The 163,768-nt window shown below is 43.8% G+C and carries 129 protein-coding genes, 2 tRNA genes and 1 pseudogene; 105 read left to right on the top strand and 27 right to left on the bottom strand.

Annotated elements, in window-relative coordinates; genetic code table 11:
* Positions 1-392 precede the first annotated feature (392 nt).
* From JNN12_17455 to rplU, 3 genes are all read right to left on the bottom strand, one after another.
* Positions 393-2,501 carry a S9 family peptidase gene (locus JNN12_17455; protein ID MBL7980127.1) on the bottom strand — a complete coding sequence of 703 codons (2,109 nt, stop codon included), beginning with the start codon at positions 2,499-2,501 and terminating at the stop codon, positions 393-395.
* Between the two features lie 280 nt (positions 2,502-2,781).
* Positions 2,782-3,054: a 50S ribosomal protein L27 gene (rpmA, locus tag JNN12_17450; GenBank protein MBL7980126.1), complete on the bottom strand. Its 273-nt coding sequence runs from the start codon at positions 3,052-3,054 to the stop codon at positions 2,782-2,784.
* A 38-nt stretch (positions 3,055-3,092) separates the two neighbouring features.
* Positions 3,093-3,404, bottom strand: coding sequence for a 50S ribosomal protein L21 (gene rplU, locus JNN12_17445; protein ID MBL7980125.1), 312 nt, complete (start codon positions 3,402-3,404; stop codon positions 3,093-3,095).
* A gap of 138 nt (positions 3,405-3,542) precedes the next feature.
* Between rplU and JNN12_17440 the strand changes: the two genes are divergently transcribed.
* Entirely contained in the window at positions 3,543-4,196 is a 654-nt protein-coding gene (locus tag JNN12_17440) for a fumarylacetoacetate hydrolase family protein (GenBank protein MBL7980124.1), read from the top strand.
* A gap of 182 nt (positions 4,197-4,378) precedes the next feature.
* Positions 4,379-4,771, top strand: coding sequence for a hypothetical protein (locus tag JNN12_17435; protein MBL7980123.1), 393 nt, complete (start codon positions 4,379-4,381; stop codon positions 4,769-4,771).
* An 82-nt stretch (positions 4,772-4,853) separates the two neighbouring features.
* On the opposite strand, the gene JNN12_17430 is transcribed toward JNN12_17435, so the two are convergent.
* A complete protein-coding gene (locus JNN12_17430) occupies positions 4,854-5,786 on the bottom strand; it encodes a DMT family transporter (GenBank protein ID MBL7980122.1) in 933 nt (310 codons plus the stop codon).
* Between the two features lie 138 nt (positions 5,787-5,924).
* On the opposite strand from JNN12_17430, the gene JNN12_17425 reads away from it, so the two are divergent.
* Together JNN12_17425 and JNN12_17420 are read left to right on the top strand one after the other, a co-directional pair.
* Positions 5,925-6,581: a bifunctional 4-hydroxy-2-oxoglutarate aldolase/2-dehydro-3-deoxy-phosphogluconate aldolase gene (locus tag JNN12_17425; GenBank protein ID MBL7980121.1), complete on the top strand. Its 657-nt coding sequence runs from the start codon at positions 5,925-5,927 to the stop codon at positions 6,579-6,581.
* A gap of 60 nt (positions 6,582-6,641) precedes the next feature.
* Positions 6,642-7,355: a DUF697 domain-containing protein gene (locus JNN12_17420; GenBank protein ID MBL7980120.1), complete on the top strand. Its 714-nt coding sequence runs from the start codon at positions 6,642-6,644 to the stop codon at positions 7,353-7,355.
* Positions 7,356-7,447: 92 nt separating this feature from the next.
* On the opposite strand, the gene JNN12_17415 is transcribed toward JNN12_17420, so the two are convergent.
* The gene (locus tag JNN12_17415; GenBank protein ID MBL7980119.1) at positions 7,448-8,470 is read right to left on the bottom strand and encodes a T9SS type A sorting domain-containing protein; all 1,023 of its coding nucleotides are present in this window, start codon (positions 8,468-8,470) and stop codon (positions 7,448-7,450) included.
* Between the two features lie 363 nt (positions 8,471-8,833).
* Here JNN12_17415 and JNN12_17410 point away from each other — a divergent pair, with 363 nt between their 5' ends.
* Positions 8,834-9,424 (top strand): DUF3365 domain-containing protein, encoded by a 591-nt coding sequence (locus JNN12_17410; protein MBL7980118.1) that lies wholly within the window; start codon positions 8,834-8,836, stop codon positions 9,422-9,424.
* A 208-nt stretch (positions 9,425-9,632) separates the two neighbouring features.
* Entirely contained in the window at positions 9,633-10,763 is a 1,131-nt protein-coding gene (locus JNN12_17405) for a M20/M25/M40 family metallo-hydrolase (GenBank protein MBL7980117.1), read from the top strand.
* 128 nt (positions 10,764-10,891) lie between these two features.
* Here the strand turns inward: JNN12_17405 and JNN12_17400 are convergent, their stop codons facing one another.
* On the bottom strand, positions 10,892-11,965 hold the full coding sequence (locus JNN12_17400; protein ID MBL7980116.1) for a beta-lactamase family protein: 1,074 nt from the start codon (positions 11,963-11,965) through the stop codon (positions 10,892-10,894).
* A gap of 309 nt (positions 11,966-12,274) precedes the next feature.
* Here JNN12_17400 and JNN12_17395 point away from each other — a divergent pair, with 309 nt between their 5' ends.
* From JNN12_17395 to JNN12_17325, 15 genes are all read left to right on the top strand, one after another.
* Entirely contained in the window at positions 12,275-14,737 is a 2,463-nt protein-coding gene (locus JNN12_17395; GenBank protein MBL7980115.1) for a glycoside hydrolase family 2 protein, read from the top strand.
* Positions 14,738-14,750: 13 nt separating this feature from the next.
* Positions 14,751-15,245 (top strand): GNAT family N-acetyltransferase, encoded by a 495-nt coding sequence (locus JNN12_17390; protein MBL7980114.1) that lies wholly within the window; start codon positions 14,751-14,753, stop codon positions 15,243-15,245.
* 48 nt (positions 15,246-15,293) lie between these two features.
* Positions 15,294-17,114 carry a hypothetical protein gene (locus tag JNN12_17385; protein MBL7980113.1) on the top strand — a complete coding sequence of 607 codons (1,821 nt, stop codon included), beginning with the start codon at positions 15,294-15,296 and terminating at the stop codon, positions 17,112-17,114.
* Positions 17,115-17,136: 22 nt separating this feature from the next.
* Complete coding sequence (locus tag JNN12_17380) at positions 17,137-17,454, top strand: toll/interleukin-1 receptor domain-containing protein (GenBank protein ID MBL7980112.1); 318 nt, start codon at positions 17,137-17,139, stop codon at positions 17,452-17,454.
* A gap of 141 nt (positions 17,455-17,595) precedes the next feature.
* A complete protein-coding gene (locus JNN12_17375) occupies positions 17,596-18,003 on the top strand; it encodes a hypothetical protein (protein ID MBL7980111.1) in 408 nt (135 codons plus the stop codon).
* A 98-nt stretch (positions 18,004-18,101) separates the two neighbouring features.
* On the top strand, positions 18,102-18,893 hold the full coding sequence (locus JNN12_17370) for a hypothetical protein (protein MBL7980110.1): 792 nt from the start codon (positions 18,102-18,104) through the stop codon (positions 18,891-18,893).
* Between the two features lie 27 nt (positions 18,894-18,920).
* Positions 18,921-19,409: an SsrA-binding protein SmpB gene (gene smpB / locus JNN12_17365; protein MBL7980109.1), complete on the top strand. Its 489-nt coding sequence runs from the start codon at positions 18,921-18,923 to the stop codon at positions 19,407-19,409.
* A 170-nt stretch (positions 19,410-19,579) separates the two neighbouring features.
* Positions 19,580-19,870: a hypothetical protein gene (locus JNN12_17360; protein MBL7980108.1), complete on the top strand. Its 291-nt coding sequence runs from the start codon at positions 19,580-19,582 to the stop codon at positions 19,868-19,870.
* Positions 19,871-19,881: 11 nt separating this feature from the next.
* Positions 19,882-21,093, top strand: coding sequence for a tyrosine--tRNA ligase (locus JNN12_17355; protein ID MBL7980107.1), 1,212 nt, complete (start codon positions 19,882-19,884; stop codon positions 21,091-21,093).
* A gap of 121 nt (positions 21,094-21,214) precedes the next feature.
* Positions 21,215-23,767 carry a GWxTD domain-containing protein gene (locus tag JNN12_17350; GenBank protein MBL7980106.1) on the top strand — a complete coding sequence of 851 codons (2,553 nt, stop codon included), beginning with the start codon at positions 21,215-21,217 and terminating at the stop codon, positions 23,765-23,767.
* Between the two features lie 98 nt (positions 23,768-23,865).
* Entirely contained in the window at positions 23,866-25,014 is a 1,149-nt protein-coding gene (locus JNN12_17345) for a 5-(carboxyamino)imidazole ribonucleotide synthase (protein ID MBL7980105.1), read from the top strand.
* A gap of 8 nt (positions 25,015-25,022) precedes the next feature.
* Positions 25,023-27,068, top strand: coding sequence for a thioredoxin domain-containing protein (locus tag JNN12_17340; GenBank protein ID MBL7980104.1), 2,046 nt, complete (start codon positions 25,023-25,025; stop codon positions 27,066-27,068).
* A gap of 228 nt (positions 27,069-27,296) precedes the next feature.
* Positions 27,297-27,896, top strand: coding sequence for a hypothetical protein (locus JNN12_17335; protein ID MBL7980103.1), 600 nt, complete (start codon positions 27,297-27,299; stop codon positions 27,894-27,896).
* Between the two features lie 121 nt (positions 27,897-28,017).
* Entirely contained in the window at positions 28,018-29,469 is a 1,452-nt protein-coding gene (locus JNN12_17330) for a sodium:solute symporter (GenBank protein ID MBL7980102.1), read from the top strand.
* 13 nt (positions 29,470-29,482) lie between these two features.
* The gene (locus tag JNN12_17325; protein MBL7980101.1) at positions 29,483-31,951 is read left to right on the top strand and encodes an HDIG domain-containing protein; all 2,469 of its coding nucleotides are present in this window, start codon (positions 29,483-29,485) and stop codon (positions 31,949-31,951) included.
* Between the two features lie 5 nt (positions 31,952-31,956).
* Here JNN12_17325 and JNN12_17320 read toward each other — a convergent pair whose 3' ends face one another.
* Entirely contained in the window at positions 31,957-32,880 is a 924-nt protein-coding gene (locus JNN12_17320; GenBank protein MBL7980100.1) for a GntR family transcriptional regulator, read from the bottom strand.
* A 102-nt stretch (positions 32,881-32,982) separates the two neighbouring features.
* On the opposite strand from JNN12_17320, the gene JNN12_17315 reads away from it, so the two are divergent.
* Positions 32,983-33,056 (top strand) — tRNA-Arg (locus JNN12_17315).
* Between the two features lie 138 nt (positions 33,057-33,194).
* Here JNN12_17315 and JNN12_17310 read toward each other — a convergent pair.
* The 4 genes from JNN12_17310 to JNN12_17295 all read right to left on the bottom strand — a co-directional run bounded on the left by JNN12_17310 (position 33,195) and on the right by JNN12_17295 (position 36,007).
* Entirely contained in the window at positions 33,195-33,764 is a 570-nt protein-coding gene (locus JNN12_17310) for a GNAT family N-acetyltransferase (protein ID MBL7980099.1), read from the bottom strand.
* 4 nt (positions 33,765-33,768) lie between these two features.
* Positions 33,769-34,674, bottom strand: a complete 906-nt coding sequence (locus JNN12_17305) for a PorV/PorQ family protein (protein ID MBL7980098.1) — start codon at positions 34,672-34,674, stop codon at positions 33,769-33,771.
* 18 nt (positions 34,675-34,692) lie between these two features.
* Positions 34,693-35,715 (bottom strand): PorV/PorQ family protein, encoded by a 1,023-nt coding sequence (locus JNN12_17300; protein ID MBL7980097.1) that lies wholly within the window; start codon positions 35,713-35,715, stop codon positions 34,693-34,695.
* Positions 35,716-35,934: 219 nt separating this feature from the next.
* A tRNA-Gly gene (locus JNN12_17295) sits at positions 35,935-36,007 on the bottom strand.
* Between the two features lie 150 nt (positions 36,008-36,157).
* Here JNN12_17295 and JNN12_17290 point away from each other — a divergent pair.
* A complete protein-coding gene (locus tag JNN12_17290) occupies positions 36,158-36,922 on the top strand; it encodes a hypothetical protein (GenBank protein ID MBL7980096.1) in 765 nt (254 codons plus the stop codon).
* Between the two features lie 102 nt (positions 36,923-37,024).
* On the opposite strand, the gene JNN12_17285 is transcribed toward JNN12_17290, so the two are convergent.
* On the bottom strand, positions 37,025-40,456 hold the full coding sequence (locus JNN12_17285; GenBank protein ID MBL7980095.1) for a hypothetical protein: 3,432 nt from the start codon (positions 40,454-40,456) through the stop codon (positions 37,025-37,027).
* A gap of 281 nt (positions 40,457-40,737) precedes the next feature.
* Between JNN12_17285 and JNN12_17280 the strand changes: the two genes are divergently transcribed.
* From JNN12_17280 to JNN12_17245, 8 genes are all read left to right on the top strand, one after another.
* A complete protein-coding gene (locus JNN12_17280) occupies positions 40,738-41,844 on the top strand; it encodes a hypothetical protein (protein MBL7980094.1) in 1,107 nt (368 codons plus the stop codon).
* Positions 41,845-41,984: 140 nt separating this feature from the next.
* Positions 41,985-42,908: a diacylglycerol kinase family lipid kinase gene (locus JNN12_17275; protein MBL7980093.1), complete on the top strand. Its 924-nt coding sequence runs from the start codon at positions 41,985-41,987 to the stop codon at positions 42,906-42,908.
* Positions 42,909-43,093: 185 nt separating this feature from the next.
* On the top strand, positions 43,094-43,705 hold the full coding sequence (locus tag JNN12_17270) for a hypothetical protein (GenBank protein MBL7980092.1): 612 nt from the start codon (positions 43,094-43,096) through the stop codon (positions 43,703-43,705).
* A gap of 3 nt (positions 43,706-43,708) precedes the next feature.
* Positions 43,709-44,599 carry a hypothetical protein gene (locus JNN12_17265; GenBank protein ID MBL7980091.1) on the top strand — a complete coding sequence of 297 codons (891 nt, stop codon included), beginning with the start codon at positions 43,709-43,711 and terminating at the stop codon, positions 44,597-44,599.
* A 121-nt stretch (positions 44,600-44,720) separates the two neighbouring features.
* On the top strand, positions 44,721-45,749 hold the full coding sequence (gene proB / locus JNN12_17260) for a glutamate 5-kinase (protein MBL7980090.1): 1,029 nt from the start codon (positions 44,721-44,723) through the stop codon (positions 45,747-45,749).
* A 79-nt stretch (positions 45,750-45,828) separates the two neighbouring features.
* The gene (locus JNN12_17255; GenBank protein ID MBL7980089.1) at positions 45,829-47,079 is read left to right on the top strand and encodes a glutamate-5-semialdehyde dehydrogenase; all 1,251 of its coding nucleotides are present in this window, start codon (positions 45,829-45,831) and stop codon (positions 47,077-47,079) included.
* Between the two features lie 208 nt (positions 47,080-47,287).
* The gene (locus JNN12_17250) at positions 47,288-48,664 is read left to right on the top strand and encodes an MFS transporter (GenBank protein ID MBL7980088.1); all 1,377 of its coding nucleotides are present in this window, start codon (positions 47,288-47,290) and stop codon (positions 48,662-48,664) included.
* Between the two features lie 69 nt (positions 48,665-48,733).
* Complete coding sequence (locus JNN12_17245) at positions 48,734-49,969, top strand: MFS transporter (GenBank protein ID MBL7980087.1); 1,236 nt, start codon at positions 48,734-48,736, stop codon at positions 49,967-49,969.
* 128 nt (positions 49,970-50,097) lie between these two features.
* On the opposite strand, the gene JNN12_17240 is transcribed toward JNN12_17245, so the two are convergent.
* On the bottom strand, positions 50,098-51,027 hold the full coding sequence (locus JNN12_17240) for a DUF4434 domain-containing protein (protein ID MBL7980086.1): 930 nt from the start codon (positions 51,025-51,027) through the stop codon (positions 50,098-50,100).
* Between the two features lie 67 nt (positions 51,028-51,094).
* Between JNN12_17240 and JNN12_17235 the strand changes: the two genes are divergently transcribed.
* Complete coding sequence (locus JNN12_17235) at positions 51,095-52,507, top strand: DUF5009 domain-containing protein (GenBank protein MBL7980085.1); 1,413 nt, start codon at positions 51,095-51,097, stop codon at positions 52,505-52,507.
* Between the two features lie 75 nt (positions 52,508-52,582).
* Here the strand turns inward: JNN12_17235 and JNN12_17230 are convergent, their stop codons facing one another.
* Complete coding sequence (locus JNN12_17230) at positions 52,583-54,850, bottom strand: hypothetical protein (protein ID MBL7980084.1); 2,268 nt, start codon at positions 54,848-54,850, stop codon at positions 52,583-52,585.
* Between the two features lie 307 nt (positions 54,851-55,157).
* Here JNN12_17230 and JNN12_17225 point away from each other — a divergent pair, with 307 nt between their 5' ends.
* From JNN12_17225 to JNN12_17035, 39 genes and pseudogenes are all read left to right on the top strand, one after another.
* A complete protein-coding gene (locus JNN12_17225; GenBank protein ID MBL7980083.1) occupies positions 55,158-57,590 on the top strand; it encodes an extracellular solute-binding protein in 2,433 nt (810 codons plus the stop codon).
* Between the two features lie 2 nt (positions 57,591-57,592).
* Entirely contained in the window at positions 57,593-58,855 is a 1,263-nt protein-coding gene (locus tag JNN12_17220; GenBank protein ID MBL7980082.1) for a carbohydrate ABC transporter permease, read from the top strand.
* 394 nt (positions 58,856-59,249) lie between these two features.
* Positions 59,250-60,998, top strand: coding sequence for a tyrosine-type recombinase/integrase (locus tag JNN12_17215; protein ID MBL7980081.1), 1,749 nt, complete (start codon positions 59,250-59,252; stop codon positions 60,996-60,998).
* A gap of 27 nt (positions 60,999-61,025) precedes the next feature.
* The gene (locus JNN12_17210) at positions 61,026-62,531 is read left to right on the top strand and encodes an Eco57I restriction-modification methylase domain-containing protein (GenBank protein ID MBL7980080.1); all 1,506 of its coding nucleotides are present in this window, start codon (positions 61,026-61,028) and stop codon (positions 62,529-62,531) included.
* 2 nt (positions 62,532-62,533) lie between these two features.
* Positions 62,534-63,190, top strand: a complete 657-nt coding sequence (locus JNN12_17205; protein MBL7980079.1) for a hypothetical protein — start codon at positions 62,534-62,536, stop codon at positions 63,188-63,190.
* 4 nt (positions 63,191-63,194) lie between these two features.
* A complete protein-coding gene (locus tag JNN12_17200; protein MBL7980078.1) occupies positions 63,195-63,902 on the top strand; it encodes a hypothetical protein in 708 nt (235 codons plus the stop codon).
* A gap of 55 nt (positions 63,903-63,957) precedes the next feature.
* Entirely contained in the window at positions 63,958-64,299 is a 342-nt protein-coding gene (locus JNN12_17195; GenBank protein ID MBL7980077.1) for a hypothetical protein, read from the top strand.
* A 417-nt stretch (positions 64,300-64,716) separates the two neighbouring features.
* Positions 64,717-69,084, top strand: a complete 4,368-nt coding sequence (locus JNN12_17190) for a CusA/CzcA family heavy metal efflux RND transporter (protein MBL7980076.1) — start codon at positions 64,717-64,719, stop codon at positions 69,082-69,084.
* Positions 69,085-69,090: 6 nt separating this feature from the next.
* Positions 69,091-70,347, top strand: a complete 1,257-nt coding sequence (locus tag JNN12_17185) for an efflux RND transporter periplasmic adaptor subunit (protein ID MBL7980075.1) — start codon at positions 69,091-69,093, stop codon at positions 70,345-70,347.
* Between the two features lie 12 nt (positions 70,348-70,359).
* A complete protein-coding gene (gene cadA / locus JNN12_17180; protein MBL7980074.1) occupies positions 70,360-72,408 on the top strand; it encodes a cadmium-translocating P-type ATPase in 2,049 nt (682 codons plus the stop codon).
* Between the two features lie 398 nt (positions 72,409-72,806).
* Positions 72,807-73,508 (top strand): NERD domain-containing protein, encoded by a 702-nt coding sequence (locus tag JNN12_17175; GenBank protein ID MBL7980073.1) that lies wholly within the window; start codon positions 72,807-72,809, stop codon positions 73,506-73,508.
* A gap of 162 nt (positions 73,509-73,670) precedes the next feature.
* Positions 73,671-74,738: a beta-lactamase family protein gene (locus JNN12_17170; protein MBL7980072.1), complete on the top strand. Its 1,068-nt coding sequence runs from the start codon at positions 73,671-73,673 to the stop codon at positions 74,736-74,738.
* A gap of 211 nt (positions 74,739-74,949) precedes the next feature.
* On the top strand, positions 74,950-79,776 hold the full coding sequence (locus JNN12_17165) for a RecQ family ATP-dependent DNA helicase (GenBank protein ID MBL7980071.1): 4,827 nt from the start codon (positions 74,950-74,952) through the stop codon (positions 79,774-79,776).
* 178 nt (positions 79,777-79,954) lie between these two features.
* The gene (locus JNN12_17160; protein MBL7980070.1) at positions 79,955-80,182 is read left to right on the top strand and encodes a hypothetical protein; all 228 of its coding nucleotides are present in this window, start codon (positions 79,955-79,957) and stop codon (positions 80,180-80,182) included.
* A complete protein-coding gene (locus tag JNN12_17155) occupies positions 80,163-80,585 on the top strand; it encodes a putative toxin-antitoxin system toxin component, PIN family (protein ID MBL7980069.1) in 423 nt (140 codons plus the stop codon). The genes JNN12_17160 and JNN12_17155 overlap by 20 nt, the downstream gene beginning before the upstream one ends.
* 135 nt (positions 80,586-80,720) lie before the next feature.
* On the top strand, positions 80,721-82,265 hold the full coding sequence (locus JNN12_17150; GenBank protein MBL7980068.1) for a beta-lactamase family protein: 1,545 nt from the start codon (positions 80,721-80,723) through the stop codon (positions 82,263-82,265).
* 280 nt (positions 82,266-82,545) lie between these two features.
* Entirely contained in the window at positions 82,546-83,229 is a 684-nt protein-coding gene (locus tag JNN12_17145) for a hypothetical protein (protein MBL7980067.1), read from the top strand.
* Complete coding sequence (locus JNN12_17140) at positions 83,229-84,998, top strand: hypothetical protein (GenBank protein MBL7980066.1); 1,770 nt, start codon at positions 83,229-83,231, stop codon at positions 84,996-84,998. The genes JNN12_17145 and JNN12_17140 overlap by 1 nt, the downstream gene beginning before the upstream one ends.
* Positions 84,991-85,863 carry an alkylmercury lyase family protein gene (locus JNN12_17135; GenBank protein MBL7980065.1) on the top strand — a complete coding sequence of 291 codons (873 nt, stop codon included), beginning with the start codon at positions 84,991-84,993 and terminating at the stop codon, positions 85,861-85,863. Before JNN12_17140 ends, JNN12_17135 begins: the two co-directional genes overlap by 8 nt.
* A 356-nt stretch (positions 85,864-86,219) precedes the next feature.
* Positions 86,220-86,429 (top strand): helix-turn-helix transcriptional regulator, encoded by a 210-nt coding sequence (locus tag JNN12_17130; protein MBL7980064.1) that lies wholly within the window; start codon positions 86,220-86,222, stop codon positions 86,427-86,429.
* On the top strand, positions 86,420-87,400 hold the full coding sequence (locus JNN12_17125; GenBank protein ID MBL7980063.1) for a hypothetical protein: 981 nt from the start codon (positions 86,420-86,422) through the stop codon (positions 87,398-87,400). Before JNN12_17130 ends, JNN12_17125 begins: the two co-directional genes overlap by 10 nt.
* Before the next feature lie 3 nt (positions 87,401-87,403).
* On the top strand, positions 87,404-91,366 hold the full coding sequence (locus JNN12_17120; protein MBL7980062.1) for an Eco57I restriction-modification methylase domain-containing protein: 3,963 nt from the start codon (positions 87,404-87,406) through the stop codon (positions 91,364-91,366).
* Between the two features lie 12 nt (positions 91,367-91,378).
* On the top strand, positions 91,379-91,921 hold the full coding sequence (locus tag JNN12_17115) for a SprT-like domain-containing protein (GenBank protein ID MBL7980061.1): 543 nt from the start codon (positions 91,379-91,381) through the stop codon (positions 91,919-91,921).
* 4 nt (positions 91,922-91,925) lie between these two features.
* Positions 91,926-92,873: a hypothetical protein gene (locus JNN12_17110; protein MBL7980060.1), complete on the top strand. Its 948-nt coding sequence runs from the start codon at positions 91,926-91,928 to the stop codon at positions 92,871-92,873.
* 83 nt (positions 92,874-92,956) lie between these two features.
* Complete coding sequence (locus JNN12_17105; GenBank protein ID MBL7980059.1) at positions 92,957-93,694, top strand: DUF4209 domain-containing protein; 738 nt, start codon at positions 92,957-92,959, stop codon at positions 93,692-93,694.
* Position 93,695: 1 nt separating this feature from the next.
* Positions 93,696-93,968, top strand: a complete 273-nt coding sequence (locus JNN12_17100; GenBank protein ID MBL7980058.1) for a hypothetical protein — start codon at positions 93,696-93,698, stop codon at positions 93,966-93,968.
* Between the two features lie 11 nt (positions 93,969-93,979).
* Positions 93,980-94,834 carry an AraC family transcriptional regulator gene (locus tag JNN12_17095; protein MBL7980057.1) on the top strand — a complete coding sequence of 285 codons (855 nt, stop codon included), beginning with the start codon at positions 93,980-93,982 and terminating at the stop codon, positions 94,832-94,834.
* Between the two features lie 84 nt (positions 94,835-94,918).
* Positions 94,919-95,746: an MBL fold metallo-hydrolase gene (locus JNN12_17090; GenBank protein MBL7980056.1), complete on the top strand. Its 828-nt coding sequence runs from the start codon at positions 94,919-94,921 to the stop codon at positions 95,744-95,746.
* Positions 95,747-95,771: 25 nt separating this feature from the next.
* Entirely contained in the window at positions 95,772-96,494 is a 723-nt protein-coding gene (locus JNN12_17085) for a hypothetical protein (protein ID MBL7980055.1), read from the top strand.
* Between the two features lie 5 nt (positions 96,495-96,499).
* Positions 96,500-96,919 carry an ester cyclase gene (locus JNN12_17080; GenBank protein MBL7980054.1) on the top strand — a complete coding sequence of 140 codons (420 nt, stop codon included), beginning with the start codon at positions 96,500-96,502 and terminating at the stop codon, positions 96,917-96,919.
* 13 nt (positions 96,920-96,932) lie between these two features.
* On the top strand, positions 96,933-97,676 hold the full coding sequence (locus tag JNN12_17075) for a hypothetical protein (GenBank protein MBL7980053.1): 744 nt from the start codon (positions 96,933-96,935) through the stop codon (positions 97,674-97,676).
* A 466-nt stretch (positions 97,677-98,142) separates the two neighbouring features.
* Positions 98,143-100,077: a DUF4932 domain-containing protein gene (locus JNN12_17070; GenBank protein MBL7980052.1), complete on the top strand. Its 1,935-nt coding sequence runs from the start codon at positions 98,143-98,145 to the stop codon at positions 100,075-100,077.
* Positions 100,065-101,090: a histidine kinase gene (locus tag JNN12_17065; GenBank protein MBL7980051.1), complete on the top strand. Its 1,026-nt coding sequence runs from the start codon at positions 100,065-100,067 to the stop codon at positions 101,088-101,090. Before JNN12_17070 ends, JNN12_17065 begins: the two co-directional genes overlap by 13 nt.
* Complete coding sequence (locus tag JNN12_17060) at positions 101,078-101,764, top strand: response regulator transcription factor (protein ID MBL7980050.1); 687 nt, start codon at positions 101,078-101,080, stop codon at positions 101,762-101,764. Before JNN12_17065 ends, JNN12_17060 begins: the two co-directional genes overlap by 13 nt.
* 175 nt (positions 101,765-101,939) lie before the next feature.
* Positions 101,940-102,253: pseudogene (locus JNN12_17055) on the top strand (ATP-binding cassette domain-containing protein).
* A 172-nt stretch (positions 102,254-102,425) separates the two neighbouring features.
* Positions 102,426-102,992 carry a YceI family protein gene (locus JNN12_17050; GenBank protein ID MBL7980049.1) on the top strand — a complete coding sequence of 189 codons (567 nt, stop codon included), beginning with the start codon at positions 102,426-102,428 and terminating at the stop codon, positions 102,990-102,992.
* 48 nt (positions 102,993-103,040) lie between these two features.
* The gene (locus JNN12_17045; protein MBL7980048.1) at positions 103,041-104,384 is read left to right on the top strand and encodes a hypothetical protein; all 1,344 of its coding nucleotides are present in this window, start codon (positions 103,041-103,043) and stop codon (positions 104,382-104,384) included.
* Positions 104,385-104,473: 89 nt separating this feature from the next.
* A complete protein-coding gene (locus JNN12_17040) occupies positions 104,474-105,079 on the top strand; it encodes a YceI family protein (GenBank protein ID MBL7980047.1) in 606 nt (201 codons plus the stop codon).
* A gap of 110 nt (positions 105,080-105,189) precedes the next feature.
* A complete protein-coding gene (locus tag JNN12_17035; GenBank protein MBL7980046.1) occupies positions 105,190-105,573 on the top strand; it encodes a hypothetical protein in 384 nt (127 codons plus the stop codon).
* A gap of 1 nt (position 105,574) precedes the next feature.
* On the opposite strand, the gene JNN12_17030 is transcribed toward JNN12_17035, so the two are convergent.
* Positions 105,575-106,165: a hypothetical protein gene (locus tag JNN12_17030; protein ID MBL7980045.1), complete on the bottom strand. Its 591-nt coding sequence runs from the start codon at positions 106,163-106,165 to the stop codon at positions 105,575-105,577.
* Between the two features lie 260 nt (positions 106,166-106,425).
* On the bottom strand, positions 106,426-107,844 hold the full coding sequence (locus JNN12_17025; GenBank protein ID MBL7980044.1) for an NAD-dependent malic enzyme: 1,419 nt from the start codon (positions 107,842-107,844) through the stop codon (positions 106,426-106,428).
* A 359-nt stretch (positions 107,845-108,203) separates the two neighbouring features.
* Here JNN12_17025 and JNN12_17020 point away from each other — a divergent pair, with 359 nt between their 5' ends.
* The 13 genes from JNN12_17020 (at position 108,204) to JNN12_16960 (ending at position 122,057) form a co-directional block, all read left to right on the top strand.
* The gene (locus JNN12_17020) at positions 108,204-108,875 is read left to right on the top strand and encodes a cytochrome c3 family protein (GenBank protein MBL7980043.1); all 672 of its coding nucleotides are present in this window, start codon (positions 108,204-108,206) and stop codon (positions 108,873-108,875) included.
* Between the two features lie 66 nt (positions 108,876-108,941).
* Complete coding sequence (locus JNN12_17015) at positions 108,942-112,133, top strand: TAT-variant-translocated molybdopterin oxidoreductase (GenBank protein ID MBL7980042.1); 3,192 nt, start codon at positions 108,942-108,944, stop codon at positions 112,131-112,133.
* 47 nt (positions 112,134-112,180) lie between these two features.
* On the top strand, positions 112,181-113,617 hold the full coding sequence (gene nrfD, locus JNN12_17010; protein ID MBL7980041.1) for a polysulfide reductase NrfD: 1,437 nt from the start codon (positions 112,181-112,183) through the stop codon (positions 113,615-113,617).
* A gap of 43 nt (positions 113,618-113,660) precedes the next feature.
* Entirely contained in the window at positions 113,661-114,224 is a 564-nt protein-coding gene (locus JNN12_17005) for a DUF3341 domain-containing protein (protein MBL7980040.1), read from the top strand.
* A gap of 61 nt (positions 114,225-114,285) precedes the next feature.
* A complete protein-coding gene (locus tag JNN12_17000; GenBank protein ID MBL7980039.1) occupies positions 114,286-114,918 on the top strand; it encodes a cytochrome c in 633 nt (210 codons plus the stop codon).
* 30 nt (positions 114,919-114,948) lie between these two features.
* Positions 114,949-116,232 carry a hypothetical protein gene (locus tag JNN12_16995; GenBank protein ID MBL7980038.1) on the top strand — a complete coding sequence of 428 codons (1,284 nt, stop codon included), beginning with the start codon at positions 114,949-114,951 and terminating at the stop codon, positions 116,230-116,232.
* 40 nt (positions 116,233-116,272) lie between these two features.
* A complete protein-coding gene (locus tag JNN12_16990) occupies positions 116,273-116,656 on the top strand; it encodes a hypothetical protein (GenBank protein MBL7980037.1) in 384 nt (127 codons plus the stop codon).
* Between the two features lie 29 nt (positions 116,657-116,685).
* On the top strand, positions 116,686-117,558 hold the full coding sequence (locus JNN12_16985) for an SCO family protein (protein MBL7980036.1): 873 nt from the start codon (positions 116,686-116,688) through the stop codon (positions 117,556-117,558).
* A 30-nt stretch (positions 117,559-117,588) separates the two neighbouring features.
* A complete protein-coding gene (locus JNN12_16980; GenBank protein MBL7980035.1) occupies positions 117,589-118,665 on the top strand; it encodes a c-type cytochrome in 1,077 nt (358 codons plus the stop codon).
* Positions 118,666-118,702: 37 nt separating this feature from the next.
* Complete coding sequence (gene ctaD, locus JNN12_16975) at positions 118,703-120,379, top strand: cytochrome c oxidase subunit I (protein ID MBL7980034.1); 1,677 nt, start codon at positions 118,703-118,705, stop codon at positions 120,377-120,379.
* Between the two features lie 54 nt (positions 120,380-120,433).
* Positions 120,434-121,132, top strand: coding sequence for a cytochrome c oxidase subunit 3 family protein (locus tag JNN12_16970; protein MBL7980033.1), 699 nt, complete (start codon positions 120,434-120,436; stop codon positions 121,130-121,132).
* Positions 121,133-121,184: 52 nt separating this feature from the next.
* Entirely contained in the window at positions 121,185-121,670 is a 486-nt protein-coding gene (locus tag JNN12_16965; GenBank protein MBL7980032.1) for a cytochrome C oxidase subunit IV family protein, read from the top strand.
* Between the two features lie 180 nt (positions 121,671-121,850).
* The gene (locus JNN12_16960; GenBank protein ID MBL7980031.1) at positions 121,851-122,057 is read left to right on the top strand and encodes a hypothetical protein; all 207 of its coding nucleotides are present in this window, start codon (positions 121,851-121,853) and stop codon (positions 122,055-122,057) included.
* Positions 122,058-122,110: 53 nt separating this feature from the next.
* On the opposite strand, the gene JNN12_16955 is transcribed toward JNN12_16960, so the two are convergent.
* Positions 122,111-122,713 (bottom strand): hypothetical protein, encoded by a 603-nt coding sequence (locus tag JNN12_16955; protein MBL7980030.1) that lies wholly within the window; start codon positions 122,711-122,713, stop codon positions 122,111-122,113.
* A gap of 40 nt (positions 122,714-122,753) precedes the next feature.
* Here JNN12_16955 and JNN12_16950 point away from each other — a divergent pair, with 40 nt between their 5' ends.
* A complete protein-coding gene (locus JNN12_16950; protein MBL7980029.1) occupies positions 122,754-123,707 on the top strand; it encodes a methylenetetrahydrofolate reductase in 954 nt (317 codons plus the stop codon).
* A gap of 87 nt (positions 123,708-123,794) precedes the next feature.
* Here JNN12_16950 and JNN12_16945 read toward each other — a convergent pair whose 3' ends face one another.
* The 3 genes from JNN12_16945 to JNN12_16935 form a co-directional block, all read right to left on the bottom strand.
* Positions 123,795-125,240, bottom strand: coding sequence for an aminopeptidase P N-terminal domain-containing protein (locus JNN12_16945; protein MBL7980028.1), 1,446 nt, complete (start codon positions 125,238-125,240; stop codon positions 123,795-123,797).
* Positions 125,241-125,417: 177 nt separating this feature from the next.
* The gene (locus JNN12_16940) at positions 125,418-126,920 is read right to left on the bottom strand and encodes a UDP-N-acetylmuramate:L-alanyl-gamma-D-glutamyl-meso-diaminopimelate ligase (GenBank protein MBL7980027.1); all 1,503 of its coding nucleotides are present in this window, start codon (positions 126,918-126,920) and stop codon (positions 125,418-125,420) included.
* Positions 126,921-126,947: 27 nt separating this feature from the next.
* A complete protein-coding gene (locus JNN12_16935) occupies positions 126,948-127,487 on the bottom strand; it encodes a TlpA family protein disulfide reductase (protein ID MBL7980026.1) in 540 nt (179 codons plus the stop codon).
* A 94-nt stretch (positions 127,488-127,581) separates the two neighbouring features.
* Here JNN12_16935 and JNN12_16930 point away from each other — a divergent pair, with 94 nt between their 5' ends.
* From JNN12_16930 to JNN12_16915, 4 genes are all read left to right on the top strand, one after another.
* Positions 127,582-128,340 carry a hypothetical protein gene (locus JNN12_16930; GenBank protein ID MBL7980025.1) on the top strand — a complete coding sequence of 253 codons (759 nt, stop codon included), beginning with the start codon at positions 127,582-127,584 and terminating at the stop codon, positions 128,338-128,340.
* The gene (locus JNN12_16925; GenBank protein MBL7980024.1) at positions 128,306-129,157 is read left to right on the top strand and encodes a hypothetical protein; all 852 of its coding nucleotides are present in this window, start codon (positions 128,306-128,308) and stop codon (positions 129,155-129,157) included. The genes JNN12_16930 and JNN12_16925 overlap by 35 nt, the downstream gene beginning before the upstream one ends.
* Before the next feature lie 77 nt (positions 129,158-129,234).
* Entirely contained in the window at positions 129,235-130,125 is an 891-nt protein-coding gene (locus JNN12_16920) for a hypothetical protein (GenBank protein ID MBL7980023.1), read from the top strand.
* A gap of 47 nt (positions 130,126-130,172) precedes the next feature.
* On the top strand, positions 130,173-130,757 hold the full coding sequence (locus tag JNN12_16915; GenBank protein MBL7980022.1) for a hypothetical protein: 585 nt from the start codon (positions 130,173-130,175) through the stop codon (positions 130,755-130,757).
* A gap of 402 nt (positions 130,758-131,159) precedes the next feature.
* On the opposite strand, the gene ilvD is transcribed toward JNN12_16915, so the two are convergent.
* Both ilvD and rho read right to left on the bottom strand, forming a co-directional pair.
* Complete coding sequence (gene ilvD / locus JNN12_16910) at positions 131,160-132,842, bottom strand: dihydroxy-acid dehydratase (GenBank protein MBL7980021.1); 1,683 nt, start codon at positions 132,840-132,842, stop codon at positions 131,160-131,162.
* Positions 132,843-132,982: 140 nt separating this feature from the next.
* Entirely contained in the window at positions 132,983-134,095 is a 1,113-nt protein-coding gene (gene rho, locus JNN12_16905; GenBank protein MBL7980020.1) for a transcription termination factor Rho, read from the bottom strand.
* A gap of 1,360 nt (positions 134,096-135,455) precedes the next feature.
* Here rho and JNN12_16900 point away from each other — a divergent pair.
* From JNN12_16900 to JNN12_16890, 3 genes are all read left to right on the top strand, one after another.
* Complete coding sequence (locus JNN12_16900; GenBank protein ID MBL7980019.1) at positions 135,456-136,523, top strand: phosphoribosylaminoimidazolesuccinocarboxamide synthase; 1,068 nt, start codon at positions 135,456-135,458, stop codon at positions 136,521-136,523.
* Between the two features lie 261 nt (positions 136,524-136,784).
* The gene (locus JNN12_16895) at positions 136,785-137,828 is read left to right on the top strand and encodes an OmpA family protein (protein MBL7980018.1); all 1,044 of its coding nucleotides are present in this window, start codon (positions 136,785-136,787) and stop codon (positions 137,826-137,828) included.
* A 41-nt stretch (positions 137,829-137,869) separates the two neighbouring features.
* Entirely contained in the window at positions 137,870-138,538 is a 669-nt protein-coding gene (locus JNN12_16890) for a hypothetical protein (protein MBL7980017.1), read from the top strand.
* Between the two features lie 15 nt (positions 138,539-138,553).
* Here JNN12_16890 and JNN12_16885 read toward each other — a convergent pair whose 3' ends face one another.
* Together JNN12_16885 and JNN12_16880 are read right to left on the bottom strand one after the other, a co-directional pair.
* Positions 138,554-138,844, bottom strand: a complete 291-nt coding sequence (locus tag JNN12_16885; GenBank protein MBL7980016.1) for a hypothetical protein — start codon at positions 138,842-138,844, stop codon at positions 138,554-138,556.
* Positions 138,845-138,846: 2 nt separating this feature from the next.
* Positions 138,847-139,377, bottom strand: coding sequence for a hypothetical protein (locus JNN12_16880; protein ID MBL7980015.1), 531 nt, complete (start codon positions 139,375-139,377; stop codon positions 138,847-138,849).
* Between the two features lie 51 nt (positions 139,378-139,428).
* Here JNN12_16880 and radC point away from each other — a divergent pair, with 51 nt between their 5' ends.
* Positions 139,429-140,190: a DNA repair protein RadC gene (gene radC, locus JNN12_16875; protein MBL7980014.1), complete on the top strand. Its 762-nt coding sequence runs from the start codon at positions 139,429-139,431 to the stop codon at positions 140,188-140,190.
* A 203-nt stretch (positions 140,191-140,393) separates the two neighbouring features.
* Positions 140,394-141,761 (top strand): Trk system potassium transporter TrkA, encoded by a 1,368-nt coding sequence (trkA, locus tag JNN12_16870; protein MBL7980013.1) that lies wholly within the window; start codon positions 140,394-140,396, stop codon positions 141,759-141,761.
* Here trkA and JNN12_16865 read toward each other — a convergent pair.
* A complete protein-coding gene (locus JNN12_16865) occupies positions 141,758-142,312 on the bottom strand; it encodes a DinB family protein (GenBank protein ID MBL7980012.1) in 555 nt (184 codons plus the stop codon). The two genes, trkA and JNN12_16865, sit on opposite strands and share 4 nt — an antisense overlap.
* Before the next feature lie 57 nt (positions 142,313-142,369).
* Between JNN12_16865 and JNN12_16860 the strand changes: the two genes are divergently transcribed.
* Complete coding sequence (locus JNN12_16860; GenBank protein ID MBL7980011.1) at positions 142,370-144,190, top strand: hypothetical protein; 1,821 nt, start codon at positions 142,370-142,372, stop codon at positions 144,188-144,190.
* Between the two features lie 41 nt (positions 144,191-144,231).
* Here the strand turns inward: JNN12_16860 and JNN12_16855 are convergent, their stop codons facing one another.
* Both JNN12_16855 and JNN12_16850 read right to left on the bottom strand, forming a co-directional pair.
* Positions 144,232-146,553, bottom strand: coding sequence for a transglycosylase domain-containing protein (locus JNN12_16855; protein MBL7980010.1), 2,322 nt, complete (start codon positions 146,551-146,553; stop codon positions 144,232-144,234).
* Positions 146,554-146,558: 5 nt separating this feature from the next.
* Positions 146,559-147,329 (bottom strand): UDP-2,3-diacylglucosamine diphosphatase, encoded by a 771-nt coding sequence (locus JNN12_16850; protein ID MBL7980009.1) that lies wholly within the window; start codon positions 147,327-147,329, stop codon positions 146,559-146,561.
* Positions 147,330-147,449: 120 nt separating this feature from the next.
* Between JNN12_16850 and JNN12_16845 the strand changes: the two genes are divergently transcribed.
* From JNN12_16845 to JNN12_16800, 10 genes are all read left to right on the top strand, one after another.
* On the top strand, positions 147,450-148,133 hold the full coding sequence (locus tag JNN12_16845; GenBank protein ID MBL7980008.1) for a rhomboid family intramembrane serine protease: 684 nt from the start codon (positions 147,450-147,452) through the stop codon (positions 148,131-148,133).
* Between the two features lie 94 nt (positions 148,134-148,227).
* Positions 148,228-149,121, top strand: a complete 894-nt coding sequence (locus JNN12_16840; GenBank protein MBL7980007.1) for a hypothetical protein — start codon at positions 148,228-148,230, stop codon at positions 149,119-149,121.
* Complete coding sequence (locus tag JNN12_16835; GenBank protein ID MBL7980006.1) at positions 149,102-150,286, top strand: endonuclease/exonuclease/phosphatase family protein; 1,185 nt, start codon at positions 149,102-149,104, stop codon at positions 150,284-150,286. The genes JNN12_16840 and JNN12_16835 overlap by 20 nt, the downstream gene beginning before the upstream one ends.
* A 47-nt stretch (positions 150,287-150,333) precedes the next feature.
* Positions 150,334-151,410, top strand: coding sequence for a flavodoxin-dependent (E)-4-hydroxy-3-methylbut-2-enyl-diphosphate synthase (gene ispG, locus JNN12_16830; GenBank protein MBL7980005.1), 1,077 nt, complete (start codon positions 150,334-150,336; stop codon positions 151,408-151,410).
* 172 nt (positions 151,411-151,582) lie between these two features.
* The gene (locus JNN12_16825; protein ID MBL7980004.1) at positions 151,583-152,590 is read left to right on the top strand and encodes a LacI family DNA-binding transcriptional regulator; all 1,008 of its coding nucleotides are present in this window, start codon (positions 151,583-151,585) and stop codon (positions 152,588-152,590) included.
* Between the two features lie 158 nt (positions 152,591-152,748).
* Positions 152,749-154,437: a peptidylprolyl isomerase gene (locus tag JNN12_16820; GenBank protein ID MBL7980003.1), complete on the top strand. Its 1,689-nt coding sequence runs from the start codon at positions 152,749-152,751 to the stop codon at positions 154,435-154,437.
* Between the two features lie 182 nt (positions 154,438-154,619).
* Positions 154,620-157,469 carry a TonB-dependent receptor gene (locus JNN12_16815; GenBank protein MBL7980002.1) on the top strand — a complete coding sequence of 950 codons (2,850 nt, stop codon included), beginning with the start codon at positions 154,620-154,622 and terminating at the stop codon, positions 157,467-157,469.
* Positions 157,470-157,524: 55 nt separating this feature from the next.
* Entirely contained in the window at positions 157,525-161,367 is a 3,843-nt protein-coding gene (locus JNN12_16810) for a hypothetical protein (GenBank protein ID MBL7980001.1), read from the top strand.
* Between the two features lie 18 nt (positions 161,368-161,385).
* Entirely contained in the window at positions 161,386-162,420 is a 1,035-nt protein-coding gene (locus tag JNN12_16805; GenBank protein MBL7980000.1) for a PorV/PorQ family protein, read from the top strand.
* Positions 162,421-162,669: 249 nt separating this feature from the next.
* Positions 162,670-163,218, top strand: a complete 549-nt coding sequence (locus tag JNN12_16800; GenBank protein MBL7979999.1) for a hypothetical protein — start codon at positions 162,670-162,672, stop codon at positions 163,216-163,218.
* Positions 163,219-163,768 lie beyond the last annotated feature (550 nt).

Raw genomic sequence — 163,768 nt, 5'->3', positions numbered from 1 at the left:
CAAGTTAGGCATGAAGGGTTTTTAAGTGCCAAGTGCCAAGTACGTCGCTCTCGCGAAAACGGGAATCCATTTTGTAAAATGCTTAACATAAACTAATTGGCACAGCGTACTTAATAGAAGCTAATTTTGTCTATGTACTTAATAACCTACTTTAGATATCATAGCAATATTCTTTTATTTATTTGTTTTTATTGAACTTACATCCTTCTCGAAAAATTGTAGGGGCTGCGGCTTGTTTTCATTGCTCAATTTCTGCAATGCTCGATAGCTTGCCCTTAAAGGCTTTTTCAGTTTGATCGTAAACGGGATAAACGGCTTTCTATTTCTTGAACTCACGAAATAAAAAGCCCTCTCAATGTAGAAAAGGCCTTTCAACTCGTCAAACCAGTTTCTTAGTATTTCATTTCCAATACTTTAACTAAAAAAGTCCATTTGTCTGCTTCGTCCTCAATGATCTTTGCCGTTGGTTTCCCAGCCCCATGCCCGGCCTTGGTTTCGACACGTAGTAGGATGGGGGCACTTCCCCCTTGTGCTGCTTGGAGTGCGGCGGCATACTTAAAGGAATGCGCGGGAACCACCCTGTCGTCGTGATCGGCAGTTTGGATGAGCGTCGCTGGATAGGCGGTTCCAGAGCGGATATTATGCAAGGGGGAATAGGCATAGAGCGTCTTAAAGGCCTCTTTATCGTCCGAACGACCATATTCTGATGCCCAGGCCCAGCCAATGGTAAATTTATGGTACCGGAGCATATCCATCACGCCTACTGCTGGGATCGCTGCGCCAAAAAGTTCAGGGCGTTGGTTCACCACTGCTCCCACCAGCAAACCGCCATTAGAACCACCATGAATGGCCAGTTTAGGTGTGGAAGTATATTTTTGGGCAATTAAGAACTCGGCGGCGGCAATAAAATCATCAAAGACATTTTGTTTGCGGTGCAACATGCCCGCTTGATGCCAGTGTTCGCCGTATTCATTCCCACCCCGCAAATTGACTACTGCATATACGCCACCCATTTCCAGCCAAGCAAGGTTACTGACAGAGAAGCCGGGTTTCATGCTGATATTAAAGCCCCCATATCCGTAGAGTAATGTCGGATTTTGCCCATTCAGGACCATTCCTTTTTTGTGACTGATAAACATGGGGATGCGTGTACCATCTTGCGAGGTATAAAAAACCTGCTTCGTCTCGTAGTCGTTAGGGTTAAAACTCACTTTAGGTGCGCGGAAAACGGTGGTTCGATAAAGGTTGAAGTCAAAACGATATATGGTGGCTGGGGCGGTATAGCTGGTGAAAGCAAAGAACATTTCGCGCCCACGTTCTTGGCCATTCAAGCCAGATATTGTACCAATACCGGGCAATGGAACCATTGCCAATAGCCGTCCAGAAAGGCTATACCGAGAAAGCTGGGCTTTTACGTCTTGGAGGGTTTGTACCACAAACTGGTCAGCGATGAGCGAAACATTCTCCATTACCGAACTCCCTTCCGGTATGATCGTCCGCCATAACTTGGCATTGGGCTTCCGAATGTCCAATGCAATAAGTTTATTGTTGGGTGCCTGTAAATTAGTGGTGAAGTAGAATATATTTCCACGATTGGCGATATAGTTATAACGGGCATCAAATGCGTCGAAGAGGGGTTTGACTTCACTATTTGGGTGGGTCAGGTCTTTAAAATAAATCCGGTTCTTCGGATCTGTTCCTTCCCAAATATTCAGAATCAAAAACTTGCCGTCGTCGGTTGCGGTTGCACCAAAGCCCCAAAAAGGCTTATCGGGGCGGCTATATACCAAGACGTCATCACTTTGCGGCGTACCCATTTTATGGAAATAGACTTTTTGGTTGCTATTGACAGCTTGGAGGGCACTTCCTTCGGGTGGACGGTCGTAACGGCTATAATAGAATCCGGTGTTATTTTTTGCCCAAGAAATACCACTAAACTTGACCCACTCTATTAGATCTGGTAGGTCTTTTCCGTTAGATACATCCCGTACACGGATGGTCTGCCAGTCGGAGCCACTCTTGCTGGTGGAATAGGCCACGAGTTGTGCATTGCGGCTGGGGGCAATAAAGTTGAGGGCAACCGTTCCATCCACCGAAAGATCGTTGGGGTTGATCAGGCTACGTGCTGGGCCATCTAAACGATCTTGTACAAACCACTCGGATTGGTTTTGGAGGCCGGTATTATGGGCGTAAAAATACTTCCCGCCTTCCATAAACGGCACGGAAAAGCGTGGGTAGTTCCACAGAGTGGTAAGCCGTGTCCTAATTGTCTCCCGGACGGGAATTTTGCCGAGCCAATCGAACGTGACCCGATTTTGAGCTTCTACCCATGCGACCGTCTCGGTTGCATGGTCATCTTCTAACCAGCGGTAGGGATCCGACACCATCGTGCCATGATAATCATCCATTTGTGTTGCTTTGCGGGTTTCGGGGTAGGGCAGGCGTTGGGCGCTCGCCGTCTGGGCCAATGCAATCATGCACCAAAAGAGCGTGTACTTCATGTGGGAATTGGATGGTTTGAGCAAGGAATCACCCAGAAAATACAACGAGAAAACCGCTTTTTACAAAAATTCCGTAGCCAAAGATGGAGTATTCTGTTTGGAACTACAAGGTGGCCTCATATCAGGACACAGATAAATTGTTTTTGCTGCCATGGCATTCAAAAGCCAGTGAAGGCATCACAGCTATGCACTACCCAAAGTTCAAAATAATCAGCGTGGTGTTCGGTAAAAAAAAAGCCCATCCAAGATTGGACAGGCGTTATCATCTCAGAAGGGGCCATTATGCAGTGGCTTCTTCGGCAATCGGATCAATATGAACAAACTTGCGGTTCTTTTGACCCATGGTGAAGCGTACTGTGCCATGCGAAGTGGCAAAAAGCGTATCATCGCCTCCTCGCATCACATTAGAACCGGGATGGAATTTGGTGCCACGTTGACGGACAATAATGCTGCCTGCGGTTACAAACTGACCGCCAAATGCCTTAACGCCCAACATCTTGGGGTTGGAATCGCGGCCGTTTTTGGATGAACCTACACCTTTTTTGTGTGCCATGATCAAGTCCTGATTTAAAAATTGAGAAGAAGACCGGGTTATACAGTAACTGCCTGAATGGCAATTTGGGTATATGGCTGACGATGGCCATTTTTAACCCGATACCCTTTACGACGTTTTTTCTTGAATACAATTACTTTGTCTGCCCGAACATGGGTGACGACTTCAGCGGAAACCGAGGCCCCTGCGACAGTAGGAGTCCCTACTTGTACACCTGCCTCACTCGATACCAACAAAACCTGATCAAACGAAACGGCATCTCCAGGCTCAGCCGTCATTTTCGGAACATACAATTTAAGACCTTCTTGGACCTTATACTGTTTTCCGGCAATTTCTACGATTGCGTACATATTTTTTAAACCTTGTTTAGCGCGGGAGCGTTAGAAACGTATTTTGTTTCGTCTGCCCGCCAGGTGAAACGCGAATTTTATAGCTCATTAAGATACAGTATTCGTAAAAGTTGTTCAATAACCTAAATGGAGAATCTCATGAAGATTAATCTTCCCGGCTTTTCGGAATCCATCCGTCCCGGAAAACTGATTTGTATCGGACGCAATTACGCCGAACATGCAAAAGAAATGCAAAGTGCCGTACCAACAGAACCCATGATTTTCCTAAAACCTGCTACCAGTTTGGTTGGCAGTGGGGGACAAATCATTATTCCTGCACAATCACAGGAAGTGCATCACGAAGTTGAGTTGGTGGTGGCGCTCTTAAAGGGTGGGAAAAATATTCCAGTAGGCGATGCCTTCGCGCATGTGTCTGGATATGCCGTAGGTTTAGACATGACCGCGCGTGACCTTCAGGCGCGGGCCAAAAAAGCGGGTGCTCCTTGGTCGGTGGCAAAGGGGTTTGATACTTTTGCCCCCATCGGTGATTTTGTGGCGGCCCATATGGTGCCTGATGCGCAAGACCTGTTTATCTCGTTAAAGATCAATGGCGAAGTACGACAAAAAGGTCATACCGCAGACATGATCTTTTCGGTTGCAAGGCTGGTGGCTTATGCTTCTACCATCTTTACCTTGGAACCCGGCGACTTGATCTATACCGGAACCCCGGAAGGCGTTGGGGCTATTCGGAAAGGGGATGTGCTTGAAGCTGAGATTACGGGCCTCCCCACACTTTATATGACAGCAGAATAACAAAACAGTTATTGCGTATATAATAATGGACAGGTCGCGTGATAGATTAGACAAGTGGGCCAATGTATGGGGCCTAAATGGGGTCTTTTAGGCCCTGTTTCATTTTTGGCACAGTACTCGCAATAAGAAAAAATAAATCCATCCTCCGACATCAATCTTGAAGCAAAACTGGAGTTTCTCCCATGAAAAACGTATTTCGCCCCCTCACTTTTTCTACCTTTGTGGTACTGATCTCGCTTTCATTTTCAGCATGCGATCAGTCATTTTACGACAATGGTTATCCGGTGGTGAACTATCAAATCCCCAATATCGTTCTTGGACGCGCCGAAGCTTGGAGCCGGGATTTGATCGCCAATCCTAAAGTTTTCGTTCATACAGGTGGCGGCACATTGTATTACGATGCACGTAGTACAAATAATTCAGTGGCTGATGCTTATGTCCGGAATGGTTTTTTGTACGTGGTGGCAGGTGTTCCGGGGTCCGCAAGGGTGCGTGTCTCTGCCGAAGACAACGACGGCGAGTATGCGGAAACTGAATTTACCATCACCGTAGAAGCCAATAAGGCCAAAAACTGATTCTTAAAAATGTTTGGTAATAATGGAAAAGGGTGATAAACACCGTCTGAGACTTCGGTTTTGGGCGGTGTTTTTTTATGGCTTATGGCATCTTGGGAATCGAAAAAGTATGCGCTGTAATCAGAATGCCGCTGAAGACAATCAAACCAATGCCAAAAAGTGTCAATTCATCCGGAAAAGCGTCTCCCATGAACAAGCCAAATAGGATGGCAAATGGAATTTGAAGATAATTGATGGGGCCAACCACCGCCGGATTGCCCAAACTGAGGGCGCGGGTTACAAAAATTTGTCCCATCATTGCTGATAATCCCAAAAAAAGGAGAAACACCCATTCCTGTCCCAATGGCCAAATAAAAGGGGCCATCAAAAAGTCTAAAGCAGGCATTGACCATATCCGGCCCACGGATGTGCCGATGACGGGCAGAACGATACCTGATACCATGAAGGACAGTACAGTTGCACGATGGTCATAATAATGGCGTAGTTGGTTAATGGAAAGATAAGCGATGGCAGCCCCCAGCCCGCTCCATAAACCTAAAAGATGGTTTTTAAGCGAAATATCCAAATTAGGACGAAATATGAATAAAATACCTATGAAACCTAATAAAATGTGAATCCATTGGCGGAAAGAAACCCGGTTTCCAAGAAAAAGGGCGCTGATCAATCCGATAAAAATGGGATAGGTCAGGTTGTAGGTATTGGCTTCCGCCAGACGGATATGGGTCAGGTTGTAAAAGAAACCAAAAAGGGCTAGTGTGCCGACGATACCCCGAAATACAAGTAATCCCGGCTTGCCGCCCGTTTGTCGAAGTGGGCGTCGTAGAATGGTTGCACTGATAATCGTTACGCCAATAATGTTCCTGAAAAACATCAGTTCTACCGAAGGAAGTCGGTTGCCGAGCCATTTGGCACTTGCACCCATTAAGGCAAAAGAAAAGGCTGCTAAGGCCATGTTTACGATGCCATTTTGGAAGAATGCTGGAATGGTATGGGGGGAGGCAGGATGATTATTCATTGGATGAAATTAGCCTTCGCGATGGGGTTCCACCAAAGGTACAAGGAAAATTGATGGAATGCCTTTTTATGCATTTGGGGTTGCCTGATGGTTAGTGGGGTGGTATTTTGTCTTTTTAGGTATTTTCTTTTTCTGTCAATGACTGCTTCCGAACTCCAGCCAAACTTATTACGACACCCTGTGGTCGGTACTTTTTATAGCCCAGATACCCAAGCCTGCTGCGATATGATGGTCGCTGCCTATCGGGGAGGGTTACGCTTTTTTGAACTTCTCAACCGAGGGCCGGAAGTCATAGAAACCTTTGAAGCCTTGGTTTCTGTGGGAAAAGCCGAATGCCCGCAGGCTTTTTTAGGAGTCGGGACGGTGATGAATCGCCTTGATGCGGTGCGCTTTATAGGAAAAGGGGCTAATTTTGTGGTTTCACCCCATATTTCTGCCGAGGTAGGGAAGGTGTGTACATCTTCTGACGTGTACTGGATCCCCGGCTTTCTGACCCCTACCGAGTTACAGACGGCCATTGATCTGGGTGCAAATATGGTGAAATTATTCCCCGGCCCTACGGTAGGGACGGCACATTTGGCAGCGTTGCGGACAATTTGGAAAAAAATTCCGGTCATGGTGTCTGGAGGCGTTCCGGCAAGTAAGGAAGGCATTGATCCTTGGATGGCGTCTGGAGCGAATGTGGTGGCGGTGAATATGCGCAAAATCTGTCCGGGAAGTTGGGATAGTGGCCACTTTGACGAGATGGAGCCGTTTTTCCAAGATTTGTTCTTGGCTTTGGGTGTAACCAGTTGAACTTTGTGACGTACTCGCATCCATATCTTTTTAATCTCATAACTTCAAAATTTTCTCTTCATGAGTAATCGTCTAAAACGTGCCGAGGATATCGTTAAAACGCATACCATCTATGCCGCTGGGGGCGGTCTCATTCCATTGCCTCTGGTAGATTTTGCCGCTGTTACAGCTGTTCAATTGGATATGTTAAAACAGCTTTGTGGGCTTTACAACGTTGATTATAACGACAATGTCGGCAAAAGTTGGGTGACTGCGCTTGCCGGAACCAGTCTCTCGGCGATTGGTGCGAGTTTTGTAAAAGCCATTCCATTTGTGGGTTCCGTTTTGGGTGGACTTTCTATGTCGGCGCTTTCTGGTGCAACCACCTATGGCATCGGTCAGGTGTTTATTACTCGTTTGGAAGAGGATGGGGATATTGCCGATTTTGATGTGGAAACCGCCAGAGAAGCCTTTGAAACGGCATATGAAGAGGGCAAGTCAAAAGTAAATGAGTGGCAAGAAGAGATTAAGAGTTGGCGGAATGGTGGAAAAGAGGCCGTCACGCCTGCTGTAGAAGAGGAAGTCCTAAAGAAAGACCCGCGTTTTGAAGTGGTGGAAACGGAAACCCCCATTGCTCAGGCCCCTCAACCTAAAGAAGCCACAAAAGGTCCCTCAGATGCTGAACCAGAAGACCTGATTTCAAAGTTAGAACGTTTGGCAGCCATGCGCGATAAGGGGCTTTTAAGTGACGAGGAATTTCAGGTGATGAAAAATAAGCTATTAGGGATGTTTTAAGCTGATTAAGATGAAATCATACAAGAGAGGCTGTCTCATAAATTCAGATTGAGACAGCCTCTCTTTTGTAGGTGTATGTTATGCCTTTGGGGTTACTTGGCGAGCGTTAATTTTTGGGTGTGGATGAAGTTTGTTCCAGAAATACGAACGAGGTATGCACCACTGGATAAGCCTTCCGCTTTAAAGGAAACCTGATTTACCGTGTTGGGTTCTACCATGCCCTGAAATAACGTTTGAATTTTTTGACCCACAGCGTTGAACACTTCGACGTGAACAAATTGCTGGGTGGCCGTGGCAAAGCCAAGCGTCGTCTGAGGATTAAACGGATTCGGGTATGCTGGATAGACAATGTATTGATCTGGCACTTCTACCGTAACGGCTAATGTCTTTGAATAGCTCACCAAGCCTTGCCCAACCGCTTTGAGGCGATAATAATGGGTACCAACAACCACATTCTTGGCTGTGAAATGAGTAAGGCCGGATCCAACGGTTTCTAAATCGGTCCAATCGGTTTGGTTCATCGAATGCTGGATACTCAGGGTAATGCTTGGAGACCGACTTTCCCAAGACAAGACGACATCATTGTTCGTCGTACTCGCTTCAAAATTTGTGATCGCTGCGATGGACAAGGCCGCCTGAACGGTATAAGAAAATGCACTATCTCCTTCTGTCCAAGAGGTTTGCACCGTTGAAGCTGTGGCCAAGCGCCCCCAAGCCGAAGATAAACCCGAATCACTAATATACATGACATATTTTACGGTGACGCCACTACTTTGTGCCGGAATGGTGCATAGCCATGTACGGTCAGGAGCATCAAAAAGGTGAAATGTACATGCTGAATTCGTTCCAGTTGTTTTAGAAGGATTTGTTCCGTTTGTTGTATAAGCAATGTAAACGGTTTTTCCTGAGGTATCATATTGAAAATTGGCATAGACTTTTGCCGTAGATCCACCTGTGATGGTACTGGATGCGGTGCCGGAGTCGGTATTCTGTAGCATATTAGAATTCGACGGGGTTGTCGTTGGCGTTGACGGATTATGCCCATCAAAACCATAGCCTGCGAAAGCGGGAAGGGCACAAAAGCAAAGTAAAAAGATTGGTAATAAATTTTTCATTCTTACTTGTAGTTTGGGTTATTGAAATTGAAGAACAGTGATGGAGGCAATATAAAAGAATAATCGCAAAAAATCTATCATTTAAGGTGTTCAAAAGTATTTGTGGACTGTAGATTGAAAAAGTAGGTCGTTAGTTCGCAAAAACTTCTTCTTGATAGCCATGTACAAATGAGCAAAAAACAATATCGTATAGGGTAGAGGATCATTAGCTTTAAAAAAACTGTTTAAAGATTTGGTTGTGTATTCACGAAAAATGACATGTTTAGGTCTGTCAATGTTTGAATAGTAGTTCAATTCTCCTTGTATCTTTATGATATAACAAGTGTTGTTTTGGTATTTTGGACCGAACCAAATCATAAGAAGATGCATAAGTATTCTGTATTCCTTTTTCTCTTGATACTGGGCTGTGGTAAAACCGAGAAGCCCTCTCCGGTGGCGTTTGCAACCCACACAAAATCCTTTGAACAGTTAGGGGATTCGGTAGCGACTACTACCCAATCGGTACTGGTAAAAACACTATTGAAACGCTTGGAGGATGGCGGCCCGGCAAAAGCAGCTGCTTTTTGTAGCGTCAAGGCCATGTCTATTACCGATTCGTTGGCTACGCATTTTAAAGTGCAGGTTCAACGGATTTCGGATAGAAACCGCAACCCTAAAAATAAGGCCAATGAAAACGATTTGGCAGTCATAGAACAATGGTCTAAATCTATTCAGAAAGGAGATAAGGCGCAACCTCTTCTAAAAGACGAAGCAGATCAATATGTCTATTACAAACCGATTGTAATTGGAATGCCCACCTGTCTGCAGTGTCATGGAAATCCAGAAGCGGACATAAAGCCAGAAGTTAAGGCCTTACTTGCCACAAGCTATCCGGCGGATCAGGCCACAGGCTATAAAATGGGGGACATTCGGGGTGCTTGGAAGGTCTCAATGGCCAAACATCGGGGATTATAAAAAGGAGCTTAGACGAAGGGTATAATTTCACGGCTATTTAGAGAACTATATTTTAGAAAATGCTTTAATGTGTTGTGATATTCCTTCAAATAAATATATAAGGTGAGAAATGAAAAAAAGAATTGCTTTAGGTATATTTTATGCGTTTTTGGTTGTCCCTACATGGGCACAGCCTTCTGCTGATGCTTTACGCCAATTGAAAGTGGATGTGGTCTATTTGGCTTCTAACCTGTTAGAGGGGCGTGAAGCCGGTAAAAAAGGCGAGGAACTCGCGGCGGATTATATCGCAGCACGTTTTGCAGCCATCGGTTTACAACCTAAAGGGGATGGGGGAGGTTGGTTTCAGACTTTTTCATTTACCTTCAATAGCAACCCACATAGTCCAGGTGTTGGTGAAAGCCGAATGGGTAAAAATGTGGTAGGCTATATAGACAATAAAGCGACAACGACTGTGGTGATTGGGGCGCACTACGATCATTTGGGGTATGGAACCGCAGGCAATTCCCGTAATACTGGCGAGCCTGCTATTCATAACGGAGCAGATGATAATGCTTCGGGTGTGGCTGCTCTTTTGTATGTAGCAGAATCAATTAAAAAGTCTAAGCTAAAGAAAAATAATTATTTATTTTTGGCTTTTTCTGCGGAAGAATTGGGCCTCATCGGATCAAAAAAGTTTGTTGAAGCAAAGTCCATAGACGTAAAAAAGGTCAATTATATGTTTAATATGGACATGGTAGGACGTTTGAACGAAGAGAAAGTGCTGGCTGTTAATGGTGCTGGTACTTCTCCTGCTTGGGCTTCGGCGCTTGCAGGTGTTCCAAACACGGATTTAAAAATCAAGACTTCTGAAAGTGGTCTTGGGCCATCCGATCATGCTTCTTTTTATTTACAAGACATTCCTGTACTCCACTTTTTTACCGGGCAACATGCCGACTATCACAAACCGAGTGATGATAGTGAGTGGATTAATTATACAGGAATTCAGGAAGTGGCCGAATACATCTCGTCTTTGGTCAAATATCTGGATGCAAAAGGGAAATTGGCTTTTACCAAAACAAAAGATGAGCAACCACAAGCTAACCGTTTTAAAGTATCTCTTGGTGTAATGCCCGATTATGTTTTTGATGGCGTTGGATTGCGCATTGATGGCGTGATGGAAGACCGGCCAGCCCAAAAAGCCGGATTGGAAAAAGGTGACGTGATTTTGCAACTCGGTGACCTACCGATTGAAACGGTTCAAGATTATATGGCCGCTTTAGGGAAATTCAATAAAGGAGATCAGGTGGTTGTAAAGGTAAAACGAGGTGAGATTTTGGTTGAAAAGACCGTAGTTTTCTAAAGGAAAGCATAACGCAGAAGAATAACCGAAAAGGCAACCGTAAAAAACGATTGCCTTTTTAATTTATAAAAAAGTAGTGAACAAATTCATTAGGTATCTGAGGATAGATTTATTGAAATAAAAGGCCATTATTTGTTATTCCTTTTTAGGGATAACACCAAATTATTCATGGATTCATGTGCATTGTTATTTAGGATAATAATCGTTTTTTGTGTTTCAAGGAATCGAACAATAATGGTACTATAGCCTGGATTTCCGCCCGTATGTTGCACCACTTTATGTCCTTTTTCATCCTTCAACACTTCCCATCCAAAGCCATAAGGAATCTCGGTTCCGTCGTTTAAACGAGCAGGTGAAAAGGCTTCTTCTAATGTTTCTCGACGGACCAACTTTTGGGTGTATAAAGCACGATCCCACTTTAATAAATCGGTCGCACTTCCGCTGATGCGCCCCGGACCTTTCCGATTGCCCAGCCAGAGGGTAAAATCCGAAGCGGGGAATCTATTGGCATTCACGTATTGTTTGCTGGAGTCCGGAAGGTGGCCCACTGCAAACGGGCGGATATGGGCTTTTTCGGAATAGGTCCGAATGTCTGTCTGGGTCATTTTTAAAGGTTTGAAAATCCATTTCCTGCATAAAGTAACAAAATCCTCGCCCGATGCTTTTTCGGCAATGCTTCCCAGCAGCACGTAACCTGTGTTGCTATATTCGTAGCGTTCTCCTGGCCTAAAAAGGATGGGTGGTGCATAGCGGTTTAACATCGCAAGAATGTCTGGATTCCCTGCCACTTTAGACTTGTCCCAGTGCCGATCCATCAGTTCGTGATAATCGGGCAGGCCGCTGGTGTGGGTTAATAAATGCCGGATGGTGATGTTGGAATAAGGAACTTGTACATATTGACTTATAGGATCGTCATACCTCAATTTCCCTTTCTCTTTTAGCATCATGATAATCATGGCCGTAAATTGCTTGCTGACAGACGCCCACTCAAAAATATCCTGCTTTCCCATAGGCTCCGAGGACTCGTAGCGGCGCATACCGACTGATTCGTGCATAACAATCTTTCCATTTTTGGCAACCAGTACCACACCACTAAAACCAGCCAATTTTGCTTCGTTCAATGCTTCTTGAAGGAGTGTTTTTTGTCCGTAAGACATTGTAAATCCTATCACAAGCAGGTAGAATGAAAAAATCTGTTTCATATTGTTAAGAGATTCGGGATGATGAATGGATGGGGTTCTTGAATCTAAAATAGACGTAACATGTTGCTTCTGGATTACAGGGGGACATATTTTCTCTGCAAATAAAAGTACAAATAGCGGCACGGTTATACAAAAGAGTAAGCCTATGTGTGAGGCGTTCTTGCCGTATATGAACCAAAGGAGAATGGGGATTTTTTAAACGCTCCATTCTCCTTTGGTGTATCTTAGCACATAAACAGTTTCCAGTTCCTTCTGTTGGTGAAACTGTTTAGTTTGTTTTTTATCATCGTATATCAGCACTCATTCAACATGTACCACCAATTATTAGATGCCAATTGGATGCTGCAAGAAGCCGGGACAGCAGAGGCGATGCACGCCACAGTACCGGGAACCGTTCATACCGACTTGCTTGCTGCCGGACATATACCGGACCCTTTTTACCGCGACAATGAGAAAAAGCTACAATGGATTTCGGAAAAAAACTGGCTATATAGCACCCAATTTGATGCCGATGTTGCCTTGCAGGCAAATGAGGTGATAGAATTAGTCTTGGAGGGGTTGGATACTTTTGCCACCATTGTTCTGAATAACCAAGTCCTAGGACATGCCCAAAACCAACACCGAACATTTGTTTTCGACATAAAACCCTATTTAAAACCTGTCAATAACCGCTTGGAGATTCGGTTTGATTCTGTTCTGCCGTATATTCGCCGCAAAACTGCCGAGAAAAAGCTGCCAGAATGGAAAGGCCCACCAGAGGAAGCCGGTCGTGCCTATGTGCGGAAAATGAGTGCAAATTTTGGATGGGATTGGGGGCCAATCTTCACCACCGCTGGCATTTGGCGGCCCATTTACATTCGCGCATACACCAATCGGATTGTGGATGTGCAGGTTCTGCAACACCATGTGGAACATGCGGTGGTTTTGGACTTGACTGCCGAACTGGCCCAAATGGAAGGGGAGGCGCGCATCGAGGTTTGGGAAAAAGATGTTTTGGTGGCCGCTGCCGTGGGCGAACGACATCAAAATATCGTCGAAAGCAGGTTAACCATCAAAAACCCGTCGCTATGGTGGCCCAATGGCATGGGAAAGCAACCTCTCTATACCGTTCGGGTTGTATTGAATGGCATAAATACAGAAGTATGGGAGAAAAAAATAGGGCTTAGAACCCTGCGCCTACAACGGAAGCGCGATCAATGGGGCGAGTCTTTTTACTTCGAGGCGAATGGAGTCCCATTCTTCGCAAAAGGTGCAAATTGGATTCCGGGGGATGCCCTTTATACCCGCTTTGATCGCTATCGCGACATTCTTAAATCTGCCGCTGATGCACACATGAACATGATTCGGGTGTGGGGTGGAGGAATTTATGAAGAGGAGGTGTTTTATGATATTTGTGACGAATTGGGCCTGTGTGTCTGGCAGGATTTTATGTTTGCCTGTGCCAATTATCCGGGCCGAGATCCGGCGTTTCTGGATAATGTACGCCAAGAAGCGACAGACAATGTGCGCCGGATTAGACACCGCGCAAGTCTTGCCATTTGGTGTGGAAATAACGAATTGGAAGCGGGTTTGGTGGGGAAACTACCCACCGCTTGGAATGGTGTTTGGGAAGACTACGACCCCATTTTTAATGAGGTGCTTCCGGCTGTTGTGGGGCAATTAGACCCGCAGCGGCAATATTGGCCCTGTAGCCCACACAATCCGTTAGACCGTTCTACACATAACTTTCCCGGAGCGGGAGATGCCCATTTGTGGACGGTATGGCACAAAAAAGAGCCGTTCGAGTGGTACCGGACCTCGTTCCACCGTTTTGTATCGGAGTTTGGGTTTCAGTCCTTCCCCGAACCAAAATACGTCCGGACGTTTACCGAGCCAGAAGACCGCCGTTTGGATTCGGAGGTGATGTTGGTACACCAACGCAGTTTTGTAAACAAAGTAAGTGGCAATTTTACCATATTGGAATATGCCGATTCGTGGTTCCGCAAGGCCAAAGACTTTGATGCAACGTTGTGGCAAAGCCAACTATTACAAGCGCTTGCTATGCAATATGCCGTAGAGCATTGGCGGCGTAATATGCCCCGTTGTATGGGCGCTCTCTATTGGCAACTCAATGATTGCTGGCCCGTTGCCAGTTGGGCATCGTTAGACTTTGAAGGACGTTGGAAGGCCCTACATTATGCCGCCAAGCGCTTTTTTGCACCCATCCTGGTTTCTGGTGTGGAGGATGCCGCCAAACAAACGGTGGATATTTATCTGACAAGCGACTTAGGACACGCCACCGAAGTGGTTGTCCATTGGACAGTCTATCACACAAATGGCAAACGTTTGGCCAAGGGAGCCTTGCCTAAGCGAATTGCTGAAAGATCCGCTACCTTATTGGAAAAAATGGAGTTGTCTTTGTATGCAGACGCCGAGGGCGCGCAGAACCTCGTGGTGCATCTCTTGGCAGAAGAAACGGGGAGCATCGTTTCGGAAAATGTCATCACCCTGAAAAAGCCCAAGGATCTACAACTGGAACGCGCCATATTCACGATGACGTCTGTGGAAACACCCCAAGGGTTAGATGTGACTATTCGTTCAGAAAAACCAGTGCTTTGGGCTTGGCTGGCACATGAAACAGCCGATTTTATCGCGAGTGATAACTTTTTCTCCCTCATGCCGGGTCTCTCAAGAACAGTACATCTGGTGCCCCAAACAAGTGTAACGCTGGAACAACTACGAGAAGGTTTACAGGTTATGCAATTGCTTGATTTGGAAAGTAGGTTCGTTTAACCATAGCTAATGTATGCAAGTTGCTGTATCCATCAATCAAACCAAAGATCCTAAAGTATTGGATCGTTGCGCACAATGGATGGCGGCTTCAGAGCCGTGGATTTCCCTTGGCAGAGATGAAACTGCTTGCAAAATTGCTATGCAGGGTGGTGAAAAAGAAGTGTATGTGGCTTCGGTACAAAGTGCTTTGTTGGGTTTTGTGGTGTTGCAAATGTGCGGAACGTTCAAAGGATATATTCAATCCATATTTGTGGTTCCAGAGGCCCGAAGTTTGGGGATTGGCACGGTACTACTAGATTATGTAGAAAACCGTATCTTTCAGACTTCACCCAATGTGTTCTTGTGTGTTTCTTCCTTCAACGATGCCGCAAGAAGATTGTATGAGCGCCGTGGGTACGAAGAAGTAGGGGTTCTGGAAGATTTTCTGATTGAAGGAGCAGACGAAGTGCTGATGCGGAAGTCTATCGGATCTCTGAATACATTTAAAGGTACGCCAAAATTGTTATGAAGTGTATCGGAATTAAAAATAGGAAAATAGATTTGTATTAGGATATTGATGGCAAAAAAACAACGATTTATCAACCGAGTATTGCGTTGGCTCCACTATCATGAATGGTGGTTACTGGGAGGCATGGCAGTGGTCGCCTTTATACTGGGACTTGTTGGTTATTGGCAATATTATAGGCTAAATCCATCTGAAATCGGTTGGACATGGTGGGATATTTTTTATAAAGTTGGGCGGTTTTTTGTGATTGAGGGAGATGAACCCATGGGGCCAAGTGTTCCGTTGGTGTTACAGATTTCGCGCTTTATGGCCCCTATCCCTCCTGTTTTTGCAGCAGCTAAGGCCATTTTTTCGGTTTTTCAGAACGAAATCCGGGCCATGCAGGCCCATTTCTATAAAGACCATGTTGTATTTTTGGGGCTTGGCTCGCAGGGCTCACAATTAGCGAGAGAGTTTCTGGAAGATGGTAAAAAGGTGATTTTTGTCAAAACGGCCCTTTCGGAAGAAGAGGATGGTTGGCTATGGAAACTTGGAGGAATTGGCATAGAAGGCGACCCCCAGGATCGGTATGTTCTCCAGAAGGTTCGTGCCCAGTGGGCCAAACACATTGTTTTGTTGGACGACGACGATCAAATAAATTTGGCGAATGCCGTCCTACTCCGTAAATACATCAATGAGCCGTCATTTCAACAAATGGAACCCGTTCGGGTATTTATTCACCTTTATAACGACCGTTTAGGCCACATCTTCCGGCGGCATCCGATTTTTACCGATACACAAGACCGTTTTGAAGGCAGTTTGTTCAATATTTATGAAGCCAGTGCCCGGACTCTTTTGCAGGTTCAACCTCCAGAAAAAATGGTTTTTGAAGCCCAACGTTTCGACATCAATTGGTCATCGTGCCAACCTGTTCATATTCTACTCATTGGCTTAGGGCAGATGGGGCGAAACCTCCTCTATCAATTGATACTGACCGGGCATTATCCGCACCAAGAAAAATTATATATCACCATTGTGGACTTTAAAGCCACCGAAAAAGTAGCCGTTTTGTCATCATTATATCCGGAGTTAATGCAGATCGTGTCGTTGCGGCCATTGGATGTAGATGTGACGGTTTTGAACGAAAGTACCTTAAAACAGCTACAAGGCAATCCAGCTTATACGGTTGTTTATTTGTGCTTGGGTACCGATACCCTCGGTGCAGAAGTAGCGTTGTCTCTGCGCCAACGATTGGTAGGCTTGTCTCCGCAAACGCCCATCGTTACTGTGTTTCCCCATGAGGTAGTGGTTTCTAATGTGCTTTCGGAGTGTAGTGTATTCCAAAAGAAAGACCGAATGTTCATCTTTCCGGCGGTTGAAAATGGATGCACGATGGAAATGGTTGTACAGCAGAGCTTAGACGAATTGGCCCGTATGATTCATGCATCCTATTTGGAAGAAGCCAAACGCGATGGCTACTATAACCCCGAATCGCCTTCGCACCAGCCTTGGACAGCGCTTCAGGAGGATTTCCGGGATGCAAACCGACACCAAGCCGATCACATTCGGGTGAAATTAGCCACCCTTGGTTGTGTCATGCAACCAGAGGGCGGGCCGCTGGAAAAAGTGGATTGGGTTGGGCTATTGCAGGAAAACCCCGATTGGTTGCTGGCACTGGCACAAACAGAACATCGCCGCTGGATGGCATCCCGTTGGCTTTTGGGGTGGCGTTTTGCAGAAAAAACAAACCGTGAATTACTCCTCCACGAAAATCTGGTGCATTGGGACGATTTGTCGGAGCATGTGAAGTCCCTTGATGCCGATACCGTCAAGAATATTCCAGCTTTATTGGCAAAGATAGGTTTGGAAGTCTGTAAAATGCCTGCCTTATAATCGAAAGTATAGTCTGATCATCATGGAACAATACAAAAAATTTCCGTATTGGGCCTTTATTAGTTATAGTCATCGCGATATCAAATGGGCAGGGTGGTTGCATCATGCATTGGAGCATTTTACCATACCTGCTACTTTGCGTACCCGATTTGCCGGACAAGAAGGCGAGGTACCCAAACGCCTATATCCGATTTTTAGGGACAAAGACGAGCTACCAACTTCGGCTGACCTCGGCGAGCGGTTAAATAATGCCCTCGAAAATTCAGGTTATTTGGTGGTTATTTGCTCTCCCCATGCAGCCCGATCAGAGTGGGTGGATGCCGAGGTGCGTCATTTTTAAAAAAATGGACGATCCGATTTTATCTTACTCCTTATTTCCTCTCCGGATGGGTCGAAAGTAGCCATCTTATATGCCGATGCCAATATGAAAGTATGAGACATGGAGACCGGAAGACCAATAACCCATCTGATCCCGTTAGCGATGAGTTTGCAATTGGTTACATTTGTGCCGGATGGGAAGTCCGTGCTCATTCAAGGAGGAGATAAATCCCTACGGTATTATGATGTTGAGGGTAAACAATGCCTGGGAAAATCTTTAGAATTCCCCGATTTGAAGTCTATGAGTATCAGCCTCGGTCAGAATAATTTGGTGATGAACACAGCGGATAATGGGATTTTTTCATTGCCTATATCAGAAAGTTTAGGGACCATCCTGGACGAATTTTTGGGCATGGCCGAACTTATTGCAGGGGTTCGCATGAATGAAAAAGGAGAGTTTTTGTCTATTAGCAACCGCGTTGAAGCCCTGAAAACAATCCAGCAATTCTTTCGTGAACGTCCAGAATCCGATTTTTGGAAACAAAAATACCGATGGTTCTGGCAAGAATAAAACATGGGAGTGGAACCCGAATGCGGGGTGTGCGTGTATGCTTGCCCCGAAAAATGCGCGTATTGGGCTTCTAAAGAAATAAGACGAACGATATAGATATGACAATTGGTATTTGGAGTGAGCCTTCGGGTGATTGGCTGGCTTCCGCATATGACTTCTTAGGACACCACGTAGTACGGCTTCCGGCGTATTTGGCGCATGAGGCGTTGATGCGGGACGAGGTGGAAGCAGCATTGATTCCTACACTCTCGGTATTACGAGATCCCGATCTCTATACAGTATCCTTGCAAGTTGGTCTAGTGGCGGCGGAATACCCCTTCATGAAGCTGCTGATTCGCGATGGATTAGATAAAATAACAAGAGTTGCTTTCGATCCGCGCTACGCACAAGAAGTGTTGATGACCCGTATCGTGCTTGCAGAACATTACTTGGTACAAGCGAAATTTATCCCTTTTACCGAAGAAACCGCTATTGAGGTCATGGAAAAAGCAGATACGGTTTTATGGCCCAATATTGGTGAAGTGCCTGACACCCCCTATCAGTTGGATTTAGGTCAGGAATGGATGGACTTGACGGTCTATCCCACCATTTGGGGCCTAATGGCCATGCGCAGGGATACCATGGATGTCGAAAAATCGGAAGCGCTTGCAGCCATATTAGATGCGCCGATGCCTTTGGTGAAGCCCAAAAACGAGGCACAAGAAGATTTCTGGGATACCCATTTCTCAGGGCGAATAGATGATTTTGCATTGGCTGGTCTCACCGCCACCATCGAAACATTTTTTCATCATGCGGTATTGGAAGAAATACCAGAGGTCCCGTTTTTCCAATCTCCCGATCATTCAATAGAAGTAGAAAACGAGACCGACGAAGCGGACGAAGAAGACTAAAAAGGCCACTTTCAGCCCCTAACCAATATGGCGAAACAGATTCAGCCCGATAAAACAATTATGACCAACCGCCGGGCACGGCACGAGTACCACATAGAAGATGAATATGAGGCCGGTATTGTATTAACCGGAACCGAAGTGAAATCCATTCGCGATGGAAAAATTAACCTTCAGGATGCATTTTGTGAAATTCGGTCGGACGGCGCTTACCTGATCGGTGCCCATATTTCGCCGTATTCGCATGGCGGGCAATACTTTAATCATGAACCCGTTCGTGGGCGGCGGTTGTTATTGCATAGCCGTGAAATCAAAAAAATGGCCCGCGCCAAAGAACAAAAAGGTTATACCTTGGTGCCGCTTTCGGTGTACCTCAAGAATAAACGGGTTAAAATCGCTATTGGTGTGGCCAAAGGTAAAAAGTTGTATGACAAACGGGAAACCATCGCGGAGCGTGATTCGGCACGGGAGTTAGACCGCGTTCGGAAAAGCATCCGACGATCCGATGATGATGACTAATTGAGGCACTAAAATCGTTGATTGATGACCGATTGAACTGGTGCCGCGCAAACCAAATGGTGCAACTGTGTGGCTGAATGGGCGTAACAACAAGATGAACTGTAAGCACGTCGGGGGGAAATTTCGTAATTTCCCAATCGGCGCTTTTTCAATCTTAAAACCTGATCTCGATGAAACGCCCATATGCCCCCATATTCCTCTTATTTGCAGCAACTATTTTATTAAGTGGTTGTATGCCCAATACAGGTGCTTTCTCAGATGCTCAACCAGCGAATTTCTTACATGGGGTGTGGCACGGATGGATCGCACCGATTTCGCTGATTTTCAGCATTTTTAGCGATCCCAGTATCCGAATTTATGAGGTTCAAAACATAGGATTCTGGTACGACCTCGGATTTTACATGGCCATCATCAGTGGCTTTGGCGGGTTGTCGTTCTTCCGGAAGAAAAAAGAACCGTAACCAACCCCAACATGTCTCATTTTTTACCTTTGGATGTCCAGTTGGCCCACATTAAACGTGGTGCAGAAGAAATCATTCCGGAAGCGGATTTGATTAAGAAACTCAAGCGATCGCTTGAAACAAATAAACCGCTTGTAGTCAAATTAGGATGCGATCCCAGTCGTCCAGACCTTCACTTAGGCCATGCTGTGGTATTGCGTAAGCTCAGGCAATTTCAGGACTTAGGTCATAAGATTGTCTTAATTGTAGGTGATTTTACTGGGATGATCGGAGACCCTAGTGGACGCTCTAAAACCCGTCCCGCACTTACGCTTGAGGATACCCGCATTAATGGAGCCTCATATTTTGAACAGGCTTCTAAAATCCTGAATCCGGAAAAAACCGAAATTGTTTATAATTCCGATTGGCTTGGGAAAATGTCGTTTACCGAGGTGATTCAGTTGGCGGGGAAATATACGGTTGCTCGTATGCTGGAGCGGGACGAATTCTCTAAGCGGTTTAAAGCGGGAGAACCCATTTCCATTCATGAATTCCTATACCCTTTAGCACAAGCGCAAGACTCGGTTCACCTGAAGGCCGATATCGAATTGGGCGGGACGGATCAGAAATTTAACTTGCTGGTTGGGCGCGACGTTCAATCTGCGGTGGGGCAGGAGCCGCAAGTCTGTATCACCTTGCCAATTTTAGAGGGCTTAGATGGTGTCCAGAAAATGTCTAAGTCTTTAGATAATTACATCGGTATTTCGGAAGCACCAGAGCAAATGTATGGAAAAACTCTTTCGATTCCGGATGCGTTGATTTACCGTTATGTGGAGTTGGCCACGGACGTACCAACAGATGAATTGCCAAATTGGAAAGTGCGTGCCGAACAGGATCCTCGGAATGCAAAACACGACTTGGCTTGGACTATTGTTCGGATGTATCATGGAGAATTGGCCGCCAATGATGCCCGTGGGCACTTCGAGAAAACCGTGATTCGCAAGGAAGTACCAGACGAAATGCCGGAGTTTTCTACGAGTGGAGAGATTGGATTATTAAATCTGATCCGAGAAAGTGGTTTGGCGGCATCGAATGGGGAAGCACGGCGCTTGGTGGTGCAAGGCGGGGTTTCCATAGACGGCGTAAAGGTTTCTGATCCCATGTTCACCCTTAATATTGCGGAACAAGCGCCTTTTGTGCTGAAAGTGGGGAAATTAAAGTTTATAAAAATAATCCAAGCCTGAACGTCGGGCGTTTGGAGGACAAACCATTTAGACTTCGCGGCAAACATTGCAGGGTTGGGTACGGAAAACACGGTGCGTGTATAAAGTATCTAACCCTTGTTTCATAAAAAGATGAAAGGCTATGAAAACAGTTCAATTTCTATTTATGACGGGTCTTCTGATCCTTTTTATGGGGGGCAATTCGGTTGTTGCGCAAGAAACGAATACTACTCCCCAAATAATGGAAACACCTTTCGATAAAGGGGTTCGGACTTTCCGAAGCGGCCAATATGCCGAGGCGAAAGCAATTTTTGAGGCCATTCCAGAGGTGGATGCCCAATATGCCGAGGCACGGTTTATGATCGCACGGATTTTGGTGGAAGGCCCCGAAAAAGATTTTAAAGGGGCCAATCGGCAATTAGACCTCGCGCTACGGAAAAATCCGGAAAATGTGCAGTATTTGGTGGCCAAACTCAATATCATCCGTGATCCGGAAAACCAAGTGAATCTGGGCGGCAAATCTGGTGAAGACCGTAATGTGGTACTGCAACGCTTGTCTTCTTTCCTATCTAAGAACTGGATTCAAGAGCGCTACCGAGATGCACTGGCCCGCGAATTGTCTCGTAAAATCTTGCTGAAAGATCCGAACAATGCCTTTGCACACGAAGAAATGGGGATTACCTACATCAAAGACTACTGGCGTTTTCGGAATGCCATTGCGGTTCCTCAATACACCAATACCAATCGTCCGGACCGTAATCGCGACAGAACGTTGCAAGCTGCAGAAATTCAGGCGACGCCGGGAACACTGACTGATCCTACTGCTTCACTTGAATTTAATCCCGGATTGGCAAGTGATCCTTTTGCAGACTTGGTGGCGCTGGCGGAAAAACAAGACCCCTTTGGCATGTATTCCGTAACCCTGAATGACCAATTTGATTTGGAAGAGATGAAAACCCAAGGCATCCCAGTGAAGGATTTCACAAACCGAGCCGAGTATGCCTATAAAAAAGCGACCTTCCATCTGAAAAAAGCCCAGGAAAATGATCCAATGCGTCGTTCTGTCTATAATCATTTGATGAAGGTTTATTTGCTAAAGGAGGAATATCGCGAGGCAGCCAAGATGCTACAAGACATGTATGCATTTTTTGGCGACGATCCAGAGACCAACCTTTTTATCGGTGCAACACAATATAAATTAGGAAACTTGGATGCAAGTACGCAGTTTTTTGATCGTGCTTTAGCGAAAATGGACACTCCCATGCGAACGGCCTTCGAGGATATTGGGATTATCTTGCCAGAAACGGAGCGAGCGGCCTATCGTCATGATCCCGTAGGATATGCAACCAAGTTTTGGACCAGCCAGAACCCACGTTTTCTGACGGCTTATAATGAGCGGAAAATGGAACATTATTACCGCTTGATTTATGCCGATCTTCTCTACTCGGTACCTCGTTTGGGTATCCGCGGCTGGGAAAGTCAGCGTGGGCAAATTCTGATCCGTTATGGCGTGCCGAATGTGGAAATCATCATGGAAAAGGATGGCCCGCTTGGTAGCCGAGGTAAAGGGTGGGATGCGCCCGTAGGACAAAGCGTGGAACAGGCATCCGAAATTTCTACTTCGCAAAGGGAAAACCAGTTTCAGGAGGAAATCTATGACTCCAGAAAAGCCGCAAAACTTTATAATATATGGATTTATCCTAAGTTTAGATTTGTGTTTGAAGATTCCTTCCGGAATGGGGACTATGTTTTTTATACCCCGACACAAGAAGATATAGACAGCGGTGTGGATCCTTATATTAATGACTACGAACTCAAGTCCCGCGAGATATTTAAACAGTATAGTGATTTTTACACCTATCAGGCGAATGGGCGTCAAGTAAGCCTACCTTATTTAGTCAATACCTTTAAGGGTAAGGGTAATCAGGCGGACCTTTATCTCCATGCAGGGGTTCCGGTGCAGCAATACGATGCCTCAAAGCCAGAAATCAATTTGAATTTGAATTTCGGAACGTTTCTTATTGGGTCGAATCGCGACTTTTTGGTTGAGCGTCGGCTTACGACTTATGGGATGAAAACCGCTCAGGTCGTAAAGTTCAAGGAGGCGCAACTTTGGCTTTATACCCAAACGATGACCGCACCGGCTGGTAATCAGACGTTATCCGTCGAGTTCGAGACTGCAAGCGGTGGGACAATGGGGGTGCAGCGGCGGAATATTGTGGTACCAGATTATTACAAGCCTGTTTTTGCAATGTCGGATGCCATGCTGGCCTACCATGTGGCCGAGTCGCCCGATAATAAACCCATTCATCCCGGAGATGTGTTGAGAAATGGCCTTTCTATTCGTCCTGCACCTTGGAGTGTTTTTGACAAGGCCAATCCCATTTATTTTTACTTTGAGATGTATAACTTAGCCCAAGATGTCTCCGGAAAAACCAAATACCAGGTGGAAGCCCAGTTGGTGCCCAAAGAATCTGGCAATGGGATGCAGCGAACGGTCAATAGCCTATTGCGGCGGAAAGAAAAAGGCGTTTCGGTTAAGTTTGAAAACAGTGGAACCACACGAGACGATGGGCAATACTTGGTATTAGAAGCTGGAAAACAAGAAACAGGTCTTTATACCCTGACGGTTCGAATTAAAGACTTGGTTACGGGTAAGACGGTGGATCGGACAAAAGATCTTTTTCTCGAATAGGTGTGAGTAATCCGTAAAGTGATTATTCTTAACACCAAATAATCTTGCGTGTGGGTAAATTTTGCCTGCACGCTTTTTTTTACAAAACCTGCTTTATCATGAATTCTGGCATTCGCTTGGGTATTTTGGGGGGCGGTCAATTGGGCAAAATGCTTTGTTTGGCCGCACATCGTTGGGATATCGAAACATGGGTTTTAGACCCCAATCCGGCAGCTTCCTGTGCAGTTATAGCAAATCAGTTTGTTGTCGGCGACTTTAATGACTACGAAACCGTATTGAATTTTGGAAAGCAGGTGGACGTTCTGACAATCGAAATTGAGCATGTACAGGAAGAAGCACTGAGACTGCTGGAAGGCGAAGGAGTACTCGTTTATCCTTCGTCTAAGGCACTTTCGGTGATAAAAAACAAAGGATTGCAAAAAGATTTTCTGGCAAAACACGGGCTTCCGACAGCGCCTTATAATCGCTTCGAATCGGAGGTGGCCATTAGAAAAGCAGTAGAGGAAGAATATCTTCATTTCCCCTTTGTGCAAAAAACCGAGACCGGTGGGTATGACGGTCGCGGCGTATCGGTGATCCGTACAGCCGATGAACTTCATGAAAACCTCTTACCGGGCGCTTCTCTGGTAGAGCCATTGGTAGGGATTCGTGCAGAAATTGCCATCATTGCTGCGCGTAACCGAGAAGGGGAAGTGAAACTGTTTCCACCCGTCGAGATGGCTTTTCATCCAACCGCCAATTTGGTAGAATATCTGTTTTGCCCAGCCAATATCCCAGACGAGGTAGCACAAACTGCGATGATCTTGGCGGAACGAACGATTGGTGCATTCAATGTGGTGGGGCTTTTGGCGATAGAAATGTTCTGGACGGAAGAGGGGGGGCTGCTCATAAATGAAGTAGCTCCACGCCCGCATAATAGTGGTCATCATACCATTGATGCACATATAACATCGCAATTTGAACAGCATCTACGGGCCATTATGGGCTATCCACTAGGTGAAGCGACTGCGCATAGTGCCTCCGTTATGGTGAATTTATTGGGCGATGCCGGATACAGTGGCCCTGTTTTTTATGAAGGCATAGAGAAAGTTTTGGCAATTCAAGGAGCAAAAGTCCATTTGTACGGTAAGCACGAAACCAAGCCGTTCCGAAAAATGGGACATATTACATTGGTAGCACCTCTTTTGGAAGAAGCCCGTTCACGGGTAGAAGGGATAAAAAAGTCACTTAAAATTATATCTAAATAACCTGTATGATGCCCAATCGCTTAGCCGAGGAACTTAGTCCATACTTGTTGCAACATGCCGAAAATCCAGTGGCGTGGTGGCCATGGGGAGAGGCCGCTTTCGAGCAGGCACGAAAAGACGATAAGCCCATTTTTCTTTCAATTGGCTATGCCACGTGTCATTGGTGCCACGTCATGGCGCACGAGTCCTTCGAGGATAATGAAGTGGCTGCGCTCATGAATGAAACCTTTGTGTGTGTGAAGGTGGACCGAGAGGAACGACCCGATGTGGATGGGGTCTATATGACTGTTTGCCAGATGATGACCGGACAGGGGGGGTGGCCGCTGACGGTGGTGATGACGCCCGATAAAAAACCATTTTTCGCTGGAACCTATTTACCGAAAGAAAGTCGAGGAGGAAGAATCGGGATGGTGGACTTTGTGCCCCAAATTCAACGCCTTTGGAGGAAAGACCGCAAACGACTCTTCCAGACAGCAGATTATGTGTCGGAAAAACTCCGCGAGACTGGCAGCCATCAGGTCTCTCAACACGTTTTACAAAATAATGATCTGTTCCATACTTTTTCATTGTTGGCGCAACGGTACGATGCCGATTATGGCGGGTTTGGCAAACGACCCAAGTTTCCTTCGCCACACAACTTGCTGTTTTTATTACATTATTGGAAAAAAACATCTGATGCTTCGGCACTGGCAATGACTACCCATACCCTGCAACAAATGCGGCTGGGTGGACTGTTTGATCAGGTTGGACTCGGTTTTCATCGCTACTCCACGGATGAGCGTTGGTTTTTGCCGCACTTCGAAAAGATGTTGTACGACCAAGCCATGATGGCATGGGCATACACAGAAGCCTTTGCCGCTACACAATCCGATGTGTTTGCCGAGACAGCCCACGAGGTTCTGCAATATGTATTGCGTGATATGCAGCATGAAAAAGGGGGATTCTATTCGGCAGAAGATGCCGACTCGGAAGGGGAAGAAGGGCGATTTTATGTTTGGACCTACCAGGAATTGGATGCATTGACGGAGACCGTGCCAGAAAAAGCGTTATTGAAGCGATTTGGTGCTACCCTAAAGGGGAACTATTATGAAGAGGCTACTGGCGAAGCCATGCATACGAATATTTTGCACCTGCATAAACCTCTTTCCCCACAGGAAAAAGAACACTGGCAACCTGTTCGCGAAAAACTGTTCCGAACCCGCGAAAAACGGATCCATCCCCTAAAAGACGATAAAATTCTGTCTGATTGGAATGGGTTGATGGGTGCTGTACTTGCACGCGCAGGACAAAGTTTGGATGAGCCGCGTTATATCATGGCGGCAAAGCAGGCCATAGATTTTGTTCTGGACGCATTGCTTCAAACAGAAGGGCGGCTACTGCACCGTTGGCGAAACGGTCGCGCAGGGTTACAAGCGAATTTAGACGATTATGCCTTCCTCGTTTTGGGATTGACCGAGTTATATCAGGCCACCTTTGAACCAAAGTATCTGTCGAAGGCTCTTGAACTTCAAAAGCAGCAAGATCTTTTGTTTTGGGATTCACAGCATGGGGGCTATTTCTTTACACCCGCCGATGGAGAAGCCCTCCTTTACCGCGAGAAGCAACTTCACGACGGTGCAATGCCTTCAGGGAATGCCATAGCTTTGTACAATTTAATCAGACTTGGCCGCTTAACAGCCCAACCTGAATACGAACAACGGGCTCAAAGCATGCGTGCTGCGTTTACAGATGAAATTCGTCGGTATCCGGCTGCCTATTCGTTTTTTATGTTAGCCGTGAATTGGATGGAAACAGGCGGTCAGGAAGTGGTTTTGGTTGGTGAAGCCACCCATCCAGAAATTCGGAACATGCTGGAAACGTTCCGCAAAACCTATCATCCGCAAAGAGTGATTCATTTAGTCACCCAACAAAACGCCCCAGAACTGTTTAGGCTGGCCCCATTTACCCGTACATATTCTACGTTCTCTGGAAGCGCATGGGCTTTTCTGTGTCATGGGCATGTTTGTGAGCAGCCGGTTTCTACTAACGAAGCGTTGAAAATATTATTGGGTTGACATGGCAACTTGTATCCAATGTTGAATTTGGGTGGTTTAGCGTGAAAGAACATCGAGAATGGTTTTATCTGGTAAGTCAAGTTTGGTTGAACCCTATATACAATTGTGAAAATAAGAGTTTAATCAGGTTAATGGGTTGTTTTTTTATAGAGATAAGCAAATTGTGGCATGATTCTTGCACTAATATTATGCGTTCTTCTGTTTATACCCACGCTACCATTGGCTTTCATGCTCAATAAATTCACGACCCAACTCGGCCAAGTGCGGATACGTTATGCGGTACAGCATCGAAAAGTACAGCCTTGGCCTTTAGACCCCCAACAGCGCGCTGTTTTGTTTGTAATTCCCAAAGAAATTGCTTCGCACCGCACGTTCTGGCAGTTTTTGGATGAACTTCACTTGAAGTGGCGTGGTATTTTTGTGGCTATCTTATCCGATGAGGTGGTGTTTATCCCACCCGCTTATGTAGGACAGTCATTATTGATTAAGCCGGAGGATTGCAGTCCTCTTGGGCTTCCTAAAAAAGCATTTCTGGACCGGGTTTGGGCGCGAAAGCCAGATGTGGCCATAGACCTGAATACCACGCTTCATCCTGCATCTACCTTGTTGGTGGGTGGTTCATCAGCGAAGTATCGGATCGGACCGCAGCACGAAGACGCTGGATTGTATTATGATTTGATGTTGGATTTTGGTCAATGTGTACGTAAAGGCCAAAACCCTGTGGAATATCTTAGAATGCACTTAGGGCAAATGGAACCGATGCCAATCTTATTCAAGCGAAAACCGAGTCCGGTATTTCATACCCTACCATTTACCATAAATAATTAGCCTTTTTTTCCAGCCTCTCTTGATTACCGAGAGGCTTTTTTTATGGTTGGGTTTGTCCTTTAGCCCATAACGGGTTAAATTACAAGTTTATGCCCTGCTTTGATTGAACTCACGAGACACTATGCTTACAGGTTTAGACTACTCCGTAATTGTTGCGTATTTGCTTGGATCGGTTGCTTTTGGTTTATGGATGGCCGGAAAACAACGCGACAATAGCGACTACTTTTTTGGAGAACGCAACTTGCCTTGGTGGGCGGTGAGCTTTTCGATTGTGGCCACAGAAACCAGTTCGCTGACAGTTATAAGTGTGCCTGCTATTGCCTATGGTGGTACAATGACCTTTCTTCAGATCACTTTTGGCTACTTAATAGGCCGGATTCTCGTGAGCCTGCTGTTTCTACCACGCTATTTTGCAGGAGAACTCACCACGGCCTATGAATTTATTGGTACAAGGTTTGGGGACCGAATGCGCGTAACCACCTCGGTGACGTTCATGATTACCCGTTTACTGGCTGATGGCGTTCGGTTGTTTGCCACTGCAATACCTGTAAAAGTAGTCCTATCGGCAAGTGGGCTGGAGGTTGCCTATTGGCAAATTATTGTCGCCATCTCTTTAGTCACCATTGCATATACTTTTTTTGGAGGTATCAAAGCCGTGATCTGGATGGATGTCGTCCAAATGTTCTTGTATCTGTTGGGTGCTGTTTTGGCCATTACGGTTTTACTTCAGGATGCGCCCGTAGATTGGCTAACCAAGGCTGTATCTGCTGGGAAAACCCAGATTTTGGATTTTAGTTCGGATTGGCTGAGGTCTCCTTATATGTTCATTACAGCCGTGATTGGAGGGGCGGTTTTATCTATGGCGTCTCATGGAACCGATTACCTCATTGTTCAGCGGTTGTTTACTACCCGAAACCTCAAAGAAAGCCAACTGGCCTTGGTCGTAAGTGGGGTGGTAATCATGATCCAGTTTGCATTGTTTTTATTTGTGGGACTGATGCTTTGGGTACATTATGGAGGCGCAAGTCCGGCAGATTTGGGGCTTTCGCGGGCGGATGAAATTTACCCCAAGTTTCTTATTGAAGGGTTGCCTCCAGGCGTATCCGGGCTGTTGTTGGTGGCTATTTTTGCTGCGGCCATGAGTACGGTTTCCTCCTCGCTCAATTCGCTTTCTGCTGCTTCGGTAATGGATTTGTACAAGCGGTTGGCTTCCAAAACCACGCCAGAGTCCGAATTCCGTATGGCCCGTATTATGACCTTAATCTGGAGCGGGTTGTTTATCGTTTTTGCGAACCTATTTCAGGATACCAAACAACCCATCGTAGAGTTGGGATTGGCGATTGCCTCTTATACCTATGGCGGGTTGCTGGGTGTGTTTTTGTTGGGCTTATTGAACAAGCGTGCCAAACAAACCGATGCCATGATTGCCTTCTTTGTTGCCATTGCTGCTATGGCATTGATTATTGCAACGTTTAAAATTGCTTGGCCTTGGCATACTGTAATGGGTTCCGGTATCTGCTTATTATTGGGTAGCCTATTGTCTTTACGCCAACCCAAACCATTTGCTCAATAAGTCAAGGGAAACAATGGGCATACTGAAACGATTGGGCCTAACCCCAAAAAGACCTCGACTAAAACCAGTAGGCAATCGCCTAGAAACAGGCAAGGAATCCCAGCAAGCCAATCAGTCTAAACTAAATTGGTGGGGTAAGGCGACGGTCTTTCTGGGGCTGATCTTGGTAACGTTGTTCTCGTTTCCTCACCAACAATCTTATGACTGGGCAGATGCCAAGGTGGATGATGTATGGCGGCGTGGCGATGTGATCGCCGATTTTGACTTCCCGATCTACCGAACAGAACAACAACTTGCGGCTGAACGAAAACGAATCCTCCAAGAATTAGAGCCTATTTTTACCCCGCTTGACAATCCCGATGACCGTTACAACGAAAACTTAGACTCGCTTGATACGCGCCTGCAACGGACCGTTTCGGCATTCTTAGAATGGGAATTCAGCCGAAGCCGGGGTCTCATGGATAAAGCGGCCATAGACTCGGCACGATACTATCGGCTCAAGGAAAATCTACCCATCAAAGTAAATGAGCGGCAATGGACCTATTTGCTGGAGTCATCCAAATCGGTTACACCCGGTGTTACGACAACCGCACGGATTGAACAGGGAACGGCATTAAAGGAGGGGCTTTTTGACCAGTTGGCAAGCCTGAAAGACCTTTTTGCTCGGCCTTCCATTGGTCTGACACGTGATAGTATTCACGCCGAGAATATTATTGTCCGTGACAATGAAGCCCATGTTGATCGAAGTATTTCGCTTAAAAATGTACGGACCAAAGACCAAATCTTAAAACAAATTGAGCAGCAATTTGCTGCACAGTTCCCCAAAAAGCAAGATACTGTGGCGATTGGCATTGCCTTGTTCGACGCGGTGTTTCAGCCCAGTCTGGTCTTTGAAAAGGAAGCAACTCATGCCCTTTGGAATGCAGCCATTGCACAAATATCATACACACAAGGAGTTGTGAAAAAAGACCAGGCCATTATTCGTCAAGGAGAAGTGGTGACGCCGGAGGTGCTGGCGAAGCTGCGTTCATACTCTCGGTCAAGGTCTTCTGGAACAGGGGTGATTCCCAATTGGCGTATCACTATTGGTGAATTCTTGCTTATTCTTAGTATTTATTCTGTTTTCTTTTTGTATCTCTATCTCTTTCGGAAATCTATTTTTGATCGAAATCTTCACGTATTGCTGATTGCATTGCTTTTTGGAGCCTTCGTAATCGCGTATGGTATTGTCTTGCGTTCCGGATTGGATCCGGCCTTCAAATTGGTGATTCCCGTCACCATCTTGTCGGTTATGTTCACTATCGTTTTTGATTCGAGGGTTGGGTTGTTTGGAACGATGACCATGTCGTTGGTGGCTGGCTTGCTTTTTGCCTTCGACTTTCAGCTTACGTATCTAACAGCTTTTGCGGGAATGATATCCGTTTTTAGTGTCCGTGATATCCGGAATCGAGGACAATTTGTTAGTACGGCTGGCTTGGTTCATTTTGCATATGCATTGGGGGCAACATCCTTCGCGCTGCTTCAATCGAATACCGTTGAAAGTTATCTATACACCATGCTGTATGTTGCAATTAATGCAGCACTTACCTTATTTGTGTACCCCATTGTATGGGTCATTGAACGCGTTTTTGATGTTACCACAGACCTAACATTGCTGGAACTTTCTGACACAAACCGTCCATTGCTCAAGGAACTAAGTTTGCGTGCGCCTGGAACGTTCAATCATTCATTGCAGGTCTCTAATCTGGCCGAAGCTGCTGCTGTTGCCATTGGAGCCAATGCTTTGTTGACACGTGTTGGGGCGTTATACCACGACATTGGCAAGATGAGCAAGCCCGAGTATTTTGTAGAAAACCAACAACAAGGCCAAAATCCTTTGGATGCCCTCACACCCCGTATGGCTGCTTTGATCATCGTGAACCATGTAAAGGAAGGACTTCAATTGGCCCAAGATGCGAGATTGCCCAAAGTGGTACAACAGTTTATCCCCATGCATCATGGCTGTATGCGTATCGAATTCTTTTATCGGAAGGCACTGGAAACCCAAAAAGAAGAGACCGCTACAATTTTAGAGTCCGATTATCGCTATCCCGGTCCACGCCCCAATACTTTGGAAACCGCCATCTTAATGTTGGCAGACGGGGTCGAGGCCGCTTCCAAAAGCTTAGAAAAACCAACCTTAAAGAAATTAGAAGGGGTGATTGATAAAATCATCGAAGCGAGAATTGGAGACGGGCAGCTAAAAGACTCTCCCCTGACATTTCATGACTTGACCAAAATAAAAGATGCCTTTATGGGGATTTTGGGCGGAATGTACCATTTTCGACTCAAGTATCCAGGTCAGGAAGAGGAATTAGAGCCCAAAACGGCGGAAGTAAAACTTCGTATGTCAGAAGAAATACCCACGGATCAGACAATGATACCCACGGAAACGCCGGCCCGTGCCTCCGCTAAGAAAAATCCGCCGCTTACCGAAGGGTAATCTGTTTAAAGTGAATGCCTAGGGGCTTTCCGAAGCAAGAGGTCGCAAGATTCGCGGCTGATCTGTTGATACACCATTGCATTTCGCTTTTTACTCAAGAGATGCGCAAGCCGTCTTTTACAGGCAGGTGTGTATAAGAGCAATTGGGCAGTTTCGATCAAGGCCCAGTCTGCATTGGTGATCGTATCCAATGATACGCCAAAAAGTTGGCCAGTAAATCCGGTTTCTAACTTCAACGCCGAGGCCAGAAAAGCCTGAGACTCCGGATCCCGCGTAACCAATGTCACCGCTTCGTTGTGAAGCACTTCTGCAACCAACTGAAGTACTTCGGGGCCGATACTCATCAGCACACCTTGTATCTCGGTTTTGGGCAAACGTTCACGGACGGCCCTTAGGTTTGTAAATGGCGTAATGAGCAAGTCTGCTTCACGTACCGACCGCAGCGCATCGAAAGTGACTCCTTCTACTGGTTCATGCAGAAGTTCGTGTAATTGCCGAACCCCACTTTCCACCAATTCGGGATAGGGCGCGGCAAAGGCAAAACGCCACGTCTGAGGTCGGAAAATTTCATCAATTTGCTCTTCCAATAAATAGCGAACCTCTTCATCAGCCAATCCTAGACCAACCAAGCGTCGTAAGGCTTCTTGAACGATGGTGGCGCCAGCTTCCATACGCTCCGTTTTCCCTGCTTGATCTCGCGATACCACACGATATTGCCGGCTACCAGAAACGGCTAAAAATCCTTGCCGTTCCAATTCCTGATAAGCCCTTCGGATGGTATGGAAGGAAACTCCTAACTGATCGCCCATGGTGCGGGTTGAGGGCATTAAGTCGTTTACTTTTAAAACGCCTATTGCAATGCGATACTTGATTTCTTCGACCAAATGATCGGTCAATGTGCCAGTGTTGGCCCCCCGTAACGGCGTCATAATGGTATCTAAACCGTGAAACGATGGTGAAACCATTAAAGGTACAAAAAAAACATTGCTTCAATGAAATAAAATCCCTATATTCATCTGTCTAAACCAAAAGCGCTCGTAGCTCAATTGGATAGAGCATCTGACTACGGATCAGAAGGTTAGGGGTTCAAATCCTCTCGAGCGCGCCGAATAAAAACCGCATTTCTGCATTGTAGAATTGCGGTTTTTTGCATTGTAGGATGGGGCCTTTCAGGATTAAATTCGTTCGGACAAATAGAATCATAGAACATTCTATCAAGGACAAAAAACACATCTACGGGGGTTTATCTGTTTTCTGCTTCGTTGTGCTGTGACACTGTCAGCTGTGGGTTGTTTGGTAAGAAGGAGGGATTAAACCAGGCCATCATTACGTCTGCCTCAAGTTGGTGGTGGTGGTTTAGAATCCGTCCACGCATCTTGCCTTCAATAACAAACCCGAGTTGCTGGTAAAACCGAATGGCTTTTATATTGCTTTCCCTTGCAATCAACTCCACCCTAAAGACATCGGTAAAGTTGGCTTCCACATGTTTTAATAGGGTCTGAAATAACGCCTTTCCTATCCCTTGCCCTTGAAATTCAGGATCAACAGCAATGGTAAGTTCCGATAAAACATGCTGGAAAACCAAAGGCTCTAAACGGTAACAATGGATTTCTCCTACAATCTGTTTCAGGTTGTGGGTTACGACGAGGCCAATACCAGATTGTTGTGCTTGTATCAGGTTGTGCCGAATGTATTGGGTGGTGATTTCTTGTTCCGTGCGCGCCAAACCACCAGGTTTTTTCGCCACTTTTCGATAAAGGTGAAGGATATGGACTTCGTCGTCCAATGTTGCGACGCGGATCTGCAAAGTCATGTGTTTACCACGTATAGCCCAGTGTAAAAACGTGTCCGTCGTTATAGCCAGCAGGGAAGGGTAAATAGGCATAATCTAATTGTACCTTGCCCATGATAAACCCGGCCCCCAGAGACCATGAACGCAATTCGTCGTTGGTCCGATAACCGGCACGCAGGCTCAGAACCTCTAATGCCTGTGTAGAAAGTCCAAATTGAAAATGTGTGAGATCATTGGGAAAAATGTGCTGTGCCTCGATGGTCAACTGGGTGTCGAGGAGTCGTCTACCATCTTCATTCCCCAAGATTTTAAAGGGAAAGAAACTGGCTCCGCCTTGAATCGTGGTTGGGAGTGCATCGGTTCCATCTCCTAATTTTCCGAAGTGCCGCAGGGTGGCCCCTATTTCAAGATCGCCTTCAGCCATTTCTGCCTGAAATCCTGCATCTAAGGCCCATCCACGCTCGCTAAAAGTATCCAAGCGTTGGTTTAGCACCTTTGCCCCAAGTCCTACCCGAAAACGCTCGCCGAATGCCCGGCCATAGGCCACATTAAGGTTCCCAAATTGTGCCGAGAACACGCCGAGCGGGTCGCCAGGGGTTTCCCGTGCTTCTATGTCTCCCGCCGTAGTGGCTGTCACCAATACCCCCAAGCCTGCATATTTTCCCGATTGAAGCCGTGCCGCGCCAGAGAATGTTCGCACGCCAGCTGCCCAAACTTGCTGAGACAATCCGGCACTTTGGTTTTTGCCTTTGGCCAATCCAGCGGGATTCCAATACGTAGCAAAAGGTCCGCCACGTAACGAAGTTCCACTTCCGGCCATTGCGGCACTTTTGGCATCTGGGGCAAATTGAAGGAACGAAACACCACTCTGCGCAGGCGCTGTCATCACCGAAAAAGAAAGGAAAAGTAAAGGTAAAATGATGTTTTTCATAGATATAAATCATTCTGTTTAAAGTCCCATTCTTAGAGACAATAGGTGCATAAGTCCGGTTGCAAAGGGCTCTATCCGTAAAGCATAGTCCAATTTAAACCGTAGTTCACCTAAGTTTTGGCGTACAGAGAAACCTGCCGAAGGTAAATAAGCGGCTTCAATTTGTTCCAATCCGGCACATAGGGCAATTGGTGAACTAAGCCAGTATTCCGCCCCTATCCTTAAGCGGGTAGATTGTAACCGAAGGGTTTCGGTGGTGGAAATCGTTCTCAGAACCCCCGCTTCAACCGAGGTAGTAGGGGTTTCTTTAGAGAGTTTTTCCACTCTTGATTCTACTTCACCGCTAAGTATCAGTTTTTGATTAGGAGATTGCCATGCTGCTCCAGTTCTTAGCCGAACAGGTAAGTGGTCCGTGGTCTCCCGTCCATTTTCTTCGTAAAGTTTAGCAGTATCCCAATTGTATTTGCCTAGAAGATCGTCGGTTGAGAAGCCCAATCGCAGGTTTTCTCTAATCTTAACGGTTATTCCAGTACTCAGGCTAAGCGTGGTAGAGGGTTTGACGTTCTCATAATAATCTGCCAAGAAATAAGAAAACCGAACCCCAAATGTGGTTCTACGACCGATTCGAGTGCCAAAGGCCCCATAAACCAAGTATTCGTTCGTACCAATGTCTTCTGTGTGGTAACCGCTGGCATCACGGCCATCAATTTTGGAAACGCCGCCATGAATTAATCCTGCTGTAATACCAGCTTGTGGCTTCATAGGCGAGGCAAAAGAAATGCTTTGCAGGTTGCGGTCAAATGTCAAAGCGCTATAGGACACCAAGAGGTGTTGCTCTGCAATGTAAGGGGCAAGGGCTGGGTTATAAAAGCCGCTGGTTTGTCCAAACCCCTCGGCGACGAGTGCATTACCCATTGCGACGCCGCGTGCGTCGGAACCCATCCGAGAAAAGGCGCCTGCAGATTGGGCCGCCACGCCCAACGGCAGCGAAAAAAGGATTGTCGTAAAAAAGAGGAATGAAAAAAAACGATGGATGCGCATGGAGGTTTGTAACTTCTGGCGAATGGGGAAGACGTCCGGAACGTTTAACCCAAGATGAATAAATGAATACCGGAAGTAACAACCAAAATAAGCAATAATGAAAGGAAAGATTTGTGAAGGCTTACTAGACGCTTTAACGGTTTTGGTAAAAGATGGTTCCGAAGGGCGCCATTGTTACCAGACTAAAACAAAAAACCCCGAAGGTGAATCGGGGTTTTGAGCGGATCACGGGACTCGAACCCGCGACCTCAACCTTGGCAAGGTTGCGCTCTACCAGCTGAGCTAGATCCGCTTTTTTTTGAACGGAATGAAAGATAAGCACAAGAAAAGCCTTTTGTCAAGTGATAATAAGCGTATATTTTATCTTCAAGGAAACTTTTAAAACGAGGTTTGGAATTTGGGTTTTGAAGACGGATTTTGAACCCGAACGAACCTATAGTTTATGAAAAACCGAAACTCCTTACAGCCTTATCGGACGGCTTATCCTGTTCGTCCATTCAATCTCACACCGGCGCACCGCATTAGCATTAAAAGCATTTGTGATTTTATGCAAGACACTGCGGATCTCCATGCGCGTGAAATTGGCTTTGCCTATGACCAACTTCCGGAAGGACGGGCTTGGTTGATGATTCGCCTCAGAATCGAAATGAACCATTATCCCCGAAACCGTGAAAGAATGGAAGTGGAGACATGGGCGAGTGGTACCGACCGTTTTTTTGCCTTTCGGGAATTCTTATTGTTTGATGAGATGGGAGACCAGATTGGGTGTGCAACTTCCAGTTGGGTGATGCTGGATTTGGTGCGCAAGCGTCCGGGGAGGATCCTTCCAGAAATTGAGGCGCTCCCTTGGCCTGATTTACCCAAGCCTATTTCGGAACTGCCGAAACACATATTGCCCCAAAACGTGGATTTTATACAACGATTTTTGGTTCGTTATGGAGATTTAGATATTATGGAGCATACCAATAATGCGGTTTACGTTGGCTGGTTGGCAGAAAGTGTACCAGAAGCGTATTTGGCACGGTATGTTCCCAAAGTCATAGATATTTCCTTTAAACAAGAAAGTGTGGCGGGCGACTGGGTGCGGGTGGAAACGGAACATTTATCAGAAGGGGGCTTTCGGCATCGTCTTGTTCGGGAGCGAGATGGTGTAGAAATGGCCTTGGCCTTGTCAGAATGGCGGCTTCGGGAGGTCTCGCAAGGATAGAATTGAATTGGTTGATGTTTTGAGCGTCAGGACGATGAGGAAAAGCAGTTGTTGGACAAAAAAAGCCCCTTCGGAAAAAGGGGCTTTAGGGAAACAAAGTGTTTATTTTATTCTGAACGTGCGAATCTCGTAAGGCTTTAAGGAGAAGGTTAGGCTGTTTTCAGCGGTCTTTTCGACCTCCTCCATGGGTTCCGGTACTTCCATTAGGTTGGTACATGAGATTTCTGTTATGGTAAAAGGTAAAGAAATCGTTACGGTTCTGGTACCACCGTGTGCTTCATAGACCCGCAAGATATATCCTTCGCCCTCTTCCGCTTTTTTTAAGGTTTCCACCAAACATGCATTATCCGATACCGAAAGGCTGTTTTCCAGAATCGGCCCATTCGTGATGGTCCGAAGTGGTTGGTTGAAGGCATATCCAGCCTGAACGGTTCCGTTGCGCCAATCGCCCGCGTGTGGATAGAACGCATAATTTACCTCGTGTTTGCCCTGATCGGTGAAGACATTGGGATCATCAAGAAAGTGGAAGGGAGGATGTGGAGCCTGCGGATCCGGATGAACGGGTGTGCGGATGAGGGACATCCGCATAACATTATGATGGATGTCGTGCCCGTACTTGCCATCGTTTAGAATAGAGACACCGCCGCTGGCATCCGAGAGATCCGTCCAGCGGTGTCCTGAAACCTCAAATTTGGATTGCTCCCAAGTGGTGTTGCGCGAAGTAGGGCGTTCAATGGTTCCATACTGGATTTCATAAGAAGCCGAGGCGCTGTGAACGGCGACCGGAAAAGCCACTTTGAGTAAAACATGTTGCTCATGCCAATCCATCATTGTTCTAAAATCTATGCGGGGGATAGATTGATAGATCACCACACATTGACTGAGCGTGCTTCCATTGTGGGTTTTATAGTCAAACCGGACAGTTGCTCGGATAGGGCCCTTTTCGATCACCGTTACTTGTTCTAAGTTGAGCAAGCCCAATGGTTTTTGTTCAAACCAATCGTTAACATCCCAAGCGTCCCAACTGTTGGGGCGGTCTTCGAAGGTTTGCAAGTCGTTGCCTTTTCCTGTTAACCATTCCCGTTGCAGTCTTTTGTCAAAAAGGGAATCAATTCCGCCGTGAGGGTTAAAGGCAATTCGGAAGAATGCGTTTTCCATTCCTGTTTCCGTGACTTGTGGTCCTCCTCTCTCACCCATAGGCTTTGGAATGGCTTTCTGGGCTTTCCTAAATTTTTCCAGTGCTTTTTCCTTCAGGACTTTATGGGATTTGGCAACATGGCTCATGACATGGCCTCGGATTTCTTTCACCTCCTCTTTGGACAAGTCTAACTTTTGACCAATTTCTTCTGTGGATAAGGCACCCTCTCCTGTTAATCCGAGCCACATACGGAAAAGATCGGCCTCCGAAAGCGGAATATCTGCAAGTGCTTGTTCGATTAATGGTGTTAAATCGTTTTCTGGTAGGGTTTTGGGCGTTTCAGGGGTTGCCACATATTGCGTAGCGGCAAAAGGTGCAACGGTGGCTTCAAGTCCGATCTTCGTACTTTCTTCAGATTCCTGCAAGACCTGAAAAGCGACCGATTTACCTTGGGCATCTTGCAGGGTAAAAGGCATTTTTAATGCGACATCCGCCTCTGCCCAGTCCGTCACCGTAAAAGACAAACTGTTTAAGACCGAGAAGCGGTACGGCGGCTGGATATTGGGGGTTTCTAATTGTTTAATGGCTTTGTCTAAAAGCGCTTGGACTTCGGTCTCGATCTCTCCATAGATGCGATGTACGTCGGGATAAGCCTGGGCAATACTGGTACCGGGAAGAATGTCGTGGAACTGGAGCAGCATTAATTTTTTCCAGTTATTTTCTAAGGCTTCGTCCGGATATGGAGCATTATTATTGATTTCGGCTAATGCGGCCCAAATTTCGGCTTCACGGAGGAGCAATTCGTTTTTCCGGTTGCGTCGTTTTACCAAGGCATGGGTAGTGAGGGTTCCACGATGGAATTCGAGGTAAAGCTCTCCTTTCCATACCGGAATCTGGTAGCCATATTCTTTGGCGAGGGCATCGGCGCGAGATTTGATGGCCTCTAAGGCGTCTTCTACACGGGAAAACTTGACCCGAGGATACGCAGGAAACCCTTGCATCCGCTTGCCCAATTCCACGTCTTCCCGTACCGGGCCACCGCCGCCATCTCCATACCCATACAGGTATAGCAAGTCTGGTGCGATGTCTTTCGACGGGTAGCGTTTGTACCACTGCATCATCTCGTCGGGGTAAGTGCGTGTGACATAGCTTTGTGGAAATACGCAGCGGATCCGTGAGCCATCAATGCCTTCCCAGTCAAAGTGACCATATGGGAAAGGATTGGTTTCGCTCCAGGTCAGTTTTTGCGTTACGAAGGTGTCTAAGCCAGATTTTAGCAGGATTTGGGGCATGGCCGAAGCGTATCCAAACGTATCCACAAGCCACATGGTTCGAGAGGTGGTACCGAAATGTTGTTTCCAGAATTTTTGCCCATACAGCAATTGCCGGATCAATGACTCGCCGCCCGTGATATTGCAGTCTGGTTCCACCCAAGCGGCCCCCACAAATTCCCATTGCCCATCTTTTACTTTTTCCTGTACTGCAGCAAATAGGTCTGGGTGGTCGTTCAATAAAAAATCATATAACTGGGCTTGGCTTTGCGAGAAGTGGTATTCTGGTAATTCATCCATGTACCGAACCGCCGTAGAAGAGGTGCGGGCCATTTTTTGGCGGGTTTCGGCCAATGTCCAGAGCCAAACCACATCAATGTGCGAGTTTGCACAAAGATACAGGTTAAAATCGGGGGGCTGGTGGGTTGGTAAAAGGGCTTGGGTCTTCTCCTTCAACAAGTGGGCAGCGGTTTCAACGTTCACCCGGTTATAATCCGAATGAAAGTCTATGGCGTTCAGGGTTTGTTCCAATATGTACCAAAGTCGGATTGCTGTGGGGTGTTCTTTGTCTAATGAACGAACCGCTCCTAATGCTGCCCGCAGGTCGTAGCGGAACTGGTAGATGGCTTCGTTGATGACCACTAATTCGCCCGAAATGGATTGGGGGGTTCGCATCCGGCCCGAGTGTACCATCACGTCTAAGCGGAAGGTTTGTCCGGCTTCTGCACGTTCGGCCAAGAGGATATCTTTGCGATTGATGTCTAAACCACCGGAAATACGGCCATTTAGATATACGGTACTTTCAGATAAAAAGCCATCACTACCGGTGTTCATGTGTGCAAAAACCCGCTTTCCGGCCCATTTTTCTGGTATGGTAACGGTGGTAGAAGCCCAAAATGCTTTTGCATGTACATGGGGGAATTGTGCAAAATGAGTGGGTGACTCATCCACTTCCGGGACGTCCGTCACCAAAGGTGCAATGGCGGCCGGTTGTGGGATATGCCCTGGCCACTTATTAGAGGGCCGCCAATCTGTAATGGGAATGCGTTGTTCATAAATCCATCGCTCTAACTCGCGAAGACGTCGCTCTACGCGGGTATCAATCATTTCCGGTCTAAGTTGCATGGGTCTTGAAGGTTTTTTGGGGAGGATAGTGGTTCGACGTGGTTGATCCATCAGCAAGACGAGGCAGAAGCTTCGGAGAGGGTGCCAAGACGGATGAAATACACACGCAGATAATAGCCAGCAAAGGTATGAACTTATTGCTTTTTAAACAAGATGAAATGAAGATGTAAAATTTCGCGGATGTTTGGCAAAAATAATGCGGTCTGACGGTTATTTTGCCGAACAAAAATCGTATGACCGCTTAAATAACTCACCAAAATACCTTTTACCTTTTAAAAATAATGGTTGTAATTCTTCACCCCAACATTGATGAACGCTCCGAGACATACCAGACCACGCTTGCTTACCTAAATCGCCTTCCGAATGTAGAAGTCAGGTTGCATACAATCGAAGGTCGGCAGGATAAGTTGACGGAAGTGTATTTACTGGGCAAAACCCGTGAATTGAACATGGAGCAAATAGCTGCTTTGCCGGGTGTAGAGCGGGTGGTTAGGGTCTCTCAGGACTACCGGATACTGGGCAAGCACAAAGATGAAAACCGCGTAGTAGGGTTTACCTATAATGGCGTCGCGTTCAATCAGGATAACCTGCATATCTTTGCAGGCTTGTGTGCGGTGGATAATCCAACCAATGTGGAAGCCATGATGAAGGGTGTGAGCGACTTGGGGCTGCAATGTACCCGTATGGGCGCTTATAAACCAAGAACAAATCCATACGCCTTTCAAGGGCATGGGGCGGCCTGTTTGCCGTGGGTTTTTGAACTTGCAGGGAAGTATGGTATTAAGGTGATTGCCATGGAAGTCACGCACGAGCGTCATGTGGACGAAATAAACGAAGCCTTGGAAAAAACAGGCCAACCAACGGGTGTGATGCTCCAAATTGGTACCCGTAATACCCAAAACTTTGAATTACTCAAAGCCGTTGGATCCCAAAAGACCCATCCCGTTTTGCTCAAACGTGGTTTTGGGATTACCCTGTCGGAGTCGTTGAATGCCGCAGAATATCTCGCGAGTGAAGGCAATGCAAATGTTATATTCTGTTTGCGCGGGATGAAGGCCAATTTTGGTGACCCACACCGGAATATGGTGGATTTTGCCCATGTCCCCGTCGTTAAGCGCCTTACTCGGATGCCCGTCTGCGTGGATCCTTCGCACTCGGTAGGGTCGCGTGAACGGTCTTCGGATGGGATTTTGGATACGCTGCATGTAACTGCTCAGGGAGTTATTGCAGGTGCCAATATGATTTTGGTGGATTTTCATCCCAAACCACCAGAAGCATTTGTGGATGGCCCACAAGCGATGCTGATGAACGAACTTGAGCGATTTGTAGAGGATGTGCGGATCACCCGCGAGGCCTATGAAAAACGTCGTGCCTTATGGGAAAGCTGATTGATTTTTCTGAAATGGATACGGAACTGAATGTGCCCTTTTGGTATTGACTGAAAGGGCTTGTTTTTGTGGATAGGTTTGTGGAAGTACTATTTGTAAAAATATCGTATTGGTTGGTAAATCTTTCATTCGTTATCATCATGAATATTCCTAAGATCGCTTTTATTCTGAATACCCAAAAACGGAAAAACCAAAATCTTATTCCGGAAATTGAACGTGTATTTTCGGCATATCCCATTCAGGTTGCTGCCACCGCATATGCAGGACATGCCACCTCGTTGGCATCCGAGGCGGTCCAGTCAGGCACCGAGGTTGTGGTCAGTGTTGGTGGTGATGGTACCTTGAACGAGGTGCTGAATGGGCTTGTTCGTGGCTGTGAAGCAGTAGGAAAGCCGCCTAATAAAGTCGGTTTGGGGATTTTACCCACAGGGTCGGGCAATGATTTCGTGAAAACTTTAGCGGGAAGCAGGACTCTCGAAAGCCTAAAAGAAAGCATCAGGCAGTCAAAATCTTATTCCATTGATATTGGTGTGGCAGCCTTCACGTCTGTTCTTCAGGTGCCTGAGAAACGATATTTCATCAATATTGCAGATGTGGGCATTGGCGGGGTCATTGCAGCAAAGCTAAGTCGGTATAAATCATGGTTTGGTCCAGCGTTTACTTATCAACGGGCCATTATTTCGGCGCTTTGGGGCTATTCCCCTGAAATGCTTGCCGTTGAAACCAGTGAAGAAACCATGGTGTCTCCAATGATGAGTTTGGTGGTGGCCAATGGAAAGTTTTTTGGAAACGGTCTAGGTATTGCTCCAAATGCCCGATTGGATGACGGCCTGATGGAAGTGGTGATGTTGAAAAATATCTCGCTTACAGATTATATACGCCAATTGCCCAAATTGAAGCGTTGCGAAGTGCTTGTCCATCCAGAAGTTTCGTATGCGTCGTCCGCTTCGGTCACCGTTGCCACTTCAAATGGCAGGCCCTTGCCAATTGATATGGATGGGGAATATGTGGGTGTGACGCCCGTTACTTTTTCCGTGCTAAATCGGTTGGTTACGGTCTTTTAGATGTTTTGCGGATAGACCTATAAAAAATCCACTTTGTGGTTGCACCCAAACGCCCTTTTGAGCATTATAGGCGTCATTTTGTTTGGTTTGTAGAAATCACGTTCGAAAAGCATAAAGTTTTCCACAATGATTAAACTTTAAGGTAATTAGGGCTTCTCTTTTGGGAAACCATAACTACCTAATAGATGAACTTCTTTGTACGGTCTCGGTATCTGTTGATGCTGGTGGTCCTTGTCTCTTTGGTCTTAGGCATAGGAAGCGCTTTTTGGGGTGTCCGTGGCGCCATGTACGGTATTTTATCGTTCTCCGCCTTTCTGATATTGCTCCTACTTTTGGGGTTATACCAAAAAACGCTACACCGCAATAATAGGGTTGGCTACCTGATGGCTTTTTGTCTAATGCTTGTAATGAGTTGTTTTTGGGGTATCCTATCGCTTGAACACGCATCAGAAAGCTATTTTAAGCCCACACCGCAAGAAAAAGGCCAAGAATATAAACCTCAAGTCCATGCCAATGGAAGTCCAGAATCTCGAAAAGTATATCCTATAACCCCTAGTGCCCTTTCTTCTCCCCAACAAATGTACAATCGTCCTCGTGTTGAGTCGAAGTCCTTCAAAGAATCCGGGTTGGACACCAACCGAGGTATTCAGGCAAGTATTCTAAAAACCAAAAAAGAGCACAAAAGGGCCAAAACGTCTATGCAAATTGATGAGAAGCCTGTGACCGCTTCCAAAAACGTTAGACCCATACCGACTCCTACTTTCATCTTGCAAGAACCTTACCCTGAAAACCAATAAAAAATGAAGAATCGTTTATATAGAACCCTACTATTTATAGGGGCTTTCACCCTGTTTAATGGCTGTTCTTTCAGTCGGATCAACGAACACATCCGGAATCTTACCCAGCAGATTTCTCACCAGCAAGAGCAAATTGCTGCTTTGAATGCCGAAACGTCTGAATCGTGTATTGCAGCCGAAACGGATGAAGAGACCTGTGCAAGTTTTCGGCAAGCATTAGAGGCAATGAGTGTACAATCTGAACGGTGGAAGCGGGAAATTATTTATTTAGCCCAAAAAAACGCACCACTCAGGGCACCTTTCCTTAATAAATCTGCCCAGGAAATGGTCGTAGAGTATATGGCGAAGCATCAGCGATACCAAGACCTGATTAGGGCCATGACAGGTCTCCTTCGCGATGAATCAAAAATGCGACCTTTTGAGACTGCGGCCTATTATCCACCCGGTAAATATGAAGTACCGGAGGATAAAAAACAAGTCCTTCAAGAAGCCCTGAAACCAACTTTACAAGGCATAAAGCGTTTCAAAACAGAATATCCATATTTCCCATGTGTTGGGAAGGTTGAGGTGAATGGGTATGCGGATCGTACGGGTATCCGAGAGGGCAGTGGTCTCTACGAAGAACTAAAATCCGAACTTAAGGTAGAGGCTCCAACCAGATCCGAGTTGAACCGTCAACTCTCCCACTGGCGAGCGGAAGGAATTGGAAATTTGATGAAGACAATTCCTTACGGAAGTGAAGTGGTGATTAAGGCAATCGGTAAAGGAGAGTTGGACCCACCGGGCGCTCATCGCCTTCCTGCCGGAAGTGTCCTAAAAGATGACGACCCTCGTAGGCGTATTGTAGTGGTCTATTGGGGCTGTCCGGTAGAAAAATCCAATGACCTTGATTAAGATCAAAATGAAACAGATAAGGTAGGACATGATTCGCTTATTTTTTGCGGGCTTTTCAAGGCTTCATAGGGCGTAAGGGTGTATTCTGTTATTTTAACGTGGGTACCAATCACCCAAATTGATGAACAAACCTATTCTTGTTTTTAAGGTTGGGACGTCTTCTTTGACCCATTCCGATGGGCGAATAAACGAAGCGCTCATTCGTGATTTTGCACGCCAGCTGGCATTCTTGCAGAAGCGTTATCATATTGTGATGGTTTCTTCCGGTGCTGTGGGAGCTGGCAAGAAATACCTACGTCACTATTCGGGTCAGATGCCGGAACGGAAAGCAGCAGCAGCAGTTGGTAATCCGTTATTGATTTCGATGTATTTTGAGGCATTCCGGCCATACGATATTCCAATTGCCCAAAGTCTTTGTGAGCGCCGCCATTTCTCTGACCGTAAACAGTTTCTCCAACTGAAGCAAACCTATGAGGAATTGTGGGCCAATGGCATTATTCCCATCGCAAACGAAAACGATGTGGTAAGTGATTATGAACTAAAATTTTCCGATAACGACGAATTGGCAACCCTTATTGCCGTCGGTTTTGGCGCGGAATTGTTGCTCATTGGGACTTCGGTGCCAGGGGTATTAGATGCCAATGGGCAGGTGGTTCGGGAAATATGTGTGTTTACGGACGAAATTTTAGGGTTGGCCCATACCGAAACCTCTTCGGGTGGTTTGGGTGGCATGATTTCAAAACTGACCTTTGCCCGTTTGGCTACAGGGTTGGGAGTTAGGACTATTATTTTTCAGGCAAACCAAGAAAATAGTTTGATGCAGGCCGAACAACAAAAGGTGGGGACTGTTTGTCCGGCACGAGATACCACCACCAATGCGCGTAGAAAATGGTTAGCCAGTGGGTGTTTGTTAGGAGGGCGCATTAAGGTGGATAAAGGCGCGCAAAAAGCATTGATGGAACGTAAAAGCCTCCTCGCTGTTGGAATTGAGAAGGTTGTACAACCTTTTAACCGGGGAGAGGTCATTGAAATGATGGGACATACCGGAAAAACGCCTTTTGCGGTAGGGCGGGTGAAGGTTTCCTCGGACGAATTGGTGAGAACGAAAAATCTTGAAGTGGCCCATGCCGATGAGATTGTATTGCTGTAATCGTAATCCTTTTTAAGGATGGATAAGTCAAGCATGGGTATATCATCTAAAGCATATAAAAATAAATTTAAATATAGAAATGCCTACCTCAATAAAACACTTATTGGCGGCCACCAAAAAGGCCTCAATTGCCATACAACGTACGAGTGATGAAGAGCGACAGTCTTTCTTGCAAACCCTATCCAATACATTATTGGCGGGGATACCGCAAATCTTGGCAGCCAATGCCTTAGACCTAGCGCGGATGGATGATGCAGACCCCAAAAAAGACCGATTGATGTTGAATGAAACCCGAATTAAAGACTTGGCGAATGCTTGTTTGGATGTGGCGTGTTTACCAGATCCTACGGGTGTGGTCCTTTCTGATCGGGTCATGGAAAATGGGTTGCATATCCAAAAAAAGGCGGTTCCATTAGGCGTTATTGGGGTGATTTATGAATCCCGGCCCAATGTTACCATTGATGTAGCCGCTCTTTGTTTGCGTTCGGGAAATGCCGTTGTACTCCGTGGAGGGACTGATGCATGGTCTTCCAACTCCGTATTGGTAGGTTTAATACATGAAGCGTTAAGGGCACATCGCCTTCCTACAGAACTGGTGACGTTGCTGCCGACGGATCGTGCCTTGGTTCAGGAATTACTTACTGCCACCGCCTATGTGGATATGCTCATTCCGCGTGGTTCCAAACAACTTATTGATTATGTTCGGGATCATGCCCGCGTTCCCAGTATCGAAACTGGGGCTGGCGTTTGCCATACATACGTAGAATCCACCGCAAACTTGGAAAAAGCGGCAGCCATTGTGGTCAATGCCAAGGTGACACGTCCTTCTGTTTGCAATTCGTTAGATACCATTCTGGTGGATAAATCCATTGCCGATCGCTTTTTACCAATGATCTTGCCTGGTATGGCGGCATATGAAGTACACCTATTTGCAGATGAAGGGGCTTTTCGTCTTTTGGATCAAACAGGTTATCCCTTTTTAGCACATGCCAGCGAGGATGATTTTGGTCGGGAGTACCTCAGCTATCAATGCTCTGTAAAATTGGTTTCGGATTTGGAAGAGGCCATGACACACATAGCGGAATACTCCTCTAAGCACTCGGAAGCCATCGTTACGGAAAATCGAGAGGCTGCTACCCGCTTCCTGAACGAAGTAGATGCCGCTGCCGTGTTTGTGAATGCATCTACCCGCTTTTCGGATGGCGGGGTGTTCGGGCTTGGTGCAGAAATTGGTATCTCTACCCAAAAACTTCATGCACGTGGGCCCTTTGCATTGGAAAAATTGGTGACCGAAAAATGGATGGTCCGGGGTGACGGGCAGGTCCGGTGACGCACATGGAGCAATTCCTGCTCGTTTTTTACCAAAAAGGGGCCATCGCAATATTGAGCAAGTTCCCAGTGCGATTTTGGCCGACGTCGCCTTAAATGGTTAATGAGGTTAAAAAAAGGTTTGTGAATGACCGATGAATGGTTATATTTTGTGTCTTTCAATCTTTTGGAAAGTACCTTTTTAACCTTCACCCAACCCCTTTAGAGCAATGTCAATTTTTTCCAGTAAAAACGTAAGTCGGCTCGCGCTTGTGGCGGCCCTTGGCTATTTTGTGGACGTGTATGATCTTTTGTTGTTTAATGTGATTAAGGGCGACAGCCTGAAAGATTTGGGACTTGCCGGAATCGAAAACGAGGCCGCATTGTTAAACTTTCAGATGTTTGGCATGTTATTGGGGGGCATTATGTGGGGTATTTTGGGCGATAAAAAGGGGCGCGTTACCGTCCTTTTTGGTTCTATCCTTACGTATTCCATTGCAAACTTAGCGAATGCCTTTGTGGTGGGATTTTGGGATTATGCCCTTTGGCGCTTCATTGCGGGTTTTGGTTTGGCTGGAGAATTGGGCGCCGGCGTCACCTTGGTTTCCGAGACTATGGAAAAAGAAAAAAGGGGAATTGGCACGATGATTATTGTGTCTTTTGGGGTTTTGGGGGCCGTAGTCGCCGTCTTGGTACATGAAGCCCTCGGTTGGCAAAATGCGTTTATCGTAGGTGGACTGATGGGGTTGGCGTTACTTTTGTTACGCGCTGGAGCGTTGGAATCGGGCATGTTTGAAGGCATTAAAAAATCTGATGCGGCCCATCGGGGAGATTTTTTCCACCTGATTACCAAAGATCGAACCATCCGGCGGGTCTGGGAGTTCTTGTTACCCGTCTCACTGCTGGCGTTTGTGCTCAGTTTTTTGATGCCCGCCTACAGCACCTTGTATCGCGTAATTTTTGGCATTTTTGGCGTTGGTATTGTGATTCAAATGGTGAATGATGCCCGCTTCCGAAAATACATGTTCTGCATTTTGTTGGGAATGCCCATTTGGTATGTGATTGGCATTTTGGTGTCTTTCTCTAATCGCTTTGCAGTGGTTACAGGAGTAACCGGAGATATTTTGGTTCCGACAGCCGTTGCATTTTGTTATCTGGGACTTTCTATCGGAGATTTTTCTTCCGGCTTGTTGAGCCAAAAACTACGAAGTCGGAAAAAAGCCATCTTGTTCTTTCTGGTGCTGATGGCGATTGTGGTGCTGGCCTTCTTGTTCTTGCGCGGGCTGAGTCCAGCGGTCTATTATGGGTTGTGTTTTCTGTTGGGTTTTTCTGCTGGATATTGGGCCATTTTTGTACAGAATGCTTCCGAGCAATTTGGGACGAACCTACGTTCCACCGTTACGAATACCGTCCCCAACTTTGTTCGGGGAGGGCTGGTGGCCATGTCGGCGGCCTTTCTGGCGCTTATTCCAAATCCGAAAGTGCCAGATGAGTACTTTATTCACTCTGCATTGATTGTCGGTGCTATTACCATTGCCATTGCGGTTTTTTCCACGTTGTCTATTCAGGAAACTTTCTCAAAAGACTTAGACTATGTAGAAGAGTAAACATCGTATTTTGACCGTACTTTGAGGGTTGCCCGTGTGGTGACCCTTTTTCATTTTGGCACAATTGATATGTCTTTTCAGATCGAACAACAAAAAGTGGCGCGTCGGATTACCCTAGTAGCCGCCCTTGGGTATTTTGTAGATGTGTTTGATATTGTTCTATTTAATATAGTAAAAACGGATAGTTTACGTGACCTTCGTGTGTTGCCAGAACAGATGCTGGGCTACGAGGTCTCGTTGCTCAACTGGCAACTGGGCGGGATGTTGGTGGGCGGCTTGATGTGGGGCATTTGGGGAGACAAAAAAGGGCGTCTTTCGGTTTTGTTTGGGTCTATCCTTATGTACTCGCTTGCGAATCTTGTTAATGCTTTCATTACCGATGTGTCTTGGTATGCCCCATTGCGTTTTTTGGCGGGGGTTGGTTTGGCCGGAGAACTCGGTGCAGGCGTCACATTGGTGGTTGAGACCATGGAACGTGAAAAACGGGGTATTGGAACAATGATTATCACGACTGTTGGGGTGATGGGGGCGGTGTGTGCGGCATTGGTTGGGAAAATGCTGCATTGGCAGACGGCGTATCTTTTGGGCGGTTTATTGGGCTTGGCTTTGCTTTTCTTGCGGGCAGGCACCTTGGAGTCGGAGATGTTTGAGCGGCTCTTATACAACCCAGACATCAAAAAAGGAAGTCTATGGTTGTTTTTGCGAGCGCGTAAACGATTGATGCGGTACGTTTGGGTGGTTCTAATTGGCCTACCCGTCTGGTTTTTGGGTGGAATTGTGGTGCCACAGGCACATCGTTTTGGAGAGGCCCTTGGGGCGACGGGGCCCATTACGGTGAATGATGCGGTAATTGTGTTTTATCTCGGTATTGCCGTTGGAGACTTGGTGAGTGGGGGATTGAGCCAATATTTTAAAAGTCGTAAAAAAGTGCTTTTGGGTTTTCATATTCTTTCCTTTCCGCTTTATGCCTTGCTCTTCGCAACATCCGGCTTAAGCCCATTCCTTTTTTATATAGTACTGTTTTTATTAGGTATAACATGTGGATTCTGGGCGGTGTTTATCTCGATGGCCGCTGAACAATTCGGCACCAATATCCGTTCTACGGTTACAAATACAGTTCCCAATTTTGTACGGGGCCTCACAATTCCAATGACCGGTATGTTCCTCTGGCTGGTTCCGGTCTTGAATGGAAGTTTGGTTCAAGCGGCGGTTGTTGTGGGGTATGGGGTGTTGATTATTTCGGTCATTGCCACCTTGCAGGTAGAGGAAACGTTTTCTAAAGATCTTAACTATGTGGAAAAATAAAAAGACAGCAACTTTCCGGCCATGCTGGTACAGGCTGTATCAGGTGCTAAATGACCATTAATGTTAATCGTCGTTTAGCGATTTTATCTTTTAGCGATCATTATCCTTCAAAATTACCCTTTCCTTGCCTATAAACTATAAAGACCATTTTGTTGTGTTGCTAACCATTCTTGGTAACGGCTGTATAGGTGGTGGGCCGCCGGGTAAATGCTGTTTGGGCTCATAAAGTGCGAAAACTCAAAGGTGATGAGTTTTTCCACACCAGCGGCATGGGCCTGTTCCATTTTATAGCGCAGACGGCGGTAGTCTAATGGGGGAAATTTGATTGGGAAGCCCCGTTCAAAAGACTCCACATTGCTCCACGAAGTGATGTGATGACGCTTCGCCAATGCTGCATTTGCTTGTAGATAGTCCTTCAGTTCATGAAACGGAACCTGTCCATCCTGAAAGGCCACCACATCCACGATCCCTTCGATTCTTGCAAAAACCTGTTCCCATTCTCGGATATGACGGTCTAAGGAAATGGCTTCTGCGCCGAATTGCAAAGCCCCTTTTATATACGGCGAAATGAGGATTGGTTGAGATTTAAGGCCACGCAGGTGTGTCGAGAGGTCTTCATAAACCCGCATCATACCATCGTTAAAGGTGTTAATCTCGTGGCAAATATACCAGCCATTAAAGGCTTTTCGGTGTCCATATCGCTTCATTACCTCGTCGCAAAACGCCTTGTTAAGATCGGCCTCGGCCTGATAATCGCCATTGATCCAATATTTACCAGAATCATAGGTACCAAAATAGAACTTCATGTTACAACGTTCCGCCTCTGTCAGGAAAATGTCCACCAAGTCGGTATAAGTGGGGAGCATAAGCCGTTTTTGCTGCAATACCGCAGAGTCGAAGGTGCAGTGGTGGTCATATCCGGCACGGATGAGGATGACCGTATCTATCCCAACGGCCTTCATGGCGTCAAAATCCTTGGCCCATTCGCGGTGCCCCCAGTTTTGGGAGGGGATGTCGTGGGTGATCTCGTCTAAAAAAGTTCCAGTAATTTGAATCATGGTGGGTTAGAGGCTTTTCGTGGTTAACTTAACTTCCTTAACATACTTCAATATGCCCATTGAAAACATGAAAGAAGTATCAACAAAACAACGTTTTGCTGCCTTGGATGCCCTTCGGGGCTGGGCGATTCTGGCCATGGTGCTTTCTGGAATTCTTCCCTTTGGGGTTTTACCAAATTGGATGTATCATGCACAATTACCCCCGCCGGAACATCGGTTTAATCCTGCGATTTCGGGACTTACGTGGGTGGACCTGGTTTTCCCCTTTTTCCTGTTTGCCTTGGGAGCCGCTTTGCCTATCGTCCTTCGCCGAGTGGCCCCCGTAGGTGTTGCCACAAAACGACTGTTTCAGCGGTTTGCGTTGTTGGCGTTCTTTGCCTTTGCCCTTCAACATGTCCGCCCCTATGCCCTCCAGCCGTCACCGAACGCCGTCACTTGGATGACAGCCTTTGTGGGTTTTTTATTGTTGTCAGGGGTGTTTGTCCGACTGCCCGCGTCGTGGTCTCTTTCCGAACGACGGTTTTTTCGGGTGCTGGGCTGGGCGGGTCTTCTAACGTTCTTGGCTGGCCTGACGTATGCCAATGGCACCGGGTTCTCGGTGCAGCGCAAAGACATCATTTTGTTGTTTTTGGCGCATATGGCGTTTTGGGGTGGGTTAATTTGGTGGTGTACGCGCACGCAACCGCTTTATCGGCTGGCTTTGATGGCAGGATTGGTAGCCCTGCGTTTGTCCGCGCTCACGTCAGAAGCTACATGGGCAACCATGATTTGGGCATCCAATCCGGTAAATTGGTTATTCGAGTGGGAATACTTGCGGTATTTGTTGATTGTCTTGCCCGGCACCATGGTGGGAGACTGGTTGATAGAAGTGTTGGAAAGGCGGGGTAATCCGGAAGCGTCGGTAGGTATTAGGAAGCCCATTATGTGGTTGCCTTGGCTCTTGGCGCTGGTTCCGGTTGTGGTCTGTGTTGGGTTACAGGCACGACAATCCGGTTTTACCTTGCTGTTTTCTCTTGGTTTTGTTGGCATGTTGTGGTGGATGACACGCAGGCCCACTTCTCTGGACGAAGATTTTCTACAAAAGTTAGTACGTTGGGGGAGTTTCTGGCTGATTCTCGGCCTGCTTGTTGAACCGTTTGAGGGAGGGATTAAAAAAGACGAGCCAACCTATGCTTACTTCTGGGTAACCACAGGGCTGGCCATGCTTGTTTTGGGTGCATTGTTTATTTGGATGGATGTTGAAGGAAAAAAAGGTGGCGTGCTCGGCTTACTCTCCGAAAACGGTGAAAATCCTATGTTGGCATATGTGCTAATGGGAAATGTGATGTTGCCAGTTTTGCACCTTGTGGGGGTTTATAAATGGGTGGTCGCCTTTACGTCAACACCCGTATTGGCGATGGCGCGTGCGTTGTTGCTTACGATATTATTGGCCTATTTGGTACGCTGGGCCACTCGAAGAGGATTTATTTGGCGCTCTTAAAACAGTTGGGGGGTTGTACGCCCATTAAAGTTTTGTAACGCCAAGGCGTATCTTTATGTTAGGGAGCTGAAGAGATCATTCAGACACCTTCCATTCGTACACTTCGCCGAGTTTGAAGTCCTTCTCCATAAAGGCGTTTTCTCCAAAACCCGCATGGCGGAGTGCATCGGTCAAAACGGACGTAGGGAGATAGACCCGAACCGTTCCACCTGCCAGCGCTTGTATGCGAAGATGGGTTAGTTTTCCGTCTTGTAATGCGGCAGAAACCAAGAAGGCGCCATCGGTTCGTAATTGCTGAAACGACACCGTTTCCCATGATGCTGGAATTGCCGGAAAAACTTCGATGGTATTTAGATGGCTTTGGAGTAGCATTTCCTGTACCCCGGCAGCCGATGCAAAATTGCCTTCCAAGGTAAACGGACGGTATTCAAATTTGGAATGTTGTCCTTTGCACTGTGTACCATTGGCATGAAAACTATTGGGCAGTACAAAACAAGTGGCGAAAATCCGAAGGGCTTTAGCCGCCTGATCGCCTTTTCTTGCTCGTGCATAGAGGCTTGCCTGCCACGCAAAGGAATACCCTGTCCACCAATCGGTACCATTTTTCTCCAGATTGTGAAGAGAAGACGCGATAACCATGCGGTCTTTTTCCGACCGCCACTGATACATCCCAAGCGGATGAATGGCCATGAGGTGGCTAAAATGACGGTGTGAACCTGCTAAACGATGCCCCGGAGCCACCATCAAGCCATCTGTTTCGGAGGTGTGTAGATCGGGCCACTGTTTTATCTCGGCCACCCATTGCGCCTTTTCTTCGGATAAGTTTAAGGCTTCTGCCATTTGGATGGCCGCCGAGAAAGTCCAACGGATCAGGGCAAGATCAAAATTGGTGGTTTCCTCAAACCATGCTTCTGGTGCATTGTCGTGGATTTCTGGACTTGAACTGAGGGGCAATTGGCGGTTTCCGTTTTTTTGTACAGCGATTTGCGACAGGTGTTTTGCCACAGCCTTAACAAACGGATAAGCCTGTGTCTTTAAAAAGGTTTTGTCCATCGTATAGCGCCATTGCAGATAGAAATGATGAGCCGTCCAAGCGCCCATTGTTGGGGAAAGACTGTATTGAATCCAGCCTCCCATAGGTTCCCCGCGTAAAGTGGTAACGCCCGGGACATTGAGGCCATCGGTGCCAAAATAAGCCTTTGTCCATTTTTGAAACGTTCCCCGATGGTTCCAAAGCCAGTGTGTAAAGCCTGCGGTGAGGTCGGTTCTGTTAGCGGTATAACCGGGCCAATAACTTAGCTGGGTGTTGAGGTCATGGTGGAAATCTCCTTTCCAAGGTGGGAGTTTTCCATTGTCGGCCGTCCAGACGGATTGTAAAGAGATGGGCGGGGTATCGGCACGAGCCACAGATCCAAATTTATACAGGTCGCGGTAATATTGTCGCTCAATTGTTTCGTCGGGCAAGCGAATACGGGAGCGGCTCCAAAAATCCTTCCACCAAAGCCGATGCGTGGCCAACGCCCGATGCCAACCTTGCCGGAGGGCCGTCTGGGTGCGGTTTTCCGCAGATGTGGTGGCGGCTTGGTCGGGATAATGGGCAGATATGCTCCAAACGCCCACGAGTACACGGCCCGTTTGTTGCCATCGAACAGAAACGTGGTACGAAAATCCACCCCAGCCTTTTTGTACATATAACTGGCTTTGGGATGTCCGCGTTACACCTCCTTGGGGATATTTTAGGGTCTCTAAGCCAGATCCCTCCACGGAGTTACTGCTGGAACGGTTTGTGTCTCGCTGGTAGGTGGGGGGCGAAAGCATGGGCATGAAATGATTGGTGGGAAGTCCCTCGAACCGGAACCAGCCGATGGCTTTTTCGGCATGAACAAAGGTGGAAAAACGGGTGCCATTTTGCCACTTTACCGATGCCAACCCCTCTTCGAGGCGGAGGTGTACCGATTCAACCGCTCCAAACGAGGCCGTTTCGAAGTGAAGACCAGCACCAGGCAGTTTGGTCGGGGCTGGAAATGCCTCATACGGCTCATCGCCCCACTGCTGTACTGCCTTATAATTTCCTTGCTTCCATTGTGCGATTACCCACTGCCAGTTTCGGTCGGATAAACCCGGCGTTGGGCGTAGATCCCATAAGTCTGAGCGGTCCAAAGACATCCGCAGGTTGTTTTGTTGCTGCCAAACCAATGCCCCCACTTGGCCATTTCCCAATGGTAAGCCCTCGTCCCAAGTTTGGGCAAGACGCGCAAACCGCAAATCGTGTAAGGGGCTGGGTTGGCTGTGGGTAACGAGGCAGCCTGAAAAAATGATCAAAAGGATAAACAGGGTACGCATAGTAAGCAAGGTTTGAAGGAGAGCTAAAGATACACTTTTCGTCTATGGTTTCAAGCGACATGGTCATCATCATTTGAAGGCAACCATTTAGCAAGCATCGTCATAACATCCGTGTTTACTTAATTTTGGCATACCGTTTATCAGGACTGCAACGGTTTTTCCACTTGGTGGCTCTTTAAGGCGGAGGTCATCGCGAAAAATCTTACCGCAAAAAGCGCTTTCTGTTCGGTTAACGCGGTTTACGTTGTATCTTAATATCTCTTTTCTAAAGCAAGACCTGGCCCAAACCCCCATTGACCCAACCGCTATGACCCGATCTAACATGCAACTCCGAACCCTTTTCTTTACTATAGGTGTATTCATTCTACTTTTATTGCCAATACGAATTCGTGCAGGCGAAATTGTTGAAAATAAAGCCTATAAGGGCAAAAAAACGGTAGTGCGCTGGGCTTTCTGGGGAGGTGAAAGTACTGTTCGACTGTTTAAAAAAGTTACCGAGCGCTTTGTCCAAGAACATCCCGACATTGCCGTAGATGTTTCGATCTATCCCTGGGGGCAGTATTGGTCTAAACTCCAAACGCAAGTGGCGGCGGGAATTGCACCAGATGTGATCTCCATGTTCGGTTCGGGAGCGGGCGTCTGGATTTCGCACGGGGTTTTTCAGCCATTAGACCCATTTATGGCACGGGATGGCTTAGACCAAGGGGCATATTATAAAGGTGCTTTGGATGCTTTTCGTTGGGATGGCAAACTATATAGTTTTCCGATTGAATTGGCTGTGGGGGCTTTACTTATTTCGGTAGATAAATTAGAAGCCCGTGGCATACCAAGGGAACTCTGGCCCAAACCAGACAAAGCCATGACTTATGACGAATACCAAGCCCTTGCCCGAAAACTGACGCTACGAGATGGTCAAGGACAGGTCAAGCAAATTGGTGTTGGTTCCGGTGGGTGGTTTAATGACCACATGAACGGTATTTGGGGCGGCCTGTACGTGGATCGGCAGGTGAACCCCACACGCCCCACCATTTTGGGCAACGAAAGATTAGCCAAGGGCCTCATCCATACGTTTCAAGACCGTTTTGCCTCCCGTATTCAAGCACCCAAAGCCAATCTCACCAGTCTGGAATTTGGTGGAGATGCTGTGCTAAAGTCCAATCTCATTGCGATGGCGTGGCTTGGCCCTTGGGTATTACCAGATTATAAGGCCGCTGGCGTTCGGGTGATTGCCACGCCAACCCCACATGGTACCCAGGCCAATCAATTGTTTAGTGCCAATGGGGTGGGCATTTATACAGGTGCCAAAAATCCGGAAGCCGCTTGGAAGTTGGTGCGGTTTTTGGCCTCGACCTTTACCCAGCAGGAAATTGGACGCACATTGCGCGGCCTTCCAACCCTCATTTCTGCCAAAGAAGCCTTCCTGAATAATGAGGCAGGAGTGAAGGGCTTGGAAGCCTATACGGTGGATATGGAAACCGCACAAACCTACATTTGTCCCCGCTTATCCGACATCGAGCAGATCCCGATAAAATGGGAAGAACGCATGGAACTTAAATTAGGCCTACTCTACGACCGAAAATTGGCGGAGTGGCGTGCGCGCAAAAAAAACTTTACCGAAGCCGATCATGGGGCGTTTGAACGGGAAATGAACCGACTGGTGGAGCAAGAAGTACGGGCGGGACTGCCTGGTTTTCATCAAGAAATGGCCGCTGCTTTTAAAACCTTAGAAAAACGAACCCCCACCTTTACCGAAAAAGTGGTGCTGCCTTTGCTGATCCTGCTTTTGTTGGCCTCGGCTGCCGCAGGATATATGGTTTGGTTTAAGCGCAACCAAGAACCCAAAGCCTATATCAGTAAACCCACTTGGAAGCAAAGCATTGCCGGATATGCCGCTTTATCGCCTTGGCTCATTGGGTTTTTGTTGTTCACTTTAGGCCCCATGCTGGCTTCTATTTATTTGTCCTTTACCGACTGGAACATGATTAAGCCGCCGGAATGGGTGGGGGCGCAGCACTATACAAACCTATTTTCGGACCGCTTTTTTACCTTGGGACTGCAAAAAACCTTTGCTTATGCGGCTTGGGTCATCCCTATTTCGCTGGTTGGGGGCATTTTTACTGCTGGCTTGCTGACCAGCGACGTCCGAGGGAGCGATGCCTTTAAGGCCATTTTTTATTTTCCATCCCTCTTTACAGGTGCGGCGGCCACTGTCTTGTGGATGAATATGTTCCACAAAGAATTTGGCGTGGTGAACCACCTCATTGGCTTTTTTGGCGGCGACCCCATTAATTGGTTAGACGAAGCCCATGCCTTTACCACCGTTGTCCTGATGAATTTCTTCTGGGTGGGTGGCGCCACCATTATATACTATGCAGGAATGAAGCAAATACCACGCTCGCTCTATGAGGCCGCAGAGATTGATGGAGCCGGGGCATTCCGACGGTTTTTCTCCATCACCATCCCAATGCTCTCGCCAGTGATTTTGTTTATGGTGGTCATGACAACCATCGGGGCTTTTCAGGTGTTTACACCCGCACTCTTCTTTGCGGAATACGCCATCACGATCGGTGGGCCGGGGGAGTCGCTCAAGTTTTATTCGGTCAATATTTATCACGAGGCATTTAATAATTTGCGCATGGGCAAGGCCTCCAGTTGGGCCGTCGTGCTGTTTGTCATCATTTTTATGATTACGATGATACAGTTCAAATTATCAAAGAAATTCGTACATTCGGAGGCATAAACATGGAAAAGAAATTTAAACGCGCACTGCTCTATCTAACGCTTATTGGGATTTCGGGCCTATTTTTATTTCCGTTTTATTGGGTGCTGATTTCCTCGGTAAAATCGGTGGAAGGCATCTCCATGCGCCCACCTTCTTATTATCCTTCCGAATATCATAAAACCACAGTAACGCTTAACGCTACCAGCCGGATTGTTCGGGAGGTGGCCGGGCCAGATTCCGTGTGGTGGTTTCGGTTGCGCAAAAGCCGAGACCTGCTCACCCAAGACCCTACGCCCGGTGCGTATTATGTACGTTTAGACAGCCTAAAACCCGGGCAATACCTTTCTTGGTTTCCAGAAAGTGTCGTTCAGCCCGTAGCTGGGCCGCCCAACATCACCTTTGATAACCTGACGCTGCACCGCATAGAGGGCGAGCCAGAGGCTGTACCGCTTTTGGCCAAAATGGTGCGTGCTAAAGGCGCTTCATACGACGAACTGCTTTTCTTTACGGAAAATAAGAAGCCAAGCGAAGTGTACATTGCCAAAAACCGCGCCCATCAGGAGGAGCGGAAATTCCATGCACGATGGGAAAACTATCCGGAAACCCTAAAAGGACCCGAAGCCACCATCGGACAAGAACAATCCACCGGATTTCTGCTGTTTATGCGGAATAGTTTTATCATCAGCATCCTCTCGATGATCGGGCAGGTGCTTTCCAGTAGTTTGGTGGCCTATGGCTTTGCCCGCTTGAACTTTCGGGGCCGAGAGGGGTGGTTTGTTGTCCTACTGGCCACCATGATGATTCCCGCACAGGTGACCATGATTCCCATGTTTGCGATTTTTAAAACCATCGGATGGGTCAATTCTTTCTTGCCTTTGGTGGTTCCGCAATTTACGGCGGGGGCTTTTAATGTGTTTTTGTTGCGCCAATATATGCTCACATTGCCCAAAGAATTAGACGACTCGGCGGCGATTGACGGCTGTGGCCCTTTTAGAACGTTTTTTTATGTCATTCTACCCAATTCCATTCCGGTTTTGATTGTGGTGGGGCTGTTTACGTTCGTTGGCGCTTGGCAAGATGTGATGGGGCCGCTGATCTATTTGGACGACCCCGATTATCGTACCGTGACGCTGGGGCTGGAATACTTCCGATCGCCTTATGTGGATACCCGTCACCTGATTATGACCGGAGCAGTCTTGGCCATGTTTCCTGTAGCCATACTGTTCCTGATTTTCCAGCGTTACATCGTAGCCGGAATCGCCACAACAGGCATGAAAACATAACAACGAAATACTTTTTTATACGAAGGCTTTATGGTTAAAATGTGATATTTATTAAGGTTGCGACAAGTAGCACAAAGTCCATTTTTGGGAATAAAAAATCGCGGCTTTAGGATATGATATGAAAAGTAACACGTCGAAGAGCAGACAATAAGACGGACTCGTTCCTTATTGACAAGCCCCTCATCCTCCGACGACAAACAAACCTGCACCGAATACAGCTTCCACAAACCATTACCCCAGCCAAATAACTTATTTCTTTCCCCTTATTATCAACCCAGCGCTTATGTTGCACTTTTGAATAACTTTCTGAAAAAATGCGTCCTTTAAAAGTTGCCCCTCACTTTAGAAAACCTTATATTGCAATGGGTAAATCTACTTAGACTTCCGACGGCTCATGACAGCACAAATACAAACGGAACAAATCGTACATAAAGGAGAGGCACGTATCGCATTGCTCTTTCCTTACGAAGCGCAGTTGGTGGCGCAGGTACGTCCGTTATCAGGTGTGCGCTGGAGCCGAAGCCGCAAGTGTTGGCACCTGCCCGCTACCGAGGAAGCCATGGGCGTATTAACAAATCGTTTCGCCGATACCATCGCATGGCCGGAATCCCTGAAACCATCTTTCCGCACCGGACTGCCCCCCATATCGTTCGACAAAGCGGACATCTATCCTCATTCAACTGCTGCTCAAGGGAGGCCGAGGCACAAGGTTGACATAACGCTCCAACTTATGGAAGGGCGTGTACAGGTTTCATGGATTGGCGGCAAATTGGCGGTAGCATTGCCTTATAATGCCGATGATGTAACGTTTTTGAAGACATTAGCCCAGTCGTTTTGGCACAAAGAACAGCGTTGCTGGGTGATGAAAGCCTGCAAAAGAAATGCCGAGCAACTGGAAGCGCGGTTCGGGAATTGTATTCCTGATGCCATCCGCTCTTTATTGGCTGAAGAAACCCAGCCTATTCCAAACGGAAATGCCCTCACCGATTTGTGCGAGTGCAAAACCGACGGACAATGGTTGCAATTGCGATTTCCTTGGAAGGCAGACACCTTAGCGGTGGTAAAGCAAGTTGCTGGCCGGCGATTTTCAAAAAATGCAGGTTGTTGGATGATACCCAATGACGAAGTGTTGGTTCGTGAACTGGCAAGCCGTCTTGAGGTATTAAATATTACCCTCGTATTAAATGGACAAAGACTGAACCAGCCCCTAAAACGACAGGATTGGCGTAGCAGGCAAAAACACTTACTGAAAGATACGGAAGCCTCTTTGAAAAACCTGTTGTACGCTTATACAGACCTGATGATCGGTATGCGGTACAGTTGGGCCACCATTAAAGGTTATACCCATTGTTTTCGGATATTCGCCGAACATTTTGGGGTGAATACCGTGGAAACCATTTCCAAAAGTGAGGTTCAGCGCTACTGCAACAATTTATCAAAGGGTGATATTGCGTTATCCACCTTGAACCAACACATCAATGCCATTAAGTTTTACTACGAGAAGGTGTTGGGGCAACATCGGGTGGTGTATGACCTTAAACGTCCACGCAAAGAAGAAAAACTCCCTTCCGTATTATCGGCAGGAGAACTACGCCGATTGTTTGGGCAGATTAGCAACCTCAAGCACCAGTGCATGGTCTATATCGCCTATAGTGCAGGCCTACGGGTGAGCGAAGTGTGTAACCTGCGCGTATCCGATATAGACTCAGAACGAATGCTGATACATATTGTCTGTAGTAAAGGTCGTAAAGACCGAATGGTTCCATTGAGTAAATCCCTATTAGGGTTGCTACGGCAGTACTTTCTGAGCTACAAACCCGAAAAATGGCTTTTTGAAGGACAGTTTTCAGGAGAGCCTTACGCAGTAAGAAGCCTCCAGACGATTTTTTGCCGCGCCAAAGAACAGGCAGGGATTCGGAAAGCGGTAAGTTTTCATACACTACGGCACAGTTATGCCACCCACTTACTGGAGTCGGGTACAGATCTGCGGCTGATCCAAGAACTATTAGGGCATCGCGACATCAAAACGACCTTGCGTTACACCCACGTAAGTCAGCGAACCATACAGAATATCCGTAGTCCTTTGGACACCCTTTTTACCGAAAAGTACGACAAAAAACACGAAAAGGGCAGATATAACTAAGTTATAGCCAATAAAAAAAGAAAAAATATGACTAAACATAAAACATTAGGACAAGTATTTACACCAGAATGGGTAGTTAATGAAATATTAGACTTAGTAAATTATTATGAGGTTGAAATTTTGACAAGATATATTTTAGAGCCTGCTTGCGGAGACGGAGCATTCCTGAAAGAAATTGTAAAGCGTTATATAAATGAAGGGAAAAGAAATAATTTATATAAAGAAGAAATAGTACAAGGTTTAGAAAAGTATATCTATGGTATTGAATTAGACGAAATAGAATATAAAAAATGTATAGACAATCTAAATAATTTAGTTAATCAATTATTAGGTATTGAAAAAATTAAATGGAATATCTTTAATGAAAACACATTATTTATTTACAGTAAATATCATAATTTATTTGACTATATAGTTGGCAACCCACCATATATAAGAATACATAATTTAGATAGTACAACAAGAGATTTAATAAAAGAAAATTTTGAATATTCAGATGGTACAATAGATATTTATTTAACCTTTTTCGAGATGGCTTTTTATATGATAAATTCAAATGGCAAAATAGGTTATATAACACCTAATAGTTATTTGCATAACAGTTCATATAATAGGTTTCGTGATTTCTTAAAGATAAAAAAATGGATACATACATTAATAGATTTTAAAGCAAATAAAATATTTAAAGGTTTTTCAACATATACTGCAATAACTATACTTGAATTAGGTACTTACAAAGATGAATTTTGTTATAAAGAACTAATAAATAATAAAATCAAGACCATTAATAATATTAATTTTAATGAATTAGATATGAGAGATTGGTCTTTTACAAATAAGGAAAGTGAAAATTTTTTAAATACATTACATTCTGATAAAAACACTTTTATTAGTGAATTATTTGATGTCCAATATGGTTTTGCTACATTAAGAGATAAAATATATATTGGAAATATTCGAACTTGTGAAAATAAAAATGATTTAGTTTATTTCAATGAACATTTAATTGAGAAAAGTATTTTAAAAACTTGCATAAAGGGTTCAAGATATAAAGGCGAAAAAGATGATAATATTAAAATCATATTTCCATATAAAAAAGTAGGGAATAGATATATTGTTATTTCTGAAAATGAAATGATAAAAGATTATCCTTTTTGTTTTAAATACTTATTATCAAACAAAGAAGAACTAATGTCGAGAGACTTAGATAAAAATGCAATTTGGTATGAATACGGTAGAAGTCAAGGTGTGCAGTCTATGCATAAAGAAAAAATAGTGCTAAGCACACTAATAAACGGGGCGATTAAATATTACAAAGTAAGTTCCGATGTGTTAATGTATTCTGGCATATTTATAACAAAAAAGCAACCTTTTATAGATTGGAGAATAATCGAAAACGTTTTATCTTCTGACGAATTTTATCAATTTATCCGAATTACAGGAAAGGATTTTTCAGGAGGATATAAATCCATTACAAGTAAACAAATCAAAAATTTCAAAGTACATTTTGAAAATAACAATAAAATGTTTTAATTATGAATGAGTATTATTTCCAAATTGATGTTAGTGAAGAGCAAGTTGATTATGCAAATAGTATTGTTGATTATTCTATTTTAAATCACCCTGTTACCGATATTTTTGCAAATGACCCACAAGGTAAAGAACGTCAACGTGAATTTAGGTTTACAGGTTCATTGGGTGAAATAGTTTTTGCAGATGCTTATCAACTTCCAAGACCAACAAGAGCCTTTGGTGCAATAGATGGACAAGATTATGGTATGGATTTTAAATTAACTGTAAAAGATAAAGCAATTTCATTTGATATTAAATCAATGGGAAGAAAAAACAATAATTTTCGTGAGAATTATGTTTTGAATTTGCCTAAATATCAAATGGAAAAAGATATGGTAATTACAGATTGCTATTTTTGTATAAGTATACATGAAGAGTTTAATCATTACATCGCCTCTTTTATTGGTTACATTGAAAAAGAGTTAGTCTATCAGGGGAAGGTTGGTATATTATATAAGGCAGGCACAAAAAGAATTAAAGATGATGGAGGTAGTTTTATTTTCCAACGAGATACATATGAAGTAGACTTTAAAGACATTAGAACCCCATTTGTAACTGAACACATAAAAAAAATAAAAGGGTTTAAACAACGTAATATTTTACCACCTTATAAAAAATAAAAAAATGAACGAAAACAACTTTTTAAATGCTTTAACAAATTCGTTTAAAGCATTTCTTGAAACAGGCTCAAGAAGTAATGAAAAATTAAAAATACTTCATAGTTTTATTTCAAAAGACATTATAAATATTATAGGTACAGATTATATTGTAAAATCACTAAACATAGGTGATGGTAAAGAAGGTTCAATACAAGGAAGATATATAAACAAAAATGTAGATATCGTTATTTTACAAAAAAATAAAGTAATTGCAGGTATTGGGGTTAAATTTGTCATGCAAAATTACTCTCAAAATTCTAATAATTATTTTGAAAATATGTTAGGAGAGACAGCGAACATTCGTAGCAATAATATACCCTATTTTCAAATATTTGTTATACCAGAAAAAATGCCTTATTATAAAAGTAGTGGACAATGGGATAAATGGGAAGAATTTTCATTACATAACTCAAAAAAATATAATATACTCTCAGAGGATAATGTTGATAATTTTTTACATACGCCTACAAAAACGTTATTATACGTTGTAAAATTACCTGAAATAAATTTTGCAATTAGTACAAAAGATGAATATTATGATTTTTACAGAAATTATCAAAATTTGCGTATTGAAAAAAGTACACGTAATTATGGTAGTTTTAGCAATAGCGTTATACACAATGACTATGTTAGTTATATAAATAAAATATGTAATTATATTAAATCTATATGATTACGCCTTTAAAATTTAATGAATTAATAAAAAAACAAATAAAAATGGCTATAACATGCAACAGACCGACCATGCCTTCCCGCTTTTTGCCACCGCACAAAATCCCAACGCACGAAAAAGCGGGAAGGCACGGCGGCTGTTGCTTTCCGTTGGCAGCAATGGTAACGGACGACACCACCAAGACCAAACGGACAGAAAAAACGAGCAGACAATGACACAAGACAAAGATTTAGTTTTTGCCCAACGCACATTTTTTTGTTTTTCTGCCACCGCACAAGTGGCACATTTGGTTTTGCCCGACACACAACGCCAACGCTTCACAAAACCAAAAGAGCCAATTTTTTCCAACGCTTTGAGTACAGCGTTTCAGAATTTTACTAACTTTGCCACCAAATGAAGTTTTTTACAGTCATATTCAGCATTTACATTTTGGCATTGTCAATAATGCCGTGTAGCGATGCGTATAACGACTGCAAGACTAACACCGAACTTTCGGACAACTCACAATCTCACAGCCACAAGAACGACACCAACGATATTTGCAGTCCGTTTTGCACTTGTACTTGTTGCAGCGTTTCAGCAAACCCGAAGTTCACGCCTTTCAGTATTAAAATTGCAAAACTCGTAGTAGTTTCAAAACTCACATTCCCAAATCGGGAGTTCTCTTTCGTTTCCAACTTCTACGGAAACATTTGGCAACCGCCAAAAATCAGTTAATGAATTATTGAAATTCCGCTAAGGCGGAAAACAAAATAATTACGGTGCTGACGCACCGCAATTAGTCATTTCATTTATTCATTTAACTGATTTAATAATGTTAGACAGTATCATAAAATTTAGCATAAAAAACAAGTTAGTCATTGGAATAATGACCTTGTTACTCATCTTATGGGGAAGTTGGAGCGTTACCAAATTACCCATAGATGCCGTGCCTGATATTACCAACAATCAGGTGCAAATTATTACCGTTTGCCCTACGCTTGCAGGGCAGGAAGTGGAACAGTTGGTTACATTTCCCATTGAACAAAGCATTGCCAATCTTCCCGACTTGGAAGAAACCCGAAGCATTTCACGGTTTGGGCTTTCTGTTATTACAGTTGTGTTTGACGATGATGTGGACATTTATTTTGCCCGACAACTTGTCAATGAAAAACTGAAAGAAGCCGAACAGAACATTCCGCAAGGCATCGGCACACCCGAACTTGCACCTGTAAGCACAGGTTTGGGTGAAGTGTATCAATACATTTTGCACCCGAAAAAAGGAAGTGAAAGCAAATACAACGCAAAAGACCTGCGTACTATGCAGGATTGGATTGTTGCCCGACAGCTCAATGGAACAAAAGGCATAGCCGAAGTAAACAGTTTTGGTGGCGAACTGAAACAATACGAAGTAGCCGTAAATCCCAACCGCTTAAAGGCAATGGGTGTAAGTGTTACCGATATTTTCAATGCTCTTGAAAAGAACAATCAAAATACAGGCGGTGCGTACATTGACAAGAAACCAAATGCTTACTTCATTCGGGGTATTGGTTTGGTTACTTCGTTGGAAGATGTAAAAAACATAGCTGTAAAAAACACTAACGGCAGTATTCCGATTTTTATAAAAGATGTTGCCGAAGTTCGTTTTGGCAGTGCGGTTCGCTACGGAGCTTTAACCTACAATGGCGAAGTAGATGCCGTTGGTGGTGTCGTTATGATGCTCAAAGGCGAAAACAGCAATGAAGTAGTAAAACGTATCAAAGAAAAATTGCCTGTCATTCAGAAATCTTTGCCTGATGATATTGTGATTGAGCCTTATTTGGACAGAACAGATTTAGTTGGCAGAGCAATCAGCACGGTAGAAAAGAATTTGATTGAGGGTGCATTGATAGTCATTTTCGTATTGGTGTTGTTTTTGGGGAATTTACGAGCAGGTTTAATTGTGGCTTCTGCCATTCCGTTGTCAATGCTTTTTGCATTGGGATTGATGAATGTTTTCGGAGTAAGTGCCAACTTAATGAGTTTGGGAGCTATTGACTTCGGTTTGATTGTGGACGGTGCAGTTATTATTGTAGAAGCCACTTTGCACCATTTGGGTTTGCGAAAATCAATGAACAAGCTGACACAGCAAGAAATGGACGATGAAGTTTTTTTATCGGCTTCCAAAATCAGAAACAGTGCAGCGTTTGGCGAAATCATTATTTTAATCGTGTACATTCCTATTCTTACATTGGTTGGTGTTGAGGGCAAAATGTTTACGCCAATGGCTAAAACCGTAGGATTTGCCATTTTCGGAGCATTGATTTTGTCGCTTACCTATATTCCAATGATGTGTGCTTTGTTTCTCTCAAAAAACATTTCGCACAAGCAAACCATTTCCGACAAGATGATGAACTTTTTGCAAAGCATTTACCAACCGCTTTTGCAGAAAGCTGTTAAAGCAAAGTTTGCGATTGTGGGAGCAACTCTTTTACTTTTTACAATCAGTCTTTTCGTTTTCAAAAATTTAGGTGGCGAATTTATACCGCAGTTACAGGAGGGCGATTTTGCTTTTCATTGCATTTTACCGCAGGGCAGTTCATTGAGCCAAAGTATTGAAACATCAATGCAGGCATCAAGAATTATCAAAGAATTTGACGAAGTAAAAATGGTTGTCGGTAAAACAGGTACGGCAGAAGTTCCAACCGACCCGATGCCACCCGAAGCCACCGATTTAATCATTGTGTTGAAACCGCAAAAAGAATGGAAAACATACAAAAGTTATGACGAGTTAGCCGATGAAATTTCGGAAAAATTAGAAGTCATTCCGGGCGTATTCTTTGAAAAAAATCAGCCAATTCAAATGCGTTTCAACGAACTGATGACAGGCATACGGCAAGATGTAGCGGTTAAGATTTTCGGGGAAAATTTGGATAGCCTTGCCGTGTATGCAGACAAGGTTAGTAAAGTAATTCAAACGGTAAACGGAGCAACTTCGCCACAAGTGGAACGAGTTAGCGGATTGCCACAAATTAACGTTGAATACGACAGAACACGGCTTGCCAATTACGGCATCAATGTAGAAGATGTAAACAATGTACTAAGTACGGCTTTTGCAGGAAAAACCGCAGGGCAGGTATTTGAAAACGAAAGGCGTTTTGACTTGGTTGTTCGGTTAGACAGCACTTACAGAACCGATATAGACGATGTAAGTAATTTGATGATACCTACCAATACAGGCAATCAAATTCCGCTTTCGCAAGTGGCAACTATCAGTTACAAATTAGGTGCTTCGCAAATCAGCCGTGAAAGTAGCAAACGCAGAATTGTTATCGGTTTCAATGTATCGGGTAGAGATGTGCAAAGTGTGGTAGAAGATATTCAGCAGAAATTGAACGAGCAGGTAAAATTGCCGACAGGTTATTATTTCACTTATGGCGGACAGTTTGAGAATTTACAGAAAGCAAGTAAACGTCTGATGATTGCTGTACCTGTTTCGCTGTTACTCATTTTTTCATTGCTGTACTTTACATTCCGTTCACTCAAACAGGCAAGTCTGATTTTTACCGCAATCCCAATGAGTGCCATAGGTGGCGTTTTTGCTTTGCTGTTGCGTGATATGCCTTTCAGCATTAGTGCGGGTATAGGCTTTATTGCTCTGTTTGGTGTGGCTGTACTCAATGGAATTGTGTTGATTGGCACTTTCAACCAATTAGAAAAAGACGGAATTACAGACATTTTGCAAAGAGTTTTACAAGGCACAAAAGAAAGATTGCGACCTGTTTTAATGACGGCAACCGTTGCAAGTTTGGGCTTTTTGCCTATGGCATTAAGCACAGGTGCAGGTGCAGAAGTGCAGAAACCATTGGCAACTGTTGTAATTGGCGGTTTGATAACGGCTACTTTCTTAACGCTGTTTGTGTTGCCGTTACTCTACATCATTTTTAATTCAAAAATAAAATTCAAGAAAAAAGGAAATATGAAAACCGTTACAACCGTAATCGTGTTGTTGCTTTCTGTTTTTAGTTTCAATGCCAATGCTCAAACAAAAAAGGTTATTGGAATTGACGAGGCGATAAACATTGCTTTGCAAAATAACGGAAATGTAAAAGCGAAAAATTTAGAACTGCAATCAACACAAAGTTTGAAACGAACATCAGGCGAATTACCGAAATTGGAATTTAACGCACAGTTAGGACAATACAACAGCGTAAATTTTGACCAATCTTTTCAGGTGGCACAAACAATTCCGTTTCCAACGCTTTTTGTCGCTAAAAAACAACTGATAAACGAACAAGTAAAAAGCAAGGAATTACAAAGTGAAATCACGGTGCTTGAACTCAAAAACCAAGTGCGTACTTATTTCTATCAAATTCAGTATTTGCAACACAATCAAAAACAGTTGTTGCATTTAGATAGTTTGTACAACGATTTTATTAAAGTGGCAGAACTGCGTTACAAAACGGGCGACACCAAAAAAGTTGAAATCAGCACGGCACAAGCCAAGCAAGGCGAAATCAATTTGTTGCTGAAACAAAACGAAGTGTATTTACAAAATGCGTATCAAAATTTACAAGCGTTGATGAACACACAAGAACCGTTTGAAGTAAGTACCGACACAGAATTTCAGCCCTTGCAGGTAAGCACTTTGTTGGATAGTTCGGTTATTGCAAATCACCCGATTATTAAAAATCTGCACCAAGAAATTTTAATTGCAGAGAAAACCAAAAAGGTTGAAAAAGCACAAGGTTTGCCCGATTTTACTATTGGTTACACCAATCAATCGTTAATCGGTTTTCAAACTATCAACGGACAGGAACAGTTTTTTAATTCGGGCAATCGTTTCAGTTATGTAAACATTGGTATTGCCATTCCTTTGACTTTCGGAGCTACAAAAGCAAGGATAAAATCATTAGACTACCAACGCCAAGCAACAGAAGCCAACGTACAACAAGAGCAAATTTTGTTGGAAACGCAGTTGAAAAACGCCATACAGCAATACGAGCAAGATTTGGCAGCGTTCAACTATTATCAACAACAGGCATTACCCAATGCAAACGAGATTGTTTCATCGGCTCAATTAGGTTATCGCACAGGCGACATCAGTTATGTGGAATACCTTTTTGCTTTGCAAACCGCCACAGACATACAGTTGAATTACTTAAAAAGTATTCAGCAGGTAAATCAATCGGTAATCAACATTTATTCAATTATCAATCAGTAAGTAAAAATGAAAAGTAAAATAATAATTTCAATCTTTTGTTTTTCCCTTTTCGTAGCGAGTTGCGGAAATTCAAATAAATCCGAAACCAAAGAAACGGCAACGGAAGAACACGGACACGAAGAAGAAACGCCAACCATTGCAACGCTTACGCAAGAGCAGATAAAAGCCGTAGGCATCACGTTGGGCAAAGTAGAAAACAAGGAACTCACAGCCACTATAAAGGCAAATGGTATGCTTAAAGTTCCCAACAACAACAAAGCAAATGCAACTTCTTTGTATGGTGGAGTTATCAAAACGCTGAATGTGCAAATTGGCGATTATGTAAAGAAAGGACAGGTAATTGCTACGATTGCCAATCCGCAGTTTATACAGTTGCAGGAAGAATATTTGACCATTGGCAGTAAAATCACTTTTGCCGAGCAGGAAGTACAACGTCAAAATGAACTCAATGCAGGAAACGCAGGAGCTTTGAAAAACTTGCAAAATGCACAAGCAGAATTAAACGCATTGCATACACGAAAAGCATCGTTGCAGCAGCAAATTCAACTAATGGGCATCAATCCTAATTTGGTTTCAAACAACAATTTGAAATCGGCTTTGGTGGTAGCAAGTCCGTTGAATGGAACAATAAGCAATTTGTTTGCAAAAATCGGCAGTTATGTAGATGTTTCTTCGCCTGTTGCCGAAATCGTAGATAACAGTTCATTGCATTTGGATTTACAGGTTTTTGAAAAAGATTTACCGCTTTTGAAAGTCGGGCAAATCATTCATTTTACTTTAACCAATAATCCTGCAAATGAATACGATGCAAAGGTTTTCAGCATTGGTTCGTCATTTGAAAACGAGAGCAAAACAATTTCCGTTCACGCAACCGTTACAGGAAACAAAGCAGGTTTGATTGACGGAATGAACATTACAGGAATTGTGAGTTTGAACAATGCCCTAACACCTGCCGTACCCAATGAAGCAATCGTAAACGCAGACGGTAAAGACTACATTTTTGTTGTTACCGATAAAAAAGCGGAAGAACATCACGAAGAAGAAAGCGAAGAACACAACCACGAAAGTGAAGACCATAAACACAGTGATGAAGAAAACGGCAACATCAATTTTGAAAAGATAGAAGTTGTAAAAGGCGTTTCCAATATGGGCTACACCGCAATAACTTTTGTACAGGATATTCCTGCCAATGCTCAAATTATAGTTAAAGGAGCATTTTTTGTCAATGCCAAATTATCTAACACAGGAGGACACGAACATTAAAAAATAAAAGCGATGATAAATACAGACAAAAATCACAAGCATACTTATGATGCACAAGGCAGAATGACTTGTTGCACGTTGGAAGATAAAATCTACATCAAAGCAGGTGCAAAAGATTTAATCTACACCAAACAAGAAAAAGAAAATCACAATCACGACCACAGCGATGATGACGGACACGAACATTCAAGCGGAAATGAAAGCACGATAAAAATGTTTTTACCTGCAATCATTTCATTGGTTGTTTTGTTGTCGGGAATTGCGTTAGACAATTTCCTAAAACCCGAATGGTTTACCGATTGGGTAAGGATAGTTTGGTATGTGGTGGCTTATATTCCTGTTGGTGTTCCTGTTATCAAAGAAGCATTTGAAAGCATTGCCAAAGGCGAAATTTTTTCGGAATTTTTATTGATGACGATTGCAACCGTTGGAGCATTTGCCATTGGCGAATTTCCCGAAGGTGTTGCCGTAATGTTGTTTTATGCCGTTGGCGAAGTGTTTCAAACATTGGCGGTAAAAAGAGCAAAAGCAAACATCAAATCGTTGCTTGACCAACGACCTGATGAAGTAACCGTTTTACGCAACAATCAACCGCAAACCGTAAAAGCAGAAATCGTAAACATTGGCGACATTATTCAATTAAAATCGGGCGAAAAATTGGGATTAGACGGAGTGTTGTTATCAGAAACAGCATCGTTCAACACCGCAGCACTCACAGGCGAAAGCAAACCCGACACCAAAGCCAAAGGCGAAACTGTTTTGGCAGGAATGATAAACTTAAATACAGTTGCACAAGTACAGGTTACAACAGCATACACCGATAGTAAGTTGAGCAAAATTTTAGAATTGGTGCAAAATGCCACTTCTCAAAAAGCACCTACGGAATTATTTATTCGCAAGTTTGCAAAAATCTACACACCTGCCGTTGTTGCGTTAGCAGTTGCTATTTGTTTTGTTCCTTACTTTTTCGTGGCAGATTATCAGTTTACAGATTGGTTGTATCGTGCCTTAATTTTCTTGGTAATTTCGTGTCCTTGTGCGTTGGTAATTTCTATTCCGTTAGGTTATTTTGGTGGTATTGGTGCGGCAAGTCGCAACGGAATTTTGGTAAAAGGAAGTACCTTTTTAGATGTATTGGCTTCCGTTCAAAATGTAGTAATGGACAAAACAGGTACAATGACCGAAGGCGTTTTCAAAGTGCAGGAAGTTGTTTTTAATTCCGATTACAACAAAGAAGAAATGTTACTTATGGTGGACGCTTTGGAACGATTGAGTACGCATCCCGTAGCAACCGCCATTCACGAATATGTCGGCAAAACAAACAATGAAATCAAATTACAAAATACCGAAGAAATTGCAGGACACGGACTGAAAGCCGAAGTAAACGAAAAACAATTATTAGTAGGAAATTTTAAGTTGATGAACAAGTTCAACATTCAGCACGATGTTGATGTAAGTAAAATTGTTTACACCATAATTGCCGTTGCTTACGACAACAAATTTGTGGGTTATCTCACAGTTGCCGACAGCATAAAACAAGACTCACAAAACACGATTGACAAACTAAAATCACTCAACGTAAAACCGACAATGTTGAGTGGCGACAAAAGTTCGGTTGTGAAATTTGTTGCGGAACAATTAGGAATTGCAAACGCTTTTGGCGACTTGCTACCCGAAGACAAAGTAAGCAAAGTAAAAGAAATCAAAGCCAAAAATGAAACCGTTGCCTTTGTCGGAGACGGTGTAAATGATGCACCTGTTGTGGCATTAAGCGATGTAGGTATTGCAATGGGTGGTTTGGGAAGCGATGCCACTATTGAAACGGCAGATGTGGTAATACAAGACGACAAACCAAGTAAAATACCTATGGCAATCAATATCGGTAAACAGACAAAGAAAATTGTTTGGCAAAATATCACATTGGCATTCGGTGTAAAAGCTATTGTGTTGGTACTTGGTGCAGGTGGATTGGCTACAATGTGGGAAGCCGTTTTTGCCGATGTAGGTGTAGCATTATTGGCAATCTTAAACGCAGTAAGAATACAACGAATGAAGTTTTGACAAGCCAACGCTAAAAGCAAGCACATTTGCAAACCGCACAAGGCGACACACAAGCCAAAGTTTGCAAAAGAGCTTGCTTTTTCCAACGCACGACAGAAAAACAAAAAAATCTTTCCACGCTTCGCAAAAAATTAAATCTGCCGACACACCAAACCCGACAGACAAATACGAACGGACGGAAAAAACCACAGCTGCCAACATCGGTTTGGCGTTATGGCGGGTGAAGTGCTACTATTGAACATTTGTACTGTATTCAACGTTAGTGCTACTATTAAACTTTTGTGCTAAATTTACCGCCACAACGCCAAGCCGTAAAACGTTATGCGACATTGGTTCTTGATTCGTAATATATTGATTTTTTTCTTGCAATTTCTTACTTAAGATAATGGAAAATATTTATGGGATTATTATCAAGATTCATAAAATCAAAAATTAAAGGATTCACAGGTGAATTAAAAACCGATATCCTTTTATTATCTTTGGATAATTCACGATATAAAGTAATTAATAATTTTATGACAGAAATCAATGGAAGGTCCTGTCAAATTGACCATTTAATAATTTCTCCGTACGGTCTCTTTGTTATTGAAACGAAAAATTATTCCGGTTGGATTTTTGCTGGCGAAAATAATGATTATTGGACTCAAATACATTATAAAATGAGAAACAAGTTCTATAATCCAATAAAGCAAAATAACGGTCATATTAATGTCTTAAAACACTTTTTAATTAAGTTTTCCAAAATTATATACATACCTATTGTTGTATTTTCATCTGCTGCAAAAATCAAGACAGAAGTGCCATCAAATGTAGTACATTATCACGATTTAATAAGTAAGATTAAATCATATAAGAATAGAACAATAACAGAGCCAGAACTAAAAGAAATTTATGAATTGCTTGTTGAAATTAATCACAAACATAACCATGATAATAGATATCATGCTAGTAAAGTTAAACAAAATCTGAAGAAAATAGAAACAAGTATAAACTCTGGATTTTGTCCAAGATGTGGAGGAAAACTTGTAACAAGAAAAGGAAGATTTGGTAATTTCTATGGATGCTCAAACTTTCCTAAATGTAGATATACACATAAATAATATGCAGAACCAACGTCGCATAACTGAGAGTTGACGCTCCGCTCCGTGCTCGCGGGGCTCCGCGCGGTGCTCGGCCTTCGGCACATTGCGGCGATGAGGCCGCCGCAACGTCGTCAACTCTCGTACGTTAGCGGTCATTGTAGAACCCCCATCATTAAATAGATGAAAGCAAATTTTGAAAGACTTGACAAACACATAAGACATAACAATTTATTCAATGGAAACCTTTTGGTAGCACTGAACGAAGAAGTTATTTATCAAGGTTCTTTTGGTTTTACCAATAACAGTAAGCAGAACAACTTAATCAACTCTAATACAATTTTTGAGTTAGCTTCCGTTTCTAAACAATTTACGGCATATGCAGCACTCTTTGCTTTCAAAACTGCCCGAGAAAATATTGACAATGATATTAGAGTATTCATTCCTAATTTTCCTTACGAAAATATTACAACAAGAAATCTGCTAAATCATACTTCAGGACTTCCTGATTATTTTCAATTATTAGATGAAAATTGGGATAAAAATAAAATAGCTTGCAACAAAGATGTTTTAGATTTAATTGTAAAAGTAAATCCAAAAATTCATTTTTCGCCAAATGAAAAGTGGGAGTACTCAAATACAGGTTATGTATTGTTAGCATCATTGATTGAAATCATAAGCGGAACTTCATTCGCTGAATTTATTGATGAAAATATTTTCAAACCGATTACTATGCAAAATTCATTTGTGTATAATAGACGGTTGAAACCGAAGAAAATCAATAATTACGCGTATGGAATTGTGTACAACGAAGCAAAAAATATTTTTGAGTTACCAGACAATATCTCTGATTTCAATGATGTATTTTATTTAGACGGAATTCAAGGTGACGGAACAATAAATTCTACAATATCAGACTTGTTGAAATGGAATAATGAAATTTTAAATAAAAGTATCCTCGACAGAAATTTAGTTGACATAATGCTTTCAAACACTCAAATTCTAAACAACGAAAAAGTTGAATACGGAATGGGTTGGATAATCAATGATGATGCAAAATTAGGAAAAATTGTATATCACGGTGGAAGCTGGCCCGGCTACTCTACTTACAATTCAATTTATTTAGACGAGGGATATTCAATTGTTTCTTTATGTAATCAACCCAAAAACTTAGAAATAGAACAACAAATAATCATCGCTATGGAAAATATTCTTTTCGATAAACCATTTGAATTACCAAATAATGAATAGAATAAAAAACAACGAACCGCTAACAAAGGCTATATGCAATAAGGGTTTCAGTGGTAAATCTAGCATTCTGCCACGCTCAAACTTCGGTGTAAGTGGAAAGAAATGTAACCCGCAATCCCTTACTGCATATAGCCTCAACCGTTGGGGCACATGCGAAAAAAGACAGTGGAAACATTAAAAATGATAACAAATAGAATCTGAAAAACTTAGCGTGAAGTCAATTGCATTCATTGATACCGAGATTGAACCAAAGAGCCGAAAGATTCTTGACATTGGAAGCGTCAAAGGTGATGGAAGTTCTTTTCATAAAACTTCGGTTGCTGACTTCATCCAGTTTCTAAATGGAACACGCTTCATCTGCGGACACAACATTTTTAATCACGATATAAAGTATATTGGCAAAGCACTCACTGATGCAGGGATAAATTCAGCAAACATAATTGATACTTTGTTTCTTTCTCCCCTACTATTTCCGACAAAGCCTTATCATGCTTTATTAAAAGACGACAAACTACAATCGGAAGACATAAACAATCCATTAAATGATTCCATCAAGGCAAAAGATTTGTTCAATGATGAAGTTGCAGCGTTCAAACAGACTGACGAAACGCTTAGGCAAATTTTCTATTTACTACTGAATGACAAAAGGGAGTTCCACTCTTTTTTCCGTTTCATAGCATACACAACTGAGACCATAGACCTGAAAAAACTGATTCACCAAAAGTTTGAAAATGAAATTTGCAAACAAGTTGACCTTTCCAAAATAATTTCAGAGCACCCAATTGAACTTGCCTATTGCTTATCGCTCGTAAGCTCTTTCATTGAACATAAAAAAATTCATTCAATCACACCGCCTTGGGTACTGAAAAATTATCCCGAAGTTGAAAGAATCATGTTTCGCTTACGTAACCAACCTTGTGTTACTGGTTGTGAGTATTGCAACAACGCCTTAGATATTCATAAAGGGTTGAAAAGGTTTTTTGGTTTTGATTCGTTTAGAACTTACGGAGGCGAGCCACTCCAAGAAAAAGCAGTTAAGGCAGCAGTTGACAACAAATCAATGCTTGCGGTTTTTCCGACTGGTGGCGGAAAGTCAATTACCTTTCAAGTTCCTGCATTAATGAGTGGTGAAGCTGCCAAAGGCTTGACGGTTGTGATTTCCCCCTTGCAATCGCTGATGAAAGATCAAGTTGACAATCTTGAAAAAATAGGGATTACAGAAGCGGTAACCATAAATGGATTACTTGACCCGATTGAAAGAGCCAAATCTTTTGAACGAGTAGAAGATGGTTCAGCAACTATTCTTTACATCTCACCTGAATCGCTTCGTTCAAAGACAATTGAGCGATTGATTTTAGGTAGAAAGATTGTCCGTTTTGTTATTGACGAGGCACACTGTTTTTCATCATGGGGTCAAGATTTTAGAGTTGACTACCTATATATTGGTGATTTCATTAAACAACTTCAGGAGAAGAAAAATCTTGAGGATGGAATTCCTGTTTCGTGTTTTACCGCGACTGCAAAACAGAAAGTAATAGAAGATATTCGGGAGTACTTCAAAGAAAAGCTTTCTCTTGACCTTGAGCTATATACATCCAAGGCATCAAGGACAAATCTTCAATACAAAGTTTTTGAAAAGGGTGACGAGGAAGAAAAATATCAGGCAGCAAGAGATTTGATTGAGGAAAAGAATTGTCCGACTATCATTTATGTTTCAAGAACCAGAAAGGCCTATCTGCTTGCTGAACGATTAACCAAGGATGGTTTTAATGCCAAACCCTACCATGGAAAGATGGACAAGCAAGAGAAGTCCGAAAATCAAGATTCATTTATCAGCGGTGAAACCCAAATTATGGTAGCAACCTCTGCTTTCGGAATGGGAGTTGATAAAAAAGACGTAGGTATGGTGATTCATTATGAAATTTCGGATTCACTTGAGAACTACATTCAGGAAGCAGGAAGAGCCGGCAGAGATGAAAATATTGTTGCTGATTGCTTCGTATTGTTTAACGAAGAAGACTTAAGTAAACATTTCATTCTATTGAATCAAACGAAACTTTCAATCAAAGAGATTCAGCAAATCTGGAAAGCGATAAAAGACATTACTAGATTCCGATTAAAAGTTTCAAACTCTGCTTTAGAAATTGCACGTAAAGCAGGCTGGGACGATAATGTGGTTGAAATTGAAACCAGAGTAACAACAGCCATTGCAGCCTTAGAAGATGCTGGGTATTTAAAGAGAGGGCAAAATATGCCTAGAATTTTCGCCAACAGTATCCTCTCAAAGAATGCACAAGAAGCTATTGACAAAATCAACGCTTCGGAAAGGTTTGAGGAAAAGCAGAAAGAAAAAGGTATCCGCATCATCAAGAAACTTTTTTCAAGCAAAAGCAGAAAGCAGTCAAGTGAAGATCCTGCTGAATCAAGAATTGATTACATCAGCGATCATCTGGGAATTGTGAAAGAAGAAGTGATAAACATTGTCAATCTTCTTCGTGAGGAAAAGATTCTGGCTGATGCAAAAGATTTGACTGCCTTTATCAAGAAGGGTGAAAACAAAAATCGCTCTCTCAATATCGTTGAATCATTCGGCAAAATTGAAAATTTTCTTTTATCGGTTTTTGAGGAACAGGAAAAAACATTTCACGTCAAAGAATTGAATGAGGAAGCCGAACAGAAAGGTTGTGATGATGTATCTCCAAATAAGATTAAAACTGTCATCAATTTTTGGGCAATCAAGAATTGGATTAAGCGACAAAACCTTCAATACTCAAAGAACCATATTGCCGCTATTTCACTTCATCCGAGGGCTTTGCTGAAAGAGAAATTAGAGAAGCGGCACGAGTTGGCAAAGTTCATTATAGAATTTCTTCATGAGAAAAGTAATTTGAATGTAAACGAAGATGAAGTTGAAAAAGAAGAAGTATTAGTTGAGTTTTCAGTTCATGAATTAAAAGCAGCTTATGAAAACCACCAAAGTCTTTTCAAGCTTGAAATTGGTATCGATGATATTGAGGATACCCTCTTTTATCTTTCAAGGATTGAAGCAATCAAAATTGAAGGTGGGTTTCTTGTTGTTTATAACCGACTTACTATTGAACGAGTTGAGCAGGACAACAAAAAACGCTATAAAGCTGAAGATTATCAAAAGCTGAATCAGTTTTACGAAAACAAGGTTCAGCAAATTCATATTGTTGGTGAGTATGCCAAGAAAATGATAAGCGACTACAAAGATGCTTTACAATTTGTAGAAGATTATTTTCAACTCAACTATCAATCGTTTCTCAATAAATATTTCAAAGGTAGCCGTCAGAATGAAATCAAACGCAACTTAACACCAGCCAAGTTCAGACAGCTTTTCGGAGAACTTTCGCCAACGCAATTGAAAATCATAAATGATAATGAAACAAAACACATTGTTGTAGCTGCTGGTCCTGGAAGCGGAAAGACAAGAGTGTTGGTTCACAAACTTGCTTCATTGCTTTTGATGGAAGATGTAAAACATGAGCAGTTGCTTATGGTGACTTTTTCAAGAGCGGCAGCAACAGAATTCAAAAAGCGTTTGCTTAAACTAATTGGCAATGCAGCAAATTATATCGAAATAAAAACCTTTCATTCCTATTGCTTTGACTTATTGGGAAAGGTTGGCAGCTTGGAAAAGTCAGATGCAATTTTGAAAAAAACGATTGATAAAATCAAGAGTAGAGAAGTTGAGCCAAGTCGAATTACAAAAACCGTTTTGGTGATTGATGAAGCACAGGACATGGATGAAGATGAGTTCAACTTAATAAATGCCTTGATGGAACAGAACGAAGAAATGCGAGTAATTGCAGTTGGTGATGACGACCAGAATATTTATGAGTTTAGAGGAGCAAGTTCAAAATATCTTGAACAGTTTATTCAGGTGAACAGCGCAGCCAAGCATGAGTTAGTTGAGAACTACAGAAGCAAAAGCAATCTTGTAGAATTCACAAATCAGTATGTAACAAAAATCCATCATCGTTTAAAAGATATTCCAATTATTGCCAAACAAACCGACAACGGAAGAATAAAATTGGTTCGTTATCAAAGTGGCAATCTCATTACACCGCTTGTTCATGACATTCTCACAACCGGGCTTACTGGAACTATATGTGTGCTAACTAAGACAAATGAAGAAGCACTTCAAATCACAGGGCTGCTTTTGAAAAACGAAATGCAAGCGAGGTTGATTCAGACAAATGATGGTTTCAGTTTGTATAATCTTTCGGAAGTCAGATTCTTTTTTAGTCAACTGAATTTGGCTGGCGATGTTTTCATAATCAGTGATGATGTTTGGGCAAATGCTAAACGAGAATTGATAAATAAGTTTCGCAACAGCACAAAGTTGGAAGTATGTACGAACATCATTAAGGATTTTGAAGCGACCAATCCAAAGAAGAAATACAAATCTGATTTGGAAGTCTTTATTCGCGAATCCAAACTTGAAGATTTTTTCAATGAGAATGGTGAAACAATTTTCGTTTCAACCATTCATAAAGCAAAGGGTAAAGAGTTTGACAATGTTTTCCTGATGCTTGAAAATTTTAATCCTGCAACGGACGAGGCCAAGAGACAGTTGTATGTTGCCATGACAAGAGCAAAACAAAACTTAACAGTGCATCTTAACTCAAACTTTCTTGACAATCTTTCCGCAGAAAATTTAGAACGAATTGAGGATATTGAAATTTACCTATCACCAAAAGAGTTGGCAATGCATTTAACCTACAAAGATGTTTGGCTTGACTACTTCGTAAATAGGCAACATTTAATTTCTCAACTCATGAGTGGGGATGTATTGACTTTGAACGGTGATGAATGTTTGAACTCGCACGGACAATCAGTTTTGAAGTTTTCACAGCACTTTTTGAGACAAATTGAGAGCTTAAAAGAGAAGAATTATATACTGAAAAGTGTGAAAGTAAACTTCATCGTTTACTGGTTGAAAGAAGGAGCAGAACACGAGGTGAAAATTTTATTACCAGAACTTTACTTTGAGAAACATCAGAATGAAGAATAAAAGCACGATGCCCCAACATTGTATAAGCGTAATGCGGGCTGAACAGCTAAAATTAAGCTTTTTGCTCCTAAGAAACTTTGCGGCAGGCGGACAGGGAATTGCTCCGAAATCCCGCACTACGCTTATACTAGACCGTTGGCTGAAATTGTAGAAAACCGAAACTCAAACAAATAAGGATATGCGGACAGTCCAGATAAAAGTAAGCGAAACCGACTTCAAAAAGTACAACTTGGGAAGTGGCGAAATCAAATTTACCGATTTGGTAGAAGTGATTAGTCGTGAATATGCACGCAAAGCATTGTTGGAATGCAATGAAATAGCCGAGAAGGTTGGACTTTCCAAAATGACAATGGACGAAATCAACGCTGAAATCAAAGCCGTAAGAGATGCAAAAACTCATTCTTGATACAAATGTTATCGTTTCTGCACTCATTTCAAGTTCTATTCCGAGCAAGATTTTGTACGAATTGGTACTAACTGAAAAAGTAGAGATTTGTCTTTCGGAAGAAGTATTATCTGAGTATGTAGAAGTGTTGAACAGAGAGAAGTTCTCAAAATTCGCTAATTTCAAAACCAAAGCCGAAGTTGTGTTGAATAGACTGCAAGAAATTGCTACTTTCTACCAAACAGACAGAAAAATTGAAGTTTTGACAGACACAAGCGACAACAAGTTTTTGGAATTAGCAGCAGTAAGTGCAGCGGACTATTTGACAACAGGGAACACTCTTGACTTCACAATGACAGAGTTTGAATACACAAGAATTTTGACACCGAGAGAGTATTGGGATAATTACGCACCGAAAGAATAACAAATTCAGCCAACATTGGCTTGGCGAAAAGCGGGGCTGAGGTGCTAATTTGTAGTGAAGTGCTTTTTATTTACATTTGTGCTTGTTTGAAGTGTGGTGCTTTTAAACCCTGCCATCGCCAAGCCGCGACACGTTGTGCGTCATACCGCATCACATCTTCGTGAAACTTTTAAACAAATTAAAAATATGAGAAATAAACATTTTTATTTAATGCTAATTTTTTTATCTGCGTTTACTGTTTTAAGAGCTCAATCTGTAAAGGCAAAAATGGAGTCATTTACTGATTCATTGTATAATGAAAAAGCACTTAATGGGAACATCTTGGTAAGAGATAAAGGAAGCATAATCCTTCAGAAATCATATGGGTTTTCTGATATTGAAAACCAAAAACGACATACGGTAAACTCTACTTTTAACATAGCATCCATTGCTAAACTTTTTACGTCAACCGCAATTATGCAACTGGAAGAAAGAGGAAAGATAAAAGTAACAGACCCTGTTCAAAAGTTTCTTCCAACTTTTCCTTACAATAACATTACTATAAAACATTTACTTACACATACTGCTGGGCTTCCTTATATATTTGACGAAATCATTAGGAGTGAAAAAATAATTTCAAACTTAAATAATGAATATATTTTAGATAATCTTAAAAATAGAGAGCTGTTGCGCGAGCCAGGCACTAAATGGGAATATTCCAATACGGCCTATTGTATATTAGCACTAGTTGTAGAAAAAGTTACTGGTACAAAATTTTCAGAATATGTAAAGAAAAACATTTTCCAAAAAGCAGGTATGTCAGAAACTTACTTCCATGGGAATGATTATTCAAAAATTCATTCTTATGAAGAAGATAACTTTTTTAAAGGAAAATTTAATAGGGTTGACACAAATGTTTTTTTTAAACTAACTCAAGGAATTTATGGAGCGGACGGAGTATTATCCACTTCCATTGATTTAGACAAATTTCAATATGCTTTTTTTAACAATAAATTATTAAAAACAGAAACAGTTGATGAGATTCTTAAACCGACAGTATTGAATGATGGGAATGTAATTAAGGTAGATGGTGGAATGACTGATTCTTATTTCGGGCTTGGATGGTTTATATTGCCCGACACCACTAATGGTAAAATAGTAGGTCATACAGGTGGTGTTCCTGGCTCATTAAGTTTCTTTTTTACTAACTCAAGTCAAAAACAAACAGTTATTTTATTAGATAACACACATAGCTCACGAACTTACTCAACTGGAGAAAATCTTTTAGAAATAATTAATAATAAAAAACCAACTCAATATAAATCTTCACGAGCCCAAGCAATAAATTATATGCGTCTTTTAGTAGGCAAAGGGACTAACGAAGCATTTGTTTATTTGCAAAAATGTTTAGAAGATACAATTACCTATTCTAAATTTAGAGATAATTCAATAAATAATTTAGCTGGTGAATTAATGGATAGAACAGAAATCAAAAATAATTTGGATTTAGCCATTGAAGCATTGAAAATAAATATTATGCTGTTCCCAAATAGCGTAATTACTCATAATTGGTATGCTTGGGCATTATTAAATGCTGGTAAAAAAGAAGAAGCTATTTGGGTATATCAAAAAGCCTTAAAAATGGACTCAAATAATGAAGAAGCTAAATCGGAATTAGAAAAATTATTAAAAAAGGAATGACGTAATTGAAAAAATAGGTACGAACGCACAACAACGATTTTGCGCTATTGCTGGGCTTGCGATTGCTATTTTGTTCTTCGTGGACAATAATCTGGTGATTACAATTATATTTTCCAAAGAAAAGTTGTAGTTTTGTTTTGGTCAGTGTCGGCAGCAGCAACAGACGCAAAGCCGCAGACGTTATGCACAATGCCACCAGCGACCGTACCAACATCAACGGACAGACAGAAAACAAGTGACAAACTAAACCTGACCCAAATAAAAATTGTAACTTTGCAAAATGGGACAAAAAGAGAAATTAACAATAGAAAAGCTGATAGACGAAGCTCAAATATTCTGTGTTGAACAATCAAAAATTCAACACAGCGAACTTTATGGCGTGACAGACGGAAAAGCAGTAGGAACACTTATTGAACACAAGTTTCAATCACATCTAAACGAGAAATACGAAGTTTTGGTAGGTTCTTCTGCCAAAGGAATAGACTTGCCATCTGACGACATTCAGACAGACATAAAAGTAACTTCAATTAAGCAACCACAGTCTTCTTGTCCTTTCAAAGATGCTAAACAAAAGATTTTCGGATTGGGTTACAATCTTCTTGTATTTGTTTACGACAAAACAGACGACACTGCAACCCAAACAGCAATTTTAAATTTCGTAAGTTGTTCTTTCGTTCACAAAGAACGGACAGCCGATTACACGACAACTTTCCGTTTGCGTGAAATGGTAAAAGACGGAGCAAATGAAGCAGACATTATTGCTTATCTGCAAGACAAAAACATTCCTGCGGACGAAATTACTTTGGCGAAAGTTGCCGAACAGATTTTACAGACACCACCCGAACAAGGTTACTTGACAATTTCCAATGCTTTGCAATGGCGATTGCAATATCAAAGAATTGTTGCCTTAACAGACGACATTTCGGGAATTGAAAAAATTGTAAGCTACAACAAACCTCAGTAATGAAAGTATTTGAAGCAAATATTACTCATCAGGTTTCAGATTATTTGAACGATAGTCTGAAAAATGTTGTGTCTATTGAAAAGGCTAATCAAAAAATGTATGAAGCCTTCGGCTTCATACATTTTTTTGATAATGCGGAAGATTTGCAAATACTTAAAGAAACAATTTCTATTTCTCAAAATATCGTTTCAGAACCCGACAGAGCCGAATATGGCGATTTCCAAACTAATACAGAGTTGGCAAACAAAGTCACTTTTCATCTGACAGCAAAAAGTATTTCGCCTAAAATTGTTATTGAACCAACTTGCGGAAAAGGCAATTTTATTGTTGCTTCTTTGCGACAGTTCATAGACATAAAGAAAGTTTTCGGTATTGAAATTTACAAACCTTACGTTTGGGAAAGCAAATTCAATGTCATTGATTTTTATTTGAGCAATCCGACAGAAAATAAGCCCGAAATTTCAATCATTCACAGTAGCGTTTTTGATTTTGACTTTAAAGCTATTGCCAAAGAAAACAGCACAAAAGAAATTTTAATTATCGGCAATCCGCCTTGGGTTACTAATTCAAAATTGGGTAGTTTAAATTCGTCTAACCTTCCCAAAAAAACAAACTTCAAAAACCACAACGGATTAGATGCAATGACAGGAAAAGGTAATTTCGACATTGCAGAATATATTACTTTGATGATGATTGAAACCTTTCAACATCAAAAAGGCAACATTGCTTTATTAGTAAAAAATACAGTAATTAAAAATATTGTTTTCGACCAATTCGTAAAAAAATATACCATTTCTGACATAGAAAAACATTGTATTGACAGCAAAAAAGAGTTTAATGTTTCGGTTGAAGCTGCATTGTTTTATTGTAAGCTAAATTCAAAACCGACATTCGATTGTGCAGAGTTCGATATTTACAACAACGCAAATGCAAAATTGAATTTCGGTTGGCTGTCCAAAAAGTTTGTTTCCAATCTTGACACTTATACCAACGCTGAACAAATTGACGGAAAATGTCCGTTTGAGTGGCGACAAGGTATTAAACACGATTGTTCTTCCATTATGGAATTAGACAAAGTGAACGGACATTTTGTAAACGGGCTGAAAGAAGAAATAAAATTAGAAAATAATTTGGTCTATGGTATTTTAAAAAGTTCTGACTTAAAAAATACTGTCGTAAACGAAACGAGAAAATACACGATTATAACACAGAAAAAAGTTGGACAAGAAACCAATTATATCAAACATGACTTTCCGAAAACTTACAAGTATTTAATTGAGCATCAGGACATTTTTAGTTCAAGAAAATCAAGTATTTACAACAACAAACCGCCATTTTCTATTTTTGGTGTGGGCGACTATTCGTTCAAACCATACAAAGTTGCAATTTCGGGACTTTACAAAACCTTTCATTTTACGCTTGTTCTTCCGCAAAACGAAAAGCCTGTAATGCTTGACGACACTTGCTATATGTTGGGTTTTGATAAATTGGAATTTGCGGTTTATTCGTTGATACTTTTAAACTCTGAAACGACAATGCAGTTTCTGCAATCCATAACTTTTGCAGACGCAAAACGAACTTTTACAAAAGACGTTTTAATGCGTATTGACATTTTGAAATTGGCTCAAACGATTGACAAATTAGAATTACAAAGAGAACTAAATTATATAAACGAAACATACAATTTCAACTTGACTTTGGACTTGTGGTGCGACTTCATAAACGAAATGACACCAATAGAAAGTGGACAAATTGAATTGTTTGCGTAAATCGAGCGAAAAGGCACTGTGCATAACAGCAGTTTGGCAAAATGGCGGGTTCAGTGCTAAATTGAACATTTGGAATTCTACTGAATATTGTGCTAAATTTGAACATTTGTCCTTCGATTTCCGCCACTTCGCCAAGCTGCAAACCGTTAGTGGCAAGTGTAAGAAAGACAAACAACGCGAAAAAATGGTAACAAATTCAAATCTTCATTATCATATAATCAAAGGTATCATTGACAAAGGTTTCGCACCGACCGTTGACGACCTTGCTAACACTTTGCAAGCCGACAAAGAACAAGTAATAAATGGACTGTATGAACTGCAAGACTATCACGGAGTAGTGTTACACCCAAATGAACCAAAAGTTTGGGTTATTCATCCATTTTCATTAGCCCCAACAAATTTTTATGTACAAACAAAAAAAGGACAATGGTGGGGAAATTGTGCTTGGTGTTCTTTGGGAGTTGCTGCACTTCTTAACGAAGACGTAAAAATAACAACAACAATCGGAGCAGAAACAAAACAAGTTGAAATCAATATTGTAAACGGACAAATTCAAGAAAAGAATTATTTTATTCACTTTCCAATACCAATGAAAAGTGCTTGGGACAATGTAATTTACACTTGTAGCAATATGTTGGTGTTTGAAAATGAAGAACAAATAGATAGTTGGACAGAACGACACAATATTCCCAAAGGCGACATTCAACCCATTGGGAAAATTTGGGCTTTTTCAAAAAAGTGGTATGGTAATCATCTAAATCCAGAATGGACAAAATGGACTGTTGAAGATGCAAAACGAATTTTTGGGGAGTATGAACTTGAAGGTAATATTTGGAACTTAGGAGACTCAAAAGAAAGATTTTGACGATTAAAAGAAGAACACCAGCCACTAACATCGGTTTGGCAATATGGCGGCTGAAGTGCTTCGTAGAAACTTTTGTGCAGTATTCAACATTTGTGCATCGTATAAACTTTTGTGCTAAAACTCCGCCACTTCGCAAAGCCGAGAACCGTTATCGGTCAGTGTAAAAAGACAGCCAACCCACAAATGGCACATTTGATTTTGCCCAACACAAAAGCCGACCCAAAAAACCAAAAGAGCCATTTTTAGCCAACGCACTGACAGGACAACTAGACAATTATTCAAACATTTTTTATCTTGAAAAACGAGATAATGAAAAAATAAAACCTAAATTTGCGACTAGACATCTTTAGACAACAATGAACAGAATTAAAGAAGTACTTGAAGAAAAAGGAATTAAGCAAACTTGGTTAGCCGAACAGCTAGGCAAAAGCTACAATATGGTAAACGGTTATGTGCAAAATCGACAACAACCAAGACTTGAAGTACTTTATGAAATAGCGAACATTCTAAATATTGATGTAAAAGAACTTTTAAAAACTAACGAAGAAGTATACAAGTGCAAGTAGTTGTCGACATATTAGAAAATGAGTTAATCGAGAAGTATCCTGACATTCTCGGAATACTACTGCGAGACCAGACCACTCAAAAAAATATTTTTTGGGCGACAGACAATTACGAACACTTCGGAGATTCATACAGATTCAATTCTGAAATATTACCTGAATTAATCACAGGAGAAAAAGGCAATGTAATAATGCCCAGGGTTCATAAAGACAAAGTTTTGCAATTATCACGTTCCAAAGAAATGGCAGAGGTTTTCACTCCTTCTTGGATATGTAATGCACAAAACAATCTTGTTGACAATTCTTGGTTTGGAAGAGATGGTGTTTTCAATAAAGAAATAGTTTTGAAAAACAAAACTAAAGCTTGGGAAACAACTAAAGATAAAATCACATTTCCAAAAGGCAAAACTTGGCTTGACTATGTTCAAGATACTCGGTTGGAAATCTCTTGTGGTGAAGCTCCTTATTTGGTTAGCAGATATGATACCACCACGGGAAAATCTATTAAAGTATTTGACAGAATAGGACTTTTAGACAGAAAATTAAGGATTATAAATGAAAATTTGGAATCTAAAACTGAGTGGTTAGAAGCAACTGAAATAGCATACAAAAATATTTATGGTTTTGAATGGCAAGGAGACAGTTTGTTATTAGCCCGTGAAGCATTACTTGTTACATTCATTGAAAACTTTACTTACAAATTTGAAATTGAACCACCGATTGAAAATATACAAAAAATTGCAAAAATCATTTCTTGGAATATCTGGCAAATGGACGGTCTGAAAGGCGTTATTCCAAATAGTTGTAAAGATGAAATTATGGTAATCTCAGATATTTTTGAAACTAAAACAGAAATCAAGAAGTGCAAAGGTTGTGCAACCTCAAATATAAAACTTCACAATGGTATCTATTGTAATATTATGGATTGGGGAATAGAAAATCCTATCAAATTTATATCACTTTTGGAAAAGTAAGCTATGCCAAAATCTAACAATATAAATGTAGATATACTTAACGATTTAATCATTGGAAGAGTAGAACCTCAAATCTATGCTTTTACAACTGAAACAATACCAAATTTTCTAAAAGTTGGCGATACCTATCGACCTCTTGAAATTAGGTTAAATGAGTGGCGCAAACACTTCCCTAACCTTGAAAAAAAGTTTGAAGATGTTGCAAAAGTTAATGACGAAACTTTTTTTAGAGATTATGCAGTTCACTTTTTTCTTGAAAACGAGTTAAACAGAAGTAGATTAAAGCCAAACGCTTTAAAAGGAATCCCATATTACTCCAATGAGTTTTTTGAAAACGCAACCAAGGCAGACCTGCGAGAAGCGATTGAAGATATAAAAAGTGGACATCAAAACAACGAATCAAAATATCAGTATTATCGCTTTGACGAGAGCCATATCCCAATTACACACACTTATGCGAGAAGTGAAAATTATCCACTTCGACCCAATCAAGAGGAAACAGTAAAACGGTTCAAGGAAGCTATAAATAAAGGCAGAACCAACTTGCTGATGTATGCTGTAATGCGTTTTGGTAAATCATTTACCTCAATGTCTTGTGCAGTTGAAATGAATGCAAAATTGGTGGTTGTGGTTTCTGCAAAAGCTGACGTAAGAGAAGAATGGAAAAAAACGGTTGAAAGCCATATTAAGTTTGATGGTTTTTGTTTTTTAGATAGTACTTCTCTTCTGACAAGCGATACGATTATTGCCGAAAAGCAGAATGCAAATGAAAAAATCGTTTTATTTTTAACATTACAAGACCTTCAAGGAGATGAAATTAAATCAAAGCACAAAGAAGTTTTTGAAAATCAAATTGACTTATTGCTAATTGATGAAACGCATTTTGGAGCAAGAGCAGCTGAGTATGGTAAAGTCTTAAAAGATGAAAATTTAAGTGCCAAAGAAATAAAAAGCGAGTTAAAGCTGAATGACAATACTTTAGACGATATAGAAATTACCAATAAAGTTTTTAATGCAAAAATTCGTATTCATCTTTCGGGAACTCCTTATCGTATTTTGATGAATAGTGAGTTTACGAGTGATGATATTATTGCATTCTATCAATTTACAAACATTGCAGAAGACCAAGAACAATGGGATTTAGAAAATCTAAATAAAGATGAAACCAAAGAATGGGATAATCCTTATTATGGCTTTCCTCAAATGATTCGTTTTGCATTTAATCCCAATAAATCCTCACGTAAAAAAATGGAAGAAATGAAAAAGAAAGGTGTAACCTATGCTTTTTCAGAACTTTTCAGACCGCAATCTATAACCAAAGACACCAAAACCAATTTTCATCAAAAATTTATTCACGAAAAGGAAATTCTTGACTTACTAAAAGTCATTGACGGTTCAGAAACAGATGAAAATTTATTGAGTTTCTTGGACTACGACAAACTGAAAGATGGCAAAATGTGCCGTCACCTTGTTTGCGTTTTACCTTACAGAGCATCTTGTGATGCATTGGAGAAATTAATCAAGAGCAACAAGTTTAAACATCTTAGCCATTACGAAATCATAAATATCTCTGGAGTTGAGAACGAAAAAAACTTCAAAGACACTCAAGCAGTTCAAACCAAAATAAAAAAATGTGAAAGTGAGAATATAAAAACAATCACTTTGACCGTAAATAGAATGCTTACAGGTAGTACTGTTCCTGAATGGGATACTATGCTTTACCTAAAAGATACTGCTTCACCACAAGAATATGATCAGGCAATTTTCCGATTACAAAATCAATTCGTAAAAATTTTCAAAGAGCCGAATGGTGATGTGGTTAAATTCAATATGAAACCTCAAACTTTATTAGTTGATTTTAACCCAAACAGAATGTTCCAAATGCAGGAACATAAATCACAGATTTATAATGTAAATACGGATAAAAACGGCAACAGTTTATTAGAAGAACGAATCCGCAAAGAGCTTGAAATATCTCCCATTGTAGTTTTGCACCACAATAAGATTGTACAAATACAACCTGCTGATATTTTGGATGCAGTTCGCAAATATTCGAGTAGTAGAAGCGTATTTGATGAAGCTACAACTATTTCTATTGATATGTCTTTGTTGGATATTGAAGCAATCAAAGCTGAAATTGAAAGACAAAACAAAATAAGTTCTCGTGGTGGTTTGGAGGTAAAACCAACAAAAGGCGAAGGTGACGAAATAGACATTGATGATTCAAATGATGACAATGCGGACGAAAATGAAGAAAATGCAAAATCCAAATCAAAAGAAGATGAAGTAGTAAATGATTACAAAGGTCAATTTTCTATGTATTATGCAAGGATTTTATTTTTTGCATTTTTGACAAATTCAAGAGTTAAATCCTTACAAGAAATCATTATCCACATCAAAGGGAATGCTGACAATTTGCGAATAGCTTCAAATTTGAGTCTTGAAATCACCATACTCAACTTGTTTCAAAAGCACATCAACCCATTTATTTTAAGCGAACTAGATTATAAAATTCACAACATTAACTCATTAGCCAATGATGCCGCAATTTCTCCAATAGAAAGAGCGAGTAATGCTATGAAAAAATTTAGTCGCTTATCAGATTCCGAAATTGTAACCCCCGAATTTGTTACCGACAAAATCATAAACGGTTTGCCAGCCAAAGCCATTGACAAGCATACAATGCTTTTAGATATTGCTTCCAAACAAGGTGAGTTTGTGTATGCAGTGTATAAAAAGTTTGGTAAAGATGTCGCCAATAAATTCTACTCCATTCCCACCTCAAAAATTGCGTATGAGTTTACCAGAAAAGTGTATAAATTACTAGATTTAGATATGAAAAATATAGAAGCAACCTTCACCAGTTATGATTTGATTGATGAAAACAAAAACAATCAAATCATTGAAAAAGAAAGCATTAAAATAAACAACAAGAAAATGAAGTTCAATGTAATTGTAGGCAATCCGCCCTATCAGCAAAGTGACGGTGGGGCACAAGCAAGTGCCAAACCAATTTATAATTTATTTGTGGATGTAGCAAAGCAATTAAGCCCAAGTAACATTGCTATGATTATGCCTACAAGATGGTTTGCAGGTGGTAGAGGATTAAATGAATTTAGAGACCAAATGCTTAATGATACTCATATTTCTGAACTGCACGATTTCCTTAAACCTGAATTAATTTTTCAAAACATCAATTTAAGAGGCGGAATTTGCTATTTCCTTTGGGATAAAGGGTATGATAATTCAACTGAATTAACCAAGGTGTTTACTTACAAAGACGACTTAACGCCTAAGATGATTGAACGAAGTTTAAAAACAGATGATTCTGACATTCTCATTCGTCATAGTATTGGCATCGAGATGATTAATAAAATTAATTCTCATAAAGATTTTGAATCATTTGAATCTCATATTTCATCATTAAGACCTTTTGGGTTTAGAGGCTATTTTACTAAAGATGAAAAATTTCGTGAATCAAAAAATAGATTAACTAATCCTGTTATTTGCTATGGTAAGGGTAAGCAAGTTGGATACTTAGAAAGAGATGAAATTTCTAAAAATACAAAATGGATAGACCGATTCAAGGTTTATACTCCAAGAGCAAACAATATTGGAACAGAACTAAATGATGACAACCTTAATTCATTTGTAGGAAATCCAAATACAATATGTACTGAATCATATTTAGTAATTGGTGTTGACTTGAATTTAAACGAGCAATCAGCAAAAAATCTGATGAAATATTTAACCACCAAGTTTGCGAGATTCCAACATAGTTTGGGCAAAGCAAGTCAAGATGCAACTTCAAAAACATTTCGATTTGTACCCGTTCAAAATTTCACTGATAATTCAGATATAGACTGGAGTAAATCGACACAAGAAATCGACAAACAATTGTACGAAAAGTATCAGCTAAGCAATGAAGAAATTGAGTTTATAGAAGAAATGATAAAACCAATGTAAAAATTTGGGTTTATGGAATTAGAACACGCAAGAGAATTAGCCCTTGAGTTAATGAAGCAACATGGTTTAGAATATCGGTTTCGTTTTGAATTTGATCGTGCAAAACGAAGATTTGGTTATTGTTGTTTTAATCCAAGAATAATATCTTTATCAAAAAACTTGGTTCAATTAAATGATTACAATGTTGTAAAAAATGTGATTTTACACGAAATTGCACACGCATTGGTTGGTCCAAGAAACGGTCATAATTGGGTGTGGAGACAAACAGCAATTGAAATAGGTTGTGATGGTAATAGGTGTTATGATTCAAATATAGTAAACCCTGTTATAGGTAGATTAGTTGCAGAATGCCCTCATTGTAATCATATATATTACAAGCACAGAAAACCAAAAGGGAAAAGAGCTTGTGGAAAATGTAGGCACTTACCTTTTGAAGAAAGAATCTTAAATTTTAAGTCAAACATAAGTAAAGAATCATCTTCAAAGACGAGAACGGCAAAATGGCATCAAACTGAAAAATACGACACTATTATAGGTTCGATTCCAATAAAGTAAATTTATGGATTTTAACAACTTAGATGAATATTACGAATACCTTGAATATGATGCTAAATTACAGTATTTGGAATTAGACACATATAAATTTATCACGGCTCTACGAGATAAGTCAGAAAACGAAAACACTAAAAAACTTTGTTCGTATGAGTTATTTTTTGCTGACTTTGCAATAGAAAACGGCATACAAATTCCGAAATTTCAAGTAGGTGAAAACGCTTATCCTACTTTGGAATTATTTGACGATAATTTTGATTACATCAAAACAAGAGCAAGCAAAGTACAAAACCCAAAATACAAAGCAAAATACAATCATTTACTTTGGTTAAGCTCACAAAAACACATTGATTTTGCCAAACAAGCAATTGAAAGTTATTTGTTTCTTTTGATAAATTCTTCGTTTTCAGTTGATAATAATTTGCAATGCTATTCTTTTGGCAAATACTTTAAAAATCTCTTTGTTCTAAGCCAAAAAGTAGGATATAAAAAAGTTGAAATTATCACATATTTTGTTTCGCTATTAGAAAGTGAAAAGCTAAATGATTTTACCAAATACTCCCTAATGGAATTTATAGTTGAGAATGGGAAAAATATTGATACTTCGATTAAACAAACATTCTTCGATTATTCAAAAAAAAGGATTGGCAACTTGACCGACAGAGAGTTAGAAAGTTATCTAAATCTTCTTGTTCTACTAAGTCAAAAACTCAAAACTTCACCAAGTGAATTTCACGAAAAATTAGGTGATTATCATATTTCCCAACTTGAAAATGAAAAAAACAAAGGTTTTATCGCTCATCATTATTACACAAACGCTTTAGAAGAATATAAGAAAGCGAATATTAAAGAAAAAATTGAGCAGACAGCCGTTTTATTGGAGCAAGCGAAAAAGACAATTGACCTTAAAAAGGTTTTATTTGAACTTAAAGACGAAAAAAAAATGAAGCCTTAAATCAATGGTGGGATTTTACAAAGAAAAAAATCGACTATCTAATTGAAAACGGAAATGATAAAGAAATATACGGGTATCTTATTTTGGAGCCATTGTTTCCTAAAGCTAGTGTTTTAAAAGAAGAGATTAGACCAGTTATGCTCGATTTAGTTTCTACAATGACCTTCGACATCAATAAAAACATCAGCAAAAACAAATCAGGTGTTATCAACCCTTATTCACTTCATATAAATAATTTTACTATCAATCATATTGGGCTTGTTGTTTCAAAAGGATTTAAAAGTGGCAAAATTTCATTTGACAGTTTAGTTAACTACTTAAAAAATGATTCTTGGTACGGACAAGATTTTACTTATTTGGACACTAACAAAGAAACACAAGGATTTAATTGGATTGAATTACTTACTCCAGCATTACAAAGCTTCTTTGTTCAAACTGAAATTGATTTAAAAACAAATAAACATAATCCACAAGGCTACATTTTGGCAATAGACAGTTTGGTATTGAAATTTGAAGGTCTTTTACGTGAATTATCCAGAATGATTGGTGCTCAAACAATAGAAATTAAAGAAAACGGTACAGAAGAAAGGATTGGTTTCGACAAATTATTGGATAATGAAAAACTAAAGGCATTGATTCCTGAAGACGATATTGCCTTTTTTAAATTTCTGTTCACAGCAAACGGAATGAATTTAAGAAACAATATTGCTCATTGCTTTTTTACGACTAAAAATTATACATCAGCGGTTATGCTTTTGCTAATTGTGGCATTATTAAGACTTGGCAATTATAAACTTGAAACGATAGAAAAAGAATTGTAGAATGAATATGCCTACGCTTCATAGCCACACACATTGCCAATCCGCACAATCCAACGCTGAAACCAAAGATTGGCAAAGAGTGTGTCTACCCAACCGCACACCCAAAACGACCGACAAGCCAACGGACGAAGATGAACACCGAACCGATAGCAGGCGTTTGGCTCAATGGCGGGTGACGTGGTTAATTGAACATTCTACCTCGCATCAACTTTTGTGGTGTATTGACAGTTTTGTGCTCCGAAATCCGCCACTGCGTCAAGCCCCAAACCGTTAGCGGTAACAAAAATGGAAAAACTACATTTCGAGCGCAATAAGTATGGCAAAGAACTACTCATGGATGCTTGCAACGAATCCGAACTGGATATCGTAGCGGAAACTATGGTGCTTAATTTTTATACGCTCGTTTTTTTGGAAAAAGGAAGCGGGACTTATTTTTTGGATACAGAGGAAATCCCATTTCGTGACCAAACGGTTCTTTTTATTAAGCCCGGGCAAATCAATAAAGTGGATAAAGCCGTTTTTGAAAAATGCCACCTGCTTTTTTTTGAGGGCGATTTTCTCGATGAATTTTTTAGCGACAAGGATTTTATATTCAGGTTTGGCTTTTACCATAAAAACGATAGTCCGCCCTATCTGTCTTTTGAAGATGGGCAGGAATTCACCCAGTTGAACAATATTGCCCATGAAATTTGGGCAGAAATCAAAAATCTCTCACAGGACAGCCACCACATCCTGCGCTCCCAGATTTATTACCTGCTTGTAAAACTGCACCGGGCATACAGCCAGCACTATGGTCAGTCGAGGGACACGATGACAGACCCCGTAGTACTCAAATTCTCCCGCCTTTTGGGTAAGGAAGTGCGCAACAACCTTTCTGTGGAGCAGTTTGCCGAGCGGCTCGGAATCAGCCGGGTACACCTGAATAACCTCTGCCAACGGCATTTTTCAAAAACCGCACACCAAATCATCCGGGAGCGCATCCTTGCCGAAATCAAAAAGGAAATCCGCTACACCGCCAAGAATTTTTCCGAAATCGCCTACGAGTTCAGTTTTTCGGCACCCTCGCATTTCGCCCGCTTTTTTAAGCAGATGACTGGATCGTCTCCGCTGACTTTTCGGGAGCAGTTATCAAATTGGTAAGCCTTTTTTCAAACAGGTAAAATTCCCGCCCCTGCCTGTCTCCATCTTTGCAGCATTAATTTTTTATCAAAAAAATGCTGTAAAATGGACAGAAACAACTCGACCTCGTTGGTCATCAAGGATTTTCAAGGTGTAAAAATCCATAGTTTCATCTCGCCTTATCCGTATGCTGCCAACGCCACTCATGTTATCGAAACGGCACACGAATTGGTGGTGGTGGACACGCAATTCCTCAGCCCGATGGCGCAAGCCTTCCGGGCATATGTGGATAGCCTCGACAAGCCCGTCAATCGGGTTTTCATCTCGCATGGGCATCCCGACCATTATTTCGGCTTGGCTTTGGCGTTTTCAGATTGTAAAGCCTATTCGCTGGCTGGTGTGAACCAAATTATTGCGGAATGGGGGCCGCAGATGATTAAAAACCAGAAACCCACTTTTGGCGATTTGATACCCGATGCCGTGCTGGTGCCGCAACACAGCGTTACTCCCGGTACCTCCGAAGTCATTGATGGCTTGACCTACGAGTACGAAGTGGTGGAAGGTACCGAATCCGAAGCCCAACTCCTTATCAAATTGCCCGAACTGGGCACTGTCATCGCCCAAGATTTGGTGTACAGCGGTGTGCATATCTGGTTGGGCATGGGCTGGTTTGAAAAATGGACAGCCGAACTCCAACGGCTGGCCGATACGGACGGCTATGACTATATCCTTGCCGGACATGGCTTGCCCTGCACCAAAGACGAAATCCACAACAATATCCGCTATATCCAAACCGCACAAAGGCTTTTTGAAGATGGTTTGGAACAGGATGCTTTCAAAGCCCAACTGCTCGAAGCCTATCCGCATCGGGAATCACCCATGATGTTCGACCTCTATCTCGGCTTCCTTTTCGGTCAAATGGGCAGTCATTAATTCACTTTTCATAAAAATTCAGACCATGAAATATTTCGCCTTTATAGCAATCATTGGCGTTTTAGCCAGTTGCTCGCCCGTGAAAAAAGGGCTTTTAAAGGATAAAAACGCGCCTGTTTTTGAAATCGCCGTCCGTAAGGTGAAAGAAGGCAAAAAGGATGAATTTGTCAGCCGCCGTGCCGATTTTATCACCAAACTCAAGGCACAGAACGGCGTGAGCAACGACCGGGAATTCCAGTCTTTTTATGCCCTTCCCGAACCCGACAAGCAAGAAGTTTTTATCGGGATGACGCAGTACGCCACCGGCAAAACGGTGGACAAAGTGCAAAGCAAGGTGTTGGGCAAATTCATGAAATTCGCCAAAACCATGGATTTGAAAGCGTATGCTTTTGTGCAGCCGATAGAGGGTGGTGCTTTCAATTTGGGCAAACTCGCTGCCAAGCCCGGACAGGTGCTGGAACTGGCGGTGCGCCGGGTGAAGCCCGGTCAGGAAGGGACTTTTCAAACCTCACGAAAGGCATTTGTCAATTGGCTCAATAAGCAGGAAGGCGTAGCGGGCAGTTGGGAATTCAAAGTAGTGGGCGGTAAAAACATCGAAAATCTGACCGTTGGCATGTCGGTTTATGAAAGTCAGGAAGCCTTCCAGGCCATTGCAGGCAAGGTACAATCGCTCCCCGAAGCCGGTGCCTATTTCTCTACCTTTGAGCCGGTCGCTTTGCAATATGCGGTTTCTGCAAATAACCAATAAATAGGATGACGGAAAAGCATAAGGAAATTGCCCGCTTTATCTCGCAAAAAGTGGTCAACGAAAAGGACTATGCACCGATTGACGAATACCTCACCGACGATTATGTCTATCACGGTTTGGGGGGCATGACAGCGCATACGCAGCAGGGCTTTAAAGCCGCCATCGAAGGATTTCACGCCGCCATCCCTGATTTGAAGTCGGAGATATTAGACGTGGTGGCAGAAGGCGATCGTTTGGTACTTCGTTTTCACTTTACCGGCACGCATCAGGGCGAGTTCCTGGGCTTTCCGGCGAGCGGTGCGCCGTTGCATTTCGAAGGCATGATTATGCGCCGTTTTGTGGACGGCAAAGTGGTGGAAGACTGGGACTATTTTGATTTTCCCACCGTCGTGGCTCAGATTCAATCATATTTAAAAACACAGTAATAAAAATTTTTCGATGAAAAACATCTCAATTTTAATGCTCTTGGTGGTTGGCACTCTCATGACAGGCTGTGACAAAGATGACGATACTTCCGCCGACAAAACCGATGATGTGGTGGAAATCGCCATCCGGCAGGTGAAAACCGGGCAACTTACCGCTTTCGAGCAAGCCCGCACCAATTTTATCAACTCGCTGACCAAAGAACCGGGCGTCTTCAACGACCGGGAATACGAATCGTTTCTTCATTACAATCCCGTACAGGATACAAACCGGGCAGTTTATGTTGGTATGACACAATATGAAGATTTGGCTACTTTCGAGGCGGCGGGTCAAAAACTGGGGAGTTCCTCCGAGGCGGCGGCTTTTTTTAATACGTTTGATGCCCTGACTTATACAGTTTTAAAGCCTGTAAAAGCAGGGACGGCCGTGGATTTGACCCAGGTTGCCTCATCGGGGCAAGTACTTGAAATTGCGGTTCGGGACTTGTCGAAATACCCCAATTTCAACAAAGCCGATTATGAAGCCAAACGGGACGCCTTTTTAGCCGAATTGGCGAAACAACCTGCGAGGGTCGCCGAATTTCAGTGGGTTTCTGCCCTGGATCCTAATATTGTAGTTGGCATGACGGTTTACACCAATCAGCAGGCGTTTTTTCAACTTGCCAACGACCCAGTCTTTGCCAGCAATCCAGCAGTTGGGGCATTTTTGGGAGCCTATCCACCTACCAATTTTGGTGAGGTATGCACAGTGGTGAAATAAATTGATTCACTTACTGATTAAAATAAAATCGGGCAGGGGATATTCTGACCCGATTTTATTTATTTTACCGCTAACAACGCATGGCCGCATATGGCGGCGAAAGCCCAACCCATCACGCCGCTCATGCAGCCGATTGGCGAAATTGGGGCTGACACAAGGCACATCGGCTTTATATCTCGGCCAATCTCCTGACCGTTACTTAATCCGCCAGCCGATTTTGGCTACGCTCTGTTGTCGGCTGGCTGCATTTTTGGTGTGTTCCGCAACCTTCCTTACTTTTGACTTGACCGGCCAGGTTGACACAACAACGAATACCACCAACTATCGCCAATCGGTCCGTTGTGGGCAAGTATAGACAAAATCAGCCTAATTATAGGATGAATCCAATCAACGGTCTATTTCATTTTTAAAACCAAGTAAACATCTTGAAATTTGGGTATTCAATTCATTTTAAATCAAGAAGTTTATGAAATCATTTGTTATTTTTTTATTTTGTTTTTCTTTAATTTCTGTTGCTTATGGGCAAATAGATTCCAGAAAATATTTCACGGAAAACCCATTCAAGGATTTTTCCATCAAGAAATATGGAATTGTAGTAAAAATCGACCCACGAATCGAGCTTTTGCAAACTTTGATGCTTTTAGCAGGCAATCCACACATAAATAACGAGAACTTAGCCTACAAAATGGCTGTTTTGGATAAGTTTGAGGGGCTTAAAAACCATTCTTCAATAAATACCTTTCGGGATATATTAAGAAAAAAGTTTAATAGCCTTGATGCCCCAATTTTCTTTTTTATGAGGCTAACAGAGTATTTTGAGCTAAGAACAGATATTGACAACTCAACCTACCAAGAAGATAAAGAGATACAAGCCTTGCTGGAATTGATTAAAAATTTGGCAATAGAAATGGATTTTGTTTCATTCTTTAATCAAAATAAATTGTTATATCAAACAACACTCTCAACTTTTGAATATAATCTCATTGACTTTGACGAGAAAAGTAGAATGTTGAACTATTATAAGCTAACTGATAATACTGCTTACGATTTTCAAATCGTATTAAACCTTTTGGGAAAAGGCAACTTCGGACCCGGACTACAAACAACTAATAGTCAAGAACTTTATGCTATCATTTCACCAAATGCCTCAATAGGCAATCTGCCTGCCTTTGACTTGAATGAAGTGCATTATTTAGTTTGGCACGAATTCAGTCATTCATTCGTAAATCCCTTGATTGATAAATACTATGATGAGTTTCACAAAAGTGGACATTTGTTTTTGCCTATCAAAGGTTCTATGGAGGCACAAGCCTACACTGATTGGAAAGTTACACTCAAAGAACATTTGGTGAGGGCTGTAACGTGCAGACTTGCCACTCAAAAATACGGAAATGATTTTGCCGAATGGAATTACACGATACCTGAAATCGGGAAAAAATATATTTATTTACCGATTATGCTTGATGAATTGAAAGCTTTTGAGAATAATACGAATCAAAGTTTTGAACAAACAGTAAAATTGATTGCTAATAAATTAAATAACTTTGATACTACTGCAATATCTCAAATATTAGCCAAAGTAGAAGAGATCCGCAAGCCTAATGTGGAAGATTTTCCAAAAATAGGTGAAGTAAAAAAGGATATTTTATTGATTATCCCTGAAAATGTTGCTCTACAAAGTAAAAAAGCAATGACTTGGCCTGGTGTCGAGATGAAAAAGTATAAAGAAGGCTGGTATTATTATCAGATAGAAAATACAAGCAAAGCTAATCTTATTTTCAATAACAATAAAGGGCTTCAAACAGAAGACCTACTTAACATCACAGGTACAAAGTTTTATGATTGGGATAAAAAAAAATGGGTAAATCCTGACAAACCCTTTGATATAAGTCAATTGCAAAAGAGAAATAGTATTTTACTCTTTTTCAAAGCACCTAAAAATTGGAAAGAAAAGCCTAATATTTACGTTTGGGAAGATGATGCACAAAATAGTTTTGCAGATTTTATTCAACGCTACAAAAGCTATTTTCAAAACGCTAAAATTGTTACGGACGAAGACGCTTTAACAATGGACTTGACAGTACACGATTTAGTAGTGTTTGGTAACTTCCAAAATAATTCCTTTTTGAGAACTCATTACGCCAATTTGCCCGTAAAATTTACACAAAAAGGCTTTGTTGCTGATAGAAGTTATGAAGCCGATGACTTGGTTCTGATTACGGCTTGGTTGCACCCTACGAACCCTGAGCGCAAAAGTGAACTCTACATTAGCCACGATTTAGAAAATATTGCCAATATAGATTGGGTGCAAAGAGGCGGTACACATTACCACATCACAAGGAGACTCATCACCTTGAAATACGGAAACTACACAAGACGAATGAAAATATGGCGTTTCTAAAAAAATTACAAAATTATATTCCCGAAGCATTGGTGATTATTTTCTTAATCACCAATCTTTGGGTGCTTTTTCTGCCACATTTTGAAAGTCCTTTCAGGATAAAACTAAATATAGAACAAGCAAAGCAGATTTTTCTATTTTCTGCGTTTGCTTCTATATGCTTATTTTTAGGTAACTATTTTTTATCAAAACTATTTTTTGATTTCAGATATAAAATAGGCGGAATAGTTTTATTGAATTTCGTTTTTGCCACGATATATTTTTTAATCATTTTGAGCATTTTAGAACTTCCTTTTGATAGAATTTCACATAGATTTGGTGTAGTATCTCAACCTTTGTGGAGCTTATTCTTGTGCGGTTTTTCGTCAGTATTAGGCTTTTTGGTTTATTTTTATAAAAGTTCTTTGCTTGAAAAAGAGTATTTGCAAATTCGTGAAAAAGAACTGCAAGAACTCAATCTCTCATCATTAAAAAACCAACTAAATCCACATTTTTTATTCAATGTTCTTAACAACATTGATGCAGAAATAATGACTAATCCAGCCTTTGCTTCTGATTTATTAATTCGGCTTTCAAAATTGATGCGATATATAATTTATGAGGATAAAGAAGTTCTACTATCAAAAGAAATTAAATTTGTAGAAGAATACACCGAACTACAAACAGCGAGAAATCAGGCAAAAATTACTTGTCATTTTGAAAAAGAAATTAACAATGAAAACGTTTGGATAGCACCAGCTATCTTTTTACCCTATATCGAAAATGCCTTTAAATATTGTGATTTAACTAAGGAAATAAATATTGTTTCTATTGTACTGAAACAAGAAGGTAATTTAATTTTTTTTTCAGTTCAAAATCCTATTCTTCAAGAAGTTTCATCGTATAAACAAGGTGGAAAAGGTTTAGAAATTGCCAAAGGGCGACTGCAAATGTATTACCCGAACTGTTTTTCGGTATCTATCCATAAGCAGGAAAATTTATTTTCAGTTGAAATAAAAGTATGGATAAAATAACTTGCGTTATTGTCGAAGATGAGTCTTCGGCAGCACAAAAACTGACATCTTTTATTCAAAAGGTTAATTATCTCAATCTTTTAGAATCTTTTGATAATGTTACAGATGCTTATAATTGGCTGAATAGCCATAAAACAGATTTAATCTTTCTTGATTTGCATTTAGGCGAACTTATTGGTTTCGATTTGCTCAAGAACATTGATTTTACGCCTTTAGTGATTATCACAACTGCATTTAGTGAATACGCCTTAGAGAGTTATCAATATTTCATCAATGCTTATTTGCTGAAGCCATACTCATTTGCAGATTTTTTGCAGGCATTGAATAAACTACCCAAACCAAATCAAAATACTGCGTTAGATAAAGACTATGTTTTTATCAAAACAGAATATCGTTTAGAAAAAATAATGCTCAATGAGGTGTTGTATCTGGAAGGAATGAAAGACTATATAAGAATAGTAACCGCCAACAAGCAGATAATGACTTTAATGAATTTCAAAGAAATTACCGAGATTTTTAATACTTCAAATTTTTGCCGAGTGCATAATTCCTTTATAGTGGCAATAGATAAAATTAATTTTATAGAACGAAACAGGGTTGTCATCAAAGATAAATATATACCCATTAGTGAAAGTAGGCGAGAGAATTTTTTTAAACTAATAGGGAAACAGTAATGCCTGCCCACAACATTACATTTGTGGTAAGGCGGGTAGAAGTGCTAAATTGAAACTTTTGTACTTTCTATTAGCTTTGTACTAAATTTGAGCTTTACTACTTTTTAATCCCTACCTTCGCCAAGCCCGAAACCATTAGCGTTCATGCTTGGAAAATAAAAACATAATTGATACTATGAAAAATACTGTCCTAAGTGTAAAATCATTAAGCAAATATTTCTTAAATGTTAAAGCAGTCAACAATATTTCATTTTCGATAAATCAAGGAGATATTTTTGCTTTTCTTGGTCCTAATGGAGCAGGGAAAACAACAACATTAGAATATTGCTTGACATTATTAAAGCGGATAATGGTCAGATAGAGTGGGATTTAAAAAGGGATTCCAACGAATTACCACAAGTCAGTCAGATTGGATATCTTCCTGAAGAAAGAGGGCTTTATCAGGATAGGAATGTTTATTTGTGTAATCCCTTTCGGGCAAGCCCTTGATTAATGAAAGCGTTTGTAGGCCAAATTCGTACAGCATGCCCACTCTTCCTTACACAAAGCACCGAAGTTCATGGTCGGCTTTACCTTCGTGAATTACGTATCCTTTTGTCAAGAGGTAATAGCGGCATTAAAACCACTTATAACCCATACGTTCATTAAACCCCCTAAAGCTATGAAACGCATTTTATGGATTCTTCCCTTCTTTCTACTCCTTTCGTTTTCTGCAATGGCGCAAGGTTATAAAATAAACCGTAGTAATGTAGGCATGAAAGGCACTTCCACCCTCCACGACTGGGCTGCGAATGTCACCAGAGTGCGGGGTAACGGAGATGTTAAAGTCGAAGGCGGAGAATTGAAAGCCGTTAATAGTCTTTCTGTTACCATGGATGTAGCTTCCATCAAAAGTACAAAAGGGCAAATGATGGACAAAAACATCCTGTCCACCTTCGAGGCTTCCAAATATGCCACCATCGTTTTCCAGATGACTTCCGCCAAGATCACGAAGCAAGGAAGTGCCTATCAGGTGGCTGCAAAAGGCAACCTGACCATGCACGGTGTGACCAAGCCTGTTGACCTGAACGTCACCGGAACGGTAGCCGGCGATGGAAGTGTCCAATTTAAAGGTACCAAAAAACTTAAAATGTCTGAGTTCAAAATGTCTGCCCCGGTCTTGTTTATGGGCACGCTTAAAACATCAGACGATGTCACCCTCACCTTAGATGTTACGATGGGCAAGTAGCCCACCCTATTCATTAATCCCTCCCTGTTTCCACTAACTGTTACCATCATGAAAACGTTCATCTTTAAATCAATTGTTTTTATTGTTGTGCTTCTCGGTGTTATGGCGTCGGCGTCGGCACAAAGTGTTTATACAAACTATCGTCCCTATGACCAAGACGGGCTTTATGTTTTTGAAACCCCCAAACAACCAACCAATTGGAAGGGCGATGTTAAGGTGCGGCTTGGTGGGAATTTTACCCAGCAATACCAGCACCTAAGCCACTCCAGTAAGTTTTTTACGGATACCAATAACGATAAAATTAACGATAACCTTTATAATCTGGCCCCAGGGTTCAACCTCGCAACGGCAAATCTGAACATAGATGTCTGGCTCGCAGATGGCGTGCGCATGAACCTGATCACCTACCTATCAGCACGACATCATAACGAATCTTGGGTCAAAGGTGGTTATATCCAATTTGATAAATTACCTTTCCTGAAAAGCGATTTGGCAGATAAGGTAATGGAAAATCTGACCATTCGTGTAGGCCATAATGAACTAAACTATGGTGATGCTCATTATCGCAGAACAGATAATGGGAACGCTGTATATAATCCTTTTGTCGGAAATTATGTGCTTGATGCCTTCAATACCGAAATTGGGGGCGAAGTGACCTACCAAAAAAATGGTATTCTGGCTGATTTTTCCATGACCACGGGTGCAATAAATGGGGTTATTACCCGTCCAGCCAAAACAGCAAACGATCCGGATAACAGCCGGAAGCCTGCATACATCGCAAAATTGGGCTACGACAAACAAATCAATGACGATCTTCGTCTTCGAGCAACTGGAAGTGTATATACTATTTCAAGTACAACCCGAAACGTTCTGTATAATGGAGACCGTGCAGGCTCCCGATATTACTTAGTCGTAGAACCCGCATCTGTTGGTGGAACGGCAACCAATGCAACCGCACAAGCTTGGTCTGGTAATATCCAACCCGGTTTTACGGATAAAGTAACCGCCATCATGGGAAACCTTTTCCTGAAATACAAAGGGATTGAGTTCTTCGGGACGTATGAAACGGCGCAAGGACGGAGCAATGCCGAAAAAGATGAACGTACTGCTGGCCAATTGGCGGGTGAACTAATCTATCGTTTTGGCACAAAAGAAAACTTTTACGTGGGTGGTCGCTACAATAAAGTAGATGCACAATTTCTCTTTAGTGGCGCGATCAAAGACGTAAGTGTAACCCGTATGCAGGGTGTGTTGGGCTGGTTTGTTACCAAAAACATGGTGGCGAAATTGGAATATGTAAACCAAGACTATTCCGGCGACTTCCCAGCTACGGATGTACGTAACGGAGCGAACTTCAAAGGGCTGATGATCGAAGCGGCAGTTGGCTTCTGATCATTTCGTCTAATGAACCATCTATTTGCCATAGAAGGAGAGGCGCAGACAGTTCGTTTGGCGCCTCTTTTAAGTTTGGGTATTCGCATATGGGGTATTTTATTCTATTGATTTTGTGTTTTGGGATCCAGCCTGCGTTGGGCCAGGCGCTTTCGGATCATAAAATGGGGAAATGGGCGGTTTTGCAAGGGAGCATCGTAGAAATAAAGGGTAAAACCACTCTTGCTGATTTTAGGTGCAACGCATCGCTGATGATTCCGAAAAAATCTTTTTCTTGGACAAAGGAGGGGAGCTATAAAGTAACCCATGTCCAAATACCCATTCGCATCCGAACACTTGATTGCGGAAACCGACTTTTCAACGGTGTGATGTATGACGCCCTTCAGGCAAACCGATTCCCCAATATCGAAATAGATGTTCGTGAAGTGGAGGCCATAACCTTTGGTAAAAATTCCTCCGGAGGCAGTCGGTTTTATGCCCAAGTATCTCTTAATGGTCATACTAAGGGGTATCGGATACCTATTACGGTACAACAAAAGTCATCAGGGAAGCTCAGGGTAAAAGGGCAGCAACCCCTTAAAATGACCGCTTTTGGGGTAATACCTCCGGTCTCTGTTGGGGGATTGGTGCGTACCACAGATGATATCATCATTGGTTTTGACTTACTGTTGAATATTGAATCGCAATCTTTCTGAAACCTTGGTAAACACACAACGTATGATATGGTCTTTCTACAAATGGAGTTGAATATCTCCTATGTGTAACATTATCCGATTGTTCCCCGAACTTTATAAGTCTTAAAGAAATGATCTACATCGTCATTACCACCATTATTGCTGCCGCAGTTGTTTCCATTGTGAAAATGGCGCTCCAGCATGAAAAATTTACCATGGAAACCAAAGAGCGGATGCGTTTACAATCCCCACAGGCGCAGCCTAAAAACATTAAACTGCCTTTTTTTCAAATGGAATTTGAACGAAACGGACAACAAGATGACAAAACGCTTTCGCGTTCGGAGTTACAAGAAATGATTCGGGAAACCATGCTGGAAGTGAGTAAACCGTTGGAAGAACGTATTAGTGCCATCGAAAATCAATTCCCAGACTCCCCGATCAAAGCCATACCGGATGAATTACCCGATATGGCCAATGAGTTGGATAAAAGAATTGGACGGCAACGCACCGCCTAATTTAATTCCCTGAACCCAGCAAAACGTCGGGTTTAAGCCCTACTTTGGGAGCTATCATACCCACCTGTGCCCGGATTTCAGCAATGGCTTGGGATAATTGTCGGACTTCAATCTCTTCTAATTGCTTTTGGGAAGTCAATTTTTCCGGAAGTCCAGCATGATTTTTGATAGCGGCTTCGGTTTCATTAGCCGAAAATCCGGCTTGCCGAAGCGTGGACCTAAACACCTCTGGCGCGAGTACTGTCCGGCGTAGCGAAAGCGCATAGGCAACCTCGGTAGCCATAGACACAAACTCGTCTGGAAATGCTTGGCGAATTTTGCTTACAGTCGTTCGTGGGCCAGCACCCAAAGCGGCAATGCTTTGGATTGTTTCGAGGCGGGCAATTTGAGGTTGAATGGTTGCCAAGAGTAATTGTTTCTCAGTTAGAATGCGTTGTTTTTCGTAATAACGTGCAACCAATTGATCCAATAATTGCCGATCTGCATCGCTCGGAGGCGTACCAAGACTTTTGGCTTGTGCAAACACAATACCGGGGAGGAGGAATAATAGCAGGTAGCAGAAACCTGCGCGAGGAACACAGTTCAACTTCATAAAAATGAGGATAAAATATGGAAGGTAGCTGGTGTTGGTGGTGGAGTTGAACTTCGGTTGAAGTGCAGTGTCAAAATACAGGATATTTAAGGCTATTGCAATAAAGGCGGGTCTAAAAAAGTCTCAATGCCGCAAGAAATGTCCTTTGTACCTCTCCAGAAAAATTCGACACTTTTCCGGTTAAGCGGAGGGGTATCTGAAATATCAACAACACCTCCCTTGAAAGCAAGAGAGGTGTTTTATCCTTGTCAAAAAACAAGTTAGTTCTTATTTCTACGTGCAGCTCCAGACACATAGGCCGCATTCTTAACCGCTTCCGCTACTTTTGTCGCAACCCGCTTGTCGAATACACTCGGTATGATATACGAGGGGTAGAGTTCTTCATCAGAAATGGAGGCTGCGATGGCATAAGCAGCAGCCATTTTCATCTCCATATTAATGTCTTTTGCACGGCATTCGAGGACTCCTTTAAATAACCCTGGAAAACATAACACATTGTTAATTTGGTTCGGGTAATCGCTCCTGCCCGTTGCCATAACAGCCACATGAGGGTAGGCCAATTCGGGCTTGATTTCTGGATCTGGGTTCGCCATCGCAAATACAATGGGATCCGGCGCCATCTTTTTTAAATCCTCTACCGTGATTTGGTTCGGGGCAGAAAGTCCGATAAAGACGTCGGCATCTTGTAAGATTTCGTGGATGCTGCCGGAAAGCAAATGAGGATTTGTACGTTGCGCATAATCCATTTTTTCTTTTGTCAGGTCGGTGCGCCCTCTATGAATCGCGCCGCTTCTATCAGCGCCAATAATATTGGTTACCCCCATTTCGATGAGCATATTGGTACAGGCCGTTCCGGCTGCCCCAATTCCGAGCATCACCACTTTTAGGTCTTGGGGTTTTTTCTTGACAATCTTTAAGGCGTTGATAATACCTGCTGCCATAACAACCGCTGTCCCGTGCTGGTCATCATGAAAAACGGGAATGTCCAGTTCTTCTTTTAAACGGCGCTCAATTTCAAAACACCGAGGTGCCGAAATGTCCTCCAGATTGATACCACCAAATGTAGGGGCCAAACGTTTTACGGTTTCCACAATTTCATCTACGTCTTTGGTGGCCAGACAAATTGGAAACGCATTGACGCCTGCAAATTCCTTGAAAAGCTGTGCTTTTCCTTCCATCACGGGCATCGCTGCCTCTGGGCCAATGTCACCAAGACCCAATACCGCCGTTCCGTCGGAAACTACGGCCACCGTATTGCCTTTGATGGTCAGCTTATACACCTTTTCTGGTGCATGATGGATGGCCATGCAAACACGGGCTACACCAGGGGTATAGGCCATCGCAAGTTGGTCGCGGGATTTAAGTGGCACTTTGCTCCGGATGTCTAACTTTCCACCCAAATGCATTATGAAGGTTTGATCCGACCAATGAAGCACATCTACCCCCTCAATTCCGTTGAGCACATGGGTTATTTCTTCGATGTGATCGTCGCCACCAGTATTTACGGTGATGTCGCGTATCAGTTTGTTTTGCTCAACCCGGACGATATCAATAGCGCCGATGTTGCCGCCAGCTTCTCCAATGGCAGACATGGCCTTGGCAAGTGTGCCCGGGATATTGTCTAAACGAAGCCGAAAGGTGATGGAATTACTCGCACTCGTTGATCTAAATGATGGCATAAAAACTACTGTTAATGAAAAAGATAGACCTTTAAGATACGCTTAGATCAAAGCGAATAAGCAGTTCCGTCTTTGGTTCCCAAAAAGTTTGTTTTTAATTTTGTCGTGAAGCATCGTTTGTATTGCCCTAAAAAACACGTATCTTAACCCCACCTGCCACATTTGATTCGTTGTTCTGTTTGTCACAATACGACCTTGTTGTAATTTAGATTGAATCTAAAACTTGACTGAATTCTGACTTTTATTTCAATCGGTTTTCAATCTCGACATGCAACTATGGTTGTACATTGGCCATGCTTCGGTAAAAATTGTGTGGTCAAGGCCACAATTTGCTTTTTTCTTTAACCCCCAAAAGGTATATGGCACAAGTTTTCAGCAAGGCGTCTAATCGGCTTCCATTGATCGCCCTCGTTGGTGGACTCGGTTTCTTACTGTTTACAATTTGGTTTATTTCGTATTATTTCTCTCCAAAATATACCGATGTAGGATATGCGCCGAAGCAGCCCGTACCTTATAGTCATCAGTTTCATGCTGGCGAACTGGGGATGGATTGTCGTTATTGCCACAGCAATGTAGAAAATGGCGCCATTGCCAACTTACCTGCTACCCAAACCTGCATGAATTGCCATAACCAGATCAAGCCGGAGTCTGTGAAGTTGCTTCCTGTTCGTGAAAGTTGGGCAAGTGGCAAGCCAATCGAATGGGTAAAGGTACACATGTTGCCGGAATACGCCCACTTTAACCACTCGGTACACGTGAATGCAGGCTCAAAAGGTGGATTGGCAGTTGGTTGCGAGACGTGCCATGGCCGTGTAGATGAGATGGAGGTGGTTAGCCAAGTACAGCCTCTTTCTATGAGTTGGTGTCTTGAGTGTCATGCTACCCCAGAAAAATTCCTTCGCCCTGCTGAATTAATCACCAAAATGGGTTATGACCAAAGCCGCCCTGCCGATCAGGAGGCAAAGAACTTGGAAGTGATTAAGAAAAAGGGTATTGTACCGCCTACCAATTGCTCGGCCTGCCATTATTAATTTCGTTGGTTCGTCTGGTATTCTTGGAAATATCGTTCAGTCTTTTGAACATCGCCCAAATAAATCATGTTTCTTGAATTAGATATTCTGGATTCGTCTGAAAAGGACGAGGTATCCAATCCCGACTTGTCTGTCGAAAAGCCGAAAAGAACTTTTTGGCGGAGCATGGAGCACTTGGAAAGCTCGCCGCAATACAAAGAATTCGTAAAAAGCGAATTCAAAGCAGGTGCATTGGATACAGCGGATATGGTTCCCGGCTCGCGTCGGCGCTTCCTCCAATTAATGGGGGCTTCGGCTGCGATGATGGGTTTGGCTGCTTGCCGTAAACCGTTTGAAAAGGTATTGCCCTATACGAGACAACCCGAACAAATCATACCGGGGCGTCCATTAATGTATGCAACGGCCATGCCTTTTGGAGACCATGTACGTCCTGTCTTGGTCGAGAGCCATGAAGGGCGGCCCACGAAAGTGGAAGGCAATCCGGATCATCCCCAGAGCAAAGGGGTGGGAGCAACAAGTCCATTTGAACAGGCTTCTATCCTCAATATGTTTGACCCTGAACGGATTCGATTGCCGAAGTTCAAAGGCCAATCTTCTAATTGGAATAAATTCCAACAAGAAGTTGTATCTGACCTTGCCGGAAAGCGGGTAGCCGTACTCGCGCCCAGTCTTGCTTCCCCCACCTTGGCTGCCCTGCTCGCTACTGCACGGAACAATGGTTGGACGTCTTATACCTATGATGCGGCGGGTGATGATGTGGAGGCCTTGGGTTATCAAATGGCGTTTGGACGTGCTTTACGGCCAGTATATCAGTTTTCACAGGCCAAGGTGATTGTAAGCTTGGATGCTGACTTCCTTGCTGCTACAGACAAAAACATGGTTCATAATGCACGCGAATTTGCCGCAGGGCGTCGCGTGATGTCGCCTAATGATGAGATGAGCCGGCTCTATGTTGTGGAAAGTGCTTACACCACAACGGGAGGTATGGCGGATAACCGCCTTAAACTACGTTCGTCGGAAGTCCCTGCTTTTGCGGCTGCACTTGCAGCGGCTACAGGAGTTGTGGCGGCTGCACCGAAGGCTACCGCATTTGCGAATCATCAGTGGGTAAAGGAAATCGCTTCTGACCTTCGCCGAAATGCGGGCAAGGCCGTGGTTGTGGCCGGAGCCAATCAACCGCCCGTTGTTCATGCTTTGGCCGCTGCCATAAATAGTACATTGGGTGCTTTTGGTACTACGGTTACGCTTTATGACCATCCGGCTGGCAGTACCTTGGTTCCTCAAATGAATCAGTTAGGGGCCTTGACGGCAGCAATGAAAGCAGGCCAAGTGGATGTATTATTAATGTTGGGTGTAAATCCTGTTTATAATGCACCGTCCGATTTAGATTTTACAGCAGCCTTGAAAAAAGTCCCCGTTTCGGTTCATGCGGGTCATCTTATGGATGAGAGTGGTCAGGCTGCCACTTGGCATTTACCTTTGTCTTATTATTTGGAAGCATGGGGAGATGGCCTTTCTTACACAGGCGTTCGTTCTATTATCCAACCCCTTATTGCACCGCTTTGGGATAGCAAATCCGATATTGAGTTGGTCAACTGGATGTCAACAGGTACGCAGAAAAGCGGATTCGATCTTGTTAAAGCAGCCAATAGCACCGTTAACTGGGAAAAAACGTTACATGATGGCTTTGTAGAAGGAACTGGCTTTGTAGCGAGTACCGTTGGAGTTGCTAATATTCCTGCGGAAGCCTTAAATACGATCAATACAGTTGATAAAAATACAATTGAGGTGGTATTTAAACCTCATTTGGGATTATATGACGGAGCCTTTTCCAATAATGCTTGGATGCAGGAATTGCCTGAACATATTACCAAAATTGTTTGGGACAACGTTGCTGTGATGAGTCCTTCTACAGCTCAACGGCTTGGCTTGAGTGTTGTAAACAAATCCGGAAACCACTATGTGGATACCATTAGCTTGAAAGTGAACGATCGGAGCATCAGCATTCCGGTCTGGATGGTGCCGGGATTTGTGGATAACTCTATTTCGGTCTCGTTAGGCTATGGCAGGCAAATAAAATCAGATAACGAGATGTGGTCGCATGATTTCTTCTCTAAAGAAGTAGGAATCTATCAAAATGGACCTGTTTGTAATGGCATTGGGGTATCGGTAGAGAAATTACGCACCTCTCAAGCCATGCAAATTGGCTTACATGCCGAAGTGGCCAAAACTGGAGAAACCTATCAGATTGTAACCACCCAAGATCATGGGGCCTTGCCGGAAGATTGGGAATCTCAAGGAGCCGTTCAGCACCAACAAAATCGCCGTATTGTGCGGATGCAGTCGCTGGAAGAGTATAAAAAGAAGCCTCGGTTTGCCAAAGATTATGAGCATAAAGTGGATGGAAAAGAAGTGAACTGGAGTCAGTATCCTTCTTTGTGGGAAGATGAACGTGCCGATATTCAAGAACATGTTTCAACCAGTCCTTGGTATCAGTACCAGTGGGGAATGGTCATAGACCTAAATACGTGTACGGGGTGCTCTGCCTGTATAACGGCATGTCAGAGCGAAAATAATATTCCAGTTGTGGGCAAAGAACAGGTATCTATGGGGCGGGATATGTACTGGATGCGTCTCGACCGATATTTTTATGGAGAGCAAGAAGACCCTGGCATGGTGATTCAGCCGATGCTTTGTCATCATTGCGAAAATGCACCTTGTGAACAGGTTTGCCCCATCAATGCGACCTCTCATTCACCAGACGGGTTGAATGAGATGACCTATAACCGTTGCGTTGGAACCCGTTATTGTGCGAATAACTGCCCGTATAAAGTACGTCGGTATAATTTCTTGAACTGGACAAAAGACCTTCCTGCAACCGTGCAAATGACCAATAACCCCAATGTTACTGTTCGTTTCCGTGGGGTAATGGAAAAATGTACCTTCTGTGTACAACGCATTCGTGAAGCCGGACTTGATGCCCGTCGAGAGCAAAAAAACCTTAAAGAAGGGGATTTTCTCACTGCCTGTCAACAAGTGTGTCCTTCGCAAGCGATTACGTTCGGTAATATTCGCGATAAAAACAGTGCCGTTGCCAAGATGAAAAAGCATGACCGTAATTATGAGGTACTTGCTGATTTGGCCAACCGCCCACGTGTTTCCTATTTCGCCCGTATTACCAACCCCAATACGGCGTTGAAAGGTCCTGAATATCGTGATGGGGTACACCATCATGAAGAGCATACCGAGCACGCCTAAAAATTTAGAAAGCCTCCAACCGTAAACACAGCATACCCAAAACGCGCATGAGCAATCTTGCAACACATACGTCCTACGATCCACCATTGGTTGATGGAAACCCGTCTTTCCACGACATTACGGAGTGGGTGTCGGTCCATAACGAACGGAAAGCCAAACCCTATTGGTGGGCTGGATTTTCAATCGCTGCCATGTTGACCATCATGTTAGTGACCTGCTTCCTATACCTGTTTTGGAATGGGATTGGGGTTTGGGGGAACAACAATCCGGTCGGTTGGGCTTGGGACATCGTAAACTTTGTGTTCTGGGTCGGTATTGGTCATGCGGGAACCTTGATCTCTGCGGTACTTTTCCTGTTTCGTCAGGAATGGCGGACGGCTATCAACCGTTCAGCCGAGGCCATGACCATTTTCGCCGTTATCTGCGCCCTCATCTTTCCGGCCTTCCACATTGGTCGGCAATGGATGGCGTATTATCTGTTCCCTATTCCAGGGCAGATGGGGATGTGGCCTAACTTTAGAAGTCCATTGCTCTGGGACGTATTTGCCGTAGGTACATACTTCACTACTTCCCTTATTTTCTGGTACACAGGTCTTATCCCAGATATTGCCACCTTAAGGGACCGTGCAAAATTGGGCAGTTTGCGCCAAAAAACCATGGCCTTCCTTTCGTTAGGTTGGTCTGGAAGCATGAAAAATTGGCTCCATTACGAAAAAGCCTATACTATTTTTGCAGCGCTATCCACCCCGCTGGTTCTGTCGGTACACTCGGTAGTTTCGTTTGACTTTGCTGTATCACAGCTTCCAGGATGGCATACCACGATCTTCCCGCCATACTTTGTTGCGGGTGCCATTTTCTCCGGATTTGCCATGGTAGCCACATTGCTTGTGCCGCTCCGAAAATTGTATAACCTAGAAAACATCATTACCATCCGCCACATCGAAAAAATGAATATCATCATTTTGGTGACGGGTTCCATGGTAGGGTTTGCATACATGATGGAGTTTTTTATGGCGTGGTATTCTGGTGTTCAATATGAAATTTACGCCTTCGTAAACCGGGCTTTTGGCCAGTACTGGTGGGCATATTGGACGATGTTTACTTGCAACGTTGTTACTCCGCAGCTATTCTGGTTTAAAAAACTCCGAACCAGCATGACCGCCACCTTTGTCTTGTCAATCTTCGTCAATATAGGGATGTGGTTTGAGCGGTTCGTGATAACGGTTACATCGTTGCACCGTGATTTTCTGCCGTCCTCGTGGGATTATTACAGTCCGACGATAATAGATATCCTCACGTTCATAGGTAGTTTTGGGTTGTTCTTCTTCCTGTTCTTTATCTTTATGCGTCACCTGCCAGTAATTGCTGTAGCCGAGGTGAAAATGATTCTACCCCAATCAGATCCGCATTTTTATGAAGACCATGCCGGAGATGGGCATCATTCTCATGAGCCGACACCAACGGTGAAACCGAGTCATTCCTAAATTTTATCGTTCACAAGACACAACCGCTTAGCATATTACTTTTATGGCAGCAGCAGTTAAAACCGCCCCGCCACTTCGCTTTACCGGAGTCGTTGCCGAGTTTGCGAATCCCAAAACATTAACCGATGCCGCGAAGCAAGTACGTGAAGCAGGGTTCAAAAAATGGGATTGTTACACGCCTTTTCCGATTCACGGATTAGACAAGGCAATGGGGCTTAAGCCTTCGCCTTTGGGATACATTGTTTTTGTCGGAGGACTAACCGGATTATGCTTGGCTCTGCTAATGATGTGGTGGATGAACTCCTACGATTATCCCGTCAGCATCAGTAACAAACCACTTTTTTCGGTATGGCCAGTGATTCCGGTCATGTTTGAATGTACGGTGTTGTTTTCGGTTTTCACCAACATTGGTACGATGCTGGCTTTAAACAACTTGCCGAAGCCATACAATCCACTATTTAATGTGGCCGAATTTGCACGGGTGACAGATGATAAATTCTTTATCTACATTGAGTCCGGCGATGATAAATATGATGACCATAAAACAGAATCATTCCTCAAAAGCATTGGCGCCGTTCAGGTAGAAGCCGTGCCAGAGTATGAATGATTTGGTTTACTACCAGAACCTACAGCATCTTTCCAGAAACCTGTATTCGTAAGACAACATAATGAGGAATATTTTTGCCATCGGTTTAGGGCTGACCATGCTGGTACTTGCTGGTTGCAGAGGTACTACAAGCGATCAACCCCCGATTCATCTGAACCTGAACATGGATTTTCAGGAAAAGTTCAAAGCGCAATCGGATAACCCTCTTTTCAAAGATGGGCGTTCTATGCGGATGCCCGTTGAAAATACTGTCGCTCGGGGCAGTCATCTGGCGACCGAAGCCGATCGTACCGTTAAGACTGGAAAAGATGCTTCTGGCGGTTTTGTACAGAACAACCCTTTGACGATTGATGCCGCACTTTTGAAACGAGGACAAGAGCGTTTTCATATTTATTGTGCGCCCTGTCATTCGGAAATTGGTGATGGTAAAGGAGTGATCGCGGTATATGGTCAACGCTCCAATGGGTACACCATTCCGGCGTCGGTACACCAAGACCGATTGCGTCAGGAGCGGGACGGCTATCTCTATGACGTGATCTCTAATGGGATTAACAACATGCCTGGATATGCCGCCCAACTTCCAAACGCTACCGATCGTTGGGCGATTGTGGCATGGGTTCGGGTACTTCAACGTAGCCAGTATGCGAATGAATCTGATGTACCTGCCGAAGAAAAAGCTAAAATTCGTAAGTAAATAAACCGTTTGCCTTAAAGACTGCCAACTATGAGTACGAAATATCAGTTTACTACCGAGAACAAAACATGGCAATTGCCCATGATTGCAGGTGTTGGTCTCCTTTTGGTGAGCGGCATTTATGGGGTTATCGCGGGCGATATGCATGGCTTTTGGGCATCATATCATGTCGGATTTCTCTTTACGCTGGGGATTACCATTGGAGCATTGTTTCTCGTTATGATCATGACCATCGCCAAAGCGCATTGGCATATTGTCATTCGTAGATTTCATGAAACAATTGCTTGGTCTTTTCCCGTTCTTGCTTTAGCGGGACTACCGATGGTGATTTTACTTTTCACTTCAGACCATCACCCACTTTTTGAATGGGCACATAAAGATGTGGTAGCCAAAGACCTTATCTTACAGGGAAAGTCGGGCTATCTAAACCCAACTTTTTTTGCGATTCGATATGTCATCTATTTCTTTGTGTGGAGTTGGCTTGCTTTTCGGCTGCACAAACTTTCTACCCAGGAAGATGAAAATCCAGATCCAAGCAACCTCAATATAGGACCGCTTACTCGTTTGGGTCTTAAGTTGCATATCGCTGGGACGGGAGAAGTGTTGGAAAATCGTTTAGAGTACTTCCAACTTCGTCGGCTCACCTCTGCATGGGGCATTCCTATCGCGGCGCTCTGCGTAGCTTTTGCTTCTTTCGACTTTTTAATGTCTTTACAGCCACACTGGTTCTCAACCATTTTTGGTATCAACTTTTTTATCGGTGGATGGGTTACCTCACATGCTGTACTATTGCTCATTGCGTTGTATTTTGTCCGTAATGGAAAATTGGCAGATGTGATTTCAGATGAACATTTCCACGATATGGGGAAATTAATGTTTGCCTTCACCGTTTTTTGGGCATACATCGGGGTAAGTCAGGCGTTGTTATACTGGTATGCAAATTTACCTGAAGAAACAATCTTCTACAAGATCCGATTTGAAAGCGGCTGGTTGGGTTGGAGTTGGTTCTTGTTGTTTGGTCATTTTGTGATGCCTTTTTTATTGCTCATTGGTCGTGCCATTAAACGCCGGAAAGAAGCACTTGCAGCAATGGCTGTTTGGTTCTTGGTGATTCATTTTGCGGATTTGTATTGGAATGCTATGCCTGCACTTTACAAAACAGGTCCTCATTATAGCATTCTGGATCTGACTTGTTGGCTTGGTTTTGTCTTCCTTTTTGTAGGACTCTTTTTCTACAAAATTCGGCAACACAGTTTAGTACCTTACAACGATATTTACTTCCAAAAATCGCTCCATTTCCATCAAAGTTTTTAAGGAATAACCCTTTTTACTTTGGGGTAAAACAACAACAAGTATGTCAGAATCTTATCCACGTTATCTACAGGTTGTAGAACCTGAATACGAAGGTCTTGAAGAGTACACCGAGGTACAGGAAGAGGGCATTAGTACAGGTTGGCTCGGGCGAATTGTAGGTGTGATTGTATTTGCCGTAGCTTTGATTTTGGTGGTGGTGTATCAATACATCAATTTTGAGCGCAATGCAGCCAATGATAAACTTTCTACAGGCTATGTTTATGCAGAACAAGCCAAACAACTTGAAAGGGTAGAGCAGAAGCTTAAGCAGTACGCAGTAGTAGATGCGGTAAATGGGAAATATCAAATTCCAGTTGACCGGGCTGCGGAACTGATACTCAGAGAAGCCAAAAACCGATCCGCAACACCCAAAGTGGGAAATTGATTGGCCGCCTTAACGGACCGTGTATGTTTATGAGACACCTTTTAGCCTGTTTGTTTTTGGTTTTAGGTGGGGTGCAGTGGGTCTGGCCGCAAGCATTGGGGAGTGCGCGTACTTTCGGAGATAAAGTCCGTAACGAAGCGCCGCAAATACAAAAAGAAACCGGGATTGAGGAAAAACTTGGGGGATTTCTCCCGCTCGATGCCACGTTTCGAGACGAAGAAGGAAATGTTGTTCAGTTGTCATCCTATTTTAAAGGAGACAAACCTGTTCTTTTAAATTTTGCGTACCATACTTGCGCTCTATTATGCCATTATGTATTAGATGGCATTGTATCGGGGGCCAAAAGCATGCCTTGGACCCCCGGCAATGAGTATGAAGTGGTCTCGATCAGCATACAGCCCACAGAGACTCCCGCATTGGCCAAACGACAGAAAAAAAGTTATATGGCCAAATTAAACAAAGCTGGGGCAGAAAAAGGGTGGCACTTTTTGACTGGTGAAGAAGCAGAAATCCGGAAAGTAGCAGACGCCGTTGGCTTTCGGTACAAATGGGATGAAGCATCCAAGCAGTTTTCGCACTCCGCAGCCATTATGCTCCTAAGTGGGAATGGAAAAGTGAGCCGTTATCTTTATGGCATTCGCTATAGTGGTAAAGACCTACGCAATGGCCTAATGGAAGCAGCCGACGGAAAAGTGGGAACTACGATTGATAAAGTATTCTTGTGGTGTTACCACTATGATCCACAAGAAAAATCGTATGTGTTAAATGCGTATCGCCTCATGCAAATTGGCATGGGAATCGTACTGTCTTTGGTTGCAGTTGGCTTGGTATGGTACTGGAAAAGCGAAACCAGAACAAAGTCTGTTCAACCAGAAGATTTTGTTCGATCCGATAAAATCTGACAAAATAATTGAATTAACCTGAATAGTCGAATGACGCCGAAACACAACAATAACCGCACAATGATAGGAGTCCTGGCTGCCGGGATTCTGGCGATCATCTACATGATCTATGTGATGGTGGCTCCACAAGGGGGACATATTCAAGGGTGGACACCACGTGCTTCATCAACACTGGCTGAAGGAACCGACTGGGTGTTCAACTTTATCAATTACTGGAACTACCTATTCTTCATCGGGGTAGTCGCGGCAATGGGCTATTTTATCTACAAATATCAGCGTAAATCGGATTCCGATCGGACTGAGAAGGTAAAGGACAGCATTGCTTTTGAAATGTTTTGGGTAATATTTCCTACATTGCTTGTGATGGTGGTATTTGTTTTGGGGGCAAGAGATTATATGGGACATCGTGTAACCCCTAAAAACGTGTACGAAATTCAGGCCACGGCATTTCAATGGGGATGGACCTTTACCTATCCCAATGGCGGTACATCTGATAGCCTTGTGGTTCCTGCCAATCAACCCGTCCGGATGGTGATGACCAGTAATGACGTGTTACATAGTTTTTATATCCCTGACTTTCGGGTGAAGCAAGATGTGATCCCTAACCGTTTTACATATGTGTGGTTTAATGCACCTAAGCCCACTCTGAAGTATAGTCGGCCCAATGATTCAACTTTAACGGTCTCTAGCTTAGACCGCAAACATATTCTGCACTGTACCGAGTATTGTGGAACGTCACACTCTGGAATGGATCGGAACGTTCAGGTGATGGCATACAATGACTTTGAAACATGGTTAGAAGAGTTGACCAAAGTAGATGAGTCGGCAGAAGGAGGAAAAAAAGTATTTGAAAGTAAATGTCAGTCTTGCCACTCTGCGGATGGTACGCCGGGAATTGGCCCCACTTGGAAAGGGCTTTGGGGGAGTAATCGGAGTGTAAGCCCGGGCGGTTCTGTTCCGGCTGACGAAAACTATATCCGTGAATCCATTTTGAATCCGGGTGCTAAAGTAGCGAATGGCTTTCCAAATGCGATGACCAATTTTACGGGTCTGATTAAAGATGGCGAAATAAAGGCCATTATCGAATACATGAAAACCTTGAAGTAATCCCTTTATTGAAATTAGGAGAAACATGAGCGTCACCATGATTGAGCCGGGTCAAACAATGCCCGCAATCGAACACCACTACCTGAATGCTGAAAAGGGAATCAAGAGTTGGTTAACAACAGTTGACCATAAGCGGATTGGGATCATGTATCTCATTTCGGTGGTACTCTTTTTTGCCGTAGGAGGTCTGTTGGCAGTATTTGTTCGCTTAGAACTGCTTACGCCAGGACGAACCATAATGGATGCAGCCATGTACAACCGGGTGTTTAGTGCGCACGGGATTGTAATGGTATTTCTATTCATCATTCCCTCTATTCCGGCATCATTAGGAAACTTTTTATTGCCGATCATGATTGGGGCGAAAGATGTAGCCTTCCCAAGACTCAACCTTGCCAGTTTCTATATTTACTGGGCTGGGGGTATTTTAGGGATCATCGGTATGCTTTCAGGATCGGTTGACACGGGCTGGACATTTTATGCACCTTATTCCACCACTACTACAACGGTGGTTTGGATGACGTTAGCGGTCTTTGTTGCTGGTTTCTCGTCCATTCTTACGGGTTTAAATTTTGTGGTGACAATCCACAAGATGCGTGCGCCTGGTATGACATGGACGCGGCTCCCACTCTTCCTCTGGGGCATTTATGCTACGGCCATTATTCAGGTATTGGCTACTCCCGTAATTGGGATTACAATGTTGTTGTTGATGATGGAAAAAGTGATTGGAATTGGCATCTTCGACCCCAAGCTGGGAGGAGATCCCGTTCTATATCAACACTTTTTCTGGTTCTATTCCCATCCTGCGGTTTATATCATGATTTTGCCTGCGATGGGTGTTATTTCGGAATTGATGGCCACTTTTTCTCGACAAAAGATATTTGGTTATAAAGCCATTGCTCTTTCTTCTATGGCCATTGCTTTGGTAAGTTTCTTGGTTTGGGGCCATCACATGTTCGTAGCGGGTCAATCTGAAGTAGCCGCTATTATCTTCTCCGCGATTACATATCTGGTGGGTGTGCCAACAGGGATCAAGGTGATCAGTTGGGTGGGGACGATGTATAAAGGTTCTATCTCGCTACGCGCACCAATGATCTATGCCCAGATGTTTTTGTTTTTATTCACCATCGGTGGATTGACGGGTATTATGCTCGGTTCTCTAAATGTGGATGTTCACCTTCATGACACCTATTATGTGGTAGCGCATTTTCATTATGTGATGATGGGCGGTACCGTTATTGCTTTCCTTGGTGGCCTACATTATTGGTGGCCCAAGATGACGGGAAAAATGTACAATGAATCTCTGGCAAAATGGGCTGCGGGTCTAATTTTTATCGGGTTCAATGTTACGTTCTTTACTCAGTTTATTTTGGGTAGCCAAGGGATGCCCCGTCGTTATTACGACTATGTTCCAGAGTATGCTAGTTTGCATGCCTTTTCAACGTATGGATCTTGGATTTTGGGCCTTGGCTTGTTAATCGCGTTTATTTGCTTTATCCACTCGTTGATTAAAGGAGAGCAAGTAGGCGCAGATCCATGGGGGGGGACTACCCTCGAGTGGCTCACAACTTCCCCTCCGGATGCCCATAACTTTAAGCGAGTACCCTTGGTTACACGTAATCCGTATGACTATGATGCGGCCTATGATGATCTCCTGGGGGATGGAATGGGGGATGGCGCTTCCAGAACGCCCGTTGTAAGCCCCAGTCGTTCTTAAAAAGGCGACCAAACCAATTTGTAATTTTGAAAGATTTTCCGACCAACAAGTTTTATGAGCAGCACAGCAACCGCAATTGATACCGGTCATCACGACCACGATCATGATCATCCGGAATATCTGCAACACCATTTCGTGAGTGCAGACCAGCAGTTCGACTCTGCCAAGATGGGTATTTGGCTCTTTTTGGTGACCGAAGTGCTATTGTTCAGTGGAATCTTTGTGGCATACGCGGTTTTCCGGAACTGGTATCCTGAATCGTTTCACGAGACTTTTTCCACGCTTAACATTGTATATGGGTTTGTGAACACCTGTGTACTGCTCACCTCGTCTTATACGATGGTGATGGCGATCAATAGCATTCAGAATAATCAGGTGGACAAAATGGTAAACTACCTGTTTACAACAGTTGCTCTGGGTTCGGTCTTTATGCTTGTGAAAACCTTGGAGTACAAAGAAAAGTATGATGGTGGTATTTTCTTTTGGCTCTGGGAACCACATGGACATCATTATGAGCATCTGGCAAATGTCGCTTATGCTTCTATTTTTATGAAGCTATATTTTGTGGCAACGGGTATTCATGGCCTACACGTTCTAATTGGAATGTTCCTGTTGCTGTGGGTTGCTTGGAAAGGCAAAGAAGGTCGCTGGTCTTCTGATTATTATAACTATGTTGAAGTATCAGGTTTGTACTGGCATTTGGTGGACATCATTTGGATTTTCCTGTTCCCATTGCTTTATTTAACATCCTGATTTTTAAGGCGTTACGAAAACAGATTTTAAACACTCCAATAATTCCTTTAGTATGGCACACGGACATAGCCACGAAGGCGGCGGACACCACATTATTCCGCAAAGCGTTTTAAGAAACACCTTTCTTGCGCTTTTAGTTCTCACACTAATTACTGTTGGGACTTCCATGTTTTTGCATGCAGTACCCTCATTAGGATTCCTTGGTATTCCACTCGCTATTCTACTGGCTACGGGAAAGGCCAGTCTGGTAGTTATGTACTTTATGGGCATTAAGTACGACAAACCCATAAATGGCGTTATTGCGGTTGGCATGGTGCTGTTTGTGATCATTTTTATGGTATTTACCATGTTAGACACAACCACCCGGAAAGCATTCGGAGACCGGTTTGGGACCACCAAGATGGAAGATGCTGAACATTGGAAAGAATTAAAAGCGCGCGAAAAAGAAATTTTGGAAGGCGCAAAAAAAGTGCCTTTGACCCCCGCAGATTATCAACGCTTGGGGGCGGCCCCCGTAGATACAACTGCCAAACAATAAAGAATTTTTGTTATATGGGGGCTTGATTACGCGGTGATATGGTGTTAAACTGTATCACCGTATTTTATTTGTGGAATGGCAACTTTTGTATTTTTGTTTATCCTGATGTTTGCCCCAGTATTTTTCATTATACTGGCTTGGTTTCTTACATCGGTTTTTCGCTTGTACTTCCCGGAAAAGATGTTACCGATCCATTACGATCCAGCTTGGCGGCGGCGCGAGGCTACCCGAAAAGGCTTAATGGTTCCCGTGGGCGTTCAAGATATTTTTGAGGACCAGCTACGACTTAGGCGGGAAAGACCTCCTGTATATTATGAATATGATGGAGGTCCTTCTGAGGGATTTCCGACAGAATGGGAGTGCGAGTTGTGGGAAAGGAGAAATTGAGACTTTTATATCACAATGATTCCGAAAAACCTAACGTTTTGGCCAACACCTGCTCAGATCATCTTCTGTGCCAAAGCATCTAACAAAAATGTGCTTATTTGTTGATAACCCTTCTGAAGGACAGTTTTAATGGGCACATTTTTGGATTCACCGATAGCCACTTTTGTTACATAACACGGCACACCATTAGAGGCGGCAACAAATACAATGGCATAGGACTCCATATCGCTGAGGTCGGCAATTTTTTGCCAGTACACCCGATCTTTTGGATCTTTTGAAACGTGTTCTTGGGTTACCAAAATGCCTTCTTTAAGGTGCTTAAACGGGGTTTCTAAGGAAAGTCGGGGATAAATGGGCATGGTGAACTCACTTCGGTCTCCTTCAAAGACTTGGGTACAAGCAATAAATTCGTTATTCTCAAATTGCGGATTGTATTTGGTAGCAGTTCCAATATGAAGAACTTTAGACGGCTTGGTACTTTTAATAATCTGTTCCGATCTTAAGGTTGCCTTAATTTTTCCAACCCCAGTAATGGCCACAATCAGGTTGTTGTCCTGATCATATTGACCCTCGGTGAGGCCATCAAAACGTCCGGCATGATACTGTTTAAGAAAATATTGTGCCTCCTGCTGGGTTGAAAAGATAATGGCTGTCATAATGATATTAATTACTTCCGAGGATACAAAAAAAGATATTATGAAAGTAATAGACATCATTCAGCGTGCCAAAAATCCCTTGGTCTCATATGAAATTATTCCCCCAAAACGTGGTGGAACTATTCAACAGATATTTGAACTGATTGAACCTTTGCAAAAATACACTCCGCCGTTTATAGATGTGACGAGTCATGCAGCGGAGGTTCAGTTCGAGGAATTGGCAAACGGGGTGGTTAAACGAACGGTGAAGCGTAAACGTCCTGGAACATTGGGACTTTGTGCCGCAATCAAGAGCAAGTTCGGAATTGAGACGGTTCCCCACTTGCTTTGTGAAGGATTTACCAGAGAGGAAACGGAGGATGCTCTGATTGAGCTAAACTATCTTGGCATTCAAAATGTTTTGGCGTTACGGGGAGACCATCATGGATTTTTAAAACCGCTTGCTAGTAATCGGTCAAGAAATACTTATGCAGCCGATTTGGTTCATCAGATTACCGCGATGAATAGAGGAGAATATTTGGAAGAAATGTTGGATGCTGCCAAAACAGATTTTTGTATTGGGGTGGCGGGTTATCCGGAAAAGCACTTTGAAGCGCCCAATATGCAGCGGGATATTCAGCATCTTAAGCTAAAAGTGGAGGCGGGTGCAGATTATATTGTGACGCAGATGTTTTTTGAGAATCGTCATTTTTTTGCCTTTGTGGATGCCTGTAGGGCAGCAGGTATTACGGTTCCCATTATTCCGGGTCTAAAGGTACTGACAAGTAAAACCCATCTTAAATCATTGCCAAAGAGTTTTTATTTAGAATTACCGGAACCCTTGGTGATGGAAGTGGAAGCTGCAACAAAAGAGCAAGTGCCCGAAATTGGAATGCGTTGGGCGATACGTCAGGCGGAAGAATTACTCTCGAATGGGCATAATGTCCATTTCTACATCATGCAACAAGCCAAACATATTGTACCTGTGGTGGACATGCTTCATAAGATGGCATAGGATAGGCAGGTGTCTGGTTAATAATAAAAATGGCGTACTTGTCATAAGGTTAACAAGTACGCCATGGATATTTCTTGTTTACGTGTACTATTTGCCGGAAAGTTTTCCGTTGGAAAGGTTGCCGATTCCTTTCTTGCGCATAGCTGCTTCTATGTCTGAAACCGAACGGGGTGCAATACCAGACAAGAGCTTCAACCCGTCTTTCGTGGCAAGGTAATCATCTTCAATCCTTACGCCAATATTCCACCACTTAGGGTCCACGTCTTCAGATGGTTTGATATAAATACCTGGCTCGATGGTAAAGACCATGCCTTCTTCGATTTTATTGCCGCCCCAATCATGCACATCTAATCCAATATGGTGCGCAACTCCGTGTAGGGTGAAATTCCGGAACTTGCTACGTTCTTTTAGTAGCCCCATTTCCATCAACCCATCAGCAATGACATTGTGTGCTACGATAGACAATTGATTGAGCGGAGTGCCGATTTTGCCTGCCTCGGCAGCGGCATTTTGTGCCTTCAAACACAATTCGTAGATGGCTTTTTGTTCAGGGGTGAATTTCCCGTTTGCGGGGAAGGTTCGGGTAATGTCGGCGGTATAGCCCATATATTCGGCAGCGGCATCAATTAAGACCATGTCTCCATCTTTGATCTGACGGCGATTGGTATTGTAGTGGAGGATGGTGGTGTTTTCACCGCTTCCAACAATGGACGGATATCCGGGGAAGGCAGCACCGTTTAGTTGATATACATATTCAAGCACTGCTTCTAATTGGTACTCAAACATGCCTGGCTCTGCGCTTTGCATGGCTTCAAGGTGTGCCGTAGCCGAAATGTCTATGGCTTTTTGGAGAACTTGCATTTCTTCCGGTTGCTTAATGCCGCGAAGGTCTCGTAGAATTTGTGGCAAGAGATCGCGGTTAGGGGCAAGTTTTCGTTCGGTAAACTGTGTTTTTAGATAAGTAATGGTCTTGGTAATGACAGGCATCCAACGTGGGTTGGGTGCATCAGCGCCTTCCAGACCATCTTGAAAAGGCATGTGGTATATTTTGAACTTATTGCTTTCCAATAACTTCCCAACCACTTCCTCGAATCGGGTATTGTCTATAGCGTGGGCAACGCCCAATTCCTTGATTGCCCGATCTGCTCCAAAAAGACGTCCGTTCCACGTTTCGGTTTGAGGGTTTCTGGGGGGGACAAAAAGTATTTCTTTTACCGTTTTGCCATCCACTTCTACGCCACTGGGTGCAAGGAGCAAAAAGGTTCCTTCTTCATGAGAGCCCGTGAGGTAATAGGTGTTCCTGTCTGGTTGGTATTCAAAATCGGTATCGTTAGAACGATTGCGGAGCGGATTGTTTAGGAAAAGTGCAAGGGCATCTGGCGGTAATTTGGCCATAACGGCTTCGCGGCGGTTTTTGGTGAAGGCCGCCGAGAGGCCCACGTCATAGCGTGCCGGATAGTCCGGTATGGTAGGTTGAGCAAATACCGGTACAGATACCGACAGTGCAATCAAAAGAAAAAAGAGTCGTTTCATTGGATAATAAATTTGGGATTGTGACGAATGAAAGACTGAAATATACAGTATTAGGTTACGCAATTGCACATCTGTGAACGCAAAAGGAAGAAGGGGCGTAAAAAGAATATAATAGCCGTAAAAAATAGGACATTGCTCTTTGCTATGTAAATGGTTTATAGGTAAAAATTAGTCCGATTACCCTTCTTTACGTGGTACAAACGATGTGTTTTCCCGAAGTATGTGGAGCAATTTGTCGTGGATGCCACCAAATCCGCCATTAGACATAATGAGCACGACATCACCTGGGCGAACCATTTGAACAAGGGCAGGAAGGAGTGCCTCGGCATGGGGGAAATGTGCGGCGCTGATGCCAGATGCACCAATACGATCGGTTACCTGTTGTACATCCATAAAATTAGCAGGGTCATCGTTATGGCGCAAGGGCGGTGCACTGATGAAAACAGCATCGGCGTGGTGAAATGCCTGTGCGTAGGCATCTTCAAAAACCTTTCGTCGGCTAGAGTTAGAACGAGGTTCAAAAACAGCAATCACCCTTCGACTGGGCCAGTGCTCCCGTATGGCGGAGAGGGTGGCTTCAACCGCAGTGGGGTGGTGGGCAAAATCATCTATTACAACCACGTCATTTTCGATACCGCGCACTTCCTGACGCCGCTTCAGTCCTTTAAAGGATAAAAAGGCAGCGGCAATTTCTTCAGGTGTTAAGCCTTCTGCCAGCGCAATGGTCAAAACGCCGAGAGCATTGGTCAGGTTGTGTTTACCGGACATCGGAAAAAACATTTCAGTAAGAGGTAACCCATCCACGATAGGCGTAAAAAATTGTCCTCCATCTACAGGTCGGATGTTGATCGCAGATACATGATTCTCCTTGAAATGTACTCCATAATAGCGGATCTGGGCTTGGGTAAATGGGGCAATGTTCCGTACAGCCTCTTCGTCGCCACAAAGTGCCAAAGTTCCTTTAGGGTTCACAATTCCTGCAAATTGTTCAAATGCCTCGCGATACATCTCCCAGGAGTCGTAGATATCTGCATGGTCATACTCCATAGCCGTCACAATGGCGCATGTGGGCTGATAATGCAGGAATTTTGGACGTTTGTCGAAATACGCACTGTCGTATTCGTCTCCTTCGACGATAAAATGAGTACCTTTTCCAACCTGATAGCTGGTTCCGGTGTTGGTCATCACACCCCCCACCAGGTATCCAGGGTCTTTGCCCGCATGGAGGAATGTATGTGCCAGAATACCCGTTGTGGTGGTTTTTCCATGCGTTCCTGCCACAACCAAGGCACGTTTGTCTTTGAGGAAGAAGTGGGCAAGGGCTTCTGGAAAAGACTGTTGTACCAACCCTTTTTGGCGTGCATACTGGGCTTCTGGGTGGGTAGGAATACAGGCATTGCCCGTGATAATCAAGTCGGGCGGGGGGGTCAAATGGGCTTCATCATAGCCTTCATGGAAGTCCACGCCCATCTCGCGCAGTCGTGTACTCATCGGAGGCCATGCGGCCTCATCTGCGCCAGATACATGGTAGCCAGCCTCTTTGAACAATCCTGCCATCGAGCCCATTCCTGTGCCGCAAATACCAATAAGATATACCGATTGGATTTCGGAAGCAGGGGGAACTTCGGGTCTTTGAAATATGCGAAGATGGGCATCCGGAAAGTCGGACAATGCTCTCATAATGGTTAGAAAAAACGTGTTTGTAAATTATGAACCTATGGCTTGTGCCAAAAGAGCTTGAAAGGCCAGTAGGCTTTGTTCACCCTGTACGCCTACCATCACCGATCCGTCTTTACGAATGACATAAGTGGTTGGGAGGACATCGGAAAGGGATGGATCCAGAAAAGACAGGTCTTGGTCTGGTGCTTGGCTATCTAATTGCCTGAACGTAAGTTTAAGGTTGTTTTTTTTAAGGAATTGCTGTACCTCTGCACCCTTATCTACGGGGTCATCTAATGACAAGGCCAAGACCGCCACATCGGGATTTTTTTCTGCAAAGGTGGCCAAGGCAGGTAATTCACGGATGCAAGGCGGACACCAAGTGGCCCAAAGGTTTAGAAAGACCACCTTGCCTTTTTGTTCTCCAATCCATTTTTTTACTTCAGGGCTGGAAATCAGTAGTTGGGTCTGTTGCTTGGCTTGAGATCCGGGCGGTTGTGGTTGGGTAGAATCTGTACAGCTTGTTAGCGTCGTCAAAAGAAAGATTACACCAAGGGTGAGGGGGTGAAACCGAATTATGCGTCCCATTTTTGTTTAATTAAAGTCGTTAAAGATTGATGGTAAGGACAAACTAAATTACGTAATTTTCAGATCATCCAAACCATCCTATTCTCATATCCATATGAACCTATTACGGAAAACGCTTTATTGGAGCTTGCTGGTCTTCTTTCCCCCATTGATGTGGGCACAGACAGGGGCCAATGCCTCCGAAGCAGGACGCGCCCTTTTACTGCGTGCGGTGCAATATTGTGGATCGCCAGAGGCCTTCAAATCCCTAAAAGTTTTACAGGTTCAGGCAACTTCCAAAATGTTTCAAACGGCTCCCCCAGTAGAAGTCAAGACCGATCGTGTGCAAGTTTTTCCGACCCGTGTGGCCACCCGTATGTATATGACGGGACAATTGGCCTCCGAAATTCTAGTCGGCGAACAGGCTTTCCACGTGGTGAATGGGGTACGATTTGAATTACCTCGTGCCGAGGCCCGGCGGATGCGTTCCTTGTTGTGGGCCGAATTGCCATTCCTTTTCATACATGCCAATGACCCGTCTCTTAAGGTTGAATTTGCTGGTACAAGTACCGTCGAAGAAAAACCTGTGGACGTTGTGCTCATTCTCCCACCAGGGGAAAAAGAGGTGGTTCAGCTCTATTTGGAAACCGAAACAGGCCGCCCCATTACCTTGATTTTGGCAGACCAAAGCAACCCGCAACGATCCGCAGTTTATTGGAATTTCGGAGATTGGCGCAAAACGGGTGGCCTACGTTTGCCGCATAAAGTTACGTTATTTACGAATGATAAAGCCATTCAGGAAACCCAATGGGATGCTGTTATGATCAATCCTGAAGTGGATGAAGCCATTTTTACGGGTAATTCAGATGAATAAAGTGCGGCATTGTTTGGCTTCTCACTTGTCTATGTATGGGATGGGTATGCTTCTGGTTTTGGTTGGTATTACAGGATGTCGGCCCTCAAATCCTCCTGAAGCAAAAGAAATCCTTTGGCAAGCCCGAAAAGCACATGGGTCCGAAATGCTCAAACGTGCAATTGTGCGGTTCGTGTTCCGAGGAAAATCTTTTGAGGTTCGACGCTTTGATGGGTTATTTCTCTACAAAAGACGTTATACAGACGCTGCTGGAACGGTAGAAGAAACCCTGTCGAATAGTGGCATCACCCAATCCATCAATGGCAAACCGCAGCTACTAGATGAAAAGGTAAAAGCGAAAATAGAAACTGATCTCAATTCGGTGGTTTATTTTGCTTTGTTGCCATTCAATTTAGCGGACGAAGCAGTACAGTCGGAGTATTTGGGGCAGGCAGAAATAGCAGGTGAACCATATCACAAGATTGAAGTTCGTTTTACCCCCTCCAATGGTGGCAAAGATTGGCAAGATCGGTATATTTATTGGTTCCATCAAAGTAGCGGTACGATGGACTACTTGGCTTACTATTATCATACCAATGAAACCGGATCACGTTTTCGTAAAGCGGTTCGGGTGCGTGATCGGTTGGGGGTACGTTTTGCGGACTACGAGAACTATGCGGATACCGAAAATACAGATCAGAAAATTCGTGAAGATTTGGTGTCTTTTCCAGTACGATTTGAACAAGGTAGGTTAAGGTTGCTTTCTGAGGTGAATCTGGAAGAGATTTCGGTTGTTCCATTGACCCAATCATGGTCCCCGGTGGAGGCGACCCATTGAGTTCGGACAATGCGAATAGTATATTTACAGGGATTTAACGTAAAGTCTAATACGGGCAATGTCTGGAAAAAAACCTTTTGGCTTTCGATAACGATACCCACCCCAATCAATCCACCAAAAAAACAGGAACCATTATGAGGTTGAATCGCTCTTTTATTATGCTGGGTATGCTCAGTTTGATTTTGTGGACAAGTGGGTGTAATCTGTTCAAGCGTAAACCGGTTACAAATTCTAACGGGAGTGGAAGTGCGGTGGTTAATCCGCCGCCCACGACGGTAAATCCACCCATGCAGCAAACCGTTTATGTGGGCACTTTCGATGACATTCGGACAGGTGGGATGTCTTTTGCTACGAGTCCGTCGTTTAGTCAGGCACGTTCGGCATTGTTATCGCGCTTTCCTAAAGTTCGCTTAGTAGCTCTGCAAACCCTTGCAGCAGAGAATTTAGACAGTGTTAAACTTTTGATTTTGCACGTTTTAAAAGGTCAACGTCAACAGATGACGGCTTTAAGCGTTGCAGAGCGGCAAAACCTGATCAATTTTGTGGCCAACGGAGGTTCGGTTTTGGTAATGACGGATCATATTGACTTTAATGATGCCAACCAGAGCCTGCTGACACCCTTCAATATGAGTAGCAGAGGAGTGGTGCGGGACATGAGTGTGGTTACGGTGACTTCACCCAGAAGCAATGCCGTTACCAATGGCCGTTTTGGGATTGTAAATAGTTTTTCGCAAAATTGGTCTGGTGGCTTTTCACGTGTGCCTTCAAATGCCCTTCGCATTGCTGGAAACCAGCAAGGAGATGCTTTGGTGGTCTTTGAACCCCGTGTGATCTCGAACATCGCGGGTGCAGCTGTTTTTTTCTCTGATGTGAGCAGTTTTGTTGATGATAAAGCAACAGGGCTGTATAGTACCAACGAAGTGCTATTTCTGAATACCATAGATTATTTACTGGGGGCGGCCCGTTAAAAACAACCAATTTTGAAAGCGGTTCGAGAGAGCCGCTTTTTTTATGTATGACCCAGTTATCCTTTCCTGCTTTTGTTCAAAAAGCACTTGATGATTTCTTGGAACCGCAAGAAGAAATTCGCTTTGCCGATTCAAGCGTTCGGGAAGCCATGTTACTTGACCTCCGAAAACCGCTCTTTCTGGCATTGGCATGGCTTGTATTTATTTTGGTTTTTTTATGGCTGCTCAACCCCGATTGGCCGCCAAGGTGGGGTGAATTTCCTACGTTCCCCAATTGGGTTGGAATAGGACTTGTTTTGTGGTCTATTGGGCGACTGCTCTGGATGCTCGAAATGGCCTATGAAGAAGTATGGTATTTTGTGACAGACCGCCGATGCATTGTTGTTGCAAAGGGCCATTTTATCACACATACCGATGACCTGTTTCCTGACCCAGAAACCGAAATTCGAGTGGAAGTACACCCAAATGGATGGGGAGAGGTGTTTTTTGAACGACTTCGCGAGGAAGACGATCATCGAAAGGTAGATTTGGAAATGTGTTTTTTTGGGATTCGTAACTATGTTGATGCGAAAAAAGCGTTGAAGGTGCTGTTGTTATCGGACCAATATGTGGGTAACAATCCGCTTAAATGAATTGTCTGTTTATTCGTTGAGGCATTTTAGGCTATTTGCAACGGTCTTTTGAGCATAATTAGTGTTTTCTGACTTGTTTTTTTGCTCTTTGACGGATACCACCCGTCTTCATGACCTTCGCGGGACGATGCCGGATGTACATTTGGCCGAAGAGAAAGCGGTTTATGGGTTTGGTAGCACTATCTGTACTACCAAACGTGGTGATAGACCATGATTGTTTTTGCGTCTAAAGGTATGGTCATTGATCGCAAAACCTGTAACCATAATCCGGGAATATGGTCTTTGATTTGCCAACGTGGATAGTATAGTCTCTTAAGATTTTCGGTGGGATGAAAGTCCGTCTCAGAGGCTATGGTTGGAAAGGCACGATGAAGCGCTTATTCATCGTGCCTTGTTTTTTTGTTACAAATCAGTGATACAACCCTCGCTGGCATTTTCTACATTCTTGATATATTTCCACAAATAGCCGCTCGAAACCCGGTAGGGTGGTTTGTTCCAAGCCGCTTTTCGGGTTGCGAGCACTTCTTCTGAAATTTCGACAGAGATGCTGTTGTTTTTTGCATCGAGCACAATGATATCGCCATCTTGGATGAGAGCGATTTCGCCTCCTTCCATCGCTTCGGGTGTCACATGGCCGACCACGAATCCGTGGGTTCCGCCCGAAAAGCGCCCGTCGGTAATTAGGGCTACCGAGTCACCCAAACCAGCACCCATAATGGCCGATGTAGGTTTCAGCATTTCGGGCATACCGGGTCCACCTTTTGGTCCAACGTATCGGATCACGACGACGTGCCCCGGTTTAACAAGGCCATCATAGATGCCATTATTAAGATCGGCCTCTGAGTCGAAGCAAATGGCTTTTCCGACAAAACGATCGCCTTCGTGCCCCGTTATTTTTGCTACAGCTCCTTCTTTTGCAATATTACCATACAAAATCTGAATGTGCCCTTCTGATTTAATGGGATTTGAAAGCGGGCGAATCAGGTCTTGGTCTTCCGGAAAATCTGGAACATTAGTTAGGTTCTCGGCAACGGTTTTTCCTGTAACCGTTAAACAACTTCCGTCTAATAAGCCTTCGCGGAGCATGAATTTCATCAAAGCAGGAATGCCCCCAATTTGAAAGAGGTCTTCCATGAGGTACTTGCCGCTGGGTTTCATGTCTGCAAGCAGCGGAGTGGTGTTTGAAATCTGTTGGAAGTCATCCATGCACAGTTCAATGCCTCCTGTTCTGGCAATAGCAATTAGGTGTAAAACGGCATTGGTGGAGCCACCCAGCACCGTAATCACCTTCATGGCATTAAGCAAAGAGGCACGTGTAATAATGTCTTTTGGTTTTATATCTTGTTCAATTAGCAACCTGATTGCGTCCCCCACTGTTTGGCATTCACGCCTTTTTGCTTCGCTTCGTGCTGGGCTGGAAGAACTGAAAGGCAGGCTCATGCCCATCGCTTCTATGGCCGAGCTCATGGTGTTTGCTGTGTACATACCCCCACAAGCGCCCGGACCGGGGCAGGCATTTTTGATGATTTCGCGGTAGTCTTCTTCATTAATTTTGCCCTGAAGTTTTTTACCATATGCTTCGAATGCCGAAACAATGTTTAGTTTTTCCCCTTTATAATGACCACCACTGATGGTTCCGCCATACACCATAATGGCGGGGCGATTCATCCGAAGCATGGCCATGATTGCACCCGGCATATTTTTATCACATCCGGCGGTAAAGAGCAGGCCGTCATAAAAATGCGCGCCCGTGATAGATTCGATGGAGTCGGCAATAATTTCGCGGGAAGGCAGCGAATAGCGCATTCCGTCGTTGCCATTGGTAATTCCATCACTAACACCAATGGTGTTAAAGATGAGACCTACCATGCCGGCTTCCTGTACACTTTTCTTTTGCAAAGAAGCAAACATGGCAAGGTGCATATTGCAAGGATTACCATCGAAGCCCGTGCTTCCAATGCCAATGAATGGCTTGTCAAGGTCTTCATATGGAACACCAGAGCCGATGATCATGGATTGGGCAGCGGGTAGGGATTCGTCTTGGGTAAGCAAGCGACTATACTTGTTGAGCGTTTTTTCGGACATGGGTTATGGAGGTCAAGGTTCTGTATGAATGCATTTACCAAAGATAAGACCGTTCACCTGCAAAAACGATGTGAGGTAAAAAAGAAGAAAGCGGCCTTCTTTTGGAAAGTCGCTTTCAAGGGTGTCTGTTTACGTATTTTTTACCGTGTTGGGGCAATGTCGTGCAGCAATTCCTCGTTAGAACTCGTTTGGTTGATGCGTTTAATCAGCGCTTGTCCAGCCTCTATAGGGTGTCGCATGTTCAAAACCCGCATCAGTGTATGCTGCCGGTAGGTGAGGTCGCCGAGCAACTGGTCTTCGTTTCGCGTTCCAGAACGTCGCACATTAATGGCCGGAAAAATGCGTTTATTGGCCATTTCGCGGTCCAAAACAATTTCGCAATTGCCCGTTCCCTTAAATTCTTCTAAGATCACCTCATCCATGCGGCTGCCTGTATCGGTGAGTGCGGTGGCCACAATCGTTAGCGAGCCTCCTCGTTCTAATTTTTTTGCGGCACCGAATATACGCCGAGGGATGTTGAGTGCGCGTGAGTCTAAACCACCTGAAAGCGTGCGACCACTCCCTGCATTAAAAAGATTGAACGTTCTGCCAAGGCGGGTAAGAGAGTCAATTAAGAAAACCACATCACGGCGCATTTCTACTAGGCGCAAGCAGTACTCCAACGCAAGGGTGGAAACCCGAACATGGTTGTCTTCTTCTCGGTCGTTAGAGGAAGCAAAAACCATTGCAGGAATGTTGCGTTTAAAGTCAGTCACTTCTTCTGGACGTTCATCCACCAAGAGTGCTACCAGGGCCGCTTGAGGATGATTTTGATGAATTCCGCGTGCAATGCCGTGCAAAATCATCGTCTTCCCACTTCGGGGCGGGGAAACCACCATCGCACGTTGTCCTTTTCCAATAGGCGCAACAATGTCTATCATACGCATTGGAATGTCTTTGGCATTGGTGACTAAATTCCATTTCTCGTTGGGGTAAACCGTGGGCTCGTTTGCATCCAAAGGGATTTTTACCCAGCGGTCAACTGGAATACCCATTACTTTTTCTACGGTCTTAATGACCATATCCCCTTTTTTACCCGGTACGGCGGTTCCTTCGATGGTAACACCGTCTCGCAAATGGAATCGTTTAATCATGGGCGGGGGAACAAATGGATCCAACTCACCTTTAGGTAAGTCGTGGCGCAAGGTTCGTACAAATCCAAATTTTTTATCCCCGATGAGCTCCAGCAGACCGGTAAAATATTGTTCTTCCATCAAAACGATTCGGGTTTTAGGTTATCAGGTGCCTAAGATTTTGTTTATCCCGCGAAATACGGCTTTCGGTTGCTTATTTTGCCGGAACAACCGAGAAGGGAAACGTCATCATACGCAATGGGATCAATCGGGCATATACGTTTGAAAGCGCGGATGATTGGCCGATATGCGCTCAAAATAAGGCGGATGGATATTTGTTTGCAATAAAATGTCTCGTTCCGCAAAGTATTCAAAGGAAGGACAAAAAATGTTTATGGTTACGATTTCAGTAGTGGCTACCATGATTCTGTTGCGTCATTCGGTGTCCCGACTTCGCGCATTTGTGGACCTGTTGGCTGCTTCTGGCTATGACCGCTTTGTTTTCCGATTCAGGCTGGGAGAGGTGTCCTCTATGGTTTTGGCGATTCGTCATATTTTAGGGGTGATTGTTTCTGGCGGAACCGCATTTGCTATTGGGCATGGGGATATGGCGGTGGCAGGTCTGCTGGTGCTGGTTATTGCCAGTTTGTTTATACCAAAACAAAGGTTCCCGGCCTGTTCTTTAACCACTATAGCCCCGCATAGAAGGAAATGGATCTTTAAAGCATCGCTGGTATTTCTTTTACTTCCGATCCTAATGGGCGGAGCATTGTGGTGGATTTCTATCAAGGCAATGGGTTGGGCATTTTATATTTTAGGATTGGTGATTGCCGATATTGCGATTCCGCTTTGGGTGAACATGGCGGCACGTATCATGGGGTGGAAAGAACGATCAAGCTCAAAAAAAAGCATCCGAAATCTTAAACGCATCTTGCGTACCAGAAAAGACTTGGGGCGGGTATTTGTGTGGGGAAACAAAGAAGATTATTTAACCTTTGTTCGCTACTTGCATGCGTATATTCCAATGCTATATACCCATGATTATTGCACCTTTCCGGAAGAGGTGGCCCTCTATCTGGAAAATGACCTAAAGCCGGAACACCGGCTGGCTGTCGTCTTGGTTGGGTGTGAAACCGAGCACAAAGCCGAACTTTCTGCGTTTCAAAAACTACATCGTTTATGGTCTCCAGACGTGGTGTTGGTTCTGCCCACATCGCCCGAAGATACCACATTATCCGTTGTGTTACGCACCGTAAGGCATCAAGACGCGGTAGTTTTTCATGCAGATGATCCGAGAACCGAAAAAGATGCCCTTTTTTCTGAGGGCAAAAATTGGCTGGTTTCTTCGCAAGGTGCTGCCGCAGATATACAGTTGTTTGAGCAGCCAGAGATGCCGGAATGGATATTCTTACGGGACGAACAGGCTACTTGGTATCGGCTGAGGAACACAGGTCAGAATGGAAAAGCCTACCTGAATGCGGTGTTATATACCGTTGCCTTAATGCGTATTGCTGGAAAAGAACTTCCCTTTGAACCAACTGAAGAGCCTGTGTTTGTGAACCGCCAAAAGGCCACCTTCTCGGTGGAACCCAGTCTGAAATCTGCCATACAGGATCATATGGAACATGCATTGGTCAAGACCGAACTGGGCGACTTTGGCATCCAGTATCGGGGAAAGGTCCGAGATACCTATGCAGTACATGGGAAATTGATTCTGGTCTCGACCGATCGTATTTCGGCGTTTGACCATGTTCTGGCTGAAGCCATCCCATTTAAAGGGCAGGTATTAAACCAATTGGCTGCGTATTTTTTTGAACATACCGCCGATGTCGTGCCCAATCATGTATTGGCGGTTCCAGACCCGAATGTGACCATTGGGGTGCAGTGCCAAATTGTGCCGATAGAATTTGTCGTGAGAGGGTACTTGGCTGGGCATGCAGCCCGAACGTACCAAACGGGAAAACGAGAATTGTGTGGGGTTTCATTAGTAGATGGCCTAATTCCACACCAAAAACTCCCCCATCCCATTTTAACCCCTACTACAAAGGCAGCCGAAGGCCACGATATGGACATCAGCCGTGAAGAAATCCTTGAATTGGGGATCCTGACCGAAGCGGAGTTTGATACATTGAAGGTTATGGCGTTGCGCCTGTTTAATCGCGGTACCGAAATGGCGCTGGAGCGTGGGCTTTTGTTGGTGGATACGAAGTACGAATTCGGAAGAGACCCAATGGGACGTTTTGTGGTGGCAGATGAAGTGCATACCCCGGACTCTTCCCGCTATTATTTGGCAGAATCTTATGAAGCCTTTTTGCATAAGGGCGAATCGCCAAGGCAACTCTCTAAAGAATTTGTACGGGAATGGCTGATGGAACGTGGGTTTCAGGGGAAAACAGGGGAAAACATGCCACACTTAGACGAAGCCTTTCGCGAAATGGTCGCATTGCGGTATATGGAACTCTTTGAACGAATTACAGGGAGGGCGTTTGTCCCTGATGCCGATCCATGTCCGGAAGATCGGATTCGGGGAAATTTGCAACGTTTTTTTCAGGACAGTTCTACTCTATAAATGCCTTATTTTTTTTGGGGGGGCTGAAGAAAATCTTTCACCAATTTACAAAATTTGTTCAGACAAACAACTTATGTGTAAAATATTATCCCTAATGTATTGTTTTCTTTATGGTTGTGTACTATAATGCAGAAAGGGTTAAAGGGGGCTTAGATCATTAAGTGGCATTCAGGTTAATTTATGTCTAAGCTAAACTTTTTCCTATATCCAAACACCTAATCATATTGTAATTCTTGTCCACCCTTAAACCAAATTGAATATATGTCTAACCTGATGAAACTCCTTCTGGGGTTGTTGGGGGTGTTGATATTGTCGTTTCTTTGTACTTCTTGTCATCATTCTGCGATAGAGGCCAAGTTACAAAGGGCGGTTAGTGCAAACCTTCAATCGCCGGAATTTACGGGGGTTACCCCTGTTTTTGACGGGGCAGTGGGGACGTTGACCGGGAGCGTTCCTACAAAAACGGCTGCTGATGCGGCCCTAGCTGCTGCACAGCATGCTGCTGGGTTTCTGTTTCCTATTAAAAACAACCTTTCCATTGCCGGTACCTCATTAGCTGCGGATAACGGAGAGATTGCCAGTTTAAATGTCGGCTTTGATGCCAATGGCATGGTGGTTCTTTCTGGAATTGTACCGGATGAAGACACGAAAAATAAAGTGCTAAAGGCTGCTCAAGAAAAATTTGGTGCCGAAAAAGTATTAAATCAATTGGTTGTAAAGCCCGGTATTACTGATTTTGGTGCCGATGTCGGGCCATTGGTTGGAACTTTTCTCTCCAAAGGAGCGCTATTGAAGGGTGGAAAATTGAATATCACGGGCGATACGGTCAGTTTGGACGGCGAGGTGCAGTCGGATGCCATAAGGACAGAGTTGGAAAGTGCTGCGAAATCGGCCTATCCAAAAGCAAGGATACAAAATAATTTAGTGGTTAAGGCCCCTGAAAATACGCAATTACAATCCGACCTAAATGAACTTACCCTTCAAAATATTGAGTTTGAGACAGCGAGTGCAGTGATCAAACCTGCTTCGATGACGCTTGTCACCAAGGCAGCGGGTTATCTAAAGCAATATGCCGCCAATGCCGTTGAAATTCAAGGGCATACAGACAGCCAAGGCGATGCAGCGAAAAACCTGACCCTCAGCCAGCAACGGGCCGAAGCAGTTAAAGCCGCACTTGTCGCTCAGGGAGTCCCCAATCCAGATCGGTTGACGGCCAAGGGCTATGGTCAATCCAATCCCGTAGCGGATAATAAAACCGCTTCGGGTCGTCAGAAGAACAGGCGCGTAATGTTTGTCTTGCGTTAACCTAAACCATCCCTTTGTCACCTTCTAAACTTTGAAATATCATGACGTTACTTTGGTCTGAAATACTTATTTGTCTCCTGCTTGCTTTTTTATTGGGCCTTTTGATTGGCTGGTGGATTTGGAGCCGCCGGAAAGAAACGGTTCAAGAAGTCCCGGCAGATGATACCCATTGGCGTAACTTGGAAGCAGACCTTCGGGCTAAGTTGTCTTCCAAAGACGAAGAACTAAGTGGTCTTCGTAGCAAAGTAAACAGACTTTCTGCGGACCTTTCAGCTTGCAATGATAAAGTGGTCGGCCTTACACGTGCAAACACCGAACTTGCGGCATCTGCCCCCACATCCGTCATGCCAGCGTTCCCTTCGGGGGGTGCCACTGTGGTTTCTGGATTTACAGCGTTTACGGAAGAAGACGAAGGTCTCCCGTCTGCACCTCCTGAATTGCCCACATGGATGCCGCGTGCCGGAGTTGGGGAAAAAGAAGACCTAAAAGAAATTGTGGGGGTAGGCCCCTTCTTGGAGAAAAAGCTTAATGCCTATGGCATTTATACCTTCCGTCAAGTGGCTGCACTCACGAAAGACAACATTAAAGAGGTTGGTGCAACATTTGGTGCGTTTCCAGATCGTATCGAGCGGGAGGAGTGGGCACGTCAAGCCCGCGAATTACACGCCAAATATCATGGCGGCGAAGAATTGCCTAAGTTTTCAAATTAAGGCACTTATTTTGGCTTATAGATCCCCGTCCATCTTCTCGGTGGCGGGGCTTTTTGTTGCTTCACCTCGCCCATACCGATTGGAAAAGTGCTGCCCCACTCTATAACACATTTCCCGATATGCACGGGCGCTCATCCAGCGTTGCCCATCTGTATAAGCGGGTCGTAAGTAATACGTCCCTTCATAATGAATTGGTGTACCATAAACACAGCAAATACTACACGAGGCTTCGCTGCGTCGCCATTTTTTTCGGTGCCAATTTGCCTGTGCCAGGGTTTCCCAATCAGGTTCTATCGCTTCGGGCATGGTTAAAATCGTGGAATTTTGTCTTCGTCAATAAGATGGGGCCTGTGAAAGTTCCAAACTTCGGCATCGAGCAAGAACATCCCGTCAGATTGTACCCGCCAAACCTGAAGATAGGCGGTTACCCGCCATTTTCGTAGGGACAGGTGTGACCGTACTTTCCAATAGGCCAGCCCTGTTTCATAAATCATGAATTCATTGCCATTCACTGTAAGGCTTTGTTTGCGCAGGTCCAACACCTCATCTATCTGTTTTTTCCACCATCCTTCCAAATGGTTTTTACCAACAACAAAACCTTGATTGGGAGCGGAAAATCGTGCTTGGGAGGTATATAAGGCTGCTATTTGTGCGGGATTTCTGCTTTGGATCGCTTCTCGGAACCGATTATTTCTTTCTGAAACGGTTTCACGGGTTTTAATGGCTGTTGCAGATGCGGTGTCGGGGGGCGCTTGGCAGGATGAGAGCAACCATACCAATAGAAATGCCAAAAAGATGGGAAGTTTTTCGCCGTAGTAGGTTATAAAATTATGCTGCATCTTGTCTGAAATGCTAAATCGGGTATTTTTTGAACTTAGATACAACAATCCATGAAATCCGTTCCCTACGAAGCAAAGGACACACAACAAGAGGCCCTGCCAGATCAAACTGAGGTTCGCCCATACCTCCCCATCCACCAATGGCATGTTTCAGACAGACCAAGGGAAAAGTTGGTGGTGGGTGGGGTAAGAAATTTATCCGATTCCGAACTGATTGCCTTGATTTTTGGTAATGGGACAACCACGAAATCGGGTTCTCTTTCTGCGTTGCAGTTAGGACAACAGTTGTTAAACGAATATAAAACGTTGGGTGGCCTTTCGCATAGGAGTTTAAAGGAATTAACGGGAATGAAGGGCATCGGTACGGCCAAAGCCTCCCAGTTGTTGGCCGCATTCGAGATTGGTAAACGGGTAGAGGCCGAAATCCCGGAAGAGCGGCCTAAAATCACCGGACCGGAGGATGTCGCACGTATTTATGGGCCACGGATGCGGGATTTACCCGTAGAAATATTTCGGGTGGTCTTGTTAAATTCTTCAAACCGAATCCTGGGCGACAAAGAAATTCACCGGGGTGGATTGGCGGCAAGCCTCGTGGATGTTCGGGAAGTCTTCCGACATGCCCTTTTGGAAAAAGCAACGGGCATTATTTGTCTGCACAATCATCCTTCTGGAAATCCGGAACCAAGTCGGGAAGACATTAAAGTGACCCAAAAATTAGTGGAGGCAGGTAAAATCATGGATGTACGGGTTCATGACCACCTTATTATCGCCGGACGATCTTTTACTTCTTTCGTCAATCGTGGGCTGATCTAATCGGGGGATCAAGACAAACTTACTGTCTTCAGGAAGGGTACTGCCAAGAGGCACAGGTGTTGGCTTTGCGAAAATATGATGTTATAAGGTGCTTGCGGTTGCCAAAAACCAACGTGCTGTTTTGATTCGTGGCGGTTTGGCTTATCTTCGGATACCTCCCACCATTCCGAAAATGCCATACCCATTGTTCCACACAAACCATCATGAAAGTTGTCGTAATAGGGGCTACGCAAATTGGCGTTGAAATAGCCCGGATGCTTAGTAACGAGAACCACGAAGTAACGGTGCTCGATGAATCCGACGATCGTTTACAAAATGTTCGGGATCAGTTGGAAGTTTTTACCCATCAAGGATATGGCACCTCTGTTTCCGATTTACGGATTTCAGGTGTGAACCGGGCCGATTATGTGATTGCGGTTACAGGGGATGAACAGAATAACATTATTGCGTGCATGCTCACCAAGCGTATGAATGAGCAGGTGCGTACCATCGCCTGTTTATTTTCAGCGGAGATGTTCGAGCAAGCCCCATTTGCCGAATGGGATATAGACTATGTGGTGCATCCAGAGGAAAGTACGGCAAACCAAATTCTACGGCTTATGCGGCGGGCTGGAGCTACCGATATTACCCCATTTGCAGACGGACAGGTTATGTTGATTGGCCTTCGGTTGACCTCTAAGGAACTGATTAATCAGACCGTGCGCCAGATGGTGATGAGTAACGCCCATGCAACTTTCCGTTTAGTGGTGATACAACGGAATACCCAGACCTTGATTCCACAAGCCGATACCATCCTAAAGCGAAATGATCACCTGTTTTTCCTAGCAAAATCCGATGACGTACCAGCTGTTATTAAGCTTACCGGAAACACCGAACAACAGGTTCAGGACATTATGATTCTGGGGAATTCGGAGGTTTCCCGAAATGTTGCCAGGGTGCTTAATAATCTCTATGTGGGCGGAGGACGAGACCGCCGGAAGCACATCAAAATGATTGAGCCAGACCGCAACCGCGCCGAGAAAATCTCCAATGAACTGGAGCATGTACTGATCATCCATGCGCCTTTGTACAATATAGACATGTTGACATCGGAAGGCTTAGACAGTGTTGATGTTTTGGTTGCTGTTACCGATGATGCCGAATTGAACCTGATGACCAGCCTGTTGGCCGCCCACTATGGGGTTAAAAAAACGATTGCGGGGGTCTCGCAGAGCAGTTATATACCCCTTACCAATGCAGTAGAATTGGATTCTATGGTAAATGCAAATTATGCAACTTCGCGAGACATCATGAACTTTATCCGTAGCCAAGGGCAAAACAGTATTGCAGCTGTTCCAGATGTGGACGCCGAGATATTGGAATTGGTTGCGGGGGAGCGAGCTTCTATTACCAAAGGACCACTCCGTTCACTGATTTTACCAAGGGGGATGGTGATTGGATATGTCCAAAGTGGGGACAAAGCTGAAGTGGCCACTGCCAATACGCAGATACACGAAGGAGATCAGGTGGTACTTTTTGTCTTACCACACTTGGTAGAAGAAGCACGTTATTATTTTGAAGGGATTCGCTAAACCGCTGATGATTGTATGCTGCTGGTAGTAGATAAAATATTGAGGTATCGTACCCGAACCACTTCCATATGATGTTCTACATGGCCCGCCATCATATAGGCAAGGGCGCGTACACTGGTAGAATGGCCATTGGAGATACCCATTCGTACAACCTCATCCGGATTGAACGTGGTTATTAGATCTAAACTGGCCCTTCGCATATGTATAAAACGTGCCACTAAACGGCCCATCGAGAATTTATTAAAACGGGCACAGGCCACATATTGGTTTTCGTCGAATCCGGGCAAATTTGTCTGGTCGCCTCTTGCAATGCGGAGTGCCCGATAAGCAAAAATCTGTTCGGTGTCTGTGAGGTGTCCGAGTACTTCTTTCAGGCTCCATTTAGTATCTGCGTAACGAAAATGGGCCATTTCATCGGATAAGCCACCAAAGAGCAATTGAACTTCGCCCATTTGTGACTTCAATGTATGGGTCAAATCGCCATGTTGGAGGGCTATTTGAATATAATGCTCAAAATATGGGGCATATTCTTGGGTGCAGGGGGGTGTCATAGATGGTCAATCTTTTGGGGTAAGGATACAGAAATATACAATGGGAAAAGGCAAAAAATGAAAATAAAAAAATGCCTCTTGGCGATAAATGGCTGCGTGGCTGTCTTTCTTTTAATGAGCAAGATGGTATTGGCACAAGAGGGGGCTGCACCTCGGCATTTTCCATATACTGGAAAAGTGAACGCACTTGTTGTATTGGTGCAAACACAAGAAGACCGTTTTGAACATTGTGCTCAATATACACATGATGAAGATGGGGTCCCGAAGTATCAGGGCGTGGCCTATGTACCCCACTGTTCAGAAAGGAAAGGACACAAGGATCAATGGAAAATTGGATCTTTTCAGTCATGGACAGACGATCCGAGAACCGAATGGCCTTTAGACACCTTAGATATTTTGCCTAACCGCCGTAAGCTACCTTATTGGGCGAAAGGAGGCCGACTGATAGATCCGCCTGGTAAACGTACCGTAACATCCGGTTCATTGACAGATTTTTACCATCTAATGTCCGGAAATCGTCTTGATTTCAGGGGTGTGGTATATCCCTATGTGTATGTCCATCGTCACCCCCAAAAGCACTATTTTGAGCGGCCTGCGCCGTTCACGAACGGGGTCGTAAAAATGGCGCACGAAGTCATCACGTTTGTAGGGGCGCATCCCGAAAACCTGCCACTAGACCATTCTGCGCTGTGGGACACTTATCGCAACGGGGTTGGAGCAGATCGGACACCGGATGGTAAGTTTGATATGATCATTTTGGTTTATCGGTTCAATGCGTTTCGGGACGTCATTCAGGGAAGCGGGATTAGTTCGTTTGGGACATCAGGTGGGGAAGATGGTTTCGCGGTGTCGCCGATAAAGTTGGGCGATCTGGACGTTGTGGAAGGGTATCCGCATGGTTCCGGTGTAATTGCAAGGGGCAATTCACACAAAGAAGCGCTTCGCGTCATCGTACACGAGATTGGGCATCGTTATTATGGTGGACACACCAATTCGGCCTTTGATGTGATGGGGTATGGCTCTTATGCCTTTTATGGGGCCGGAAATCGGTTACAACTGGGATGGGTACAGGCCGATACCCTCGATCTGGCAACGATGCGGCAACGGGGAGTAAATGTCATGCGTTTGGGGCTGGCTGGGGTGCGCACCAACAAAGTACTACGAATTATTGACGGGATGCCTCGATGTGGTGACTTGATTGTGGAAGCGCGGTTTTGGGATAATTTTTTCGATCAACCCTCAAATGGCCTAAACGCGGACGGAGATGGTGGGGATGCTTCCCTGCCACAAGAAGGATTGTATCTGCATAAAGCCGCAGGCAACAATTGTGGTGGCGCACCCTTTATGAGTTTAGAAAATACCGGATGGGACGTACACCACAAGCAGCTTTTTGTTGAAGGGGTAAAGGGGGCTTTGGCGCGTCCGGCCTTTGTGTCGGATAAAGTATATTCACCCTTTTCTGCCATGCGTTTTCCTTTTCATCGAAACCCGGAAATGGATAAAAATTTGGGTATTGCACATATCAAACGTTTTGGAAATACCTTCCGGTTTTCGGTGTATTCCGATTACCTCCGATATCAGAGTGCTTTCGAGAAACCATTGACAAGTCCGTTGGCGTTCGATGGCGATGCCGTTGGAAGGAATGACAGTGCCTTCTGGTTATTGGGTGGTCGGTTTTTGCTGAAGGACAACCTGGTTTTTGCATCGCCTGCTCGATTTGGGTTCTTGCCCGGTGCGAAAATCCGGTTTAAGCAGGGCGGTCTCTTAGAAATGGGGTGCTTGAGCGCGGAGGGAATGCCCGTAAAACAGGTCATCCGGGCATTTGGTCTAACATGGTCACAGCTAAAACCCTATTTCGAAGGGAAGTGCCGCCCATAAAAAATAAGCCGAGCAACTTGCTCGGCTTAAGTAATCATTGCTTACCAGTCAAATCTACGTTCCTCTGCTGGTGGTGCTGGCGGTGGTGTAAAGCGTTGGCCCTCAGAACCTGCTTTAGGCTTGGCATTGTTTTGGTTTTTAGGCCGAGGCTTCCAAAAACCCTTTGCACCATACGAATTATAAACCTGTTTGACGGTGTTCTTCGGTGGTTTATAGTTCTGAGGCTTGGTGAACTTACGGGTCGAGACCAATTGTTCATCTATCAGTCGCTTGAAATAATCACCCACAACCCGCATCCCCGTCCGCGCGCCTTGCCCCCAAGAGCCACTCAGAGTGACCCTACGATCATTAAACCCGACCCAAGATCCAAGTACCACATCCGGATGCATCATCATAAACCAACCGTCAGATGCTTCCTGTGTTGTTCCTGTTTTCCCAGCGATATCGTAGTTTCCTGAAATTCCGAATGAACCACGTAGGCTTTTGGCCGTTCCTTGCGAGATAACCCCACGCAATACATCCACGACGGTATAGGCCGTGTTGGGATTTAATACTTCGCGGTAGGTGGGGTAGAAGTCTGCAATGACGTTGCCATATCGGTCCTGAATTTGCTTGATGGGTGTGGCAAGGTGTAAAACACCCCCGCTTGCAAAAGAGGTATAGGCCTGTGCCATTTCTAATAACGTAACCTCGCCTGTTCCCAAAGCCATCGCTGGTGAAGGAATCACCTTTTTATAGCTTTCGTTGATGCCAAGGTCTTGGGCATATTTGACAAATTTCCGGCTTCCAACTTTACACGCCAACTGTGCCGTAACCGTATTTAAAGATTTAATCAATGCACTTTTTAGTGGGACATAGGCACCACTACCCCTACTTCCGGAGTTCTTGGGTTGCCAACGTCCGGCACCTTCACAATTAAGGGTAACGGCAGCATCAATAAACTTATAATCCAACCCAAAGCCATTTTCCCAAGCCGTAGCATAGACAAAAGGCTTAAATGTAGAACCGGGTTGGCGCTTTGCAATCGCCACGTGGTCGTATTGGTCAATGGAAAAGTCGCGTCCTCCCACCCATGCACGGATAAAACCATTATTGGGGTCTATCGCAATTAAGCCCAATTCGATTCTGGTTTTCGTGGTTTTAAGCGAATCCATATAGGCGGTGTCTTTACGCAGTTTTTCCAAGGCCCCTACCTCTCCAAGCTGTTTTTTGAGGGTGCGGTAATGGTGCGACTCTTTGATAAATTCGGTGAGGTCTCTGGAATTCTCAAAACGGCTTTTCGGGTGCTCACCATTGGCAATGCCTTGTAGGAAAGTTCCTTGTTTATCCGAAGCCAACTCCGCTGCCTCTTGCATTTGCGAGTCTAAAGTCGTAATGATCCGAAGTCCATCTGTATAAATATTATAGCCTTTGTCTTTGCTCCATTCATCCAACCATTGACGGACATACTCTGCAAAGTATGGTGCAAAATTGCTTTGTGGCGTAATCCGTTGGATATTGACCTGAATGGTTTCTTCCTTCGCTGTGGCAGCCTCGTCGGGTTTAATAAATCCTTGTTCCACCATCAAATCCAGAACAGTATTCCGGCGACGGGCACAGATTTCAATTCGGTCTTCGCGTGCAGGATTGTAGAGGAAAGGGTTTTGAAGCATCCCAACCAAGAGGGCGCTTTCCGCCAAGGAGAGGTCTTTCTGGGATTTGTTGAAATAGGTACTGGCCGCCGCTTCGATGCCGTGCGCGTCATACATATACGCGGTTGTATTCAAATAAAGTTCGATAATTTCATCTTTGGTATAATTCCGTTCCAGCTCGATGGCTGTCATCATTTCCTTGAGTTTTCGGGTAAAGGTTTTTGCACGCCCGATCTCTTCGTACATATTCCGTGCCAACTGTTGGGTAATGGTGGAGCCTCCTTGTGATTTACCCTGTGCCCACTTGAACGGTAAAGAGAGGGTGCTTTGTAGGTCTATGCCCCAATGGTCAAAGAACCGTTTGTCCTCGGTGGCAATGAGAGCCTTACGGACATAAGGGGAAACACTTTCTAATTCTACCCATTTCCGGTTGGCCTTGATATAACGGGCCATTTCTTTGCCGTCTTGCGAATACACAATAGAGGCTAGATTGATTTTTGGATTTTGCAGATCATCAAGGGAAGGCAAATCATTTACCATGAAGATCATAAAAATCGTAACGATAAGGGAACAGAAGGCAATAAAACCAGCAACCGAGGCAACCCCCAGTAATGCCAATTGTTGGATACGTTCTTTCTGGCGGGCTTCGGAGCCAAGATGCCGCCGTTCCGGATCGTTAAAGTAGCGCCGCAGTTCATCCTGCGTGTATTCTGTTGGTGAAGATCCCCACATATGGTCTATGAGTTATGCACGTTCTGGTGGTGGTAAGATTGAAGTTGGCGGACAGTGCCGTTTTTCCACTCGTTCAAGGTTATGGAATTGGCATTTAGGACGGCAAACGTTCTGTTTTTATACCAAAATCCGCAATTTATATACGTACCTTCTTTAAATACACGAAGTTCCATTGAATGGCTGTGTCCCATCACCACCATTTCACAATGAAACTTTATAAACATTTTTTGTGCCGCTTCTTCAAGTGCAGCAATGGTTTTAGGGTCTGGTTGGGGGCTAAGGGTCAGGAGGCTGAACCTTCTTGCCAGTGCGTAGCCAACATCCCCCGGAAATAGGTTTCGGTACAAGGTTGTTGGAATCGGGTGCCTCAGTACCGATCTTAACTTCTGGTAAAGACGTTTGGTTGATTCAAAGAGATCCCCGTGTGTCAACAGTACCCGTTTTCCAAAAAAAGATTCTATAAGATAATCAAAAAAAACGGGTATCCCCAATTCAGATTCAAAGTAATTCAGGTGCCACGGATCCCTATTTCCTGTTATATATCGGATCTGAAGCCCAGAATCGGCATGGTGGGCCAAAGCACCCAGTAAACGGGTGGCGCCTTTAGGAATGAGGTACCGATATTCAATGAACTGCTCGAATACATCTCCGAGCAGATAGATACGGGCTTGGTGTTTGGCCGCATACTCCAAAACCTGAACCAAATCACGTTCTGCCGTTGGGTCTGTATGGTGACCTCCGCGCCCCAGATGGGCATCGGATACAAGTATGACCATAATCGGTAAGATTGCCGGGTAAGCGCAGGACTTTGGTCTTAAAATGATGCTACTGTGGAACGATTTATCCCGATCCTTTGTATTAGGGTTTCAAAATAAAAAAAATATTCCAACTGATACATGAATTCATATTCGTACCGTCCTCCTTCGCAGTTTTCGCTTTTCCCTCCTGTTGTCAAGAATTTACTGATCTTGAATGGCCTTTTTTATTTTGCCCAAATAACCTTTTCTGGGATGGGGGGAATGTTCTCTTTTCTGGAAAAGTATCTGGCACTATGGCCTTTGGATGCCCACTTGGCCGGAGATGTCTCGTTTTATCCTTGGCAGGTGGTGAGTTATTCTTTTTTGCATGGAGGGTTGTTTCACCTGATTCTTAACATGTATGCACTATGGATGTTTGGTGCGCAAATAGAGACGGTGTGGGGGCCGCGTCGCTTTACGCTGTACTATTTTATCTGTGTAGTAGGGGCTGCCGTTGCACAATTATCCGTGAGTTGGTACGAAATACATTGGTTAGACCTGCGTTATATTGCACCGACAGTAGGGGCCAGTGGGGGCGTTTTTGGCATTTTACTTGCTTTTGGTATGATGTATCCGGAGTATGAAATTTATTTCTTTCCGTTTCCAGTGCCTATAAAGGCCAAATGGTTTGTGTTAATCTATGGTGTCATCGAATTAATGAATGGGGTTACTGGTGGGGCCTCCAATATTGCGCATTTTGCACATTTGGGTGGCATGGTAGCGGGTCTGATACTCATGCTCAAGTGGGGGTATCGGCTTCCATTCGGAAAAAAACGCACGTGATGAACAGAGTCGTTTGACAAAGGGAAAAAAATGGTATTTTATAAACCAATTGGGCAAGCCATAAATCGAAGGAAGCAGTAAATACATAATTGATATGGGACATACATCGTCATGGGCAGATAAACTGCGTCTTTGGTATTTAATGCAAAGGAAGGGGTTTCGCGAAATTTTTGCGGTTTTGGTTGTGACGTATATCGTGGGATTGGTCGCCTTGCTTATTCCTGGACTTCGAGAGGTTTATTTTCAGGCTTTTGTATTGGCACCGGGTATCTCTTGGCTGACTCCGCTTCAATTCGTTACACATCTTTTTGTTAATCCGTTAACGGGCTTGTTTGGCCTGATCAGTTTTTTCTTTTTGCTGGGTTGGTTTTTTATTATTACACAGATGGCCTCGGATTTTGCCCCGCCACACCAACTCGTGGGACAGTTTCTGGGTGGTGGTATTTTTGCAGGAATCATTTACTGGCTGGTTGCCACTTTTATTTTGGATCAGGGCGGGGCCGTTTATGGCGCACACTTGGGTATTATTGCAGTCGCTTTCTCGGTGGCCCACCAGTCTCCCACAGCCCGGATTCCGTTGTTTTTCTTTGAAGTTCCATTTTGGGTAATGGCGTTTCTAATTTTGGTATTATATGCAACCATGCCGGGAGGATTGTTGGGAGCTGCTGCTGCGGCCGCTTTTGGGTGGGGAACCTCGGAATTGGTAAAACGTGGTGTGGACGTACATTCGTGGGCAAGGGTATTTTTCTCGCCCGTTCGGAAGTCTCCTGCCTCTCGTCCGTCTATGCGTCGCGAACCAGCACTTTCACCTTATAGCATTCCAGATAGAAAGGCTTATCAGGTGAAAGAAGAGCGCAAAATTGAAAAAAATGCAGAAAAGTCTGATAACGAAATTATAGACCGACTTTTAGATAAAATCAATGAACAAGGGTATGAATCTCTGACGCCTGAAGAAAAACAGGCTTTGTATGATGCCAGTAAAAAATGACCGTTCCTTGTCTGGCCGTTCTAATCCCTTACGAACAGAATTACCTTTGAAAAAGCCCCGCAAAAAAACCTCTTGGTGGGTTCGCTTCATGTTCATGTGGCAAGTTGGATGGTTGGTTGTGTTTTGGGGTGGACTTGCAGCCCGTTATGTACCCTCCGATGTCTTTTGGCCATTACAAATTGCCGGAATCTTATTGCCGTTTTGGTGGGCTGGGTTGGTTCCCGGTGCGTTTATCTTGGCTTGGAAAAGGAAGTGGTTCCCTGTTGTGCTATCCATAACAGGTTTTTGTCTGCTTGCCCTTCGGCTGTGGCCTTTTGGCTTGGTTGCTACTACGCCTACTACCAGCGACCTAAAGTTGATGACCTACAATGTTGCAAACGTTCCTGCTGATGGATGGGCAAGATTGTTTGAGGGGCATAATCCAGAACTCTTGTTTTTTCAGGAGTCATATTTTTGGCAACTGCCTAAAGGTACCGAAGCAACGCTTTATACACGGTATTTGAGAGACTCTCTATCATATTCGATTGCGCCGGGTGCATTATTTAAAAAGGTTCGCGCGATTAGTAATCCCATTTTGACCCGTGGATTGCTCCGACCCGATACCGTTCAAGCCTATCAAGTTGATGATGGCGTCTTAATCCAGAACTTTGCCAGTAGGTCTATTGTTCAAAACAAGAATTTTCGGTTTGCGGTGTACAATGTCCACTTGCAGTCTTTGGGAGAACAAAAACCTTGGAAGCTAATGGCTAGCGAGAAGCCACTAAGGGATATCCTCGAACGCCTAAGCCTTCAGTATGAACGGGCATACAAAATACAGGCAAATGAGGTTCGGTTATTGAAAAAAGCCCTTGAAAAAGAAACTTTACCCTATTTGGTAGTAGGAGATTTTAATAATACCATCCACAACTGGGCATATGCCGAATTTGCCAGTGGGATGACAGATGTATATATTGCAACGGGACCGGGATGGGGGGGGACATATCATAGCCATCAGCCGTTGTTTAGGATAGACCATATTTTGGCAAGCCAGCATTGGCAGCCTGTTTTGGCAAAAGTATTATCCGCTGAATATTCGGACCATCGGCCAGTGGTTGCTTGGCTGCGCCTAAAGGCCGAAATCATGAAAAAAATGCCAAACGGAGCCAAAACACCCCTTCATCCGTAGAAGCGAGGGCTTAACCTATTTCTCATTCCTTCAGACCTAAAACATCCATGCAGAGACCCCGTCGGATTTCAAGAGCCGTTCATGTCGGAAATGTCCAAATTGGTGGGGGCGCGCCCGTCTCCGTTCAATCTATGACCGTTTCCAAAACCCATGATGTCGTCGCTACACTTGCCGAAATTGACGGCTTGGCCAAAGCAGGCGCCGATATTGTTCGTGTGGCCGTACCGCGTCCGGAAGATGTGGCCGCTTTGTCAGATATTGTCCAAGGTTCGCCAGTTCCTATTGTCGCCGATATCCATTTTAATTATCAATATGCCCTTAAAGCCATCGAGGCCGGATGTGCAAAAATTCGGATTAATCCCGGTAACATTGGGAAGCCTGAATGGGAGCAAGAGGTGCTACTCGCTGCCAAGGCTAAAGGTGTGCCCATTCGGATCGGAGTGAATTCGGGTTCACTAGAACGGGATATTCTGGATAAATATGGGTATCCTCAGCCCGAAGCCCTGTTCGAGAGTGCTATGCGCCATATCGAGATTTGTCATAAACATGATTACCGCGATCTGATCGTGTCGGTCAAACACTCGGACGTGTTTTTTATGATTCAAGCCTATCGGTTGTTGGCTGAGCGGACCGATATCCCCCTACATCTAGGAGTGACCGAGGCCGGAACTTGGCAAACAGGTTCTATCAAATCAGCCATTGGCATCGGTTCATTGCTGGCCGATGGCATTGGGGATACCATTCGTGTATCACTCACTACTGAATCGGTAAAAGAAGTAGAAATTGCTCATCAGATTTTAAAATCATTGCGGTTGGGAAGACCGGGCGTTAACATCATTGCTTGTCCCACCTGTGGACGTTTAGAGGTGGACTTGTTTAAGATCGCAGAAGAGGTGGAACAAGCCGTCAATGCACGTAAGTTTAGTAAAAACTTAAATGTCGCATTGATGGGGTGTGCCGTAAATGGACCGGGCGAGGCGGCAGGAGCCGACTTGGGTGTTGCCTGTGGGCGTGGGCGCGCCCACCTGTTTAAGCGCGGCCAGGTTATTCGGACGGTACAAGAAAGTCAGATTGTTCAAGCCATTTTGGAAACCATTGAAGATTGGGAAGAGGAAGCGGCTTAAATCCCTGATAATCGTAAAAAGAGGCTCATTGGAGCCTCTTTTGGTGACTAAATAGATGGTACCAAAAATATTTGGTTAATGACTTGAAATTCCATGCGATGCGCCCTAATTTGTAAGCGCTTACATATTTTGTGCCCATTTGTACCCCTTTATCGCTTAATCCCGCTTCATCGTGTCTGTGACCATCTACGATATTGCCGAAGAAGCCGACGTTTCCATTGCGACGGTGTCTCGTGCCTTCAACAACCATCCTCGGGTTTCTTCAAAAACCCGCAAACGTATTTTTGAAATAGCGGAGCGCCACAACTACCAGCCCAATGCCTCTGCCCAAAGTCTTGCCCGTAAAAACACTTTTCTGATCTCGGCCATAATTCCCATGATGGCCAATTATTTTTTCTTAGAAGTGATTCGTGGACTTCAAGAACGGATTTTCGGAACAGATTTTGACCTGACGATCTATCCCGTCATTGATCCGGATCAGGCCCCGGCACAATTGGAACGTGCCATGCAGCGGGGAAGAAGCGAGGGAATGATGTTGTTTTCTACTTGGCTCACCGATGAACAAGCCGATTGGCTGCACTCCTTCTCCCAACCTGTTATTTTGGTAGATTCCCACCATGAATTATTCGACTCGATTGCCGTTGACAACCGAAAGGGGGGGGAAATGGCCGTCGAGCACTTGCTTCAGGTGGGTTATCGTAAGATTGGCTTGGTTGCTGCAAATTTGGCAGCAGTTCCGGCCCGAGATCGTAAAATTGGCTATCAACGTGCCTTGCAAAAAGCTGGAATTTCTTTCGACTCCTCGTTGGTGGTTGAGAGCAGAGATTTGGTAGTACATGGCTTTAGTGAAGAATGTGGGTATGAAGACACGTTACGCCTATTAGAACAGTCCGAAAAGCCAGAAGCAATTTTTGCAACGTCCGATGTCCAAGCATTAGGCGCTTTACGGGCATTTCGCGACTTGGGACTGCGTTGCCCCGAAGATATTGCCTTGATCGGCTATGATGATGTAAAGCTTGCGGCCTTTGCAGGCCTGAGTACCATCAGGCAGCCCATGAATTTCTTAGGCGGTTTGGCGGTCGAGCATTTTTTTAAACGGCTTCAAGATCCAAATTCGGAGGTGACACATCTCAGTTTGGAGCCAGAGTTGGTGGCCCGTAATACATCCATGAAAGGCTGAATACAGCGATCGAAACCATAGTTTACGGGTAATTGGTTTGTTCTTTATAGAGAATACATTTTAATCTTGATATATTGTAAGCGCTTACACTTTTAGGATTCATTTTGGATCTATTGTTACTTGTACAGCGCACAGAATCGCTCCAACTGAGGTACAACATGCTTTTCAAAAAAGGATTGGGACTGCTAGGATTGATGGTGCTGGTTCAATATGCCATTGCCCAACCGAAGCCAGCCTTGGCCGAGGTGGCGGGCAATATCATTACGGCTTCCCAATTCCAGACACGTTACACCGATTATTTATTAAAAACAGGCTTGAAAGATGACCCACGGTTGAGAAAGGCGATGCTGGAGACGATGGTCTCGACCGAGATGATCATCCGGGCAGCAGAAGAACGAGGTATTTCTCAAACGGCTGGATACAAAGCGTGGGAACAACAAGTACGCCGAAAATTAAGCATAGAAGCCTATACGTCCCGTGTAATGTATCGCGATATAGCCCCTTCCGAAGCCGAATTACAAGAACTCCTCTTACGCGCCTACACCACGATGAAGGCGAGTCATTTGTTTGCCCGTGATAAAGCATCGGCAGACCGTTTGTACGCCCGCGTGCAGGCGGGTGAAGAGTGGAACGCGCTGGCCAAAGAAGTCTTTGCAGATACGGTTTTGGCGAATCGTGGAGGCTCATTGGGGGCTTTTGGGTTCGAGGATATGGATCCTGAATTTGAAAAGGCGGCTTTTCGGCTTAAACCAGGTGAAGTATCGAAGCCCGTTCGGACAGCGCTGGGGTATTCGATCATTCGTTTAGACGAGAAGTTTACAAAACCGATTGTCACCGAGTCGGAATTCCTCACCCGAAAAGATCGGCTTACGCAATACTTCCTGATTCAAAAACGGCGGGAAGTCCGTGCCCAACATACCGATCAACTCGCATCCGAAATACGGCCTGTTTGGAATCAAGCTTCCTTAAATCGTTTGGTGTTGCAATTAGACGGTGGGGCCATAGATCCTGCCCGCAGGAGGGAACTTCAGGCGTTGACTCAGCAACCAAATTGGCAAAAACAACCCTTGGTCACTTTTGGTCGTTCGGGAGAGCGTCGTACTTGGACTGTTGCACAATTTCGGGCGGTTGCAGAGGCTTTTACTTCTGCCAAGCAGCGTGCGGTCATTCAGGATAAACCAGCATTGGAGCGCTTTATTCTTGGACTATTGTTACAAGAGGAGATGGTTCGACGGGCAACTAACCTGAAAATTCATCAACTCCCCGAATTTGAAGAGTCTGTTCGTATGAATATGAAAGATTGGGTGGTGCGGGAAGAAATGGCGCGTATAGATCAGGCCATTCAAATCCCCGCAGACTCGATGCGGGCATATTTTGAGCAACATCGTGCCAACATGGTTTCGGATGAAAAAGTGCAGGTTTCGGAAATATTGGTCTCTACCCTTGATGCCGCAAGGGCGATAAAGCGGGAACTTACATCGGAAAACTTTGCAGAGACCGCCCAGCGATATTCCGAACGTCTGGGCGGGAAGGACGCAAAAGGAGATTTAGGCTTTGTAACACAAGCAGAATTGGGAGGCTTGGCCGAAGCCGTTTGGAATGCAGAAAAGGGTACTATTCTGGGACCATTAGAGGTCTCTGGAAAGTATGTATTGCTGAAAGTGGGGGATAAATTGCCGCCATTGCCGATGAACTTTGAACAAGCCGAGCCTTATGTCCGGAGGTTGCTTTGGAATACCTATAGTGAACGGGTGATGGCCCGTTATAGAGCAAGCCTCGAAGCAAAATACCGAGATAAAATTAATACAAATCATACTTTATTGTATGATCTGTCTTTGTATAACTAAAAAAAGCGAACTAAAAAACCAGGACGACCCACAAACAGGAAAAGTGAATAAGGGTTACGAAAATACCCTACATGCTTTCCCAAAAAGAGGGGGCACGCGAAGGGAGTTGTCCTTCGTAGGTTTATTAGCTAAAACGATCATCACCAGTAATAATTGAATTCAATCACCCAAACAACGCAGCTATGATGCGATTACCCAAACGTTGGATCGGTGTTTTTTCGTTGTTTCTTGTCGGACTTGTGCCACTATGGGCACAGACTACGGGCAAGATCACCGGAAAAGTATTCGACGCCCAATTTAACTCTCCTTTGCCAGGGGCGACCATCCGGATTCTGGGCACTACCCAGGGCACGGTGACGGATCCCAATGGTGAATTTGTCATTATTGGGGTCAGACCAGGTGTTTACACACTCGAAGCGTCTTTTGTCGGTTATATAACCGAGAAACGCGAACAAGTGAATGTTAATATCGGCTTGACCACCACTGCCGACTTCAAACTCCGTGAGCAGGTAATCGCTTCGGAAAAAGAAGTTGTCATTATTGCAGATGCGATTAAAGTGCGCAAAGACGTCACCAGTTCAGAATCCCGTGTTTCTGCCCAAACCATTGACAACATGCCCGTGCAGGAATTGGGTCAGTTGGTAGGTGCTCAAGCGGGCGTAACATCAAAAAATGGTTCCTTACACATCCGGGGCGGTCGTTCCAGCGAAGTGAAGGTTTTGGTGGACGGTGTGGCAGTTACTGATAGCTACGACGGATCCCAATCGGTACAAATCGAAAATGAAGGGATTCAGGAACTACAGGTGATTTCGGGCACGTTCAATGCCGAACACGGCAATGCCATGTCGGGAGTCATCAATGTGGTGACGAAAGAAGGAAGTCCCACCAAGTGGGGCGGTTCTGCTGAATGGTATTCCGGGTCTTATCTGGTGAGTGGAAAGGGTGGAGAAGACTATTTGCGTGGAATTAATGCAGAGGACTATACCATTCGTGGGGTGCAATACCGAGATGTAGATCCCTATGGATATTTGCCTGCGAATCCTTTGCATTACCAGAATGCCAAAATATCGCTGGATGGCCCTATTCTTAAAGACCGCGTGTCTGTCTTTGCCTTGGCCCGCTATTTCAAGAATGATGGCTGGTTTTACGGTGTACGTAAATACAATATAGACGGAACGCGGGGGGATAGTGCATTGGTCCCGATGAATAACTTCGAGCGCTTAAGTCTTCAGGCCAATTTTAAGGTTCGGCTCAATGATAAAATGTTTATCAATGTTATTGGATTGGCCAACCAGTCGGAATCTCGGAATGGAGATTTTAACCTGCGTTGGGCACCGGATGGCCGTGGCCGTAACCAAGACTTAGGCTACGATGTGAAGGTGAAGTTTACCCATTTGATCTCGAACAAAACTTTTTATAATATAGATGCCGGAATGTTTTTCCGAAATGCCAAGGGAGGTTTGTACGATGATCCTTTGGACAGCCGTTATAACAATTTCTTAAACCAGCCTCCGGATTCTGTTCAGGTCGTGCCCGGGGTTTGGGAAACGGTCGTAAGGGGTGGAAGCCGTTTTCAACGGGGTGGTACCGACTTGGGCCGTTACGATCGGGATACCCGCAGCCAAATTCTACAGGGGGCACTCACAAGTCAAGTCTCGAAACACCATTTGATCAAGGTGGGTTTTGAGGCCAAACAAGACCTGATGAACCTGATCGCTTATGGGTTGATTCCAAAGGTGGATGCAGATGGCAACCCGATTGTGCCCTTCCAACCGTCCGTTCCAGATCCAACCTCGCTTGATTATTCGTCTTTTAGTGACATCAAGCCTTTCTCGGCAAGTGCCTACATCCAGGATAAGATGGAGTATGAAGACCTGATTATTAATGCGGGCCTTCGGTTTGATTATTTTAACTCTAATGGTCAGGTCTTGGCCGATCCAGCCGATCCAAACGTGTATGCACCGTTCAAAAAAACGAATATTTACAAAGACACCAATAACAATGGGGTGATTGATGCAGCGGAGGAAGTGGATAGTAATAAAAAGACACTGGAAGAGCGATTGGCCTATTGGTATAAGGATGCCACACCCAAGTTCCAATTTTCACCACGTCTTGGGGTTGCCTATCCGATTACAGCCAAGGGGGTGATTCACTTTTCGTATGGGCATTTCCTCCAAATCCCAACCCTCAACCGTCTTTTTGATAACTACGGGTACAAAATCCGCACCAACTCTGGTACCTACGGGCCTTTCGGAAATCCAGACTTAAAAGCCCAAAAAACCGTGATGTACGAAATTGGGGTTCGTCAGGGATTTGGGGATTATGTGGTGGACGTAACGGCCTATTACCGTGATGTACGCAATTGGGTAGCCACCTCGCCTATCATTACCACCGAGATTCCGGGGACTACGTATGTGAACTTTGCCAACCGGGACTATGCCAATACACGTGGGGTGACGTTCTCATTTAATAAATCCTACTCGAACAATTGGGGTGCAGACCTGAGCTATACGTTCCAAGTAGTTGAAGGCTCGAACTCCAACCCAAATGACGAATTCTTTTCGCTACTGAGCAATTCTCAGCCTACGATCGCTTTATTGCCCTTGGATTGGGACCAACGCCACCGTTTGGCTGGATCTGCCTACACCAACATTGCTGGTTGGGGGGCGTCAATGCTCTTTAATTATGGAACCGGATTCCCCTTTACGCCAAGTTTTGGGAAAGCCTCTCTTTTTGGGGCCAATGTTCAGCCAGAGTTTGCGCGTAACTCTCGTCGGATGCCCGCAGAATTTCAGGTTGACCTGAACATCAACCGCGAGTTCAAACTGGGCGCTGTGAAGCCGAAGGTCTTCTTACAGGTCTTTAACTTGTTGGACCGCCGGAACGTAACGGGCGTTTATGGAGATACTGGAAAGCCCAATATCCAGCTTCAGGTGCGGGATGCCGCCAGTTTCGATCCGGGATTTTGGATTCGGCCGTTCAACTATTCCGAACCTCGTCGTGCTCACTTGGGTGTAGAGTTTAAATTTTAAAGCAGACGCGCCAAGGGGCTGATAAGGAGGCCCCAAAGCCTTAATGAATAACCATATGCGATCAGTTTTTCTCAGATACCTCCTCGTTCCGGTGGCCCTCCTCATGGTGGGGCAGGTACGGGCGCAAGGCGTGGTAGATCGGAACCATGTGCCCAGTAAAGAGCGCGTGGACGACTTGCAGCGCCGAAAAGACGTAGTGGATGGCAATAACCTCCGCGCAACAATCACGAACTTCCTGCAAACCGCACAGTCGGGTGAGCCGGGAGATATTTTCTATGAATGGCCCAAAAACACCAACCGCATCTATGTGGCCCTGTCTCAAATGTGGGTGGGCGCAGAAGTGGCTGCTACCGACGGTAAACCACTCTACATTGTGGATGTGGCCAATTTCCGGAATAACCTGAACAATGGAACCAATTCTTGGAACTTCCGGCCTATCAAGGGCTATGTGAATCCGGCTGGGCGTGCCTTTGGCATCGCACAGTCCGATGAACCCAATTCGTGGCCCGCAACTTGGCCGGATAAAGCCAACGATACCACCGATCCGGGATGGCGGGGCAGTTGGAATGGCCTCTTTGGTAAAGACATTTTTAATGCAGACCAAGAATTCTTCTATAAAGCTGGGGATGACCAATATGACCGCTACCCCAACTTCTTTCCGGATGATACCGACCGGACCCGCAAAGGGCTTGGTTTGGTGGTAGATGCCCGCGTACTGGCTTGGAGCCAAATTCTGATTCAGGATGTGGTCTTCCTGTTACACGGGATTAAAAACGATGGCTCTAAAGACCTGAACAAAGTAGGCGTTTCCATTTGGCTGGCCGACTTGGTGGGGGGAGATGCTTCGGACGATATTCCATTCTTTGATCTGGCCGAGGATGTGGCGTTTATGACCGATGCCGATGGTATTGGGACCGAGCCGTTCGGCTCCGAAAAAGTGGGGGTGGCCGCCATTGCTTTCCTCGAAACACCGGGCAACTCGGTGGACCGTATTGACAACGATGGCGACGGCTCTACCAATGATTGTGATATTACGACAGGTGAGTGTAGCAGCCCCATTGTAACCGATGCCATGATTGCTACCGAAGATCCTACGAATGGGATTGACGATAACGGGAACGGTCTTATTGACGAGAACCGCGCCCATATTGCCTTCACCGATGCACAGGCCTCCAGTCGTGGGGTGGGTTATGCCGATTTTGTGGACAACGACGGTGACGGAGAACAAGATAGCCCCGTTGTTACGCCTGAGATGGTGGCTGCCAGTTCGTCGGATAAATGGCTGCGCTGGCCGCCTAACCCCGAAAATGATGCGTTTCTGACTACTATAACCCCCCGCCCAACGCACTTGCTGATGATCGAGCAGGACGATGTGGGCAAAGGGTTTAAAGACGGGATTGATAATGACAACTCCGCAGGAGACCCAAAAGGCAAAACGCGCTATGCCTGCGAAGAATACCTCTCCGAACCGGGTTCTCCTTTGGTGACCCAAGCCATGATTGATGCTGCCAAGAATGATCCGTATGGCCGTTATCGTGTGCCCGGAACGAATATTATTCTCTATCAAGTGGGGCCGGAAGACCTCGGAAAACCCTATGCCGATGGTGTGGATAACGACAAAGATGGCGCCATTGATGAAGGCATAGACGAAATGATAGATGAGATGATTGATGAAAGCCGCTCGGATGGTTTAGACAATGACTGTGACTGGGATCCGCTTCGGGACGATACGGGCTTGGATGGCGTGCAGTTTACGGGTGATACCGGTGATGGCGACCGCTCTCCAACCACAGGTGCTGGTACGGCTTTCCCCGGTGAGAAAAACATAGACGTTACCGACGTCTCCGAGTCCGACCAAATCGGTTTGACAAACGTAAAAATCATTCCGGCGTTTACTTTAGACTTCAACCGCCAGTCCGATCAAGAGTTGTTCAATAAGTACATGAAACCAGGGGAACTGGATACCCAAAAACCGCCCCCCGGCGAAAATGACCTCGTGGTTTCGAGTGGTATCTTCCCGCTCAAAGCCGGACAAACCGAAAGGATTTCGCTCTCGATTCAGGTTGGATCCGATCGGACAAATGTTCTGCGCAAACGGGATAATGCCTATCAAGCCTATGCCGAAGATTACCAGTTTGCACAAGCGCCTGCGGTTCCTGCCCTGACCGCCGTTCCGGGTGATAAATCCGTAACCTTGTATTGGGATAGCGCCGCCGAAGAATCGGTGGATCAGTTCCTCTTGGGTTTGGGTTTACCCGCCAAAGACTTTGAAGGCTACCGGATTTACCGCGCCACCGATCCGGCCTTCTTGGATGCCCTTAAGATTACGGATGGCTATGGCAACCTGAGTTACAAAAAACCGATTGCTCAGTTCGACCTCAAAAACGGCGTAAATGGTTTCCATCCGGTGGACGTAAACGGGGTGAAGTTCTATTTGGGGAACGATAGTGGATTGGTACACAAGTTTGTGGATACCACCGTAGAAAATGGGATCACGTATTATTATGCCATCACGTCTTATGACTTTGGTGCCGCAACCGCGAATATCTCGCCAACCGAAGCGCCCGTACGGATTCGTCGTTTGCCCGATGGAACCATCGAGACTGCGAAAAACGTGGTAAAGATTACACCAGGCCCAACCGCCGCTGGTTATACGCCCGCTACATTTATCGGAACGGCACCCATTGTTCGGACCAAAGGGCTGACGTCTTCCAAAATTGATTATAGCATCATTGACCCTACGGTGATTAAGAACAACAATAAGTACCGGATTACGTTCCGGGATACGTTGATTGTTTCCCCCAATCCGAACTTGCCGGATACCCTCACAACCAAAAGCTGGTCCCTGTATGATGTTACTGGAGGGAAGTTCCTGCTGGAAAAACAAAGTGCAGGGTTAAAAACAGGTACAGAATTCCCCTTGTTTGATGCTGCTGGAAATGCGCTTGGCTTCCGGTTAATTTTCCAGAACGAGCCATTTGTCAGCCTGAACAGTGCCGAATCGTTTTGGAAAAACAGTTCAGGTGCTGCCAATAATGAAGTATATCCAATCACTTTTGAACCATACGTCGGGGGAACTTTTGTGCGGGGTTTGCGAAATCCGGCAGACTATCGGATTAAAATTGTAGAGCCGGGGCAAGGACAATCTGTTCAACTTAAAGTCCGGACGAATGTCACCTTGCCTGCCCGTAAAACGAACTTCCAGGTGTATCGCCTCGAACCTGATGGAGCGGGTGGCGTCCGGGAAGTGCCTATTGAGTATGGTTTTTGGGATTTGACCGGACCCGAAGCCGAGAATCCAGCCATTCCGGGGGTGTTTAGTAATGATACCACATTTGGTGAGTCGGACTTTATCATCTTCTATGAACCCAAAGTAGGAGATACTTCCGGTCAAAAAATCATCACATGGCGTGTCGGCCTAAACTTCACCTTTAAAGACCGGAAGAATCCCGCTACGGGCGATAACATCACGCTGAACCTCCGTAAACCGCTTTTGTCTTCGGATGAATTTGAGTTCACGACCGAGGCATCAAAAATAGATACCGAAAAAGCCACTTCTGCCTTAGACAAAATTAAGGTGGTTCCGAATCCTTATGTGGCGACCAACCGCTTTGAACCGCTGAATCCGTTCTCTACGGGACGTGGGCCGCGTGTCATTAAGTTCATGAACCTTCCAGCCAATTGTACCATCCGTATTTATACCGTAAGCGGTCGCTTGGTGAAAACCCTGAACCGTGACTATGGGGCAAATATCACTTCTCGTGATATGCTGGATGGGGCCTTGGAATGGGATCTCCAAAGCGAGGACGGCCTCTCGGTGGCGTATGGAATATATGTCTATCACGTAGAAGCGCCCGGACTTGGGGAATCCACCGGAACTTTCGCCATTATTAAGTAACCGCAGGAGGACACCAACATGAAAAACCAACTTTTCAAACAAGGACTTGCGGTTTGCCTGATGCTGCTTATGGCTGTAACGGCCTCGGCGCAAGACACCCGAAATGTCACCAACCGGGGAACCACTGCCGCCGAATTTCTTTCGATTCCCGTGGGCGCTCGTTCTACAGGGATGGGAAATGCGGTGACCGCGCAGGTGGATGATCTATCCTCGATCTACTGGAATCCGGCGGGCCTTACAAGCTTGGACAAACCCAGCCTGAGTTTCGAGACCGCAAAATGGATTAATCAAATTAACTTCAACTATGGTGCTTTCAGTACCCCATTGGCCGGAGGAACGTTAGGGATCGGCATGACCTCTATCCGTACCCCAGAAATGGAGGTGATTACCGTTGAAGAACAAGATGGAACCGGGGAGACCTTTAACGCGGCTTCTTATGCGGTTTCTGTTTCTTATGCACGCAAACTAACCGATCGCTTCTCCATTGGTGGGACTGCCAAATTGGTCTCGGAACGCATTTGGCACTCTAGCGCCAATGGGGTGGCCATAGATATTGGGACCTTGTTTATTACGCCATTCCGTGGGGTTCGTTTGGGAGCCGCCATCACCAATTTTGGGACGAAACTCCAAATGGGTGGGGATGATTTGCTCATTACGACCGATATTGACCAAAATGCGGAAGGGAACAACGAAAGCCAACGCGGTTTTCTGCGGACCGATAAATTTGGGATGCCCCTGATGATGCGTATCGGTTTGGCGGGCGAGGTAATCAAAACCAAACAAGCCCGTCTAACCCTTGCGGTGGATGCACTTAGCCCCAATAATTCGGAGCAGTTCCTCAATCTGGGGGCAGAACTGGGCTTACTCGGAGATCTGGTGATCTTACGGGGGGGCTACAATGAATTGCTGATGACCGATAGTGTCCGTGGTTTAAGTGCAGGAGCGGGTATTCGGTATCGGTTTGGTGGCATCAACCTTGGTGTGGACTATGCCTATGAAGCCCAAAAATACTTCAATGCCATCAACCGTCTTACGGTCTCGATGAAGCTATAAGTTTTATAATTATAATAGCTTAGTGTTAAAATGGGGTGTAACTGTGTTATACCCCATTTTTTGTGCTTAGTTAATAAGGCTTGTGTAAGTATTTTAAATACATCTCTAAATCAATATATAATACAACGTTTTAGTCAAAACAGTTAAAGTTTTTTGTTAACAATTAAAATATTTTCAAAAGCAAAGATCGCCTGTTCTTCTTGTTAAGGGGAATAGACATTATAAATAAAATAAACGACGGAGGTTACCATGCTATATTTATTCTTAACTCAAGTTAGTAAGCGATTAATAGCTATTTTTAGTCTGTTTATTGTTTTATGCATGGCTGTTTTGAATGGCTGCGATGTTAATGACTTAGTTGATAAGGGTAATCGGACACAAAAAAGTTCACCACCAAGTCATGATATTGAATTTGCTATAGATGTTGTAAATGGTCAAGGACAAAAAATTGGAGATAAAGATTTTTGGGCATATGCTCAAGAAGAGCAAGTTGAACTTCATGGTCTATCTCGGTGGACCTCCGGTGGTAGTACGTGGCATTCAAACTTAGTAGGAGAAGCAGAGCCTTGGGAAGGTGGTGGGATGTATGACTGGAATGGTTATTTTGATCAGGCTGATGGATATCGTATTACCACATGTGATGCTTTAAACTCTGCTTTAATCATTTTATGGTATTCAGATATTAAATTAAAATACAATGTTAGCACTAGGCTTTTCTCAGTTGATACAGTTACAGGTGGGGGAGGTTGGGTTCAACTAGACCCCGGTAGTTATAATAGACTTGAGTGTAAACAATAAATAATAAGTAGGTTCTTTTGAATAGTTTATTATGTTATGGATGTCCAATCCAGTTGGGCATGACGGGCTTTTAAGGGGTGCATTTCAAAAATGCACGACACATACAGCCTACACCTATTAAAGTGCAATGTAGATAGCATGTGTAAGGCTGATTACAGGAAATTTTGAAATGCACCCGCTTTTAAGTGCCGAGTACGTCATTCTCGCGAAAGTGGAAATCATTTTGTAAAATGCTTAACATAAACTAATTAGTACAGCCTACTTGTATAGAAATACTTTATAATTAATACTGAGGACTTGCAAAATCAAGTCCTCAGTATTAATTATATTTATTTTTTTTAATTATAATGGTTTATAAAAATAATTTTGATAGATATTAAGTATTTTTATGTAAGATAAAATCTTTTTATTTGTATCTATTTAGGAGGTCAGGTTTGGATGTGTCAAGAAAGTGTGTCCTTGTAAGGCATATTTGAGTTGTAGAAAGACATTATGCTTTTGTTTTCGTGCGGTTTGGATAAAGGATTCGATACGGGCATAGCGTTTCGCA

Source organism: Bacteroidetes Order II. bacterium (assembly GCA_016788705.1).
GTDB lineage: Bacteria > Bacteroidota > Rhodothermia > Rhodothermales > UBA2364 > UBA2364.
This window is presented reverse-complemented; position numbering and strand designations above follow the sequence as displayed.

Excerpts from the sequence above, each read along its gene's own strand:
- JNN12_17455 (MBL7980127.1), bottom strand. The coding sequence starts at position 2,501 with ATGAAGTACACGCTCTTTTGGTGCATGATTGCATTGGCCCAGACGGCG.
- rpmA (MBL7980126.1), bottom strand. The coding sequence starts at position 3,054 with ATGGCACACAAAAAAGGTGTAGGTTCATCCAAAAACGGCCGCGATTCC.
- rplU (MBL7980125.1), bottom strand. The coding sequence starts at position 3,404 with ATGTACGCAATCGTAGAAATTGCCGGAAAACAGTATAAGGTCCAAGAA.
- JNN12_17440 (MBL7980124.1), top strand. The coding sequence starts at position 3,543 with ATGAAGATTAATCTTCCCGGCTTTTCGGAATCCATCCGTCCCGGAAAA.
- JNN12_17435 (MBL7980123.1), top strand. The coding sequence starts at position 4,379 with ATGAAAAACGTATTTCGCCCCCTCACTTTTTCTACCTTTGTGGTACTG.
- JNN12_17430 (MBL7980122.1), bottom strand. The coding sequence starts at position 5,786 with ATGAATAATCATCCTGCCTCCCCCCATACCATTCCAGCATTCTTCCAA.
- JNN12_17425 (MBL7980121.1), top strand. The coding sequence starts at position 5,925 with ATGACTGCTTCCGAACTCCAGCCAAACTTATTACGACACCCTGTGGTC.
- JNN12_17420 (MBL7980120.1), top strand. The coding sequence starts at position 6,642 with ATGAGTAATCGTCTAAAACGTGCCGAGGATATCGTTAAAACGCATACC.
- JNN12_17415 (MBL7980119.1), bottom strand. The coding sequence starts at position 8,470 with ATGAAAAATTTATTACCAATCTTTTTACTTTGCTTTTGTGCCCTTCCC.
- JNN12_17410 (MBL7980118.1), top strand. The coding sequence starts at position 8,834 with ATGCATAAGTATTCTGTATTCCTTTTTCTCTTGATACTGGGCTGTGGT.
- JNN12_17400 (MBL7980116.1), bottom strand. The coding sequence starts at position 11,965 with ATGAAACAGATTTTTTCATTCTACCTGCTTGTGATAGGATTTACAATG.
- JNN12_17395 (MBL7980115.1), top strand. The coding sequence starts at position 12,275 with ATGTACCACCAATTATTAGATGCCAATTGGATGCTGCAAGAAGCCGGG.
- JNN12_17390 (MBL7980114.1), top strand. The coding sequence starts at position 14,751 with ATGCAAGTTGCTGTATCCATCAATCAAACCAAAGATCCTAAAGTATTG.
- JNN12_17385 (MBL7980113.1), top strand. The coding sequence starts at position 15,294 with ATGGCAAAAAAACAACGATTTATCAACCGAGTATTGCGTTGGCTCCAC.
- JNN12_17380 (MBL7980112.1), top strand. The coding sequence starts at position 17,137 with ATGGAACAATACAAAAAATTTCCGTATTGGGCCTTTATTAGTTATAGT.
- JNN12_17375 (MBL7980111.1), top strand. The coding sequence starts at position 17,596 with ATGAGTTTGCAATTGGTTACATTTGTGCCGGATGGGAAGTCCGTGCTC.
- JNN12_17370 (MBL7980110.1), top strand. The coding sequence starts at position 18,102 with ATGACAATTGGTATTTGGAGTGAGCCTTCGGGTGATTGGCTGGCTTCC.
- smpB (MBL7980109.1), top strand. The coding sequence starts at position 18,921 with ATGGCGAAACAGATTCAGCCCGATAAAACAATTATGACCAACCGCCGG.
- JNN12_17360 (MBL7980108.1), top strand. The coding sequence starts at position 19,580 with ATGAAACGCCCATATGCCCCCATATTCCTCTTATTTGCAGCAACTATT.
- JNN12_17355 (MBL7980107.1), top strand. The coding sequence starts at position 19,882 with ATGTCTCATTTTTTACCTTTGGATGTCCAGTTGGCCCACATTAAACGT.
- JNN12_17350 (MBL7980106.1), top strand. The coding sequence starts at position 21,215 with ATGAAAACAGTTCAATTTCTATTTATGACGGGTCTTCTGATCCTTTTT.
- JNN12_17345 (MBL7980105.1), top strand. The coding sequence starts at position 23,866 with ATGAATTCTGGCATTCGCTTGGGTATTTTGGGGGGCGGTCAATTGGGC.
- JNN12_17340 (MBL7980104.1), top strand. The coding sequence starts at position 25,023 with ATGCCCAATCGCTTAGCCGAGGAACTTAGTCCATACTTGTTGCAACAT.
- JNN12_17335 (MBL7980103.1), top strand. The coding sequence starts at position 27,297 with ATGCTCAATAAATTCACGACCCAACTCGGCCAAGTGCGGATACGTTAT.
- JNN12_17330 (MBL7980102.1), top strand. The coding sequence starts at position 28,018 with ATGCTTACAGGTTTAGACTACTCCGTAATTGTTGCGTATTTGCTTGGA.
- JNN12_17325 (MBL7980101.1), top strand. The coding sequence starts at position 29,483 with ATGGGCATACTGAAACGATTGGGCCTAACCCCAAAAAGACCTCGACTA.
- JNN12_17320 (MBL7980100.1), bottom strand. The coding sequence starts at position 32,880 with ATGACGCCGTTACGGGGGGCCAACACTGGCACATTGACCGATCATTTG.
- JNN12_17310 (MBL7980099.1), bottom strand. The coding sequence starts at position 33,764 with ATGACTTTGCAGATCCGCGTCGCAACATTGGACGACGAAGTCCATATC.
- JNN12_17305 (MBL7980098.1), bottom strand. The coding sequence starts at position 34,674 with ATGAAAAACATCATTTTACCTTTACTTTTCCTTTCTTTTTCGGTGATG.
- JNN12_17300 (MBL7980097.1), bottom strand. The coding sequence starts at position 35,715 with ATGCGCATCCATCGTTTTTTTTCATTCCTCTTTTTTACGACAATCCTT.
- JNN12_17290 (MBL7980096.1), top strand. The coding sequence starts at position 36,158 with ATGAAAAACCGAAACTCCTTACAGCCTTATCGGACGGCTTATCCTGTT.
- JNN12_17285 (MBL7980095.1), bottom strand. The coding sequence starts at position 40,456 with ATGCAACTTAGACCGGAAATGATTGATACCCGCGTAGAGCGACGTCTT.
- JNN12_17280 (MBL7980094.1), top strand. The coding sequence starts at position 40,738 with ATGGTTGTAATTCTTCACCCCAACATTGATGAACGCTCCGAGACATAC.
- JNN12_17275 (MBL7980093.1), top strand. The coding sequence starts at position 41,985 with ATGAATATTCCTAAGATCGCTTTTATTCTGAATACCCAAAAACGGAAA.
- JNN12_17270 (MBL7980092.1), top strand. The coding sequence starts at position 43,094 with ATGAACTTCTTTGTACGGTCTCGGTATCTGTTGATGCTGGTGGTCCTT.
- JNN12_17265 (MBL7980091.1), top strand. The coding sequence starts at position 43,709 with ATGAAGAATCGTTTATATAGAACCCTACTATTTATAGGGGCTTTCACC.
- proB (MBL7980090.1), top strand. The coding sequence starts at position 44,721 with ATGAACAAACCTATTCTTGTTTTTAAGGTTGGGACGTCTTCTTTGACC.
- JNN12_17255 (MBL7980089.1), top strand. The coding sequence starts at position 45,829 with ATGCCTACCTCAATAAAACACTTATTGGCGGCCACCAAAAAGGCCTCA.
- JNN12_17250 (MBL7980088.1), top strand. The coding sequence starts at position 47,288 with ATGTCAATTTTTTCCAGTAAAAACGTAAGTCGGCTCGCGCTTGTGGCG.
- JNN12_17245 (MBL7980087.1), top strand. The coding sequence starts at position 48,734 with ATGTCTTTTCAGATCGAACAACAAAAAGTGGCGCGTCGGATTACCCTA.
- JNN12_17240 (MBL7980086.1), bottom strand. The coding sequence starts at position 51,027 with ATGATTCAAATTACTGGAACTTTTTTAGACGAGATCACCCACGACATC.
- JNN12_17235 (MBL7980085.1), top strand. The coding sequence starts at position 51,095 with ATGAAAGAAGTATCAACAAAACAACGTTTTGCTGCCTTGGATGCCCTT.
- JNN12_17230 (MBL7980084.1), bottom strand. The coding sequence starts at position 54,850 with ATGCGTACCCTGTTTATCCTTTTGATCATTTTTTCAGGCTGCCTCGTT.
- JNN12_17225 (MBL7980083.1), top strand. The coding sequence starts at position 55,158 with ATGACCCGATCTAACATGCAACTCCGAACCCTTTTCTTTACTATAGGT.
- JNN12_17220 (MBL7980082.1), top strand. The coding sequence starts at position 57,593 with ATGGAAAAGAAATTTAAACGCGCACTGCTCTATCTAACGCTTATTGGG.
- JNN12_17215 (MBL7980081.1), top strand. The coding sequence starts at position 59,250 with ATGACAGCACAAATACAAACGGAACAAATCGTACATAAAGGAGAGGCA.
- JNN12_17210 (MBL7980080.1), top strand. The coding sequence starts at position 61,026 with ATGACTAAACATAAAACATTAGGACAAGTATTTACACCAGAATGGGTA.
- JNN12_17205 (MBL7980079.1), top strand. The coding sequence starts at position 62,534 with ATGAATGAGTATTATTTCCAAATTGATGTTAGTGAAGAGCAAGTTGAT.
- JNN12_17200 (MBL7980078.1), top strand. The coding sequence starts at position 63,195 with ATGAACGAAAACAACTTTTTAAATGCTTTAACAAATTCGTTTAAAGCA.
- JNN12_17195 (MBL7980077.1), top strand. The coding sequence starts at position 63,958 with ATGCAACAGACCGACCATGCCTTCCCGCTTTTTGCCACCGCACAAAAT.
- JNN12_17190 (MBL7980076.1), top strand. The coding sequence starts at position 64,717 with ATGTTAGACAGTATCATAAAATTTAGCATAAAAAACAAGTTAGTCATT.
- JNN12_17185 (MBL7980075.1), top strand. The coding sequence starts at position 69,091 with ATGAAAAGTAAAATAATAATTTCAATCTTTTGTTTTTCCCTTTTCGTA.
- cadA (MBL7980074.1), top strand. The coding sequence starts at position 70,360 with ATGATAAATACAGACAAAAATCACAAGCATACTTATGATGCACAAGGC.
- JNN12_17175 (MBL7980073.1), top strand. The coding sequence starts at position 72,807 with ATGGGATTATTATCAAGATTCATAAAATCAAAAATTAAAGGATTCACA.
- JNN12_17170 (MBL7980072.1), top strand. The coding sequence starts at position 73,671 with ATGAAAGCAAATTTTGAAAGACTTGACAAACACATAAGACATAACAAT.
- JNN12_17160 (MBL7980070.1), top strand. The coding sequence starts at position 79,955 with ATGCGGACAGTCCAGATAAAAGTAAGCGAAACCGACTTCAAAAAGTAC.
- JNN12_17155 (MBL7980069.1), top strand. The coding sequence starts at position 80,163 with ATGCAAAAACTCATTCTTGATACAAATGTTATCGTTTCTGCACTCATT.
- JNN12_17145 (MBL7980067.1), top strand. The coding sequence starts at position 82,546 with ATGGGACAAAAAGAGAAATTAACAATAGAAAAGCTGATAGACGAAGCT.
- JNN12_17140 (MBL7980066.1), top strand. The coding sequence starts at position 83,229 with ATGAAAGTATTTGAAGCAAATATTACTCATCAGGTTTCAGATTATTTG.
- JNN12_17130 (MBL7980064.1), top strand. The coding sequence starts at position 86,220 with ATGAACAGAATTAAAGAAGTACTTGAAGAAAAAGGAATTAAGCAAACT.
- JNN12_17120 (MBL7980062.1), top strand. The coding sequence starts at position 87,404 with ATGCCAAAATCTAACAATATAAATGTAGATATACTTAACGATTTAATC.
- JNN12_17115 (MBL7980061.1), top strand. The coding sequence starts at position 91,379 with ATGGAATTAGAACACGCAAGAGAATTAGCCCTTGAGTTAATGAAGCAA.
- JNN12_17110 (MBL7980060.1), top strand. The coding sequence starts at position 91,926 with ATGGATTTTAACAACTTAGATGAATATTACGAATACCTTGAATATGAT.
- JNN12_17100 (MBL7980058.1), top strand. The coding sequence starts at position 93,696 with ATGAATATGCCTACGCTTCATAGCCACACACATTGCCAATCCGCACAA.
- JNN12_17095 (MBL7980057.1), top strand. The coding sequence starts at position 93,980 with ATGGAAAAACTACATTTCGAGCGCAATAAGTATGGCAAAGAACTACTC.
- JNN12_17090 (MBL7980056.1), top strand. The coding sequence starts at position 94,919 with ATGGACAGAAACAACTCGACCTCGTTGGTCATCAAGGATTTTCAAGGT.
- JNN12_17085 (MBL7980055.1), top strand. The coding sequence starts at position 95,772 with ATGAAATATTTCGCCTTTATAGCAATCATTGGCGTTTTAGCCAGTTGC.
- JNN12_17080 (MBL7980054.1), top strand. The coding sequence starts at position 96,500 with ATGACGGAAAAGCATAAGGAAATTGCCCGCTTTATCTCGCAAAAAGTG.
- JNN12_17075 (MBL7980053.1), top strand. The coding sequence starts at position 96,933 with ATGAAAAACATCTCAATTTTAATGCTCTTGGTGGTTGGCACTCTCATG.
- JNN12_17070 (MBL7980052.1), top strand. The coding sequence starts at position 98,143 with ATGAAATCATTTGTTATTTTTTTATTTTGTTTTTCTTTAATTTCTGTT.
- JNN12_17065 (MBL7980051.1), top strand. The coding sequence starts at position 100,065 with ATGGCGTTTCTAAAAAAATTACAAAATTATATTCCCGAAGCATTGGTG.
- JNN12_17060 (MBL7980050.1), top strand. The coding sequence starts at position 101,078 with ATGGATAAAATAACTTGCGTTATTGTCGAAGATGAGTCTTCGGCAGCA.
- JNN12_17050 (MBL7980049.1), top strand. The coding sequence starts at position 102,426 with ATGAAACGCATTTTATGGATTCTTCCCTTCTTTCTACTCCTTTCGTTT.
- JNN12_17045 (MBL7980048.1), top strand. The coding sequence starts at position 103,041 with ATGAAAACGTTCATCTTTAAATCAATTGTTTTTATTGTTGTGCTTCTC.
- JNN12_17040 (MBL7980047.1), top strand. The coding sequence starts at position 104,474 with ATGGGGTATTTTATTCTATTGATTTTGTGTTTTGGGATCCAGCCTGCG.
- JNN12_17035 (MBL7980046.1), top strand. The coding sequence starts at position 105,190 with ATGATCTACATCGTCATTACCACCATTATTGCTGCCGCAGTTGTTTCC.
- JNN12_17030 (MBL7980045.1), bottom strand. The coding sequence starts at position 106,165 with ATGAAGTTGAACTGTGTTCCTCGCGCAGGTTTCTGCTACCTGCTATTA.
- JNN12_17025 (MBL7980044.1), bottom strand. The coding sequence starts at position 107,844 with ATGCCATCATTTAGATCAACGAGTGCGAGTAATTCCATCACCTTTCGG.
- JNN12_17020 (MBL7980043.1), top strand. The coding sequence starts at position 108,204 with ATGGCACAAGTTTTCAGCAAGGCGTCTAATCGGCTTCCATTGATCGCC.
- JNN12_17015 (MBL7980042.1), top strand. The coding sequence starts at position 108,942 with ATGTTTCTTGAATTAGATATTCTGGATTCGTCTGAAAAGGACGAGGTA.
- nrfD (MBL7980041.1), top strand. The coding sequence starts at position 112,181 with ATGAGCAATCTTGCAACACATACGTCCTACGATCCACCATTGGTTGAT.
- JNN12_17005 (MBL7980040.1), top strand. The coding sequence starts at position 113,661 with ATGGCAGCAGCAGTTAAAACCGCCCCGCCACTTCGCTTTACCGGAGTC.
- JNN12_17000 (MBL7980039.1), top strand. The coding sequence starts at position 114,286 with ATGAGGAATATTTTTGCCATCGGTTTAGGGCTGACCATGCTGGTACTT.
- JNN12_16995 (MBL7980038.1), top strand. The coding sequence starts at position 114,949 with ATGAGTACGAAATATCAGTTTACTACCGAGAACAAAACATGGCAATTG.
- JNN12_16990 (MBL7980037.1), top strand. The coding sequence starts at position 116,273 with ATGTCAGAATCTTATCCACGTTATCTACAGGTTGTAGAACCTGAATAC.
- JNN12_16985 (MBL7980036.1), top strand. The coding sequence starts at position 116,686 with ATGAGACACCTTTTAGCCTGTTTGTTTTTGGTTTTAGGTGGGGTGCAG.
- JNN12_16980 (MBL7980035.1), top strand. The coding sequence starts at position 117,589 with ATGACGCCGAAACACAACAATAACCGCACAATGATAGGAGTCCTGGCT.
- ctaD (MBL7980034.1), top strand. The coding sequence starts at position 118,703 with ATGATTGAGCCGGGTCAAACAATGCCCGCAATCGAACACCACTACCTG.
- JNN12_16970 (MBL7980033.1), top strand. The coding sequence starts at position 120,434 with ATGAGCAGCACAGCAACCGCAATTGATACCGGTCATCACGACCACGAT.
- JNN12_16965 (MBL7980032.1), top strand. The coding sequence starts at position 121,185 with ATGGCACACGGACATAGCCACGAAGGCGGCGGACACCACATTATTCCG.
- JNN12_16960 (MBL7980031.1), top strand. The coding sequence starts at position 121,851 with ATGTTACCGATCCATTACGATCCAGCTTGGCGGCGGCGCGAGGCTACC.
- JNN12_16955 (MBL7980030.1), bottom strand. The coding sequence starts at position 122,713 with ATGACAGCCATTATCTTTTCAACCCAGCAGGAGGCACAATATTTTCTT.
- JNN12_16950 (MBL7980029.1), top strand. The coding sequence starts at position 122,754 with ATGAAAGTAATAGACATCATTCAGCGTGCCAAAAATCCCTTGGTCTCA.
- JNN12_16945 (MBL7980028.1), bottom strand. The coding sequence starts at position 125,240 with ATGAAACGACTCTTTTTTCTTTTGATTGCACTGTCGGTATCTGTACCG.
- JNN12_16940 (MBL7980027.1), bottom strand. The coding sequence starts at position 126,920 with ATGAGAGCATTGTCCGACTTTCCGGATGCCCATCTTCGCATATTTCAA.
- JNN12_16935 (MBL7980026.1), bottom strand. The coding sequence starts at position 127,487 with ATGGGACGCATAATTCGGTTTCACCCCCTCACCCTTGGTGTAATCTTT.
- JNN12_16930 (MBL7980025.1), top strand. The coding sequence starts at position 127,582 with ATGAACCTATTACGGAAAACGCTTTATTGGAGCTTGCTGGTCTTCTTT.
- JNN12_16925 (MBL7980024.1), top strand. The coding sequence starts at position 128,306 with ATGAAGCCATTTTTACGGGTAATTCAGATGAATAAAGTGCGGCATTGT.
- JNN12_16915 (MBL7980022.1), top strand. The coding sequence starts at position 130,173 with ATGACCCAGTTATCCTTTCCTGCTTTTGTTCAAAAAGCACTTGATGAT.
- ilvD (MBL7980021.1), bottom strand. The coding sequence starts at position 132,842 with ATGTCCGAAAAAACGCTCAACAAGTATAGTCGCTTGCTTACCCAAGAC.
- rho (MBL7980020.1), bottom strand. The coding sequence starts at position 134,095 with ATGGAAGAACAATATTTTACCGGTCTGCTGGAGCTCATCGGGGATAAA.
- JNN12_16900 (MBL7980019.1), top strand. The coding sequence starts at position 135,456 with ATGCGTATTGCTGGAAAAGAACTTCCCTTTGAACCAACTGAAGAGCCT.
- JNN12_16895 (MBL7980018.1), top strand. The coding sequence starts at position 136,785 with ATGTCTAACCTGATGAAACTCCTTCTGGGGTTGTTGGGGGTGTTGATA.
- JNN12_16890 (MBL7980017.1), top strand. The coding sequence starts at position 137,870 with ATGACGTTACTTTGGTCTGAAATACTTATTTGTCTCCTGCTTGCTTTT.
- JNN12_16885 (MBL7980016.1), bottom strand. The coding sequence starts at position 138,844 with ATGCCCGAAGCGATAGAACCTGATTGGGAAACCCTGGCACAGGCAAAT.
- JNN12_16880 (MBL7980015.1), bottom strand. The coding sequence starts at position 139,377 with ATGCAGCATAATTTTATAACCTACTACGGCGAAAAACTTCCCATCTTT.
- radC (MBL7980014.1), top strand. The coding sequence starts at position 139,429 with ATGAAATCCGTTCCCTACGAAGCAAAGGACACACAACAAGAGGCCCTG.
- trkA (MBL7980013.1), top strand. The coding sequence starts at position 140,394 with ATGAAAGTTGTCGTAATAGGGGCTACGCAAATTGGCGTTGAAATAGCC.
- JNN12_16865 (MBL7980012.1), bottom strand. The coding sequence starts at position 142,312 with ATGACACCCCCCTGCACCCAAGAATATGCCCCATATTTTGAGCATTAT.
- JNN12_16860 (MBL7980011.1), top strand. The coding sequence starts at position 142,370 with ATGAAAATAAAAAAATGCCTCTTGGCGATAAATGGCTGCGTGGCTGTC.
- JNN12_16855 (MBL7980010.1), bottom strand. The coding sequence starts at position 146,553 with ATGTGGGGATCTTCACCAACAGAATACACGCAGGATGAACTGCGGCGC.
- JNN12_16850 (MBL7980009.1), bottom strand. The coding sequence starts at position 147,329 with ATGGTCATACTTGTATCCGATGCCCATCTGGGGCGCGGAGGTCACCAT.
- JNN12_16845 (MBL7980008.1), top strand. The coding sequence starts at position 147,450 with ATGAATTCATATTCGTACCGTCCTCCTTCGCAGTTTTCGCTTTTCCCT.
- JNN12_16840 (MBL7980007.1), top strand. The coding sequence starts at position 148,228 with ATGGGACATACATCGTCATGGGCAGATAAACTGCGTCTTTGGTATTTA.
- JNN12_16835 (MBL7980006.1), top strand. The coding sequence starts at position 149,102 with ATGATGCCAGTAAAAAATGACCGTTCCTTGTCTGGCCGTTCTAATCCC.
- ispG (MBL7980005.1), top strand. The coding sequence starts at position 150,334 with ATGCAGAGACCCCGTCGGATTTCAAGAGCCGTTCATGTCGGAAATGTC.
- JNN12_16820 (MBL7980003.1), top strand. The coding sequence starts at position 152,749 with ATGCTTTTCAAAAAAGGATTGGGACTGCTAGGATTGATGGTGCTGGTT.
- JNN12_16815 (MBL7980002.1), top strand. The coding sequence starts at position 154,620 with ATGATGCGATTACCCAAACGTTGGATCGGTGTTTTTTCGTTGTTTCTT.
- JNN12_16810 (MBL7980001.1), top strand. The coding sequence starts at position 157,525 with ATGCGATCAGTTTTTCTCAGATACCTCCTCGTTCCGGTGGCCCTCCTC.
- JNN12_16805 (MBL7980000.1), top strand. The coding sequence starts at position 161,386 with ATGAAAAACCAACTTTTCAAACAAGGACTTGCGGTTTGCCTGATGCTG.
- JNN12_16800 (MBL7979999.1), top strand. The coding sequence starts at position 162,670 with ATGCTATATTTATTCTTAACTCAAGTTAGTAAGCGATTAATAGCTATT.